The organism is Micromonospora sp. NBC_00389, from assembly GCF_036059255.1.
Classification (GTDB): Bacteria; Actinomycetota; Actinomycetes; order Mycobacteriales; family Micromonosporaceae; genus Micromonospora.
On the sequence record NZ_CP107947.1, the window covers coordinates 5,535,696 to 5,760,072 of the forward strand.

Consider the following 224,377-nt stretch of genomic DNA (forward strand, 5'->3'; position numbering starts at 1 on the left):
ATCAGGACCTGCGAGGGTGGGACGGGCGATGGCTGACGAGCACCGGGCGAAACCACGACGCGGCAGCGGACGTCGCCACCCGCCCACCGGGCCGGACCCCGCGCTGCGCGCCGCCCGCGACCCGGCCCGCGCGCACCCGGGCGGCCGGCAGGGTGTCGTGATGCCCGAACGGGTGGCCAGCCCGGTACGGCCGGCGCCGCCGGCGAGCCCGCTGCGCCGGTGGTTCTTTCAGCACCAGGTGCAGCCGCCCGGCCCGGAGGCGACCGAGGGGCAGAGCCGGGCGCACTCCTGGTGGCAGGTGATGTGCCTGACCGGCGTGGACTACTTCTCCACCCTGTCGTACCTGCCGGGCATCGCGGCGGTGGCGGCCGGCGCGCTCTCCCCGCTCGCGACCCTCCTGATCGTCGCCCTCACCCTGTTCGGAATGCTGCCGATGTACCGGCGGGTGGCCCAGGAGAGCCCGCACGGGCAGGGCTCGGTGGCGATGCTGGAGCGGCTGCTGCCGTTCTGGCGGGGCAAGATCTTCGTGCTCGTGCTGCTGGGCTTCGTGGCCACCTCCTGGATCATCACGATCACCCTCTCCTCGGCCGACGCGACCGTGCACCTGCTGGAGAACCCGTACCTGCCGGACACCCTGCACAACCCCGTCGTTCCGGTCGTGGTCACGGTGGCGCTGCTGCTCATCCTCGGCGGGGTGTTCCTGCTCGGCTTCCGCGAGGCCGTGGTGGTGGCCATCCCGCTGGTCGCGGTCTTCCTGCTGCTCAACGCGGTGATCGTGGTGGTCGCGGTGTCCCGAATCGTCGCCGACCCGGGCATCGTGTCGGACTGGACCGCCGCGCTGACCGCCGAGGGCGGCGGGTTGGGCAACGTGCTGCTCACCGCCGTCATGGCCTTCCCTCTGCTGGTGCTGGGGCTGTCCGGGTTCGAGACCGGGGTCAGCATGATGCCGCTCGTGGCAGCCGACGGGCCGGACCCGCAGGCCCGGCTGGCTGCCCGGATCCGCAACACCCGCCGGCTGCTCACCACCGCCGCGTTGATCATGTCGGTCTACCTGATCTCGACCACCTTCGTGACCACGGCGCTCATCCCGGCCGAGGAGTTCCGGCCGGGCGGCGCCGCGAACGGCCGGGCGCTGGCGTTCCTGGCGCACCGCTACCTGGGCGAGGTCTTCGGCACCGTCTACGACGTGAGCAGCGTGTTCATCCTCTGGTTCGCCGGCGCCTCGGCGATGGCCGGCCTGATCAACATCGTGCCCCGCTACCTGCCCTCCTACGGCATGGCCCCGGAGTGGGCGCGGGCGGTGCGCCCGGTGGTCATCGTCTACACCCTGGTCAGCGTCGCCATCACGATCGCGTTCCGGGCCGACGTCAACGCCCAGGCCGGGGCGTACGCCACCGGGATCCTGGCGATGATGGTCTCCGGCGCGGTGGCGGTGACCATCTCCGCGGCCCGCCGTCGCCAGCGCTCGGCCGCCGTCGGCTTCACCGTGCTGACCCTGGTGCTGCTGTACGCGCTGCTGGAGAACGTCGTCGAGCAGCCGGACGGAATCACTATCTCCGCGCTGTTCATTCTCGGCATCGTCGTGGTCTCGCTGATCTCCCGGGTCACCCGGACCACCGAGCTGCGCGCCGAGCGGATCGAGTTCGACGAGCCGGCCCGCCGGTTCCTCGCCGAGTCGCTGGCACACGACGGGCAGCTGCACCTGATCGCGAACAAGCGGCAGAGCGGGTCGGTGAAGGAGTACACGATCAAGGAGCGTGCGCAGCGCGGGATGAACCCAGTGCCCGGGGCCGCCGACGTGCTGTTCCTGGAGATCGACGTGGTCGACCCGTCGGAGTTCAGGCACGTGCTGCGGGTGCACGGGGTCGAGGTGGGCGGGTTCCGGGTGCTGCGGGCCAGCAGCCCTGCCGTGCCCAACGCGATCGCCGCGATCCTGCTGGCCCTGCGCGACGCCACCGGGGTCCGGCCGCACGGGCACTTCGAGTGGTCGGAGGGGAGCCCGATCGCGCACCTGCTGCGTTACCTCATCCTCGGCCGGGGAGACACTCCGCCCGTGGTGCGGGAGATCATTCGCCGCACCGAGCCGGACCCGCTGCGCCGGCCCGGTATCCACGTCGGCGGGTGACCGTGGTGACCGTTCCGTGCACCGTTTGACAACTTTAAAGGTGAATGGCAGCACTATTCACGTTCACACCTTCCTGTCCGTATTTCGGACTTATCGTGACCTTTGGTGGTCGGCGGCACGTCGAGCCCCCCGCGCCCGGATCGGCGCGCGGTCACGTTCACGCAGGCAGGAAGGTAGGCACCTTGATGTCCACTTACCGCGGAGGAGATCGCCCGGCCCGACCCAGGCGGCGGTCCCGATGGTTCTTAGCCGGCGGGCTCCTGGCCGGGAGCCTGGTGGTGGGAGCGGCCGGCGTCGCCGCCGCCGACCGCGACCTCTCCCTCTCGGGCCTGGGCAGGTTGACCGCCGCCGAGGCGCGGGGTGAAGACGACCGGGAGGCCGCCGACCCGACTGCCCCGGAGCGCGACGGGGGCCGCGGCGGCGAGCCGGGCCAGCCGAACACGCCGGGCACCGGCAAGCGCGGCGTCGTGTCGGTGCCCTGCGACGCGGCGAAGCTGGTGGCGGCGCTGGTGGCAGCCAACGCCGAGGGTGGCGCGGAGCTGCGGCTCGCGCCCAAGTGCCGGTACACCCTCACCGACGCGTTCCAGGAGAAGGACCAGTACGACGGTGGGATCCGCGACGCGCGGGAGGCGGCCGACGCCGCGGAGACCCCCGGTGACGCGGACGCGCCGCCGCACAACCCGGCCGACGACACCGCCGGCCTGCCGGTGATCTACCAGCCCATCACCATCGACGGCGCCGGCGCCACCATCGCCCGCGACGCCCAGGCCGCGGCGTTCCGCTTCTTCACCGTCCGCGACGGTGGCGAGCTGACCCTGCGCGACGTGGAGCTGCACAACGGCCGCTCGGCCATCGAGGGCGGCAGCGTGCACGTGGTGCACGGCGCCACGGCCGTGGTGGAGCGGGTCACCGTCACCCAGAGCACCTCGCTGTCCCCGGAGGGCGGCGGCGGTGGGATCTTCAACGACGGCAACATGGTGGTCACCGACTCCACCTTCATCGGCAACAGCGCCGCCGGCGCCGCGGGCAAGGGCGGGGGCCTGCTCAACGGCGGCGTACTGACGCTGAAGCGCTCCGAGTTCCACCGCAACAGCGCCAACGCCTACGGCGGAGGGCTTGGCAACTACCGGGGCGCGGCCGAGGTGGAGAGCACCACCTTCGCGGAGAACAGCGCCGGCCAGGGTGGCGGGCTGGCCAGCTTCTCGGCCCGGACCAAGGTCTACGAGAGCGAGCTGCTGAACAACACCGCCCAGGTCGGCGGCGGCGCCGCGAACTCCGACGCGGTGCTGGTGATGCGCAAGATGACCATCCGCGGCAACACCTCCACCGTCAACGGCGGTGGCATCTCCACCGTGCAGGGCCTGCTGCCGCTCGACGACAGCGTGGTCGACGGCAACACCACCCACGGCATCGGCGCCGGCATCTACGCCGCCAAGTCGAACCTGCTGGTTCGCGGCAGCGACGTCACCGGTAACGAGGCGGTCGGCGCGACGTCCAAGGGCGGCGGCATCTTTGCCACCGCGGGCTCGGTGGCGATCTACACCAGCAAGGTCACCGGGAACGCGGCCACGGTGAAGCCGAGCGGCATCTTCGCCGAGCACGCCGGGGCCAGGATCGACGACGAGAGCGTGGTCGTCGAGAACGAGCCGACCAACTGCGAGGGCAGCGCGGTACCGATCGCGCACTGCTTCCGCTGAGCGGCGACCCGCGCAGCCATCCGGAGCGCGGCCGGCCGCCCGGACGATCACGGCGATCGTCCGGGCGGCCGGTGTCGTCACGGCTCGCGGCGGCTGTCGTTCACGGCTGGCGGCGACTCAACCCAGCGCGCGCAGCCGACCGGACAGCTCTCCGGCGAAGAAGTCGAGGAAACCATCCGGGTCGGGCCCGGCGTTCTGCAGCACGATGTGGTCGAAGCCCGCCTCGACGTACGACCGGACCTTGGCCACGTGCGGCTCCGGGTCGGGTCCGACGGCGAAGAGCTCGCGGATGTGCTTCTCCTCGACGTACGAGCTGGCCGCGTCGAAGTTGACCGGGTTGGGCAGCTCGCTCATCACCTTCCAGCCGGTGACCATCCACCGGCTGGTCTGCAACACCGCCCGCACCGCCTGCTGCTCGTCGCTGGCCCAGGCCAACGGCGCCTCGGCGTAGCGCGGGCCCGCTCCGCCGGCGCGCCGGTAGTGCTCGACGATCGACGTCTCCGGTTCGGTGGCGAACAGTCCGTCACCAAGCTCGGCGGCGAGCCGGGCCGACGCTTCGCCGCTGGCCGCCACCGCGATCACCGGCGGTGTGTCCGGCAGGTCGAAGAGCCGAGCGTCCTCCAGGTGCAGATGCCGGCCCTCGTACGACTGGTAGCCGCCCTGCCAGAGCAGCCGGATGATCTCCAGCGCCTCGCGCAGCCGTTCGTGCCGGCCCTGCACGCTGGGGAAGCCCTGCCCGACCACATGCTCGTTGAGCCGCTCGCCGGCGCCCACGCCGAGGGTGAACCGCCCGTCGGAGATCAGCGCCATGGTCGCCGCGGCCTGCGCGATGATCGCCGGGTGGTAGCGCACGGTCGGGCAGGTGACACCGGTGGCCAGGCGCAAGTTGCTGGTCTTCGCCGCGATCGCGCCGAGCACGCTCCAGGTGAACGACGAGTGGCCCTGGACGTCCAGCCAGGGGTGGAAGTGGTCGCTCATCTCCACGAAGTCGAAACCGACCTGCTCCGCCCGGACGGCCTGCCGGATGATCTCCTGCGGCCCGTAGCCCTCCGAGGCCAGCTTGTAGCCGATCTGCATGCCATGCTCCCGATTCGGTCCGGTTCCGCCCGGCGACTGACGCCGGAGCGGTTCCCGGCCTCGGGACCGACAAACGCGGGACGGCCAGCTAGCCAGCCTCCTAGGACGCCTTAGGCGATGTGCGGTGCCTCCGACGGCCGCGTGGACCCCGGCGGGGGACGGACGGTCGGCGGAGCCTCCGACGCGCCCGCGTTCCGCTGGAGCCTGGGCCGGACAGCGAACGGCCCGCGCCCCGGACGGGCGCGGGCCGGCGTCTGCGTCCTACTTGGACGGCTCCGGCAGCTTACAGTCGACCTTGGGGTTGGCGCCGATGTAGTTCAGTGGCCCGGCCACGATGGTGACCAGGATGGTGCCGGCTTCGGCGCAGTTGGTGTCGTCACCGCTGTAGTAGCCCCGCTGGCCGCCGGCGATCGCGCCGATGATCAGCCAGATCACGACGATGACTCCGAGTATCGAGGTGCCGCGCATCGCTGCCTCCTGAAGGAATGTGGTGGGTCGAGGTGCAGGCGTTGTACCCAATCCGGTCTCGCGGCTAACGGCCCGCGACAACCACCGGGATCGTCCGTCCGGCCGATGGCGTCCGCCGTCGGTACGGCCCGGGCATCGGCCGCCCGCATCGGGTAGTGCGGGCCGGCTATCGGATCGACGACCAACCCGGCCGCCGTACGCGTCGCCGGACGTAGAACTGCCTCACGGCCCCGCCGAGGAGGACTCATGGACGCGCCGACACCGCCCCTGTACATCGACCGCCCCGAGGACGTCGCGGCTGCGGCCCGCGCGTTGGCCGGCGGCGCGGTCGTCGCGGCGGCGTTCGCCAACTTCTACGTCATCGTCACCCGCCCGGACGCGGCCACCGTGCGCCGGGTCAACCTGGCCAAGGGCCGCCCGATCCACCAGGTCGGCAGCATCACCACCGCGGTCGGCCGGATCCCGGCGATGTTCGACTGGTCCCGGATCTCGCCCCGGCTGCCGGTCGGCCGGGTGCGGGCGCTGATGGACGCCCTCTACGGCGCCGGCCCGTTCGGCCTCCGTGGCCCCGCGGCGGACCGGCTGCCCGAGCATCTCACCCAGGTCGACCGGGGGCTGCGCACCACCCAGGTGATCGCGCCCGGGCTGACGTGCCCGTCCAACACCTTCTTCGAGCGGGCGCTCGCCGAGACCGGGTCGGACCACCTCTACATCACCTCGGCGAACCGGTCCCGGCACCTCACCGGCGCGGCGGAGGAACCGGCGCACTGGAAGGCCGGAGGTCTCGCCGCCGACTTCGCCCACCTCGACGACCTGGTGGTGCTCGCCCATCGGGACGAGGCGGCGGCCCGCGCCGCCTACCCGGGCTACCTCACCACCTCGGTCACCCTGCTCTCCTTCCACGCGCCGGAAGGAGAGCTGGAGGAACCGCCGGTGCTCACCGTGGACCGGCACGGCTCCCTGCACCTGGACGACGTGCGCCGAGCCGCCGCGCCGCTCGGGCTCCAGGTGCGCCTCGGCGGCGCCGCCGGGCAGCGCCTGCAGGTCCGGGGGTACGCCGGGGCGCTGGTGTGAGCGGCTACCGGATCGGCCTGGTGGTGCCCAGCTCGAACACCACCATGGAGACTGAGATCCCGGCGATGCTGCGCCGACGCGAGACCGTCGACCCGACGGTCCACTTCACCACCCATGCCAGCCGGGTCCGGCTGCGGCAGGTGACGCCCGACGAGCTGGCCCGGATGAACCGTTCGGCACTCCGGTGCGCCGCCGAGCTGGCCGACGCCCGTTGCGACGTGCTCGCGTACGCCTGCCTGGTGGCGGTGATGTGCGAGGGCAGCGGCGCGCACGAGCGGGCCGAGCGGCGGTTGGGCCGCGCGGCCGGCCGGGCCGGTCACGAGATGCCGGTGGTGACCAGCGCGGGCGCGCTGGTCGCCGGGCTGCGTGCGTTGGGCACCCGCCGGGTGGCGCTGATCGCGCCGTACCTGCCGCCGCTGACCGCGACCGTCGCCGGCTACCTCGCCGCGCACGGTGTGCGGGTGATGGAGGCGGTGAGTCTCAGCGAGCCGGACAACGTCGCGGTGGGTCGGATCCCGGCGCAGCGCCTGGTGGAGCTGGCCGACCGGCTGGACGTGACCGACGTGGACGCGGTGGTCCTCTCCGCCTGCGTCCAGCTGCCGTCGCTGGCGGCGGTACCGCAGGTGGAGGCCCGCCTCGGCCGCCCGGTGCTCACCGCGGCCACCGCCACCGTGCACCAACTGCTCACCGGCCTGGGCGTCGAGCCGTACGTGCCGGACGCGGGTCGGCTGCTGGCCGGGGCGGCGGTGCGCTGACCGGACCGCCCGGCGACCGGGTGGTTCAGTGCGGTGGGGCGGGGGCCTCCGGCGGCTTGCCGCGGCTGCGCCGAAAGTCCGCATACGCCACGCCCGCCAGCACCAGCAGGGCACCGAGGGAGGCGAAGACCGGTGGCAGGAAGAGCGCCGCGGGCGCGATGGTCAGCAGCGCCAGCAGCCCGCCGGGGCGGGACAGCGACACCCGGCTGAACACCTCGTACTCGAACGCGGCCCGGCCAGCCAGGAACAGCGCCGGGCCGCCCAGGATCACCGCCAGCCAGGCCGGCGGCGTCCGCTGGGTCGGCTCGTGCAGCACCAGGTGGAATCCGGTGGCCGTGGTCGCCACCCCGGCGACCATCAGCAGGTGGGTGTACGGGGCGGTGAACAGGAACTTGCTCGGCTCCTTGGACGCCTTGATGGCCACCGGCAGCAGCTCGCCGGACTTGTGCACGTAGATCCGCCAGAGCACCAGGGTGGTCAGGAACGCCACCGCGAACGCCCCGATGTTCTCCACCTCGGAGTGTGCCAGGCTGAACATGGTGCCGATGGTCAGGATGGCGTCGCCGAGGGCGATGATGAAGAACTGCTGGTAGCGCTCGGAGAGATGCTCCGCGGTGACGCTGCGCTGCTTCTCCGGCACGACCCCGAGGCCGGGCACCGGGTACGCGAGCCGGAAACCGCCGTAGTCGATGGCGAGCGCGAGGGCCCAGCAGGCGATCCGGGCGTCGTCGCTGACGTACCCGCCGATGATCCAGGGGATCGCCGACACGGCGAACCAGACGAAGATCCGCGCCGCCCGGCGCTGGGTCTGCGGTTCCCTGCGCACGAGGGGCATCAGGAACAGCCCGCGGCCGAGGTGGATCGCCACGTAGGTGGCGGCGAAGACCAGCCCTCGGGCGCCGAACGCCTCCGGGATCGCGGTGGTCATCAGCAGCGCGCCGAACATCACCGCGGTGATCAGCAGCTTGATCTCGTTGCGTTGCGGGTCGTACATGTCGGTGACCAGGGTGGTGATGGCCCAGGTCCACCAGACGGCGGCCAGCAGGATCAGCGCTTCTGCGGCCCGGTGCCAGTCGAGGTCCTCGACCATGCCCCGGGAGATCAGTGCGAGCGCGACCACGTAGACCAGGTCGAAGAAGAGTTCCAGCAGCGTCACCCGGCGTGGGCCCTCCGGGTCGCGCAGCGGAGGGCCGGCCCCGGAGTCCGGCGCGAAGTGCACGGGCGGCTCCTGCGGTGCCGGTCGAATCGGCGGGGCATCCGCCTGCCTCGACCGACGCTAGCGAGCAGCCGACGACGCTACCTCCGGGTTGTCCGCTCTTCCCTCGACCGGGGGTGATCGACTTGGTCACCGGGAAGTCGGGGTGTCCCGGCCGGTTTCCTGAACACCGAGTCGGTCACCGGGCCTCGGCGGTCGACGCGCGGTCGTTCCGCCCGAACGGCCGGGCCCCCGGCCCGCCGCCCCGCAGGACGGCTCGCCGGGGGCCCGGTTCTCGTCGTCAGCCGCGAGCGTCGCCCGGCAGGACGGCGGCCATCTCGTCACCGGCACCGGCCAGTACACGGGCCTGCTGCGGCCAGCTGGCCAGCCCGGGGGCGGCACGCAGGCCGGCAGCCCGGATCAGGTCGCGCAGCGCCGGCTCGTCCAGCTCGCCGAGCTGGCCGTAGGTGCGTACGCCGGCGGCCTGCAACGCGGCCGCCATCTTCGGCCCGACTCCCTGGATCCGGCGGAAGTCGTCCGCCGGGCCCTCCGAGCCGGTGTCCGCACCGTTCGGCGCGGTGGCGGCGATCGGCCGGACCGGCGGCGTGGCCCGCACCGGCTCCGCGCCGACGTCCGCCGGCTCACTGGCCGCCGTCGTCTCCACCGGGGTCGTGTCGGCCGGCGTCGTGTCGGCCAGCGTGGCCTCGACCTCGGTCGTGGTGGCCTCGATCGGCGTGGCCTCGGCCTGCGGCGCGTCCGTGGGCGTGACGTCATCCGCCGGCTGGCGTGGGGCGATCACGGCCGCCGGGGCGGGCTGCTCCTCGACCGCGACCGGCGCGGGTTCCGGGTCCGCGGCGGGCTCGGGCCGGAGGTCCTCCGCATCGGACCGCTCGGTGGCGGAGAAGGCCGGCGGGGCGTCGGTCAACGCCATGTCGGCCGGGTCGACAGTGCTCGGGGCGCCTGCTGGGGCGGGATCGTCCGGCGTGGTCACCGCGGCCGGTGCGCTGACCGTGTCCACCGGGACCGGTTCGTCGGCGACCGCGGCCGGCGCCGGGTCGACGGTCGCTGCCGGCCGGGCCTCGTCGGTGGTGGCCGCCGGTGCCGGCGTGGCGACCATGGCCAGGCCAGCGACAGGATCTCCGTCCACGATCGACGGACCCTGCCCGCTGACCCGTACGCCCTGCCGACCGCGCAGCAACCATCCAGCGGCCAGGCCCAGCAGCAGTGCCAGTATCACTATCAGCGAGTGTCCGATAGACCACGCCACGGCGAATCTCCCTATCACGTCGTCAGAAAGTTCACGAGAAAAACTCGCCGCAGCTTTGCACACGCGCGTTTACGCCGACAGGGAGGATCGGTCGGGTGCGGTACGGGTGGGACGGTCGCCGCACCGGGTGCCGGATGGGTGACGCAGCGTTGCGCCGGGCACGACGGAATCCGGGCCCGGCGTGGGGACGCCGGACCCGGATCGGCAGGGGATCAGTCCTGGTCGCCCTCGTAGGTGTGGAAGTCGTCGACGAACCGGCGGCGCAGTCGGGGTACCCGGCTGGTCACCCCGAAGTAGCCACGTGCGCCGAGCAGCGCGAGCCGACCCACCACCGGCCGGTACATCCGGTCGTCGCCGCTGGTGCCACTGCGGTTCAGCGATTCGGTGACCCGCGCGAAGCCATACGGGACCATCGCGGCCTCGTAGTCGGCGACCGCCTGCAGCAGCGTCTTGTCGCCGGCGACGGCGCGGGCGAGCTGCTGACAGAGCAGGCGGGCGTCGCGCAGCGCGGTGTTCGCGCCCACCCCGCGACCGGGTGTCATGGTGTGGATGGCGTCGCCGAGCAGGGTGACCGTGCTGCTCTTCCAGGGCGGCACCGGCTCGGACGTGGTCACCTTGATCGGTAGGGCGCTGTCCGGCTCACCGCGGGTCAACAGCTCCCGCAAATGTGGGTGCCAGTTCGGGGTGAGGTCCAGGGCGACCCGTACGAGGTCCTCGCCGCGGCGCAGCATGACGTCGGCCGGGAACCGGCGGGCCGCGCTCCAGATGATCAGGTTGATGTTGTCGGTGGTGGTGTCGTGGGACAGGCCCGGCCATTGGCGCAGCAGGGCGGCGTCGGCGTCACCGACGCCGGGCTTGATCGCTCGCTCGGCGTCCCACTTGAACTCCATCATGTGCAGGACGCCCATCGTCCCGCCGGTGCCGAAGATCAGTGAGATGCCCTGGCGTACCCGCTCCGGGACGAGGTCGCGGGTGCGCGCGGTCAGCGGGATCCGGGTGGCGATGTTGATGGTGCCGGCGTCGCGGGTGACCGCGTGCGGCAGGTACTGACGGCGCACCGCCGAGTGCGTGCCGTCCGCGGCCACCAGCAGGTCGCCGGTGGCGCTGGTGCCGTCGGCGAAGTACGCGGTGACCGTGCCGTCGTCGCGTTGCTCGTACCGGACGAAGGTCCGGTCGAAGTGCACCACGTCGTCCAGGCCGGTGAGCAGCACCTGGCGCAGCACCATCCGGGCCACCGAGTGCTCGGTGTGCACCGGGTCGGCGTCCGGCCGCAGCTCAAACGAGGCGGTCTGGCGCAGCCCCTGGGTGACCACGTTGAAGTAGCGCGGCGGCCGGGCGCAGGTGGCCAGGAACGTGGCGAACAGCTCCGGCGGAAGGCATTCCCGCAGCGCCCGGCTACCGGTCGGGCCGATGCCCACCCGGTAGCCGAGCAACCCCTCGGCGCGGTGGCGGTGCCGCTCGTAGACGGCGACGCTGATCCCGGCGCGGCGCAGCCCGTGTGCCAGGCACAGCCCGCCGGTGCCGGCGCCGATGATCAGGACGTGCGGTGCCGGGGTGGACACGTCGCCCGTCCGCTCAGCCGGCCGGGTGCGCCGCGGGCGCCTCGGCCGCGTCCCACCGGTAGAAGCAGCCGGCGATCGCGTCCCGGGGGGAGCGCCAGGTCGGCAGGTACGGCGAGGTGTGCGCGGAGAGCCGCTCGTTGACCTGCTGGAAGAGCGGGTGGTTGCGGGCGGCGGCCAGCCCGTCCGGATCGACGTCCGAGGTCTCCATCAGGTGTACGTACACGTCGTGCAGGCAGTACAGGGACCGGTGTGTGACACCGGTCAGACCGGGCAGTTCGCTGGCGTCGGACTCGGCGAAGATCTGCGCCACCCGTCCCTCCGCGCCCGGGATGATTCGGCTGACGACCAGTAGACGACTCATGGGACCCCCTTTCCGCCGGTGGCCTCCCCGACCCTCGGGTCGACGGCCACGTGCTCCAAGGTGCCCACCGTGCCGCAGCGACTGTCACGTACGCCGGCCAACCGGTGACGGCCGGCCGGCGGCCTCCCGGCTGGCCTCGCGGATCGGGGCGAGCGTGTCGTCGAGCAGGGCGCTCATCGCGGGGCTGGGCTCCAGGCGCAGCTCCCGGCGCAGCAGGTCGCGGTAGACGTAGAAGGCGTGCACGGCCTCGAAGGCGTTGCCCTCGGCGAGGTGGATGCGGACCACCAGCCGGTGCGGCGTCTCGCGCAGCGGTTCGGCGGCCATCGCCTCCAGCGCGGCCTCCAGCGCGTCACCGTGCCGCCCCGCGACCAGGTGCTGCCCGGCCAGCTGCTCCAGCATGTGCAGGCGCAGTTGGCGCAGTCGCTCCCGGTCCAGTAGTACCCAGTCGTCGTACCAGCCGGGCAGCAGGTCGTGCCGGCCGGCGGCGAGAGCTCCGGCGGCGGTACGCGGCTCGTCGCCGTCCCGGACCCGGGCCGCCGTGCCGACCAGTTCGTCCACGTCGAGTCGGACCGCCGGGCCCAGCCGCACGGTGTCACCGGCCACGGTCAGCGGGCAGCAGGGGTCCTGCCGCAGCCGCCAGAGCGCCGTGCGCAGCGACGACAGCGCCCGTTCCTCCGACGCGTCGGGCCAGAGCAGCCCGGCCAGCTGGCTGCGGGTGGCGCCGGGGCGCAGCCCGATCAGCGCGATGACCCGTTGCAGCCCGCGCGGCACCACGATCGGCGCCGCGCCACGCAGCAGCCGGAAACCGCCGAGCAGATGCAGCGAGACGCCGGGCTCGGGACGGTGTCCGGCGGTCGGCACGGACGGATCAGCGGCCACGGCGGCACCCCCTGCGGAACGCTCGTCCCGACTGTCTCCTGTGTCCCGGATCGGCTGCCCGTGACGCCGCTGTCGACCCCAACGGTGGGGCACGACCACGGCTGTCGGGGCGCGGCCCCGCCCGCTTGAGCCGCCGGGCTGACCACGGTGAAGATTATCAATAGGGTCACGGTGAGTCAACGGAAGTGTGGCCCTCTGTCGGTGATCGGCCAACCGTGAGATCGGTTCTGAACTGCCAAAACATCCGCGCGAGTCGCTCGTCGCAGAGCTCCAGGGCGCATAGCTGATACACAGGTTGCGTCAACGCAGCGTCACCACCCAGCGTCGCAGAACGGCCCGCCACGGTGACGCCGCCGTGACGTGGACTGCCGCATCGTGTCGGGAGTCGTCCAGCGGTCCGGGGCCACCCGCCGCCGGCCCGGACGCCGTGGGGGGAGGCCCAGCCATGGACCGATCGCTGATCGTCGCGAAGGTGGTCCCGACCGCCGAGGAGTGGGTCGCCGAGATCTTCGCCGAGTCGGACGCGACGGAGCTGCCGCGTCTGGTCGGCGTCCGGCACCGATCGCTGTACCGCCTGCACGACCTCTACGTGCACCTGCTCGAGACCGAGCAGCCGGCGCAGGGCGCGGTGGAGGCCGCCCGTGGCCATCCGGAGTTCGTCCGGGTCAGCGACCGGCTGCGGCCGTACGTCTCGCCGTACCTGCCGACCTGGCGGTCGCCGCGCGACGCGATGGCGCACTGCTTCTACCGGTTCGACGCCGTGGACGCCGGGCGGCGGTCGTGACTGCCACCGCGCCCCGCGAGGAGCAGCTCTGGTCCCGCTGCGCGGGCTGCGCGAGCCTGCTGTACCGCAAACGCCTGCGGCGCAACCTGGACGTCTGCCCGGAGTGCGGCGCGCACGCCCGGCTCGGCGCCCCGGAACGCCTACGTCAGCTCGTGGACCCGGGCTCGCTGCGCCTGCTGCCCGACCGACTGCCGGAAGCGGATCCGATCGACTTCGTCGACGTGCTGCCGTACCCGCACCGGCTCACCGCCGCCCGGGCCAGTACCGGGCTGGCCGAGGCGGTCGTGTGCGCCACCGCCACCATCGGCGGGCACCCGGCCGTGCTGGCGGTGATGGACTTCCGATTTCTCGGCGGGAGCCTGGGATGCGCGGTGGGAGAACTGATAACCCGGGCCGCCGAACGGGCGCTGGACGACCGCAGCCCGCTCATCCTGGTCACCGCATCCGGCGGGGCGCGGATGCAGGAAGGCGCACTGTCGCTGATGCAGATGGCCACGGTCAGCCAGGCCATCGCCGCGCTGCGCGAGGCGGGTCTGCTCACCGTCAGCGTGCTCACCGACCCGACCTACGGCGGGGTGGCGGCGTCGTTCGCCACCAACACCGACCTGGTGCTCGCCGAGAGCGGTGCCCGGATGGGCTTCGCCGGGCCCCGGGTGATCCGCCAGGTCACCGGGCGGGCGTTGCCGGAGGGGTTCCAGACCGCCGACTTCCTGCTGCGGCACGGTCAGATCGACATGGTGGTGCAGCGCCGGTCGCTGCGCGGGCGGTTGACGGCGCTGCTCGCCGCGACCCGTACCGGCCGCCCGGCGCGTCCGCCCGTACCCCGGCAGGAGCCGGCGCCGGGCCATGAGCGCCTGGCCGACGACGGCTCGACGGTGGCGCCCGCGACGAACCCGCCAGTCAGCGAGGGTCGAGGCGCGTCCGCCGGCACACCTACGGCCAGCGCCGACCCGGCGCCAGCGGCACGCGACCCCTGGGACACCGTGCGAGTGGCCCGCAACCCCGGTCGACCCACCACTCTGGACTACCTCGACTCCGTCTTCGACGGGTTCGTGGAGTTGCACGGCGACCGGCTCGGCGGGGACTGCCCGGCGGTCGTCGGCGGCGTGGCCCGGCTGGATGGCCGGCACGTGATGGTGATCGGCCACCAGAAAGGGCACACGACGGCCGAGCTGGTGGCCCGCAACTTCGGCATGGCCAGCCCGGCCGGGCACCGCAAGGCGCTGCGGCTGATGCGCCTCGCCGCCCGGCTCGGCCTGCCGGTGGTGACCCTCGTCGACACCCCCGGCGCGGACCCGGGGGTGGGCGCCGAGGAACAGGGCCAGGCGGCGGCCATCGCGGAGAACATCCTCACCCTGACCGTGCTGCCCACCCCGGTGCTGGCCGTCATCACCGGCGAGGGCGGTAGTGGTGGCGCGCTGGCCCTCGCGGTCGCCGACCGGGTGCTGATGCTCCAGCACGCCGTCTACTCGGTGATCAGCCCGGAGGGCTGCGCCGCCATCCTCTGGCCCGACCGGTCCGCGGCGCCGCAGGCGGCCCGCGCGCTGCGGTTGACCGCGCCCGACCTGCACCGGCTCGGGGTGGTCGACGAGATCGTGCCGGAGCCGGCGGCGGCCGCGCACGACGACCCCGCGGAGACCGCGCGGCGGTTGCGCGCCGCGTTGCTGGCCAATCTGCTGCCACTGCTGGACGTACCGCCCGCGATGCTGGTCCGTCTCCGCCGGCAGCGGTTCCGGCGGTTCGGCGCGGCGCGTACCGGTGCCCGGGCGGGTGCCCGGTGACTGCCGGGCCCGCCGGGGACCGGGCGGTGTCGACTGTCCAGGCGCCCGGCGATGACGCGGTGTCCGCCGCCGGGACGCCCGGCGTCGACCGTCGGTCCGCCGGGCACGACGGCGCGTCCCTGCACCCCGAACCGGGCAACGGGCACGGCGGGGTCGGGCTCGACGCCGACCGTCCACCGGACGGCAGCCGGCTCGACGACGCCGGGGCGGGCGGCGAGGAGGTGCTGGCCGGGCTGCGCCGGCAGGCGCGCCAACTGGTCGCGGAGCTGAGCGGGCCGGTGCGCCGGATCCGGCTGCGCAGCGGGCCGGCGGTGCTGGAGGTCGAGTGGCACCCCGGCGATCCGGCGTGGCCGGACGTACCCCCGGCTCCGCCGCCGGTCGAGGCGGCGACCGCGCCGCCGACCGCGACGGTGCCCGGCCCGCCGGCGGCGCTGATCCGGCCGCCGGTGCCCGGGCGCGCCGCGGTCCGGGCGCCCATCGTCGGCACCTTCTACCGGGCGCCGGAGCCCGGCGCGGCGCCGTTCGTCGCCGTGGGCGACCTGGTCCGCCCGGGTCAGCCGATCGCCATCGTCGAGGCGATGAAGCTGATGAACGAGGTGGCCGCCGACCGTGCCGGTCGGGTGATCGCGATCCTCGTCGAGGACGGCCAGCCGGTGGAGTACGACCAGCCGCTGGTCGAGCTGGATTCGGCCTGATGGCGCGGGTGGGGTGAACGATGTTCGAGACCGTGCTGATCGCCAACCGCGGCGAGATCGCGCTGCGGGTGCTGCGGGCCTGCCGGGAGCTCGGCGTCCGGACGGCGGTGGTCTACTCCGCCGCGGACGCCGACTCGGCGGCGGTCCGCCTCGCCGACCAGGCCGTCCGGATCGGGCCCGCGTCGAGCCGCCGCAGCTATCTCAACGCCGCCGCCATCGTGGAGGCGGCGCGGCAGGTGGGCGCGCAGGCCGTGCACCCCGGCTACGGATTCCTCTCCGAGGACGCCGATTTCGCCGAGATCTGCGCCGACAACGGGCTGATCTTTATCGGCCCGCCGCCGCCGGTGATGGCCGCGCTGGCCGACAAGTCCTCGGCCCGGGCCCTGATGAGCCGGGCGGGCCTGCCGCTGCCGCCGGGCAGTGTCCAGCCGGTGCCGACCGCCGCCGCCGCGGCCGAGGTGGCCGACGCCATCGGCTACCCGGTGATCGTGAAGGCCGCCGCCGGTGGCGGCGGCCGGGGGATGACCGTGGTGCGCACGCCGGGCGAGCTGCCCCGGGCGTACGCCCGCACCCGGGCCGCCGCGCAGGCCGCCTTCGGCGACGACCGGGTGTACGTCGAGCGGTACCTCACCGAGGCGCGGCACGTGGAGGTGCAGGTGCTCTGCGACGGGCACGGCAACGGGGTGCACCTGGGCACCCGGGACTGCTCAGTGCAGCGCCGGCACCAAAAGCTGGTCGAGGAGGCGCCCGCGCCGGCACTACCCGCCGGCACCCTCGACACCATCGCGGAGACCGCGTTGCGCGGCGCGCTGGAGGTCGGCTTCGTCGGCGCCGGAACGCTGGAGTTCCTGGTCGATGCGGAGGAACGGTTCCACTTCCTGGAGATCAACTGCCGGATCCAGGTGGAGCACCCGGTCACCGAGATGGTCACCGGGATCGACCTGGTGCACGAGCAGCTGCACATCGCCGCCGGGGTGCCGCTGCGCTGGCGCCAGGAGGAGATCCGGCTGCACGGCGTCGCGGTGGAGTGCCGGGTCAACACCGAGGACCCCGAGCGCGGCTTCGCCCCGACCCCCGGCCGGCTGGAACGGTTCGTGCCGCCCGGCGGCCCGTTCACCCGGGTGGACACCCACGCCAGCGCCGGCTACGTGGTCGGCCCCTGGTACGACTCGCTGCTGGCCAAGGTGGTGGTGTGGGCGCCCGACCGAGAGTTGGCGCTCAACCGGCTGGAGCGCGCCCTGGAGGAGTTCGACATCGCCGGGCCGGGCGTGCGAACCACCATCCCGTTCGTCCGGCGGGTGCTCGACGACGCCGCATTCCGCAAGGGCCGGTACACCACCGGCCTGGTCGACCGCCTGCTCGCCGCCTCCGGCCCGGCGCCCGCGCAGCGGCCGGCGGCCACCCCCACACCGCGCACCGCGCCCGCCGCGGAGCCCGACGTATCCCACAGGAGGACCCGATGACCGTCACCCATGGTCGCCCGTTGACCGCCGAGATCACCGACATCCTGGTGGCGCACTGCGGGCTGGACGCCGACGCCGCGGCCCGGGCGCCCGCCGCGTCGCTGGAGGAGTTGGGCATGGACTCGCTCGCCCTGCTGGAACTCTCCGCCGTCGTCGCCGACCGATGGCAGGTGAGCATCCCCGAGCAGGCCGGCCAGCTGAGCATCCCGGCGGTGGCCGACCTGGTCGCCCGCCGCGCCGACCCGCCCGGGCACACCGAGAACGGCATGCTCATCGACGCGCCGCTGGCACTGGTCTGGGAGATCACCAACGACGTGTCGAACTGGACCGAGCTGTTCACCGAGTACGCCGTGGTGGAGATCCTGCACCGCGACGGGCACACCGTCCGGTTCCGGCTCACCATGTACCCCGACGAGAACGGGGTGGCCTGGAGCTGGGTCAGTGAACGCACGGCCGACCCGGTGAGCCGGCAGGTCCGGGCGCACCGGGTGGAGACCGGGCCGTTCGAGTACATGCGCATCCACTGGCGCTACACCGAGGAGGCCGGCGGCACGCGGATGACCTGGGTGCAGGACTTCGCCATGAAGCCGACCGCGCCGGTCGACAACGCCGCCATGACCGAGCGGATCAACACCAACAGCGTCATCCAACTCACGGTGATCAAGGACCGGGTGGAGCGGATCGCCCGGGAACGCGCCGACCAGGGCCGCCCGGCCGGCAACGAGCCGACGGAGGCCGACGATGAGTGACCTGAGCACCCGGCCGATCGCCGCCCGGGACGTACCCGCCGACCGGCGGCGCGGCGGTGAACTGCGGGTGCTGCTCGGCCCCCGCACCGTCGGCAGCACCTCCGGCTTCCTCGGGGTGGCCGCGCTCGCGCCGGGGGAGCAGATCGCCGAGCACTACCACCCGTACAGCGAGGAGTTCCTGTACGTGGCGCGGGGTGCGATCACCGTCGACCTGGACGACCAGCCGATGCTGCTGGCCGCCGGCGAGGCGCTGTTCGTGCCGATCAACGTGCGGCACCGGCTGCGCAACACCGGCGTCGAACCGGCCGAGGTGGTCTTCCACCTGGGTCCGCTGGCACCCCGGCCCGAGTTGGGGCACGTCGACACCGAGCTCGTCGAGCAGCGGGGCGGGTCGTGAGCGCGAGGAGTGAGCCGGGGTTGCGAGCCCCGCAGTCGCGAACTGAGGTGGCGTCGTGACCGGGCGCCGCACGGTGGTGACCGGAATCGGGGTGGTCGCCCCCGGCGGCGCCAGCCGGGACCGCTTCTGGAAGACCATCACCGAGGGGCGGACCGCCACCCGGCGAATCAGCTTCTTCGACCCGTCGGCGTTCCGTTCGCAGATCGCCGCCGAGTGCGACTTCGACCCGGTGGCCGCCGGGCTCACCGAGGCCGAGCGGCGCCGGGCCGACCGGTACGTGCAGTTCGCGCTGGCCTGCTCCGCCGAGGCGATCGCCGACGCCGGGCTGGTGCTCACCGACGCCGAGCGGGACCGGGCCGGGGTGGTGCTCGGCACCGCCGTGGGCGGCACGATGGCCCTGGAGCAGGCGTACGTGACGGTCAGCGAGCACGGCCGGCGCTGGCTGGTCGACGCGGCGCGGGGCGGCCCGTACCTCTACCAGGCCCTGGTGCCCAGCAGCCTGGCCGCCGACGTGGCGTGCCGGCACGGGCTGCACGGCCCGGCGCAGGTGGTCTCCACCGGCTGCACCTCCGGCATCGACGCCATCGGCTACGCCCATCAGATGATCGTGGACGGTGAGGGATACGTGGTGCTGGCCGGCGCGGCCGACTCGCCGATCTCGCCAGTCACCGTCGCCTCGTTCGACGCGATCAAGGCGACCAGCCCGGACAATGACGACCCGGCGCACGCCTCCCGCCCGTTCGACGCCGACCGGCACGGGTTCGTGCTGGCCGAGGGCGCGGCGGTGCTGGTGCTGGAGGAGGCCGGGCACGCCCGGCGGCGGGGCGCGCACGTCTACTGCGAGGTGGCCGGCTACGCCAGCCGCAGCAACGGCTACCACATGACCGGGCTGCGCCCGGACGGGCTGGAGATGGGGCTGGCCGTCACCGACGCGCTCAAGCAGGGACGGATCGCCCCCGACCAGGTCTCCTACATCAGCGCGCACGGCTCGGGCACCCGACAGAACGACCGGCACGAGACGGCCGCGTTCAAGCGGGCGCTGGGCCAGGCCGCGTACCGGGTGCCGATCAGCTCGATCAAGTCGATGGTCGGGCACTCGCTCGGCGCGATCGGGTCGATCGAGATGGCCGCGTGCGCGCTGGCCATCGAGTTCGGCGTGGTGCCGCCGACGGCCAACTGGACCACCCGGGACCCGGAGTGCGACCTGGACTACGTGCCGAACGAGGCGCGGGAGGTCCCGGTGGACGTGGCCCTGTCAGTGGGCAGCGGCTTCGGCGGCTTCCAGTCGGCGATGGTGTTCCGCCGACTGCCCGGGGCGGTGGCGGCCCGGTGACGGCCCGGGCGGTGGTGACCGGCATCGGCGTCGTCGCGCCCAGCGGCGTCGGCGTGGACGCGCACTGGCGGACCGTGCTCGCCGGCACCCGGCGGACCGGGCCGATCACCCTGTTCGACCCGGCCGGCTACCCGACCCGCTTCGGCGGGGAAGTACCCGATTTCACCGCCGACGGGTACGCCGACAGCCGGCAGTTGGTGCAGACCGACCGGTGGACGCATCTCGGCTTCGCCGCCACCCGGCTGGCGCTGGCCGACGCCGGGCTGCCCGAACGGGCCCCCGACCCGTACGGCTACGCGGTGACCCTGGCCAGTTCGTCCGGCGGAAACCTGTTCGGCCAACGGGAGCTGCAACGGCTCTGGGGCGGTTCGTCGCGCACCGTCGGGGCGTACCAGTCGATCGCCTGGTTCTACGCGGCCAGCGTCGGGCAGCTCTCCATCCACCACCAGTTCAAGGGCCCGAGCGGGGTGCTCGTCGCGGAGGCGGCCGGCGGGCTGGACAGTCTGGCGCACGCCGCCCGCGCGGTACGGCGGGGCACCCCGGTGGTGATCGCCGGGGCCACCGAGTGCCCGCTGAGCCCGTACGCGCTGGCCTGTCAACTGCGCTCCGGGCTGCTCAGCGACGTGGCAGACCCGGAGCGGGCGTACCGGCCGTTCGACGCCGCGGCCAGTGGCTACCTGCCGGCCGAGGGTGGTGCGGTGTTCGTGGTGGAGGAGTTGGGGCACGCGCTGTCGCGGGGTGCCCGGATCTACGGCGAGGTCAGCGGCTGGGGCGCCACCCACGACGCCGCGCACACCACGGCGGACAGCGCCGGCGACCCGGCCCAGTACGCCCGGGCGATGCGGCTGGCCCTGGACCGAGCCGGCGTCGCGGCGGCCGGGATCGACGTGGTGCTGCCTGACGCCCTCGGCGTGCCGCGCTACGACCGCAGCGAGGCCGAGGCGCTGCGCGCCGTCTTCGCCGACCGGCCGCCTCCGGTGACCACGCAGAAGTCGTTGACCGGGCGGGCGTACCAGGGCGGCTCGGCGTTGGACGTGGCCACCGCGTTGCTCGCCTTCGCGCACGACACGCTGCCCGCGTCCGCAGGCCCGGACGAGGTGGCCGATGGATGCGAGCTGGACTTCCTGCGCGAGCACCGCCGGCCGCGCAGCCGGCTCGCGCTGGTCTGCGCACGGGGCTTCGACGGGTTCAACAGCGCGCTGGTCCTGCGTGGCCGCGCTGGTGAGGGGAGAGACATCATGAGTGAGCAGAGGGCCCGGGTGGTCTTCCTGGTGCGGGTGCCCCAGGCGCGCACCGAGCGGTTCCTCGCCGCGTACGAGGCGGTCCGGCATCTGGTCGCCGGCGGGGTGCCGGGGCATCTCGTCGACCAGGTCTGCCGCTCGTCGACGGACCCGGAGCAGTGGCTGATCACCAGCGAGTGGGCGAGCCTGGCCGACTTCGAGAGTTGGGAGCGCAGCCCCGAGCACCGGGACCTGGTGCGCCCGATGCGGGAGTGCTTCACCGACGCCCGCTCGCTGCGCTTCCACATCCACGCCCAGACCCCCACCCCCGTCCTCGCCGAGGCGCCGCCGACCTGATCGCGCCCAATCCCGCACGCGGTGGCCTCGCCCTCGGGCGAGGCCACTGTCACGTGGACGAGCACGATGCGGGTCGCCATCGGCCGTTCGGCGCCGGCCGCGCATCGAATGCACGACGCGTCATCCGTCGGTGACGCTCCGCCGGCATACCCGCCCGATCCTGCCCGCCGAACGGGCTGGGGGCAATCCTGCCAGCCCCCTTCTTATCCAGCCATTTGCATCTAGCAATGCCCCGCCGGGGCGTCGTAAGGTTCCCGCAGCACCCCGACAGGCGTACGTGATGGGCATATTTGCCCTCTTTGATGCTGGGCGCCTGGACCACCTCATCGCCGCCTGACGATTGCACTCACCCCTTGACCCCAAGCCGCGGTCGGTGCCAATAACCTCATGATCACCCCCGTGTGGGGCGAGGAGGTGGGTGGATAGGCGGCGGAGGGTTTCCGCCGTCGCAATGGCGTCGCTGCGGGCGCTGCCGTGTCGGCCGTCGGTGCTGTAGAGGCTTGGGTCGGAGGTTAGCGAGTGGTCGGTCAGGTGTACGTGCAGGGTGCCCAGCCGCTCGGCCAGCCTCGCCGTGTGCGCGGACAGGAGGCGCATCCGTTCCCGGAGGCCGGCACGCAACGGCTCGGGTACCGCCGGGCTGTGCGACACGTCGAACATGCCCACCGTGATGACGTCCGCGCCGACGTCCCGCAGTGCGCTGATCATGGCGGTCAGCTCGGCGTCCACCGCGTCCGCGTCGTACGCCGGGTGGAAGGCGTCGTTGCCGCCGCAGACCACCAGCGCGAGGTCCGGGTCGAAGGCCAGCGCCGCGGCGAGCTGACCGGCCTGGACCTGGTGCGCCCGTAGCCCGCGCCGGCCCAGGTTCCGGTACGCCAGCCCGGGGCGGACGGCGGTCAGCTCGGCGGCGATCCGGTCGGCCCACTGCACGTCCGGGTAGCCCGGCGTCGGCTCGCACATCCCCTCCACGACGCTGTCGCCGAGCGCCACGAACCGCCGCCACGGATGCCCGCGCAGCCGCTCGGCGGCCTCGCCAGGACGAAGGCAGTACGGGTCCGTCGATTCGGTGAGCGTCGATGGCGTGCCGGCACGTTAACCGAAGCGGGGCGCCCCGGCCATGGCCCGCTCAGCCGGTCAATCTGATCTCCGCGAGATAGACGCTGGCCTGTCCCTCATGGGAGGAGTAGTAGCTGACCCAGAGCAGGTCGTCGTGCCAGACCAGGCCGGGGTAGCTGGTGTCGCCGCCGGAGGGCAGCGCGACCAGCTCGGTCAGCTCGCCCCGGTCGGGGTCGACGGCGCAGACCGCGGTGCGTACCTCGCCGTCGAGCAGGCGTACCCCGGCCAGCAGCCGCCCGTCGGGCAGTCGGAGCAGCGTCGGCCCGCCCACCTGGACGCCCAGGTCGGTCCAGCGCCAGTCCCGGTACGGCGGCTGGGCCTGGCCGAGCTGCGCGGTGGGGTTGGCCCCGTCACGGCGCAGCAGGCAGAGCGCCGTGCCGTCCGGGTCGACGACCAGCCCCGACTCGTTGGGGTACCCGTCCGCGAACAGCGTCGGCACCCACGGCTGGAGGTCGACGCCGTCCGTGCTGCGGTAGAGCCGGGCGAACCTCGGTTCACGGGTGGCGTAGCCGACGCCGTACATCGTGCCGTCGTGCCAGGCCGCCCGCCACACCCAGACGCCCGGTTCGCCGACCGGGATCGGGTCGCCCCAGGCGTGCCCGTCGACGGAGAGCCAGGTCACCGTCTGGAACGTCTTGGTGGCCCCTCCGGCGGCGGCCGCCGCCAGCAGTTGCAGCCGCCCGTCGGGTCGCGGGACGAAGCGCGGGTCGCGTAGGTCGGTGCCGGCCTGACGGACGACCGCCGCGGAGGTCCACGACCGCCCGTCGGTCGACGTCAGCACCCGGATCACGCCGTCGTCGGAGAGGTGGGTCCGCGCCTCGCGGAAGGCGCAGAACCAGCTCCCGGCGTACCGGACGAGGTCGGTGAACGCGCTGTGCGGCGCGCTGTCGCCGATCCGGTGGACGGCGGTGACCTCGGCAGTGGTGCGGCGGGTGGGTGACGACGTCATGCGCGGCGGCCTCCTGGCGCTGGGGAGCGGGACGTCCCGGGTGCCGGCCAGCGCCCGGTTCCGCTTGGTGGGTGCCGGCCCGTGCGCCCGACCTGTCGCGGGCCGCCCGGGCCCGGGCGCGGTGACGACGGCCGACGCTAGCCGCCCTTGCCGAAGCCCGCGCGGCCACGAGACGAACGCACGACGAACTCCCCGGACGGGCGTGGCCGGGCTGTCGGATTGGTGTCGTCCACGCGGCGGCGTCGGCGCGCTGGGGTGGGGTGGAGGCGTGCTCAGTTCGTTTCTCCAGTCCCTGGCGACCAAACTGGTCGAGGAGATCGTCAAGCGGCTCGTTGAGTGGCTCGCGCCGAAGACGCTGCGGGCCGTGCCGCATCCCGCCTCACCGAACTGCCCGCGCTGCCGCGGGTACGGCGTGGCCCGCTGGGCGCCCGGTGGGGTGCGGGTGGTCTTCCTGCTGTCCCTGCTGGTCTTCATGTGGGGCTTCGCGGGCCTGCTGCTCGGCGTGCCGGTGGTGGTGTTGACAGTGGTCGGTGTGGTGTTGTCGGACGGCTTCGGCGCGCTGCTGCCCGCCCTCCTCGCGCTGCTGGGCCTGCCGTTCTCCGCCACCGTGATGATCGCGGGCGCGTTCGGGCTGGCCTACTACCAGAGCTACCCGCCGAAGCGGTGCAACCGTTGCCATGGCAGCTGGCCGCAGCGCGAGCGCGACGAATACCTGCGGGCGACCTGGCCGGTGTTCACCTGCGGTTGAGGTCAGCGGCTACGGGTGCCCCGGGCCGCCGGGGCGCGGCTGCGCTGCCCACGCTGCGGCACCGAACACGCCACCCCGACCCCGGCCGGCCGCTGACGCGACCGCCGGTCGGTCAGGCGAAGAGCGCGCGGAGGTCGCGGGGGTGGGCCACGGTCAGGTCGGCGGGCGTGTGCGGGTCGTACTGGTGGCCCCAGCGCGCCGCCACCGCCAGCGCACCGGCGTCCCGGGCGGCCCGCAGGTCGAGGGGTGAGTCGCCGACGTAGGCACTCCGCTGCGGCGCGACTCCGAGGCGGCGGCAGGCCAGGACGACCCCGTCGGGGGCCGGCTTCGGCCGGGTCACCTCGTCGCCGCCGATGATGACCCGGAAGTGGCCGGCCAACCCCACCCGCTCCAGCAGGATGCGGGCGGCCCGGTGACTGGCACCGGTGAACAGCCCGAGTGGCGCCCGACCGGCCAGGCCCGCCAGCAGCTCGGGCACACCGTCGTAGCTGGCGACCTGCTCGGCGACAGCGGCCAGCTCCGCGTGGTACCGCTCGACGTCCGTCTCGGTGGCGGGCCGGCCGAGCAGTGCGGTGAGCAGGGCCGACGGCGCGCCGAGCGGGTAACCGGCGATGATCTCCTCGTCGGTGTGCTGCCGCCCGCCGCCAGCGAGGATGGCGGCCCGGTACGCGGCCGGCACCGCGGCGTGTGAGGCGATCAGCGTGCCGTCCATGTCGAAGACGATCGCGTCCACCTGCTCCACCCGCCGAGCCTAGCCGTCGGTTGGCTCCTGCTGGGCTCGGTGGGCGGCGGCGAGGCGTTTCGGGGCGCGGGCGTACCACCCCTCGATGATCACCTCGGTCAGCTCGGGCAGGCCGATCCGGTCGAGCCGGACCAGCACGGCCGGGTAGCCGTCGAAGTGCGGGGTGGTGAGGTAGACCGACGGGTCGTCGGCGAGCAGGGCCTCCTTGACGCCGAGGTCGGGCACCCGTACGCCGAGGACCGGACCGTCGGGCGCGGCCGTGCCGAGGGCGGCGAGGTCTGCCCCGCGCAGTGGTCGTTCCCAGACGAACTGCTTGTCCCGCACCCGCCAGGCGGGCAGCCCGTCGTACGAGGCCCGTTCGGTGGTCTCGGGCAGTGCGAGTGCGATCCGGCGGACGTCCTCCCAGCTGGCCATGTCCACACGGTACGGGGATTCAGGGGGCCACGGCGTGCTCGGCGAGCAGTTGACCGAGCACGTGGCGGGCCTCGGCGGCCTTGGCCGGCTCCGGGTTGTCCAGGGTGATCAGCGCCTTCCACAGCGCCCAACCGCGCCCGCGAGCCCAGGTGGCCTCGTCAACGCCGAGCGCGTCGCGGAAGGCGGCCCGGCTGGCGCCGTACAGCAGTGTCCAGGCGATCACGGTGTCGCAGGCGGGATCGCCGACGCCGCAGCAGCCGAAGTCGATGACGGCGGCGAGCCGGCCGTCGCGGACCAGCAGGTTGCCGGACGCGACGTCGCCGTGGAACCAGACCGGCGGCCCGGCCCAGGTGGCGTCGAGGGCGGCCTGCCAGATGCCGGTGACCGCGTCGACGGGCAACCGGTCGCGGTGCGCCTCGATCGCCGCCCGGGTCTCCGCGTCGTAGGTGGACAGCGGGCCACCCCGCCAGGCGCTGTGCCGGCCGGCCGCCGGCCCGCCGGTGGCGTCGATGCCCCTCAGCGCGCGCAGGAAGCCGGCGAGATCGGTGGCGAACCGGGTCAGGTCGCCGATCCGCTCGACCTGGGCGGTCCGCCCGTCGATCCACCGGTAGACCGACCACGGGTACGCGTAGCCGGCGCCGGCACGGCCGTGGGCCAGCGGGGCGGGCACCTCCAGCGGCAGCAGTGGGCCGAGCACCGGCAGCCAGCGCTGTTCCTTGGCGACCTGGAGGGCGTACCCCTCGCCGCTGGGCAGCCGCACGGTCATCGCGTCGCCCAGGTGGAAGGTGCGGTTGTCCCAGCCGCCGACCTCGACCGAATGGACCGGCAGTTCCGCCCAGTGCGGGAACTGCTCGGCCACCAGGCGGCGGACCAGTGCCACGTCGATCCGGGCCGCCACCGGGTGGTTGGTGTCCGGTACGTCGGGGAGGGGCTGTGTTCTCATCCGTCCGAGCCTGCGGGGGTGGGCCTGGGCCCGCAACCGATTTGCCCGGGGAGTCAGGGGATCATGGCGGGGTGGGGTGTGCCGGCGTGACCGGGCGGTCCGTGCAGGTCAGCAGCGGGTACGCGGTGACCAGCAGGCACGCCGCCGCCATGACCAGCAGCGCCGGGGTGAGCCCGAGCGCGTCCACCGACCAGCCGCCGAGCAGCGCGCCGACCGGCAGCCCGATGAAGGCCAGCGAACCGGAGATGCCGATCACCCGGGTCTGCAACTCCGGCGGCACCCGCTCGTAGAGCGCCACCCCGAGCAGCGGGTTGACCGCCGCGATGCCGATCCCGGACAGGAAGGTCACCACGAGCACCACCGGTAGCTCGTCGCTGATCGCCAGCGCGACCAGACGGGGTGTGCCGGCGACCAACGCCCCGATCAGGAAGGTCAACCGGCGGGGCAGCCGCGGCCCGAGCGCGGTGAACAGCACGTTGCCCAGCAGCGCCCCCGCCGAGAACGCCGCCAGCACCAGGCCGAGCCCGCTGGGGCCGTGCAGCTCCCGGGCGACCCAGACCGGGATGTAGACCGCCACGCTGGCGTTGGCCACCATGTTCAGCGCCGAGATGACCACGAGCATGCCCAGCAGCGGCCGGTCCCGGCCCAGGTAGCTGAACCCGCCGCGCAGCGCGCGCAGATAGCTCTCCGGCTGGGCGGGTTGCGCCGGGGCGGCCGGTGGACGGACCACGACGCCGATCAGCAGCGCGCAGATCCCGAAGCTGGCCGCGTCGATGAGGATCGCCCCGGTCACCCCGAACCCGGCGATCAGCAGGCCGCCCACGGCGGCGCCGAACAGGGTCACCACCCGGCTCAGCCCGTCATACGCGGAGGTCAGCTGGATCAGCGGCACCCCGGCGGCCTCGGCGGCCGGCCGGAACATCACGTGCTTGACCCGGTCCCCGATGCCGCGCATCGCGCCGGCCACCGCCACCAGCGCCACCAGCGGGGCGAAGCCCAGCCACGGGGTCAGTGCCACGATCAGCATGGCCGCCGCGCTGCCCACGTCGCACATGATCGAGGTGCGGCGCAGGCCGATCCGATCCGCCCACGGCGTGCCCAACGCGCCGGACAGCAGGTACGGCAGCGTCTCGGCGAACGCGACCAGGCCCATCTTGGTCGGGCTGCCGGTGGTGACCAGCACCAGCCACGGGATGGTCACCATCGAGATGCGGGTGCCCAGGTTCGAGATCAGGTCCGCGCCGACCAGGACGACCAGTTGCCGGCGGGGGGTCACGCCCCGACCGCCGCCGCCCGCCGCGCCGCCCCAGGCTGGCCGGGTCCCGGGCGTCGTAGACCAGGGCGTCGGAGCGGGCCAGCCGGATGAACTCGTCGACCTCCCGGCGCGCGGTGACCGGGGCGACCCGCATCGGGCCTGCACCGGCTCGGGCCGATCAGCGCGGTGCCGGCTCGCGCCGAGCACCGCACGGTGGCCGCCGTGGCGGTCGGGTACGACCTGGTCGACGGGCTGCTGCGCGATCCGGAGTGGACCAAGCAGCCGCCGCCGGGCTGGCAGGAGCAGGAGATCCTGCGTACCTTCCAGACCTCGATGATGTTCGTCAACCCGCCCGATCACACCCGGCTGCGGCACGTCTTCTCCCGCACCCTCACGCCGCGCCGGCTGGGCGCGCTGGAACCGGTGATCCTGCGGGTGGTCGACGAGCTGCTGGACCGGATGGCCGACGCCGGGGGTGGCGTCCTCGACTTCGTGGCCGACTTCGCGTACCCCATCCCGGCCCTGGTGATGGCCGAGTTCATCGGCATCCCAACGGCGGACCTGGCCCGGTACCGCGAGTGCGTGGAGCGGATCGACGATTTCCTGGACGTGGCCGGGAAGACCCCGCAGCGGCTGGCCGCGGCGAACACCGCGGCGGAGGAACTGCGGGTCTTCTACCGGGGGCTGCTGGCACACCTCCGTCGGGCGCCCGGGGAGGACCTGATCAGCGGCCTGGTCGAGGCGGTCGACTGCGGTGAGGTGGAGCTGACCGAGGACGAGCTGATCAGCAACCTGATCGTGCTGTTCAACGCCAGCTTCGTCACCACCGTCTACATGTTCAGCAACGGCCTGCCGCTGCTGCTGGCCCACCCGCAGACGGTCGCCGCCCTGCCCGGCGACGAGGAGCTGACCCGGGGCTGCGTCGACGAGGTGCTGCGGCTGGAGAGCCCGGTGCACTTCCTGGCCCGGGCCGCGCCCGCGGACACCGTGCTGGACGGCGTGCCGGTCGCCCGCGACGACAACGTGCTGATCATCATCGGGGCGTCCAACCGGGACCCGGCGCGGTTCCCGGACCCGCACGCCTTCGACCCGACCCGACCCGGGCCGCCGTCGCTGGCCTTCGGGGTGGGCCTGCACTTCTGCCTCGGCGCGGCGGTGTCCCGGCTGGAGGGGCGCCTCGCGCTGCCCCGGCTGTTCGCCCGGTTCCCCCGGCTGGCGGTCACCGAGACGCCCACGTACAGCGGTAGCCTCTTCCTGCGCGGCATCGACAAGCTGCTGGTCAGCACCGGCGGATAGGAGACCGGCATGGCCCTGCACCCGGAGGTGGCGGCGTACCGGGCCGCCCGCGCCGCGGCCGGCACCCCACCGTTGTACGCGCAGACCCTGCCCGAGGCGCGTGCCGCGGACCTGGCCGCGATCCGCGCCGGCGGCGGCGTGGTCGAGCCGGTGGCCGAGGTACGCGACGAGCGGATTCCCGGCCCCGCCGGTGAGCTGCCGGTCCGGGTGTACCGGCCGGCCGGGCGAGGACCGCTGCCCACCCTGCTGTACTTCTTTGGCGGCGGGTGGACGCTCGGCAGCATCGACACCGCCGACGGCATCTGCCGGCGGCTGGCCAACGCGGTGCCCTGCCAGGTGGTCACCGTCGGCTACCGGCTGGCCCCGGAGCACCCCTTCCCGGCCGCGGTGCACGACTGTCACGCCGCCACCCGGTGGATCGCCGGGCACGCAGACCGGCTCGGCGTGGACCCGGACCGGCTGGCCGTGGGCGGGGACAGCGCCGGCGGGAACCTGGCCGCCGCGGTCACCCTGCTCTGCCGTGCGGGTGGGCCTCGGCTCGCCGCGCAGCTGCTGGTCTACCCGAACACCGACCAGAGCGGCGATCCGGCCGGCCCGGTCGACGACGATCCGGCGCTGTTCAACCGCCGCTCGGTGGCCTGGTACCGGATGCACTACCTGGCCGACCCGGCGCACGCCCGGGACCCGCTGGCCTCGCCGCTGCTCGCCGACGACCTGTCCGGCCTGCCGCCGGCGCTGGTGGTCACCGCCGAGCTGGACCCGCTCCGCGCCGAGGGGCAGCGCTACGCCGAGCGGCTGAGCGCCGCCGGCGTGCCCGTCGAGCTGGAGCACTACCCGGGCATGATCCACGGTTTCTTCGCCATGCCCGGCGCGTTCGCCGACGGCCGGCGGGCGCAGGAGAGCGCGGCGGCGTTCCTGCGGGAGCGGTTCGGGCTGCCACCCGAGCAGGACGGGCCGGTCACCGCGCCGGCCGGTACGGGGGTGCATGGTGGCTGAGCAGGTGCTGACCGACCTGTCGACCGAGTCGCCGGCGGTGTCGCTCGCCGACTACGCCGAGCGGGCCCGCGCGGTGCTGTCGGCGGACGTCTGGGACTACATCGCCGGCGGCAGCGCGGCTGAGGTGACCCTGGCCGCCAACCGGTCCGCGCTGGACCGGGTCGCGGTGCTGCCCCGGATGCTGCGCGGGGTGGGCACGGTCGACCTCGGGGCCCGGCTGCTCGGCCGTCCGTACGCGATGCCGGTCGGGGTGGCGCCGATGGCGTACCAGCGGCTGGTGCACCCGGGCGGAGAGCTGGCCCTCGCCGCGGCGGCCGGGGCGGCGGGGGTGCCCTACCTGGCGAGCACGCTGGGCAGCACGCCGATCGAGCAGGTCGCCGGCGCGGGCGCGGAGGTCTGGTTCCAGCTCTACTGGCTGCGCGAGCGGGATCTGGTCCGCGACCTGCTGGACCGGGTCGTCGCGGCGGGCTGCCGGGCGCTGGTGGTCACCGTCGACGTGCCGGTGCTCGGCCGGCGTCCGCGGGACCTGCGCAACGCGTTCCGGCTACCGGATGACGTGGTCGCCGCGAACCTGCCCGACGGCCGGGACGCCCTGGCTCACGCCGGTGCCCCGGGGGTGTCCGCGATCGCCGCGCACACCGAGGCGTCGTTCGCGCCGGCGCTGAGCTGGGCGGACCTGGCCTGGCTACGCGAGCAGATCGACCTGCCGCTGGTGGTCAAGGGAGTCCTGGATCCCCGGGACGCGGTCGAGGCGGTGCGGATCGGCGCGGACGCGGTGGTCGTCTCCAACCACGGCGGCCGGCAGTTGGACGGGGCGCCGGCCAGCGTCATCATGCTGCCGGAGGTCGTCGATGCGGTCGGCGACCGGTGCCAGGTGCTGCTGGACAGCGGCATCCGCGGCGGCACCGACGTGCTGCGGGCGCTCGCGTTGGGCGCCGCCGGGGTGCTGGTCGGCCGACCGCTGCTCTGGGCACTGGCCGCCGGTGGCCAACCCGCCGCGCGGGACGCGCTGGCGCTGCTCGCCGCCGAGCTGCGCGATGCCCTCACCCTGGCCGGCTGCCCCGACCCGGCGGCGGCGGCCGAGCTCCGCACGCTCGCGGTGGGCTGAGCGGTGGCCGCGGGCGAGCCGGTCGACCTGAGCGTCGCCGACCTGCACCCCGCGCTGGGTGACCCGGCGCTGACCTCGATGAACTTCCTCAACGAGGTGTCCGAGCGCTGTCCGGCGGCGGTGTCGCTGGCCGCCGGCCGGCCGTACGAGGAGTTCTTCGACCTGGCGGCGGTGCACCGGCACCCTGGACACGTTCCACCGGCACCTCATCGACGAGCTGGGCCACCGGCCCGAGCAGGCCCGGCGGCTGCTGCTGCAGTACGGCCGGACCAAGGGCATCGTGCACCACCTGATCGCCCGCAACGTGGCGGTCGACGAGGGGATCATCATCGACCCGGAGTCGGTCGTGGTGACCGTCGGCTGCCAGGAGGCGATGTTCCTGGTGCTGCGGGCGCTGCGGGCCGGGCCGGCGGACGTGCTGCTCGCGGTCGCCCCGACCTACGTCGGGTTGACCGGTGCGGCCCGGCTGGTGGACCTGCCGGTGTGGCCGGTCGCCGCCGGGCCGTCCGGGGTGGACCTGGCCGACCTGCGGGCCCAGGTGCGCCGGGCGCGGGCGGCGGGGTACCGGCCGCGCGCCTGCTACCTGATGCCGGACTTCGCCAACCCGTCCGGAGTGAGCATCGACCCGGACGACCGGCGGCGGCTGCTGGCGCTGGCCGCCGAGGAGGACCTGCTGCTGCTGGAGGACAACCCGTACGGGCTGTTCCACCTCGACGACGGCCCGCGTCCACCGACCCTGAAGGCGTTGGACACCGACCGGCAGGTGGTCTACCTCGGCTCGTTCGCCAACGTGCTGCCCGGTGCGCGGGTCGGCTACGTGGTCGCCGACCAGCGGGTGGCCGGAGCGGACGGCCGGTCGGCCCGCTCGCCGACCAGCTCGCCATGATCAAGAGCATGGTCACGGTGAACACCGCACCGATCGCGCAGGCGGTGATCGGCGGCCGGCTGCTGGAGCACGGGTGCAGCCTGGTGCCCGCCAACACCCGGGAGCAGGCCGCGTACGCCCGCAATCTGCGGCACCTGGTGGCCGGGCTGGCCCGGCGGTTCCCGGGCCGGCCGGGCCGGCCGGGCCGGCCGGCGACGGTGCGGTGGACCGTACCCGCCGGGGGGCTCTTCGTGGTGGTGACCGTGCCGTTCGCGGTCGACGACGCGCTGCTGGACCGGTCGGCGCACGACTACGGGGTGCTCTGGACGCCGATGGCGCACTTCTACGACGACACCGCCCCGGTGTGCGCGCTGCGGCTGTCGGTCAGCGCGGTGACACCGGAGCAGATCGACCTGGGGCTGGACCGGCTGGCCGCCCTGATCACCGACGAGTTGGCCCGCCGGGCGCCCAGCTCGGTGTGTTGACTCACCGCGTTCACCGGATGGCAATGAGCGACGACCCGCCTGCCGCCGTCCTGGGTGGACGGTCATAATGGGCCGCATGGTTGCCTGGGAGTACGCCTTGCTCGTCCGCCGCTATCAGGGACAGGGCCGCAATTTTCACGTCTCGTTCATCTGGTACGGCCCGGACGGGTCACGCAAGGACATCACCGCCTACGGCGACACCGCCATCGCGCACCTCAACCGCGCCGGCCGGGAAGGCTGGGAGCTGGTCTCCGCCGCCGAGGACGTGAACAACGTCCAGGGCAGCACCGAGGTGCACCGCTACCACCTCAAGCGCCCCCTGGCCTGAGGCGCGTCCGCCCGCCGTGCCGGGCACCCTCAAGCGCGATACCTCTGAGTCATATCGATGACTCAGAGGTATCGCATTCGTCCGAGCGAGCGCCACCGACGGCGTTACCCACGGTGATCCCGGCGGCCCGTCGCGCCGGTGCCGGCCAGTCTGAGCGTCAGGCCAGGTCGATGGCGGGGTAGAGCGGGAACGGGGCCAGCAGGTCGGTGGCCTGGCGGGCGATCTTGTCGGCCAGGGCGGGGTCGAGGGCGTACTTGGCCTTCGAGGGGGTGCCGTCGGCGTTGGCGCCGGCCGTGGTCGCGGTGAGCACGGTGTGCATCAGCTCCGCGGTCTGGTCCATCTCGGCGGTGCCCAGCCCCCGGGTGGTCAGCGCCGGGGTGCCGATCCGGATGCCCGAGGTGTACCAGGCCCCGTTCGGGTCCTGCGGGACCGAGTTGCGGTTGGTGACGATGCCCGAATCCAGCAGAGCCTGCTCGGCCTGCCGGCCGGTGAGCCCGTAGCCGGACACGTCGATCAGCACCAGGTGGTTGTCGGTGCCGCCGGTGACGAGCTTCGCGCCCCGGCGCAGCAGCCCCTCCGCGAGGGCCCGCGAGTTGTCCACGATCCGCTGGGCGTAGTCGGCGAAGTCGGGGCGGCGGGCCTCGGCCAGCGCGACCGCCTTGGCGGCCATCACGTGCGGCAGCGGCCCACCGAGCACCATCGGGCAGCCCCGGTCCACCTGGTCGGCCAGCTCCGGCTGGCAGAGCACCATGCCGCCGCGCGGGCCGCGCAGCGACTTGTGGGTGGTGGTGGTGACGATGTGCGCGTGTGGCACCGGGTCGAAGTCGCCGGTGAAGACCTTGCCCGCCACCAGTCCGGCGAAGTGCGCCATGTCGACCATGAACGTGGCGCCGACCGAGTCGGCGATCTCCCGCAGGATCCGGAAGTTCACCTTCCGGGGGTACGCGGAGTAGCCGCCGACCAGGATCAGCGGCTTGAACTCGCGGGCCGCCTCGGCCACCCGGTCGTAGTCGATCAGACCGGTCGCCGGGTCGGTGCCGTAGCTGCGCTGGTCGAACATCTTGCCGGAGATGTTCGGCCGGAAGCCGTGGGTGAGGTGGCCGCCGGCGTCCAGCGACATGCCGAGCATCCGCTGGTTGCCCAACTCGCGGCGCAGCGCGAACCAGTCGGCCTCGGTGAGGTCGTTGACCTGCCGTACCTGCGCCTTCTTCAGCGCGGGGGACTCCACCCTGTCGGCCAGCACCGCCCAGAACGCCACCAGGTTGGCGTCGATGCCCGAGTGCGGCTGCACGTACGCGTGCGCGGCGCCGAACAGCTCACGGGCGTGCTCGGCGGCGAGCGCCTCGACGGTGTCGACGTTCTGGCAGCCGGCGTAGAAGCGACGCCCGACCGTGCCCTCGGCGTACTTGTCGCTGAACCAGTTGCCCATCGCCAGCAGGGTCGCCGGGGAGGCGTAGTTCTCGCTGGCGATGAGCTTGAGAGACTCCCGCTGATCGGTCAGCTCGGCGCCGATGGCGTCGGCCACCCGCGGCTCGACGGCCCGGATCACCTCAAGGGCACTCCGGAATGCGGTGGACTCGGCGTTGCGCGACATACGACCTCCTACAGGCGTGCGGAAGGCCCAGGCGCTCGGCAAAACGTCCTCGTGACGGGGCCGCTCCCCGATGGTTCTCCATCCCCACGCGCCAGTAACGGCCCGGGCAGATCCTACCGGGTCGGCCCGGAGCAACCCGGCCGACCTCCGCGGTCAGAATCACCTTCGCCTCAGACCGGCTCGGCATGGACCTCGTCCTCCCTGGTCGGCTCGGCGCCCTGCTGACGCAGGTGGCCGACCTCGTTGAACCCGCCCAGGATCAGCCGGCCCTGCCCGTCGTCGGACCAGTCGGTGATCGAGCAGTTGGTGATCACGCACTCCCGGGTCAGCGCCATCAGCTCCGGCTCGGTCAGCCCCTCCACCAGGTAGCGCAGCAGGAAGACCAGCGCGTCGTGGCCGAACAGCAGCACCCGCTTGCCCGCGTGGTCCCGGCGCAGGTCGCCGAGGAGCGTCCGCAGCCGCAGCGCCACATCGGTCCACGACTCTCCGCCGGGCGGCCGGTAGTAGAACTTGCCGAGCCGGACCCGCCGTTCGGCCTCGTCCGGAAACCGTCGCTGCATCCCGTGAGCGGTCAGGCCGTCGAGGATGCCCAGCTCACGGTCGCGCAGCCGTTCGTCGCGGCTCACCGGCACCTCCGTGCCGTGCAGCGCCAGCTCGGCGGTGGAGACCGCCCGCAGGTACGGCGAGACCACCGCCACGTCCGGGCGCCGGTCCGGGGGCAGCCCGGCGAGCCAGCGGCCGGTGGCCCGGGCCTGCTCCTCGCCGATGGGGGAGAGCGGCACGTCCGCGTCCCGATGGGTGAGCCCGATCAGTTCTTCGCCCGACGCCTCGGCCCGGGTCGCCGCCACGTTCGCGGTGCTCTCCCCGTGCCGGATGATCCAGAGCGTCGCCAGTTCCGCCATGTCGGCCCCCTACCCGAGCACCGCCGGGGTAACCGTGCCGGATCGTCACTGTGCCGGTCCGCCCGCCGGATCCGATCGGCGCTGACCGCTGCTCAGGTGTTGCGTCCGGTTCGGGACAGCGGCCCGACGGTTCGATGGGGAACAATGTCCGACCGGGGGCGGTCGGGCCGCCCCGGGACGAAGGGGTGGGGTCGGCGATGACGGTCGTCCGGGGTATGCGGGAAGCGCTGCTGCTGTTCGTCATCGCCGCGGTTCTGGTCGCGGTCGCGACGGCGGTCTGGGTCGCGGTCGACGGCGGCGACTTCACCGGCCGGCTGGGGATCGCGTTGATGGTGGTGGGCGCGCTGTTCGGGGTGACCGGCGACCTGACGCTGAGCCGCATCGGCATGCTGGGCCCCCGTGCCACGTTCGGGATCGCACCGGAGCGCGAGGAGGCCGGCGGCGGACGGGTGCTCACCGGCGTCGGCATCTTCCTCTTCGTCGGGCTGCCGCTGATCCTGGTCGGCGTCCTGCTGATCACGTGACCGCCGTCGTACCCTCAGGGACGTGGCCACGGTGGCGGAGGAGATCCAGGTGGGAGAGCGGCTGGTCCGCGTCTCCAGCCCCGACAAGCCGTACTTCCCGGAACGCGGGCTGACCAAGCTGGACGTGGTCCGCTACTTCCTGGCGGTGGGTGACGGCATCCTGCGCGCACTGCGGGACCGGCCCACCATGCTGGAACGCTGGCCGCGCGGCGTCTTCGAGGGCGCGACCATCGCCACCCGGCAGACCAACCGGGGCGACGCGTTCTACCAGAAGCGGCTGCCGGCGGGCGCACCCGAGTGGGTGCGGACCGCACACATCACCTTCCCCAGCGGCCGCACCGCCGACGAGGTCGCCCCGAGCGAGCTGGCCGTGGTGATCTGGGCGGCCAACCTGGGCACCCTGCGTTTCCACCCGTGGCCGGTCAGCGCCGGCGACGTGGAACGCCCCGACCAGCTGCGCATCGACCTCGACCCGATGCCCGGCGTCGGCTTCGAGCAGGTCGTGCCGGTCGCCCGGGAGGTGCGGGCGTTCCTCGCCGAGCTGGGCCTGACCGGCTACCCGAAGACCACCGGCGGGCGGGGCCTGCACGTCTACCTGTCGATCGAGCCGCGGTGGAGCTTCGGCGACTGCCGCCGGGCGGTGCTCGCGCTGGGCCGGGAGATGCAGCGCCGGCTGCCCGAGCTGGTCACCACCACCTGGTGGCGCGAGCAGCGGGACCGGCCGGTCTTCGTCGACTACAACCAGATGTCGCGGGACCACACGATGGCCTCGGCGTACTCGATCCGGCCGACACCCCGGGCGCTGGTGTCGGCGCCGCTCGACTGGGCGGAGCTGGAGGACGCCAGGCCGGAGGACTTCGACGTGCTGTCCGTGCCGGCCCGGTTCGCCGAGCGGGGCGACCCGCACGCCGGCCTGGACGGCGACCGGCACTCGCTGGAGCCGCTACTGGAGCTGGCCGACCGGGAAGGGCTGGAGGCCCCACCCGAGCGGTGACCACCCGCCCTCGGGCCTATCGAACGGCTCAGAGCTCGGCGATCGCGGGCTTGAGCGCGGTGCCCAGTCGGGGTGCGAGGGTGGCCGAGTACGTGGCGGTCAGGTGGTGCGCGTCGCGCCAGACGAGGACGCCTCCAATGACCGGCGCGCAGCGGTTCGCGGGGCAGATCCAGTCGTTCAGGTCGACCAGGCGAACGCCGGTGAGCCCTTTCGCTGCCACTTCCTGGGCGGGACCACCCCCGAGGCGGAGCGCATCGGCCCGGGGTGTGGCGCACCTCGCCAGGCGTTTCAGGTTCTCGGACACGCATTCGGCGATGTCCTTCAGGTGGAGCGGCGTGTCCCGCAGCACCACCACCGGAAGCTTTTCCGCGACCAGGCTGCTCCACGTCTTCCGCAACTCGCGGGCCATCGCGGACTGGCTCCTCGACTCCGGCTCGCCCCTGACCGGATACACGGAGTGAGTGGTGATCAGGATGTCGGGGCGGTCCGCGCCGAGCAGTTCCGCCCGTACCCTCCTGTTCCACTCGGTGCACGACGCGTAGGGCCGGTCGTCCAGGGAGATCTCGGCCGTCAGGAAGGGGCAGCCGGACTTGGTGTAGGTGGCGAGGCGCCAGCCGTTCGTCTCCGCCGCTCCCCGCAGGGCAGGAATCCAGTGGTCCGCATGGGAGTCGCCGACGAGCGCGACCCTGGTCGTCGAATCCGGTTTCCCGTGGACGCAGGCCTTCGGGCTCGAGGAAACCACGTCCACATGGCAGCTCGCGTTCTGGAGCGACGCGTCTTGTTTCGCCGCCAGCGGGGCTGGAGTGATCGAGGCGACCCGGTCGACGGGCACCCCGGCGCGGCTGGTGCGGGGGGAGGAGCCGAGAGCCATGGCGCCCGGCGCAGGCGGCGGTGCCGCCTGGGTGGTGGCTCCGGGCACCTGGCCCATGATGACGGAGGTGGAGGCCGGGCCCGCCGTTGACGGGATGGCCAGATGGAACAGCAGGCCGGCCAGCGCGGCGGCACAGGTGCAGACGGCACCGACGCGCAGGGCCGCGGGTGGCCGTGCGGCGAGAGTCGGCGACCGACGGACCGGATTCTCGATGAAGTGGTAGGTGAGCGCGGCGGGGATCGCCGAGACGGCCACCACCGCGAGCGCGGCAACGACGCCGAGCTCACCGAAGTGCGCCTGCGCGGCGATCAGCAGCGGCCAGTGCCACAGATACAGCGAGTACGAGATCCCACCGACATAGAGCAGCGGTTGCCGGCCCAGCAGGAGTGCGGGCCCGGCGCGGCCGGCCGCCGGGCCGAAGGCGATCACCGCGGCCGTGCCGAGGGTGGGGCCGAGCGCGGCGTACCCCGGGAAGCCGGCCTCCGTGCGAATCAGCACGGCCGACGCGCCGACGGCGATCAGTCCGGCCCAGGCCAGGGGAACGGCCACCAGGCGCGGAGACCGGCTCAGCCAGGTCGCCGTGACGGCGATGGCACCGCCGAGGGCCAACTCCCACATCCGGGTCGTGGTGACGTAGTACGCCGACGGACCGGTCGGCGAGACGCGCAGCGCCCAGGCGAACGAGGGGACCGCGATCAACGCCAGCCCGAACAGGTAGAGGCCGTGGCGCCCTCGTGCCCTCCGGCGGGCGGCAAAACCGAGGGCGATCAGCAGCAGCGGCCAGACCAGGTAGAACTGCTCCTCCACGGCGAGGGACCAGAAGTGCTGGGCGATGCTCGGGGCGTCGGTGGCGGCGACGTAGTCGAGGGACTGCCCGGCCATGCGCCAGTTCATCGCGTAGCACGCGCTGGCGATGACGTCCCAGGCGGTCGTGGACCAGCGGCCCCGGGGCAGGAAGTAGTAGGTCAGCACCAGAGTCGCGACGAGGACCGTCGCGGCGGCGGGAAGGAGGCGCTTGGCCCGGCGGGCGTAGAAGTCGACCAGTGAGAGCCGTCCACGTTGGTCGAGTTCGGTGAGCAGCAGGCCGGTGATGAGGAAGCCTGAGATCACGAAGAACACGTCCACACCGACGAAGCCACCGGGCAGGTGGTGTATCCCGGCGTGGCCGAGGAGCACCAGCAGCACGGCCACCGCCCGCATGCCCTCGATGTCACCGCGGAAGGACCCCGAGCCGCCCGAGGCCGGCTTCGGCGGTGTCGGCGCAGCGGCCCTGGCCTGTGTCCACATTTCTGCCGGTATAGCCACGCCGGGATAGTACGGGCGGTTAGCCGCAGAACGATGCATCTCGGCATGCCTGTCAATGTCTTCGTGTTATGGCCTACTGCCAGGGGCTCTGCGTCCCGTCGTACTCCTCGAAGACCAGCCAGGACCGCGTCGACAGCACCCCGGCGATGTGCTGCACCCGGTCCAGCACCACGTCCCGCAGGGTGGCGTTGTCCGGCGCGCGGACCAGGGCCAGCACGTCGTGCTCGCCGCTGAGCAGCGCGACGTGCTCGACGTAGCGGACCCGGGCCAGCTCCGCCGACACCTCCCGCCAGGTGTTCTGCTCGATCGTCAACGCGATGTACGCCGACGTGCCCAGCCCGGCCGCCTCGGGCGCCACCTGGGCCCGAAACCCGGTGATCACGCCGTCGCGCACCAGTCGCTCCACCCGGGCGTACGCGTTGGTGCGCGAGATGTGGATCCGCTCGGCCAGCGTGCGCACCGAGGTACGCCCGTCGCGGACCAACTCGTCGAGGATCCGCCGGTCCACCTCGTCCAGGTGCCGGGCCGATCGTCCCGATCCGGTGGTCCGGCCAGACCCGTCTCCGGCCTCCTGGCTCACCGATGCGCCATTCGCATGCCAACCGTCCCGCGTTCTACCTGGATCTTGAGTCAATCATCCGACAGGCGGAAGCATAGGCCCACCACACGTCCCAGGAGGTTCCGCCGTGACGACCACTCCCCAGGCGGTCCGCAGGGCATCCCCGCGCACCCGTCGAGCGGCCACCCCGCCCGACCCGGCGCGCTCGCTGCTGCCGGACGCCGAGCCGGTCCGCCTGCTCGACCCCAGCGGCACGCCGCTGCCCACCCGCACCGACTACCCGGAGCCGCCCGCCGAGGTGCTGCGCGAGCTGTACCGGCGGATGGTGCTCGGCCGCCGGTTCGACACCCAGGCGACCGCGCTGACCAAGCAGGGCCGGCTGGCCGTCTACCCGTCCTCCCGCGGCCAGGAGGCCTGCCAGGTCGCCGCCGTGCTCGCGGTCCGCGACACCGACTGGGTCTTCCCCACCTACCGCGAATCGATGGCGCTGGTCGCCCGGGGCATCGACCCGGTCGAGGTGCTCACCCTGCTGCGCGGCGACTGGCACTGCGGCTACAACCCGGCCGCCGTGCGGACCGCGCCGCAGTGCACCCCCCTCGCCACCCAGTGCGTGCACGCCGCCGGATTGGCGCACGGCGAGGCGTACCAGGGCCGCGACACCGTGGCGCTGGCCTTCATCGGCGACGGCGCGACCAGCGAGGGCGACTTCCACGAGGGGATCAACTTCGCCGCCGTGTTCAAGGCGCCGGTCGTCTACTTCGTGCAGAACAACCGGTACGCGATCAGCGTCCCGCTGTCCCGGCAGACCGCCGCGCCGTCACTGGCCTACAAGGGCGTCGGCTACGGCGTGCCCAGCGAGCAGGTCGACGGCAACGACCCGGTCGCGGTGCTCGCCGTGCTCACCCGCGCGGTGGAGCACGCCCGCGCCGGCAAGGGGCCGTTCCTGGTCGAGGCGCACACCTACCGGATGGAGCCGCACACCAACGCCGACGACGCCAGCCGCTACCGCGACGGCGCCGAGGTCGACGCCTGGCGCGACCGGGACCCGGTCACCCGCCTGGAGACCTACCTGCGGGCCCGCGGGGTGCTCGACGACGCGGCGGTCGCCGAGGTCGCCGAGCAGGCCGAGGCGTACGCGGCGGACCTGCGGACCCGGATGAACGAGCAGCCGACGGTCGACCCGCTGAGCCTCTTCGACCACGTGTACGCCGAGCCCACCCCCCAACTGGTTGAGCAGCGCGAACAGGTCCGCGCCGAGCTGGCCGCCGCCCGCGACGAGGAGGGTGACGCCTGATGGCCACCACCATGGCGAAGGCGCTCAACGCCGCGCTCGCCGACGCGCTCGCCGCCGACGACCGGGTGGTCGTCTTCGGCGAGGACGTCGGCCAGCTCGGTGGCGTCTTCCGGATCACCGACGGATTGCAGGCGCGGTTCGGGGAAAAGCGCTGCTTCGACACCCCCCTCGCCGAGGCCGGCATCGTCGGTTTCGCCGTCGGCCTGGCCATGTCCGGGCTGCGGCCGGTGGTCGAGATGCAGTTCGACGCGTTCGCGTACCCAGCATTCGAGCAGATCGCCTCGCACGTGGCGAAGCTGCGCAACCGGACCCGGGGCGCGCTGAGCGTGCCGATCGTCATCCGGGTGCCGTACGCCGGCGGGATCGGCGGGGTGGAGCACCACTGCGACTCGTCCGAGGCGTACTACGCGCACACACCCGGGCTGAAGGTGGTCACCCCGGCCACCGTGGACGACGCGTACTCGCTGCTGCGGGAGGCGATCGACGACCCCGACCCGGTGGTCTTCATGGAGCCCAAGAAGCTCTACTTCGCCAGCGCCGAGGCCGAGCTGCCAGCGCGTACCGAGCCGTTCGGTCGGGCCGTCGTCCGTCGTGCCGGGCGCGACGCCACCCTGGTGGCGTACGGGCCGGCCGTGCCGGTCGCGCTGGAGGCCGCCGCGGCCGCCCGGGAGGAGGGCTGGGACCTGGAGGTGGTGGACGTTCGCACGATCGTGCCGTTCGACGACGCCACCATCACCGCCTCGGTGCGGCGCACCGGCCGGTGCGTGGTCATCCAGGAGGCGCCCGGCTTCGCCGGCGTCGGGGCGGAGATCGCCGCCCGGGTGCAGGAGCGCTGCTTCCACGCGCTGCACGCGCCAGTGCTGCGGGTGGCCGGGCTGGACATCCCGTACCCAGCGCCGATGCTGGAGCACACCCACCTGCCCGGAGTGGATCGGGTGCTCGACGCGGTGGCCCGGTTGCAGTGGGACGACCAGCCGGACCCGCGCTGGTCGGTGCAGGGCAGCGCGGCATGACCACTGTCGAGCGGACGCAGGTCTTCCTCCTGCCCGACCTGGGCGAAGGGCTGAGCGAGGCCGAGATCGTCGAGTGGCGGGTCGCCGTGGGCGACGTCGTGACGGTCGACCAGAGCGTGGTCGAAGTGGAGACCGCCAAGGCGGTCGTCGACGTGCCCTGCCCGTACGCCGGCCGGGTGGTCACCCTGCACGGCGCGGCGGGTGAGGTCCGCCCGGTCGGCCAGCCGTTGATCACGATCGCGCCGCTGGACGGCGGCGACGAGCCGGCCGGGCACGCCACCTACCGCGAGGAGGAGCGAGCCGGCTCGGGCAACGTGCTGATCGGGTACGGCACCGGGCACGGCGGGGCGACCCGGCGCCGGCGTCGGCCCCGGCTGGCGCTGGCCCCCGAGCCCACCGAGGCGGCGGCCGGCGTGTCCGTCGCGAGCAGCCCGGCGGGCGGTACCGACCGGGCCGCCAGCGGTGCCCCGGCCGGCACCACCGCGCCGGCCGTCCTGGTCATCTCGCCGATCGTCCGGCGGCTGGCCCGGGAGCGCGGCGTCGACCTGAGCACGGTGCGCGGCACCGGGCCCGGTGGCGTCATCCGTCGCGCCGACGTGGAGGCGACGCAGGCCGTGCCCGCCGCCCGGCTCGCCGCCGTGCCGGACCCGCACGTCGCGCTGACCCCGGCCGGGGACGGCGACGTGATCGTGCCGCTCACCGGCGTGCGCAAGGTGATCGCCGACAAGCTCTCCCGCAGCCGGCGGGAGATCCCCGAGGTGACCATCTGGGTCGACGTGGACGCCACCGGGCTGCTGGAGACCAGGGCCGCGATCAACGCGGCGACGCCGGACGCGCCGGTGAGCATCCTGGCCCTGCTGGCCCGGATCTGCCTCAGCGGGCTGCGCAGGTTCCCGCAGCTCAACGCCCGGGTTGACACCGAGGCCCAGCGGATCGTCCAGTCCGCCGGGGTGCACCTGGGCATCGCCGCGCAGACCGACCGGGGCCTGCTGGTGCCGGTGCTGCGCGACGCCCAGCGGCTCACCACCGCCGAGCTCGCCGCCGAACTGGCGGCCACCACCACGGCGGCGCGGGCGGGCACCCTGGCGCCGGCCCGGCTGACCGGTGGCACCTTCACCCTGAACAACTACGGAGTGTTCGGCGTCGACGGCTCCACGCCGATCATCAACCACCCAGAGGCGGCGCTGCTCGGGGTGGGGCGGATCGTGGACAAGCCGTGGGTGGTCGACGGGCAGCTCGCCGTCCGCAAGGTGACCCAGCTCAGCCTGACCTTCGACCATCGGGTCTGCGACGGCGGGGTGGCCGGTGGCTTCCTGCGGCACGTCGCCGACTGCGTGGAGCGGCCGGCGCTGCTGATCGCCAACGTCTGACCACCGCATCCTCGACCCCGGCGCCGCACGCGGCGCCGGGGTCGACGCACCTCGGAGGTCCGGCGGACGTTTCCTGCCGTCGCCGCCGGGAAACCGGCGCACCGGAAGGCCACCCTCCCGCTGAGAGGAGCGCCCGGTGCAGCACGTTTCGCCCGTCGCCGTACGGGCCCGTCAGCCGGCCGTCGCCGGTGCGCCGTTCTACTGCGACGCCCGCGACTACGGACTCTGTGGCGACGGGGTGACGAACGACCAGCCGGCGCTCGCCGCCCTGGTGGACCGGCTCGGCGACGGCTATGCCGCCGACGGGCGGGCCCGAGTGATCTACTGCCCGCCGGGCATCTACTCGATCCGGGACGCCGGCACGGTGTGGCGCAGCGGCGTCTCGCTGATCGGTGCCGGCCCCGCCGCCACCCGGTTCCTGCTCAGCAACGTCGGGAACCGCACCGACCCGACCCCGCTGGCGTTCTGGACCACCGTGCAGCACGGCGCCGACCGGGACCGGCACATCGCCGACTGCACCTTCGCCGACTTCGAGATCGACGGGTCCGGGGTGGCGATGGCGGAGTACAACTACCTCGCCAAGGGCCTCGGCCTCCAGTACGTGGTGCGCGGCGTCTTCCGCAACCTCTACATCCACCACACGGCCGCCACCGGGCTCGGCTGCGACTTCCTCCAGGACAGCCTGATCGACGGCGTCGTGGTGGTCGGTTGCGGGCGGCTGGACAACGGCGAGCAGATGGGCGGCGCCGGGATCGGGGTGGGCATCGGCGGTTGGGGCGCGGTGGAACGGCTGACCATCGCCAACTGCACCACCATGGCAAACGGCACCAACGGGATCTTCCTGGAGTTGCAGAAGGACTACTGGTCGCCGCCGCGGGGCTACCGGATCATCGGCTGTCACAGCGAGGGCAACCGGTTCGGCATCTCCGACTGGGGTGCCGATGGGCTGATCGTCTCCGCCTGCACGATGACCGGCAACCTGGAGGCCGGCTTCGACATCTCCGCTGAGGGCACCGCCGGCGTCGCCGGGCGGGGCGGGGTGCTGACCGACTGTGTCATCGACGGCAACGGCTGCGACGGAATCAGCATGGGCAACACCCCCGGGCCGTACACCATCCGGGGTAACCGGATCAGCGGTAACGGTCGGCATGGCTACCACGGGCATGACCTGGGGCACGGCTACCAGGGCCCGGCGATGGACGTGGTGATCGAGAGCAACGAGTTCTGGGGCAACGGCCTCGACGCCATCCGGGTGGATCGCCCGATGACCGACGCGGTGCTGCTCAACAACCGGCTGCGCAACAACGGACGGCAGTGCGGCGAGGCCGCCACCGGTGGCGGGGAGAGCGTTCGCTACAGCGAGCGGTCGATGGTGGACCGGGCCGCCCACTGGCCACACGACGGTCACCGCGGCAAGGTGCTGCGGGTCGGTAAGCGGGTCGCGATGGTGGCGGCGAACAACGACACCGAGTTGACCCTCGCTCCGGTACGCCCCGGAGCGTTCAGCGGGTGGAGCGGTGACACGCCGAAGCCGGGCACCCCGTACGAGTTGGTTGCCGCGCCGGAGACCCGGGCCGGCATCGCCATCAACGCGCACTTCGACTCTGCCACGGTGCGTGGCAACCGGATCTGGGACAACCACGACGACCAGACCCAGACCCACGGGTTGTGGATCACCGGGAGGGGTAGCTGCGTGGCCTGCCGGGTGGAGGACAACGACCTGGCCGGCAACGGCGCCGGCGGGATGCGGCTCGACACCCCACCGGTCGGTGGGCGTTGGAGTGGTAACCACGACGAGCACGACTGGAGTTGAGCCCTGGCGCGTCGGCGGCGGCGACCCGACCGGGCCGCCGCCGCCGACGGGCGGTCAGCCGGCCAGGCCGGCCACCGGGTCAGGATCCAGCACGACGGTCGCCGTGCCGGTCTGCGGCGGCACACCGGGCTCGGTCGGCGCGTCGGTGTACTCCGCGACGAAGACCGCGGTGAGGTTGTCCGCCCCGCCGTGCCCACCGTCCACGAAGGTGGCGATGGTCCCGGCGCACCCGGTCGCCGAGGAGAGCGGGTGCCCGTGCTCGTCGTGGCCGAGCACGTAGGTGACCTTCACCCGGGAGCAGTCCACCGGCAGGTCGTCGGTGACCTTCACCTGGTACGCGACCGTCTGCCCGAACTCGAAGGGCTGCCCGGCCACCGGGGTGACGAACTCGACGATCGGCGCGCGCGGCCCGACCAGCAGCGGCAAAGTCGCCGCCGCGGAGCGTCCGGTGCGGTCGGTCACCTTCACCGTGGGGGTGTACGAACCGTTCTCCTGGAAGGTCCAGGTCGGGTTCGGGTCGGTGCTGTCCACCGAACCGTCCGCGTTGAAGTCCCACGCGTAGCGCAGCGGGTCACCGTCCGGGTCGGTGGTGCCGGCGCTGGAGAAGGTGACGGTCAGCGGCGCCTGCCCGGCGGTCGGGTCCGCGCTGATCTTCGGGATCGGCGTCCGGTTGCCCCGGACGAAGTCGATCCGGGACAGCTGGGCGTCCGGGTTCTCGGCGAAGTAGCCGTCGCCGTACTCCAGCACGTAGAGCGCGCCGTCCGGCCCGAACTCCATGTCCATCGGGTTGTCCACCACCAGGGATGGCACCACCGGACGGATGTCCTTCACGTCGCCGTCGGAGTCGAGCCGGAACTCCTTGATGTAGTCCCGGGTCCACTCGTAGAACAGCGGCACCCCGTCGTAGTAGGCCGGCCACCGGGTGCGGGAGGTGCTGGTCCCGTCGTAGTCGTACGCCGGGCCACCCATCGGCCCGATGCCGCCGGTGCCCAGCTGCGGGAACTCCCCGGAGGCGGCGGACGGGTACCAGACCTCCGGCTGCTCGACCGGCGGCAGTTGCCGCTTGCCGGTGTTGTGGGGTGAGTCGTTGACCGGGCGCTTGCAGTCGAACTTCGCCCCGGACTCGCCGGTGGCGAAGTCGTAGTCGCGGTAGGCGATCGTCGGCGTCACGCAGTACGGCCAGCCGTAGTTCGCCGGCTTGTCGATCTGCATCCACCGGCCGTGCCCGGCCGGCCCTCGCGCGGGGTTGGACGACGAGGCGTCCGGGGAGTAGTCGGCCAGGTAGACGTTGTCGGTACGCCGGTCGACGGCGAACCGGAACGCGTTGCGCAGCCCCATCGCGTAGATCTCCGGGCGCGTCTTCGCGGTCCCCGGCTTGAACAGGTTGCCGGCCGGCACCGTGTAGCCACCGCCGGGCTTCACCCGGATGCGCAGCAGTTTGCCGCGCAGGTCGTTGGTGTTGGCGGAGGTGCGCTGGGCGTCGAACGCCGGGTTGCGGTCGGCCCGCTCGTCGATCGGAATGAAGCCGTCGGAGAAGAACGGGTTCGTGTCGTCGCCGGTGGACAGGTACAGGTTGCCCTTGCCGTCGAAGTCGATCTGGCCGCCGACGTGGCAGCAGATGCCCCGATCGGTGGGCACGTCGATGATCTGCTGCTCGGTGCTGAGGTTCAGCCGCATCCCGTCCAGCTTGAACCGGGACAGCCGCAGCGCGCCCCGGAACCGCTGCCAGTCCGCCTCGGTGCCGACCAGCGGCGCGTCCCCCTCGTTGACGTCGGGGGTGGCCGGGTCGTCCACCGGGGTGTTCAGGGGCGGCGAGTAGTAGAGGTAGACCCACTTGTTCTTGGCGAAGTCCGGGTCGATGGCGACCCCCTGCAGCCCTTCCTCGTCGTGCTCGTACACCGGGATGTCGGCGGCCAGGGTGTTCAGCCCGGTGCGGGGGTCGTGGATGCGCACCTCGCCGGTGCGGGAGGTGTGCAGTACCCGCAGGTCGGGCAGGACGGCGAGACTCATCGGCTCGCCCGGGAAGTCGTTCAGTGTCACCTTCTGGAAGCTGCTGTCCGGCGGCGCGGCGGCCGGCGCGGGCGCGGCGGTCGCGGCTGTCGGTGGTGCGGCCAGGCCGGCCGTCACCAGCAGCAGGGCGGACACGAATGCGGTCCTGTTCATCAGGTCGTCCCCCGAGGAGTGGTGGTCAGTACCGGAGTGAGGCGAGATAGTCGAAGCCGACCCGGGCGGTGTCCAGGGCGTCAGCGGGGGCGCGCGGCGGGGTGCCCGCATCGTCGCGTTCCACGATGTACTCCTCGATGCCAGCCTCCCGCTCGTGGTCGAAGATCCGGCCGAAGTCGATGACGCCGTCCCCGAGATCGGCGAAGCCGCCCTCGACGTCGAGGTCCTTGACGTGCACCTGGCGGATCCGGCCGCGGTTGGCCCGGATCACGTCAACCGGGTCGTGTGCCCCGCGCCAGGTCCAGTAGAGGTCGAGTTCGAAGTGGACCAGCCGCGGGTCGGTCTGCCCGGTGAGGATGTCGAAGCCGGTGGAGCCGTCGGTCAGTGGCACGAACTCCAGTTGGTGGTTGTGGTAGCCGAAGTCCAGCCCGGCGCGCTCGGCGAGCCGGCCGGCCTGGTTCAGGTCCCGGGCCAGGGCGCGGTAGACGGCCGGGTCCCGGATCGGCTGCCCGTTGGCGTCTCGACCAAAGTACGGGTGGACGATCTTCTTGCTGCCCACCACGTTCGCGTCGGCGAGGGCGCGTTCCCAGGCGCCGGCGTCGAACGGTTGCGGGATGCCGGTGTGCCCGGAGGTGGACCGCAGCCCTGCCGCGTCCAGTGCGGCCCGGAACTGCGCGGCGGTACGCCCGACGAAGCCGGCGTGCTCCACCCGCCGGTAGCCGATCCGGCGCAACGCGGCCAGGGTGCCGGGCAGGTCGGCGGCGAGCTGGTCGCGCACCGTGTAGAGCTGGATGCTGATCCGGTCCACCGGCACCCGCCGTCGGCCGTGGGAGTGCCCGGCCGACGAGGCGGTGGCCGGGCCGGCGAGCAGGCCGGCGGTGCCGAGGGCTGCGGCGGAGACGGTCGCGGCGCGGAGCACACCGCGCCGGCTGACCGGCCCGGAGACCGGTAACGGCTCCGCCTGGGTTGTCTGTTGATCCATGGTGGTGGTCCCTTCCTGACGGCTGGCACGCCGTCGGCGGCGGTCGACCGGCTGCCGCCTCCGGGCGCGCCGAACCGGCCGGATCAGGGATCCGGCGGGGACGTGACGGACGGCGCGCGGGTGCGGCCCGGACCCATCAGGAGCGGAACGCGGCGACCCGGCAGAGGTCGGCGGCAGGCTGATCGACGAATGGGCAACCTTCTATCTGAATCGCGACCCTACCCTTGCCTCCGGACGAAGGCAAAGCTTCGTCCCGATCAGCAGAAGTTTCGCTCCAGACAACAAAAGCCTGCCCTCGTGCTGCGCCAACGCCCTGACCTCCCTCGCTCCCCATGGGGCAAGCCGCTCCGTGCCGGACCACTCTCCGAGCCGAGACCGCGCCGATTCCTGCCCGGTCATTACGGGGCGAAAGCTGCGCAACGGCGGCAGAAAGTGCAAACCCGCCGTGGTGAGGGCCGGACGGGACGTTGTGGGGCGGCTGGGCCGGGGTCGGTCGGACCGGTGCGCGGCGCGCAGGGGGGACCTGTCGTGTCTTTGTTTTAACAAGCGGCGCATTGCTGCGGAAAATGCGCCGATAAATGCGACGCCGATTATTTCCGAATGGCATGAGCACGCCAGTCGCGGCGGCGAGAATGTGGCAGAGGGAAGCCGAAAACGGGGGGACTGAACATGACGTTGAGGCGGCGATTGACGCTGTTGGCGGTAACCATCGCAGCCGTACCGCTGGCTGTCGGCGGGTGCACCGCCGACCGGGACCCGTCGGGCAAGGGGCACGCCGCCCCGCCGGAACTCACCGTGACGCCGGGGGACAAGGCCCGCGAGGTGCCGGTCAGCGCCGAGGTGGGCACTGCGGTCAAGGGCGGGCGGGTCACCGGCGTCAAGCTCACGGACGACAAGGGCAAGCAGGTCAAGGCGGAGCCGCGGGAGGATGGCTCGGGCTGGGTGCCGAGCACGCCGTTGCAACCGAAGCGGACCTACACCGCCGAGGTGACCGCGACCGGCGACTCGGGTGCCACGACGACCCGCACGTCGACATTCACCACCATGGCCAAATCCACCAAACCGCAGATCACCAGCACCCTCTATTTCGTCGGCAACCGGACGTACGGCACCGCGATGCCGGTAACCGTGGCGTTTGACCCGGGAATTCCGAAAGAGGCCAGGGCGGACGTCCAGCGTCGGTTGTTCGTAAAGACGAATCCGCCTCAGCCGGGTGCCTGGTCGTGGCTGGAAGACGGAAGTCAGGTCTATTACCGGGCACCCGATTTCTGGCGTCCGGGGACCACGATCAGCGTCCGGGCCGGCCTGCAGGGACTGCCGATCGGCAAGGACAAGATCGGCGACGCCGAGCGGACCGCGACCTCCAAGATCGGGAAACAGGTCGCGCTGGAGATCGACAACGACACCAAGCAGATGACCGTGCTGCGCGACGGGAAGCAGGTCCGCCGGATCCCGGTCAGCCTGGGCAAGCCGAGCACGCCGACCTCCAGCGGCAAGATGGTGATCATGGAGAAGCACGAGCGGACCACGTTCGACACCCGCGGTGAGCCGGACGGAGGCTACGTGGTCGACGTCGACGACGCCCAGCGACTCACCTGGGGTGGCGAGTTCATCCACTCGGCCCCCTGGTCGGAGGGCGACCAGGGCAGCACCAACGTCTCGCACGGGTGCACGAACGTCGCCGCCACCGCGGCGGACTGGTTGATGGGTGTGACCCAGGTCGGCGACCTGGTCACCGTGAAGGGCACCGAGGTGGAGTTGCAGGCCGGCAACGGCTGGACGGCGTGGAACGTGAGCTGGGACGAGTTCATCCGGGGCAGCGCCCTGCCGGTGCCGGCCGGGCTGCGGCCCGCACCGGTCGCCCCGGCGCACCCGGGCGCGGTGGCCGGCGGGTCACCCGCACCGGCGCCCTCGGTCAGCGGTCGCTGAGACACCACAGACGGCCTCCGGGGCCGGCCCGCCGACTCGGCGGGTCGGCCCCGGCCGGCTTTCGGCGGGCGCTCAGTCCAGCGGTACCCGGGCCACCCCAGGCCCGATCAGGCTGCCCAACCAGAGCTGGTCGCCGTGCTGGCGTACCCCGGTGATCATCCAGTAGTGCCCGGCCGGGCCGTGCAGCGTACGGAGGATCACGCCCGCGCCGTCGACCAGCGCGACCAGCCCGTAGCGCTTCGGTTGTGGCTGCATCGCGTCGGGCAGCAACGCGGCGATCTGGCGTAGGCGAGGGTGCGGCAGGAGCCGCTCGGCGATCGGGACCCGCGGGCTGGGTAGCGCGATCCAGTACGTCCCATCACCGACCGCGGAGAGATTGTCCGGATAGGCGGGCAGGTCGGCGAGCACTCGCACCCCGCCGCCCAGCTCGACGCGGAGCAGCCGGTGGGTGGTGGTCTCCACCAGCATCAGCGCCGACTCGCCCGGGGTCAGCGCGATCCCGTTGGGGAAGTACAGCCCGTCGGCCACCACCTCGGTGCGCCCGCTGCCCGGGTGGTGGGCCAGCACCCGGCCGTTGGGGCGGTGCTCCAGCAGGTCCCGCTTCCAGTGCGAGACAGGAAACCGATCGGAAGAGTCGGTGAAGTAGATGGTGCCGTCGCGGGCCACCGTCGCGTTGTTGGCCAGGTGCACCGGCGGTGCCGTCCCGGTCAGCTCGTGTACGGCGCCGTCCGGTGTGACCCGCAGCAACCCGCGGTACGCGTCGCAGACCACCAGCGCCTCACCGGACGGGTCCAACTCGATGCCGAGCGGTCGGCCGCCGGTCTCCGCCAGCAGCCGGGGTCGGGTGCCGGCCCGCGCGTCGGCCGGCCACCACCACAGCCGGCCATCCTCGTCGCCGCTGATCACCCGTCCGGTCGGGTCGACCAGTACGTCCTCCGGACCGACGGCGCCGTCGGGCAACGGCAGCAGGTCGACCTGGTCGAGCCGGCGGTCGATGGCGGCCCACGCTCCGGTGAGCGGGGGAGGGACGGTGGCCGGCTCGCGGACGGGCCGGATGAGCCGGGGCGGCCGGGGCCGGGGGATCAGCATCGTTCCATTCTCCACCGCCGATGCCCGGCCGGCCGGGAGCGCCGCCGCGGCGCGGCGCGCCGGCCGTCGCCGAGCACGCCTCGGACTCCCGTTGGCCGGCGCGCCCGCCGGGTGGCGTGGGGTGCCGGCGGCCGTGCGTCCCCCGCAGACCAGCGGGACCAAGGGGGCACCCTGGCCTCCGCCCTTAGGGGGATGCGGGTGCCCTCCGGGGATGACCCTGGGCGTACCCGGAATCACTCGGTGGAGGGGCGAAACTGTCGGTGGTGGGGGCTAGATTCGTCGGTATGGGAGAGCACAGCGACCGGTTGGACGTGCAGGTCAGCGTGGGTGACCAGGTGGTCCAGGTGCGGGTGGCCGGCGAGGTCGACATCGCCACGGTGGCCGCGTTCCGGTCCGCGCTGTGGTCCGCGCCGGCCCGTCCGGTGCTCCGGCTGGAGATGTCCGAGTTGCGGCTGCTCTCCGCCGCCGGGGTGCGCACCCTGCTCGCCGCGCACCTGCGCGTCCGGGCGCGTGGCGGCGAGCTGGTCCTGGTCGATCCGACCCCGGTGGTGGCCCGGGTGCTGCGCGCCACCGGTCTGCACCGGGTGATGCCGGTGTTGGAGCCGGCCCGGGTTGTCGAGGCCGAGCGACGCCGGATGCCCCCGTCCTCGACCCTGGTGCTGGCCGCCTGACCATCGCCGCCGGGCCAGGGCACCGCACGGCCGTCCGCCTCACCAGACCATGACCACCGCACCGGACCGTGGCACCGGGACCGCACCGGACCGTGGCCACCCGGCCTTCCTCAGGCCCTGGTGGACGGGCCGAGCGGGGCCACCGGCGTGGGCCGGCGACCCCCACGTTCCGTCAGCGCACGTCGAGCAGGTCGACGACGAAGATCAGCGTCTCGCCCGGCTTGATGACGCCGGCCGCGCCGCGGTCGCCGTACCCCAGGTGCGGCGGGATGGTGAGGCGGCGCCGGCCGCCGACGCGCATGCCGATCACGCCCTGGTCCCAGCCGGCGATGACCTGGCCGCCGCCGAGCGGGAACTCGAACGCCTCACCCCGGTTCCAGGACGAGTCGAACTCGCCGCCGGTGGAGTGCGACACGCCCACGTAGTGCACGCTGGCCAGTTGGCCCGGCTCGGCCTGCGGGCCCTCGCCCACGGTGATGTCCTCGATCACGAGGTCGGCCGGCGGCGCACCCTCGATCGGACCCACCTCGGGCTTGCCGGATCGGGCGCCTGCTGCCTGGTTCATGCGGGGATCTCCTGCCGTGCTGGGTGATGTGTCCGGTCACCGTCGATCCTGCCGGATCGCACCCCACCGATGTGCGGCGGACCCGCCACCTGGCCCGGGAGCATTTTGGCGGAACCCGCTGCCGGTGGGCGGCACCCCCGGCGGAACGGCGCGACCCGCCGGGCGCACCGGGCGGCGGCGGGTCGGGCACACGTGTGTCGGCGGGCGTCACCGGTGGTGACGCCCGCCGAGGGGTGAAGCGGTGTGGGTCACCGCAGCCAGGGCATCCGCTGGACGATCGGCAGCCGTGCCCAGACCCGGCCGAGGCCCCAGGTGTCGCCGGCGTTGACCAGCGCCAGCACCGCCAGCACCGCGGCGTAGATCAGGTGGTCGTCCATGAAGGGGTTGTTCTCCGGAGGCAGGACCGCGGTCCACATCATGACCAGGAGCAGTCCGCCGGCCACGGCGGCGACCCGCATGCCGATACCGAGCAGCAGGGCGACACCGATCCCGGCCAGGCCGATCATGAACAGCCAGTCCGCCCAGGCTGCCCCGGCGATGTTGGCGTAGATGTCCTTGAACGGTCCGGTCACGCCGAAGGTGAGGAACCCCTTGGTCGGGCTGCCCCCGTTGATCCAGGCGTTCTTCGACTCGGTGGCCATCCCGAAGCCGAACAGCTTGTCGATGAACGCCCAGAGGAAGATCCAGCCGAGCGCCATCCGGGTGCCGGCCAGGATGTACCGGACGGCCCTCTCCCGGGTGGTGCCCGCCGCCGGAGCGTTGGTCTCGGCGGTGATCCGCTCGGTCGTCGCGGTCATGGTCTCCACGTCCCTTCTCTGCCTCGCACCGCGCTTCTCGGTGGCATCTCAAGTGGACACCCGTCGCACTGTCGGGCAGCAGGGCCGACGGACCGCAAAGGCCCGGGACCTTGGACCCCCCACGGCGCGGTCCGGCGACCCTGACCGTGGCCGTCGATCGGTCGTAGCGTCCGAGGTGGAGTTACGAAAGGGAGGCCGTGATGAGGACCTGGCAGGTGGGCGACGTGATGACCCGGGAGGTCGTGACCGTGGTGGCGGACACCCCGTACCGGGAGATGGTCGACCTGTTGCTGCGCCGCGGCGTGAGCGCGGTGCCGGTGGTCGACGGGTTCCGCCGGGTGCTGGGCGTGGTGTCCGAGGCGGACCTGCTGCACCGCATCGAGCGTGCCGGCGAGCCGGCGCAGCGTCGGATCTTCGAGAGCCGCCGACAGCGCGACGCGCGGGGCAAGAGCGAGGCGTTGCTGGCCCGCGATCTGATGACCGCGCCAGCGGTCACCACGTGCCCGCAGGCGTCGTTGCCGGCCGCCGCCCGGCTGCTGGATCACGAACAGGTCAAGCGGCTGCCGGTGCTGGACGACCTGGGTCGGCTGGTCGGCATCGTCAGCCGCGCCGACCTGCTGCGGGTGCACCTGCGCTCGGACGCCGAGATCCGCGAGGACGTGGTGCAGGAAGTGCTGCGTCGGGTGCTCGCGGTGCGGGACGGTCTGGTCACCGTCGAGGTCCGCCATGGCGAGGTCACCCTGGCGGGCCGGCTGGACCGCCGCTCCGCCGTCGACCTCGCCGGCCGGCTCGCGGCCCAGGTCAGTGGCGTCGTGCAGGTGACCAACTCGATCGGTTACGACGCCGATGACACCGTTCCCGATCCGACGCAGGTGATGCCGGTCGCCTGATCATCGCCGCCGGCCCGGCGGCCGGCGCGCCGGCCGCCGGGGCATCGACTTCGCCGGAGCGACTTCGCCGGAGCGACTTCGCCGGATCGGCCGCTCGCCTAGGCTCGGGAGCGGCCGGCCGGCGGGGCAGCGCGGCGGTGCACAGTGGTCGACGCGGGGGGCGCCGGGTGGACGAGGCGACGGTCGCGGTGCCGCTGTGGGCCTGGGCGGCGGTCGGCGCGGTGATCGCCGTGATGCTCGCGATCGACGTGCTCATGCACCGGGACAGCCACGTCATCGAGCTGCGCGAGGCGGTGGTCTGGAGTGCTGTCTGGATCAGCGCCGGCCTGCTGTTCGGGCTGGTCGTCTGGTTCGGCCTGGGCGGCGAGCCGGCCAGCGCCTACTTCTCCGGCTATCTGCTGGAGAAGGCGCTCTCGGTGGACAACGTCTTCGTCTTCGCCCTGATCTTCGGCTATTTCCGGGTCCCGCCGGGCTACCAGCACAAGGTGCTGTTCTGGGGCGTGGTGGGCGCGCTCGTGTTCCGGCTGCTGTTCATCCTCGCCGGTGCCGAGCTGCTGGACCGGCTCAGCTGGGCCGCGTTCGTGCTGGGTGCCTTCCTGGTCTGGACCGGCTGGCGGCTGGCCGTGCGCGGGAAGCCGGACGTGGACCCGGAGCGCAACCTGGTGGTCCGGCTGTTCCGGCGGGTGGTACCCACCGACGCCCAGTACCACGGCGACCGGTTCACCACCCGGGTCGCCGGCCGGCGCCAGGCCACCCTGCTGCTGGTGACGCTGGTCGCCATCGAGGCCACCGACGTGGTGTTCGCCATCGACTCGGTGGCGGCGATCCTCGCCATCACCACCAACACCTTCCTGGTCTGGACGGCCACCGCGTTCGCCGTGCTGGGGCTGCGCAGCCTCTACTTCTGCCTCGCCGGCCTGCTGCGGCACTTCGGTTACCTGCGCTACGGGCTGGCCCTGCTGCTGGCCTTCGCGGGCGTCAAGCTGATCCTGGCTGAGACGCCGGTGGGCAAGCTGCCGGTCTGGTTGACCCTCGCGGTGGTGGTGCTGATCCTGGCCGTCTCCATCGCGGCCAGCATCCGGGCCATCCGGCGCGGCCGCGACGTCACCTGACCCGCCGCGGTCAGCCGGCCAGCACGGGCCGGGACAGCTGGTCGGCCAGCAGTGTGGGCGCCTCGGCCAGGGACGGGCCGTACCAGGTGAGGTGCCGTCCGGAGAGCAGGGCGCACGGTACGCCCGGAAACGCGTCCGGCCCGTCGTCGGCCGTGAACCGGTACGGCTCGTCGGGCAGCACCACCAGCTCCGGCTTGCGCTCACGCAGCTCGGCCAGGCTCGGGCGGGGATAGCGCTCGGGCTGCTGGTCGTACGCGTTGACCACGCCGAGCCGGCGGAGCACGTCGCTGGCGAACGTGTCGTCGGCGAGCACCACCCAGGGTCGACGCCAGACCGGCACCACCGCCCGGCGGGGCGGCGCGAGCCGGGGCGGATCCGCCCACGCCCGCCGGGCCGCCCGCAGCCAGGTCGGCTCCGCTGGCGCACCCAGCTCGGCCAGCAGTTCGGCCAGTTCGGTCAACGCCCCGGAGACGGTACGTGGATAGGTGACCCTCACCGGCACACCGGCCGCCCGCAGCGCCTCCGCGTCGACCCGGCGGTTCTCCTCCACGTTCAGCAGCACCAGGTCCGGCCGCAGTGCCCGGACCCGGTCCAGGTCCGGGTACTTGGTGCCGCCGACCCGGGCGACGTCGAGCCCGGCCGGGTGGCTGCACCAGTCGGTGGCCCCGACCAGCACCCCCGGCAGGGTCAGCGCCACCGCCTCGGTCAGCGACGGCACCAGCGACACCACCCGCATCCCGCACATCTCCGTCCGCCACCCGTCCCGGTAGCGATCATGCAGGCTGGCGCCGCGCAGCGCGGGTCAGGGGCGGCCGGGCTCGATCCGGGCGGTCACGTCGAGGTGTGCCGGTTGGCAGTCGGCGGTCGTCGCGAACCGGCGGACCGCGGCGTGGACGTGCTCGCGTACGCCGGCGGCCCCGGCGTCGGCGGTCATGTCCACCCGGATCCACACGTCGGGGTGCGGTGGTGCGCCGGTGAGCATCACCTGGGCGCGGCGTACACCGGGGTTGCCGGTCAGGTCGCGTTCCAGCGCGTGGGCGAGGACCTCGGCGGCCAGTCGGGTACGGCCGGGCCGGCGCCCGGGGTGGCTCAGTGTGCCCCGCAGTGCCCGGCCGGGCCGGCGCAGTTCCCGGTCCAGCAGGCGCTGCCCGGAGAGGGCGACCAGCACTCCGGCCACTGCCGCGGCCAGGGTGCTCCACGGCGCTGCCAGCCGCCACCGGTCCAGCAGCCCGGCGCCGAGCAGTACCGCACCGGGATCACCGCCGGGCAGCACGCCGAAGCTGACGGCAAGCGCCGCCGCTCCGCTCGCCACCAGCAGCAGCGCGATGATGGTCCACAGCAGTCGGTGTGCGGCGTCGGTCATGCGGGCCGCCCTCCGGGCAGCAACCGGACCTCGATCCGGCCGGTGCGCTGCGCGGCGAGTCGGTGTAGCTCCTGGTGCACCGCGAACTCGACCTCGGCGCGGGTCGCCGGGTCGCCGCTGGCGCGCACCCGGGGGCGCCACTGGTCGCCGCGTCGACGGACCCGCACGCGGGCCCGGTGGACGCCCGGCACGGCACGCGCCGCGTCGGCCAGCCGGCGCTCCACACAGCGGCGGTGCAGGTACCAGCCGTCCCGCTCGTCGATGCGCAGCCGGACCGGCGTCCAGCGGCGCAACTGGGCGATCAGGATGGACAGCCCGAGCAGCAACGCCGCGCCGGCCAGCGCCCGGACCGTCGGGTCGCGCCACTGGGTGTTGGTCAGCGCGTCGTACCCGCCGGTCCGGGGGAACAGCGGCGCCGGGCGATCCAGCGTGACCAGCAGCGCCTGTACGGCCAGCAGCGCGCCGCCGGCGAGCAGGGCGGCGGCCAGTAGCAGCGAGGTGATCCGGTTGGCGGTCCGCATGTCCGCCTCCGGCCGTCTTGCCGGTCGCCCTGTCCCGGCGCCGTCCGCGCCGGGGACGAGCAGGTCGTCCACCGTGACGGTCACCGCGGCCACGGCGAGCCCGGTGCCGGCGGATACCCGGTCGGCGACCGCCCTCCGGACCGCCTCGGCGACGGCGGGCACGCTGTGCCCGTACGAGGTGACCAGGTGCAGGTCGAGGCCCACGGACCGGTCGGCCAGGCGGACGGCGGCCGGGTGTACGCCGGATACGCCCGGCACCCGGCCGGCCGCGTCGACCGCGATCCGCGCGACGTCCGGAGCCCCGACGGCGCCCCGTTCTCGCCGGTTCGCGCCAACGCGCGGGCTGCTCCCGGTGCTTGGATTCCCGCTGGCGCTCCGGGCTGGGCCGGCGGTCGGGGCGGACGGGCGGGTGGCGATGGGTCGCTGGGGGAGTTTGTGGTGTCGCCCAGCTCGATCAGCGCGGGGTCGCCGGAGGATGGTCGGATCACCAGCCCGGCGAGGCCGGCGAGCAGGGCGAGGGCGGTCACTCTGGCGCGGGCGAGCGCCCAGACTGCCCTCGGCGAGGCCGCCGAACTGCTGTCGCGACATGCTGACCTCCCGGCCGGCCCGCTACCGGCGACCCCGCTGGATACACCGGGCGAGGACCTCTGGAACACGACGCTCCTGTGATGCCGGTCACAGTGGCGGTCCAGCGCTGGCACCGTCCGGCCGCCGTTGACGCTTCTACAACGTTGCAATGCCTCCTTCGTCCCCAGGAGGGCCTCAATGCGGGTCCCCTCGGTTCCCTTGACCGATCCGGCAGAAGCACACCATCGAGGGCCCGGTGATGGGCGCGCCGAGGAGCTGTCGGTGGGCGCGCGGGTCCGGCCGGTTGGGGCGGCGCCGGCCGCACCGCCGAGGCGAGCACCATGATCGACCGCCTAGACTCGGCCCGGCGCGACCGACCGGCGGATGGATCAGGCAGATGACGAGCACCGTCAGCGACGACCTCGGCTGGCTGCGGGCGCTGCCCGCCGACGGTGGGCGGGACACGCTGCTCACCCGCGCCGGCCACCGGGTCCACCCGGCGCGCCGGCTCAGCGAGCTGGTCCAGGGGCGTCCGCCCGGCGTCACCGGCAGCCAGTGGAGCTCGGCCAGCCGGGCCGGCTTCGACTTCGTAATCTGCGCTGCCGACACCGGGCGTCCGATCGTCGCCGTGGAGATCGGCCCGGTCGCTGCGGTCGGCTCGGCACAGCAGCGCGCCGAGCGGCTCAAGGACGCGGTGAGCGCGGCGGTCGGGCTGCCGGTGCTGCGCGTCGGGTCGCCCACGCTGCGGGCGGCCGAGCACGGCCGACGCCTGGTGGAGTACGTGATCGACGCGCGCGCCTACGCGGCGGGCGGCGCCGGGGACGAGGCGGCCCCGGTGGGCTTCCGGGACATCCTCGGGCGGCTGCCGGACGGCCGTACCGGCCCGGTCAACGACCTCGGCGCGTTGGCCCGCGCGGCGGCGGTCGAGGCGTACGTGGCCCGGCGGCTCGCCGACCCGATCGTGCGAGGGCTGCACGTGCGCTGGTCGGACGGCCCCGCGCAGGGGTGGAGTTGGGTGCACGTACGCCCCGATGCGTGCCTGGTGGAACGGGTCTCGGTAACCGAGCACCGCTTCTCCTGTGGCATCGACGCGGCCCGGCTTGCCGAGGACCTCGCCACGGTCGCCGTCGGGGAACGGCTACGCGCCGCCGAGATCGGTGGCCCCGATCTGCAACCGCGAGCCGAATTGACCGCGGACATCGTCGCGCTGAGCCAGCGCCGGCACGAACTGGTGGGCGGCTTCGCCTTCGACCACCTCTGCGCCGACTGACCAGCGCCTGCCGCACCTGCTGACCCTTCTCCACACCAGCTCCGCGTCGGGTCGCGGCAATTTCCTGTGCGCCGGTTGAACCTTCCCGGTCGCCGTCCCGTACTCCTGCGCGAATGAACAGGATCTCCCCATCCGCGTCGACCGGACGCGGGAGACGGTGCGGAAAGGGCATCGTCGGCCATCGACACGTTACCGGGTAGGTCACGGTGGTCGCCGCTGTGGCGTGCCCTCTCACATCCGTCGGTCCGCCGAGGGCAGGAATCCACTACCGGATCGAGAAGGAGAGCAATTCGATGCGCAGGTCCACACGGGCGCGCCGGTCATCCGGCAACGCGCGGAGCAAGCGTCTGCTGGCCGTTGTCGGCACGCTCGTGGTCTTCGGCGGAGTCGTCGCCGTGACCCAGATTTCGTCGGCCCAGGATCGGCGGACGAACAAGCCGCGACCGGCTGCGGGGCAGTGCGTGGAGCCGAGCCCGGGCGCGACCGCGCCGACTGGCGCCGGTTCGACCACCCGGACCTGGCAGAACGGTCGTTGGGTGCGTAACCACTGGGGTGACGGGCAGCAGTCGGTCCCCGAGTGCGAGGACGGCAAGGACGGTACGTCGGGCACCGGCTCGGCCATCGCCTGCCCGGACGTGACGGCGAAGCTGCCGCAGGTGCCGGACCGGGCCCGGGCCGAGGTGGACCGCAACCTCGCGCAGTTGCAGACCCAGATCGCGGAGGCCGACCGCCGGCTGGCCGCCGAGGGCAGCAAGGGTGAGGCGTTCATCCGCAGCTCGATCCTCCAGCCACTGGCCGCCAAGCGACGTGCGGTGCTGGATCGGATCACGACCGCCATCGACCGGGTCGGGCCCCGCCCGCAGGGGCTGGCGCAGCTCGCCGAGTGTCAGGTGCAGCCGACCGGAAACACGGGCGGCAACAATGGCGGGAACACCGGCGGAAACACCGGCGGCAACAATGGTGGGAACACCGGCGGCGGCAATAACGGCGGGAACAACGGTGGCGGCAACAACGGTGGCAACGCCCCCGGCGCCGGGCTCGGCGTGCTGGCCAACGACTGCGACGAGAGTCAGCTCCAGCCGCACGACGGCTTCCAGAACGGCAACCGCTGCGTGAGCACCGAGTTCGGTGAGGTCGGCGCTGCCGCCAACAACCCGTCGCTGCTGATCACCCAGTTCCCCGGTGAGGTCGGCCGCAACCAGGCCTTCACCCTGCGGGTCAGCACCCGCAACCTGATCCGGGACCGCTTCCTCGCGGCTGGTCAGGGCGGGTACTACGTGGAGAGCTCGCTGCTCAACGACCAGGGTCTGGTCCGCGGCCACTTCCACACCGCCTGCCGCATGCTGGACAGCCTGACCACCCCGCCGGAGCCGCAGGAGGTGCCCGCGTTCTTCGTGGCCACCGAGGACGGGCGCGGTAGTGCCCAGCCGGACGAGGTAACCATCCAGATCCCGGGTCTGCCGGAGTCGGGTACCGCGCAGTGTGCGGTCTGGGCCGGCGACGGCTCGCACCGGCTGCCGATGATGGAACGCGCCAACCAGACCCCGGCGTTCGACGCGGTGCGTATCGAGGTCAACTGAGTCTGAGTCGACCTGCGGCGGCCGGTCACCCGGGGCGGACAGCCCGGGGTGACCGGCCGCCGCGCCGTGTCTACCGAGGGGAGTGATGGGGAATGACCCATCGGCCCGAAAGGCGGCCGCGGACAATCTGACGGGGCCACGCCGTTTCCGGCGGGCCCCGTCTGTGTGTCGTCCGGTCAGCGGTTCTTGTACGCCTCAACCACCTCGACCGGGATCCGGCCCCGTTCGGAAATCTTGTAGCCGTTCTTGACGGCCCATTCCCGGATGGCCCGGTTCTGCTCCCGATCCATTCCGGCGCCGCTGGGTCGCCCCGGCCGCCGGACTGCTCGAGCGCCCTCAACCGGGCCCCGCCCGATGCGCCGACCCGCATTGATGTACGGGTCCAGCGACTTGCGCAGGACGCCGGCATTCTCGTCGGAGACGTCGATCGTGTAGGCCACGCCGTCGAGACTGAACTCGACCGTCCGGTCTGCCTTCCCACCGTCGAGGTCGTCGGTCAGCACCGTGATTACTTTTCTCGCCATTGCCGATTACTCCCTGTGTGTGGCGGGATGTGTCCAAAGTCTGACCCACCACCCGGGGAAACCGCAACAATATGCGCCCTTTTCATTTCGGCGCGTCGCGATTGGTTGGCGAGCAAATCCGCGAACGGACGCCGAATCGGGGCGCTGGCCGTCTTCATTCACCCGAGCAGACCGGCGTGTCCGGCGACGGCGGCGGCCTCCGCCCGGTTGGATACCCGCAGCTTCCGCAGCAGCGTGGCGGTCATCCGTTTCACCGTTCGCTACGAGACGTGCAGTTCCTCGGCGATGTCGACGGTGCTACGGCCGGCGGCGATCGCCCGCAGCAGCCTGCGCTCCTCGTCACCCAGGTCGACCGGTGCGGCGCGCGCAGGCTGCAGCACGGCGCGCAGCAGTTCCGCCGGCAGCACCGCCCAGCCATCGAGGATGGCGAGCAGCGGGGGCAGGAGATCCCCCGGTTCGCTGGTCTTCGGTAGGTACCCCTCGGCGCCGGCGCGCAGCGCGTCCAAGGCGGGCGCCGGGTCGGTCGAACCGGACATCGCCACCACCCGCACCCGTGGGGTGGTCCGCCGGATCGCGGCCACCGCCCGGCCGCGATCAGCCTCGCCATCCCGCTCGCCGTGGCGATCGCCGGTGGCGGACGGCTGACCCGTGAGCTGCTGCTGCCGGCCCGCCGACCGGAGCCGGACAGTGGCCTGGGTCACACCCCGGAACAAGGGGAACGCTTTGTTACTTGAGTGAGACACGCTCAAGTCAACGCGATAGCAGGTGTTCGATGGCAACTCTTCCGGTACTTCCTCTGACCGATGCCGTGCTGCTGCCCGGCATGGTCATCCCGGTGACCCTCGACCCGACCACTCAGGCCGCGGTCGACGCAGCCCGCGCGACCGGTGACCGCAAGCTGCTCGCCGTGCCCCGCATCGACGGCGAGTACGGCCCGGTGGGCGCGGTCGCCACCATCGAGAAGGTGGGACGGCTGCCCGACGGTGAGCCGGCCGCCGTCATCCGTGGCCTGTCCCGGGCCCGGATCGGCTCCGGCGTGCCCGGCCCCGGCGCCGCACTCTGGGTCGAGGCGACCGAACTCGACGAACCCGCCCCCGCTGGCCGGGCCCGGGAGCTCGCCCGCGAGTACCGCGCCCTGACGACCTCCGTGCTCCAGCAGCGTGGCGCCTGGCAGGTCATCGACGCGATGGAGCGGATGACCGACCTCTCCGAGCTGGCCGACTCGGCCGGCTATGCGCCCTGGTTGAGCCTGGAGCAGAAGACCGAACTGCTCGCCGCCCCGGACGTCACCGCCCGGCTGGAGCTGCTGGTCGGCTGGGTGAAGGAACACCTGGCCGAGCAGGAGGTCACCGAGCAGATCAACACCGACGTGCGGGAGGGGCTGGAGAAGTCCCAGCGGGAGTTCCTGCTCCGCCAGCAGCTCGCCGCGATCCGCAAGGAGCTGGGTGAGGACGAGCCGGACGGCTCGGCCGACTACCGGTCCCGGGTCGAGGGTGCCGACCTGCCGGAGAAGGTCCGCGAGGCCGCCATGCGGGAGGTCGGCAAGCTGGAGCGGGCCAGTGACGCCTCCCCGGAGGCGGGCTGGATCCGTACCTGGCTGGACACCGTCCTCGAGATGCCGTGGGGCACGCGTACCCAGGACAACACCGACCTCGGCGCGGCCCGGGCGGTGCTCGACGCCGACCACGCCGGCCTGGCCGACGTGAAGGACCGCATCCTGGAGTACCTCGCGGTGCGCAACCGCCGGGCCGAGCGCAACCTCGGCGTGGTCGGCGGTCGCGGCTCCGGCGCGGTGCTCGCCCTCGCCGGCCCGCCCGGGGTCGGCAAGACCAGCCTCGGTGAGTCCGTGGCACGGGCACTCGGGCGCAACTTCGTCCGGGTCTCCCTCGGCGGCGTGCGCGACGAGGCCGAGATCCGCGGCCACCGGCGTACCTACGTCGGCGCGCTGCCCGGTCGGATCGTCCGTGCGCTGCGCGAGGCCGGCTCGATGAACCCGGTCGTGCTCCTCGACGAGGTCGACAAGCTGGCCGCCGGCTACGCCGGTGACCCGGCCGCCGCCCTGCTGGAGGTGCTCGACCCGGCGCAGAACCACACCTTCCGGGACCACTACCTGGAGGTCGACCTCGACCTGTCCGACGTGCTCTTCCTGGCCACCGCCAACGTGGTGGAGTCCATCCCCGGTCCGCTGCTGGACCGGATGGAGCTGGTCACCCTGGACGGGTACACCGAGGACGAGAAGGTCGCCATCGCCCGGGACCACCTGCTGCCCCGGCAGCGGGAGCGGGCCGGGCTGACCGCCGACGAGGTGAGCATCGCCGACGAGGCTCTCGCGCTGATCGCGGGGGAGTACACCCGGGAGGCCGGCGTCCGGCAGCTCGAACGTGGCCTGGCCAAGATCCTGCGCAAGGTGGCGGTGACGCTGGCGACCGACCCGACCCCGGTTCGCGTCGACACCGACAACCTCGCCAGCTACCTGGGTCGACCGAAGTTCACCCCGGAATCGGCCGAGCGCACCGCGGTGCCCGGCGTGGCCACCGGCCTCGCCGTCACGGGCGCAGGCGGGGACGTGCTCTTCATCGAGGCGACCAGCATGGAGGGCGAGCCGGGGCTGACCCTGACCGGCCAGCTCGGTGACGTGATGAAGGAGTCGGCGCACATCGCCCTCTCCTACCTGCGCTCCAACGGGCGGCGGTTCGGCATCGACCCGAACGTCCTGGCCGGGCGCCGGATCCACGTCCACTTCCCGGCGGGCGCGGTGCCCAAGGACGGCCCGAGCGCCGGCATCACCATGGTGACCGCGCTGGCGTCGCTGGTCACCGGCCGCCCGGTCCGCCCGGAGTTCGGGATGACCGGCGAGGTGACGCTCTCCGGGCGGGTGCTACCGATCGGCGGGGTGAAGCAGAAGCTGCTCGCTGCGCACCGGGCCGGCCTCACCGAGGTGATCATCCCGGCGCGCAACGAGCCGGATCTGGACGACCTGCCGGCCGAGGTGCGCGAGGCGTTGACCGTGCACACCCTGGCCGACGTCGCCGACGTGCTCGCCCTGGCGCTGCGCCCGGCCGAGGTCGACGCGTTGGACGGCTCGGCGCTCGCCGTGGCCTGACGATCCGACCAAGGAGCCCCCGTCGTCTTCGGACGGCGGGGGCTCCCTGCTGTACGAGTCGATCAGCGAACCGTACTGTCCTGCTCGAACCCCTCAACTACCTCTCCGCCACGAGGCGGCCCCCGGGAGGAACCCCCGTGAACGTGGTCCTTTGGATCATCCAGATCCTGCTCGCCGTCGTGTTCGGCGGTGCCGGCCTGGCCAAGCTGACCCAGCCCAAGGAGAAGCTGCGCGACCGGATGGGCTGGGTTGACCCCGTTCCGCCGACCCAGGTCAAGGCACTCGGCGCCGTCGAGCTGCTGGCCGCCATCGGGCTCGTACTGCCCGCCCTCACCGGCATCGCCACCGTGCTCACCCCGCTGGCCGCCGTCGGGCTGGTCATCGTCATGGTCGGCGGCATTCTGGTGCACCTGCGCGGCCTGAAGAGGCAGGACACCGAGGACCGGCGCCGGATGGAGATGCAGGGCGCCGTGACCTGCGCCGTGCTGCTCGTCCTCGCCGCGGTGGTGGCGTGGGGCCGGTTCGGCCCGTACTCCTTCTGATCCTTGCGCCGGCGACCGTCGTACCCGACGGTCGCCGGCGGCGCGCTCAGCGGTGGTCGCCGCCGCGATCCCGGCGCACGGTGGCCTTGCGGCCCTTGATGGTGCTGGAACGCAACCCGGAGATCACCTCGTCGGCCACGCCCTGCGGCACCTCCACCAGCGAGAACCGGTCGGCGATCTCGATCGAGCCGATGTCCCGGCCGCTGATCCCGGTCTCCCCGGTGATCGCGCCGACCAGATCCTGCGGGCGCACCCCGGCGCGCCGGCCCAGGCCGACGAATACCTGGACGGTGTTACCGCCCACGCGCGGCCGGCCGCCACCGCGCCGGTCACCGCCCCGGCCCCCGGCCTCCGGCCGACCCTCGCGGGGGCCGCGCACCGGCACCTGCGGGATCTCCTCCTCGTCGTCCGAGCCCGGCGAGGTCACCTCGTGCGCCAGCTTCACGGCGGCGAGAGCGACCTCCATCAGGTCGAACTCGTCGGTCAGCGTCTCCACGATCACCCGGAACGGGTCCAGGTCGTCCTCCAGCAGGCTCTCCCGCAGCGCCGCCTGGGTCAGCTCCAGCCGGCGGGTGCGCATGTCCGCCACCGTGGGGATCTTGTCGATGGTGATCCGCTGGCCGGTCACCCGCTCGATAGTCTTCAGCATCCGGTGCTCACGCGGCTCGGCGAGGGTGATCGCCACGCCCTCCCGCCCCGCCCGGCCCACCCGACCGATCCGGTGCACGTACGACTCCGGCGCCGACGGCACGTCGTAGTTGACCACGTGGGTGAGCTGCTCGACGTCCAACCCGCGGGCGGCCACGTCGGTGGCCACCAGCAGGTCGGCGGTGCCCGCCCGCAGCCGCCCCATCACCCGGTCCCGCTGCTCCTGGCTCATCCCGCCGTGCAGCGCCTCGGACCGGTAGCCCCGGCCGTTCATCGTCTCGGTCAGCCGGTCGACCTCTTCCCGGCTGCGGCAGAACACGATCGCGGCGGTGGGTGACTCCACGTCCAGCACCCGGCCCAGCGCGGCCGGCTTGTGCGCCCGGGTCACGATGTACGCGCTCTGCCGCACCCGGGGCGCCTCACCGGCCACCGTCTGCTCCCGGCCGATCTCGATCCGGACCGGCTCGCGCAGGTGCTGTCGGGCCATCCCGTCGATCCGCGACGGCATGGTGGCCGAGAAGAGTACGGTCTGGCGCTGCGCGGGGGCGTGCTCCAGGATCGCCTCGATGTCCTCGGCGAAGCCCATGTCGAGCATCTCGTCGGCCTCGTCCAGCACCACCGTGGCCAGCCCGCCCAGCCGCAGGGTGCCCCGGGCGATGTGATCGAGCGCCCGCCCCGGGGTGGCCACCACCACGTCGACCCCGCTGTCCAGCGCCCGCAGCTGCCGCCCGATCGGCTGCCCACCGTAGATCGGCAGCACCCGCGCCCCCAGGTCCTTGCCGTAGCGGTGGAACGCCTCGGAGACCTGCACCGCCAGCTCCCGGGTCGGCACCAGCACCAGCGCCACCGGGTCCCCGCCCTGGCGGTGCGGCGGCATCCGGTTCAGCAGCGGCAGCGCGAACGCCGCCGTCTTGCCTGTGCCGGTGGCCGCCTGACCCAGCAGGTCCCGACCCTCCAGCAGCGGTGGGATCGCCTCCCGCTGGATGGGGGTCGGTTCCTCGTAACCGAGGGCGGCGAGCGCGCCCAGCAGTTCGGCGCGCAGCCCGAGCTCCGTGAAGGCGTTCGCCTCGTCGGTGCCGTCGGGGGTGGTGTCGGTAGGTGCGTCGTGCTGTGCAGGTGCGGAACTCATGCGCCAAGCCTTTCATCACGCCGCCGCCCCCGCTGCGCCGACCGGCCCAACAGCCACCCGACCGCCCATGCCGGCCCGCGGTTGGTCAGCCGCCGGTGGTCAGGATCGCCAGGATCATCACGCCGGCGAGCGTCGCGTCCAGCACCCCGCACCACTCGGCGTAGCCGCGCGGCACCACCCGGCCGGTGCGGTGGTGCACCAGGTCCCACCCGGCATGCGCCAGCCAGCCGAACGCCACCAGCCACGCGCCGGTCCGTCCGCCGGCCGTGACCGCGACCAGCGTCAGGGCGACCCAGCCGGCCAGGCCGGCCAGTTGGGTGGCGAGCACGCCCGGACCGCGCAGCGTGCGGCGGACCACACCGATCAGCAGGTAGCCGCCGGGCAGCGCCAGCATCGTCCAGGGGCTGAGCACCTGCGGGTCGAACACCATGTCCAGGCCCATGAGCAGCGCCAACCCGGTCGGCCAGCGGCGGGCGAGCGCCACCACGGCCGGGTGTCGGCGTACCGGCGCGGGCGCCTCGTGCCGATGCCGCACCGCCACCAGCACCATCGCCGGCACCATCAGCAGATGGCCACCGAGCAGCATCGCGTCGGCGTCCAGCAGGCCGGCCCACATCGGCGCGAACAGCAGCAGGAAGGGGACGTACATGGCGGCGGCCATCTCGCCGACCGCGCTCCATCGGTGCGCCCGGTAACGCATCCACACCGTCATACCCACGGTCATGTTGGTGGCCATCACCAGCGCGGCCACCTCCGGTCGATCCAGCGGTCCGGCCAGCCCCAGTGCGGCACCGGCCAGGTCCCACCACGGGGCGAGCAGCAGCATCCCGGCGACCATCGCGAGCGCCATCTCGGCGAGGTGCCACAGCAGCCGCCGCGAACGGCCGGCCGCCGTCGTGGCCGGCGTCGTGCCCGGTGCTGCCGGCGAGTCGGCCGGCAGCGACCCGTTCGGTGGTACGGCCAGGGTGTCGGAGTGCGTCCGTGTCGTTTCCATGCCGTAGACCCTGCCCGCGTCCCGGCGCGGTGGGCAGGCTCGTCCGTCACCGGAAAACCGTGCGTTTTGCACGGTCCAACCGTGACAACCGCAGGGGTGGATCGGGCGTCGGGCGGTCCTAGGATCGGTGCGTGGCGAGCGAGGCGGTGACTCCCCGGGCGGACCGCCGGCTGCACCGGGCCCGGCAGGCGACGCTGCTGTCGCTGGCCACCGGCGTCTGGGCGACCGCCCTGCTGCCGGCCGTCGGGCTGAGCCGCGAGCCGGACCCGGGCCGCGTCGCACTCGGCGCGGTCGGCATCCTCGCCTTCGTGGCCACCCAGACCGCCGTGCTGTACGCCGCCGTGACGCCGTGGCTCGACCAGCGCTGGCGGCGTCGCGCCCAGCTGGGCCTGGCCGGGGTGGCGGTGCTGACCGTCCCGCTGGTGGGGCCGGTGGCGGCCGGTGTCTGGCCGACCTGGGCGTGGCTGGGTGCCTCGCTGATCGGGATGGCGCCACTGCTGGTCCGCCTCCCGGCCGGGCTGGCGGTCGCGGCCGGGGTCCTGCTGGTGTCGCTGGGCGTAGGGTGGTGGACCGGCGGATCGGTCTGGCAACACCTGGCCGTGACCGGCGGGGTCGGGGTGGGCATCGCCGCGGTCAACGGGTTCCAGGTCTGGTTCTGGGACGTGCTCGTGGAGGCCCGGCAGGGCCAGGCCGCCCAGGCCCGGCTGGCCGCCGCCGAGGAGCGGCTGCGCTTCGCCCGAGACGTGCATGACGTGCTGGGGCACAGCCTCACGGTGATCGCGTTGAAGGCCGAACTCGCCGCGCGGCTCGCCCACGTCGACCCGGAGCGGGCCGGCCGGGAGGCCACCGAGGTGCAGCGCCTCGCCGCGTCCGCGCTGACCGAGGTGCGGGAGACCGTGCACGGCTACCGGGCCGTCGACCTCGGCGAGCAGTTGGCCGCCGTGGTGGGCGTACTACGTTCCTGCGGCGTGCGCTGCACGGTCGTGCCGCCGCCGGCCGACCTGCCGCAGCGCGCGGCCACCGAGCTGGCGGCGGTGCTGCGCGAGGCGGGGACGAACGTGCTGCGGCACAGCCGGGCCGACTGGTGCCGGATCCACATCCACCGGGAGGACGACGTGGTCAGGATGACGGTGGCCAACGACGGCGCCGACGGGCGGGGCCCGGACGGGCACAGCCACGGCCTGCGCGGGCTGGTCGACCGGCTCGCCGCCGCCGGCGGCGAGCTGCGGGTGCGCCGGGAGGACGCAGTGTTCACGCTCGAGGCCACCGTGCCGGTGGCGTCGTGATCCGCGTCCTGCTCGCCGACGACGAGGATCTGATCCGGGTCGCGGTCGGCGCGCTGCTCGCTCTGGAGCCGGACATCGAGGTGGTGGCCCACGCCGCCGACGGCCCGGCGGCGGTCACCGCGACACTGGCGCACCGCCCCGACGTGGCCGTGGTGGACCTGGAGATGCCTGGCCTGGACGGCATCGGAGTCGCCGCCGAGCTGACCCGCGCCCGCCCCGAATGCGGGGTGGTCGTGCTCACCGGGCACGGCCGTCCGGGGCACCTGCGCCAGGCGTTGACCGCCGGCGCCCGGGGGTTCCTACCCAAGGGCTCGCCTGGCAGCGCGCTCGCCGACGTGATCCGCCGCGTGCATGCCGGCGGCCGGTACGTCGACCCGTCGCTGGCCGCCGACGCGCTCACCCTGCCCGCGTGCCCCCTGACCCCCCGCGAGCTGGAGACACTGCGGCTGGCCGAGTTCGGCGCCCCGATCGCGGTGATCGCCCGCCGGGTGCACCTGTCCACCGGCACCGTGCGCAACCATCTCTCCGCCGCAGTGCAGAAGCTCGGCGCGTCCGACCGCGCCGAAGCGATACGCACCGCCCGCAACAACGGCTGGCTCTAACCCCCCCCAACTTCCCCCCCGGGTCCGCGCTGACGCGTCCGCTCCGGTGATCATGAAGTTAGCGACGTCGGTGCCGGCGTGTCGTGACGCTAACTTCATGATCGACGCGGGGGCGGGCCAGCGGGAGCGGGGTAGCGGGCGCCGTTGAAGGTGACTCGGAGCGCGTACACGGAGTTGCCGGCGGTGATGAACAGGTGGTTCCGTCTCGGGCCGCCGAAGGTGAGGTTGGCGACCGATTCGGGCAGCAGGAGTTTCCCGATGAGGGTGCCGTCGGGGTCGAAGCAGTGCACACCGTCCCAGGCTGCGGCCCACACCCGCCCGGCGTCGTCGACGCGGATGCCGTCGAAGCGGCCGAAATCGCATTCGGCGAAGACCTTCCCGCCGGTCAGAGCGCCGTCGGCGGTGACGTCGAAAACGCGGATGTGGCTGGGTTCCTGTCGGGTGTCGACGATGTAGAGCTGCTGCTCGTCGCCGGAGAAGGCCAGGCCGTTGGGGCGGCAGAAATCGTCGGCGACGATGCGCAGGTCGCCGGTGGCCGGGTCGAGGCGGAACACGTAGCAGCCACCGTCGAACTCGTTGTCGCCCCTGTTGCCCTCGTAATCGGAGTCAATGCCGTAGCTCGGATCGGTGAACCAGATCGTGCCGTCGGCGCGTACCACGACATCGTTGGGGCTGTTGAGCCGCCGACCCTGGTGGCGGTCGGCGAGGACGGTGATCGTGCCGTCGTGCTCGGTGCGGGTGACTCGCCGGTTGCCCTGCTCGCACGTGACGAGCCGGCCCTGGCGGTCCACTGTGTTGCCATTGGCGTAGCCCGAGGCGTGGCGGAAGACGCCGACCGCGCCGGTGCACTCGTCCCAGCGCAACAGCCGGTCGTTGGGGATGTCGCTCCACACCAGGTACCGGCCGGCTGGAAAGTAGGCCGGACCTTCGGTCTTGCGTGCGCCCGTGTACAGCCGTTCGGCGACGAAGTCGCCGTCGAGGTAACGGAACCGCTCGTCGAGCAGGTGGAACTGTGCGGGAACGGTCTCGGTCATCGCCGCGCCTCCTGGATCTCGTGCACCACGTTCGGCCAGATCCTAGTCGCGCCGAACCTGATAAGGTCAACAGGCGCACTGGGCAGATCACATCTCGGGGAGCGGCTTCGTGGTAGATGACATCGACCGAGCGTTGTTGGCGTGCCTGCAGCACGACGCCACCCAGTCCTACGCCGTGCTGGGGAAGGCGGTGGGTCTGTCCGCCGGCTCGGCGCACGAACGGGTGCGCAAGCTGCGCGAACGCGGGGTGATCCGCCGCACCACCATCGACGTCGACCCGGCCGCCGTGGAGCGCGGCGTGTCGGCCTTCGTGATGGTCGACGGCAACACGTGGATGGGTGACACACGGGAAGCGCTCTCGGCCATACCCGGCATCCAGGAGGCGCACATCATCGCCGGCGCGGCCTCGCTGCTGGTGAAGATCCGCACCGCGACCACCGAAGACCTGCAGGCGGCGCTCCGCAGCATCTTCGACATCGGCGGAGTGACCAGCACCCAGACCATCGTCGTGCTCGAGACATTCTTCGAACGTCCGGTGAGCGTCCTCGATGGGAGCACCGAACCGCAGCCGGGCTAGCGTGCGGGGGTGCGTACGGTCGAGTTGATCTGTTCGGTGGAGCTGGACGACGCGGTCCGGACCGCCTGGGACCGGTTGGCCGCGGCCGGACTGCCCAGCCTGGCGCGCAACATCCACCCGACCAACCGGCCGCACCTCACCCTCGCGGCGGTGGACGAGTTCCCGCCCGGCGCCGAGCATCGCCTGGCCGAGCTGTTCGACGCCGCGCTGCCGGTGCCGGTCACGCTCGACCGCGTCGTCGTTCTCGACGGCAGCGCGCCGTTGGTCTGGCTCGTCCGACCCACACGCGCGCTGTCCACGCTGCACGCTGCCGTGTGGGACGTGCTCACCGACGCTGCCGGACATCGTCCGTGGCACGCGCCGGGGGCGTGGGTGCCGCACCTGAGCCTGGCGCTGCGGTTCCGCAACGCGGACCTGCGGCTCGCCCGCGCCGTCGCCGGCGGTCAGCGGCCGACGGGCGCGTTCGTCGCGGGCCGCAGCTACGACGGCACGGTTCGGACCGTGACGCCGCTGACCCGCCAGCGACGCTGATCTCCCGCGACCGTCCGGTTCGGATACTGTCGTGGCGCCGTCATCGGAGGGGGGGTGGTCCGGGTGCGGGACGTCGGCTACTTCAGGGATCTGCCGCACGGCGATTCGGCGGAGATCAGCCTGCGGGACGCTCGCGGCAGTCTCGTCGAACACCTCGTCGCTCCGGTGGTCGGCTATCTCACCGGCGGCTGCACGCTCGCCGCGGCGGCAGGTTACGCGTTCGACGAACTGCACCCGGCGCGGCCCGAGATCGCGCCACTCGCCATCCTCACCGACCGCGAATGGTCGTGGCCGAACGATCTTCCGTATTACGTGGAGACGTATCGGGTGGGTCTACCGGAGGAATTCCTCCGCCACGCAGAGGCTCTCGGTTGGCGTCCTCCGCAGCTGACCGCTCAGCGACTCGCGGAGATCGCTGGGGAGCCGGACGACTGAGCTGTTCAGCGGTCATCGGCTGCCGGCCGCCGCAGGTCGGCCTCGGAGCGCGGCAGGCGGGTCCAGTGCGCAACGGTGGCGTCGTCCGGGACCGGCGCGTTCGGGCCTGTGGAGGCTTCGGCCTGGCGTACGCGGCCGATGATGTCGGCCGGCCCGTTGGTGCCGAGCAGTTGCAGTACGCCGCGCCAGTCCGTCAGGCCGTACGGGCTGACGATGCGGCTGGCGCCGTTGCTCAGCAGAGTGACGCTGTCCAGGTCGGAAATCGGCCGGCTGCCGGTTACCGCCTCGTGCGCCGCCTGAGGGTCGTCCTTCGCAAGCCAGTAGCCACCGGGCTGGTTCCGGCGAGCCCGCAGCGCCTCGGCGCAGGCGTCTCGGATGCGGTCGTACTCCGGCGTTCCCCGGGGAACGCCATTTAGGGGCGCCGAGCAGATGCGCCTGGCGGTTACCTCACGTTCGTCGGTGAGGGCCTGCGGCCCGTCGCTGGCCCGGTCGAGGATGAGGAAGGAGTCCGCCAGCAGGAGATAGTCCAGACGGTCGCGGTGGGCGCGGACCATCAGAACGGTCGCCTGCGGGCTGCTCGGGTTCGTGATGTCGCAGGTGTCCCGGTGGTCGGCGGCTATCTCGCCGATCGCGGCGGCCAGGATCGCCGCGAGGTCCCGCCCGTCGGTACGTGACAGCCCGCCGAGCAGCGCGCCGCCGAGACGGTGCGTGTACCAGGTGACACCGTGGGAGCAGAGCGACTCGGTTCCCGGGATGCCGGCGCCGTCCAGCAGCACCGCGGCATCGGGAACAGCGCCGAAGAAGTCCTCGTTCGGCCGGCCGGGCCTACCGGCGCTGGTCGCCATGCTGACGCGCACTCGTGGGCTCCTCGGTCAGGGACAGCAGAGATGACAATCGGGCATTGCCGCCGCACCTGACTTCTTCGGCCGCTGTCGCTCGGCCTGGTGAGCCGCGGGCCTCAGTTGCTGCCCCCACCACCATCGCCGCCCCCGCCATCGCCTCCGCCACTCAACTCGCCGCCACCACCGCCGCCTGCACCACCGGCGTAGCCGTGGCGGCCGTCGTTGAAGGGCAGATCGCCGCGGATGCCGCGTGGCCTGAGCCGCTTGCCCTGCCCTGCGAGGTGTTGCAGGCAGACCAGGTTGGAACCCGGGAAGCACTCGCCACGCCCTCCGCAATCGGCCAGGTAGCGGTTGCCATCTCGGAGGCAGAGCTCCTGGTCCACCCGGAACAGCAAGGGAAGGTCGGTTGGGCCACAACCCTCGTCCCGGCGGCCGTGGCTCAGCGTGGCCAGCAGCAGGGGCGTGCGATTGGTATTGACCGGGTCAGCGCTGATCTCAGACCTCGGCTGATGGTGCAGAAAGCCCCCGAACGCGGCGTCGCAGAAGGCGGCGTAATCCCGCGCATGCAGGGTCAGCTCCTGCCACAGATCGTTTACGACCACCGACGGCATCGAAAGCTTCGTGCTGGAATGGCGGACGATGAGCCGGAACCACTGTCGGGTCGCGGTTTCGACCAGGCGAATGTCGTCGTCGCTGAGGTGGGGATACTGATTCTGTAGACGCTGACGCCCGCTGGCAGGAAACTGCAGGTCGGCAACGGCGCGAAGTCGGTGAGCAGTGCGGTCGTTTCTGAGCCTCGTCCAGATCATGCGGCTACTTCTATCCGCCCGGGGTGCGAGCGCTAGGGCCCGACTCGCCAAAGTGGCGTCGCGGCCCCTTCAGAGTACGACAGTAGGCAAGAACGGCATTCGACGCAGAAATTGATCTCTTGGAACGGGCTGGGTCTGTCGTCCCCGCAGGACTTCCCGATTACCGGTATCGACACTCACACTCAGCCTCGGGAGGCTGCCGCGGGCCGAACAGAGCAGGCATCATGGTGGCCGTGAACGCTGCCAACCCCGATTGGGTGACCATCGCGACCTATGACAACACACCTGGCTGTCCGCAGCCGATGGCTGCCGTCCGCGCTTGACTGCGGGACCGGGGCATCGACTGGATGCCCTTCGGGTCGAACGACATCTACTGGGGCCTTGCCTGCGGCATCGGTGACGCTCGGACAGGGAGGAAGGGTCCCCTGTACAACAGTGGGCGTTGACAGGGGACCCTTCCGCACGCCTCAGCGGTAGAAGCGCAGGTAGTCGAACTCGGCGGTCACCGGGGGCGCGGCGCCGCCGTGCGCGACCAGCCCGATCCGGGGAGTGGTGTCGGCCGGGAAGGTCCACACCGCACCCCACGTCCAGGTACGCCCGTCCCGGCTGGACCCGGCCCGGAACTCGTGCTCCCCGGTGACCGGGTCGACGTGGTGCGCCAGCCGCAACCAGGTGGTGGTGGCCGGGGTGCCGACGATGCTGCCGCCGTACACCGGCTGGCCGGCGAAGGGCAGCTCATAGCCGTACTCGACCTGCCGGGTGTTCCAGATCGCCACCTGAGCCAGCCGGGCGAACCGGTCGTCGTCGACGTACGCGACCAGCCCGGACTGCTGGTAGTTGCGGACCGTCTCCTCGCCCAGATCCAGCGTCACCCGGGTCTCGGCGACGTAGTCGCCGCTGGGCGCGTCGCGCAGCAGCACACCGGCGGTGTTGCCGGTGCCGGTCAGGTCGGCGGCCTGCACGGGCCAGCGCAACGCGCCACCGGAGACGGTCGCCGCCGGGTCCTCGCGTACCCACCGCCAGTCGGCGTCCAGCCCGTCGCTGAACTCGTCGGAGTACGCCCGCAGCGGCGCTCCGACACGGGGCTCGGGCACCGCCCGCTTCGCCGGCTCGTACAGCCGGACGGCGCTGACATTGTCGAACTCGGCGGCGCCGCCGGTGGCGGTCAACCCGGGCCGGCCGGCAGCCGGGCGGTCCAGCCGCAGCGACACGACGGCGAGTTGGTCACCGAGCCGGGCCGGGCTCAGCTCGGCGACCAGGTTCCGGTCGCGTACCTCGACGGCCAGGTTGTGCTGGTCGGCCGAGGCGAAGCCGGCGGGCAGCGGCGCGGTGGCCCGCCGGTCGCCGTCGCGGGCCACCAGCAGGCCGCCGGCCGCGTCCACCCGTACCTCGACCCGGTCGCCGAGGGTGATCCCGGCGGCGGCCGCGCCGGTGAGCCGCAGGTCGGCCTCCGCCCGCACGTCCCCGCCCACGGTGGTACGGCTGGTCAGCGCGCCGCTGCCGGTGAGCCGACCGTCGGCGACCCGCCACTCGCCGGCGGACCGTCGCCAGCCGGCCAGCCCTGCGGTGTCGAACCGGTCGTCGACCGGGCCGGTGGTCACCGGTGCGGGCCGGGTGCCCTCGGACGGCCCGGCGCCGGCGTTCACCGTCGGCCAGCCGTCGATCCAGTCCAGCCGGTCCAGCAACATCGGGCGTTCGTTGATGCCGAACGGCTCGTCCAGGTACGGGTCGGCGCGGTCGATGGCGTGGTAGACGATCCAGTCCTGGCCGGACAGGTCGGTGAGGAACCCGTTGTGGCCGGTGCCGATCCACCGGTTGCCGTTCTGGGTGAGCACCGGTGTGCCGCCGGCCCGGGACGCGGTCAGCGCCACGCCGTCCCGGTCGGTGAAGGGGCCGCGCGGGGTGCGCGCCCGTCCGACCTGGACGGAGTAGCCGGTGGCCGGGCCGGCGCAGCAGTTCGCGGTGGAGGCGAACAGGTAGTACCAGCCGTCGTGGCGCAGCACGTAGCTGCCCTCGAACTTGTTGTCGACGGCCACCAGGGTCGGCGTGCCGACCGCGGTCAGCCCGTCCGGGCTCAGCTCGGTGACCGAGATGCCGCCGTAGTAGCTGCCGTAGTAGAGATAGCTGCGGCCGTCGACGTCGGTGAACTGGCTCGGGTCGATGGTCCACAGGTAGCCACCACCGCCGCCGGGGCGCGGGGCGACAACCGGCTGCGTGGCGAAGGTCCACGGCCCGGTCGGGCTGGGGGCGGTGGCCGCGCCGATCGCGTAGTCGCTGCCCTCGGTGGAGACGGTGGTGTCGGTGACCGTCACGTACATGACCCACCGGTCGCCGAGGCGGCGCACGTCCGGTGCCCAGTACGCCGCGCCGGGCGCTGCGTAGGGCGGGCGCTGGTCGGGGCCGAACGCATCCCCGACGTACGTCCAGTCGACCAGGTCGGCCGAGCGGGCCGTGGGCACCCGATGGAACTCGCGCTCACCCTCGCGCAGCGGGTCGGTCGTGCCGTAGGCGTACCAGAAGCCGTCGTCGCCGCGAACGATGACCGGGTCGGCGAAGGTGTCGCCCACGGCGGTGGAGATCGGATTTCGGTAGCGGGACGGGCCGTCGGAGCCGGCAGCGGGCGCAATCGGGGACGCGGCCAGGATCAGGCCGAGCGCGGCGGCGAGCGCGCCGCCGCGGCGGAGGTGTCGCATATGGACCTGCCTCGGGGGAGTGGGCGGTGTGTGCCCTCGTTCTTACAACGATGGATACAACGTTGTAAAGGGCTGGACATCCGCACCCCGGTTGCCCGTGCGGCACCGGGTCGGGGCGATGATGGGGCGATGAGCGCTGTCACCGAGGGCCGGGGGATGGCGGAGTTGGCCGCCCTGTTGGCCGACGGCACCCGGGCCGGCATCTGCCTCGCGCTGCTCGACGGCCGGGCCTGGACGGCTGGCGAACTGGCCCGGCGGGCCGGGGTCGCGCCGTCCACGGCCAGTGACCACCTCACCCGGCTGGTCCGGGGCGGGCTGCTGGTCGAGGAGCGGCAGGGCCGGCACCGCTACCTGCGGCTGGCCGGGCCGTCGGTGGCCCAGCTGATCGAGAACCTGGTCGGGCACGCCCCGGCCCCACCCGCGCCAACCGGGTCGCTGCGCGCCGCCAGCACCGGAGCTGCCCTGGCGTACGCCCGGACCTGCTACGACCACCTCGCCGGGCGGCTCGGCGTGCTGATGTACGACGCGCTGCTGGCCGACGGACGGCTGGACCGGGCCAGCGGACTGACGCTGACCCCCGACGGGTGGGCGTGGGCCGCCGGGCTGGGCGTACCGGTGGACGTGCTGCGCACCGCCCGACGCCCGGTGGTCCGCGACTGCCTGGACTGGACCGAGCGCCGGTCGCACCTGGCCGGGGCGCTCGGCACGGCGCTCTGCCGGCGCTTCGCCGAGCTGGGCTGGACCGCCCCGGGCGCAGGCCGCGCGGTCCGCCTCACCGCGACCGGCCGGCCCGCCCTCGCCGCGACCCTGGCCATCCCCGAAGAAGCCCTCACCCCCACCCAACCCCCGACGCCCACCAGCGGCCGCGCCTGACCCCCCGGCCGCCGGGTCAGACGGAGCGGTGGACGCAACATCCTGGATTTAGTGGCCTCGGCGCGCGCGGAGGCCACTAAATCCAGGATCGAGCACGATCTTGGCGGCGCGGCGCGGCGCGGGGTGGCGCGGGGTGTGGCGGCCGGTTCGGTCCTGCGCGGTGCGGGGTGGCGCGGGGCGGGCATTGTTCGGTGGGGGGCGAACGGTCGGGATTCTAACGTCGGGCGGTGACTGACACCTGGCCTGTTGTTCCGCCCGCTGCCGGGACGCCGGCTTGTGGGCCGCCCACCTTCGAACCTGACGGCAGTTGGTGGGTGACGCGGCACGCCGACGTCCGGACGGCGCTGACCGACCCGGCCTTCCGTGTGCCGGCCGTCGACACCGGTCCGCCCGGCACCCTCGCCTGGCTGCGCGCCACGGTCAGCCGGTTCAGCCCGCCGGAGCGGCACGCCGAGCGCCGGGCGATCGGGGTGACCGCGCTGGCCGCGCTGGATCCGGACGAGCTGCGGCAGGAGGCGGCCGGGCTGACCGCCGCAGCCCTGGACCGGGCCGGAGACCGCCTCGACGTGATGCGCGAACTGGCCAGGCCGGTGCCGCTGCGGGTGCTGGCCGGCCGGCTCGGCTTCGGCGATCCGGCCGCCGCCGGGACGGCGGTCGAGGCCGTCGCCGCCGCGTACCACCCCGGGGTCGACCCGGCGCTGCTCGGTCGGGCCGACCGGGCGGTGGCGGCGCTGCTCGTGCTCTCGGCGCCGGCCCCGCCGGAGGTACGGGCGAACCTGATCGGCCTGCTGGTCCAGGCGTGCGACGCCACCGCCGGCCTGATCGGCGCCGCCGCCCACCACCTGCTGTCCCCACCCGCCCGCCGGCCGGCCGGTGACCCGGCGGGCTCGGGGACCGCCGCACTGCTGGCCGAGGTACTGCGGCTCGACCCGCCGGTCCGGGCCACCCGTCGGGTCACCACCGCCGGGGTACGGCTGGGCGGGCAGGACCTGCCGCCGGGTAGCGCGGTGCTGCTCCGGTTCGACGCGGCCAACCGCGATCCGCGCGCGTTCGCCGATCCGGAGGCGTTCCGACCCGACCGGCCCGCCGCGGAGCTGCTGACCTTCGGCGCGGGGGAGCGCGGCTGCCCGGGTGACCGGCGCGCCCTGGCCCTCGCCACCGGGGTGCTCGGCGTGCTGCGCCAGCGCTGCCGGCGTATCGAAGCCGACCTGCGCCACGGGCCCCATCCGACCCTGCGCGTTCCGGCGATCCTGGAGGTGACCGCCCGATGACCGACCGCCGTGCGGCGTTCCGCGCCCTGCACCACGCCGGCCGACCCTTCTTGCTGCCGAACGCCTGGGACCACGCCTCGGCGGCGGCGCTCGCCGCGCGCGGCCATCCGGCGATCGGCACCACCAGCCTCGGGGTCGCAGCGGCAGCCGGGCGACCCGACGGCGTGGCGGCCACCGGCGCGGAGACCCTGGCCCTGGCCCGCCGGCTCGCCCGGCTGTCGGTGCTGCTCACCGTCGACGTGGAGGCCGGGTTCGCCGACGACCCGGCGGCGGTCGCCGGGTACGTGACGGAGCTGGCCGGGCTTGGCGCCGTCGGGATCAACCTGGAGGACGGGCGCGCCGACGGCACCCTGGCCGATTCCGAGTGCATCGCCGACAAGATCGCGGCGGTGAAGGCGGCGGTGCCGGACCTGTTCGTCAACGCCCGCACCGACACCTGGTGGCTCGGGGTGGCCGACCCGCTGCCGCAGACCCTGTCCCGGGCTCGGACCTACCGGGCCGCCGGCGCTGACGGGATCTTCGTGCCCGGCACCGTCGACCTGGCGACCCTGCGGGTGCTCACCGAGCGGATCGATGCGCCGCTGAACGCGCTGTACCAACCGGGCGGGCCGGGACTGGACGAGTTTGGCCGGGCCGGGGTGGCCCGGGTCAGCACCGGCTCCCTGCTGTTCCGGGCCGCGCTGGCCGCCGCGGTCGCGACCGCCGACGCGGCCCGTGCCGACGGGTTTGTCGCGTCGCCGGGTCTGCCGTCGTACGCCGAGGTGCAGGGCCTGGTGGCGGCGGACGGCGACTGACGGGCCCGGCCCCGCCCCCGGCGGTGGTTCGTCACCGCGCGCCGCGCCTGCCGGGCGTCAACCAGCCCGCTCCCTTCGGGGTGGATAGGAGGATTGTTCGGTCCATTCCGGTCCCGCTGATTACGGTGTGTTTAGGGCGATCCACCGAGAGTCGTGACCGGAGAAAGGGACCCCCGTCATGCGAGTGCCCAGCCGTAGCCCCGGACAGCAGCCCGGCCCGCCCGTATCGCCCACCGCCCCGGCCCGTCGCCGGCCGTCCGGCACCACCCCTCGCCGCCTTCCCGCCACCGACCCGGATCTGGTCGCCTACCGGGCGGCCGTCGCGGAACTGCTCGTCGAGGTGGGCGCCCTGGCCGACGCGACCAGCACCCGCGCCCGACAGGTGCTCATCGATGAGCGGCTGCGCGAACCGGCGCTCGCCGCGGTGCTCGACGCCACGCCGCAGGGTCTGATCGGAGCGCGCGAGACGCTGCTGCTGGAGATGGCCCGCTACCAGCCGAACGAGCGCACCTCGGCGCGGGACCTCACCGCGCTGGTCCGGATCTACCTGCTCTCCCGCATTGACGTGCTGTGGTGGCAGGACGCTCCCACCTTCGTCACCGACGACCAGGTCAACGGCAGCAGCGACCTCGTCGACCTGGAATGGCTGCGCCGCCGTGACCTGTTGCGCTTCCGCTATCAGGAGCAGCCCTCCACCGTGCTGGGCCGGGCAGCGCGCGGGCTACGTCGCCGGCTGCGGCCGGACGCCACCCCACGCACCGCCGGGCTGCTGTTCCGGCGCGCCCGGCGGGAGGTGGTGGCGCTGCTCAACGACATCGGACGGGAGTTCGCCGCAGCCACGCCGCCGGCCACCCCGCCACTCTGGGTGACCAGCCTGGTCCGCAGCACCGAGCACCAGTACCGGCTGCGTCGGCTGGGCTACGCCGCGATGCTGCCCAGTGGGCACTGCCTCGGCTACTCGATGGACGTCGAACTCGCCTGGTACGAGCGCTTCGGCGCGCGGGACACGCTGGCGGAGCTGCTGCTGGCGCGGCAGGAGGCCGGCGAGCTCAACGTGATCGACGAGGGACAGGCCTGGCACCTGTGTCTCGCGCCCACCGCCCGGCGCCGGCTGCGCCGGGCGTACGAGTCCGAGATGGGGGTCTGAGTCGATGTGCGGTATCGCGCTGAGCATCGGCCCCGAAGCCGACCCGACGACCTTCCGGCGGATGCTCGCCGTCCTCGCCTCCCGCGGTGAGGTCACCGAGACCCGGTCCGAGAACGGGCTGCTCGCCGGCACCCGCCGGCTGCGGGTGGTGGACCGGGACCGGGCGGTGCAGCCGTGGACGTCGAACCACGAGCGCTGGCTGCTCTGCTTCAACGGCGAGATCTTCAACCATCGGGAGCTGCGCGCGCAGCTGAGCCGGCTCGGGCAGGTGTTCCGCACCGAGGGTGACACCGAGGTGCTGCTCGCCGCGTTCCAGCAGTGGGGCGAGGCGGCGGTGACCCGGCTGCGCGGCGAGTACGCCTTCGCGGTCGTCGAGCGTGCCACCCGGCGCGCGTACGTGGCCCGCGATCCGCTCGGGGTGAAGCCGCTGTACTGGTCCCGCCGACCCGGCTGCCTGCACCTCGCCTCCGAGGTCAAGGCGTTGGTCGGGCACGGCGTCCCGGTCAACGAGGTGCCACCCGGGCACCACGGCTGGGCGGATTCGGACGGGCACGTACGGCTGCACCCGTTCGTCGACCTGCTCACCATCGGCGACGGGCTGCCGGTCATCGACGACCCGGACGAGGCCGCCCTGCTCGTCCGTGCCGCGCTGACCGATGCGATCCGGATGCGGGTGGACACCGACCTCACCGTCGGGGTGGTGCTCTCCGGCGGCCTGGACAGCTCGTTGACGCTGCGGCAGGTGCGGGACATACACCCGGACTGCGTCGCGGTGACCGTCGGCGTCCCGGACAGCCCCGACGTGACGTACGCCCGGCGGCTCGCCGCCGACCTCGTCGTGCCGCACGAGGTGATCGAGCTGCGCCCACGCGACATCCGGCTCGCCCACGTGCGCGAGGCGATCCGGATCTCCGAGCTGACCGAGTACGGCGACATCATCAACGCGGTGATCTCGGTGCCGATCTTCCGGCGACTGCGTGACCTGGGGGTCAAGGTGGTCCTCACCGGCGACGGCTCCGACGAGCTTTTCGGCGGGTACCCGATGTACCACCAGGTCGGGCCGACCGCGTCCCGTCGGCTCTTCCTGCACCGCATCCGCAACCTGTGCCGCACGGAGTTGCAGCGGGTCGACCGGGCCGCCATGGGGTACGGGGTGGAGGCCCGGGTGCCGTTCCTCGACCTCAGCGTGGTGGAGCTGGCGATGCGGCTGCCGCTGGAGCTGAAGCTGCGCGACGGGCAGGACAAGTGGATCGTCCGGCGGGCTTTCGCCGACGTGCTGCCGGACTACATCCGGCGTCGGCCGAAGAACCCGATGTCGTACTCCTCGGGTTTGCACGAGCGGGTCCGGCTGTACAAGCCGCTCTTCGCCCGGCTGCACCGCTCGTTCGGCTACGACCTGCTGGAGCCGGTCCGTCGCGACTTCGACACCGTGCTGACCCGGTGCGGCAACGACCTGGACCGGGCCATCGCCGACGGGCTGACCCGGCCGGACTACACGGTGCTGGAGCATGCCCGCGATCTGGTCGGGGCGGCGAAGTGGAACGCCGCGCCGGTGGTCCGCCGGCTGGTCGGCCCCCGTCCGGCCCGCCGCTGAGCGGTGCCCCGCCGCACCGCCGGCAGGTGCGGGCCGCTTGACTCTGACACGGTGTCAGGGACGAGCGTGGGGGGACCATGTTCACCATCGGAGACTTCGCCAGACTCGGCCGGGTGTCGGTCCGGATGCTGCGCCACTACGAAAGCATCGGGCTGCTCCGCCCGGCCAGCGTCGACCCGCACACCGGTTACCGGTTCTACCGCGCGGACCAGCTACGCCGGCTCAACCGGGTGATCGCCCTCAAGGATCTGGGTCTCACCCTCGATCAGGTGCGGGCGATCCTCGACGACGCCGTCGACGTCGCCGAGCTGCGCGGGATGCTGCGGCTGCGCCGCTCCGAGCTGGCGGCCCGCCTGTCCGCGGACACCGCCCGGTTGGCGGCCGTCGAGGCGAGGCTCCGGACGATCGAGTCGGAGGGAACGATGACAACCCAGGACGTCGTACTCAAGGAGACCACGGCGGTCCGCGTCGCGGAGCTGACCGCCGTCGCGCCCAGTTACCAGACCGAGGACATCGGCCCGGTGATCCAGCCGCTCTACCCGGAGCTGTTCCGCCGCCTGGACGCCGCCGGCATCCACCCGGCCGGGCCCGCCATCGCCTGGTACGAGCCGGCCACGGCGGCCGGCGGCGAGGCGGTCGTCGTGCACGCCGGGGTCACCGTCGCGGTCGAGGCGTCAACGGCCGGGGAGGTCGCCGTGGTCGACCTGCCCGCGGTGGCCACCGCCGCGACGATCATCCACCACGGTGCGATGGACGACGTCGAACAGAGCATGCAGACGCTCGCCCGGTGGATCGAGGAGAACGGCTACCGCACCGACGGCTTCGCCCGCGAGGTGTACCTGGACTACTGCCAGGACACCCCGGAGAAGGGCGTGACCGAACTCCAGCTCGCCGTGTACCGGGACTGAGCCCTGACCGCCCAGCGCCAGGTCCGATCGCCGCCAGCATCCGCGCCGTCGCCGGGCCAGGCTGGATGGATGACGAACAGCACGACGTTCCACGTCCACGCCCTGCCGGCCGCGGCGCTCGACACCGTCCGCCGCACCGGCCGCGACGCCGCCGACCAGCCCGTCGAGGCGCGCCTGGCCGGTGGCGGAGAACCGCTGCGCTGCTGCCTGCGCGATGCCGAGGAGGGGGAGGCGCTGCTGCTCTTCGGCTACCCGCCGCCGGGCACCGCCGGCCCGTACCGGGAAATCGGCCCGGTCTTCGCGCACGCCACCGCCTGTCCGGGCCCGGACTCCGCGGGCAGCCACCCGCCGGCCTGGCGGGGGCGACCCCAGGTCCTGCGGGCGTACGACCGGCAGGGCCGGATCCACGGCGGTCGGCTGCACGACGGCACGGACCCCGAGGCGGTGATCGCCGAGCTGTTCGCCGACCCGGCGGTGCACCAGCTGCACAGCCGCAACGTGGTGTACGGCTGCTTCATGTTCGCCGTGGAGCGGGCCGCCGGGTGACCTCGGCCGGAGGCAGCGCGATCGGTCGGGCGGCCGGCGCTCAGCTCATCAGCAGCAGCGCGCCGACCGCGGCGAGCGTGCCGGTGACCGCGAGCAGGATGCTGGTCAGCACGAACCGGGTCAGCGGCACCGCCACCCCGGCCGCCCGACACCGCCCGAACCACAGCAGGGTGGCCAGCGACGCCCAGGGGGCGGCCAGTGGGCCGACGTTGGCGCCGATCAGCAGGGCCAGCAGACGGGTCTCATCGCCGATCGGCAGCACCGACTCTCCGGCCAGGTAGGCCGGCAGGTTGTTCACCCCGTTGGCCAGCAGGGCGCCCGTCCCGCCGGCGCGCAGCGCCCCGGCGGCACCGCCGTCGGCGCCGAGCAGACCGGCGACCAGGTCGTCCAGCCCGTACCGGCCGAGGGTCTGCACCATCAGGAACAGACCGGTGACGAAGAGCAGCAGCCGCAGCGGCACCAGACCTGGGCGCAGCGTGGCGGGGGAGCGGACGACGAAGCCGAGCAGCACCAGTGCGACCGCGACGGTGGAGGCGACGCCGATCTCCACTCCGGCGACGATGCCGGCGACGAAGAGCAGACAACCGGCCAGCGCGGTGCGGTGCAGCACCGGATCGGCGGGCACGTGGCGGGCCGGCGGAACGAAGCGTCCGCCGGCCGGCCGGTCCCGCCGCCACCAGGCGTACCAGAGCAGCACCATGGTGACCGCCACGGCGGCGAGCTGTGGCAGCGCCATCCGGGCCGCGTACGCCAGGGGTGCCAGACCGACCCGGTCGGCGGCCAGCAGGTTGGTCAGGTTGGACACCGGCAGCAGCAGGCTGGCGGTGTTGGCCAGCCAGACCGTGGTGACCGCGAGCGGGCCGGCCGGGACGCGCAGGCTGCGGGCCAGCGCGAGCAGCACCGGGGTGAGCAGCACAGCGGTGGTGTCGAGGTTGAGTACGAGGGTGGTCAGCGTGGCGAGGCCGCCGCAGAGCAGGAACAGGGCCGCCCAACTGCCCCGGGAGGCGATGGCCAGCCGGCTGGCCAGCACGTCGAAGACCCCGGCCACGGCGGTCAGCTCGGCCAGCACGATCACGGTGCCGAGGAACAGCAGCAGCGGCAGGATCCGGTGCAGGGTGTCGCTGGTCTCGGCACGGGGCAGCAGCCCGCTCACTGCGCAGGCCGCCCCGGCCACCGCGAGGAAGACCGCCACCAGGTCGAGCGGGTGGGGACGCCAGCGCGCGGTCGGCTCGGGCGGGGCGGGTGGCGCGTCGGCGGCGGCGGCTAGCTTCACGTCGGACCACGTTCGCATGATGTCCGGCCCGCCGCCCGCGCTGGACCCGTCGTGGTGACCAGCCCCACCAGCGCGGGGTCGGCGCGCTTCCGGCCCGTCGGGGTGGCCCGGTGCGGGGAACCCGACAGACCGCACCGGTGCGGTGGACAACCGTCGATCGGTCCCATAGCGTCCAACGGATATGCGGAGGACCCTGCCGGCCGCCACGATGGCCCTACTGCTTGCCCTGACCTCCTGCACCACGGCTGGGCCCAGTGGTGCGCCCAACTCGGTGCCGGACGACATGCCGAACGCCTCGCGACAGGACGCGGCCCAGGCCGAGCGGACCATGGCCAGTCTGCGCCGGGTGGACGACCTACCGCTGTACGAGATGACCTACGTCGGGGCGTACGACCCGACGGCGGGCACCGACGCGACCCCGTCCAGCCCGTTCGGTTGCTCGTTGTTCGTCGCCGCGGGCGACCCGGCCCGACCGTTGTTCGCCCGCAACTTCGACTGGGATGCCAACCCGGCGCTCGTGTTGCGGACCGATCCGCCGGACGGCTACGCGGCCATCTCGCTGGTCGACATCTCCTACCTCGGGGTCGGCGCGGATCCGACCGGTGACCGTCGGCTGCTCGACGCGCCGCTGCTGCCGTTCGACGGGATGAACGAGCGGGGCCTCGCGGTGGGGCTGGCCGCGGACGACGCGGCAACGGTCCGCGCCGACCCGGGCAAGCCCACCGTCGGCTCGGTGCGGATCCTGCGGCTGGTGCTGGACCGGGCTGCCACGGTCGACGAGGCGGTGGCCGTGTTCAGCCGGCACAACCTCGACTTCGACGGCGGACCGGCGCTGCACTACCTGCTGGCCGACGCGACCGGTGCGTCGGCGGTGATCGAGTTCGTCGACGGTGAGTTGCGGGTGGAGCGGGGCACGGGCAGCTGGCAGGCGCTGACGAACGTGCCGGTCGCCGGGGTCTCCGAGCAGCGGCGCCGCGAGGACCACCGGTACGGGCAGATCGCCGCCGCGCTGAGCCGGGCCGGCGGGGTGCTGGACGCCACCGCCGCGCACCGGGTGCTCGCCTCCGTCCGGCAGGGGCACACCCGCTGGTCGGTGACGTACGGCCTGCGCAGCGGCGAGGTCCGGCTGGTCACCGCCACCGGCGGCGGCGAGCGGCACTACCAGCTGCCGATGAGCTGATTCGCCGTACCCGCTGGAACGTGGCCGGGCCTGGCCCCCGAAATCGGGGACCGGGCCCGGCGTCGTGCGCGGTGCCTACCAGATCAGTGCTCGGTGCCTACCAGCTCAGGTAGCTGGGCTGGGTCTGCACGTTGAGCTCCTTGTACTTGACCAGCTTCGCCGTCCAGGTGCGCCAGTCGTTCAGCTCCAGGACGTCGAGGCCCTTCACCATGTCGTTGGAGTAGATGTGTCCGTTGTAGTAGTACGCGGACCAGGTGCCACCGCCGACGAACGTGTCGGCCGAGAGCGGACCGCGCTCCCAGAAGGCGATCTCCTTCGGGTTGGCCGAGTCGGTGAAGTCCCAGACCGAGATGCCGCCCTGGTACCACGCCTGGACCATGATGTCCCGCCCGAGCACCGGGATCAGCGAGCCGTTGTGCGCCACGCAGTTCTCGGTGTCCGCGTTGTTGCGGGGGATCTTGTAGTAGCTGCGGAAGTTCATCTTCCGGGCGTCACCGCGACCGGTGATGTCGTAGATGGCGTCCGCGCCACGGTTCGGGCCGATGGCCTCGTTGCAGGTCGCCGCGCCACCGCCACCCAGCTCGTCGGTGAAGATCACCTTGGTGCCGGAGTTGTTGAACGTGGCCGAGTGCCAGAACGCGAAGTTGGTCGTGTCCCGTACTCGGTTGATCACCCGGGGCGCCTCGCGGTTGCGGATGTCCAGCAGGATGCCGTCACCCATGCAGGCGCCGGCGGCCAGGTCCTTCTCCGGGTAGGCGGTGATGTCGTGGCAACCGGTGGTCGCCGAGCCGGTCCCGCTGCCCGGGAAACCGCCATCCGGGAAGAGGTTCGGCGTCGAGACCACGGCCGCGTCGGTGGGCTTCTTCAGCGGCACCTTGATGATGGAGATGGAGTCGTGCGGCGGCTGGCAGTCGGGGAACTCGGCCCGCGGGCTGTACGACGAGACGTACAGGTAGATCGCCTTGCGGTCCTTGCCCGGCACCAGGGTGTGGGTGTGCGAGCCGCAGGCGGTCTCGACGGACTTGATGTAGCGCGGGTTGGCCTTGTCCTTGATGTCGAAGACCTTGATGCCCTCCCACGACTGCTTCTCCGTCGCCGGCAGCCCCGTGCTGTTGCACGAGTCGTCGCTGCGCGGCGAGTCGGTGGAGAGGAAGAGTAGGTCACCGTGGATGGAGATGTCGTTCTGCGACCCCGGGCAGAGCACCCGGGACTTGACCGTCGGCGCGTTGGGCCGCGAGATGTCGTAGATGACGAAGCCGTTGTAGTTGCCGGCGAAGGCGTACTTGCCCTGGAAGGCGATGTCGCTGTTGGTCGCGTCCAGCGGTGCGACCTTGGGGACGTTGGCGATCTGGCGGAGGTTGGGGCTGCTCACGATCTCGTCGACGCCGGGGATCGTGTTCGCAGCGGCGGCCACTGGGGCCGACTGCGTCACGACCTGCGCGCTGCTTGCCGGGGCGACGAGGACGCTGGCGACGAGGAGGCCGGTGGCGGCGAGGGCCACGATCCGGAGTTGTCGTAACCGTGGCATGTGGAGTCTGATCATCGGCGAGGCCCTTCGCAAGGGGGAGACGATGGTTGGCACTTTACCGTCCAACGAAGAGCATCGATGTGACCTGGGTCACATCCTATCGTCTTCCTCAATGGATAACATCGCGATGACCTCGACCCCAGGGAGTGGCCCATGACCAGTCGGCGCGCACGGACCCTGGCGATCGTCACACTGGCGCTCCTGTTGCCGCTGGTGGCGTTCGTCGTTGTCCGCACAGGGGACGACTCCGGGACGCGCGCCGCGCAGCCGGTCTCCGCGCCCACCACCGCCGCGCCGACGGCCAGCCCCGTTCCCACCGACCTGACCGTGATCGCGCCCGGCCGCCCGGGCGAGTCGGCGTCCACCCGCGCGGCCCATGAGGTCCGCGACGCCGGCCCCGCCCCGCACAACTCATTGGACGTTTGGTTCGTACGGATGATGATCCCGCACCACGCGCAGGCCCTGGAGATGGCGGAGCTGGCGCCCGACCGGGCCGCCAACCCGACCATCCGCGCCCTCGCCGACCGGATCCGGGCCAGCCAGGGCCCGGAGATGGGCATGATGCGCGGCTGGCTGCAGACCCGTGGCCTCCCGGCGGAAGCCCCGGGGCACGACCACGGCAGCATGCGCGGAATGCAGTCACCGGAGGCGATGCGGCAACTGGCCGTCGCCCACGGTGCCGACTTCGACCGGCTCTTCGTCCGGATGATGACCGACCACCACGAGGGTGCCATCGAGATGGCCACCAACCTGCTCAAGGTCGGCTCCGACCTGACGCTCAGCGAGTTCGCCAACTCGGTCGCCACCGAGCAGACCGTCGAGATCGACCGGATGCGCGAGGTCCTCGGCGGCTGAGCGAGGGCGATCGGGTATCCGGCACGTACGCTGGGTGACCGTGAGACGCACGATGTTCGGTCGCCCGCTGCGCGGCATCGCCTTCGACGTGGCCGTCGCCGGCGCGGTGGCGCTCCTCGGCCTGGCCGGGGCCGTGAACCAGCCGGGCGGCTGGGCGGCCACCCTGGTCGGCGTGGGGATGGCGGTGGCCCTGCTGTTCCGCCGCTCGTACCCGAGCGCGGTGACCGTGGTGATCGCGGCACTCGCCCTGGTCCAGGTAATCGCACAGTGGGGTCCGCTCGCCTACGACGTCGCCGTCCTGATCGCGCTCTACAGCGTGGTGAAGTACGGCCAGCGGCTGCGCGACGGGGTGCTCGCCGGCGCGGTCGCCGCCGTTGGCGTGCTGCTCGCCGCCGCGCAGACCCCCGGCGTCATCAAGTGGTGGGTGACCGCGCTGTGGTACGCGCTGGTCACCGGCGCGGTCTGGCTGGTCGCGCTGAACGTGCGAACCCGCCGCCTCTACGTGCTCAGCCTGGAGGAACGGGCCAGCACCCTCGAACGCGAACGGGAGGCCGAGTCGCGGGCGGCGGTCGCCGAGGAACGCACCCGGATCGCCCGCGAGCTGCACGACGTGGTGGCGCACAGCATGGCCGTGATGATCGTCCAGGCGGACGGGGCGCGCTTCATGCTCGACCGCGACCCCGAGCAGGCCCGGACGGCGGTGAAGGTGGTCGCGGACACCGGCCGGCAGGCCCTGGAGGAGATGCGCCGGCTGGTCGGCGTCCTGCGGGACGCTGGTCCCTCCGGCGCGGCCGGTTCGGTGGTGGCCGCCGACCCGGAGCACCGCCGGCTGGCCCTGACCGAGCTGCCCGACCTGCTGGCCCGGTTCCGTGACGCCGGGCTGCGCATCCGGCACACCGTCGACGGCGAGCCGCCGGCGCTGCCGCCGGGGCTGGAGCTGACCGTCTACCGGGTCGTGCAGGAGGCGCTGACCAACGCGCTCAAGCACGCCGGCGTCGGTGCCGGCGTCGAGGTGACCCTGACGTACGCCGCCGACGCCGTCGTGGTCCGGGTGGTCGACGACGGTCGCGGCCGGCCCGTGGTCAGCCCGGCGCCGTCCGGCGGTCACGGCCTGCTCGGCATGCGGGAGCGAGTGACGGTGTACGACGGCAGCCTCACCGCCGGCCCCCGGCTGGCCGGGGGCTGGCAGCTCGAGGCCCGGCTACCGCTACCGTCGGACAGCGCAACGGAGGTGATCGCGGCATGACGGTCCGGGTGGTGATCGTGGACGACCAGGCGTTGGTACGCGCCGGGTTCCGGATGGTGCTGGACTCCCAGCCCGACCTGGAGGTGGTCGGGGAGGCCATCGACGGGGCGGACGCGCTGCGCGTGCTCGCCCGCACCGAGGCCGACGTGGTGGTGATGGACATCCGGATGCCGACCATGGACGGGGTCGAGGCGACCCGGCGGCTCTGCGCCGACCGCCCGGCCGGTCCACCCCGAGTGTTGGTGCTGACCACCTTCGACACCGAGGCGGACGCGTTCGCCGCGCTGCAGGCCGGGGCGAGCGGCTTCCTGCTCAAGAACGTCCCACCGGAGGAGCTGCTGGCCGCGATCCGGGTGGTGGCCGAGGGCGACTCGGTGGTCGCGCCGTCGATCACGCGGCGGCTGCTGGACCGGTTCGCCGGCCAGCTCGGCGCCGGCCCGACCGCCGACCCCCGGCTGGCGCAGCTCACCGAGCGGGAACGCGAGGTGCTGCTGCTGGTCGCGCAGGGGCTGTCCAACGCGGAGATCGCGGCGCGGGTGCACGTGGCCGAGGCGACGGTGAAGACCCACGTCGGGCGGATCCTGGCGAAGCTCCACCTGCGCGACCGGGTTCAGGCGGTGGTGCTGGCGTACGAGAGCGGGCTGGTCACGCCCGGCGGGTGACCCCGCGTACGACCTGAGTCGTACCGGCCGGCGGGCACACCGCGGCCCGGGACGCACACAGGTCGAGCGCGCAGGTGGAGATCGACCGACCCTCGCCGGCCATAACGTCGGAGGGGTCCGATCCGCACCTCCACCGGGGAGCCCACGTGTCCCTCGCACCTTCCACCCACGCCGGCACCGGCGTCGCGGTCACCACCCGTGACCTGGAATGCGGGGCGGTGACGGGATGATCCGCCTGACTCTGCGCTCGCTGCGCGCCGAGGCGCTGCGCATGCTGCTCTCCGCGCTGGCCGTCGTGCTCGGTGTCGCGTTCATCGCCGGCACTCTGATCTTCGTCGACGGGATGCGCGCCGGCGCGTACGACCGGGCCGGCACCTTCGACCGACACACCGACCTCGGCGTCTATCCGACCGGTACGAAACCGCTGCCCACCGGCCTCGTCGACCGGGTCCGGGCTCTCGACGGGGTGGCCGCCGCGGCCGGTGAACTGACCAACACCGGCGGCATCGTCGGCGCCGACGGTCGGCCGGTGCTCGGCTTCACCGTGCTCGTCGCCATTCCCACCGAGGACGCCCTGCGCTCGTACGACGTGGTCGCCGGCCGACTGCCCGACCGCGCCGGCGAGGTGGTGCTCGACGCGCCGACGGTGGCCGAGGAGGGCTTCGCCCTGGGCGCCCCGGTCCAGATCGGCGGCACCGGCGGCGCCGCCCGCCCGTACACCCTGGTCGGGACCGTCGACGTGGCTGGCACCACACGTGACGTCGGCGGTCCGTTCATCGGCCTGGTCGGGCCGGACGCGCTCGCGGTCACCGGCGAGCGCGGATACGGCCGGATCATGATGGCGGCCCGGCCGGGCACCTCCGCCACCGCACTGGCCGACCGGGTACGCGCCACCGTCGGCGCCGACACCAGCGTGCGGAGCCGCCAGCAGATCCTCGACGACGCCGTCGACGAGGCGGTTCGTGACCTGGACCAGTTCACCATGGTGCTGATGATCTTCGCGGCGGTCGCTGTGGTGGTGGCCGGCTTCGTGATCGCCAACACCTTCGCGATCGTGCTGGCTCAGCGCACCCGGCGGACCGCGCTGCTGCGACTGGTCGGCGCGACCCGGGGGCAGGTCTTCCGGGCCACCCTGCTGGAGTCGGCGGTGATCGGGATGGTCGCCTCCGGGGTCGGGGTGCTGCTCGGGGTGGCGCTCGCCAGCGGAATTCGGCTGCTGACGTCCCGACTGGACGTGCCGGTCTCCGGCGGGCTGACCGTCACCGGATCGACCGTACTGACCGGCCTGCTGCTGGGCACCCTGCTCACCGTGGGCGCCGCCCTGCTACCGGCCTGGCGGGGGACTCGGGTCGCGCCGGTGGCCGCGCTCACCGACGCCGCGGTGCAGCCCAGCCGGGGCGCGGGTCGGCTCCGGCTGACCCTCGGTGCGGTGGTGCTGGCCGCCGGTGTCGCCGCGCTGGCTGGCGCCGCGAGCGCCGGTCAGGTGCTGCTGGTGGCTGTCGGAGGGGTGCTGGCCTTCTTCGGCATCGTGCTGTTCGGGCCGGTTCTCGTTCCCGCGCTGGTCCGGGCGTTCGGCTGGCCGGTCCGCCGTCTGGTCGGGGTGACCGCCGGGCTGGCCGTGGCCAACGCGGTCCGCAATCCCCGTCGGGTCGCCGCGACCGCCACCGCGCTGGTGATCGGGATCGGGCTGGTGTCGGCGTTCGTGGTCGGCGCACGCAGCACCAAGGACGGCATCGAACGCAGTGTGGACGCCGAGATCGGGACCGACTTCGTGGTCAGCGGAATCGGCTCGAACCTCCCCGCCGCGCTCGCTGGTGAGCTGGCGGCCCGTCCCGAGCTGGGTGTGGTGCACGAGCAGCGCAGCACGGTCGCCGCCGACATCGAGATCCGCGCCGCCCATCCGGCGTTGGTCGGCCGGACGCTGAGCGGCGTGCTGGCCGGCGAGGTCGGCCGGCTCGGGCCGGGTCAGGTGCTGGTGCACCGGGAGCTCGCGCAGGCGCGGGGTTGGCAGGTCGGCTCCCCGGTCACCGTCCGGGGGCGCCCGTTCCGGGTGGTCGCGGTGGTCGCCGACGACACGCCCGCCATGGCCGCCAGTGGTGCACCCGCCGGGCACGTCATCGAGATGGCCGACGCCGATTTCGCCGCGCTCTTTCCCGACCAGCGGGCCTTCCTGGCCGAGGCGGACCCAGCGGCCGGAGTGAGCGCCGAGCGGGCCCGGGACGCGATCGAGGCGGTGCTGGCCCGCTACCCGACGGTGAACCTGATGGACCAGGGCGCGTACAAGAAGATGCTCACCGACACCGTGGACATGTTGCTGGCCTTCGTCACCGCGCTGCTCGGCCTCGCCGTGGTGATCGCCCTGTTCGGCGTGGCGAACACGCTGAGCCTGTCGGTGGTGGAGCGCACCCGGGAGAACGCGGTGCTGCGGGCGGTCGGGCTGACCCGGGGCCGGATGCGGGCCATGCTCGCCGTGGAGGTGGTGCTGGTGGCGCTGGTCGGCGCGGTGCTCGGAGTCGGGCTGGGCACCGGGGTCAGCGCCGCCGCCATGGCCCTGCTGGCCCGCCTGGGCGGGGACTTCCACGTGGTGCTGCCGCTCGGCCAACTCGGGCTGATTCTCGGCGGCGCGGTTCTGGCCGCCCTGCTCGTGTCGGTGCTGCCGGCCCGCCGGGCGCTGTCCCGGCCGGTCGTCGAGGCGCTCGGCGACTAGCAACCGGGCGGCGACGCGGAGGGACAGCCGCCGGCCGGCCCCGCCGTCTTCCCCGGCGGCGGGACCGGCCAGCGGTGCCGGGCCTACAGAAGCTCGACCATCGGGCCGGAGCACCGGTTGCGGGTGTCGAAGACGTAGCGGGCGTGCCGGACCACCAGGTCGTAGTCGAAGCTGTCGTGGTCGGTGACCACCACCACCGCGTCGGCGGCCCGCACCTCCCGCTCGGTCAGCCCGACCACGGTCACCCCGGCGGGGATCTGGTGCGCCTCGGCGTACGGCTCGACCGCGTGGACCTGGGCACCGAGGGCAACCGGCGGGCCACGTCGACCGCGGGGGAGTCCCGCATGTCGCCGGTGTTCTTCTTGTACGCCAGCCCGAGCAGCAGCAGCCGGGCACCACTGACCGACCGGCCGGCCTTGTTCAGCCCTGCCATGATCCGCTGCGCGACGTGCTCGGGCATCTCGTGGTTGACGTCGTTGGCCAGCTCGATGAACCGGAACTGCCGGCCCAGGCGGCGCTTCACCTGCCAGGACAGGTAGCACGGGTCGATCGGCAGGCAGTGCCCGCCGACGCCGGGGCCGGGGCGGAACGGCAGAAAGCCGAACGGCTTGGTCTCGGCGGCATCGATCGCCTGCCAGACGTCGATGTCCAGGTGGTGCGAGAGCATGGTCAGCTCGTTGATCAGCGCGATGTTGACCTGGCGGAAGGTGTTCTCGATCAGCTTGGTCAGCTCGGCGACCTGGGTCGAGTCGACCGGCACGGTGCGCTCCACGAGGCGCCGGTAGAACCCGTCCACCCGGGCCAGCGACGCCTGATCCACGCCCGAGACCACCTTCGGGGTGTTCTCCAGCCGCCAGGTCGGGTTGCCGGGGTCGATCCGCTCCGGGCTGTAGCCGAGGTGGAAGTCGCCGGGGCTCTGCAGCCCGCTGGCCGATTCCAGCAGCGGACGCAGCAGCTCCTGCGTGGTGCCCGGGTAGGTGGTCGACTCCAGGATCACCGTGCTGCCCGGCCGCACGTACGGGCCGATGCCGACGCCGGCCTGCTCGACGAAGCTCAGGTCGGGGGTTCCGTCGCGCAGTGGGGTGGGCACGGTGATGACGCAGAATTCGAAGCCCTCGGCATCGGTGTACGCGGTGCTGGGGTGGTACCGCCCACTGCCCAGCGCCCGGCCCAGCCGGTCGGTCGGGATGTCCTCGACGAACGATTCGCCGGACGCGAGACGCTTCACCCGGTCGGCGTCGACGTCGAGGCCGACGACGTCCAGCCCCGCCTCCACGGCACGCATGGCCAGCGGCAGTCCGACGTACCCCTGGCCGATCACGACCAGCTTCTCAGCACTCACCCGGGCTCCTGCGGCAGATGGTGGAAATGACCTGCTGAGAGCCTAGAGGGGTCTTCGGTGCCGTAAGTCCGTTTTGGTGATACCGGTGCTGGTGGGGCTGATGAGCGGCAGTGGTCCGCTCAGCTGCCCGGCGGTGCCCCTGGTTCGGCCGGCGGGCTCGTGGTGGGGGTCGGCTCGACCGGCGTCGGGTCGGTCGTCGGGCCGCCCGTCGGGTCGGTCGTCGGGGGCGTGGTGGCGCTCGGCGACGGCGACGACGGGCTCGCCGTCTGGCTGGGCTGTGTGCTCGGCGTCGCGCTCACCGAGGCCGACGGGATGTTCTGGGGGGCGTGCGGCCGGTCCGGCCGGGTCGGATTCGTGATCTGCTCGTTCGCCGCCGGCAGGTCAACCTGGTCGGTCGGCGCCACGGTCGGCGAGGTGGTGGGCAGCTTGACCGCCGGGGCGTCCGCGTTCTTCGCCGCGCCCAGCGCCGTCACCAGGCCAGTCACGGCCACGAGCACGGTCGCCGCCGCGCCAACCAGCGCGCCCCGTCGACCGCGTCGACCGCCCGCCGGGGCGACCGCCGCGCCGACCGGCACGTCGGTACGGGTGCCCGGCCCGGCGTCGCGCAGCGGGACCGACGCCGCCATCGCAGTGGGCGGCTCCCCACCGGTCACCGCGGTCCGGGCCGCCTCGGCCATCGCCGCGCCACTGGTGAACCGCTCGAGCGGATCCTTGGCCAGTGCCCGGGACACCAGAGCGCGGACCGCCTCCGGAATCTCGTGCGGCAGCTCCGGCGGCTCGTCGTCCAGATGCCGGACGGCGACCTGGAGCGGGTTGTCGCCGGTGAACGGCGGACCGCCGGTGAGGCAGCAGTACGCGACCGCGCCGAGGGCGTAGATGTCGGTGGCACCGCTGACCGGCCGGCCGGCGGCCTGCTCGGGCGCCATGTAGAGGGCGGTGCCCGGCACCGCGTTGGTGCTGGTGATGCTGGTGACATTGGTGGAGCGGGCCACCCCGAAGTCCACCAGGACGACGGTGCCGTCCTCGTGAACCAGTAGGTTGCTGGGCTTGACGTCGCGGTGCACGATGCCACCGCGGTGCGCCGCGTTCAGCGCCCGGGCCGCCTGAGCCACGATCGACATCGTCTCGGTCACGTCGAGTCGGCCGGCCGACTCGATCCGCTTGGACAGCGGCTCGCCGTCGACGAACTCCATGACCAGGTAGTCCGCCCGGCTGCCGTCGGGCAGGTCGTCCTCGCCACAGTCGTAGACCTGCACGATGCCCGGGTGCCGCAGGGCCGCCATGATCCGCGCCTCGGCCCGGAACCGGGCGATGAAATCGGGGTCGGAGACCAGCGCCGGCAGCAGGACCTTGACCGCGACCTGCCGGCCGAGGACCAGGTCAGTGCCACGCCAGACGTCGCCCATGCCGCCGGTGGCGACACGTTCGTCCAGGCGGTATCTACCGCTGAGCACGACCTCCGATGACAACACAGCATTACCGTACCCAGAGTGGCGCTGAACGGCGCGCTGCGGTTGCTCGGCCGGGCGGTCCATACCACCGGTCCATCCGGTCTGACCTGTGTGGACGTGGTCGGTGTGTGACGAGACAGCGACGCCGTGTGACAAAAGCCGACACGCGGCGGCGTACGCTCGCTCACGACGCCGGAGAATCGTCCCGCGGCGCGCGTAGCGTCCGTAGGCCACCGCGCGTTACGGCAACGCGCCGCCCGAGCCGGTTGATAATTGTCACTCTTCCGTGACACGGTGCCAGCTTGTCGCCCCGTTGCTCCCCCTCCTAGCGTTAGCCCGGCTCAGGCCCGCTCGGGGCAGCGCGTCGACAACCGACCGTCATGGCGCTGGTCCAGACCACCAGCCCCGGCCACCGCGGACCCGGGCGCGATCAGAATCGGCGGAGGGCGGTGCGGTGCGGGAACTGATCCGGCCGACGGTCCGTGCCGTCCGGAACGCCCCGGCGCAACGGATCGGGCCGGGATGTCCCGGACGATCCGTGGTCCGCGGATGAGCGGCGAGCTGTCGGACGCGGTCACCGCGGCGCAGGCCGGAGACGAGGACGCTTTCCGCTTCCTCTACCGCAGCCTCCAGCCCGGCCTGCTGCGCTACCTGACCGCCCTGGTCGGCGCGGATGCCGAGGACGTCGCATCGGAGACCTGGCTGCAGATATCCCGCGACCTGCCCAACTTCACCGGCGGTGAGTTCCGCGCCTGGACCGTGACCATCGCCCGCAACCGGGCGATGGACCACCTGCGCCGGCTGCGTCGGCGACCATCGGTGGCGGTTCCGGTGCAGGCGCTCGCCGAGTTGGCCGACGACGCGGACACCGCCGAGCGGGCCGGCGAGACGGTCGGCACCGAGGCCGCCCTGGCACTGATCGCCACCCTTCCTCCCCGGGAGGCCGAGGCGGTTCTCCTACGGGCCGTGATCGGGCTGGACGCGGAGTCCGCTGGCCGGGTACTGGGCCGCCGGGCCGGTGCCGTCCGGACCGCCGCCCACCGGGGTCTGCGGCGGCTCGCCGCCCTACTCGAACGGCAGGGCCTGGTCGCGCCGTTGCCCGGTGACGAGGGCACGGCGCCGCCGGTGGACGCCGAGGGCACGGTGCGGCCGGTGGACGCCGAGGGCACGGTGCCGCCGGTGGACGCCGAGGGCACCGTGCCGCCGGTCGGTGTCGAGGCGATGCCGCCGCCTCGTCAACGCGGCGGTCGATCCCGGCGGACGTCGCGCGCCGAGCCGGCGGACGGCTGACGTGAGGGGATTCCGGATGAACCCGTACCGGCGGGCCGACCGTGCCGAGACCGAACGACTGCTCGACGCGACCCGCGCCGGCCAGGCCGCCGACCCGGACGCCGCGTCGGCCCAGGTCCGCGCGACCACCCCCGACCGCACGGCGGCCGACCCGGTGGCACGACTGCTCGCCGCGGCCGCCGGCCCGTCCCGGCCCGGGGAGCTGACCGGCGAGGAGGCCGCACTGGCCGCGTTCCGGGCCGCCCAGGTCAACCCGGCGCCGACCGTGGCCCGCCGGCCACACCGCCGCCGGGCGACCACCGGCGCGGTGGCCTGGATCGGAGCGGTGGCGGCCACCGCCACCGCGGGCGCCGCCTTCGCCGCGGTCCGTCTGGACCGGGCACCGGACCCGGTGCCACCGGCGCCGAGCAGCCCGTCGTCCAGCCCTTCCGACGTCGAGGCGACCGCGTCCGGTGATCGCACCGCCGCGCCCAGCCGGTCGGTGGCGCCGCCGCCCGGCATGCCATCCGCTTCCAGCACCCCGTCGGCCGCTGGCGAAGCGCCCGCCGGGCAGCTGCGGGGGTTGTGCCGCGCATGGCTGGCCAAGAAGCCCGACCAGCGGGAGAAGGCGCTGCGTACGCCGGCCTTCCAGAACCTGGTGACCGCCGCCGGCGGCGCTGGCGAGGTCGAGGCGTACTGCCAGCGGCTGGTGCCCGAGGCGGAGCCGACCACGTCGGCGAAGGTCAAGCCGTCACCGACCGGCGAGCCCGCCCAGGGGTGAGCGTCCGACCGGCGGGGCGGTTCGTTCCGCCCTGCACCGGGAAATTCGTCTGTTAGACAGAGGTTGGTGGCGCCGTCGACGCCCCCGACGGTGTCGGTGGGCGGGTTTACGGTGGCACAGTATCCCGGAGCCGGCACACGGAGAGGGGGCCACGACCGGTGGTGATGTCACCCGAGCTGGACCGCAGCGCCATCCTGCACGAGTCCGCCGCCGCAAACCGACACCTCGCCCGGATCTGCTTCAAGACCGGCCCACCCACCCGCACCGGCGTCGAACTGGAATGGACCGTGCACGACGCCGCCGATCCTGCCCGACCCGTCGACCCGACGCGGCTGCGGGCGGCGCTGGGGCGGCACAGCCCCGTCACGCTGGACGCCACCAGCCCGGCCGAGCCGCTGCGATACGGCGGCACGGTGACCTTGGAGCCGGGCGGCCAGTTGGAGATCTCCACCCCACCCCGCCCCTCGGTCGCCGCGCTGATCCAGGCCACCGAGGCCGACATCGCCCAGGTCACCGACCTGCTGGCCGCCGGAGGGCTGGTCCTCGGTCGCAGTGGCATCGACCCACACCGCCGGCCCCGCCCGGTGGTGGACACCCCCCGCTATCGCGCGATGCGCGGTGCCTTCGACCGGCGTGGCCCGGCCGGCCGCACCATGATGTACAGCACCGCCGGCCTGCAGGTCTGCCTCGACGCCGGCGAGCCGGACCAGGTCGCGGCGCGCTGGGCCGCGGCCCACGCGGTCGGCCCGCCCCTGCTCGCCGCGTTCGCCTCCGCCACCCGGCACGCCGGGCGGCGCACCGGTTGGGCGTCCGCCCGGATGGCCGCCTGGTTGGCCATCGACCCGGCCCGCACCCGACCCGTCTGGGCGGCCGGCCGCCCAGACGAGGACCCGACCGCCGCCTGGATCCGGTACGTGCTCGCCGCGCCACTGCTCTGCCTGCGTCGGCACGGTTCGGACTGGACCGCGCCGCCCGGCGTGACCTTCGCCGACTGGCTTGACGGCGCGCTGCCCCGCCCGCCCACGACCGACGACCTCGACTACCACGTCAGCACGCTCTTTCCGCCGGTGCGGCCGCGCGGCTACCTGGAGCTGCGCTACCTGGACGCTCAGCCCGGTCGGGACTGGCGACTCCCGCTGGCGGTGCTGACCGCCCTGTTCGCCGATCCGGGCACCGTGCGCGCGGCGTACGCGATCGGCGCGCCGGTGGCGCACCGCTGGTCCATGGCGGCCCGGCACGGCCTGGCCGACCCGGCGCTGGCCGTCGCCGCGGCGGCGCTGCTCGACCTGACCCTGACCACCCTGCCCCGGCTGGACCTGCCGGTCGGCATCCACGACGAGATCCAGCGAGGCGTACGGCGGCGGCTGACCGCCGCGGAAAGGGGAGACCGGTGAGTGCGAGGAGTGAGCCGGGGTTGCGAGCCCCGCAGTCGCGAACGAAAGGTGGCGCGGTGACCGCGAGCACGACGGCACACGTCGACGGGGAGCAACTGCGCGGCAGGATCGCGGCGGAGCTGGCGCGGGCCCGCTCCCGCACGGCGCTGCTGACTGAGGTGGTCGACGACGCCGACCTGATGCGCCAGCACTCGCCGCTGATGTCGCCGCTGGTCTGGGACCTGGCCCACGTCGGCAACCAGGAGGAGCTCTGGCTGGTCCGCGACGTCGGGGGCCGCGAGCCGGTCCGGTGCGACATCGACGAGCTGTACGACGCGTTCAAGCAGCCGCGCCGGGACCGTCCCACGCTGCCCCTGCTGCCACCGGCCGAGGCACGCGCCTACCTGGGCACCGTCCGGGACAAGGTGCACGACCTGCTCGACGCGGTGACCTTCAGCGAGCGGCCGTTGGTCGCCGACGGGTTCGCCTTCGGCATGATCGTCCAGCACGAGCAGCAGCACGACGAGACGATGCTCGCTACCCACCAACTGCGCTCGGGGCCGGCGGTGCTGCACGCCCCGCCGCCGCCGGAGCCGCCCGCCCGGGTCGGTGGGGAGGCCCTGGTGCCGGCCGGCCCCTTCACCATGGGCACCGACACCGACCCGTGGGCCCTGGACAACGAGCGCCCCGCGCATCGCGTCGACCTGCCCGCGTACGTCATCGACGCCGCCCCGGTGACCAACGGCGAGTACGAGGGGTTCATCGCCGACGGCGGCTACTCCGACCCGCGCTGGTGGAGCGCCGAAGGGTGGGCGCTCCGGCTCCAGGAGCAGCTCAGCGCGCCGATGCACTGGCGCCGCGATGGCGATGGCTGGGCGTACCGGCGCTTCGGCCGGTGGGACCGGGTCCGCGCCGACGAGCCGGTGGTGCACGTGTGCTGGTACGAGGCGCAGGCGTACGCGGCGTGGGCCGGCAAGCGGCTACCGACCGAGGCGGAGTGGGAGAAGGCGGCCCGCTGGGATCCGGCGACGGGGCGGTCCCGCCGCTACCCCTGGGGTGACGACGACCCGACCGACACGCACGCCAACCTCGACCAACGCCACCTGCGGCCGGCCCCGGTGGGCGCGTACCCGGCCGGTGCCTCACCGCTGGGCGTGCACCAGCTCATCGGCGACGTCTGGGAGTGGACCTCGACGACCTTCGGCGGGCATCCCGGCTTCGCCGCGTTCCCCTACCGGGAATACTCGGAGGTCTTCTTCGGCGACGACTACCGGGTGCTGCGCGGTGGCTCGTTCGGCACCGACCGGTCGGCCTGCCGGGGCACCTTCCGCAACTGGGACTATCCGATCCGCCGGCAGATTTTCAGCGGTTTCCGCTGCGCCCGCGACGCCAGCCCGGACGAGTCGCACCGGTGAGCCGCCGCGCGACCGGCAGGCCCGCTGGCGGGGTGCGCTGATGTGTCGCCACCTGGCCTACCTGGGGCCGCCGGTCACCCTGGCCGAGTTGCTGTTCGACCCCCCGTACTCACTGGTACGGCAGTCCTGGGCGCCCCGCGACATGCGCGGCGGCGGCACGATCAACGCCGACGGGTTCGGCGTCGGCTGGTACCCGAATGAGGGCGAGCCGGTGCGCTACCGGCGGGCCCAGCCGATCTGGAGCGACCCGACCATCGCCCAGCTCGCGGCGGTGACCCGCGCCGGCGCGGTCCTCGCCGCGGTCCGCTCGGCCACCGTCGGGATGGCGGTGCTCGACGGCGCCGCTGCGCCGTTCGCCGAGGGGCGATGGCTGTTCAGCCACAACGGGGTGGTGCGCGGCTGGCCGGACGCCGTGGTGCCGCTCGCCTCCGGTCTGCCGGTGCGCGACCTGCTCACCCTGGACGCCGCCACCGACTCGGCGCTGCTCTGGGCGCTGGTCCGGCAGCGCCTGCGCGCCGGTGTCGACCCGGTCGAGGCGGTCGCGCAGACGGTGGCCGAGGTCGCCGCTGCGGCCCCCGGGTCGCGGCTCAACCTGCTGCTCACCGACGGGCACCGGGTGGTGGCCAGCGTGGCCGGGCACGCGCTGTCGGTGCGCGCGGCGGCGGGCACCGTGCTGCTCGCCTCGGAGCCGCACGACGACGACCCCGGGTGGCGGCCGGTGCCGGAGGGGCACCTGGTCACCGCCACCGCGAGCGAGGTGCGGGCGAGCCCGCTGCCGACCCGGTGAGTCGCACCGGTCGTGCCCCAACGGTTGACCGAGCAGAGAGGAAACACCGATGACCGCGGAGCCGCTGGAGATCTACCTCGAGGAGCAGGACCTGGAGCGGGGCCTGCGCCAGGACGTTCGGGCCGGGCTGAGCGCGGAGGAGAAGTGGCTTCCACCGAAGTGGTTCTACGACGCCCGGGGCAGCGAGCTGTTCGAGGCGATCACCCGGCTGCCCGAGTACTACCCGACCCGGGCCGAGCGGGCCGTGCTGGCCGAGCACGCGCCCGACATCGCGGCGCTCACCGGAGCCAAGACCCTCATCGAGCTGGGCTCCGGCTCGTCGGAGAAGACCCGTCTGCTGCTGGACGCCTTCACCCGTCAGGGCGGGTTGGGCACGTTCGTTCCGCTCGACGTGTCGGTCAGTGCGCTGCTGGGGTCCACCGTGCAGATCGCCGCCGACTATCCAGGGCTACGGGTCCGGGGCATCGTCGGGGACTTCACCCGGCAGCTGGACCGGCTGCCCACCGGGGGCCGCCGGCTGGTGGTGTTCCTCGGCGGCACCATCGGCAATCTCCTGCCGGCCGAGCGGGCCGAGTTCCTGGCCGAGATGCGCGCCGCGCTGGAGGTGGGCGACTGGCTGCTGCTCGGCACCGACCTGGTGAAGGACCCGTCGGTGCTCGTGCCCGCGTACGACGACGCGGCCGGGGTGACGGCGGAGTTCAACCGGAACGTGCTGCATGTGATCAACCGGGAGTTGGGCGCCGATTTCGACCCGGAGGCGTTCGACCACGTCGCCCGCTGGGACCCGGACCATGAGTGGATCGAGATGCGGCTGCGGTCGACCCGGCCGTTGCGGGTCCGGGTGCTGGACCTGACCGTGGAGTTCGCCGCGGGGGAGGAGCTGCGCACGGAGGTGTCGGCGAAGTTCCGCCCGGCGGGGATCGCGGCCGAGTTGGCCGCGGCGGGCTTCACCGCGACGGAGTTCTGGAGCGACCCGGACGGGCTGTTCGGGGTCACGCTGGCCCAGGCGCGGTGAGGCTGTTCACCCACCCGGCCGGCCCCACCGATGATCGGTTAGGCTGGTCGCGCGAAGGGGAGTAGCCCCCAATGTCGTGGTCGACATACTGGTGCGTTCCGCACCCGGCCACGCGGCCCCGGTTTCCGGGGCGGGCGAGACCTTCGACTCAGGCTGTCGTGGCCGGGTCGAGGGCGCCTCTTTTCCTCCTCCCGGCGTGAACGGGAAGGACGTCATGGAGGGTTTCTTCGCCGCGCTGGTGATCAGCTTCGGTGTCATCTTCGTCGCCGAGCTGGGGGACAAGAGCCAGCTGATGGCGCTGACCTTCGCCACCCGGTTCCGGACGATGCCGGTGCTGATCGGCATCACCATCGCCACGGCGGTGGTGCACCTGGCGTCGGTCGCCATCGGCACGGGTCTCGGCGCTGTGCTGCCCACCGACTGGATCTCCCTGGTGGCCGGCCTGGCGTTCCTCGGCTTCGGCGCGTGGACGCTGCGCGGGGACAAGCTCACCGACGAGGAGAAGCGCAAGGCCGAGAAGACCAACAAGACCGCGATCGTCGCGGTGTCCGTGGCGTTCTTCCTGGCCGAGCTGGGTGACAAGACGATGCTCGCCACGATCACCCTGGCCACCCAGTACGGCTGGTTCGGCACCTGGCTCGGCTCCACCGTCGGCATGGTGGCCGCGGACGCGCTGGCCATCCTGGTCGGCCGGCTGCTCGGCCGCCGGCTGCCGGAGAAGGCGATCAAGTACGGCGCCGCGGTGCTCTTCGCCATCTCCGGCCTCTGGTTGATCCTGGAGGCGGTGAGCGAGCTGACCTGAACGCCGCCGACTACCCGCCTCGTTGGCGGGTAACGGCTCCGGGTGGAGCCGGCGGAACTGCTGCGCCACGGCGATGCGGTGCTGGTCGCCGTGGTGGAGGTCGCCGGTGCCGTAGTGATCTTCGTCGGTGCGGTCTGGGCGGCGGTGCGGTTCGTGGTCGAGGGGCTGCGACACCGCACCGCCGCTGTCTTCACCCCGATCCGGCTCACCCTGGGCCGATTCCTGACCCTCGGCCTGGAGTTCCAGCTGGCGGCCGACGTGCTGCGGACCGCGGTGTCCCCGTCGTTCGACCAGATCGGCCAGCTGGCCGCGATCGCCACGATCCGGACGGCGCTGAACTACTTCCTGGGCCGGGAGATCCGTCAGGAGCAGCGTCAGGTGGCCGAGGCTGAGCACCGGACATGATCGGCGCGCTGGTCACGGCGGTCACCGCGCTGGCCCTCGTCGCCGGTGTGGTCACCGTGCTGAGCACCGGGGCCGGCCGGACCGCCATCCGGGTGCTGTTGGACCTGCTGACCGCGGCTGGCGTGCTCCGGCTCGCGGGCGGGCCGGGCTGGACCGACCTGGCCGGCGCGGCGGCGATCATCGCGCTGCGCCAGCTGCTCTGGGCGGCGCTGGGCGCCGCGCCGCCGTGGTCGCGTCGACAATCCGGACCGCCCGGCGCCGGGGACGATCACCACCTACCGTTGGCGGTACGAGGCGAAACCGGTGCACGCGGGAGGACGACCACATGAGCAGGCACGACGAACCGAACGAGTACGGCTTCGCCGGCGGTGCCACCGCTCCCGAGCCGCAGCCTGGCGGGAAGCCCGACGAGCAGGATCAGGCCGAGGAGGTGGCGGTGCCCGGTGACGACCTCACCGAACCGGCGGCCGAGGCGCTGTCCGAGGAGACCGAGGAGCGCCGGCCCGTCGAACGCGGCCGCTGACCGCCGGCGGGGCCGGGTCCCGGGCTGAGGCCGACCGCGGGGCGGGTAGCCCGGTCGACCGCCGGGTGCGCGTCCCGGTCAGCCGTCGCCCTTCCGCTGGTAGACGTCGGGCACGCCGTCGCCGTCGGCGTCCAGCCGCTCGCGCTCCGCCACCCGGCGGTACGCGGCGTTGCGGCGGGCCAGCACCGTGGCGGCCAGTCCGGCGGAGATCACCGAACCGGCCAGGACGGCGGCCTTGACCCGGTCGTCGGCCGTGCTGCCGACGCCGAACGCCAGGTCGCCGATGAGTAGCGACACGGTGAACCCGACGCCGGCCAGCAGGGCGATCCCGAGCAGGTCGGACCAGGTGATGTCCTCGTCCAGTTCAGCTCGGGTGAACCGGGCCAGCAGGTAGGTCGACCCGAAGATGCCGATGCTCTTGCCGAGCACCAGGCCGGCGACGATGGCGATCACCACCGGGTCGGTCACCAGGGCGCCCAGGTCGGTGCCGTGTAGGGTGACCCCGGCGGCGAACAGGGCGAAGATCGGCACCGCGAAGCCGGCCGACACGGGTCGCCAGCGGTGCTCCAGGTGCGCGGCGAGCCCGCCGGTATCCCCGTTGGCGGGCGGCCGGTCGTCGGTCTGGGCGGCACCCGCCCGACGACGGGTGGTCAGCACCGGCACCGTGAAGCCGAGCAGGACGCCGGCCACCGTGGCGTGCACGCCGGAGGCGTGCACCAGGGCCCAGGCGGCGACCGCGAGTGGGATCAGCGCCCACCACCAGCTACGCCCGCGCTGTACCAGCAGGGCGAAAAGTCCGATCGGTGCCAGCGCGGCCACCAGCGGTACGGGATGGAAGTCGGCGGTGTAGAAGACCGCGATGATGGTGATCGCGAACAGGTCGTCGACCACGGCGAGGGTGAGAAGGAAGGCACGCAGGCCCTGGGGCAGGTGTGAGCTGACCACCGCGAGCACGGCCAGCGCGAAGGCGATGTCGGTGGCGGTCGGGATCGCCCAGCCGCGCAGCCCTTCCCCACCTGCCGTCAGGACGACCGCTACATAGATCAGCGCGGGCACCAGCATCCCGCCGAGGGCGGCCACCACAGGCAGCGCGGCACGCCGAGGGTCACGCAGTTCACCGGCGACGAACTCCCGCTTGAGCTCCAGACCCACCACGAAGAAGAAGATGGCCAGCAGTCCGTCCGCGGCCCAGGTGGCCAGGTCCAGGTCGAGATGCCAGCGCGCGCCGCCGGGCCAGGGCTGCCACTGACCGAGCCGAGTGTACGAGTCGGCCCAGGGGGAGTTCGCCCAGGTCAGCGCCAGCACGGCGCCGAGTAGCAACAGGGCGCCACCGACGGTCTCGGTGCGCAGCACGTCGGCCAGGTGCCGGGCCTCGGGCCACGACGATCGCGAGAAGAGCCGGGCCGCCGCCGGCCGCGACCGGTTGGGGGGCGGGGTGCGGTCGGTCATCTGTGGGGCTCACCTCGGGCTGTCGGGACGGCAGGAATCCACTCGCCGACCAGACTTCCCGGCACACCGTTGCCGACCCTATCCGTGCTCGCCGGTCACGGCGACCGCAGGGGCGATGGAACGCCGCCCGATCGGCCGCCGACTTTTCCCCGATGTCACCGCTGCCGATCGGACGTTTGTCGGGTTGGTCATTCGGGCGCACTTGTCGCCGCTGAAAACACATAACTCCGGACATAAGCCGTATGAGCCGGTTTAATGGTTTCACGAGTTTGCAGACGACCTTGGGGGTTTTCGTGAAGTTCTCTGGCGTAACCGGACCGGCACGGAGGCGCACCTGATGGACCTGCTCCGCCAATTGCGTCACGTGCGTCGGCACTGGTGGGTCGCGCTGCTCACGGTCATGGTGGCCCTGGGCGTGTCGGCGTTCCTGACCGTACGGGCCCAACCCCGGTACGTCGCCTCGGTGACCTTCTTCGTCACCATCCCCAACCAGGGCGTCACCGACGCCTACCAGGGTGAGCTCTTCCTTCAGCAGCGCGTCAAGTCGTACGCCGACCTGCTCAGCAGCGACCGGCTGGCGCAGAGCGTGGTGGCGGAAAACCCGGTCGGGCTCACCGCGGACGAGGTGCAGCGCCGGGTGAGCACCTCCACCGAGGCCGGCACCGTCCTGCTGCACGCGTCGATCACCGACACCGACCAGACCCGGGCGTTGCGGGTGACCGAGACCCTCGCCGCGAAGTTCGTCGAGCTCGTGCAGAAGGTCGAGACACCACCCGAGGGCAAGGCGCCGGTCAAGATCGAGGTGGTCAGCGGCCCACGGGTCAGCGCCAGCCCCGTCTCGCCGCAGCCGGTGCGGAACCTCACCCTCGGCGGCCTGCTCGGCCTGATGCTCGGCGTCGGCCTGGCGATCCTGCGTGGCGTGGCCGACGTCCGGCTGCGCGACGCTGCCGGTCTGCAGAGGGCCACCGGCAGCCCGCTGCTCGGTGAGATCCCATTCGAGAGCAACGCCCGCTCCGCGCCGCTGATCGTCGGCGACGCCGCAACCTCGGCGCGCGCCGAGGCGGTCCGCAAGCTGCGCACCAACCTGCGCTTCGTGGACGTGCACGAGCCGGCCCGGGTCATCGCCGTGACCAGCGCGCTGCAGGGCGAGGGGAAGACCACGCTCTCCTGCAACCTGGCCATCGCGCTGGCTGAAGCGGGCTGGCGGGTGCTGCTGGTCGACGCGGACCTGCGCCGCCCCAAGGTCGACGATTACCTGGGCCTGGACGCCGGGGTCGGCCTCACCGACGTGCTGGTCGGCGACGTCCAGGTCGGCGACGTGGTGCAGCGCTGGGGGGACAAGTCGCTGCTGGTGCTGCCCAGCGGCTCCGCCCCGCCGAACCCGAGCGAGCTGCTCGGCTCCAAGGCGATGGCGGACCTGCTGCTGGAGCTGCGCGAGTCGGCGGACATCGTGATCATCGACACCCCGCCGCTGCTCGCGGTGACCGACGGTGTGGTGGTGGCCGTCCAGGCCGACGGCGCGCTGCTGGTGACCCAGCAGGGCCGCACCTCGCGGACCCAGGTGGCCGCGGCGGCCCGCTCGCTGCACTCGGTCTCGGTCCGGCTGCTCGGCTGCGTGCTGAACAGGGCCAAGGTGGCCAAGGCCGAGGCGTACCAGTACGAGGCCTACCGGGTGGTCGCCTCCACGGCCACGCCGTCGGTGCCGGCCGACCGGGCCACGTCCGCCCGGCACAGCGTGAGCACCGGGGTCAACGGCGTCAGCGACCGCACCCAGGAACTCACCCGGTCGCCCCGATGAGCGTGGCGAGGGGTCGCAGCGACCGTTCGATCTCCTCGGCGCAGCGTCGGAAGTCGGCGGCGGTGCCGCCGATCGGGTCCCGTAGGTCGTCCGCGTCCGGGGCGGCGGGTTGCAGCCCCCCCCGGGCGTGGGCGGCGGCGGCGATCGCGGCCCGCAGCGGGTCGTCGGTCGGCTCGGCGGGCGGCTCGGCCGCCGCGGCCAGCCGGCCGAACTGGCGCAGGGTGAACGTCCGGTGCAGCGCGGCTGGCGCCAGCGCGGTGCAGACCGAGCGCTGGCGCCGGGTCGCGGTCAGCACCAGCGTCGCGTCGGCCAGGTATTCGGGGCGCAGCAAGCGGCTGCGGAACGCCGCCGGGTCCGCGCCGCTCTCGGCCGCGATCTCCATGGCGTACGGGTGCATGGACAACCCGTCCATCGCGTCGATGCCGGCGCTGGCCACGATGACCGGCCGATCGGCGAGCATCCGGCGGGCCAGGTACTCGGCCATGGGCGATCGGCACAGGTTGGCGTGGCAGACGAACAGCACGCGGTCGGCCATCGGTACCCCTCTCGTCGGTGCGGACGCGGGCGGCCGCACCGCGAGGGCGGTGCGTCGACGCCGGTGGCCGCGCGGGGAGGGGTTGTCGGCATCGTACGCGGGCCGGGTGCCCGCCGGTCGTGGTGCCGCGCCGACGGACGCCGATCCGCGGCGGACGGCGGTGGCCCGGTGAGGATCGGCATCCTGTCGTACCACTTTCCGCCCGAGCCGGCGTTCATCCCCGGCAGCCTCGCCGAGGAGTTGGCCGCACGCGGGCATGAGGTTCGGGTGCTCACCGGGTTTCCGGACTACCCCGGCGGCCACGTCTATCCCGGCTGGCGGCAGCGCTGGCACCACCAGACGCACAGTGAGCGGCTGACCGTCCGGCGGGTGCCGCGGTACTCCGGCCGCCCCGGGGCCGCCGGCGTCCGGATGGCCAGCTACCTGTCCTTCGCCGGCAGCGCGACGCTGGCCGCGCGCCGGTACCTGGGCGACGTGGACGCGCTCTACGTCTTCCAACTGCCGGCCACCACGTTCGCCGCCGCCGGCGTGCTCCGGCTGCTCAGGCGGGTGCCGGCGGTGCTGCACGTGCAGGATGTCTGGGCGCGCGACGGCGCTGACGAGGCCGGTGACGGACGCTGGGCAGCGCGGATGAGCACCGCGATGACCCGGATCTACCGGTCAGCCGCCCGGGTTGCCGTCGCCGCGCCGTCGATGCGGGACCTGGTGGTCGCCGCTGGCGCTGACCCGGCCCGCGTCCGGCTGGTGCTGAACTGGACCGACGAGCGGATCTTCCACCCGGCGACGCCGGGTGCGGCGGCCCGCCAGTTGGTCCGCCGCGACGGTCGGTGCGTGGTGATGCACGCCGGCACCATCGGCGCCCGGCAGGGGCTGGACACGGCGGTACGGGCCGCCGCGGCGCTGGACCGGACGATGGAACTGGTCCTGGTCGGCTCGGGCGCGGACGAGCGGCGGGTGCGGGGGCTCGCCGCCGAGTTGGGCGCGGAGAACGTCCGCTTCATGGAGCGGCGGTCCCCGGTCGACATGCCCGAGCTGTACGCCGCCGCCGACTACCAACTGGTCATGCTGCGCGACCTGCCGGAGCTGCGCGGCATGGTGCCCGGCAAGTTGCAGGCCGCGCTCTCCTGCGCCGCACCGGTGGTGGCCTCGGCCGGCGGGGACACCGCCGAGCTGGTCGAACGGGCCCGGGCCGGGTTGTCCTGCCCGCCGGAGGACTGGGCCGCGCTGGCCGACCGGTTCTGGTTGGCCGCCACCATCCCCCCGCCGGCGCGCGCCGAGATGGGGCGCCGGGGTCGGGAGGCGTACCTGCGGGAGATGTCGTTGCCGGCCGGGGTGGACCGGATCGAGCGGTTGCTGCACGAGGCAGCGGGTCGGGTCCCTGAGCCCGTCGCCGATCCGCGAGGCAACCTCGCGTAACGGACGATAAACGCCATAACGGTACGAGCTTCGCTGACGCGTGCTAAGAACGTCAGGGATATCGGACCTTCTGTCCGGTTCCGGGAAACGGGAGTGTGGTGTGACGGAGGAGAGCGAACGACCGCGCCGGCGGCGAAGCCGGTCACGGCGCCGCCGGCCAGCCCGACTGCGCCGCGCCCTCCTTGGCGCCCTGGTGGTCGGCTCGCTGCTGCTGGCGACCGGCGGGTGGATCGGCTTCCGCGGCTGGCAGGCGCGGGCCCACCTGCTCAACGCCGCCGGCCTGGCCCGGGAGCTGAGCGCCCAGGTGGTCGGCGGGGACACCGACCGTGCCCTGCGGACCCTCGCCGCCCTCCAGGAGCAGTCCGGCGCGGCCCGGGCCGCAACCGCTGACCCGGGCTGGCGACTCGCTCGGCGTACCCCGATCGCCGGCGATGACGTCGACGCCGTCCGGCGGATCGCCGTGGCCATCGACGAGCTGGCCCGACAGGCGTTCCCGACGCTGCTGCGGACGGACCTGACCAGCCTGGTGCCCACCGGGGGTCGGCTGGACCTGGCCCGGCTCACCGCGGTCTCCGGCGAGCTGTCCCGAGTGGACGACGCGGTGCAGCGCACCCGCAGCGACCTGGCCGCGGTGCCCGCCGACCGGCTGGTCAACCAGACCCGGCAGGCGCTGACCGACCTGCGTGGCGAGATCGACCGACTGGCCAGTCTCACCTCGGCCGCCGACCAGGGCGCCCGGCTGCTGCCGCCGCTGCTCGGCGCGAACGGCCCGCGGCGGTACCTGCTGGTCTCGCAGAACCCGGCCGAGCTCCGCGCCACCGGCGGCATGTTCGGGGCGTACGCGATGATCGAGGCCGACAAGGGCCAGGTCCGGATGGGCAAGCAGGGCAGCAGCGCTTCCCTGGGCCAGTTCAACCCGCCCCTGAAGCTGCCCGCCGAGACCCGGGCCCTCTGGACCGACCTGCCCGGCATCTATCCCGCCGACGTCAATCTGACCCCGCACTTCCCGACCGCCGCCACGCTGTACCGGGAGATGTTCCGCCGCAAGACCGGCACCACGGTCGACGGCGTGCTCGCCGTCGACCCGGTGGTCCTGTCCTACCTGCTCAAGGCGACCGGCCCGGTGCTGGTGCCCGGTAGCGTCCCGCTGGCCAGCGAGAAGGTCGTGCAGACCCTGCTCAACGAGACCTACCAGCGATTGGACGTCCGGCAGCAGGACGCGTTCTTCGCGGCATCCTCCGCAGCGGTGTTTGACGCCCTCTTTAAGAAGAATGCCAACCCGAAGGTGCTATTGTCCGCATTCGACCGTGCTATCGCGGAACGCCGGATATTGTTCTGGAGTGCCCGACCGGAGGAACAACGGACAATCGGCGACAGCCGGATGGCCGGGACGCTTCCGGAACAGGACACCGTGCCGACGGTCGGCGTGTTCCTCAACGACGGCAGCGGCGCGAAGCTCGGCTACTACCTGCGGCCGACGGCGAACCTGACGGTGGGCGAATGCCAGCCCGACGGACGCCGCGAGCTCCGGCTGCGGGTGACTCTGCGCTCGACGGCGCCGAAGTCCGGACTCAGTGAGTCGGTCCTCGGCCTCGGCATGGCGGGGGACCCGTACACCATGCGCACGCTGGTGTCGATCTTCAGCCCAGCGGGCGGGAGTGTGCTCGACGCTCGTCTCGACGGCACGGAGATCGCAATGGGCAGCGGTACCGAACGTCGCCGCCAGGTCGCCACGGCCAACGTCGAGGCGAGCCCCGGCGCCGAACGCACGTTGGAGGTCACCCTGTTGACCGCCAAGACCGGCGTCGGACAGGCCGAGCTGTGGCTGACCCCCACCGCCAGCCCTTGGACCACCCAAGTTCATTCCGCAGCAAGCTGTGACCCGTAGGAGGGAACCAATCATGCGGCTATCCCGCATCATCATGGCGCTCATGGTCGGCTTGGCCGTGGTGGCCGTGGTGGCCGTGCCGACCGCGGCGGGGGCGGCGCAGCCGCAGCCGCAGCCGACGACGACGGACACGCCTCAGCCGCCGCCGTACGTGCCCGCGCCCCCGTCGCTGACCGTCAACCGGCCGACGATCTTCCTGGGCGAGACGGTCGTGCTGACCGGCACCGGCTTCGGTCGGACCGAGACCGTCGACATCGTCGTGTCGGTCACGCCGCTGGCCGCCCCGGCAGCCGGCCAGGCGCCGGCCCGCCGCAGCGACGGCAGCACCGTGGCCATGGCCCCAGTGGCGTACCAGGCGAGCGCGCCGGTGAGCTTCACGGCATACACCAACGGCCAGGCTCGGTTCACCAAGAGCTACAAGCCGTCGGTGACGGGTCTGCTGACCTTCACCGCCACCGGCCGGGAGTCCGACCGGTCCGCCAGCACCGAGCTGCAGGTGCTGCACAAGAAGCAGCCGCTGCCCGTCACGGGTGACAGCATCGGCACGCCCATGAAGCTCGGCGGTGGCCTTATCGGCGCCGGCGCGGTCATGCTGCTGCTGACGCTGGCCTGGCGTCGCCGCCAGCGCTTCGGCGGGGCCGCGCACTGATCGGCACCGTGACCGGTCAGTGCCCGGATCGCACCTCAGGCTGGCGCCCGTCGGAGTGCTCCGACGGGTGCCAGCCCTTCTGTGCCCTGGTGTTCGTGCGCCCCGGCGCTCGTTCGACGGCCCCGTGGTGGTCGGTCCGGCCGTACGCGTCCTGGTCTCCGCGTTCGGTGGGGCAAGCCCACCCTGTCGGTGATCGTTGTCCGTTCCGATCCCCGCGCTCGGCATGCCGGCCCGCGCTGTGGACGGTCGCTGTCATGGGCGCGATACCTGTGAGGCATCAATATGCCTGTCAGGTATCACGCCGCTTGTCGACCCTGGCCCGGCCCGCTCCGTTGGGCTGATCGACTCGGTGTCGGCGACGTTGCGATGTCCTGGCGTCGGGATGCCCCAATGTCGGGGATACCGAGTCGATCACCGCCAACCGCCGGTCTGACGCCGTGACGCCCGGGTTGTATGTCCGGTATGGGGATCTGTGGCCTGTGACCGGCTGCACCCGTGCGGTGGAATGGGTGCCGGCCCGGGGTCGTTACATACCCTGACGGTCGCAGCACCACGGCCCGCCGCCCCGACCCAACGGGTTGGAATGCCAGGCCAAGCCCGGTCGTTACAGATCCCCGAACGACCGCACCAGCACCCCGCTCGACAGGGTGCCGACGGACGGGCCAACCCGGAATGACCCCGGCCCGGCGGTCGTTACACATGGACCCGGCGCCACGAGCCCCCCGCCTGTAGGCCGCCGAAAGACTTTGTTGATAGCGCCGGACGAGGTGCTCGCACCTGTATGCCGACCCCCATCGGCTGGGTGTCTACCCCCGTGAAGGAGCTACCCCCATGAACACGATCATGCGTAAGAGCGTGCTGTCTGTTGCTGGTCTGGCCTTCGCCGGTGGCATCTTCGCCGGCCCGATCGCCCACGTCGCCAACCCCGTCGACGGCAAGCCCGTCGCCGTTGCGGTGCAGGCCGACAAGCCTGATGCGAGCAAGCTGATCCCGCACGGTGTGCAGGGCGAGCAGTCGCGCATCGATTTGAACGACGAGCAGACCGCCAACGCCAAGGCGATCATCGCCGCGACGAAGAAGGCTGGTCTGCCGGAGCGGGCCGCGGTCATCTCGATCGCGACGAGCCTGCAGGAGTCGAAGCTGGAGAACCTCGGCCACCTCGGCGACATGAACGACCACGACTCGCTGGGCCTGTTCCAGCAGCGGCCGAGTTCGGGTTGGGGTACGCCGGAGCAGATCACCGATCCTGAGTACTCGACCACCGCGTTCCTCAAGGGCCTGAAGCAGGTTGACGGCTGGCAGGACATGCCGCTGACCGACGCCGCGCAGACCGTGCAGGTGTCGGCCTACCCGGACGCCTACGCCCAGTGGGAGCAGCAGGCCGCCGACTTCGTCGGCCAGCACTGGAACAGCTGACCCACCGCACAACCCCGTGACACCGACCTGGCCGGCACCCCGAATCTGGGGTGCCGGCCAGCGGCATGTTCACGCCCGACGCGTCGTCGCTGGCGGCGTACCCCTGGGGTTGTCAGTTCTTGGTGTGGTTGCGAGTGCGCAGGATGTCGATCAGCGCGGCGATCAGCGCGAGCCCGATGATCCCGGTGGCCAGCATGAGTGACTGTTCGAAGGCCATGGTCCAGTTGCCTCGGCTGTCGGCCAGCTCGGAGAAGAACATCGAGCCGACGGCGGCGATGCCGGCCGCGGCGCCGATCCGCTGACCGGTCTGGAGCATGCCGGCGCCGCTGCCCGCCTGGTGTACCGGCACCTGGGCGAGGGTGAGCGTCTGGTTGGGGGCGATCACCAGCCCGCTGCCGAGGCCGGCGACGAGCAGTGGACCGGCGGTGACCCACGGCGCTGGGGCGTCCGGCGCGAGGCGCAGCGCGACCACCGTTCCCGCCAACCCGATCACCACGGCGAGCAGCCCAATGGCGACCAGCGGCCGGCCGAAGCGGTTGACGATCCGTCCGCCCAGCACGGAGGCCGCGGCTGAGCCCAGGGCGAACGGCGTGATGGCCAGGCCGGCGACGAGCGCGCTGTAGCCGAGGCCGTTCTGCAGGAACAGGGTGAAGATGAAGAATATCGCGGTGAAGCCACCGAAGTAGACCAGCGCGATGAGCGACCCCAGGGTGTACGACTGGAAGGTGAACAGCCGCAGGTCGAACAGCGGTTCGCGGTGCCGCGCGTACCACCGCTCCCAGAGCCCGAAGGCGACCAGCACCGCGAGACCGGCCGGAATGAGTGCCCACTTCCACGGGGTCCGCCACTGCTGCTCCTGGACCAGTGGCAGCAGGATCAGCACCACGCCCACGCCGAGCAGCAGCACGCCGATTGGGTCGAGCCGGCGCCGGTTCGGTTGACCTTCGGGGCGGCCGGGCAGCAGTCGCCAGCCGAGGATCGCCGCGACGATGCCGACCGGCACGTTGACGAAGAAGACCCACCGCCACCCGTGTTCCTCGCCGCCGATGGCGATGAGCAGTCCGCCGATCAGCGGGCCGACGGCGGTGGAGATACCGATCGTGGCACCGAGCAGCCCGAACGGGCGGGCCCGTTCCGGCCCCCGGAACAGCTGCTGGATGAGCCCGATCACCTGGGGGTTCACCACGCCGGCGGCGGCGCCCTGGAGTAGTCGGGCGAGGACCAGCCACGTCGGGGAGGTGGCCAGGCCGGCGAGCGTGCTGGTGACGGTGAACAGCGCGATGCCGAAGACGAACGCGTTGCGCCGGCCACGGGCGTCACCGAAGCGGCCGGCCGGCACCAGCGCCAGCCCGAAGGTGAGCGCGTATCCCGACAGGACCCACTGCAGGTCGCTCGGGGAGGCGTGCAGCGCACGGTCGATGGACGGCACCGCGACGTTGACGATGCTCACGTCGAGCAGCGTCATGAATGCGGCGACCAGCCCGACGCCGACGGCCTGCCAGCGTCGCCGGTTCTCCGCCGCGTCGATGGGCTGCGGCGTCTGGGCCGCACTCATCGGGCCCCCCGTTGACCGTCGATCACGCATTGCTGACCGCTACCCGGGTCGGCCGGGGACGAATCGTCGCGGGTGGTTCCTCGGGTCACGCCATCTGGCGGGCGCAGAACCGTGGACCGAAGTCGAGGCCCGCCATCGGCGAATCCTCGCGGTGCAGCAGGCCCTTCTCGGTGAGCAGATGCAGCGGGGTCTGCAGCTGCTCATCGGTCAGCCCGGACTCCTCGGCGATCAGGTCCGGGTACGGTACCTGCCCGCGCGCCTCAAGGGCGGTGACCGCCTGGTACACCCGTTGCTCGATCTCCGACAGTTGCACCTGCGGCATGATCTCCTCCTTCGCTCGTCCGCCTCTGCGCAGACGGTTGCGCCGCGTCGGATACCCCCTGCGTGACCGAAGATGCCCACCCGATCGGGCGGTCGGCGCGGTCCGCGAACGGTGCCGTGGCGGGGCCAGCGGGCGGGGGTGCCATAGGCTGCATCCGTGATCGTCTGGGATCTCGTCGTCGTCGGCGCCGGCCCCGCCGGGCTCTCCGCGGCACACACCGCCGCCCGCGCCGGCGTCCGCACCCTGGTTGTCGAGCGGGCCGCGCACCCGCGGTACAAGACCTGCGGCGGTGGCCTGATCGGCACCTCGCTGGCAGCCATGCAGGACCGGATCGAGGTGCCCGCGCACGACCGAGTGGACCGGGTGACGTTCACCCGCGACGGCCGCCGGGAGTTCACCCGCCGCAACGACAGCCCGGTGGTGACGATGGTGCGCCGCGAGGAGTTCGACGACCGGCTCCGCGCGGCGGCGGTCGCCGCAGGCGCGCAGATGCGTGAGCGGGTCGCGGTCCGCGCCATCGAACAGAACCCCGAGGGGGTACGCCTGCGGCTGGCCGACGGTACGACGCTCGCTGCCCGCGCGGTGATCGGCGCGGACGGCTCCTCGGGCGTGACCTCCCGGCACGTGGGGGTCCAGTACCAGCAGGTGGACCTGGGGCTGGAACTGGAGGTCCCGGTGCCGCCGGCCGAGCAGGAGCGCTGGCGGGGGCGACTGCTGCTGGACTGGGGTGCGATGCCGGGCTCGTACGCGTGGGTCTTTCCCAAGGGCGACCGGTTGACCGTCGGCGTTATCGCTGCCCGGGGCGCGGGGGAGGGGACCCGGGACTACCTGCGGCGGTTCGTCGACCGGTTGGGCCTGACCGACCTGCCGGCGGAGCACGACTCCGGTCACCTGACCCGCTGCCGCAGCGAGGATTCGCCGTTGCGGCACGGCCGGGTGCTGGTCGTGGGGGACGCGGCCGGGCTGCTGGAGCCGTGGAGCCGAGAGGGCATCAGCTACGCGCTGCGCTCCGGCGAGCTGGCCGGCGCGGCGGTCGCCGACGGTGACCTGGCCGGGTACGAGCGGGCGGTGGCCGAGCGTCTGGTGCCGTCGATGCGGGCGGGGTACCGGCTGCTCGACCTGTTCACCCGCCGCCCGGAGATGTTCCACGCCCTGTTGGCGACCCCGCCAGGGTGGCGGATGTTCGTCCAGTTCTGTCAGGGCCGAGCGAGCTTCGACGAGATGCTCGGACGTCGGCCGATCCGGGCGGCGCTCGCGGTGCTGGATCGGCTGCCCGGCCCTCGCCGGCAGCGCGCTCCGGCCAGCCCGTGACCTGCCAGCGCTGACCTGCCGACCTGCGCTGACCTGCCGACCTGCCCGCCCTTGTCATTAATCCAGGATCCTAGGATGCCCTACGCGGTGTGACCGTCCGTACCCGAATGGCGCACAGATCGCGCCGACCGGACTGCTGGTGGAAAGCGCTCCGAACGCTGGACAATGACGGGGGAGCAGAGGGGGTGCTGATGGCCGAGCAGCCGTTCACCGATGACGAGTACGCGTTCCTGCGCCACGTACGGTTCGGGGAGCTCCCGCCGGCCGTCCGCCCCGACCAGCGGGTGGAGCTGACCGAGAGCGATTCGCGGAGTGACCAGCCCGATCCGTTCGACGACATGGTCCACTGGAACCTGCGCCACGCCGGCTGAGAACGCGAAACGGGCCGCGAGTGTCACCACCCGCGGCCCGCTGCCATCAGTACCGGTCCGCGGACCGGTACTGCTCGATCAGAAGACCGGCACGCCCTCGCGTACCAGCCGCCAGTTGGGCTGGAAGAAGTCGGCCGGGTTGATCGTCCCCCTGGCCTGCGCCCAGTCGATGAGCAGCTGGCGGATCTCCTGCTGCGCGTTGTAGACCTGGGTCTTCACGATGCCGGGGAAGTTGCCGCCGCCGCTGCGCCGGTAGTTGTTCACCGCCACCACGAACTGCGCGTTGTCCGCGACCGGGGTGTCGGTGCCGGGCAGCACCAGTCGGGTGATCCGCTGGCCCACCGGCCTGGAGATGTCGATGTCGTAGTCCAGGCCGGAGATCACGTCGTAGTTGTAGTCCGGCACCGTCGAGTCGCTGATCTGCTCGAGGTCGACCGGTGCACCCGGCGCGAGGGTGCGGAAGTACTTCGCCGAATACTCCAGGTACGCGCGCACCTCGGCGCCGCTGAGCACGACCGCCTCGAGGGTGTTGTCGAAGACGTACAACCCGGCGACGTCGCGGATTTTCACGTCACCGGCAGGGAAGACCGCCGTGCGGCTGAACGGCGAGGCCTGCGACAGCACCGGGAGGCTGGCGTACGGCGTGCCCGCCAGCGCGGTGGTGACCGTCTCGGCCTGAACGTGGTTGATGAAGTCCAGGATCGGGGTGTCCTTGTACCGCGACTCCACCGTGGACATCCCGACCGTGGCCTGTGCCACGACCTGGTTGACGTACGCCACCGTCTTCTGGTGCTGGCCCCGCACGGCGGCGAGCACCTTCGGGTCCTCCACCACCGTGTTGGTGTTCAGCATGGTGGCGGCCTTCTTGGTGATCGTCCACCGGCCGCGCTCACGCGCGAGGGTGAAGTCCATCCGCGTGAGCCGCTGGCCCCACTTTGACGGCTCGGAGAGCAGCACCTGCGCGCCGGTCCGCTCGTTGGTGACGAACTTCTCCACGACCTCGTTGTGGGCGTGACCGAAGAGGATCGCGTCGATCCCCGGCACCTGCTGGGCGATCAGCGCGGTGGGGTTCTCGTTGGGCAGCTCCGGGCCGTAGCTGGAGGTGCCGCTGTCGCCGCCATGCGCGGAGATCAGCACGATGTCCGCGCCCCGGGCCCGCATGATCGGTACGTACTTCGCCGCGGTGGCGATCATGTCGTCGAACCGCAGCCTGCCCTCGACGTTGCCCTTGTCCCAGATGGCGCTGCCAGGGTTGGTCAGCCCCAGGATGCCGACCCGGAGCGTCGGCGCGGCGAAACCGAGGGAGACCTTCTTGATGACGTACGGCAGGAAGGCCGGCTTGCCGGTCTTCGCGTTGACCGCGTTGGCGGCGAGCGCCGGGAAGCCGAGCTGGCGGATCCACAGGGCCAGCAGCGGCAGGCCGTAGTTGAACTCGTGGTTGCCCAGCGTCACCGCGTCGTAGTCGATGATGTTCATCGCCCGGGCCATCGGGTGCTTCTCCCCGGTGGTCGTGATCGGCTCCTGCTTGGCGTAGTACGTGGCCAGCGGCGTGCCCTGGATGGTGTCGCCGGCGTCCAGCACCAGCGTCGCCTTGCCGCGCCGCTCCCGACGGATCTGATTGATGAGGGTGGCCAGCTTCGCCACGCCGATGTCGTTCTGCCGGCTGTCGTCGTACTCGGCGTCGCGGTAGTAGTCCCAGTTGTAGACGTTGCCGTGGGTGTCCGACGTGCCCAGGAGGGTGAGGTCCCAGGTACGTGACCGGGCCGGGCCGGCCGCCTGCGCAGGCGCGGCGGCGATCAGCGGGGCGGTCGCCGCCGCGGCCGCGGCGACGAGCACCTGGCGACGCGACGGGCCGGAGGGAGAGGTCATGACATGCCTTTCCATGGGGGTGGACGCGCCTCGTGGGCGCCTCGCGCACCATAACCAGCAGCCGTCACTCCCGCCACGCCAGCCCCGCCGGTTTCCACCCGTCTCCGCAGCCATGGTGGGTAGGCGGGCCGAATCCCGGCCACGGTCGGCCCGGTGACCCGGTCAGCGTGGCCAGGTGGCGAGGCGCTGCCGGACCCGGGCGACGTCGGTGGGGCCCAGGCCGTAGCGCCCGAAACGCGCGTCGGGCAGCCGGTCCAGGTAACGTCCTGCGGCCCGCACGTCCGCCGGATCCAACGCGGGGTCGACCTGCCGGGCCAACTCCAGCAGCTCGGTGACGTCGTAGTGCTCCAGGGCCGCCGCCACGTCGATGAAGTCACGAACCTCCCGCCGGTTGACCAACGCCGCGATCTTGTTGGCCACCAGGTCGCGGACGTCCATCACCGGGCCGAGGTCCATCACCACCGGGCTCTGCTGCCGGTCGAGCCGGGCAAGGCTGAGCCGGATCTGCCGCCCGTCCCGGCTCACCACGAAGTCCTTCATGTCCCGGTCGTACCCGTCGAACAGTTCACCCAGATCACTGTCCGGGTCGGCGTCAATGACGATGAACCCGGCTCGCTCCAGCGCCACGCGTACCCCCGCAGAGGCCGCCGCCGCGGCGCCCTCCACGTCGGCGAAGAGGTCCACGTCCTCGGTGGGACGGGCGACCAGGCCGTGCGCGGCCCAGGCCACGCCGCCGCCCAGCACGAATCGGTACGGCCCGGCCGCGGCCAGCGCCACCCGGGCCACCTCCCGGTAGAACTCGTGCAGGTGCGGGGAGATCACGCCGCCCGCAGGCCGCGGTGCCGGCTCTCCCACGCCTGGCGTACGCCCCGGGGCAGGTTGAGTAGCCGCCACACCCGCCGCAGCGTCCGCCCATTGATCAGGACGCGTAGGTCTTCGGCGCGGGTGGTCTCCCGCAGCACGTTCTCGTACATCCAGAGAAGCTGGTCGGGGTCGCCGAGGTCGAAGGTGCGCTCGGCGTTCCACATCAGCCGTACCGGCAGCTCCACCACGCCCCGGGTGGGGCCGTGCAGCTCAGCGAGCGTCCGCGCCACCACGGCAGGGCGACCCGGGCGGGCCAGGAAGGCCACGCCGGTCGCGGTGGGGGAGACGGCCTGCATGGTGTCAGGGTAACGCCCGCTGATGCTGGTGTCGCTCACGCCGTTCCCGCCTTCGTCTTTGTTGACGCTGTTGAATGCGGTGTGGCGCGGTTCAGGCGGGCGTCCGGTCGTTGGCCCGCCGTGCCGGTTTCGTGGGTGGGGGGTCCCTTCCGTGTATGTCCCGGTCGCCGGCCGGCCGCGGTCCCAGCGCGAGCCGTCGTCTCCCGGTCGGTCGCTGTTGTTGGCGTGATACCTGTGAGGCATACATATGCCTGTGAGGTATCACCGGTGTTGTCGACCTGGGGCCGGGATCGCGTGGTTCGGGGCGATCGACCCGGTGTCGGCGATGTCGCGGGATCCCGCCGCGCGGTGATGCCCCGACGTCGGTGATCTGGAGTCGATCATCGCCAGGCACCCATCTCGGGTGGTGGTTCTCCGTGCGTCCTGATGGCCACGATCCCCCTGTGGCGCTCGGTGTCCGCTTACCCGGTATTCGGTCCTCGCCGTGCGGCACCTCTTGGGCATCTGGCGCGCCCTCGCACCACTGGTGCGGCGTGGGGGTGATCGACTCGGTGTCGGCGATGTCGCGGTATCCCGGCGCGGGGATGCTCCCATGTCGGCGATCTGGAGTTGACCATCGCCCGCCGGCCCGGTCTGGCGCCGGGACGGTGGTCGAGCGCGCGTCGAATGTCCGGCTGACGGCGGGAGCGGGTGGCCGATCGCGTCGAATGTCGGGCTGACGGCGGGAGCGGTTGTCGAGCGCGTCGATTGTCCGGTTGACGCCGGGAGCGGTGGGCGATCCGGGTGCCGAATGTCCGTTATCGGGGGTCTCTGGGGTGTGACTGGCTGCACCCGTCGGCCGGAATGGGGGCCGGCCCGGGGTCGTTACATACCCTGACGATCGCAGCACCACCGGCCTGCCGCCCCACCCCCGGGGTTGGAATGCCGGGCCAAGCTCGGTCGTTACAGATCCCCGAACGACCGCACCAGGGCACCGCTCCACAGGGTGCCGACGGATGGGCCAGGCCGGAATGACCTCGGCCCGCCGGTCGTTACAGACCCCCGAACGACCGCATCCGGCACCCGCTCCACTGGGTGCTGGCGGATGGGCCAGGCCGGAATGACCCCGGCCCGCCGGTCGTTACACATGGACCCGGCGCCACGAGGCCCCCGCCCGTAGGCCGCCGAAAAGACTTTCCCCTTGTTGTTGTTAGCGCCGGACGAGGTGCTCGCACCCGGTAACGCCGATCCCCCGGTCGGTTGGGTGTTTACCCCCGTGAAGGAGCTACCCCCATGAACACGATCATGCGTAAGAGCGTGCTGTCTGTTGCTGGTCTGGCCTTCGCCGGTGGTGTGTTCGCCGGTCCGATCGCCGCCCACGCCGCCACCCCCGTCGACACCAAGCCCGTCGCCGCCGCGGTGCAGTCGGTCTCGCCTCAGGGTGAGCAGTCCCGCATCGACTTGAACGGTGAGCAGACCGCCAACGTGAAGGCGATCATCGCCGCGACGAAGAAGGCCGGTCTGCCGGAGCGCGCGGCGGTCATCTCGATCGCGACGAGCCTGCAGGAGTCGAAGCTGGAGAACCTCGGCCACCTCGGCGACATGAACGACCACGACTCGCTGGGCCTGTTCCAGCAGCGGCCGAGCTCGGGTTGGGGTACGCCGGAGCAGATCACCGACCCTGAGTACTCGACCACCGCGTTCCTCAAGGGTTTGAAGCAGGTCGACGGGTGGCAGGACATGCCGCTGACCGACGCCGCGCAGACCGTGCAGGTGTCGGCCTACCCGGACGCCTACGCCCAGTGGGAGAAGCAGGCCACCGACCTGGTCGGCCAGCACTGGAACAACTGACCCACCGCACCACAGCACCACCGCACGAACCGACCGCTGGCCGGCACCCCCACCCCGGGGTGCCGGCCACCGGCATCTCCACGCCACGACGAATCTTGGACAGTTTCCGTTACCCGCTAACGGAAACTGTCCAAGATCTCGGCCCGGCGGTCGGGTGTCGCCCGGGGGAACAACGCCGGCCGCGGCCTGGTTGTGGTCAGTGTCGGTGTGACTCAGTGTCCCCGGGCCTCACCTATATTGCCTTCGCGGAACACCGTTCGGCTGGAGCCGCGTCGTGCCACTCGCCGAGAGGCGACCTGCACACCGACACCAACGCCGCCCCCGGCCCACCAGCCAGGGGCGGCGCTGTCTGTTCAGCCGTTGATCCCTCGGTTCGCGAACATGTCTCTGTTGACCTATGTTCATGAGGTCGCTCGCGTGGGAGGGGGTGTCGGGGATGGGTTTGCGGACCTTCATCGAGGGTTGGCCGGTCTACCGGCAGCTCACCGGCACCGACCCGTTGGGCCGGGGCGCTGCGGCGCAGTCCGCCCGCTCGGCGGAGTTGACTGCCCGCACCGAGGATGCCGACAGCGTGGCCCGCTCGGTCTGCCCGTACTGCGCGGTGGGCTGCGGTCAGCGGGTGTTCGTCAAGGACGGGCAGGTCAGTCAGATCGAGGGCGACCCGGACAGTCCGATCTCGCGGGGTCGGCTCTGTCCGAAGGGTTCGGCCAGCAAGAGCTTGGTGACCAGCCCGTTGCGGCAGACGACGATCCGCTACCGCCGGCCGTACTCGACGCAGTGGGAGGATCTGGAGCTCGACACCGCGCTCGACATGATTGCCGACCGGATCCTCGCCGCCCGCGAGCAGACCTGGGAGGACGTCGACGCGCAGGGTCGGCCGCTGAACCGGACGTTGGGTATTTCCAGTCTGGGTGGGGCGACGCTGGACAACGAGGAGAACTACCTCATCAAGAAGTTGTTCACCGCGATGGGGGCGCTCCAGATTGAGAACCAGGCCCGTATTTGACACTCCGCCACTGTCCCCGGTCTGGGGGCCAGCTTCGGTCGTGGCGGTGCGACGGATTTCCAGCAGGACATCGCCAACGCTGACGTGATAGTCATTCAGGGTTCGAACATGGCTGAGGCGCACCCGGTGGGCTTCCAGTGGGTGATGGAGGCCAAGCGCCGGGGTGCGAAGGTGTTCCATGTCGATCCTCGGTTCACCCGGACCAGCGCGGTCGCCGACAGCTACCTGCCGATCCGGGCGGGCACGGATATCGCCCTGCTGGGTGGGGTGGTGCGCTACATCCTGGACAACGAACTCGACTTCCGCGAGTACGTGCTCTCGTACACGAACGCGGCGACGATCGTCAGCGAGCAGTTCACCGACACCGAGGACGGCGACGGGTTCTTTTCCGGCTTCGACCCCGAGACCGGCACCTACGTGCAGGACAGTTGGCAGTACGAGGGGCACGAGGGCTCCTCCGGCAGCGGGCACACCGCCCAGGAGCGGGATAGCGCCTCGGGGCTGGCGCACGAGTCGCACGGCGCACCGGTTGGCGGCCAGACCCTGCGGGACGAGACGTTGCAGCATCCGCGTTGCGTGTACCAGATTCTGAAGCGGCACTTCGCCCGGTACACCCCGGAGATGGTGGAACGGGTCTGCGGCATTCCGCAGGAGAAGTTCCTGGAGTTGGCGCAGGCCTGGACGCAGAATTCCGGCCGGGAACGTACCGGGATGCTGATCTATTCGGTGGGGTGGACGCAGCACAGCGTGGGTGTGCAGTACATCCGCACCGGCGCGATCATCCAACTGCTGCTCGGCAACATGGGCCGCCCCGGTGGCGGGGTCATGGCCCTGCGGGGGCACGCCAGCATCCAGGGCTCCACCGACATCCCGACGCTGTTCAACCTGCTGCCCGGCTACCTACCGATGCCGCACCACGCCGACCACCCGACGTTCGACAAGTGGGTCGACAGCATCCGCCATCCCGGCCAGAAGGGCTTCTGGGGTAACGCCGGGTCGTTCGCCGCCAGCCTGCTCAAGGCGTACTGGGGCGATGCGGCGACGCCAGAGAATGACTACTGCTACGGCTATCTGCCCCGGTTGACCGGCGACCACGGGACGTACCAGCAGGTGCTGAACATGATCGACGGCAAGATCAAGGGGTACTTCCTGCTCGGGCAAAACCCGGCCGTCGGTTCCGCGCATGGCCGCGCCCAGCGCCTCGGCATGGCCAACCTCGACTGGCTCGTGGTTCGCGACCTGTTCATGATTGAAAGCGCCACGTTCTGGCAGAACGGCCCCGAGGTGGCCACCGGCGAGATCGTCCCTGAGGAGTGCCGTACGGAGGTGTTCTTCCTGCCCGCCGCCTCGCACGTGGAGAAGGAGGGCACGTTCACCCAGACCCAACGGCTGCTGCAATGGCGCGAGAAGGCCGTCGAACCCCCGGGCGACGCCCGCTCCGAGTTGTGGTTCTTCTACCACCTCGGCCGCAAGCTGCGGGAGAAGCTGGCCGGCTCGGACCTGCCCCGCGACCGGGCGCTGCTCGACCTCACCTGGGACTACCCCACGCACGGCCCGCACGCCGAGCCGCACGCCGAGGCCGTGCTGCGGGAAATCAACGGGTACGACGTGGCGACCGGCCGTCCGCTGTCCAGTTTCGGCGACGCTCGCGCGGACGGCTCCACCGCGATCGGCTGCTGGATCTACACCGGGGTGTACGCCGACGGCGTGAACCAGGCCGCCCGACGCAAGCCAGGCGCGGAGCAGGACTGGGTTGCTGCGGAGTGGGGTTGGGCCTGGCCGGCGAACCGGCGGATCCTCTACAACCGTGCCTCCGCCGACCCGGACGGCAAACCGTGGAGTGAGCGCAAGAAGTACGTCTGGTGGGACCCGGAGAAGGCCGAGTGGACCGGCTACGACGTGCCGGACTTCGAGAAGACCAAACCACCGTCCTACCGGCCACCGCCCGGCGCGTCCGGCACCGAGGGCATCGCCGGCGACGACCCGTTCATCATGCAGGGCGACGGTAAGGGCTGGCTGTACGCGCCCAGCGGAGTCCTGGACGGGCCGATGCCCACCCATTACGAGCCGGTCGAGTCACCGGTGCGTAACCCGCTCTACCTCCAGCAGGCCAACCCGACCCGCAAGATGTACGCGCATCCGATCAATTCGGTGAACCCGAGCCCGCCGGAGGCGCACAGCCAGGTGTTCCCGTACGTGTTCACGGTCAGCCGGCTCACCGAACACCACACCGCCGGCGCGATGAGCCGCACGGTCCGCCCGCTGGCCGAGCTGCAACCGGAGATGTTCGTCGAGGTCTCCCCGCAGTTGGCCGCCGAGGCCAATCTGGCGCATCTCGGCTGGGCACATCTGGTCAGCGCCCGCGCGGTGATCGAGGCGAAGGTGCTGGTGACCGATCGGCTCACCCCGCTACGGGTGGACGGCCGGATCATCCATCAGGTCTGGTTGCCGTACCACTTCGGCTTCGAGGGTCTGGTGACCGGCGACTCGGCCAACGACCTGTTCGGCATCAGCCTCGACCCGAACGTCCTGATCCAGGAGAGCAAGGTCGGGACCTGCGACGTCCGGCCCGGCCGCCGTCCCACCGGGCCAGCGCTCCTCGACCTGGTGGCCGACTATCAGCGGCGGGCCGGAATCGCCCCGGGTCGACATGCCCCGGCGGTCACCACCGACAGCGACGGGGAGGAGCACGGTGATTCCTGACCCGAACAGCCTGTACGGGCCGCTGGACCCGGCACCGGATGCCGGTTGGTCGTCGGCGCCGCCCCGGATGGGGTTCTTCACCGACACCAGCGTCTGCATCGGCTGCAAGGCGTGCGAGGTGGCCTGCAAGGAGTGGAACGGGGTGCCTGGCTCCGGCCTGGACCTGCTCGGCATGTCGTACGACAACACCGGGGCGCTGACCGCGAACTCGTGGCGGCACGTCGCGTTCATCGAACAGGCCCGCCCGGCCGGGCATCGCGCCCCGCCGTCCGCCCCGCCGTCCGCCCCGCCGTCCGCCTCGCCGTCCGCCGGGACGCCGGTCAGCGTCCCGGCCAGCGCGGCGTCGGCGGCCGTCGCGGGCGGCACCACCGATCTGGCCGGCACGGACCCGGGAGTGCCGCCCGAGTCACCGTCGGCCGCCGCCCGGATGGCCGCCGGCGGGCCGACCGACGTGCTCGGCGACCCGGTAGGCCCCGGGCCGGTCGTCGGTGGCGCTGGGCCGGTCGTCGGTGGCGCTGCCCCGGAGTTCCTCGGGATGCCGGGTGCGCAGCCGCCGGGTCGGGGCACGGGTGTGCAGGAGCGTACGGATTTTCGCTGGTTGATGATGTCGGACGTGTGTAAGCACTGCACGCACGCGGCGTGTCTGGATGTGTGTCCGACGGGTTCGTTGTTCCGGACGGAGTTCGGGACGGTGGTGGTGCAGGAGGACATCTGTAACGGCTGTGGTTACTGCATCTCGGCGTGCCCTTACGGTGTGATTGATCAGCGTAAGGATGATGGTCGGGCGTGGAAGTGCACGTTGTGCTATGACCGGCTGGGTGCGGGGATGACTCCGGCGTGTGCGCAGGCGTGTCCGACGGAGTCGATCCAGTACGGGGCGTTGGATGAGTTGCGGGAGCGGGCTGCCGCGCGGGTCGAGGCGTTGCACGAGCGGGGAGTGTCCGAGGCGCGGTTGTACGGGCATGATCCGAACGATGGTGTTGGTGGTGACGGGGCGTTCTTCCTGTTGCTGGATGAGCCCGAGGTGTATGGGCTGCCGCCGGATCCGGTGGTGACCACCCGGGACCTGCCGGCCATGTGGAAGCGCGCCGGCCTGGCGGCGCTTGCCATGGCGGCGGCAACCGTCGCCGCGTTCGTCGGAGGTTCCTCGTGAGTCCAGACCGTCCCCCGGTTGGTGACCTGTTCCGTCGCTTCCGCGACCGCCTCGCCGCCGAGGGCGCCGAAGGCCCCGACCGGCTCGGCCGCCCCACCCGGCCGGAGACGAACGGCCACGGCGCAACGCCGAGCGACAGGCCAGCGGCAACCGCGAGCGACAGCACAGCGGCAACCGTGAGCCGTGGAACGGCCGGCGCCGAGGCCCCGGCCGACCTGACCCCGCGGCCGCCGCGGACCGCCGAACCCGCCGGCCGGCGGACTGGCCGGCGGGGCGGTCGTCGCGGCGGCGAGGAACTGCGGGTGCCAGAGGCCGAGTTCACCTCGTACTACGGCCGGCCCGTCCTGAAGCCGCCGGTCTGGAAATGGGACATCGCGGCGTACCTGTTCACCGGCGGGCTGGCCGCCGGCTCGTCGCTGCTCGCCGCGGGCGGGCAGCTCACCGGCCGACCGGCACTGCGCCGGGCCGGTCGGGTCACCGCGCTGGCCGCCGTCAGCGCCAGCGCCGTCTTCCTGGTCAAGGACCTGGGCAGGCCGGCGCGGTTCCACCACATGCTCAGGGTGGCCAAGCTGACCTCACCGATGTCGGTGGGCACCTGGATCCTCACCGCCTTCGGGCCGGCCGCCGGGGTCGCCGCGATCGCCGAGGCCGCCGACTGGCTGCCCCGGCACGGGCTGCTCGGGCTGGCCCGTCGAGCGCTGCCGCCGGTCGGGCACGCTGCCGGGCTGCTCGCCGCCGGCACCGCGCCCGCGCTGGCCACGTACACCGGGGTGCTGCTCGCCGACACGGCGGTGCCGTCCTGGCACGAGGCGTACCCGGAGCTGCCGGTCATCTTCGCGGGCAGCGCGTTGGCCAGCGGCGCCGGCGTGGGTCTGCTCGCCGCGCCGCCGGCCCAGGCCGGGCCGGCCCGCCGGATGGCAGTGGCCGGCGCGGCCCTGGAACTGTTCGGCGCGCACCGGGTGGAGACCCGCCTCGGCCTGCTCAGCGAGCCCTACCGGTTGGGCCTGCCCGGTCGGCTGCTGCGCACCGGTCGGCTGTTGACCTCGGTCGGGGTGGCCGGCGCGCTGCTCGGCCGGCGCAGTCGGGTGGTTGGCGTGCTGTCCGGCACCGCGCTGCTGGCCGCGTCGGTCGCCACCCGGTTCGGCATCTTCCACGGCGGCGTCGCCTCCGCCCGCGATCCGCGGTATACCGTGGTGCCGCAACGCGAGCGGGTCAATGCTCGCCGGAATGGCATGGATCTTCCACCTGGCCCGGCGGCCCCGCCTGTGTTGTGATCGAATGTCCGGTGGAGGCGTTCAGGCGGCTGGTGCCCCTCCCGGTCTTCAAAACCGGAGTGGTCCGGGACCCGGGCCAGGCGGGTTCGATTCCCGTCCGTCTCCGCCAACGCGCGGCAGGAGTTGACGTGATGGGCGAGGGGCCGGTGGACCCGCGACGCCGGGTGCCCCGCACCGACACGCTCCTCGCCGACCCGCGGCTGACCGCGGCCATCGCGAGCCTCGGGCGGGACCGCGTCAAGTCGGTCGTCGCCCAGACGCAGGAGCGGGCCCGTCGCGGCGAGATCGGCCCCGACGAGGTCCGTGACGCCGCCGTCGCCGCGCTGCCCGCACCCGGCCCCCGCGCGGTGCTCAACGCCACCGGCGTCGTGCTGCACACCAACCTGGGTCGAGCGCCGCTGTCGCCCACCGCTGTCGCCGCGGTCGTGGCCGCCGCCGGGCACACCGATGTGGAGCTGGACCTGACCACCGGGCGGCGGGCCCGCCGCGGCCGCGACGCGATCGACGCGCTGGCCGCCGCCGTGCCCGACGCGGGCGCCGTGCACGTGGTCAACAACGGCGCCGCCGCGCTGGTGCTGGCCGCCACCGCGTTGGCCGCCGGCCGGGAGATCGTGGTCAGCCGGGGCGAGCTGGTCGAGATCGGCGACGGCTTCCGCCTGCCCGACCTGCTGGAGAGCACCGGCGCCCGGCTGCGGGAGGTGGGCACCACCAACCGCACGACGCTCGCCGACTACGCCGCCGCAGTCGGCCCGAACACCGGCTTCGTGCTCAAGGTGCACCCGTCGAACTTCCAGGTCACCGGCTTCACCTCGGCCACACCGGTCCGGCAGTTGGCCACCATCGGCGTGCCGGTGGTCGCCGACATCGGCTCCGGCCTGCTCACCCCGGATCCGCTGCTGCCCGACGAACCGGACGCGGCGAGCAGCCTGCGCGCCGGCGCCGCGCTGGTCACCGCCAGCGGCGACAAGCTCCTCGGCGGCCCGCAGGCGGGGCTGCTGCTCGGCGACGCCGAGCTGGTCGACCGGCTGCGCCGCCATCCGCTGGCCCGGGCGTTGCGCGTGGACAAACTCACCCTGGCTGCGCTGGCCGCCACCCTGCACCGCCCGGACACCCCGACCCGGACCGCGCTGCACGCCGACCCGGGCGTCCTGCGCCGGCGGGTGGAGCGGCTGCGCGACCTGCTCGGCGCGGACGGTCGCAAGGCGGAGGTCGTGCCGGCGGTCGCCGTGGTCGGCGGCGGCGGAGCCCCCGGCGTGGAGCTGGATTCCTGGGCGCTGAGCCTGCCCGAGCGGTACGCCATGCCACTGCGCACCGGCGCCCAGCCGGTGCTCGGCCGGGTGGTGCGGGGCCGGCTCCTGCTCGACCTGCGCTGCGTGCCCCCCGACGCCGACGAGGCGGTCCGGGCGGCCGTGCTGCGCGTACCCGGAGACGACTGACCGTGTTCGTCGTCGCCACCGCCGGGCACGTCGACCACGGCAAGTCGACCCTGGTCCGGGCGCTGACCGGGATGGAGCCCGACCGGTGGGCCGAGGAACGCCGCCGGGGGATGACCATCGACCTGGGCTTCGCCTGGACGACGCTGCCATCGGGCGGCACGGTCGCCTTCGTCGACGTACCCGGGCACGAACGTTTCGTGCCGAACATGCTCGCCGGGGTCGGGCCGGTGCCGGCGGCGCTGGTCGTGGTCGCCGCCGACGAGGGGTGGATGCCGCAGTCCGCCGAGCACGTGGCCGCGCTGGATGCGCTCGGCGTCGGGTACGGCCTGCTCGCGGTGACCCGCGCGGACCTGGCCGACCCGGGGACGGCCATGGACCGGGCCCGGGCCGAGATCGCGGCGACCAGCCTCGGCGTGGTGGAGACGGTGGCGGTCAGCGGACTGACCGGCGACGGCCTGCCGGAGCTGCGGGCGGCCCTGGACCGGCTCGCCGCCCGGCTGCCCGCCCCCACAGTGGACGATCCGATCCGGCTCTGGGTGGATCGCAGCTTCACCGTGCGGGGCAGCGGCACCGTGGTCACCGGCACCCTCGGTGCCGGCCGGTTGCGGGTCGGTGACGAGCTGGAGCTGGCCGGTACCGACGAACCGGTCCGGGTCCGTGGCCTGCACTCACTCGGCCAGGCCCGGCCGGAGGCGGCGGCGGTGGCCCGGGTGGCCGTCAACCTGCGCGGCACGCCTCGTGACCGGCTCGGCCGCGGCGACGCGCTGCTCACCCCGGGCCGGTTCCACCACACCGACCTCGTCGACGTCCGGCTCACCGGCGACCCGGCGGCTGACCTGCCGGCCACCCTCACCCTGCACGTCGGGTCGGCGGCGGTGCCGGTACGGGTCCGCCCACTCGGCCCGGACACCGTCCGGCTCCGGCTGGCCCGCCCGCTGCCGTTGCTGGTCGGCGATCGGGCGCTGCTGCGCGACCCGGGCCGGCACCACGTGTCCGGCGGGGTGCGGGTGCTGGACGTGGCGCCACCGCCGCTGGCCCGCCGGGGCGCTGCCGCCGCCCGCGCGCAGGTCCTCGCCGACCTGGACGGCCGGCCCGACCTGGCCGGGGAGCTGCGCCGCCGTCGGCTGATCCAGGCCGGCGCGCTGATCCGGATGGGGGTGCCGGTGCAGGCCGCGCCGGTGGCCGGCGACTGGCTGGCCGATCCCGGGCACTGGCAGCGACTCGGCGACCAGGTGACCGAGGAGGTCGCGCGCTACACACGGGAGCACCCGCTGGAGCCCGGCATGCCGGTGGACGCGCTACGCCAGCGCATCGCCCTGCCCGACCGGGTGCTGGTCGAGGCGCTGGTCCGGCCGCCGCTGCGGATCCATGCCGGCCGGGTCGGAACGGCGAGCGCCGGCGCGCTGCCCGACCCGGTGGCGCTTGCCGTGCAGCGGGTCCGGGCCGAGTACGCCGACCGCCCGTTCCGCGCCCCCGAAGCGGACCGCCTCGTCGACCTGGGGCTGGGCCCCCGGGAGATCGGGGCCGCCGTACGCGCCGGTGCGTTGCTGCGGCTGGCGGACACCGTGGTCCTGCTGCCCGACGCGCTCGACGACGCGGTCCGGGTGCTGGCCGCGCTGCCCCAGCCGTTCACGCTCTCCGCGGCCCGTCAGGCGTTGGACACCACCCGCCGGGTGGCGGTGCCGCTGCTGGAACTGCTGGACCGCCGGGGCGCGACCCGTCGACTGCCCGACGACGCCCGCATCGTCGTCACCTGACGGTCGTGCCCGGCTGACCCGGCCAACCGGCCACCGCATCACCGACGGTCACCTACGGTGACGCCATGGACCCTTCGGCGGTCTGGCGGGACCGGCAGCACCGGTGGCGGATCGAGGCCTACCGGGCCCCGGACCTGCGGTTCGCCATCTACGCCACCAACGGCCCCACCGAGTCCGCCCCGCTCTGGCTGTTCGGCATGTCGGCGCTGGCGCGGTGGCTGATGACCCACGCCATCTCGCTGGACGACCTGGAGACCGACTGAGCGCCGGCCGGCTGGAAACCGCACCCAGAGCCGGTCTCGCTGCGGTTGAGTGGCCTGAGGCGGCGGACGGGGGTGCGCGGTGGGCGGTCAGCTCGGGCAGTTGGCGCTGGTGGCCGTTCTGGTGCTGGTCAACGCCGCGCTCTCCGGCAGCGAAATGGCACTGGTGACGCTGCGCGAGGGGCAGCTGCGGCGGCTGAGCCGGCGGACCAGCGCCGGCGACCGGCTGGTCCGGCTCACCCGCGACCCGAACCGCTACCTGGCCACCATCCAGCTCGGCATCACCCTGGCCGGGTTCCTCGCCTCGGCGGCGGCCGCGGTGTCGCTGGCCGAGCCGCTGGTCGCCCCGCTGGGCTTCCTCGGCGCGGCGGCCCGACCCGCCGCGGTGGTGCTGGTGACGGTGGTGCTGACCTTCGTCACGCTGGTGTTCGGCGAGCTGGCCCCGAAGCGGTTGGCCATGCAGCGCGCGGAGCGCTGGGCGCTGCTCAGCGTCGGCCCGCTGGACCTGCTGGCCCGGCTCTCCCGTCCGGCGGTCTGGCTGCTCAGCCGGGCCACCGACGCGGTGGTCCGGCTGGCCGGCGGCGACCCGCGGGCCAGCCGGCAGGAGATGACCGAGGAGGAGCTGCGGGAGATGCTGGTCAGTCAGCGTGGTCTGTCGGCCCAGCAGCGGGAGATCCTGACCGGCGCGTTCGACATCGCCGGCCGGACGCTGCGGGAGATTCTGGTGGCCCGGCGCGAGGTGACCGCGCTGCCGGCGGGTCTTGCCGCCGACGAGGGGGTACGGAAGCTGGCCGCCGCCGGCCGGTCCCGCGCTCCGGTCACCGGCCCGGGTGGCCTGGACGAGGTGATGGGCGTGGTGCACATCCGCGACCTGGTGCAGGCCGGCGTCGGCACGGTGGGGGACAGGGTCCGGCCACCGCTGCTGCTGCCGGTCACCCTGCCGGTCGCCGAGGCGCTGCGTCAGCTCCGTCAGGAGCACCAGCAGCTGGCCCTGGTGGTCGACGAGCACGGCGGTATCGACGGCATCGTCACCCTGGAGGACCTGCTGGCCGAGGTGGTCGGCGAGTTGTACGACGAGACCGACCGGGACGTACGGGGAGTGATCCGGGAGTCGGACGGGTCGCTGTTGGTGGCGGGTGACTTTCCGCTGCACGACCTGCCCGACCTCGGGGTGCGGCTGAGTTTCCCGCTGTCGAGGGAGTACACCACGGTGGCCGGGCTGGTGCTCGCCCGACTGGGTCACCTGCCGAGCGAACCGGGGGAGACGGTGCGGCTGCCCGGGTTGACCCTGGAGGTGGTGGAGGTCGCCGACCGGGCGGTCCGCCGGGTGCGGCTACGCGGATTCGTCGCCGAACGCTGAGCCGGGCCCGCCCTCCACCACACGTACGGGGGACAATACCGCCGAATTCGCCCGCAGCGGATGGGCGCCACATATGGTGCGATACGTGAAGGACCGAGGGTTGCGTACGTTCGTCACGGTGCTGGCCGGCCTCGCGGTGATCTATTTCGGTAGTACCGGCCGCAGTCCCGAGGAGGGCCGTGGCCTCTCCGGCGGGTTGGTGGTGCTGGCGTTGCTCGCCGCGCTGCTGGTGTGGCACCTGACCCGGCCGGGCGACAAGACGGTGAAGTGAGCGCCTGCCTCAGCGGGCGGCGACGCGGGTGACCTCGCCGGCGGACTCCTCGCCGAGCGCCACCCGGACCAGCGCCGAGGCGAGCCGGCCGAAGTCCGGCTCGTCGACCAGCCCGGCCAGTCGGTCGGGTGAGCCCGGCAGGCCCAGCCGCTTCGCACCGGCGAGTGCCCGGCGGTCGGCGTACGGGCGCAGGTCGGACCAGACCGTCTGTGCCTCGCGCAGGTAGATGTCCGCGCCGGTGGGCCCGATGCCGGGAAACTCGGTGAGCCGCCGACGCAGCCCGGCCGGGTCGCCCTGGGCCTCCCGGTGCAGCCGCCGCAGGTCACCGTGCCAGCGGTCCAGGCACAGCCGGGCGCCGGTGCCGAGCATGGTCGCGGTCCGCTCGTCGTAGCGGCGGTAGTGGCCCCGGCCCAGCGCGTCCACCCGCTGCTGCCAGCTGGCCGCCTCCATCGCCTGCGGCGTGCGGTAGCCCGCGGCGAACAGCTCCCGCGCGGCGTCCACCGCCACGCACGCCCGGATCCGGGTGCTCAGCAGGGTGGCCAGCACCAGCAGCTGGTACAGCGGACCGGGGCGGTCCGAAAGCCGGATGCCCGCCTGCTCCGCGTACGTGTCGTGGTGTCGGTCCAGCAGGACCCGCGCCACCGTTCGGTCGTTGCCCACGTCCGGTGGGTACCCGCCCGGCAGGCGGCTAGCCCTCCCGGCGGCGAGCGGGGCCGGAATGGCACCGGGCCGGGCGGGTATGCCTGCGGTGGAGGCGGTCGATGCCGCCTGCCGTACCCGGAGGGAGACACCCGTGGTCAACCCGCAGCAGGAGGAGTTCCGGCGCAACGCCAAGGGAGCCACCAGTCAGGACAGCAAGGTGCCCACGCCGACCGGGCACCCGCTCAACCGCGGCTCGTCGCGCGGAGACGAGGGTCGGCCGGTGCCCAAGGGTCAGGTGTCGCCGTACGGCCCGGCGGGTGAGCCGGTCGCCGAGGACGACAGCTAACGGTTTCGCCCTGACGGCCGCCGCAACCTGTTCCAGGTGGCGGCGGCCGTCAGCCCGAACGCCAGGTGCGGAATGATGTCGGAGATCCAGTCGGAGCGCCGCCAGGTGCGCGGGTCGCTGATGCCCAGTGCGGTGATGGACCCGTCAGTCATGGTCATCACGCCCGCGCCGAGCACGCCGGTGGCCATCGGCAGCGGCTGCCGCCGACCACGTGCGTAGAGCGCGAACGCCACGCCCGCGCCGATGCCCAGCCCGTAGCCGATCAGAGGCCCGAGGCCCGAGCGGCGGTTCGCCGCCCGGGCCTCGGGCCCCAGGTCCACGTGCGCGATCCCGGCCAGCCGGTCCACGGTCTGCTCCGGGACGCTGCTCGCCGGCCGTGCCCGAAGCACCATGTCCAGATAGCTGACCACGTTCAGCGCGGCGCTGCCGACGGCGCCCGCGATGGCGCCGTCGGCCACGTCAACCGTCCTCATTTCGGGTCGCCCGGTTCGCGTTCTCCCTTGGGTCCGTATGTGCGCTCGCCGCGCACCACACCCCGTTGGCCGCGATCCTCCTGCAGGATCTTGTTGGCAACCTGGTTGGCCTTGCCGTCGGGCACCCGCCGTCCGGAGTCGTCGATCACGTTGCGCATTCGCGCGCGCTGCTTGTCGTACGCGTTACTGCCCGGCCGTGGTCCTGGCATCTGCTGCCTCCTTCGTCGCCGTTGGCGTACCGCGCTCGTCTACCCGTCTGACAGCGGGCCATTCCCGCGTCTCAGCGGGGGGCGCGGACCACGGCGACCGGGCAGTGCGCGTGGTGCAGCACCGACTGGCTCACCGACCCCAGCAGCAACCCACTCACCTGGCCGCGCCCCTGCCCGCCGACGACCACCAGTTGGGCGGAGCGGGACGCCTCGGCGAGCACGGCGCCGGCCCGCCCGCGCACCGCCCGCCGGGTCAGCCGCAGCTCGGGGTGGCGCTCGGCCAGCCCGGTCAGCGACTCGGCTAGGACCTGGTCCTCCTCGTGGTGCAGCTGCTCCGCGTCGTACACCAGGGGCTGCATGTCGCCGGGGCGGGTGCTGGGCGGGTGCCGGTAGGCGTGCACCGCCAACAGCGGTGCGTCGCGCGCCACGGCGGTCTCGGCGGCGAACTCGGCGGCGAGCCGGGACGCCGGCGAACCGTCCAATCCGACCAGCACCGGCTCGCCGGGATGTTCCACGCCGCGAGCCACGAGCACCGGGCAGTCGGCGTACGCGGCAACCTGCACCGCCACCGAGCCGACCACCAGCGAGGTGAAGCCGCCCAGCCCTCGGTCGCCGAGCACGATGAGAGCGGCGGTGGGGGATTCGCCCACCAGCACCGCGGCGGCCTCACCGTCGATGATCTCGCCGGAGATCGTCAGCCCCGGTACGGTCGCCTCGGCCTCGGCCACCGCCGCCGCGACCAGTTCCTCGGCCTGGTGGCGCAGCCCGCCGCCGGCCGGGGCGTCCGGGGCGGGGGAGACGGGCACGTGCAGCAGCGGCCAGATGAACCCGTGCACCACCCGCAGCGGCCGGTGTCGGCGCGCGGCCTCCGCGGCGGCGAGGCGCACCGCGCGCAGGGACGGCTCCGAGCCGTCCACGCCGACCACCACCGCTGCGCTGTTCGCCGAGTTCACCGGCCACCTCCCGCCGGGGCCAGTATCGCGGGCGGGAACGGCTCGGCGGAGCGATACCGCCCAGGACGTCGGGGTCGGTACGCTGGCGGCGACCGGTCGGGGAGGGGGCGTCGTCGATGGGTGAACCGGACCAGCCGAGCACCGCTCGCATGATCGACTTTTGGCTTGGCGGGGATCACCACTTCCCGGTCGACGTGGCCGCCGCGACCGCCTTCGAGCAGGCGTACGGGCCGTGCGCGCCGGTGTTCCGGGAGCTGCGGGCGTTCCTCGGTCGGACGGTACGGGCGATCGCCGGGCAGGGCGTGGACGGGTTCCTGGTCTTCGGCGCGGGGGTGCCCACGATGGGCAACGTGCACGAGGTCGCCGCCGAGGCCACTGTGCTCTACACCGACGTCGACCCGGTCACCATCCGGCTGGGGCAGCGCATCCTCGTCGGCAGCGACCGGGCCGGCTACGGCTACGGCGACGCCACCGACATCGGCACCATCGATCCGGCGCAGCTGCACCGCTTCGTGCCAGGCTGGGGCCGGCGGCCGGTCGGGGTGGTCTTCCTCGGGCTCGCCGCGTTCCTCGACGACGACACGCTGACCCGCACCCTCGACGAGCTGTACGCCGCCGCGGCGCCGGGCAGCCTGCTGGCCGTGGACTTCGACACCGAGGAGCTGGCCGGTCATCCGGAGGCGCTGGCGATGATGGGGCCGGCGTTCCGGATGCGGCCGCCGTCGTCGTTCGCGCCGTTGCTGGGTCGGTGGACGCCGACGGCGGACGGAATCGTGCCGGTCACGCGGTGGCGGCCGGACGGTCCGCCGGCTGAGGTGCCCGACGCGTTCCACGGTGTGCTCGCGACCCGCGGCGCCGACTGACCCCGCCTCGACCGCGCCGACGGGCTGTCCCGGGGCGTCCGTATGATGCTTGCCCTGTAGCAAGCTTCTGGAGAGGACGACCATGGAGGACGCGCCGGGTGTGGTGTCGCGTGCGCTGCGCGAGGCCCCACCCGACCAGCTGGCGGAGGCCGCCGACCGGGCGATCCGCTCGTCGTTGGGCGCGCTGCGCACCGACGTGTTCGTCGCCGACTATCGGATCAGCGGGCTCTGGCCGTTGCTGGACCCGGAGCTGCCGGCGGGCGGGTTCCTGGCCTGCCACACGGTGGCCCAACGCTGCTTCAGCAGTCAGCAGCCGGTGCGCGACTCCGCCGAGCACGGCCCGTGCCGGCTCTACCTGCCGCTGACGGCATGGGGAGAGCGGCTGGGCGTGCTGCTGATCGAGCTGCCCGCCGTGCCGGGCCCGGCCGTCACCGGCATCGCCACGGACATCGCCGGCGTCGTGGCGGTGGCGATGCGGGCCGCGGACCGGGAGACCGACCGGTACCGGCGGGCCCGACGCCGGGAGCGGCTCAGCATGGCCGCCGAGATGCAGTGGGACCTGCTGCCGGGGCGCAGCGTGGCACACCACGCGTTCCACCTGGCCGGTCAGCTCGAACCGGCGTACACCGTGGGTGGGGACCACTTCGACTGGTCGCTGGACGGCGACCGGCTCACCGTGACGGTGCTCAACGGCGAGGGCAGCGGCCTGGCCGCGTCGCTGCTGACCGCGGCCACAGTGAACGCGATGCGCAACGCGCGCCGTTCCGGTGGTGGTCTGGTGGAGCAGGCGGAGTTGGCCTCGGACACGGTCTTCTACCAGCACCGGGGCCGTCGGCACGTGGCCACCCTGCTGCTGGAGCTGGACACCCGCACCGGGCGGGTGCGAGCGGTCGACGCCGGCTCGCCGCACATGCTGCGGCTGCGCGGCGCGGTGGTCGAGCCGGTGAAGCTGGATCAGCAGCTGCCGCTGGGCATGTTCGCCGAGACCCGCTACGAGTTGCAGGAGTTCCAGCTCGCGCCGGGTGACCGCGTCTTCGTGGTCAGCGACGGGGTGTGGGCGGCCGAGCCGGCGGGCCTGGAGCCGTACGGGCAGCGGGTGATGACCCGTTCCCTGCGCGCCACACGGTTGCAGCCGGCGACCGAGGCGGTTGGTACGGTGATGCGCGAACTGCACGCCTACCATGTGGACTCCGATCTGCGCGACGACGCCGTCGTGGTCTGCCTGGACTGGCACGGTCCGGGTGATAGCGACGGCGGGTGAGAGTCGTCAGCGGTCCGTCGGGCGGGCACCAGCGCGACAATGGCAGGGGACATCGGGTGGAGCGACCTGCGGATCTCGCAGCGGCGATCGACGCGGCCGCCGAGACGCTGATCGCCGTGCTCGATTCGGCCGCGGCGCGACATCAGGTGCCGCCGACCCAACTGCGGGTGCTGGCGTTGATCAGCAGCCGGCCGGAGACCAATGTCAACCGGTTGGCGGAGCTGTTGGACGTGGTGCCCTCCTCGGCCAGCCGCCTCTGCGACCGACTGGAGGCGACCGGTCTGCTGCGCCGGGTGGCCGATCCGCGGGACCGGCGCGAGGTGCGGTTGGTGCTGACCGCCGCCGCGCAGACCCTGCTCGGGGAGTTGGCCGAGCGGCGGCAACGCGCGGTGCAGGTGGTGCTGGACCGGATGCCGCAGCGGGGCCAGCACGATCTGCTGCTGGCGTTGCTCGCGTTCGGCCGGGCGGCGACCCAGGTGGTGCCGGAACAGCAGACCGACTCGGCGGTGCAGACAGCCTGAGCGGACGCAGGACCCGTCCACTAGTATCCTAGGACGCTTTACGCGTGGTGATCCACGCCACAGCGCGGCACAGCCGCACCGACCACCGCGCGGCGGCGCCCCAGGGCTCCGACGGAAGCCCGATATAGTGGCACCGCACTCACCCGGCCCGTGATCATCGAGATCGCGGGCCGAATCAGGGAAGAGGTCCCGTTCCGGGGCCGCAGGGGGAGCCGGCGCTGGCCGGCCCGACAGCCGTACGACTTCCGCCGGGCGCCGGGTCGTGCGCGGAGGAGGTTCGGTGTCTCGTCGGCCGGCTCGGTCAGAGCATCCGCGGGACACCGGCGAACAGGTTCCCGGCGACCAGGTGCTCACCCTGCCCAACCTGATCAGCTTCGGGCGGCTGCTGGGCGTGCCGCTCTTCCTCTATCTCTTCCTGGTGGCTCGCGCCGACGTCGCGGCCCTCGTCGTGCTGGCCATCGGCGGCACCACGGACTGGGTCGACGGCTGGATCGCCCGCCGGCTGCGCCAGGTGAGCCGACTCGGGGAGCTGCTCGACCCGCTGGCCGACCGGCTCTACATCCTCGCCACGCTGATCGCCTTCACCGCCCGCGAGGTGGTGCCGTGGCAGTTCACCGCGGCGCTGCTGGCCCGGGAGTTGCTGCTGCTCGGTTCGCTGGGGGTGCTGCGCCGCTACGGGTACGGGCCGCCGCCGGTGCACTACGTGGGCAAGACCGCCACGTTCCTGCTGCTCGCGGCGTTCCCGGTGTTGCTGCTGGCCACCGAGTTGACCGACGTGGCGACGGCGGCGGCCGCGATCGGCTGGGGCCTGGCCTGGTGGGGGCTGGTGCTCTACTGGGTGGCCGGCGGGATGTACGTGGTGCAGGCGGCCCGGCTGGTGCGCGCGGCGCGCGACCCGGGAGCGGTTGCGTGAGCGCGCCGCGGCCCGGGGACGGCCGCCGGGATCGGGTGTACGCCCCGGACTTCCTCACCGAGCTGTTCCGCAACCCGCTGGACCCGGGGTACGCCGATGCGGCGGCTGCCCGTCGGCGGGCTGCGCCCGCGGAGCCCGCCCGGGGGTGGCGGGCCTGGTCGGCGCGTTCGGTCAGCCTGGTTGTGGTGGTGGTGCTGGGTTTCCTGTTCGCGGTCGCGTACCGGCAGACGTTGGAGGACGAGCCGGGCCGCAGCCAGGCCCGCTCCGGCCTGGTGGCGCAGATCAAGGAGCGGGAGAGCGAGACCGACCGGTTGTCCACGCGTGCGGACCAGTTGCGCGAGGAGGTCGGTCGGCAGCGCGACGCGGCGTTGAGCGGGTCGGCCGCCGCCCGGCTGCGGGACCAGGAGGCGAGCACCGGGCTGGGCCGGGTGCGCGGCGACGGTGTGGTGGTGCGGCTGGCGGACGCGCCGGGCAAGGAGGACGCGGTGACCGGCATGGGTGCGGGGCCGCCGCGGGTGCTCTACAGCGACCTGCAGGGGGTGGCGAACGCGTTGTGGAGTGTCGGCGCGGAGGCGATCGCCATCAACGGGCAGCGGTTGACCTCGACGTCGACGATCCGGTCGGCGGGTGAGGCGATTCTGGTGGACTTCCGGCCGGTGACCGGGCCGTATGAGGTGTCGGCGGTCGGTCCGGGCTCGATGCGGCGGAAGTTCGAGGACAGCCGCAGCGCGGCGCTGATGCGGGAGGTCGCGCAGAAGACCGGCCTGTCGTTCGGTGTGCGGGAGTCGGATGACCTCACCCTGCCGGCGGCTCCGGAGCCGCAGCTACGCTACGCCAAGCCGTCGGTCAGTCCGAGCCCGTCCACGTCGGGTGGCCGGTCCGGCAGTCCCGGGTCGTCCGGTTCTCCGGCGACCGTTAGCCCCTCCGGAGGTGGCCGATGATCGCGGTGCTGGCGTTGCTCGCCGGTGTGGTGCTTGGTGTGTGGCTCGATCCCACGGTCCCGGCGGCGTTGCAGCCGTACCTGCCGATCGCGGTGGTGGCGGCGTTGGACGCGGTGTTCGGTGGGGTGCGGGCGAGGCTGGACCGGATCTTCGATGACAAGCAGTTCGTGGTGTCGTTCATCTCGAATGTGCTGGTGGCGGGCCTGATCGTGTACCTGGGTGACCAGTTGGGAGTGGGCGGGCAGTTGTCCACCGGTGTGGTTGTCGTGCTCGGGGTGCGGATCTTCGGGAACGTGGCGGCGATCCGTCGGCACCTGTTCCGGGCGTAGGTTTGACAGCGATGAGCGACGAGCAGACCGAGACGGGGACGGGCTGGCCGCAGCCGGCGGGTCCGGCGCGGCCGGGTGGGCCGGCGGGTGAGCCGGATCCGCGGCCGGATGCGCCGGATCCGGACGAGTTGAGCCCGCTGGCGCCGCAGGGGCCGGCGGAGCGGGAGCCGGAGCCGCCGGATGACGAGCCCGCGGTGGCGTCGGGGGACGACGGCGCGACGGTGGATCTGAGCGGAGTGTCGGGGTCGGGTGAGCCGGCGGCGCGGTCGGAGGGGTCGGCGGTGCCGGCCGAGGAGCCGGTGGCGCCGGTGAAGTCGGCGGCGGGTCGGTTCCGGTTGAGCACGGCCAGCTTGATGATCGTGGTGTTGTTGGCGTTGTTGGGCTTCACCCTGGTGGTGCAGTTGAAGACGACGTCGACGGATCCGACGCTGGGGGCGACGCGTCAGGAGGACCTGGTCCGGATCCTGTCGGATCTGGATGCCCGGGAGAACCGCCTTCAGCAGGACATTCGGGCGTTGGAGGACAGTCAGCGGCAGTTGCGCTCGGGTGAGCAGGGCCGCCAGGCGGCGTTGGACGAGGCGACCCGGCGGGCGGATGAGTTGGGCATCCTGGCGGGCACGTTGCCGGCGGTGGGCCCGGGGTTGACCGTGGAGTTCGAGGGTGCTGGTAAGCCGATTTCGGCGAACCGGGTGCTGGACGCGGTGCAGGAGCTGCGGGGCGCGGGCGCGGAGGCGATGCAGATCTCCGGTGGCGATCGGGCGACGGTGCGGATCATCGCGTCGACGTACTTCCTGGATGGGGAGAACGGGTCGTTGGTGGTGGAGGGGCGTCGGCTGATGGGGCCTTTCACGATCACCGTGATCGGTGATCCGGCGACGATGCGTACGGCGTTGAACATTCCTGGTGGGGTGGTGGCGTCGGTCCGGGGTGACGGCGGTAACGTGACCTTTGGGGAGCGTGAGGTTGCCGAGGTTTCGGCGCTGCACGTGCCGATCAAGTTGGAACACGCCCGTCCGGTCTCCTGACCGGCGCGGCCGCGCCGGACCCGGGTGGTCCGGGGCACGATGGATGAAGGACGCGTCTGGTGATTCCCGAGGATCTGCGATACACCGCCGAGCACGAGTGGGTGTTGGGTAACGGCACCGGTTCGGTCCGGGTCGGCATCACGCACTTCGCGCAGGACGCGCTGGGTGACATCGTGTACGTGCAGTTGCCCGAGGCGGGTGCTGCGGTCGCGGCCGGTGACTCGTTGGGTGAGATCGAGTCGACCAAGAGCGTGTCGGAGATCTACGCGCCGTTGGCGGGTACGGTGGCGGCGCGCAACGAGGCGCTGGGTGACACCCCTGAGCTGATCAACACTGATCCGTATGGTGCGGGTTGGTTGGTGGAGATCACTCCGGCTGATCCGACGGCGGTGGACGGTCTGCTGACGGCGGGCGCGTACCGCGAGATCACCGAAGGCTGAGTGTGCTTGATCCGGTGCGTGGGATGTCTGCGCGCGTCCGGTTGCCCTGCATTTCGGCGCTGGCTAGGCTCGCCCAGTCGACCGAGAACCCAATAGTTGAGCGTTGCGGAATTGCCTTCCCGGGCACGGGGAGCCAGCCGCCGGGTGTTCAAGTGCCCGGCGGCCAGACCCGCCATTACCCGACGCCGACCGAACAGATCCGTGAGGTGGTCCCATGACGCGCCCAGACGACGAGTTCCCCCCGCTCGACGTCACTTCGACGCTCAATCTCGGCTCGCTCGACGAAGTGCTGGAGGGGCCGGAGACCGACGTGGTGCCGAGCCGGATGTCCGGTTCGTTGCCGCCGGGTATGGCGCTGCTGGTGGTTCGTCGCGGCCCGAATGCGGGTGCCCGGTTCTTGTTGGACCACGATGTGACGACCAGTGGCCGGCACCCCGACAGTGACATCTTCCTCGACGACGTGACGGTGTCGCGGCGGCACGCGGAGTTCCACCGTGACGGTGGCACGTTCACGGTGCGGGACGTGGGCAGCCTGAACGGCACGTACGTGAACCGTGAGCGGGTCGAGGCGGCCACGTTGAGCAATGGTGACGAGGTCCAGATCGGTAAGTTCCGGGTGGTGTTCATCGCCGGTCCGCGCCCGGAGGAGGAGGCCGGCCGGGGGTGAACGAGCCTGCGGCCTCCATACCACCCGGGGCGGCCCGGTCCCAGCCGCTGATGAGCATCGGTGAGGTGCTGGGGCAGTTGCGGGTGGATTTTCCGGACACCACGATTTCGAAGCTGCGGTTCCTCGAGGCCGAGGGGCTGGTTGAGCCGCAGCGGACGGCGGCGGGTTACCGGAAGTACAGCTGGGACGATGTGGCGCGGTTGCGGTTCGTGTTGACCGCGCAGCGGGACAAGTACCTGCCGTTGCGGGTGATCCGTGAGCAGTTGGCGGAGTGGGATTCGTCCGGCGAGCAGCCGGGTCGGTCGCGGCCGGCGTTGGTCGCGGTGGGGCCCGATGGTGCGGTTCCCGGTCGGGAGTCGGCGGAGCCGGCCGAGTCGTCGCAGGTGCGGCTCGGCCGGGCGGATCTGGTGGCGCGCAGCGGCGTCGAAGAGTCGACGTTGGCGGAGTTGGAGCGGCTCGGTGTGCTGGTGTCGGATCCGCCGGGGTGGTACGACGCCGATGCGTTGATCATCGCTTCTGCGGTGGCGGGGTTGGCGGCGTACGGGTTGGAGCCGCGGCACCTGCGGGGTTACCGGACGGCGGCGGACCGTGAGGTCGGGTTGTTCGCGCAGTTGGTGGCGCCGTTGGCGCGGCAGAGTGACCCAGCGGCGCGGGCGCGGGCGGCGGAGACGGCGCGGGAGTTGGTGGCGTTGTCGGAGCAGTTGCACGCGGCGTTGGTGCGGGTGGGATTGCGCTCGACGTTGGGTCGGTGAGGGTGCCCGGCGGGCGGCGGCTGAGCGGAAAGATCTCTTCCGGGAAGCGTGCCGTAGGCTTGCCGGGGTAACCCCTTTCTGGCGCGGGCGTGGTGCTGTAGCGCATGGGACGGCCGTGTCGCGGTCCGTGTACCGTGCAGGGAAAGGCGCGGTGCGGCGTAGGTGACAACGACACGGAGGCGGCGGTGCGCGAGCTGAGCGTGGTCGGAGTTCGGGTGGAGCTGCCCAGCAACCAGCCGATCGTCCTGCTCAGGGAGGTCGAGGGGGACCGCTATCTGCCGATCTGGATCGGCGCGGTCGAGGCCACGGCTATCGCTTATGAGCAGCAGGGGGTCAAGCCGGCCCGGCCGTTGACGCATGATCTTCTGCGGGACGTGTTGGCGGCTTTGCAGGCGCCGTTGCAGGCGGTGGAGATCACCGAGCTCAAGGAGAACGTCTTCTACGCGGATCTGTTGATCGGCGACGGGGTGCGGGTGTCGGCGCGGCCGAGCGATTCGATCGCTTTGGCGTTGCGTGTCGGTGCGCCGATTCGTTGTGCGGAGCAGGTCCTCAGCGAGGCGGGGATCGTCATCCCCGATGAGCAGGAGGACGAGGTGGAAAAGTTCCGCGAGTTCCTGGAGCAGGTGCGTCCGGAGGACTTCGCGGGCTGAGCCCGGCGGTCCGGTCCCGCATCGGGTGTCACTGTGGGTGACGTCGCGGTGCGGTTGGTGATCTTTCTCGGTGGCTGCGCGGCGTGTCGCGTCGGTTCCTCCGTGGTAACCCCTGAACGTGGCTATAGGGTTGCCGTGTCGAGGGGTGCGCGTCCCGGAAACGACGCGTCACCACACTGACGGGGAGGTTGTCCGGATGCACGAGCCGCAGAATCCCGATCCGGGTACGGAGTTGGCGTCGCCGGGTGTGGCGACTGAGGGTGACGGTTCGGTGGGCTACCGGGGTGTGACGGCGTGCACCGCGGTGGGCATCAGTTACCGGCAGTTGGATTACTGGGCCCGGACGCAGTTGGTGGTGCCGAGTGTGCGCGACGCGTCGGGTTCGGGGACCCAGCGGTTGTACTCGTTCCGCGACCTGGTGGTGTTGAAGGTCGTGAAGCGGTTGTTGGACGCGGGGGTTTCCCTGCAGAACATCCGCAAGGCGATCGAGGCGCTGCGGTCGCGTGGTGTGGAAGACCTGGCCGGGATCACGCTGATCTCCGATGGGACGACGGTGTACGAGTGCCGGTCCCCGGAGGAGGTGGTCGACCTGTTGCAGGGCGGCCAGGGCGTGTTCGGCATCGCGATCGGTGGGGCTTTCAAGGAGATCCAGGGGTCGTTGTCGCATCTGCCGGCCGAGCCGGCGAGCGGGCCGGCGGAGCCGGTGGTGGCGTCCGAGTCGGATCCGGTGGGCGACGAGTTGGCGGCGCGGCGGGCGCGGCGGCGGGCCGGCTGAGCGCAGGTGTGCCGCCCGGTGCGCGTCGACGCGCCCGGCTTTTCGCGGTTGGTTTTTCTCGGCCGGCTGGTGACTGAGGGTCAGGCCCGGTAGATCGGTGGTAGCCGTTCCCGGAGCGCGGCCGGTCCACAGTGGATGACGGTGGGTGCTGTTCTGGTGGCCGACTGTGGAAGACCGGGACAGCAAAGGTGACGCTGTGTGTCGGGTTGTTGTCGGGCATCCGATACCCGGGGCCTGACCGGAAACCGCCGACACGCTATGGTCCGTCACGGTCCCCGGTGCGGTCGCCGTGGCAAGACGCTGTCGCTCCGGTGGGCCGTTGCCCCTCCGCGCCGACCCCGCGCGGCCTCCACCCTGGAAGGAACGACCGTGACGGTTACCGAAGAAACCGCTCCTGTCTCGCACTACGACCGCATCGGCGGCGCTGCCTCCGTCAAGGCTGCCGTCGAGCTGTTCTACGACAAGGTGCTCGCCGATCCGGAGCTGGCCGGCTACTTCGCCGAGGTGGACATGCCGGGTCAGCGGCGGCACCTGACTTTGATGTTGACGGTGGTGTTGGGTGGTCCGAACGAGTACGCCGGTCGCGGCTTGGCCGAGGCGCACCAGCCGCTGAACATCCCGGTGGAGCACTACGTCATGGTGGGTGAGCACCTGATCGTGACGCTGACCGAACTGGGAGTGCCGGCGGACATCCTGGCCGACGTGCAGACGGTGCTGGGGCAGGTGCAGGACCAGGTGGTGGCCGCCGGGACCCGTCCGGGCGTCTGACGGTGGACGCGGCTCGACTCAAGCAGAGCTGGTCCCTGGTCGCCGGGCATGGTGACCAGGTTCCGCTCTATTTCTATTCGACGTTGTTCCTGGCCCATCCCGAGACGCGGCAGATGTTCCCGACGAACATGGCCGGGCAGCGGGACCGTCTGGTGACCGCACTGGGGCACATCGTGTCCAACGTGGACCAGGTCGATGGGCTGGTGGGTTTCCTGCAGGGCCTCGGCGCGGACCACCGCAAGTTCGCGGTACGCGCGGAGCACTACCCCGTGGTTGGTGAGGCGCTGCTGGCGACGTTGCGGCATTTCCTGGCCGAACAGTGGACCGAGGAGCTGGCTCAGGACTGGGCGGCCGCGTACGGGCTGGTCGCGCAGGTGATGCAGGAAGCCGCGCAGGCCGCGGAGGCGGTGAATCCGCCGTGGTGGGAAGCGGAGATCGTGACCCACGAGCGGCGGGCGTTCGACGTGGCGGTGCTGACGGTGCGTCCGCAGTACCTGTTGCCGTTCACCGCGGGTCAGTCGATCGGGGTGTCGCATCCGTCGGTGCGGTCGTGGCGGTACTACTCGCCGGCGAACGCGCCGCGCGCGGACGGCACGTTGGAGTTGCACGTGCGGGCCGCGCCGGGTGGCGCGGTGTCCTCGCGGCTGGTGTACGGCTCGGCGGTGGGTGACCGAATCCACCTGGCCGCGCCGGTGGGGGAGCGGTTGGCGTTGTGGTCGGCGGGCTCGAGTGATCTGTTGCTGCTGGCGGCGGGTACCGGCTGGGCGCCGGTGAAGGCGTTGGTGGAGCAGGTCGCCGCGGAGGGTGCCCGCCGGCGGGTGGACCTGTATGTGGGTGCCCGTTCGCGCAGCGAGTTCTATGACAGCGACGCGATCGACAAGTTGGCGTCGTCGTACCCGTGGTTGACGGTGACCTACGTCGTGGGCGCCGAACTGAACCGGCCGGGGGAGTTCGTGCAGGCGGTGGATCGGGCGTTGGCCGACGGCGACTGGCGTTCCCGACACGTGTACGTGTGCGGGTCGGACGAGATGGTTTCGCACACGGTGCAGACGTTGGTCCGAGCGGGTTACCACGCGGGTCAGGTCCACCATGAGGGCTTGGGTACGCAGTGGTACGGCCCGGCTTGGCGTACGGCGGTGGAGCAGTCGACCGCTGGTGACACTTCCGGAGGTGTTCAGTGAGCGCGAGGAGTGAGCTTGCGAGCCCCGCAGTCGCGAACGGAGGCGGGCACAGATGAGCGCGACCCCGATCAGCCGGTACGACGGGATGCAGGTTTCCGGCGGTGTGCAGGTCCGGATCACCGCCGACCGGGTCCGGCGGTGGGAGTTCGGCACGGCGCCGTTCGCCCGGCGCGGCTACGACAACGCCGACGTGGACCGGTTCCGGGTGCAGGTCGCCGATGAGCTGGACCTGTTGGCGACTCAGGTCGCGCACCTGCGGGCGGAGAACGAGCGGCTCAACGACCGGGTGGAGTTGCACCGGCACGGGGTGATCCCGAGCACGGGGGCGGCGGCGAAGGTGCCGGCGGCCAAGGAGGTGAATCTGCTGTCCGCGGCGCAGCGGGAGGCGGAGCAGATCATCGCGCAGGCGCACGACTATGCGCGGCGGGTCGCCGAGTACGCCCGGATGCAGTACGAGAGTTACATGCGGGCGGCGGCGGAGGAGGCGAAGCAGGAGGCCGAGCGGGCGGTGACGGAGTATCGCAGCACGGCCGGGTCGAGCTTCGACGAGACGGTGGCCACCCGGGAGGCGCTGCGGATCTTCGGCGAGATGATGGTGTCGCACATGCAGGCGGCGGCGCGGCATCTCGACGACGGCAGTGAGCAGTTGGCCCGCACGATGGACCGGATCGCGAAGGAGACGCCGGGGGCGCCGTTCGTCCTCGGCGCGGCGGGGCAGGATGCGTTGCCTCGTCACCAGCAGCGGTGAGCATCGGGTGGGGTCCGCCGAGCGGGCCCCACCCGGCTGGCGAGGCGGTCATGGACTTCGGGGCCCTGGTTCTGTCCCTGCGGAGGTCACCGCGAACAGGCCCCGTGGCTTTTACCGGTCGAGGCTGAGCTTGTGTACCTGGTCCGTTACGGCCGTCAGAAGGGCGGTCAGCGCGGGAGCCGGGGGGTTGTCCCGGGTGACGGCGACCAGGCGGCGTTGGAGAGTGGCTTCGGCGATGTCCCGAATCGCGAGAGCGGGGTCATCGGTGGGTAGGGTCAGGGCCGGCATCAGGGCGACGGCTGCCGCGGCGCGGACTAGTTCGAGTTGCACGTCGGCGTCGCTGCAGCGGTGCCGCAGGTCGGGCTCGTAGCCGCCGACGGATCGGCAGGTCCCGACGACCATGGTGTGGTGGCCGGTGCCCTCGGCGGAAGCGGTCCAGATGTCGGATCGCAGCTTGGCGACCGCGACGGGGCCTCCGGGCCGGGCGAGTGGATGCGCTGCCGGTAGCACGATCTTCAGTGGCTCTTCGAGTAGGAGCGTGAAGCGCAGCCCGGCCGGGCGGGGGCGGGGGTGGCCGTCGTACTCGTCGCCGATGACCAGGTCGACCGCGCCCAGCCGCAAACCTGGCAGGGACTGTTCGAGTTCCAGCTCGAAGATCTCCACGCGGACCTGTGGGTGGTCGACCGTCATGCGGGCCAGGGCCGGAACCAGCAGGCGACGGGTCGCCGATTGCAGGCCACCGGCGCGCACGGTGCCCCGGATTTCACCGCTCAACGCGGCCAGGTCGGCTTCTGCCGCCTCGGCCGCTGACAGCAGCACGCGCGCGTGCTGGGCGAGCAGGTGTCCGGCGTCGGTGAGCCGCACGCCGCGCCCGGCCTTGTCGAACAGCCGGGCGCCGACCTCCTTCTCCAGGATGGCCAGTTGCTGGGAGACCGTCGACGGGCTGTAGCCCAGGGCTGCGGCGACCGCGGCCAGGGTGCCCCGCTCCTCGAACTCGCGAAGGAAGCGCAGCCGCCGGAGATCCAGGGGTGCCGGTGAGAAACGTGTCATGAGCCCCAAACTCTGTTGATCTTGTTGTGATGTGCCTACGAGCGGGCTGAGTCGGGAGTGCGCTGCGGGGCGGCGAGGACCCAGGCGGCAAAGGCTTCGACGCCGTCCACGACTGCCTCGAAGCGCGGGGAGTGGAACAGGTCGAACGAGTGCTGCCCGCCGGGCAGTTCGGCGTAGACCACGGCGTTGGAGGAGGTGTGGCGCAGCTGGTCGGCGAAGTTTCGGGCGGCCTCGACGGTCGCCAGGGCGTCCTTGGTGCCGTGGGCGATGAGGAACGGCGGCGCACCGGGGTGGAGGTACGCCCATGGTTGATTCGGGGACGGCGCCTGGTCGGGGGTCTGGCCGAAATAGTGGCCGTAGTAGCCGTAGAGGCAGATCGCGGCGGTGACCGAGGTGTCGGCGGACTCGAACCCGGGCTGGAACGCCGGGTCGTTCGGCGTGAGCGCACACAGGGACGCCAGGTTGGAGCCGGCGGAGCTGCCCGCCACGAACAGCCGCGACGGATCGGCGCCGTAGGCGGGGGCGTGCTCGCGGGCCCAGGCGATGACCTTCTTGGCGTCGATCTGGTGGCCGGGGAAAGTGGTCTGGGGCCGCAGCCGGTAGTTGGCGCTGATGCACACCCATCCCCGGCTGGCGAGCTGGTACAGCAGGGGCCGTGCCTCGCGGTTCTTCGCGCCGCTGGTGAAGCCGCCGCCGTGGAAGTAGATCAGGACCGGCGCGTTGTGCGGCGCGTCGCGGCGGCGGTAGATGTCGAGGAGATTCCGGCGCCCGGCGTCCCCGTAGCTGAGGTTGGGGATCCGCTCCACGTCACGCCGCCGCATGAGGCCCGGTAGCAGCAGAATGCGGGTCCAGGGCCGGTGGCGGCGCAGCGGTATGTGCACACGATCCCGCCAGTTGGGTCCCAGCCCCTGGTCGAGGGCCTGCTCGACCACCCGATCGGTCCGTACGCCCCGCCAGGCGGAGACAGCCAGCCCGGCGGAGGCGACGGCGGCCACTGCGGCCGTCACCTTGGCGCCCGATGACTCCAGATCGTCCTGGGCGGCGGCCAGCGTTGTGGAGGCCAGCAGGGCCAGAACGCCCAGGAATGGCACCTCGTTGAGGGTCAGGCCGAACCAGAAGCTCATCGTCGCCAGCGGTTGGGGCCGGCGCGGCGCGACAACGGCGAAGAAGGTGCACCAGGCGACGAGCGCCACGGTGATCACATAGCCGACGGGCATGAAACCTCCCAAGATGAGTCACCGACGTGGGCAGTAGCGGGTCGTGAGTCGCCCGGGCTCTGATGGAGGCTGTGATCATCGCGCGGTTGCTGCCGGAGCTTTCGCCCGGGGCAACCATGTGGGAATCCTAACGAATCACCTCCATGAATCATCGCTGGACCTGGCGGGTCTGGTCGATGATCCTTGGCGCATGGGTCCAGCACTGTGCCTTTTGTCCGCGGCGTGCTTCGGCGCCATGGCGATCTTCGGCAAGCTCGCCTACGAGGCCGGTGTCTCGCCCGGTGCGCTGCTGCTGGTGCGCTTCACCCTGGCCGCCGCACTGCTGGGGATGGCCTTGCTCGTGCGGCCGGGCCTACGCCGAGCGGAACCGGGTCCGCACCGGGGCGAACCGGGCAGCCAGCCGGCGACGACGCGCGGCCGGGTGCTGGCCACCGCCGTCGCGTTGGGTGCCATCGGGTACGCCACACAGGCGAGTCTGTTCTTCTCGGCCCTGCAGCGGATGGACGCGTCGCTGCTGTCCCTGATCCTCTACACCTACCCCGTCCTGGTCACCGTGGCGGCGGTGCTGCTCGGCCGTGACCGGCTCACCCCTGGACGCGGCGCCGCGCTGGTGGCGGCGTCGGGCGGAACGCTGCTGGTCCTGCTCGGCGCCGGTGGCGTGAGCTTCCACCCGGTCGGGGCACTGCTCGCCTTTGCCGCCGCGCTCACCTACACCGTCTACATCCTCGTCGCCGACACCGTCGTGCACCGGCTGCCGCCCGTGGTGCTGTCCACACTGGTGATGGCCGGCGCGGCCGGCACCCTTGGCGCACGCGCCCTGCTCACCGGCGGGGTCGATTTCGACTTCGGGCCGCCGGGATGGTTCTGGCTGGCCTGTATCGCTGTGGTCTCCACGGTCGTGGCGATGCTGACCTTCTTCGCCGGCCTGAAACGGACCGGCCCGTCGACCGCCGCGATCCTGTCCACCTTCGAACCCGTGGTCACCACCGCACTGGCCGCGCTCATCCTCGGCGAATCCCTGACCCCGGTGCAGCTCGTCGGCGGCGCCCTGGTGCTGTCCTCCGTCGTCGTCCTCCAACTCCGACCGACCCGCACCCACCGCCAGGACCAGGGCCCACGTCCGGCACCCGATCCCGAGAGCCGTAGGGCGCGGGATCCGGCACGAGACGGCAACGCCGAACCGACGACGGTAGCGCCGTAGGGCCGCTCGGATGGGCCGTGCGTCGTCCAGCCGCGGTCAGCTGAGCCGTTGGTCGAGGTGGAAGCTGACCTCGGCGCCGGCCTCGCTCTTGCCGGTGAGCTTGCACAGGGCGGCCCGGATGGGCAGCCAGTGCGGGCCGGTGCCCGACGGCATGAGGGTGGCGCTGAACGGGTGACCGTCGATCGTGCCGGTGACCTTGACGGCGCGGCGGGTGCCGAGCAGGTCGGCCGAGTCGGGCACGGTCACGTAGGTGGCGAAGGCGCCGTCTTTCTCTATCGGCGCGGTGAAGCGGTGGTCGAGTGGTTGCGGGGTCATTGCTCTCCTCCGGTGGGTGCGGCGGCCGGTGGGTGTGCCGAGTGGCGTACGTGATCGCCCTCAGGTGGTCGTGGCGTCGATGGCGTCGGCGATGGGCGTCGGCCCGTTCACGAGTTCCAGGGTCGCGCCGGCGGTGCGTGGTTCGTCGAGCAGCGCGACGAGCACCTGGGCGACGTCGGCGCGGGTGACCGCGCCCCGTCCGGCGTGCCGGGTGAGGGTGATCCGTCCGGTGGGTTCGTCGTCGGTGAGCCGGCCGGGTCGCAGCACCGTCCAGTCCAGGTCCCGGCCGGGCAGGTCGTCCTCGGCGGCCCGCTTGGCCCGCAGGTACGCCGCCCACACCTCGTCGGTGCCGGCGGCCGGCGGGTTGTCCACGCCCATCGAGGAGACCAGCAGGTAGCGGCGGACGCCGGCGCGGGTGGCGGCGTCGGCGAGCAGCGCGGCCGCGGCCCGGTCGACGGTGTCCTTACGGGCGGCGCCGCTGCCGGGGCCGGCACCGGCGGCGAAGACCACCGCGTCCGCGCCGTCGAGGTGCGCGGCGACCTCGGCGACGCCGGCGTGTTCCAGGTCGCAGACCACCGGTTCGGCGCCGGCGGCGCGCAGCGCGCCGGCCTGTTCGGGGTTACGGATCAGGCCGACGGCGGTGTCGCCGCGCTCGGCGAGGTCGCGCTCAAGAAGTAGGGCGATCTTGCCGTGGCCTCCGGCGATGACGACGCGCATGCGCCCAACCTACCGGCGTACGACGGCGTGGGCCGGCCGCTGACGCCCGAGGCGGGCCGGGGTTCGGCGGCGGGGCATCGGCTGAGGCAGCATGGAGGGGTGACAGAGAGCCTCGACGCGTTGACCTCGCTGGTGGCCGGCGGCGGGGTGGTGGTGCTCAGCGGGGCGGGCCTGTCCACCGAGTCGGGCATCCCGGACTACCGGGGGCCCGGCGGGGTGGCCCGCCGGCACACCCCGATGACCTTCCAGGCGTTCACCCGGGATCCCCTCGCCCGGCGCCGCTACTGGGCGCGGAGCCATCTGGGGTGGCGGCTGATCGCCCGGGCCGCGCCGAACGCCGGGCACCGGGCGGTGGCCCGGCTGCAAGGCGCCGGCCTGGTCGACGCGGTTATCACCCAGAACGTCGACGGGCTGCACTCGCTGGCCGGCAGCGCGCCGGTGATCGAGTTGCACGGCCGCCTGGACGAGGTGACCTGCCTGGACTGCGGCAACCTGACCTCCCGGGAGGAGTTGGACCGCCGGCTGCGCGAGGCCAACCCGGACTTCGTGGCCCACGTCGCCGCCGTGAACCCGGACGGTGATGTGGATCTCCCCGACGAGCAGGTGGCCGCGTTCCGGCCGGTGGATTGCGGGATCTGCGGCACGGGGATGCTGAAACCGGACGTGGTGTTCTTCGGCGAGACGGTGCCGCCCGAGCGGGTGGCGCGCTGCTTCGCGCTGGTGGAGCAGGCCCGGGCGTTGCTGGTGCTCGGCTCGTCGTTGACGGTGATGTCGGGTCGCCGGTTCGTGATCCGGGCGGCGAAACGGGGCATTCCGGTGGCGATCGTCAACCAGGGGCCGACCCGTGGTGATGGCCACGCCACGGTGAGCGTCGACGCCGCGCTGGGCGCGCTGCTGCCGGCGCTGGCCGAGCGGGCCACCGGCGGCGTCGACGCCGATGCCGCCACGATGGTCGCCCCGGCCGGGGTGTGACAGCCCGGGGGTAGGACATGTGGCGGAAACACCGGCGCTGGTAGCGTTGACCATGCCGGTACCACCCACGTGGGAGAGACCGCCCGACAGCACCCGGGGCGGCGCCGAAGGGGCAAATCCTCCCCGGAACCTCTCAGGCAAAAGGACCTCGTGGGCAGGCACTGTGGAGCGCCCTGCGGGTGTGACAGAGGGGGAGGCCGATCCGTCGACCTCGCCCGGGAGCGCCCCCATGACCGCAGAGCAGTTCGCCACCCGTCACATCGGCCCCGGGCCGGACGATGAGCGCCGGATGTTGGAGGTCGTCGGGCACGGCTCGATCGACGAGCTGATGGACGCCGCGATCCCCGAGGTGATCCGCTGGCACGGCACCCTGGACCTGCCGGACCCGGCCACCGAGGCCGAGACGATCGCCGAGCTGCGGGCCCTGGCGGCCCGTAACACCGTCGCCGTGTCGATGATCGGGCTGGGCTACCACGGCACGCACACCCCGGCGGTGATCCGCCGCAACGTGCTGGAGGACCCGGCCTGGTACACGGCGTACACGCCGTACCAGCCGGAGATCAGCCAGGGCCGGCTGGAGGCGCTGCTGAACTTCCAGACCATGGTCACCGACCTGACCGGGTTGGCCACCGCGAACGCGTCGATGCTCGACGAGGGCACCGCCGCGGCGGAGGCGATGACCCTGGCCCGCCGCGCGTCGAAGAGCAAGAGCGCCGTGTACGTGGTCGACGCCGACGCGCTGCCGCAGACCATCGCGGTGATCACCAGCCGGGCGGAGCCGCTCGGCATCGAGGTGCGGGTGCTGGACCTGGACGTCGAGGAACTGCCGGCGGAGTTCTTCGGTCTGCACCTGCAGTACCCGGGGGCGTCCGGCGCGGTGCGCGACCACGCCCCGCTGGTGGCGGCGGCGCACGCCGGGGGCGCGCTGGTGACCGTGGCCGCGGACCTGCTGGCGTTGACGCTGCTGCGCGCGCCGGGGGAGATCGGCGCGGACATCGCCGCCGGCACCACCCAGCGCTTCGGCGTACCCATGGGCTTCGGTGGGCCGCACGCCGGTTACCTGGCGGTGCGGGCGGGCCTGGAGCGGATGCTGCCGGGCCGGCTGGTCGGGGTGTCCCGCGACGCGGACGGCAACCCCGCCTACCGGCTGGCGCTGCAGACCCGCGAGCAGCACATCCGGCGGGAGAAGGCGACCAGCAACATCTGCACCGCGCAGGTGCTGCTCGCGGTGATGGCCGGCATGTACGCGGTCTACCACGGCCCGGACGGGCTGCGGGACATCTCGGCGCGTACCCATGCCATGGCGGTGCGGCTCGCGGCCGGGTTGCGCGCCGGCGGCGTGCAGGTCGCGGACGTCGCGTTCTTCGACACCGTCACCGCGAGCGTGCCCGGCCGGGCCGGCGAGGTGGTGGCAGCCGCCGCGCAGCGCGGGGTGAACCTGCGGCTGGTCGACGCCGACCGGGTGGGTGTGTCCTGCGACGAGACGACCACCGTCGCGCACCTGGCGGCGGTGTGGGCGGCGTTCGGTGTGCCCACTTTCGACGGCGCCGTCGACCCGGCCCTGCCGACCGGTCTTCGCCGCACCAGTGACTTCCTCACCCACCCGGTGTTCCGCAGCCACCACTCGGAGACGGCGATGCTGCGCTACCTGCGCCGGCTGTCGGACTTCGACTACGCCCTGGACCGGGGCATGATCCCGCTGGGGTCGTGCACGATGAAGCTCAACGCGACCACCGAGATGGAGCCGATCAGCTGGGCGGAGTTCGCGCACATCCACCCGTTCGCGCCGGACACGCAGACCGCCGGGTACCGGGAGCTGATCGGTCAGCTGGAGTCGTGGCTGGCCGAGGTGACCGGTTACGACGCGGTCAGCGTGCAGCCCAACGCCGGTTCGCAGGGTGAGCTGGCCGGGCTGCTGTCCATCCGGGCGTGGCACCGCAGCCGTGGTGAGGCGCACCGCGACGTGTGCCTGATCCCGTCCTCGGCGCACGGCACCAACGCGGCGTCGGCGGTGATGGCCGGCATGCGGGTGGTCGTGGTGGCCTGCGACGACGACGGCAACGTCGACCTGGTCGACCTCGACACGAAGATCGACAAGCACCGGGACGCGCTGGCCGCGATCATGGTGACGTACCCGTCGACGCACGGGGTGTACGAGACGGGCATCGCGCAGTTGTGCGCGAAGGTGCACGACGCCGGCGGGCAGGTGTACGTCGACGGTGCGAACCTCAACGCGCTGGTCGGGTTCGCCAAGCCGGGCAAGTTCGGGGCGGACGTGTCACACCTGAACCTGCACAAGACGTTCTGCATCCCGCACGGCGGCGGCGGGCCGGGGGTCGGTCCGGTGGCGGTGCGCTCGCACCTGGCGCCGTTCCTGCCCGGCGACCCGCTGGGCGCGCACGTCGACGCCACACCGGCGATCTCGGCGGCGAAGTACGGGTCGGCGGGGATCCTGCCGATCCCGTGGGCGTACCTGCGGATGATGGGCGCGGCCGGGCTGACCCGGGCGACCGGGGTGGCGGTCCTGGCGGCGAACTACGTGGCGGCGCGGCTGCGCGGGCACTTCCCGGTGCTGTACGCCGGCAACAAGGGCCTGGTGGCGCACGAGTGCATCCTCGACCTGCGGCCGCTGACGAAGGCGACCGGGGTGAGCGTGGACGACGTGGCGAAGCGGCTGATCGACTACGGCTTCCACGCGCCGACGATGTCATTCCCGGTGGCGGGGACGCTGATGGTGGAGCCGACCGAGAGCGAGGACCTGGCCGAGTTGGACCGGTTCTGCGACGCGATGATCGCCATCCGGGCCGAGATCGAGCAGGTGGCCTCGGGGCAGTGGCCGTCCGGGGACAACCCTCTGGCCAACGCGCCGCACACCGCGGCGATGGTCAGCGGTGACGACTGGACGCACCCGTACCCGCGGTCGGTGGGCGCGTACCCGGCCGGGGTGGACCGGGCCGGGAAGTACTGGCCGCCGGTGCGGCGGATCGACGGCGCGTACGGCGACCGGAACCTGGTGTGCTCGTGCCCGTCGCCGGAGGCCTTCGAGGACTGACGACGGGCGGGCCGGGGCGGGCGGTGTGGCCGCCCCGGCAGCCGCGCCGACCTGGGCAGGAATGTCCCGGACCGGGGACTAGCCTGGGTCGACAGCGGCGGTTCGGTGACGCTGAGTGGTCAATCAGGCCACGAGGGCGTGGCGGGCGGGGCCGCGGTGCGGGGCGATGCTGCTGCCGTCGGGGAGCAGCTCACCTGTGTCCTCGAAGACGATGACACCGTTGCAGAGCAGGCTCCAGCCCTGCTCAGGGAAGCAAGCGAGGACCCGGGCGGCTTCCCGGTCGGTAGCTTCAGCAGAGGGGCAGGTCGGTTGGTGCTGGCACATCGGGTTCTCCGGACTGTGGGGGCACTGTGTCATGGTTCACATGACCAGTGACGCACAGTACCAAGCGAAAGTGTCCAGCATCGAGCAGGTAGCCGCCTGGTGCACGGGAAATCCACTGAACGGATGAGGAAGGTCGGACCGTACGGCGTGGAAACGCTCCCACATGTGCTGGTAAATGCACCAGCCGCACCGGCCGCCTGCCGAGGCGGCCTCGTCGAACGCGCCCGCCTGCAATGGCACCGCTCCGACGGCGGCGACCCCGCCGTGCTCGCCGAGCAGTTCCTCGCCGCACACGGCCTGCCACTGCACGACCTGACCCGCCCCGCCGACCACCGGCACCCCACCACCGACGCCTGCGGGGCCGCGCTCTACCTGTCCGCCGCCGCCGGAGCGCTGCTGGCCGGCGCCCCGACCACAGCGCCCGACCCCACGCCGACCCTGCCCGACCTCGCCGTCGTCGTCTACGGCCACGGCCCCACCCGGCCCGCACCGAGCGGCCCGCCACCGCCCTGGTGGCTCGGCCCGTGGACCGAGAGCTGGACCCCACGCCAGCACGCCGACGCCGTCGACGCGGTCCGCGCCGCCATCGGCCGCGGCGACGTCTACCAGACCAACCTCGTCGGACACGCCGCCGCCCGCTACACCGGCGACCCGCTGCCCGCCCTCAGCCGCCTCGGCGCGCTGCCCGGCGCCCGCTACGGCGGCGTACTCACCGGCGACGGCTGGGCGATCGGCTGCGCCTCCCCGGAGACCCTCGTCGAGGTCACCGACGGGCAGCTGACCACCCGACCCATCAAGGGCACCCGCCCGGCCACCGCCGCCGGCCGCGCCGAACTGCTCGCCAGCGCCAAGGAACGCGCCGAACACATCATGATCGTCGACCTGGAACGCAACGACCTGGCCCGCATCGCCCGCACCGGCACCGTCCGCGTCGACGAGCTGTTCGCCGTCCGCCGCTGGTGCGACCTGTGGCAGGCCGAGTCCACCGTCCGCGCCACCGCCGCCGACGGCCTCGGCCTGGCCGACCTGCTGCGCGCCACCTGCCCCGGCGGCTCGGTGACCGGCGCGCCGAAACACGCCGCCCTGACCCAGATCGGCGCCCTCGAACCCGTCGGCCGGGGCGCCAGCATGGGCGCCCTGGGCTGGGTCGCCCCCGGCCGGATCGACCTCGGCCTGACCATCCGCACCGCCGCCGCCGACGGCGAGAAGCTGCACACCTGGGCCGGCGGCGGCATCACCTGGGACAGCGACCCCGCCGCCGAGGTCGCCGAGGCCGCCGCGAAGACCGCCCCGATCCGCGCCACCCTGGCCGGGCGCTGAACCCACCACCACCGGCGATACGCTGACCCGCATGACCATGCGGCCCATCCGGATCATCGGCGACCCCGTACTGCGCACCCCGTGCGAGCCGGTCACCACCTTCGACGCCGAGCTGCGCGCCCTGGTCACCGACCTGATGGACACCCTGCTCGGCGCGCCCGGCCGGGCCGGTGTGGCCGCCCCGCAGATCGGGGTCAGCGCCCAGGTGTTCGTCTACGACGCCGACGGGCACCGCGGCCACCTGATCAACCCCACCCTGGAGCTGTCCGAGGAACGCCAGGACGACGACGAGGGCTGCCTGTCCATCCCCGGCCTGTACTTCCCGACCGCCCGGGCCATGCACGCCACCGCGAACGGCGTCGACCAGCACGGCGAGCCGTTGACCATCGCCGGCAGCGGCTTCCTCGCCCGCGCCCTGCAACACGAGACCGACCACCTGCGCGGCAAGCTGTACGTCGACACGCTGAGCGGGGACATCCGCCGCCGCGCCCTGCGCGAGATCCGCGCCGGCCGCTTCGACTCACCCAGCCGCCGCCGCTGACCCGCCTGCCGCTGACCCGCCGCCGCTACCGGGCGGTCAGCGTGTACTCGTCGTAGTCGGCGACCCGGGTGAAACCCACCCGCTCGTACAGCCGCACCGCAGCCGCGTTGTCCGCCTTCACGTTCAGCGTGACGTGCTCGACGGTCTCGCGCAGCCGTCCGCACAGCGCCGCCACCACCGCCGCCGCCAGGCCCCGCCCCCGCCAGCGCGGATGGGTCGTGACGTTGCCCAACGCCGCCACCCGGTACACCGGGGACCACACGTGCACCCCGGCCACCGCCGCCAGCTCACCGCCCTCGCGTACGCCCAGGTACTGCCCGGTGGCCACCATCCGGGGATCGAACCAGTTCTCCGGGTACGCCTGCGCGTACAGGCGGCGCAGCCGCGGCAGGTCCGCCGCGCCGAGCACCACACCCGCCGGGCGCACCGCCGCCAGCCGGGCCGGATCGGTCAACGCCATCCGGTGGTGCGCGCCGCCGGAATCCAGCCGGAACGACCCGGCCAGGGCGTCGCTCAGCCCGGGGGACAGGTGCGCGTACAGCCGGGCGGGCAGCACCGGCGCCAGGTCGGCCAGCAACGCCGCCAGCGCCGCGGTGTCCGCCGGCGCCGCGAACGCCAGCAGCGTCGGCGGGTCCACCCCGTGATAGAGCAACGCGACCTGCTCACCCCGGCGGAACCACGACGTGTAAGGCCAGAAGAAGTCGTCCAAGTCGCCCAACTGGTAGGCGTGCAGCACCGGATCACGCCCCAGCAGGTCGGCCAGGACGGCACGGTCGTGCTCCGCGCGTACCGGCATCAGCGTCGGCTCACCGGGCCAGCCACTGGTCGTATCCGAGCTTGGCGACCAACGCCACCACCACGACCAGCAGCACCACCCGCACGAACCCCGACCCGCGGCGCAACGCCATCCGCGCCCCCAGCACCGCGCCGGCGATGTTGCACACCGCCATGCCCGCCCCCAGCAGCCACCACACGTGCCCGGTCACCCCGAACACCACCAGCGCACCCAGGTTCGTGCCCGCGTTGACCACCTTCGCCATCGCCGAGCCGTGCACGAAGTCCGCGCCCACCAACGCGGTGAACGCCAGCACCAGGAACGTGCCAGTGCCCGGACCGATCAACCCGTCGTACAGCGCGATGCCGACCCCGGCCACGGCGACCACCGCCGCCACCCGCACCGTTGTCCGCCGCTGCGGCATCGCCACCACCCCCAGCCGGGGGCGCAGCAGCACGAACAGCGCCACCGACACCAGCACCACCAACACCACCGGCCGGTACGCCGACGCCGGCACCGAGCCGGCCAGCGCGGCGCCCACCCCCGCGCTGAGCACCGCCAGCCCCGCCGCCGGCCCCGTCACCCGCCAGTCGATCTTGGTCCGGCGGGCGTACGTCGCCGCCGCCGTGGCGGTGCCGAAGATCGCCGCCAGCTTGTTGGTGCCCAGCGCCGTGGCCACCGGCAGGCCGGGCGCGGCCACCAGCAACGCCGGCAGCAGCAGCAACCCGCCGCCACCGACCACGGCATCGACCCAACCGGCCATCGCGGCGGCAGCGAGCAGGGTGGTCAGCGAAACGGGGTCCACGGGCGGCCATTCTCCCCACCCCGGCCCACCCAGCCACCACCGAAGTGGCCAGCCTCACCCCAGCCCCGAGCGAGGTCAGCGACCCCGCGCCCTCCTCAGCCACACCCCCAACGCGCCAATCGCCACGAACACCAGGACCGAACACAGCAGCGCCTTGACCACCCGGCAACCCTGCCACGGGGACGTAAGGTGCAGGAGTGCGCCTGGCCACCTTCAACCTGCTGCACGGACGATCCCTCACCGACGGGCTCGTCGACCCCGACCGACTCACCGCCGCCGTCCGCGCCCTCGACGCCGACGTGCTGGCCCTGCAGGAGGTCGACCGCGACCAGAGCCGCAGCGGCAACCTCGACCTCACCGCCATCGCGGCCCGCGCCCTCGACGCACCCCACCACCGCTTCGCCGCCGCCGTCGTCGGCACCCCCGGCGAAAAATTCCGCCCCCTGCGCCACGACGACGACGGCCACGGCGAACCCTGCTACGGCATCGGCCTGATCAGCCGACACCCGGTGCGCAGCTGGCAGGTCACCCGACTCAAGCCCGCACCCGTCCGCTCCCCGGTCTACGTCCCCGGCCCCGGCGGCGGCCTCATCCTGCTGCACGACGAACCCCGCGTCGTCCTCGCCGCCGTCCTGGACACCCCGCACGGCCCGCTCACCGTGGCCGCGACCCACCTGTCCTTCGTCCCCGGCTGGAACGCCCGCCAGCTACGCCAGACCATCCGCGCCCTGCGCGCGCTGCCCGGCCCCCGCGTCCTGCTCGGCGACCTCAACCTGCCCGCCGGCCCGGCCCGACTCATCTCCGGCTGGCGCCCACTGGGCCGCCGCCCGACCTACCCGTCCGGGCAACCCCGCGTCCAACTGGACCACATCCTCGCCGACCGGCAGGCCCTCGACCAGCTCCCACCGGTACGGGCCGTCACCGCGCCGCTGTCCACCATCTCCGACCACCGCCCCCTGCTGGTCGACCTCGGCTGAAACGGGTCAACCCAGACCACCCGGCGTGGCTGAGTCGCAAGATTCCCTCAAGATCATTGCATCGACGATCTCCGACGATCATGCTGAGCGAGCCGTGCCACGATCAACCAGTCGGAGGCCACATGAGACGCCAGCGACCCACCGTCATTGCCATATCCACACTTCTCGCTGTCACCCTTGCCATCGCACCCACCCCCGCCAACGCGCAGAGTGCCGCGGAACCGAACCAGGTCGCCGCCCTCACCGTCCGCCAGGCTGACGGGTACGCCACCCTCGCCTGGCAACCGGTCGACGGCGCGACCGACTACCAGATCGAACGCACCGCCGTCGACGCCAACGGCACCCCCACCGGCGCACCGACCATCGTCGGTATCTGGCGCCCCAACCGCCAGATCAACCAACAGTCACCCACCTTCGCCGACTCCGGATTCAACCCCGGAGACACGTTCCAATGGCGGGTACGCGCCCGCGCCGGCACCACCGAACAGCCCTACTCCGACCCGGTCGTCGCCACCACCACCGCACCCTGGGGTAACCCCGGAACCGCGGGCGAGCAACTGCGCACCCAGTGGGAGACCGCCCACGCCGCGCAGTACACCAGCGACACCGACGAGTACGCCTACACCGCCGCCGTCGACGCCCTCAGCGACCGGGTCCGCGTCGTCGAGCTCGGCCGCACCGTCCAGAACCGACCCATCAACATGATGGTCATCGGCTACCCCACCCCGGCGGCCACCCCGGCGGCCGTCGCCGCCACCGCACCCGTGGCCATCAACTGCAACGTGCACGGCAACGAACCGGGCGACCGCGAAGCCTGCCTCATCATGGCCCGGCAACTCGCCTTCAGCACCGACCCCCGGATCACGGACCTGCTCAGCCGCACCAACGTCCTGATCGTCCCCACCATCAACGGTGACGGCCGGGCAGCCAACACCCGCGGCAACTCCACCGGCCAGGACCTCAACCGGGACTACTCGCTGATCCGCCAGCCGGAGACCGCCGCGTACATCAAGATGGTCCGCGACTACCGACCCGTCGCCGGCTACGACGGCCACGAGTTCGGCAACTCCCGCGCGGGTGACCTGCCGATGCTGCCGCCCCGCCACCAGAACGTCGCCCAGCCCATCTTCGACCAGTCCCAGGACATGATCGAAGGCCACATGTACGCCAAGGGCGCCGAAGCCGGCTGGTGGGCCTGCCCCTACGGCTGTGAAGGCGGCGGCAACGTCGGCCTCAGCGAGGAAACCATCCTGCGGAACACCCTCGGGCTCAAGAACGTCGCCAACTCCCTGCTGGAACTGCGTAGCTCCGGCGGACAGACCCGACCCGACGAGGGCAACACCGCCAACAACCGGCGCCGCAAGACCTACTCCGCCCTGTGGACCTTCCACCAGTTCCTCGACTACCACCGGGCCGACCGCGGCGAGATCCTCGACGCTCGCGCCGAGTCCATCGAGATCCAGGCCGCCAACACCGGCCGCCTCGTCTTCCGCGGCTCCCGGCCGATCCCCGCCCACCCCGCCCCGCACCCGGGCGACAGCCCGCCGCCGCTCGACGCACCCCGCGCCGACCTCATCCTCGACAACGCGCCGTGCGCCTACAAGCTCACCGACGAGCAGTACAACGGGGCACGCACCGACGGACCAGGCGGCGTGGGCACCACCGTCGCGCAACGCATCGCCGCACACGGCTGGAAGGTCATCAAGACCGGCGACGGCTACTACGTACCCCTCAACCAGCCCGAACGCGGCCTCATCCCGCTGCTGCTCGACACCAAGGGCGTGGAGAAGCTGACCGACGGCGAACGCATCTACCCGACCCTCACCGGCCGACGTAACGGACCGCTGGTCGTCTCCGGCTTCACCTGCGCCGCCGACGCCACCATCGACGGCCCGGTTACCGTCCGGGCGGGCGCGGCACTCGTCGCGACCGGAACCACCATCAGCGGCCCGATCAGCGCCACCCGCGCCGCCGGCGTCCTCCTCGCCGACAGCACCATCAACGGCCCGGTCCAGATCGCGGACACCACCGATGCGATCTCCATCATCGACGTCACGATCGCCGGCCCGGTCAGCCTGTCCGGTAACACCACCGGCACCGACGCACCCCTGCTGGCCGGCAGCACCATCCGCGGCCCGCTCAGCTGCACCGCAAACAGCCCCGCCCCGATCAACCTCGGCGTCGCCAACACCGTGCACGGTCCACGCACCACCCAGTGCGCGGCACTGTGACCGCCAGCTAGCCGAACCAGCGTGCCGGCGGCACGGGCACCACGCCCGTGCCGCCGGCACACCCCATCCACCCAACCCCGACCTGTGGAGACCGCCGTGTCGCACCCCGCCTCACCGAACGGCACCCCACCGCGGCACCCCCGGCTCCTCCGGCTTCTCGTGCCGGCCCTGCTGCTGGCCGTCACCGCATGCACGGGCGCCCCCGCCGCTCCCCGCGCGGACGCGGCACCCCAGGTCACCGGACCGCTGTGCGCCGCCCTGCCCACCGGCACCGAACCCGGAAACCCGACCTTCCTCGCCGGCCAACCCGTCGACCAGGCGCTGCGGTGGATCCCCACCCTCACCACCTTCGAAGCGGCCCTGCGCACCAGCGGCGTCCTCACCGACCTGCCCACCGGCACCGGCGTCACCATGCTGGCGCCCTCCGACGACGCCTTCGCCGCCAAGTTCTCCGAGGACAACTGGGACGACCTGATGGTCCGCCACACCGACCAGCTGCGCACCCTGCTCAAAGCACACCTGATCGCGGGAGCCCACCGAGTCGACGACCTGGTGAACGCCGGCACCGCAACCACCCTCGACGGCACCACCGTCACCATCACCCGCACCGGCCCCACCGTCCGGCTCGCCGACCGCGCCGACGCCGTATGCGCCGACTACCAGGCCACCAACAACACCCGGATCCACATCATCAACGCGGTACTCGGCACACTGCCCACCACCGCCAACGACAGCGACCAACGGGCCCACTGACCGCACTCACCGCGCCGCGGCCGCCTGGTCGGCCGGTACGAGCGCGGCCAGGGCGCGGTTGGTCCGGTTGGCCCGCACCGCGTCGCGCTGCTGCCCGGCCGTCACCTCGATGTACGTCTGCGACGACGCCAAAGACGCGTGCCCCAGCAACCGCATGATCTCCGCAGCACTCGCCCCGTCCTCGGCCAGCCGGGTGGCGAACGTGTGCCGAAGCGCGTGCAACCGCGCCCCACGCGGCACCCGGTCACCGATGCCCGCCCGCCGGTAACACGACTCCACCAGGTACTGGAGCCCGCCGCGGCGCAGCGGCTCGCCGTGCCGGTCCACCAGCAACGCCGAGTCGGGGCGTACCGACCGCGACCCGAAGCGCCGGGCCCGACTGTCCAGGTAGTCCACCAGCACCCGGTCCAGGTCGGCCTCGATCGGCACCACCCGTGGCCGCCCGCCCTTGCCGGCCACCTCGACCCGCCGTTCACCGGGCCGACCGGCCAGCGAGCTGACCCGCAGCGCGAGCAGCTCCGACAGGCGCAGCCCGGCACAGAGCGCCACCGCCAGCACCGCCACATCCCGCTGCGGCCACGGGTCGCGCTGCCGGCCGTCGTCGCGCGCGGCCGAGGCGAGCAGCAGCTCGGGGGTGTCGGCGCCGCGCAACGGCTTCGGCTGGGGGAGTAGTGCCCGGGGGCGGCCGACGGCCGGCATCGGATTGCCCGCCACCACCCCATCGGCCACCAGGAACGTGAAGAAGCTGTTCCAGGTGGACCAGGCCCGGTGCACCGACGCTGCGGCCCGGGGTGCGGCGAACCGGGCGAAGGCCGCCCGCATCACCCGGGGGGAGAGGTCGGTGATCAACAGTGTCTCGTGGGGGAGGGGAGCGGTGTCATCCTCGGCAACCAGGGCAGCCACCGCGTGCAGGTCCCGCCGGTACGCGGCGAGAGTGTGGGGGGAGGGCTTGCGAGTCGCCCGGGCGATCAGGAACTCCTCGATCAAAGCCATGAGCGATTCGTCCTGTTTGTGCTGCATAAGGGATATTATGCAGCATTTTCGGGTTTCCCGGCAAGGGGAGAAGAGGGGAGAGCGGGGCCAACGCGGCTCCAGCCGTCGTCTTGGTGGTCGCTGTCGCCCCGGGCCGCCCGGGGGCATGAGCGGGTCGCCCAGACGTAGTCCGCAGCGGAAACGGCTTGACCGTACGGCCGTCACCGGGGCGCACTGGGCCCATGAGCAGCGGCGATCTCGGCCAGCGGCTGGCCTGCGTCCAGCGATCGTGGACCCCTCAACAGCGCCTGCACGTTGGCAATGTCGCCTGGGCCGGTGCCCACGGGGACGGCAGCCCGGTCCCGGATGCCACCCTTGGCTGGGGCGATCCGCTGGTGGGGTTCGCCGACGTGTGGCATCCGGCAGTGTCAGGCGAGCCGGCACAGGCCTCCCTGCACATGGGACCGGCCTCGACCGCCGCGCAGCGGGCCGCCGCGGTAGACGAGCTGCTTGACCTGGCACCCCACGTCAGCGTCGAGGTGTCCCGGGCGGACGTGGGCCTCATTCGAGCCTTGGCCGAGCGTGGCTTTCGTAGCGCCGACGCGCCCTGGTTCGTGCAGCTGTGGCGTGACCTGACGCAGCTTGCCGACCTGCAGGCGCGCACCGACGTCAACGGGTACACCATCCGTGCTGTCCGCGACGATGAGCTAGCCGAGCGGGTCGACGTGCACCGCCGGTGCTGGGCGCCGGCGAGGATCAAGGAGATGCTGGGCCTGCCGGTGACCGGTACCGAGCCCGGGTCGAGCTTTTCGCTCGACAAGCATCGTGCCGTGACGGCCTCGCCGGTCTACCGCGCCGAGCTGGATGTGGTGGCGGTCGCCGCGGACGGTTCGTTCGCGGCCTTCGGGTTGGCCTGGCTGGACCTCGAAGCTGGATGTGTGCTCGTCGAACCGGTCGGGACCGACCCGGACCACGGCAAGCGCGGCCTGGCGGGTGCGCTCTGCACGAAGATCTTCCAGGTGGCCCGTGACCTCGGGGCTACCCAGGCGATCGTCGGCCCTCGTGGCGACGACGGCTACCCGGTCCCGCGCCGGCTCTACGCCGGGCTTGGGATGCACGAGGTGACGCAGTTCGTTCCCATGTCCACATCGCCATGAGGTCGCTGTTCGGCCCCGACCGAGGGGACGCCCAGATCGCTTTACTTTACATAATGTGCATTATCGAATCAGTCGTGCTGGGCTGGCGGGAGCCGCGTCGCGCGCCGGACGTCACCCTGTGGCACCGGGACGGTGACTACCGGTACGGACATCGATGTGCTTTGGTGAGCACACACCACAACACACCGCCTGGGAGCACAGATGATCAGGATTGCTCGGAGCAGCGTCCTGGCCGTCCTCACCGCCGCCGCCCTCACCGCGACGCTGGGGCTGCCCGACGTCGTCACGGCCGCGCCGAACCCCAGGAAAGTCCGGGTCTGCGCGCTGCGACCGCTGCCGCTGCCGGCCGATCTGAACGGTTACGCCCGGGTGGTCGACCCGACCGGTCGGTTCACCGCCGGCGTCGGCTACCGGGTCACCGACGACGACCGCCACCCGCTGCTGCTGCTCTGGGACGGCCTGGCGCGCCGGGACGGCCCCCCGCGCCGGCCGCTGGTCTGGGACGAGCCGCGCCTCACCATCGTCCCGACAGAGGCGGAGCTTCAACTCGCGAGCATCAACCGGCACGGCGTCATCATCGGCAGCGGTTTCGTCGACAACTCCCACCGGCCGTGGCGCTACCGCGACGGCCAGCTGGAGTGGCTACCCATCCCGCCGACGGTCTCCGGCGCCTCGGCGCAGGGCATCAACTCCCGCGGCGACATCGTCGGCAGCGGCGCCGTCGAGGAGACCGAGACGTCCCTGCCGCTGCTCTGGCCAGCGGACCGGCCGGGTGCCGTCGAGGTGATCGACGCCCCGCCCAACGCCGGCGCGACGGAGATCCTCGACGACGGCACCATCGTCGGCAGCACGGGAGCCTCGGGCGGTTCCCTGAGCTCCGGCTGGGTACGCCGCCCGGACGGAACGACCGTCCTGCTCACCGCGCCCGGTGCCCGGTGGTCCACTGTCTTCGCAGCCCAGGGAGACTGGGCGGTCGGCAGAATCGGCGCCGGCAGCCCGTACGAGGACAGCACCTCGGTGCGCTGGAACCTGCGGACCGGGCTGGCGGTCGCGGTCAACCCCGCGCTGGGGCCCGCATCCGACGTCAACGCCCGAGGCACGGTGCTCGGCGACCGAGCGGTCGACCACGACGGCCGCATCGTCCCGCTGCGCGGCGCCATCCCCGACGTCCTGATCATCTTCGGCTGGGCGATCGCCGACGACGGCACGGTCGTGGGCTCCACCAACGGCACCCGGCTCCGCCCGGCGCGCTGGATCGGCTGCTGACGATCCGGATCACCTGTCTCCCGCCCCGGGCCGAAACGACTCGCGGCGGATGCGAGGCTGCGGGCGACCACACTGGCGCAGATCGACACAGATAGACGTCCTTGCCAGGGCGGTCCCCCGGGTGGTCGGGGTTCCCCGGGTCTTGTACCAGGTCCGGATTGACGGCTGGCGCATCGACGACAGTGTTGAAGTTCGATGCGGGCTAGCCTCCAGCCATGGGCGACGCCGCCAACCTGGAAGCCGCCGGTGCTGCGGTACGGCACCTGAGCGGCCTGCTGGCGGACGTCTGGTTGGCGGTGGACGCTCCGGACCACGTCGGTGGGCGCTGGATGGAGATCTGCCGTGGGTCGCCGGTCGACCCGGTGTTCGTCTGCATCGACGCCATGAGCAACGTGCTGCACGTGCGGTACCTCGACCCGGAGAACCTCTCCATCGTCTACCTGCCCGGCTGGTACTACGAGGTGGCGACGGCCGCCTCGCTGGGCCGGCCGCTCGACCCGTCCGCCGTGACCGTGCTGGATTTCCCGGCCGCGCGTCCGCTCGCCTTCGACCTGACCGTCGAACACAGGATCGGGGGTGCGGCGGAGACCGTCACACTCCCCCAGGGCCGCGAGCCGGTCGAGTACGAGCCACTCCCCTTCGGGTACGCGTTCGCAGCCGCGCGCGGCTTCGGTATCACCGATGCGCCGGCGGGCACCGACCCGGCGACGGACCTGTCGGCGATCTTCCACTGGGGTGCGATGTCGCTGCGGGTCGCCGCGGCGCCGGGCGTCACGTTCGAGCAGCGGCCGTTGCTGGGCGAGGTCGCCCTGGGTGTCGTCCGGGCGGCCTACCGTCCGGGTGACGGCACCGTCACCTGCGATCAGGCGCTGCGCTTCGAGTTCGAGCGGCACCGTCATCCGATGACGGTGCCGCCGCTCGGCGCGCCGTTGCGTGCCGTACCGCTGGCGGAGCCGGACATCGTCGCGAACGCCGTCGCCATGGGCCGGGCACTCGGCGAGCCGCAACCCGTGGCGGTGCAGGAGACCTGCCCGGATGGCGTCGACCTGGTGCTGATGAAGCCGGACCCGCGCCGGTTGCCTCGGGGAACCCCGTGGAGTTGGCAGCCGAACTGGCTGGTCGAGACGGCGAAGGTCGTCGATGATGCCGTGTTCGCGATGTTGATGAGCCTGCTCGACACCTACGTCCAGTGGCTCGGCGGGTTGCCGGAGGCCGCACCCGTACCGATCCGCATCCGCGTCGATCCGGCGAGTGCGGAGGACCGCTTCGCCTATCGACTCGACTTTCTGGACGCGGACGGCGAGGTGTCGTCCGAACCGCCGGACACGACCGCGGCCTTCGCGCCGTGCTTCCGGTTGACCGTGGTCCGCACCGAGAACGTGCGGGTCGTCCTGGACCTGCCCCTCGGTGCGGCGGGTGATTCGGACATCGACGGTGTCGTCCAGTACCGCGAGAAGGTCGTCACGCATGTCGACGACGTGCCGCTGCTGATCGCCGACGGCGAGGTTGGCGCCAAGGCCGTTCTGGAGGCACGGCCGGCGACGATCGAGGAGTTGGTCCACATCGTTGTGGCGGTCGGCGAGTTCGTTCCGTTTCCGCCCCTGCAGGTCATGTACGACCTACGTGACCTGGGCAGCGTGGCGGCGTACGTGCTGACCGGGAAGAATCTCTACGGCGAGCCGATGGGTGGCCTGGAGGCGGCGATCACCCTCGGTGGTGTGCTCCTTCCCGAGGTCGCCGAACGGGCGGTTGGCTCGCTGCTCGCCTCGGGCCGGCGGGTCACGACCCTCGGCGACGATCCCGGCCGGCGTCTGCGGGAGGCGGCGGAGGCAGTGGTGCCCGGCGACGCGGCGTTGGCCCGTTCGCTGGTCGAACGCGTCGAGGACCAGCCATGACGCGGGTGCCGGCCAACGCCGGCCTGTCCGTACCGGAGCGGCTCGCACTGCTGGGCCAGTTGCAGCGCATGACTCCGCAGGCCCGGGCGCTCCTGCGGCCGGACGTCCCGTCGCCTGCGTTCCTGCGCGATCCCGAGCAGCTGATCGACCGGTCCGGGGTCTGTTTTCGGTCCGGTTTCCTGCAGCATGCCTTCGAGGCGGCGCGCCGGGACTTCCCGGGCATGTCGATGGAGGGGTTCCTGGCCGGCGCAGGTCAGGGGTCGCTGCTGTCCGGTGTGGTCGACGCGCTGCTCGGGGAGGCGTCCGCGACGCTGCTGCGTACGTCGGATCCGGCGCGCTACGTCGACGCGCTGCGGCGGGCGTACGCCGATTTCCGGACGGTGTCGACGCCGTTCGACGGCGGGGTGTCCTATGGGTCCTACCGGTACCACGAGGGTTTTCACGTCGAGTTGCCCGATGATCTGAACGTCATGCCGATGAATGCTCCGGTCAGCCCGGGCCTGCGCTACCCGGCGTACGGCGCGGTGGTCACCGGCCGGGGCAACCGCTCGATCGGCATGTTGCTGGCGTCGCGGGTGTGGGACCGGGAGATCCCGTTGACCGCGCGGGGTCCGGAGCTGTTCCGGGAGCTGCAGGTGCGGAGCTCGGACGAGTTGCACGCCTGGGATTACGACCCCGACCTGCTGATGTCCGAGGTGCAGATCGCCCACATGGTCTCCACCGGGGACGCCCCGATCTACCGTTTCTCGTTCGAGACAGGGCCGCCCAGCGCCCGGACGGTCACACAGGCGCGTTGGGAGCTCGCGGCGCGGTTGGAGGACGAGCGGATTCTGACCGGCGACGACGCCGAGCTGCAGCGGTTGTGGGATCACCATGGTCGTAGCGCGACCGCGCCGCGCGGTGATCCGCTGGACGTGCGCAGCCGCTACGGCCGTGATCCGTACTTCCGGCTTTCCCGCGATGAGTTGTTCGAGATGGCCATGCGGCTTCCGTCGGCGCGGAACGTGGCCATCCGTGTCTACGAGTGGGAACACGCGAGGCCTCAGCGGTTCATCAAGGAGATGCAGCGCTGGGTTCGGACGTTGCGGAAGAAGCTCGACGAGGATCTGTGGAGCAGCCGGCTGTCGATGCTGACCGGGGCGAGCGAGCCGGCCAATCTGCACCTGCTCTCCCCACGGGATCACGCGCTGACCGACCTCTATGCCGGACGCATGATGGGCGGCATGACCCGGCTGGACCGCTGGGGTAACCGCGTGGTCCCGACCGTCGCGGAAGAGGCCGACTACGACTATGCGGCGCGCGTGCAGGACTACACGTCCACGTACGGCGCGACGGCGGAGCCGTTTCCCCTGACCGACATCGCCCGGGTGACCGAGCCGGTCATCGCGTTCGACCAGCGGACCCTGGCCGAGCTGATGGCCGCGCTGCGGGACGACGAGTGGCAGCGGGCGCTGGCCTCGACACCCGAGGCGGCCGGGGCCTGGAACGAGCTCGTGCGACGACTCAACAGCCAGGTCGACCGCTACGGCATGCCGACCGCGCTGCGCCTGCCCCAACTCTGACTGGAGGATCGGCCATGCCGGCAACACCAGAGGCCACGCTCCGTTTCGTGCAGTTGCGCCGGGCGGGTGACCCCGCGGGTGCTGAGGACGGCGTCTGCTCCACTGGACCGAAGGTCATCGGACCGGTCCTCGATTTCCGCGACGACTGGTCACCGCCGGTCAGGAATGCGCTGGCCAGCCGCGACGTCGAGCAGGCCTGGGCACTGTACGACGCCCGGAGGAAGGAGCAGGACGACGCGATCGAGGACCTCGGTCGGTTGGCTCTGGCCCTGTTGCGGCGGGCCGCCGTCGACGCCAGCCTCACCGTCGGGAAGCTGCGTGAGGTCATCACCGGGTGGGCGGCCGAGCGGCAGGTGACCTCGGAACAGCTGCGCGGTCCGACAGCCGCCCTCACGCGCTGGACCGTGGACATGACCGCCCTCGGCCGGTTCCTGGGTCGGCCGCGTGGCGTGGCGTCGACCGTCCTCCTGCGGCTGCTGCGCGGCATCACCCTGATCCGTCTCGCTGGCAGCGACGCCGAGGACGTCTGCCTGGTCCGCTCGCTGATCGGTGGCCGCGACCTGGAGTTGCCGCCCGCACCGAAGCCGGCGCCGCAGCTCGACGCCGACGTCGGCTACGCCCAGCACTTCGGAGACCTGGCCGTTCACGCCGGGCGTCTGCTTGCCCGGGCACGCGTCACCGGTAATCCGGATCCGACACTCGCCGACGTCCAGGCGGCCGGCTTCGCCGACCTCGTCCCGGCCATCGAGGCGGCGTCCCGCGCCGCCACCGAACTGGGCGTGCCGGCCACTGCCGCGCTGCGCGCCCTGCGCAAGCTGTTCGACACCGAACGCGAGGCTGCCCGCCGTCGTGCGGACCGACGGGCTGAGGCGATGGATCCGGGGCGGCTGGTCGAGAGCGGGCCCGTCGTCGTCGGTGACGACATTGAGTACGTTCCGCCACGGGTTCCGGTGCTGAGCGCGCAGGCGCGGGTCGCCGGCCGCGGCGACCTCATGGTCATCCGGACCGTGCACCTGCGCTACGAGTTCGGCGAGATCTCGCACGTCGAGAACGTGCTGGCCAGCGAGGTACGCGGTCGCACCCACGTGGTCGACACCAGCACCCGGGAGTCGGTCACCACGTCGACGCAGTCGATCGCCGAGACCACCCAGGAGCTGGAGACCACGGAGCAGAACAGCCTCGACCGGGCGCTGACCACCGCTGCCACCCAGAGCACCTCGATGTCGTTGGGAGTCAGCGTCTCGGGCGGTTTCGGCCCGGTTCAGGCCGGCGTCGACATCAACGCCGACCGGTCCACGACCACCGCGAGCAGCATGAGTTCGGCCGTGTCGTACTCCAAGACCCTCACCGAGCGGGCTTCCGAGCTGCTGCGCAGCGAGGTTTCCGAGCGCCGCGCCATCACCAGCACGACCCGGGTGACCGAAACCAACGATCACCGGTTCGACAACGCCGACGGGTTGGCGAACATCACCGGCGTCTACCGCTGGCTCACGAAGGTCGACCAGGCTCAGGTCTACAACTACGGGGAACGGCTGCTGCTCCAGTTCATCGTGCCTGAGCCGGCCGCCGTGCTGGTCCACCTGGCGCAGCAGAGCAGCGACGAGGGTGCGGTCGCGAAGCCGGCCGGTTGGTTCCTCGACGTCGCCGACCTCAATGAGGAGAACTACGCCGAGAAGGCGGCGCGCTGGGATGTGGTCGGCGTCGAGCCTCCGCCCGAGCCGGAGGTGTCGGCCACCGTCACGTTCGCCGACCCGCCGGCGCGGCCGTTCGACTACGCCCAGAACTCCACTGACAAGTCGCAGCCGGAGTGGGGTTACAGCTCGTACGTCGGTGAGGTTATGGTGCCGGCCGGCTACGAGGCCACCGAGGCGTACGTGACCACCACCTGGGGGCTGGTGGACGGCGAGTACACCGCGGAGGAGGGCAGCCCGCCGCAGGCTGTGCAGATCGCGATCGGTGAGAAGCGGGTCAGCAGCAACGACGGCGGTGACGGCCAGATGCACGTCCCGCTCGACCAGGTGCTTCCCGGGCCGCTGCCCGTCGGGATCAGCGCCGATCAGCGTGGTGGTCTCACGGTGGTGGTGCGGGTGCGTTGCGAACGCACCACCGCCGCGTACGAGGCCTGGCGGCTGCGGGCGTACGAGGCGATCCGGGCCAGCTATCTGACCCAGTTGGCGGCCTACGACAACGACCAGCGTCTGCGGCTGGCCCGCGCGGTGTACCGGTCCGAGCAGCCGTCGGAGATGAACCGGCGGGTCGAACAGTTGGAGTTGAAGCGGGCCTGCCAGAGTGTGCTCTTCGGCCACGAGTTCGACCAGTTCGGCAGTCTGACCTTCCCGGCTGACGAAGCCCCGCGCATCAACCGTCTTGAGATCACCGCGGAGGCGGACCAGATCCAGTTCGGTGAGGACCTCTTCGACTGGGAGAACATGGTCTACCTGTTCTACCCGTACCAGTGGGCCGGCCGGGAGCGGTGGGCGACGCTGCGGACCCGGACCAGCTCGGACCTTGTGCATGAGGCGTTCCTGCAGGCCGGTGCCGCTCGGGTGACGGTGCCGGTGCGTGCCGGCTACGAGCATGCGGTCGGGAGGTACCTGGAGACGTCGCAGATTCCGGTGCTGACGCCGCGCCCGTGGCGGGACGGCAGGAACCCGTACCCGCCGATCGAGGACCTGATCGGCGACGCCCTCGACCGCCCGGGTGAGGAGGTCGCCGTCGACGAGCCTTGGGAGGTCTGCACCCCGACGGCGCTGATCTGTCTGCAGACGGGGGCCGAGCTGAATCCGGAGCCCGCGTGACCGACGGGCTGCCCTCAGGTGCGGGTTCGGTGCAGCCAGTCCTGGGTGACTGACCGCAGCAGCGTGGGTTGTTCGAACGGGAGGTAGTGCCCGGCCGCGTCGATCGCGGTGAAGGTGCCGCGGGGATAGTGGCGCATGGCGTGGAACTGGTCGGCGTAGCCGACGATGCCGTCCTGTCGGCCGGTGATGACGCTGACCGGACCGTCGAAGGCGATGTCGGCGTCCTCGTCGGGAAGGGCGTAGTCGGTGCCCGCGCGGAGTTCTTCCTGGAACTTCTCGTCGCCGGGGCCGCCGGACTCCAGTGCCGCGAGCACCGTCGCGACGACAGCCGGCGTGCGGTGACCCAGTGCCACGTCGAGGTGTGCCCACAGTCCGGTGGGGGCGGCGTCGAGCCAGCCCGGGGGCGCTTCGGGTGGATCGAGCTCGGGCAGGGTCCGGCTTGCTGGCGCGATGGTGACACCCGGGCAGACGAGGAGGAGACCGCGGACAAGCTCGGGCCGCTGGCGCGCTATCCCGGCGGCCAGGTAAGCGCCGTAGGACGCACCTGCCAGCAGGACCGGCGCGTCGACGTGGCGGTCGAGCCAGGCGCATACGGAGTCCAGCACGGCCTGGGAGGCCGGGCGGCAGGTCACCGGGGAGTCGCCGTGGCCCGGCAGATCCACGTACACCTCTCGCAGGCCGGCGCCCGCGAACGCCGGGCCGAAGGCGGCGGCCGTGGCGGCGCGCGTCGTGCTGAACATGGGAAGGCAGACGACTGCCGGTCCGGCTCCCGCTGACTCGTCAACCGCCAGGCTCATGTCGGGATCCTAGCGAGCGTGGTCGCCCATCGGCGCTGGCCCGGATGTGGGTGGGCGTGCGCGGGGGTCCGGGCCGGACCCCCGCACGCTCATCCGGTCAGAGCCAGGGCACCTGGGGGGACGGGTAGAAGTCGACCTCCTGCAGTCGCCAGCGGGGTGCCTGCTCCCCCAGTCGCGTCCGGAACGACTCCCAGTTGTGGCTGGCCGCCGTGGACCAGCCGAGTTCGGCGATCGCGGGCAGGCGTGGGAAGGCCATGTACTCGATGTCGTCCAGGGTGCGCAGCGTCTCGGACCACAGCGGCGCCTCGACGCCGAGGATCGCGTCCTCGCCGACGCCGGTGACCCGGGTGGCCGGATCCCAGCCGTACGCGTCGGACACCTCGATGTAGCCGGCCCAGCGCAGCCCGAGGCGGGTGTTGGCGTCGTACTTCATGTCCAGGTAGGACTTGCTCGCCGGCGACATGACCACCTTGTTGCCCCGGGCGGCGGCCTCGGCCAGGTCGGCGTTGGTGGTGCCGGTGCCCCAGAACTGCGCGACGACGTCGGTCGGAGGGTCGGCCTGCGCGACTTCGTTCCACCCGGAGGCGCGCTTGCCGTACTTGGCGACCAGTGGGAGGACCCGGTTCATGAAGGTGCGGTAGTCCTCGTCGGTGGTCGCGTGCGCCTCGTCGCCGCCGATGTGCAGGAACGGGCCGGGCGTGATCTCGGCGAGCTCGCGGATGACGTCTTCGACAAAGCGGTAGGTCAGGTCGTCGTTGATGCACAGCGAGCTGTAGCCGACCGCCGTGTCGGTACGCGGGGCCGGTGCGACGCCGTCGCAGTTGAGTTCGGGGTAGGTCGACTGGGCGGCGTTGGTGTGCCCGGGCATGTCGATCTCGGGAACGATCGTGATGTGGCGGGCGGCGGCGTACGCGACCACGGCCTTGTAGTCGGCCTTGGTGAGGAACCCGGGGCCGACGCCGTCGACTCCGGTGCCCGGCCCGCCGCCGACCGTGGTGAGCCGGGGCCAGGAGTCGATCTGGATCCGCCAGCCCTGGTCGTCGGTCAGGTGCAGGTGCAGGTAGTTGATTTTGTACTGGCTGAGCAGGTCCACGTACGCGGTGATCTCGTCGACGGTGTGGAAGTGCCGGGCCACGTCGAGCATCGCGCCGCGGTACGCGAAGCGGGGGTAGTCCACGATCCGTCCGCCGGGCACCGTCCAGGTGACCCGCTGCCGGTCGGGTGCTTCGATCTGGGCGGGTAGCAGTTGACGCAGCGTCTGCGTGCCGGCGAACAGCCCGGCCGCGGTGTTGGCCCGGATCGTCACTCCGCGGCGGGTCACGTCGAGTTGGTAGCCCTCCGGACCGATCCGTGCGTCCGCTCCCCCGACGACCAGGGCGATCTCGGGCAGCGGAGTCGAACGTACGGGCAGCACGGGCAGCGGGTAGCCGGTGGCGGGGCGCAGGGTTTCGGCGAGTTGCCGTCCTGCCTGCCAGGCGGCGAGCGAGCCGGGTGCGGTACGGATGACGGTCAGCGGGCTGATCCGGAAGGTGCCGCGGGTGTCGGGGCGGGTCTCCACGGGTGCGGGGACCACGTCGGTCAGCTGCCGGGGTGGGGTGGTCGGGGCGGCGACGGCCGGGGCTCCCGGAAGGATGAACGGCAGTCCGAGTGCGGCTATGACCAGCAGCCGCGTCATGGTGTGTCGGCGACGCACGGATACCTCCAGGCCTTCGTGGCGATCGGTGGTGATCGATCCGATTCGCACGCTACCCGGGGTACGCCGGAACTGTAAACCTTCCTTATTGTGCTCGCCTGGACGGCCGCGCCCACCGGGGCCCTGTCGCCGTCCTCACGCGGGTTGCTCGGGGGGAATTCGAGCGTGGGCCGGGAGGTTCTCCGGTTGGAAGATCAGGTTCACTCAATCGGATGGAAGAACCATGCACGTGCGCTCAGACGCGGTAGTGCTGTTCGGCGTCACGGGAGACCTCGTCTCGAAGAAGCTGTTTCCGGCGCTGTACGAATTGACCAGGCGCGACCGCCTCGACGTCCCCGTGATCGGCGTGGCCCGCTCCCCCTGGGATGACCAGCAGCTCGTCACCACCGCCCGTAAGTCGGTCGCCGAGGCCAACGACGAGGTCGACGACGAGACCTTCGACGCGCTGGCGCGCAACCTCTCGATGATCTCCGGCGACTACGCCGACCCCAGCACGTACCAGCGGCTGGCCGCGCGCCTGCAGGGCGCCGAACGTCCGATCTTCTACCTGGCGATCCCCCCGGCGGTGTTCGGCTCTGTCGTCGAGGGCCTCGCGGCGGTCGGTCTGGCCGACCGCGGCCGGGTCATCGTGGAGAAGCCGTTCGGGCGCGACCTGGAGTCCTCCCACGAGCTGGACCGCACGCTGCGCGCGGCCTTCGACCCGGAGCGCGTGTTCCGCATCGACCACTACCTCGGCAAGGAAGCCGTCGAGGGCCTCTACGCCTTCCGGTTCGCCAACCGGCTGTTCGAGCCGCTGTGGAACAGCGAGCACATCGACAACATTCAGGTCACCCTCGCCGAGGGCTTTGGCACCCAGGGCCGCGCGGGCTTCTACGACACCGTGGGCGCCACCCGCGACGTGCTGCAGAACCACATCCTGCAGGTCGTCGCGCTGATCGCGATGGAAGCGCCGGTCGCCGACGACACCGACGCGTTCCGCGAGGCGGAGGTCGCGGTGCTGCGGCAGATTGAGCCGCTGTCGCCGGAGTCCACCGTGCGGGGTCAGTACGCCGGCTACCGGGACGAGCCGGGCGTACGGCCGGACTCGAACACGGAGACGTTCGTCGCCACCCGGTTGACGGTCACCTCCCCCCGCTGGGCGGGAGTGCCCTTCTACCTGCGGGCCGGCAAGTCCCTGCCCGGGACGGCGACCGAGGTCGTGGTCGAGTTCAAGCAGCCGCAGCGGTCCCTCATCCCGGCCGAGGGTGGCGCCGTGGCACCCGCGAACCTACTGCGGTTCCGGCTCGGCCGCGGCGACGGCATCACCATGTCGATCCAGGCGAAGAGTCCGGGCGCCGAGGTGGCCAGCCGTCCGGTGGACCTGTCCGTGGACTTCGGCGCGGCACTCGGGCACCGGCAGGAGGCGTACGAGCGCCTGCTCGACGACGCGATGGACGGGCAGCACCTGCGGTTCGCCCGCGAGGAGACGATCCGGCAGGAGTGGCGCGTCGTCGGACCGATCCTGGATCTGCCGGCGGAGGTGCAGACGTACGACAAGGGCACGTGGGGTCCGGTGGACGCCGACGCGCTCGCCGGCGGCTGGCACGCCCCACACCTGCGGTGACCGTGCCGGGCATGGTGCGCGGACGCGGCCAGCTAACGCCTCGGCTCAGATCCCTGGCCTTTCAATTGCCCCCGTTCGGGGTGTCGGCGATCTGAGTGACGAGGAAATCGAGCCGTTCTTCCTGGCCGGCCGGGGGGATGCGGCCGCTGTCGGACAGGACAGCCATGCCGTGCAACGCGCTCCAGATGACTTCGGCGAATAGTTCGCGTCGCTCGTTGTCCGGGCGGAAGCAGCTGACGAACTCGTCGAAAGCGGCCCGTAGCGGGGGCAGTGTCTCGGCGCTCGCGAACTTCAAGTCGGTGGGCAGGACGAACATGGCCTGGTACAGGGCAGGTCGTTCGGTCGCGAACTCCAGGTAGGCGCGGCAGACGGCGCGCAGGGCCTGCCCCGGCTCGGGGGCCGCCTGCCGCGCGCGGCGCAGGTGGGCGGCGAGTTCGCTGAAGCCGTCGATGGCGACGGCGCTCACGATGGCGTCCTTGCCGTTGAAGTGGCTGTACAGCACCGGCTGGCTGTACTCGACGCGTTCAGCCAGCCGGCGCGTCGTCACCGCCTCCCAGCCTTCGGCTTCCGCGAGTTCGCGCGCGGCCGTGACGATCAGCTCATGGCGCTGGGCGCGTTCACGCTCACGGCGCTCGTTGATGGCGGACATGACAACATCCTAGCAGCACTAGACATGCTGTCGAGGCTAGGGTTATCGTCGCTACCACTACTAGTGCCGCTAGGAATCGCTGCGGCACTGCCGTCGGGAGGGGACCCAACCCATGCTCACCAACGTCGCCAGCGTGCTCGCCGGACTGATCGGCGCGGGCATCATCTTCATCGGCGCGCGCGCCTTCTGGGCACCGCAGGCCGCCGCCGGCTTTGGCATCCCCGGCACACCGACCGAGGACCGGAACTTCCAGGCCTGGCTGACCGTCAAGGCCGTGCGCGACATTGCCTCGGGGCTCTTCATCTTCATCCTGCTGGCTGGAGCGACACCCCACCTGTTGGGTTGGTTCATGCTGGCCGCCACCGTCATCCCCGTCGGCGACGCGCTGATCGTGCTGCGCAGCAACGGGCACAAGGCGGCCGTTTACGGCATCCACGGGGCCACCGCCGTGGTGATGCTGGCGATCAGCGTGCTCCTGCTCGTCGCGTAACCGCTTGTCACGCCGCTCGGGTCGGGACTCACTGGCCGAGTTGTGCGGCGAACCGGCGGCGTACCGGCGGAATCGCGTTGACCGTGCGCAGCACCGTCCGGAAGGCGGTCCGGCCGAGGCGGCTGGGTGACGCCGTCTGCTTGGCGTTGCGCAGCGACTGCCGGACGGCGGCGAAGCCGTAGTCGAGCATCTGCTGCTCGTAGTCCTGCAGCGCGGGGACGAGCGCGTCCTGGCCTGCGGCGACCGCGGTGAGCTTGCGGCGTAGCAGGTCGGCGTCGCGCAGGGCGGTGTTGGCGCCCACGCCGGCCAGCGGTGTCATGTTGTGGATCGCGTCGCCGAGCAGCGTCACGGCCCCGGTCGGCCACGGGTCGACCGGGGTGGCGCTGCGGAGGCGAATCGCGTTGATCGTCTGCGGGTCGGAGCCGCCGACGAGGTCACCCAGGGCGGGTGCCCAGCCGGCCACGCGGTTCAGCACCACCGTGCGGAGGTCGGCGCCGCTGAGCTTCTCGACGTCTACCGGGAAGGCGGCCGCCGCGTCGTTGAAACCCCACAGCACGAACGGGGTCGTGTTGTCGAGCAGGAACTCGGCGGGAATCTGATCCCGCTGCGCGAGCAGGTTCCGGTCCGGGCGCCACACGGCGGTGAACAGGGAACCGCGATCCTTCGGGATCACGAGGTTGGTCTCGTGCGTGAGGACGCGGGGCAGGGTGGCCCCGTCCAGGCGGTGTTTGCCGGCGATCGCGATGACGCCGGTGTCGACGCGCCGCGCGTGCGGGATCAGCTGGCCGCGTACGCGTGAATTGGCCCCGTCGGCGCCGATGAGCACGTCAGCGGTGGCTGTGCTGCCGTCAGCGAAGTGTGCGGTGACCCGACCGTCGCCGGTGATCTCGTAGTGGGTGAACTCGCTGCCCAGCCGCAGGACGTCGTCCATTCCGGACAGCAGTACCTCGCGCAGGCTGATCCGGCTGACGCCGTAGTGCTGGTCCTGCGGGCCGTCGCCCGATCCGATCTCGTCGGCGGGCAACCGCAGCAGATCGTCGAGGTGCTCGGTGGTGAACCCGAAGCCGCCGTCGCCGACCGAGACGGTGTCGAGGAAGGCCTGCCAGGTTGCGGGCGGCAGGGCGGCGTGCAGAGCGCGGCTGCCGTGCGGGTTGACGTGGATCCGGTAGCCCTGCAGCCAGTCGGTGCGGACGTGGGTGCGTTCGTGGACCGTGACGGCGACGCCGGCCTGGCGCAGGCCCTGGGCCAGGCACAGGCCGCCGATCCCGCCGCCGATGATCATGACATCGATGGTGTTCATGCCACGAGTGTCATCCACATGCATGTGCGTGTCAACTGAATGATTGATTGCATCAGGCATATGCCTAATTGTGTTATGATGATCGCCATGAGCGGACCCCGCCGGTCGCCCAGCGGCGACGAGCGCAAACGCGACGCCGAGCGCACCCGCGAGCGCATCCTCGAAGCGGCGCTGGTCGAGTTCGGCGAGCACGGCTTCGCGGGCGCCCGGACAAGTGCGATCGCCGCCCGCGCCGGGGTCAACCAGCAGCTGATCTCCTACTACTTCGACGGCAAGGAAGGCCTGTTCCAGGCGCTGCAGCGCCGATGGCAGACGACCAGCGGCGCCGCGCAGCCCGACGTGACGATGGCCGACGTGGTCACCGGCTTCGTCCGGCTCGGGGCCACCCAGCGATCCTGGGCACGGCTGCTCGCGTGGGAGGGGCTCGCCGACACCGGAGCCACACCCGACCCCGAGGGCGAGCAGGAAGCACAGGCCTACTTCACGGCGATGGTCGACGACGTACGCCGCCGCCAGGAAGCCGGCGAGCTCGCGGCCGGCCTGGACCCGGCCTACGTGCTGCTCATGCTGTTCGCGGCGACGCTCGCACCGACCGTGCTGCCCCAGGTCGTCCGCCGGGTGACCGGACTGCCCGCCGACTCGCAGGAATTCCTCGACACCTATGCCGACCAGCTCGGCAAGATCATGGCCCACCTCGCCGGTCCCACGCCGGCAGGCTGACGGCTGGTCAGCCGCTCTCGGCGCGCCGAGAGCGGTTGGCGGCGGCCTTGGGCGACCGCCACCCGCCGCCTGAGGCGCTAGGCCAGTGCTGCCGCGATGTCGGCCGAGCTCTGGAGTGCCCCCGTGGCCCGCTCGGTTTCCTCCGTGCTCAGCGCAACCCGGTCGACGCGGGCCAGCATTGTCGCCGCCGTCGCCGGCTCGTTCAGCACCATCGCCACTTCGGCGCGATAGGCGAGGGCCTCCACCAGCGCGACCGGGTCGTCGCTGGTCTCGACACGCGCCAACGCACTGTCGAGGATCCGGGCGGCCTGCTGGAAGTCACCCCTGGAATCCCCCTGCACGACAGCGTTCGCCAAGGCTTTGGCGAGCCGTCCAACCGGCACGGGCGACGGTGTGGGGCTGACAGCCGCGTTCTGAACGACGCGGATCCAGTTGCCTCCCGGGTCGATGACGCTGAACCCGCTCAACCCGTCGTGGTTCTTCCGTGCCCGGGGCCGGGTCATTCGCGGGGTTCCGGAGATCAGCACCTTGCCGTAGGCGGCCCGCATGCCCGCCGCGAACGCCTGGTACAGCTCACCCGTGTCCGACGTCAGCACCAGGCACGAACCGTAGGACTGCTCCGGATCGAACCCTGGCATCTCGAAAAAGTGCAGATGCAGGTCCTCACGCCGCAGGGCCACGTACGGGTTGGGCTTGCGTTGCCGATGCGTGGTTCGGAAACCGAGCACCTCGTAGAACGCGACGATGTCGTCGATGGACGCGCAGGGCAGCAGCGGAACGGTCACCTCGTTGGCCATCCGTTCTTCCTAGCCGCCGTCAACGGACCGTCGCACATGGATCTGGCCGATCGTCGTCCCGGGCCAGCCGAATGGCGGATGCAGCGCGGGGTAGCGCCGCGCGGGGCGGCTGGACCGCTCAGCTCACCGGACCGACCGTCCGGCGATCGTGAGGTTTGCCAGCTCCGCGATGTGTGGGCAAGTGGTGAGGACGTTTCTCGCCCGCTTCGGAGAGGAAGCAGCTCATGCTTTCCGCGCTCGATCGTCGGCACACCGTCGCGCCGCCCGGTTACAGCCGATGGCTCATCCCCCCTGCGGCGTTGGCCATCCACCTCTGCATCGGCCAGGTCTACGCGACCAGCGTGTACAAGAACTCGCTGATCGCCCACTTCGATGCCAGTCAGACCGCCATCGGGGTGATCTTCAGCATCGCGATCGTGATGCTGGGGTTGTCCGCCGCGATCGCCGGGACCTGGGTGGAGGCGAACGGGCCGCGTAAGGCGATGTTCGTCTCCGCCTGCTTCTGGGCGACGGGCTTCCTGGTGGGCTCGCTGGGCATCGCCACGAAGCAACTGTGGCTGCTGTACCTGGGGTACGGACTGCTCGGCGGCATCGGTCTGGGGATCGGGTACATCTCCCCCGTCTCCACGTTGATCAAGTGGTTCCCGGACCGGCCGGGCCTGGCCACCGGGCTGGCGATCATGGGGTTCGGCGGTGGGGCGATGGTGGCCTCTCCCCTGTCCCGGCAGTTGCTGTCGTTCTACGACCCGGGCTACGACCCGGCCAACGCAGGATCGACGGCGTCGGGCAGCGCACTGGTGTGGCTGTTCGTGACGCTCGGCCTGGGCTACTTCGTGATCATGATGTTCGGGGTGGCGAACGTGCGGGTGCCCGCGCCGGACTGGCGTCCCGCCGGGTTCGACCCGGCGACGGTGGCGGCGAAGCCGCTGGTCACCACGGCGAACGTGTCGGCGGCGAACGCGGTGAAGACCCGGTCGTTCTGGCTGCTGTGGGTGGTGCTGTTCTGCAACGTGACGGCGGGCATCGGGATCCTGGAACAGGCCAGCCCGATGATCCAGGACTTCTTCCGGGACAACGGCACCTCGGCGGTGACGGTGGCTGCGGCCGGCGGGTTCGTGGGGCTGCTGTCGCTGTTCAACATGGCCGGACGATTCGTGTGGTCGTCCACCTCGGACGTCATCGGGCGTAAGCCGATCTACCTGGTGTACCTGGGTGTGGGCATGGTGCTGTACGCGCTGCTGGCCCTGGTCGGGCAGACGGCCACGGCTCTGTTCGTCCTGCTGGCGTGCGTGATCCTGTCGTTCTACGGCGGCGGGTTCGCCACGGTGCCGGCGTACCTGCGGGACCTGTTCGGCACGTTCCAGGTGGGCGCGATCCACGGCCGGCTGCTGACCGCCTGGTCGGCGGCGGGGATAGCCGGCCCGCTGATCGTCAACGGGTTCCTCGACGCCGAGGGCGAGCCGGGCACGTTGACGGCGGCGGCGTACCGGCCGGCGCTTTTCACGATGGTGGGTGTGCTGGCGGTGGGCTTCGTGGCGAACCTGCTGATCCGGCCGGTGCCGCAGCGGTTCCACGAGCCGCCCACCGGTGGGGACGCGGACGAGGGTACGGCGTCGGTGGCGGCGGAGAGGAGTGGCACGCGATGAGCGACGACGGCCGGCACGGGCAGCAGGCCCGGTTGTGGATCTCCTGGTTGGTGGTGGCGGCGCTGCTCGGCTACGGAGTGGCGCAGACGGTGATCACGGCAGCGAAGCTGTTCACCCACTGACCCCCGGGTGGGTGCCGCGCTGACGCGGCACCCACCCCAGGTCGGTTCAGAGACCGCCGGAGACGCGCAGCACGGTGCCGGTGGCGTACGACGCGTCCGGGCCGAGCAGCCAGGCGATGGCGGCCGCGATCTCGTCGGGTTCCCCGGCGCGGCCGAGCGGGATGCGGCCAGCAGCGGTGTCGGCGCGGTCGGGTACGCCGGAGTCGGCGTGGATGTCGGTGCGCACGATGCCGGGCGCGACGGCGTTGACCCGGATGCCCCGCGGGGCGAGCTCCTTGGCCAGGCCGACGGTCAGGGTGTCGGTGGCGGCCTTGACCGCGGCGTAGTGCACGTACTCTCCGGGGCTCCCGAGGGTGGCGGCGGCCGAGGACACGTTGACGATGGCGCCGCCGTCGGTCATCCGGCGGGCGGCCTGCTGGGCGCAGAGGACGTAGCCGACGAGGTTGACGTCGACGACCCGGCGCAGGTCGTCGACGCGCAGCTCGGTGAAGGGCCCGATGGGGCTGGTGACGCCGGCGTTGTTGACCAGACCGGTGAGCGGGCCGAGCTGCGCGGCGGCGGCGAACAGGTCGTCGACCTGGGCGGGGTCGGTGGTGTCGGCGCACACCGCGATGGCCTGCCGGCCGGTGGCGTGCAGGTCGGCCAGGACGGCGCTGGCGGCGGCGTGGTCGCGCCGGTAGCACAGAGCGACGTGGTGCCCGGCCGCCGCGAGGCGGCGGGCGGTGGCCGCGCCGATGCCGCGGCCGCCGCCGGTGATGACGGTGACGGGTGTCATGGTGCCTCCCGCTGTTTCCTGGGGCCGCGTAGGGGTCGCGCCGACGCTACCGTGACCGGCGCGGCTCGGTCGTCGAGAGGAGAGTCACATGGAGCGGGCGTTGGTGCTCGGTGGTGGCGGGGTGACCGGCGTGGCCTGGGAGCTGGGCCTGCTGGCGGGGCTGGCCGACCGGGGCGTCGTGGTGTCCGAGGCGGATCTGGTGGTGGGCACGTCGGCGGGCTCGGTGGTCGGCGCGCAGGTGTGCTCGGGCATGCCGCTGGAGCAGCTGTACGAGGCGCAGTTGGCGCCACCGTCCGGCGAGCGGGCGGCACGGCTGGGGTTTGTGACGCTGGCGCGGATGGTGTGGGCCGGTGGTCGGACCCGCGACGCGGTGCGGTCACGGGCGCGGATCGGGGCGATGGCGGTGGCGGCCCGTACCCCCTCGGAGGCGTCGCGGCGAGCGGTCATCGAGGCTCGCCTGCCGGCCCGGGAGTGGCCGGCGCGGCGGCTGCTGGTGACCGCGGTGGACGCGTCCTCGGGTGAGTTCGTGGTGTTCGACGGCGACAGCGGGGTGTCCCTGGTGGACGCGGTGGGGGCCAGTTGCGCGGTGCCCGGGGTGTGGCCGCCGGTGACGATCGGCGCGCGCCGCTACGTCGACGGCGGGATGCGCTCCGCGGTGAACGCGGACCTGGCGGCGGGCGCCGGGCGGGTGCTGGTGATCGCGCCGACGTCGGGGGCGTTCGGGCCGATGCCACGGCTGTCGGCGCAGGTGGCCGGTCTGCGGGCGGCCGGCTCGCGGGTCGCGGTGGTGACGCCGGACGCGGGGGCGCGCAAGGCGATCGGCCGCAACGTGCTGGATCCGGCGCGGCGGGCCGGAGCGGCGCGGGCGGGGCGGGCGCAGGCCGCCGTGGTGGCGGACGAGGTGGCGACGCTCTGGGCGTGATCGCTTACGCTCACCGCCTGTCCGGTCTGACAACGGAGGTGCGCGGTGGCGGATGTGAGTGTCGGCGACGTGGTGGAGGACTTCGAGCTGCCGGACGAGACGGGCACGCCACGGCGGCTGTCGGAGTTCCTGGCGGCGGGGCCGGTGGTGCTGTTCTTCTATCCGGCGGCCTTGAGCCGGGGTTGCACGGCGGAGAGCTGCCACTTCCGGGATCTGGCGGCGGAGTTCGCGGCGGTGGGCGCGACCCGGGTGGGCATCAGCCGGGACACCGTGGAGAAGCAGGCGGAGTTCTCCGCGCGACACGGCTTCGACTATCCGCTGTTGTCGGATCCGGACGGGGCGGTCGCGCAGCAGCTCGGGGTGCGGCGGCGGCTGCCGTTGGGGGCATTGAGCACGAAGCGGATGACGTTCGTGATCGGCGCGGACCGGCGGGTGATCGAGGTGATCCACAGCGAGGTCAGCATGAACGACCACGCGGACCGGGCGCTGCGGGCGCTGGGCGGCTGAGCGGACGGAGCCCCGTGCGGCGGGTGTCGCAGCCGGCTGATATCAAGACAGCAATCAAACAGGTGTACGGAAGAGGGTTCTGATGGATGCCGGCCAGGGTTTGTCCACTGACGAGGTGCAGAGCCTGCGGGAGGCGTTGGCGGCCGGGCGTAAGCCGCGGGTGGTGTTCACCGCATCCGCGGGGCAGATCGCCGGTCAGGGGGGTCAGGTGGTGGAGCTGACCGATCCCGAGGTGTCCGACGAGTTCGTGGTGGTGCGCTTCGGTCGCGACGAGTTGCCGTTCTCCCCCGCGGATGTGGCGATGGCACCCAAGGGCGCCGGTCGTCGGGTGGTGGAGCCGAAGCCGGAGCCACCGGCGGAGGAGCCGCCCGCGGTGGCGGCGCCCGAGTTCGTGTTGGATACGCCGCGGGTGCCGACGCCACGGCGGGAGGAGCCAAAGGTGGAGCAGGTGGAACAGGTGGAGAAGGCGCCGGCACGGCGGGCGGTCAAGGCCGTGAAGCCGAAGGGCCCGGCGGGCCTGACGGTGACGCTGGCGTACGCCGACGGTGAGTGGACGGTCGCGGCGCAGCAGGGCAGCAAGGCCCTCGCCAAGCCGTACGTGGTGAAGCCGGCGGAGGCGTTGAAGATGGTGGCGCTGGTCGACGTGCCGGGCGTGCAGGAGGCGGTGGAGCAGATCCTCGGCACCGAGCGGGCGGAGGCGGAGCAGCAGGCGGAGAAGCTGCGCGCGGAGCTGGCCGAGATTGAGGCACGGCTGGCGGAGCTGCGCGAGGCCCGCTGAGCGCGTCGGTCCACTGACCGTTCCGGCCCCTGATGCGGGGTCAGTGGCGGGTGTGGTGGTCGAGCAGCCGGGTGAGCAGCCGGGTCAGTTGGTCGCGTTCGTCGGTGGACAGCGGGGCGAGCAGATCGCGCTGGACCCGTTCCACGGTCTCCCCCATCCGGTCGGCCTCGTCGCTGCCGGCGTCAGTGAGGCTGATGACGTTGCGGCGACGGTCGGCCGGGTCGGGGGCGCGCACCACGAGCCCCCGACCGGCCAGGTCGTTGATGGCCGCCACGACGTCGCTGCGGTCGATGCCGCAGCGCCGGCCGAGGTCCGCCTGGCTGGCCGGGCCGCCCTCGGCCAGTGCGGCGAGCAGTCGATAGTGATAGCCGCGTAGGCCGTGCGCGGCGAAGCCCTCGCCGATCAGGCGGGCGGCATGGCTGGCGGTCTGGTTGAGCAGCCAGCTGGGGGTGGTGCGTAGCCCGGCGGGTGACTGCGGGCCGGTGGACTCCATGCGGCGCAGCCTAGCAGAAATCGTTGGTGCTACCCACGATTCATGCTACGTTGGTCGCACCAACATTGGTTTCGCCAACGTTTGAAGGAGGCGGCATGTCCACCGCACCCATCCTCAACGGCCAGGTCATCGGCCAGGCCCACTACGCCACCCGAGCCCTGCTCGAACGAGCCATCACCCCGCTCGGGATCAGCTTCGGCCAGGCGCTCGCGCTCAACGTCCTCGCCGACGGCGCCGTCGACCGGGCACGGCTCGTGCACCGGATCACCAGCACCCTGAAGGTCGACGAGCCGGCGGTGCACGCGGTGATCGCCCAACTCGTCGACGCCGACCTCGCGCAGGTCGGCGACCGCGCTCCAGCGGGCGACGGTGAGCCGCAGGTGTCGCTCACCGAGAGCGGTCGCGTCACACAGGGCCGCATCGGTGCCGCCGTCGCGGACATCACCGCCCGGCTGTACGCGGACATCCCGACCGACGAGATGAGCACGGCGGCCCGGGTGCTCGCCCTGGTCACAGACCGCGCGAACACCGAACTGGCGGCGGTGCCGACCTGATCAGAAGTAGTCGAGCAGCTGCGCCGGCCCGCCAGCGCCCAGCAGGTCGAGGCCGGCCGGGTCGGTACCGGTGGAGTGCCGCAGCAGCCCGGCCTGGGCGACCGAGCGGGCGTGGGCGGCGCCGGTGTACAGCAGCGCGAAACCGCGGACGGTCAGCCGCAGGTCCGCCTCGCCACTGATCCGGGTGAGCTCGGCGGCGCCGTCAGCGACGGTCAACCGCCAGGTGCCGGTGTTCCAGTCGGCGAGGTCATCGTCGAGGGCGAAGTCGACGGTGCCCCGGACGTGGGTGGGCCAGCCGCGGGCGCTGACCGCCCGGGCCACGTCCACCGGCCGGTGCATCCACAGGTTCCGCTCGTGCTCGCGGGCCGACTCGAGCGGCAGGTGGGCGCTGACGGCGTCGCCGTCGAGCGGGCACAGCCGCAGGGTCGGGGCGACGCTGGCCCAACTGCCGAGCACACCGACGAGTTCCCGGGCGGCCTCGGCGGTGCTGGCCAGGGCCTCGTCGACGGTGAGCACGGAGTCGGCGCCGTAGCCACGGCCCCGTTCCCAACTGGCGTAGCCGACCAGGTCGCCAGCGTCCTCGACCAGGGTGAGCCCGTCGCCGGGCAGGCCGCCACCGGCGGCGAAGAAGTCGAACAGCTGACCCCGGCGGCTGAGCGGACCGTTGCGGTGCCGGGTGACCCGCTCGTACAGGGCGGCGACGGCGGGCAGGTCGGCGGGCGTGCCGGCGCGGATGGTGAACCGGGGGTCCGGCCGGTGCCGGGGCAGCGAGACAGTGGGCAGGTTGACGACGCGCAGCACGCCGGCGACCTCCCAGCCGCAGGCGCGATAGGGGGCGACGACGGTCGGGTACAGCGCGCTGATCGCCGCTCCCCGTTCGTGGGCACCGCGGAGCAGGGCGCTGAGCATGGCGCGGGCCACGCCCCGGCCGCGGGCCTCGGGGGCGACCGCCACGCCGCCGACGTCGGCGGCGGGCACCGCCCGTCCGGACCACCACTGGTCGTGGTGCAGGTCGACGGCCTTTCCGACGAGCCGGCCGGCGTCGTCGAACGCGCCGTAGCGGGTCAAGCCGGGCACCGCCTCGGTGGCGTGCGGAGGTCGTTGCGGGTCGGACCCGAAGGCGAACCTGCCCAGCTCCCAGGCATCGGCGAGGTCGTCGGCGGTGAGTTCGCGGACGTGCACGGCGGTGGGCATCGGCACACCCTAGCGGGATGGATCTTCGAGAGCCGCCGAATTACCGACGGGGTGCGGGGCCGATGCCGGTCCCGCACCCCCGCGGTCAGTGCTGGGGGATGTTGGCCACACCGATCCGCTTGCGGAACACCCAGTAGGTCCAGCCCTGGTAGGCCAGCACGACCGGGGTGAAGATCACCGCAACCCAGGTCATGATCTTCAGGGTGTAGGGGGTGGAGGCGGCGTTGGTGGCGGTCAGCGTGCCCGCCGCGTCCAGGGTGGACGGCAGCACGTTCGGGAACAGCGCGGCGAACAGGGTCGCCACCGCCAGGGCGATCGCCACGGCCGTACCGGTGAACGCCCAGCCCTCCCGGCGTACCCGGGCGGCGGCGAGGCCACCGAGCAGGGCGAGGGCCGCGCCGACGGCGAGCACGACGGCGGCCGGGCTGGAGCGGATGCTCAACGTCCAGCTCAGGAACGCCACCGCGAGCACGGCGGCGGCGACCCCGATGCGCACCGCGAGGGCGCCGGCGCGCTCGCGGATGTCACCGGTGGTCTTCAGGGCGAGGAACACCGCGCCGTGGGTGAGGAACAGCGCCATGGTGGTCGCGCCGCCGAGCAGGGCGTACGGGTTCAGCAGGTCGAGCAGGCCGCCGACGTACTCGTGCTCGGCGTCCAGCGGCACACCACGCAGGATGTTGGCGAAGGCGACGCCCCACAGGATCGCCGGCAGCAGCGAGCCGACCACGATCGCCGCGTCCCAGCGGCGCTTCCAGGTCGCCTCGGGGCGCTTGTGGCGGTACTCGAAGGCCACCCCTCGGGCGATCAGGGCCAGCAGGATCAGCAGCAGCGGCAGGTAGAAGCCGGAGAAGAGGGTCGCGTACCACTCGGGGAAGGCGGCGAACATGGCGCCGCCGGCGGTGATCAGCCACACCTCGTTGCCGTCCCAGACCGGGCCGATGGTGTTGATCAGGACGCGGCGTTCGCGGTCGTTGCGGCCGAGCACGGGCAGCAGCATGCCGACGCCGAAGTCGAAGCCCTCCAGGATGAAGTAGCCGGTGAACAGCACGGCGACGAGGAGAAACCAGATGGTGGTCAGTTCCACGATGGGCTCCGGGATCAGTAGGCGAAGGCGAGCGGACGCTCGGCGTCGTCGGTGTCGTCGGTGGGGGGCTGTTCGCTGACGTCGGGCACGCCGGCCTTGGCGTAGCGCAGCAGCAGCTTGAACTCGATCACGGCGAGGGTGGCGTAGATCAGCGTGAAGGCGGTGAACGAGGTGACCACCTCGGCCAGCGAGACGCTGCGGGACACGCCGTTGCGGGTGAGCATCTCGCCGAAGACGATCCACGGCTGGCGGCCCATCTCGGTGAAGATCCAGCCGAAGGAGTTGGCCAGCAGCGGCAGCACCGGCATGGCGAGCCCGGCGCGCAGCAGCCACTTGCTGCTCGGGGTGCGGCCCTTGCGCTGGCTCCAGAGCACCAGCAGGGCGATCGCACCGGCGGCCAACCCGAAGGCGATCATGAAGCGGAAGCTCCAGTAGGTGACCGGGATGATCGGGGTGTAGCTGCCGGCGCCGTACTGGCTGGCGTACTGGGCCTGCAGGTCGTTGATGCCCTGCACGGTGCCGTTCGGGTCGCCGGTGCCCAGGTACGACAGCAGGTGCGGGATCTTGATGGCGAAGACCTCGCGGCTGCCGTCGAGGCTGCCGACGGTGAGCACGGAGAACGAGGCAGGGCTCTCGGTGGTGTAGAGACCTTCGGCGGCGGCCATCTTCATCGGCTGCACGTCGGTCATGATCTTGCCCTGGATGTCGCCGGTGAACACCACGGCGGCGGAGGCGACCAGGACCACCCAGGAGCCGAACTTCGTGGCGAAGCGGTAGGCGCCGGTGTCGGCGGAGTCGCGGTTGCGGATCACGTGCCACAGGCCGACGGCCACGACCAGCGACCCGGCGACCAGGAAGGAGCCGGCCAGGGTGTGCGGGAAGGTGACCAGGGCGACCTTGTTGGTCAGTACGGCCAGGAAGTCGGTCAGCTCGGCGCGGCCGGTGTCCGGGTTGAGCCGGTAGCCGACCGGGTTCTGCATGAACGAGTTCGCCGCCAGGATGAAGTACGCGCTGAGGTTGGTGCCGATCGCGGCGGCCCAGATGCTCGCCAGGTGCGCCCGCTTGGGCAGCCGGTCCCACCCGAAGATCCACAGGCCGATGAAGGTGGATTCGAGGAAGAACGCGACCAGCGCCTCGATGGCGAGGGGCGCGCCGAAGATGTCGCCGACGAAGCGGGAGTAGTCACTCCAGTTCATGCCGAACTGGAACTCCTGCACGATGCCGGTGACCACGCCCATCGCGAAGTTGATCAGGAACAGCTTGCCGTAGAACTTGGTGAGCTTGAGGTAACGCTCGTTGCCCGTGCGGTGCCACAGGGTCTGCAGGATGGCCACCAGCACGGACAGGCCGATGGTCAGCGGCACGAAGAGAAAGTGGTAGACGGTGGTGACACCGAATTGCCACCGGGCGACGTCCAACGCGTCCACCTGAAACCCCCAGCTGTTCATACTACGAGACGTAGTAAATACTACTGCTCGTCGTAGAAGGATGGGCAGGGCCGGGCGACCCAAACCCACTCGGGACCAATGACCCTGATCACCCCGGCCGCCCGGCCCGGTGCCGGCCGTGGGCAACCAGGCGACCCGCCCTCGCGGCCCGGCCGCCGCGTGCGACGATGGCGCGCTGATGGACACCGCGCACTCCCCCTGGCGAACACCGCTGATCTGGCGCGCCGCCCAACTGCTGGCCCGGGCCCTGGTCGGCCTGCTGGCCCGCCTCGAGGTCACCGGCGACGTCGCCGCGCACCTGCGTCGCGGACCGCTGGTGCTGGCGGCCAACCACATCAGCCCGTTCGACCCGGTGGTGATGGCCGCCGCCTGCCAGACCCGCGGCATAGCCCCCCGGATCATGGCGACCGCCGGGCTGTTCCGCGCCCCGGTGATCGGCACCCTCATGCGCCGCGCCGGACACATCCGCGTCGACCGCGGCACCAACGCCGTGCACCGGGCACTCGACGCCGCCACCACCGCCGTGGCAGGAGGCTCGGTGATCCTCATCTACCCCGAGGGGCGCATCGGCCTGGACCCCGGCATGTGGCCCGAACGCGGCAAGACCGGCGCAGCCCGGCTCGCCCTGTCCTGCGCCGCCCCGGTCATCCCGGTCGCCCAGTGGGGCGCCCACGAGGTGCTGCCCTACCGGGCGCCCCGGGGAGCGCTGCGGGGCGTCGCCCGCTCGCTGTGGCGCCGCCCGGTGATCCGCGTGCACTTCGGCGAACCCGTCGACCTGGGCGAGGCGAGCGCCGCCAGCCCCGGCGCCGCCCGCCGGGCCACCGACCGGATCATCGACGCGCTCACCGACACCCTCGCCCCGCTGCGCCCCGACGAACCCGACGCGCCCCGGCACGTCGACCCGGGCCGCCCGAGCGACCCCAGCCGCGCCCATCGCCGCCGGCCGGGCTGACTCGGACGTTGTCGTCGCACCTCCAGACCGCCGACGGCTGACGGATTAGACGATTCTCGGAAAACTGTCTAAGCTGTCTACCGTGAGCAGCGCGGAGATGGAGCACGAGGACCCGAAGCGCGCCGCCGTCCTCGCGGGGGCGGTCGGGGTGTTCGGGCGCTACGGATTCCAGAAGACGTCGATGGAGGCGGTCGCGAAGGCGGCCGGCATCTCCCGACCGGGCCTGTACCTGATGTTCCCCAACAAGGAGCAGCTGTACCGCGCCACCATGCAGGGCGTCATGGAACGCGCCCAACGGGCCATGGAGGCGCGCCTCGCCGACCAGGCGCTGAGCTTCGACGAGCGAATCGTGGCGGGGCTGGATGCGCTGATGGGCCCGTACATCGACACCCAGGTGGCCCGCGACCTCAACGAACTGCTGGAGAACAGCGGGCCCCAACTGGGCTCGATGTTCCACGACTACCAGGAGCGGGCCCGCGCGACGCTGAGCGCCCACATCGACGCTCTCGCCCCACCCGCCCTGCTCGACCATGAGCTGACCGCGGACGACGTGATGGACCTGCTCTTCTCCGCCGCACTGACCTGGAAGTCGACCTCGGCCACCAGGGACGAGTTCCGCGACCGGATCCGCCGGAGCCTCCGGCTGATCCACCGCACCGCGGGCTGACCCGCCGCCCACCGACCGCACCCTCACGCTGATTCCCCGCGTCCAAGGAGTTCCGAAATGTCACGAATCATCACCCCTTACTCCGCCCGATCGACCGCCGCCGACGTGATCGCCGGTGTCGACCTCACCGGCCGACGGGCCGTGGTCACGGGCGGCGCGTCCGGGATCGGCCTGGAGACCGCCCGGGCACTGGCCGACGCCGGCGCCGAGGTGACGTTGGCCGTCCGTGACACCGCCGCCGGCGAACGCGCCGCAGCCGACATCACGGCGAGCGGGACGATCGGCAAGGTCTGGGTCGCCCACCTCGACCTCGCCGATCGCGCCTCCATCGACGCGTTCGTCACCGGCTGGACGGGCCCGCTGCACATCCTGGTCAACAACGCCGGGGTCATGGCCCTGCCGGAGCTGACCAGGACCGCCGAGGGCTGGGAGACGCAGTTCGCGATCAACCACCTCGGTCACGCCGAGCTGACCCTGGGCCTGCACGACGCGCTCGCCGCAGCCCGGGGCGCCCGGATCGTCGTCGTCAGCTCCTCGGCCCACCAGCAATCCCCGGTCGTCTTCGACGACATCCACTTCACCGCCCGGCCCTACGAGGCATGGTCGGCCTACGGCCAGTCGAAGACCGCGACCATCCTGTTCACCGTCGCCCTGGCCAGGAAGTGGGCCGCCGACGGCATCACCGTCAACGCCCTGCACCCCGGGGGCATCATGACCAACCTCCAACGACACCTCGACGACGCGCAGTTGCGCTGGGTCGGCGCGATGGACGACCACGGCAACCGCCTGGAGGTGCCGCCGGGCTGGAAGACCCCGCAGCAGGGTGCGGCCACCTCGGTCCTGCTGGCCGCCTCCCCCGTGGTCGACGGCGTGACCGGCCGCTACTTCGAGGACGGCAACGAGGCCCTAGTCATCGCCGAGCGGGCCGACGGCATGAGCGGCGTGCTCGCATACGCCCTCGACGACAAGGACGCCGACATCCTCTGGGACGAGACGGTCGGGCTCCTGCGGCGCTGACCGGGTCGGCGGTGTCGCCCGGGCAAACTGACCCGTGCGGGCGACTGGCACAGTGATCACGTGTCGCACCGCCGTCTCGTCCTCGTCGCGCTGGTACTGATCGTCGTGGGCGGGCTCGGCTACGCCGGGCTACGGACCGCGTACCACCACGCCAAGGACCAGCGGGACCTCGCCGACCTGACCAGGACGTCGCCGTGGCCCCGGGAGCAGCTGCTGATACCCGACGGCGTGACCCGGCCCGGCACCGTCGGCTGGCTCGAGCGCGGCGGCCTCGACATCGCCTACCCGCTGCACACCGCACACGGCCGGGCCGTGCCCGTGCTCTAGCGGCTCCGCGTGCCGCAACCCGCGACCGGGCTGCCCGACGGCGTCGACTGCGACACGCCCCGGCTGCGCACCTGCACCGACCTCGGCGGCCGGGGCACGCTGATCGTGACCCACCAGACCGACAACAGCGACCCTTCCACCGCCCTCTACCGCACCGACGGGGGCAGGGTACGGGCGATCGAGGTGCAGGGGCCGGACCCGGTCGAGGTCGACGACCTGATCGCCGCGCTCACCCGCGTGCACCCGCCCAGCGACGCCGAACTGCTGGACCTGCTGCGCCACGACGGCTACCAGACCGACTGGAGCTGAGCCGGGGACGGCCGCCGGATCGGCGCGCCGAGCTGAGCATCGCCGGCCCGGTCGACAGCAGAGGCGAGGGCGACCACCGGTCGACGAATGTCGCCGGCAGGTCACCCAAGGTCCACCGGCGGCGGGCATACTGCGTCGCGTGCTGACCCGATCCGGCTACCTCGACGCGCCCGCGCCGCTGGCGTTCGCCCACCGCGGCGGCGCCGCCGAGGGCGACGAGAACACCACCGAGGCGTTCGCCCGTGCCATCGGCCTGGGCTACCGGTACGTGGAGACCGACGTGCACGCCACCGCCGACGGGGTGGCGGTGATCTTCCACGACCCGACGCTGCGCCGGATCACCGGCGAACCGGGGCGCATCGCCGACCTGCGCTGGGACGACCTCGCCTCGGTGCGGGTCGGCGGTGCGGCCGTCGTACCCCGGCTCGACGAGGTGCTGGGCGCCTGGCCGCAGGTCCGCTTCAACATCGACGTGAAGGCCGACGGCGGCGTCGAGCCGACGGTGGCCACCGTGACCCGGGCCGGCGCCGCCGACCGGGTGCTGCTCGCCTCGTTCAGCGACGCCCGACTGACCCGGCTGCGGGCGCTCACCGAGGGGCGGGTCGCCACCAGCCTCGGCATGCGCGGGGTCGCCCGGCTGCGGGTCGCCTCCCTGCACGGCCGCCCCCTGCGGCTGCCCCCGTCGGTGGTCGCCGCGCAGGTGCCGCCCAGCTACGGGCGGGTGCCGGTGGTGGACCGCCGGTTCCTCGACTACTGCCACCGACTCGGCCTTCAGGTGCACGTCTGGACGATCGATGAACCCGCCCAAATGCACGACTTACTGGATCGTGGTGTGGATGGCATCATGACCGATCACGTCGGCGTGCTGCGCGACGTCTACCGCAGCCGCGGCCACTGGGCCGCCTGACCGGCGAAGGACCCCGATGGCCGAGACCGTGACCCCCACGGTGGACGAGACCCCGCCCCCGGCGAGCACCCGCCGCGAGCGGAGCGGCTGGTACATCTACGACTGGGCCAACTCCGCCTTCCAGACCACCGTCATCACGGTGTTCCTCGGCCCGTTCCTCACCACCGTCGCCGAGTTGGCCGCCGGCTGTCAGCTGGGCGCGGACGACTGCGACGGCTACGTGCACCCGCTGGGCATCCGGGTGGCCGCCGGCTCCTACTACCCGTACCTGATCTCGCTGTCGGTGCTCCTCACCGTTGTCGTGCTGCCAGTCATCGGGGCGATCGCCGACCGGTCGGCGCACAAGAAGCGACTGCTCGGCGGCGCCGCGTTCACCGGCGCCGGCGCGACCATGGCGATGGCCTTCGTCACCGGCGACCGCTACCTGCTCGGCGGGGCGCTGTTCCTGGTCGCCAACATCTCCTTCGGCGCGGCCATCGTGGTGTACAACTCGTTCCTGCCGCAGCTCGGCGGCCCCGACGAGCGCGACGGCATCTCCAGCCGCGGCTGGGCGCTGGGCTACCTCGGCGGCGGCCTGCTACTGGCGTTCAACCTGGTCGCGGTGACCCTGTTCAGCGAGGACGACAACCCGCAACGCACCCTGGATCTGGCCCGCTGGTCGATCGTGTCCGCCGGGGTGTGGTGGGCAGCGTTCACCCTGATACCGCTGCGCTGGCTGCGCGAACGCCCCACCGCGGCGGCACTGACCCGCGGCGGCAACGTGCTCACCGACGGTTTCCGGCAGCTGGCCCGCACCCTGCGCGAGATCAAGGCGTACCCGCTGACGCTGTTCTTCCTGCTCGCGTTCCTGGTCTACAACGACGGCATCCAGACCGTCATCACCCTCGCCAGCCAGTACGGCACCGAGGAGTTGCGGCTGGAGCAGAGCACCCTGATCGTCACGATCCTGCTGGTGCAGTTCCTCGCCTTCGGTGGCGCGCTGAGCCTCGGCGCGCTGGCCCGGCGCATCGGCGCCTGGAAGACCGTGCTGCTCAGCCTGGTGCTCTGGACCGGTGTGATCATCGGCGCGTTCCGGCTGCCCGCCGAGGCGCCGGTGCCGTTCATGGTCCTCGGCGCGGCCATCGGCCTGGTCCTCGGCGGCAGCCAGGCGCTGAGCCGGTCGCTGTTCAGCCAGCTCATCCCGGCCGGCAAGGAGGGCGAGTACTACGGCTTCTACGAGATCAGCGACAAGGGCACCAGCTGGCTCGGGCCGCTCGCGTTCGGCCTGGTGTTCCAGCTCACCGCCTCCTACCGGGTGGGTCTGGTCTCCCTGCTGATCTTCTTCGTCGTCGGTTTCCTGCTGCTCCTGGCCGTGCCGATCCGCCGGGCCATCGTCGCCGCCGGGAACACCCCGCCCCGGGTGCTCTGACCAGCGTCCCGCTTACGCCGATCCACGATTGCCGATGGGCTAGGCTGCCCGACCGTGACCGACGACGACGCCACCGCCCCGACCTGCCTGGCTCACCCGTTCCCCGGCCAGCCGCACGCTCCGGCCGGGTGCGCGGCTGCGCGCGGGCTCGACGGGCGCCCGGTGCACGCCGCGGCGTTGAAGTTCTTCTGGGGGCCGATGGACTGCGGCAAATCCACCATGGCATTGCAGATGAACTACAACCACGCCCGGCAGGGCCGCCGTGGGCTGGTCACCACCCGCATCGACCGGTCGCTGGGCCCGCAGGTCACCACCCGCATCGGTCTGGCGCACGAGGCGATCGAGGTCACCGACGACCTGGACCTGCGGGCCCTGGTCCGGGGCCGGTGGGCCGACGGGGTACGCGTCGACTACCTGATCTGCGACGAGGCGTGCTTCTACACCGTCGAACACGTCGAGCAGATGGCCGAGCTGGTCGACAGCTACGACGTGGACGTGTTCGCCTTCGGTCTGGCCACCGACTTCCGGTCCTGCCTGTTCCCCGCCGCGCAGCGGCTGTTCGAGCTGGCCGACGAGGTCGCCCGCATCCAGGTCGAGGTGCTGTGCTGGTGCGGCCGGGAGGGGCTGCTCAACGCCCGGGTGGTCAACGACCGGGTGGTCCGGGAGGGCGCACAGGTCGTCATCGGCGACACCGTGGACACCGCAGATGTGCGCTACCAGGTGCTCTGCCGGCGGCACTACCGCTCGGGCGACCTGGGCCCGCGCGACTGACCGCTGCGCTCACGCCGTGCGGGGTCGGCGAACCGGTCCGCGATGATCACCGCGCCGGTCACCATGGTGGCCAGCGCCGCGCACGCCGCCACGGGCAGCGCCAGCAGGACGCAAGCTGGCAACAACGCCAGCAGTACGACCACCGCCGCGATCCGGCTGGTCGGCCGGATCCGCCACAGCACCGCCTGGTAAGCGGCGTGCCCGGCGAGGAACAGCGCCGGACCGCCCAGGGTGAACAGCGCGGCGACCGTGCTGGCGTCCGCACCGGGCTCGCGCAGCAGCCGCTCGTCGCCCGCCGCCGTGACGATGATGCCGGCGACCATCACCGGGTGCAGGTAATTGAACGCCACTCGGCTCAACCCGCCGGTGCGTTCACCGGCGCGGGCGATGACCACCGTCGCGGCCGGCGCCGAGCGCGCGAAGTACACCCACCACAGCGCCACCGAGCCGGCGAACGCCAACAGGAACGCCGCCGATGTCACCGTGTCCAGGTGCCGCGTGAGGGTGCTCCCGGTGAGCAGGATCGACTCTCCCAGCGCGATCAGGATGAACGCCTGGCACCGCTCAGCCAGGTGCCCGCCCTCCACCATCCACCGCTCGGCGCGGCTACGCCCCAGACCGGGCACCGGAAACCCGATCGACAGGCCGATCACTTCGATGACGATCGCCCCCGCCCACAGCGCCTCCCGGACATCCCCGCCGGCCATGCCTCCGAGCACCACCAGCACCGACGTCCCGACGAACCACGGCAGCGTTTTCTGAAACCCGTCGGCCAACCACGATTGGCCCTGCACCGCCCACAGCGCGAACAGGGTGCGGCCCATCTGGACCGTCGCGTAGACCACGGCGAAGAGCAGACCGGTATCGGCGAACGCTTCGGGGATCGCCGCCGACATCAGCAGACTGCCCAACATCAGCCCGATCAGCAGCGCCCGCACCGGCGCCTCGTTCGGTTGCAGCCAGTTCGTCAGCCACGCGGTGTAGACCCAGACGAACCACACCATCGCCAGCAGCAACGCGGTCCGTCCGGCGCCAGGCCAGTCCGGGTGCTCGATGAGATAGTGCGACAGCTGGGTGACGGTGAAGATGTAGACCAGATCGAAGAAGAGTTCGGTCGAGGTGGTCGGCTCCATACCCCGCCGCTCGCGCAGCAACCAGGGCCGCACCGGCTTGACGACCGGCGACTCAGAACGGGTCACCGCAGACCCGCCAGTCCCCGTCCTCGCGGATCACCGGCAGACGACGCTCCTCACTGGCGCCGCCGGCGCGGGTCAACCGCACGGTCACCGTGCCGTGCGGGCGCCCGCCACGGGTGGCCACCGACACGTCGGTGATCTCGTAATCGGTGACCATCGGCGGGGTACGCACCCAACTGGTGAAGCCGATCGAGCTCCACCGGGTACGCGCGTCCGCGCAGAGCCGCTCGTACGCCCCGGCGGTGTCGCCGACGGCCACCTCGTTCAGGAACCCGTCGGCGGTCTCCCGGATCGGGCCGGCAGCCTGGCGTACGGTCTGCAGGTTCCAGGCGCCCAGCCCGGCCACCCCGACGCAGCACAGCGCCACGCCGAACCCGGCGAAGGCCAGCCCGGTGCGCATCGGGCGGTGCCGCCGGGCCGGTCGGCTCCACGGCTGGCCGGCACTCACGACTACCGACCGTAGAGAACGTCGTCGCGCAGAGCATGACAAGCCGGAAACTGGGTGCGCCCGATGGACGTCTGTGCCCTGTTCGGACCGGCCACGGATCGTCTACCGTCGGCGCACACCCCCAGTGCCAGGGAGCCGATGGATGAGCCGCTTCGTGCAGCCGGTACCACCCCCCGCCGACCCGTACGCCGGTGACGCCCTGCTGCGGTCCTGGCTGGAGCGTCACCTCGGCCCGGCCGGGCACGCCGCCGCGAAGGGCCGCCTCGCCGACCTGGCCGCCGACGTCGCCGGGCCGCTGCGCGCGGCGCACGCAGACGCCGAGGCGCACCCACCGAGGCTCGTCCGCTACGACCCGTGGGGCGCCCGGGTCGACCGGATCGACACGTCCGCCGGCTGGCAGGCACAGCGGGCCGCCGCCGCCCGGCACGCCGTGGTCGCACTGCCCTACCTGCCGGACGCGCGCGGCACCTGGGGTGCTGCGGCGCGGGTCGTGCAGCACGCCCTGCTGCACCTGTACGGCCCGGAGTCGGCGACGTTCTCCTGCCCGGTGGCGATGGCCGACGGGGCGGCGACGCTGCTCAGCCTGCCCGACGTCGACGCCGGGGTCCGCGACGCGTGGCTGCCCCGGCTGATCTCCACCGACCTGGCCACCGCTATCACCAGCGGGCAGTGGATGACCGAGTCGCAGGGCGGCTCCGACCTGGGCCGCTCCAGCACCGTCGGCCGGCCCGCCGCGGACGGTTCGTGGCGGCTGACCGGGGAGAAGTGGTTCTGCTCCGCCGCCGACGCGGCGATGGCGGTGGCACTGGCCCGACCGGAGGGCGCCGCGCGCGGCAGCCGGGTGCTCGCCCCGTTCCTGGTCCCCCGGTACGCCGCCGACTCGCCCCTGGCCGACGGGGCCGCAGCGGGCGCGCCCGCGCCGGGCGTCACCGTGCACCGGCTCAAGGACAAGCTCGGCACCCGGGCACTACCCACGGCCGAGATCGGCCTGCACGACGCGTACGCCGTGCCGCTGGGCGACCCGGCGGTGCCCGGCCTGGTCCGGGCCATGACCCTGGTCGTGGTGACCCGGGTGCACAACGCCGCCGCGGCGGCCGGCGGAATGCGGCGGGGCCTGGCCTACGCCCGGGCGTACGCCGACGCGCGCCACGTCGCCGGCGGCGCGCTGGCGTCCTCGCCGCTGCACCGGGCCACCCTGGGCACCCTCGCGGTCGACGCGGCGGGCGCGTTCGCCCTGGCCGGGCACGCGTTCGCGCTGCTCGGCCGGGTCGAGGTCGGCGCCGACCCCGCGGCCGAGGCGGAGCTGCGCATCGTGGCGCCGCTGGCGAAGCTGGCCACCGGCCGGCTCGCCGTCAGCTCCGCCAGCGAGTACGTGGAGAGCTTCGGCGGGGCCGGCTACGTGGAGGACACCGGCGTACCCCGGCTGCTGCGCGACGCGCAGGTGCTGCCGATCTGGGAGGGCACCACCAACGTTCTGGCCCTGGACGTGCTGCGCGCGCTGGCTCGGGAGGACGCCGGGGCGCCGCTGCTGAGCCGGCTCGCCGCTGCCGTCGACCTGGCCCGACCGCTGTCGCCGGCACTGGCCGACACCCTGGCCACGGCGGCCGCGCAGCTGCGCGACACGGTCACCGCGGTGACCGCCGACCCGGGCGCCGCAGCGGTGCTCGCCGGTGCCCGCGGCCTGGCGCTGCGCCTGGCGTACGCGCTGACCACCGCACTGCTCGTCGAGCACGCCGCGTGGGGTGACGAACAGGCGGAACTGGCCGCCCGGCTGTGGGCGCGGCGCTGGCTGCGGCACGAGGAGATCGCGGAGGACGCCCACAACCACCTGGACCTGCTCTGCTGACCGGTCGGCGCGAGCGGGCGGGTGGACACCATGTCGGTGCTGATCGAGCTGGGCGACGACCGGGGCGCGCCCCTGGACGACCTAGGACCGCCGTCTCCGGCGGCGTCCCGGCCAGGGCGGGTGGGGCTGCTGCTGGCCGCGTGCGCCCTGCTCGGCGGCGCCGCCGCGCCCGTACACCTGACGCCCCGAGTCGGGCCGGCGCTGCCCGCCCGCGCGACCGTGCTCAGCGCGGGTCCGCTACTGCTGGTCGTCGACGCCGGCACCGACCCGCCGGCGCTGAGCGCCTACGACGCCGCCGTGCCGCACCGCCCGGCGCGGTGGCGGGTCACCGTGCCGCCGGCCACCCGGTGGTCCGCCGAGGCGGCCGATGACCTGCTACTGCTCACCGAACGCGACCAGGTAGGCCGGGCGACGGCGACCACCGCGCGGTCGGTACGCACCGGCCAGCCGCTGTGGCGGCGGCCCGAGCGGGTGTACGCGGCCGGCGACGCGGCGGTGGCGGTGAGCGAGGTACGCAGCGCCGCCGAGCCGGGACGCCGGGTCGAGGGCACCGTGCACGGCGTCGACCCGGCCACCGGTGCGACCCGATGGTCGGTGCCGGTGCCCTCGACGGCCGTGCTGAGGGCGCTCCCCGGCACGCCCGGGCGGGTGCTGCTGGTGCAGGACGACGGGCTGGCGCGGCTGCTCGACGCCCGCGACGGCGCGGTCCGGGGGCAGGGGCGGCTTCCGCCGGCCGACTACGGCCCGGACAATCCGCAGGTCATCGGCGGGCACCTGGTGCTGCGCCACCCAACCGGCAGCGGGGCGGCGCTGACCGGGTACGACCTGCCGGGGCTGTCGCGGCGCTGGCAGGTGCCGGTCGAGCCGGGCGAGCTGACTCTGCGGCCCTGCCAGGGCCTGGTCTGCGGGCGCGACCGGCTCGGCCGGTGGGCCATGGACGCGGGCACCGGCATGCGGCGCTGGACGTGGCCGGCCGGAGCGCGCTGGCACACCCTGGCGGGCGCTCGGATCGGCGCCGAGCCGCTGCTGCTGCTCGGGACGGCGTCGGACGGCCGGCGCACCCTGGTGGCGACGGTGGGCCGGGACGGCCCCCGGGTGCGCGCGGTGCTCCCGGCGGGGCTGACCGACTGCCGTCAGGCCGGCGCCGGGCTGATCTGCCGTGACGGCGCCGCCCGGGTGACGGTGTGGCCGCTCGACGCGCCCTGATCGTCATCCTCTCTCGGTGCGAGAAACGCCGATGTACCTGACAGCGGTTGGCAGGTACGTGAGGGCAGACTGCCGATATGACGACAACCGCTGACCTCGCCATGGTCAACCTGGACAGCTCCGACCCGGCCGCGCACGCCGCGTTCTACCACCGCGCGTTGGGCTGGGAGATCACCCACAGCGCAGCCGAATACGCCATGCTCAGCGGCGGTGGCGTCTCGATCGGCTTCGGGCTGGTAGAGGGTTACCAGCCGCCGTCCTGGCCCGACCCGGCCGGCGGTAAGCGCTACCACCTCGACCTCTACGTCGACGACCTGGCCGTGGCAGAGAAGGAGTTCGTCCAGGCCGGCGCGTCGAAGCCGGAGTTCCAGCCGGGCGGCGAACGGTGGGTGGTGCTCATCGACCCGATCGGGCAGCCGTTCTGCATCTGCCCCCGCCCACAGGGCTGAGGCTTCCGCCGCCACTGCCGGCTGGGTGCTGGGCGGCGGGTCAGCGCAGCGGGCCGCGGGCGACGGCGACCCGCATCGTCGCCGGGTCGCCGACCGGGACGTACTCGAGCCACCAGGTGGCGCCGGCCGCGGCGAGCTCACCGAGATAGGCCCGCTCGGAGCGTTCGTCCGGTCGGCGCCGCCGGCCGCCGATCGCCACGTCGAACGGCTGGCCGTCGGCGCGGGTGGGTGGCAGGACGGCCACCAGCTCGCGTACCTCATCGGGGGTGAAGTCAGACCACCCGTCGGTGTCGGTGAGCTTGTACGGCACGATGCCGTCGGCACGGGCGGCCCGGCGTCGCACCGCCCCGGCCTGGGTGCTGCCGCCGACCCAGACCGGCACCCGGGGCGACTGCACCGGAGCCGGCCGCAGCGCCACCCCGTCGGCGCGGTAGTGGGTGCCCTGGTGGTTGACCGGCTCCCCGCTGAGCAACCCGGTCAGCAGGTCGAGGCCCTCGTCGAGCATGGCGGCCCGGACGGCCACCTCAGTCGGCTCGCCGAACGCGACCAGGCCTCGGTCGCCGGGGTCGCCGACACCGACCGCGACGGTGGCCCGGCCCGCGCTGAGGTGGTCGAGGGTGAGCACCTCGCGGGCCAGCTTCGCCGGGCGCCGCCGGGGCAGCGCGGTGACCGTGGTGCCCAGCCGCACCCGGCTGGTGCGCCCGGCGATCGCCGTGAGCACCAGCCACGGGTCGTAGGTGGACGGGTCGTCACCGGAGTGGTGGATCAGGTAGTCCTCCAGGAACACACCGTCCCACCCGGCGCGCTCGGCGAGCTCGCCCAGCTCGACCAGGGTGGACACCGTGACGGAGGCGCCACCGCAGGGAAGCTCCAGGCCGTGTCTCATCCATCGACCGTATGGCGGGGGTACGACGGCTCAGCCGCGGCGGCGGGACCGAGCCGCCCACACCACGTACGACGGGTCGCGGTCGAGGTTGTGCCGGTCCCGGTCGTAGCGGCGGGTGGTACGCGGATCGGCGTGCCCCATCGCGTCCTGCACGTCCTCCAGCGGGACACCCTCCGAGCGGGCGGTGGTGGCGAAGGCGTGCCGCAGCGAGTGCGGGGACAGCCTCGCCCAGGCGGGGATGCCGGCCGTCCGGGCCAGGCGGCGGACCAGCCGGAACACCGAGTGCCGGTCCATCCGGGCGCCACTGGCGGTGACCAGCAGTGGCCCGCTCAGCTGCGGCACCGGCACGCCGGTGGCGGCGGCCCGCTGGGCCAGGTAGGCGTCCACCGCGTAGCCGGTGCCCGGGGTGAGGGCGCGCCGGCGTGCTTTGCCGCCCTTGCCGATGAAGCGCACGCTGCGGTGCCCGCGTTCGGTGCCCAGGTCGGCCAGGTCCAGTGAGATCAGCTCGCCGACCCGCAGGCCCAGGTCGGCCAGGAGCGCGATCGCGGCCCGGTTGCGGGCGGCGGTCTGGCCGGTGTCCGCGTCGGCCGCGCTCAGCAGCGCGTCCACCTCCTCCGGGGTGAGGCCGACCGTGGCGGAGTGGTCCCGGTCGACGCGGGGCCGGTCCGCGCCGGAGACCGGGTTGGCGGGCATCGCGCCGAGCTTGACGAGGAAGTCGTACCAGCTCGACAGCGCGGAGAGCCGGCGCGCCACGGTCGCCGGGGTCAGCGGTCGGCCGCTGCGGGCGCCAAGGGTGGACTCCAGGGCCCGGGCGTACTCGTTGACGTGCAGGAAGGTGACGTGCAGCGGGTCCAGGTCGCGGCCGGCGCACCAGGTGAGCCAGCCGGTGATGTCGCGCCGGTACGCGTCGCGGGTGTGCTCGGACAGCCGGCGGTTGCGCAGCCAGGCCTCGGTGACGTCGACCGGCCCGCCGGGCAGGGCCGGTCGGGCGGTCGGACGGGCGAGCACCGGAGCGTCGGAGGACACCATGTGAAAAAGTTTCTCAGCTCTGGATGGGAAGACCCTGAAGGCGCGCCGAGGGATGCGCCCGGTGTCGGGGTGCGGCGCGCCGGCTACCGTCGGGCGGGTGCGCGCCAGTCGGTTGGTCTCCCTGCTGCTGCTTCTGCAGACCCGGGGGCGGATGACCGCGCCAGAGCTGGCCGAGGCCCTGGAGGTCTCGGTCCGGACGGTGTACCGGGACGTGGAGTCGCTGGGCGCCGCCGGGGTGCCGGTGTACGCCGAGCGCGGTCCCGCAGGCGGGTATCGACTGCTCGACGGCTACCGCACCCGGCTGACCGGGCTGACCGCGGGCGAGGCCGAGGCGCTGTTCCTGGCCGGTGTGCCGGGTCCGGCCGCCGAGCTGGGCCTGGGTTCGGTGCTGGCCGCCGCCGAGCTGAAGTTGCAGGCGGCACTGCCGGCGGACCTCACCGACCGGGGCGGGCGGATCCGGCAGCGGTTCCACCTGGACGCGCCGAGCTGGTTCCGCGAGCCCGAGCCCACCCCGCACCTGGCCACCCTGGCCGACGCGGTGTGGGAGGACCGCCGGATCCGGGTGCGCTACCGGCGGTGGCAGGCGCCCCGGGAGGTGACCCGCACCCTCGACCCGCTCGGCGTGGTGCTCAAGGCCGGCCGGTGGTATCTGGTCGCCGCCGCCGACGGGCAGGTACGCACCTACCGGGTGGGCGCCATCCTGGAGCTGACGGTGCTGGCCGAGCACGTCGACCGGCCGACCGGGTTCGACCTGGCGGCCTGCTGGCGGGAGCACGCCGAGCGCTACGAGAGCAGCGTCTACCGCGCCGAGGCCCGGGTACGGATGACCGCAGCGGCGCTGGCGCAGACCGTGCATCTCTTCCCGCCGGCGATGAGCCGGGCGGCGCACGCGGCCGCCGGCGCGCCGGACGCGGACGGCTGGCTGCTCACCACCGTGCCGATCGAGTCCATCCGGCACGGTCATGTCGAACTGCTCAAACTCGGCGCGCAGGTGCAGGTGCTCGCCCCCGCCGAGCTGCGAGAACGTCTCACCGACACCGCCCACGCGCTCGCCGCGCTCTATCCACATGCCGGCGCCGACCGCGCGGGAGAGCCGGAGGTGGACGCCGACCAGCCGGGCGGTGCTTCTGTGGAGACGATCGATGCTCGGGGCGGACGCTGAGCACGCTGCTGGCTCAACCCCTCAGCGGAGCCGCTTCTCGAACCAGTGCTCGGCGTACGGGCCCTGCGAGTACGCCGGGATCTCAACGTAGCCGTGCCGGGCGTACAGGGCGCGGGCCTCGACCAGGTCGGCGCGGGTGTCCAGCCGGATCCGGTCCGCCCCGGCCGCCCCGGCGTGCCGCTCCACGGCGGCGAGCAACGCGGCGCCCCCGCCAGCGCCGCGGTGAGCGGGGCGGATGAACACCCTGGTCAGCTCGGCCCAGTCCGGGTACCACCGCAGCCCGGCGCAGCCGGCCAGTTCCGCGCCGTGGTGGGCGAGCACCAGCAGGCCGCTCGGGTACGTCAGGTCGTCGCTGGGCAACTCGGCCAGCGCCTCGTCGACCTCGCCGGGCAGGGCCGGGCGACGGTGGTAGCGGACCACCATCTCCGTCATGTACTCGCGGAGCAGCCGTGCCGCATCGGGCTGATCGGGACGGACGGTGCTGGTCACCCAGTCGGGTCGGACGGTTGTGGTCACCTGTCGATCATCAGCGTCCGGTCAACGGCATTTTCCGCCGTCCCAGGGCCGCTGGTGGCAGGGCGAGCAGGGCGAACGTTCCCGGGCCGCCGGCTCCAGGCGGGTGCCGGCGGCCCGGCACGCTACCGGCGGCGGGACGGCAGCAGCGCGATCAGCGCGACCGCCACGGCCACATGCATGGCGCCGAGGGCGAACTTGGCGCCGGTGGTGGCCTCGATGCCGAACAGCGGGCCGAAGGAGAGCACGGTCACCAGGACGGCCAGCGAGATCCAGACGATGCGGGCGACCCGCGGCGCGAACCGCTCCAGCAGTGCCAGCGCCGCCCAGCCCAGCAGGGCCGCGCCGAGGGCGATCCCGATGATCTGGCCCGGCCCGATGACCAACGCGGGTTGACCCGGACTCTCGACGGTGTAGTCGACTCCGGCCACCTCGCCGATCCCCCAGATGACCAGGCAGGCCAGGACGGCGGCGGCGACGCCCACGGCGCCACGGCGCAGTGACGAGGTGGCGGTGGTGACGGTTGGTTCGGCGGTCGCACTCATGACGGCTCCTCGATCGGGGGGCACGAACAAGTGCGACCGTAGCAGATAGTCCCGTCCAAGACTATCTGCTACGGAACTAGCATCCGGAGCGGCTGCCGGGCGCGTACGGGGAGGTGTTGGCCAACGGGCCGCTCACCAAACCGGTGAGCGCGCGCAGGAATGCCTCCTGGTCCTGCACGGGCAGGGTGGCGAGGAGATCGGCCTGAATGCGGCGCACGACATCCTGCGCCCGTTCCAGGACCCGCTCCCCGGCGGCCGTCACCGTGATCAGCCGGGCGCGGCGATCCGTCGGCGCCGGTCGACGCTCGGCCAGCCCGGCCCGCTCCAACTGGTCCAGCGTGACGACCATGGTGGTCTTGTCCACGCCGCACCGTTCGCCGATCTCCCGCTGGGTCAGGCCCCCGATGCGGGCCTGCGCCAGGACGTAGTGCGCCCGCGGCGAGATGCCCAGCTCGGCCAGGCCCGCGGCGTGCTCGGCCTGGAGCGCGTGACTCGCCCAGGAGAGCAGGAACAACAGGTCGGGCGGGCCGTCGGTGGGCGTACAGGAGGTCATGCACGGAGGCTAGCAACATGCTCCGAGACGGGACGGTTCGCGCAGCGGACGATCAGGGCCGCTGATAGATCCCGTGCTCGCGGGTGAGCAACTGCTCGTCGATCAGGTAGCGGCGCAGCGTGGCGTGGTCGGACCCGCCGGCGGCGCACCACGGTTTGAGCGCCTCGTCCACCACCCGCTCGGGGTACCGCGTGCCCGACTCGAAGGACCGCTCGGCGATGTGTGCCAGCAGCACCCGCCGCCGGCCGCGCTGTGCCGGCAGGCCCACCAGCACGTCACCGCGCAGGAAGGTGCGCAGCACCGGGTCGTCGGCCGGACCAGCGTCGTCGGCCGGACGGCGTTCGCGCGCCGCCGCTCGCAGCGACACCTCGTCGGCCGCGAGGGCGCCGTCGGGGCCGGTCACCAGGCCCGCGTCGCTGAGCCGGCGAATCGCGGTGTGCACCGCCCGCGCCGGCAGATCGGTCCGCTCGGCGATCTGGGCAGTGCCGGCCGCGCCGAGCACGATCGCCGCGAAGACCCGCCGTCGTCCGTCGTCGGCCAGGGCGCCGGCCAGAGTATCCGCTGTCACGCCGGTCACCCTCCCACCAGCGGTACGCGGACCGCCAGGCGATTTTCGGGGCGTGGCGGCGGCCGGAGGTGGATCGGTGTGCGCTGGGCCGGCGCTCAGTCGGGGTCCGGTGTGCCCGCCGAGTCGGCCGGCTGCTCGGCGACGAGAAGTACCCGACGCAGCAGGTCGGAGAGCAGTCGGCGCTCCGACGGGGTGAGCGCGCCGAACAGCCGGTGCTCCTCGGCGCCCCGGACGTCCATCGCCCCGTGCCATGCGGCCCGGCCCGCGTCGGTGAGCTCCACATCCACCCGACGCCGGTCGACAGTGGACGGCGTCCGCCGCACGTAGCCGCGTTCGACCAGGTTGTCGACGCGCGCGGTGATCGAGGCCGGCGCCATCGCCAGATCCGCGGCGAGTTCCGAGGGTGCGGCACGCCCCTGCCGGCCGGCAAGCGCGTGCAGCGTGTCGTACTCGTGCGCCGGCAGGTCGAAGTCCGCAAGGACCCGCTCCTTCACCGTGCGCAGGTGCCGGGTCACGACGCCCATCCGGGTCACGGCGCCTTCGACGTCGGCGTCGAGGTCGGGCAGGACGGGCAGCCAGCGCTCGACATGCCGGTCGACGGAGTCGTGGGCGGTGGTCACCCGCAGAGCCTATCGCAACCGAAATATTCGTTGACGAAATATTCGGTGTCGAAGTACATTGCGGTGGTGACCAACCCTCTGCGCGTCAGCTCCTTCCGGCTGCTGTTCCTGGGCCGGACCGTCTCCTCGGTCGGTGACGCCGTGGTGCCCGCCGCACTTGCCCTGGCCGTGCTGCGGGCCACCGGTTCCACCAGTGCGCTCGCGGTCGTCCTCGCCGCGGCCATGGTTCCCCGGCTGCTCCTGCTGCCCCTCGGCGGCGTCGTCGCCGACCGGTTCGACGCCCGCCGGGTCGCCCTGGTGGCCGACCTGGTCCGCTGCGCGACCCAGCTCGCGGTCGGCGTGGAGCTGCTCGGCGGCGACCCGTCGCTGAGCACCATCGTGGTGGCCTCGGCGCTCGGTGGCACCGCCTCGGCGTTCGCCATGCCCACCGCCTCCCCGCTGGTCGCCGGCACCGTCGAACCGGCCGCCCGGCAGCGGGCCAACGCCCTGATGGGGATCACCGCCAACACCAGCCGGCTCGCCGGCCCGGCGCTGGCCGGCCTGCTGATCTGGGCCGCCGGACCCGGCTGGGCGTTCATCATCGACAGCGCGTCGTTCGCGCTCAGCGCCACGCTCCTCGCGTTCGTCCGGGTCCGGCATGTGCCGGTACCCCGCCGTTCCGTCCTCGCCGACCTGCGGCACGGCTTCGGCGAGGTTCGCGCCCGCGACTGGTTCTGGACCAGCCTGATCGGGCACGGCGTGTGGAACGGCGCCGCCGCCGTGCTGATGACCCTCGGGCCGGCCATCGCCATCGACCGCCTCGGCGGCGAGGCCACCTGGGTGCTGCTGTTGCAGGCCGGCGCGATCGGCATGCTCACCGGCTCGCTGCTGGCCGGGCGGGTCCGGCTCCACCGGCCGGTACTGCTGGCCAACCTCGGGCTGGCCAGCTACGCCGCACCACTGTTGCTGCTCGCCGTCGCCGCGCCCGCCCCGGCGGTGATCGTCGCCTACGGGGTGGCGCTGACCGCCCTCGGTTACCTCAACCCGGTCTGGGAGACCGTCGTGCAGCACCAGTTCCCGCCCGAGGTCCTGGCACGAGTCACCTCGTACGACTGGCTGGTGTCGCTGGGCGCGATGCCGCTGGGCTACGCCTTGGCGCCGCTGGCCGCCGACGCGTTCGGCGCGCCCGTACCGCTGGCGATCGCCGGCCTGCTGGTCCTGACCGCCTGCGCCGGCACCGCGCTCGTCCCCGGCGTACGCCGGCTCACCTGGCCCGCGGCCCCGCAACCGCAAGCGGCCGAACCCGCCGGCGTCCGCTGATCAGAGCGGCTTGTCGGTGCGCAGCTGTGCGGTAGCCATCAGCCTGCCCCGGGCGGCAGAGCCGGGCCCACGCAAAAGGCCCCCGACCAGTGCCGGGAGCCTCCGTGCGGTGTGGTCGGTCAGCCGGCGTCCCGCGCGAGACGATGGAGCACCATCTGCTGAAGCTGGAGTTGGCCACTGCGGTGGCACCTCGATCACCCCTGGGGAGATCGCTGAGCGCAGGTGCCGGCTCGGCAGTGCCTCAACCCCCGCTCGTGCACACGGCATTAATGACGCGCTCACCGACGCTTAGATGATTACGTTTCAGCCACAGGCTGGTCGGTGAACGGCACCGCGCGCAGCTCACCCCGTCCCGCGCATCGGTTGGACACCGCGCTGAGCGTGCCGGTTTGGCGACGGCATTACGGTGCCTCACCTCAGCTCTCATCGATAGAGGAGATTCGACATGTCAGGCGCAGCGGCCGCCACGGCAGGCGCTGAGTCGTTGCGTCCAACCCAGCTGCTTCGCCGCAACGGGCCCTTGCGAGCCCTCTTCTCGGCACGGGTTGTTTCTTACGCAGGCGATTCACTCAGCCTTGTCGCGCTCATGCTCCACGTCGCCGACACGACAGGCCAGGCGTTGGCAATCTCCCTCCTGTTGCTTGTCGGAGATTTCGCTCCATCCCTGTTGGGTCCCTTCACCGGCGCCCTCACCGATCGGCTTAATCTCCGGCGGCTGATGGTCGTCTGCGAACTCATCCAAGCTGTGGTCCTGCTGGTAATTGTGCTGACCCTGCCTCCGCTGCCGGTGCTGCTGGCCCTCGTCGCGATCCGCGCTACCGCCTCGCAGATCTTTCAACCGGCGTCTCGGGCGGCGGTGACTGCACTGGTTGGTGACCGTGACCTGGAGACCGCCAACTCCACCGTCGGGTTCGGCTCCAACGGAGCAGAGGCGGTCGGCCCGCTAATCGCTGCGGCCCTGTTCCCGTTGGTCGGAGTGCGTGGTCTGCTGCTCGTCGACGCCGTGTCGTTTCTGGTCTCGGCCGTGCTGCTCGCGACGCTTCCCTCACTCCCGGCGGCGACCGGCGATGGGCACCAGCCGTCCTTGCTGCGACAGGCCAAAGCGGGGATTGGTTATCTGTTACGTGTTCCGACGGTGCGGGTCATCTTTCTTGGCTTCACTGCGGTGGTCGCCTTCAACGGGGTCGATGACGTGGCGCTGGTGCTGCTGGCCCGGGACACCTTTCAGGTTGGCAATTCCGCGGTCGGGCTTCTGCTGGGCGCGGTCGGCCTCGGACTTATGGCCGGTTATGCCATGTTGTCCCGGTGGGGCACGCGGGCGTCGATGCCGCTGCTGCTGATATTGGGCTTCGCTGTCAGCAGTGTCGGTAACCTGCTGACCGGGCTCGCCTGGGCCGTCGCCGCCGCGATCGCCCTGCAGGCCGTCCGCGGGTTGGGGTTGGCTGCCATGGACGTCGCCTCCAGCACGCTGCTACAACGTACGGTTCCAGCGGGCATGCTCGGCAGGGTCTTCGGTAATCTGTACGGCGCAATCGGTGTCGCCGCCGCGACATCCTACATCGCCGGCGGCCTACTGCTGGACGCAACCTCCGCCCCAGTGACCCTGATAATCGCGGGCGTCGGGGGCCTGGTGGCTACCGGTATCGTCGCGCTGCGATTGCCACGGGCGATGCGACGCGCCGACGCGGATGGCGCGACGCCGACGGTATCCGCGCCGGTCATCGAGTAGGTCGGGACCGTACCCAAGCGCGGGGCCCATTAGCTGGCGTCCGCTGATCAGATCCGGCCGTCGGTGCGCAGCCGTGCGTGCAGGTGCATGTCGTGCCAGCCGTCGGTGTGGCGAACCGACCCCCGGAGCACGCCCTCCACTGCGAAGCCGGCCCGGGTCGCCACTCGGCACGACGCCGCGTTGGCGGTCGAGTGCTCCAGGGCCAACCGGTGCAGGCCGGCCCGCGTGAAACTCCACCGGGTCAGTGCCCGCAGCGCGTCGGTGGCGATTCCCCGACCACGCGCGGCGGGCAAGACCCAGTACGACACCTGCGCCGACGCCTCGGCCAGCAGCACGCCCCGCAACCCCACCTGACCGACCGGTCGGTCGTCGGCGTCGACGATCGCCCAACTGGCGGCCGTCTCGTCGCGCCAACGGCCGGCCCACTGCGCCGTCCACGCCCTCGCCTCGTCGTCGTCGAGTCGGCGGACGTGCCACCGCTGGATCGCCGGACAGTCGAAGGCGACCCGGACTGCCGAGGCGTCGTCGTCGCGCCACCCCCGCAGCGCCAGTCCGGGGCGTACCGGAAGGTGGGGTTGGGTCTGGGCGCCGAGGCTCCCGGCGGGCATGGCGGGCGCGACGAGCAGCGGCATTCGCCCATTATCGGGGCGGGCTCACTCACTCTCCGGTCGGGCCACCGGCGAGTTCGGTGACCACGTCGAGGTGGCCGAGGTGGCGGGCGTACTCCTGGACCAGATGGAACAGCACCCGCTCCAGCGACGCCGGGTCCGCGCCGTTCCAGCGCGGGCCCGGCGCGCCGATCTCCGCCAGGTCGTGCGCCGTCACCACCGCGCTGGTGTGCGCACCCTGCGCGCGTAGCGCCTCCACCAGATCCGAACGAGTCTCCTCGGGGGCGACGTACCAGCGCTCCCCGCGGCGGTCGCCCCACGGCTCGGCGACGTCCCGACCCTGGAAGCCCCACTCGATCCAGCGCAGCTCGACGTACCGCAGGTGCTTGAGCAGCTCCAGCGGAGTCCACCCCGACGGCAGCTGGCTGCACCGCAGCTCCGACTCGGGCAGCGCCGACACCTTGGCCGCCACGGATTCCCGGAAGTAGTCCAGGTAGCGCAGGAAGACCTCGGTGCGGCTGCCGGCGGGGGTGGTGGGCTCGGGAAACACGGTGGTCATCGGATCAGTGTGCGGGGCCGGCCGGCAGATCGCGGCCTCGCTGCTGCACACCGGCCCGGCCGTACGGGTAGTCCCCCACCAGTGGGGCACTCGCCTCGTCCAGCAGCCGGGTCTGCTCCGCGTCGAGGATCAGGTCAGCGGCGGTCAGGTTGTCGTCGAGCTGCGCCGTGGTCCGCGCACCGAGGATCACCGAGGTGACCGCCGGCCGGGCCGCCAACCAGGCGAGCGACACCGCCGACATGGACACGCCGCGTTCCTTCGCGACCTGCGTGACCGCGTCGATCACCCGCCACGTGCGCTCCTCGGCGTTGCGGCCCGCGTACGCCTCGACGCCGCGCTGCGGGTTCTCGCCGAGCCGGGTGGCACCGGTGGGGACGCTGTCCCGCTGGTACTTGCCGGTCAGCCAGCCACCGCCCAGCGGTGACCACGGCAGGATGCCGATGCCCTCGTTCTCGCAGACCGGCACCAGTTCGAACTCGATCTCCCGGGCCAGCAGGTTGTACTGCGGCTGCAGGGTCACGATCGGGGTGAGGTTGAGGTGCTGGGTGAGCAGGGCGGCCTTCTGCAACTGCCAACCGGTGAAGTTGCTGACCCCCGCATAGCGGATCTTGCCCGCGCGGACCGCGTCGTCGAAGAACCGCAGCGTCTCCGGAAGCGGGGTCAGCGGGTCCCAGGCATGCGCCTGGTAGAGGTCGATGGCCTCGACCCCGAGTCGCCGGAGACTGGCGTCCAGGGCGCGGGTGAGGTGTACCCGGGACAGGCCGGCGTCGTTCGCCCCCGGGCCCATCGGGAACCGTCCCTTGGTGGCGATCACCAGCCGGTCGCGCAGCTCGGGCCGCGCCCGCAGCCAGCGGCCGACGATCTCCTCAGAGACGCCCGCGGAGTAGACGTCAGCCGTGTCGATGAAGGTGCCGCCGGCCTCGACGAACCGGTCCAGCTGGGCGAAGCTGCCCGCCTCGTCGGTCTCCGCGCCGAAGGTCATGGTGCCCAGACACAGGGTCGACACCACCGTGCCGGTGGCGCCCAGAGTGCGATAGCGCATGTCTTCCTTCCGGTCGAGCGAACTGGCCGATCCTGCCACCGCCGTCCTGACCCCGACGGCGGGGGCGGCCGCTTGCGGGACCCGGACCCGAGGCGAGAGGGAGGCGGCACGTCCGCCCGCAAGGGACCCTTGGGCCTGCTTGTCCTGTTTGCCTATTTACGACATGCAGTGCGTGGTTCGGTAGCCTCCGCGCTCTTACTCCTGTTTCGCCACTAAGGGTGCGATCGTTCTGTTCGACCTTTGACAGCCCATATTTCGGGATATGCGAATGGCGAAGTATCCGTCGGAGCCCGTCTCTCGAATCAGGACAAACACTGACAAGCTCCCCATAACCTCGACCGGTGGCTGTTCACATGTCTTTCGATGGGTTGCCAGGTCGCCCTCAGCACGTTTTGCCCACTGTCCTGTCCCGACCCATCGAACCGGTGCGTCCGACGGTCGCCTCGCTTGCTGCCCTGGCCCCGGCCGCCGCGAACGACAGGGCGGGATCGGGCAGTGCAGCCGGCTTCGGGGGCCACCGTTGCTGATGAGCAGGACGTTCCAGAGGTGCGCCACGAACACGCCCGATCAGTACTGACGTGAGTGTTGTTCGGCGCGAAAGCACGCCGCGATGGCACGGCCGGGAATCGACAGGGTCCGGCTGAGCCGCCGCCGGCGGGAGACGGTGATGGGGGTGATCACCGTCGGCCGGCACGGGCCTCGCCTCCTACGGGCCCGTGCCGGCCACCCCAACAGAAGGCATGGTGCCGCGACCGCGACGGCGAGGTGCCGCTGAGGTCCGGGCCAGCAGGCTTCTGCGAGCCCAGCAACGGAGAGGAGATGGTGATGTGGCAGCTGCCTACACCGGCAGAGCAGGAGCTGTGGAATGCCGTGGTGGCCGGGGTACGAGCGGCCAACCGGACGGACCACGGGCAGTTCCAGACTTCCGTCGGGCGCCTCCTGCGGCTGCCCCACGCGTGGGCGCACCAGGTACTCAGGGACACCGCAGGGCTGCTCGTCGAGGAGCTCGACCCGGACGGGCGGGACCAGTGGCCACGTCTGGAGGCGCAGGTCGACCACTTTGAGGTCTGGCTACCAAAAGTGGACAGGCAGTTGCTGACCGCGCTGCTCCCTGGTGGTCACCGACCGCCGGCCACCGAGGTACCCGGCGAGCCGGAGCACACTCAGCATCGACTACTGCTCATCGCCCTGCTGGCGGACGCCGCGCAGGTCAGCGTCGGAGCATTCGCTGACGTCGCCCTGGCCAACAACAGGCGGGCTGATGGAACTCTCGCCGGATCGGTCCCGCACTGCCGGATCGGGCGCTGATACCCGAGCAGCCACGTGGCGGGCCAGTGCTACGGCGGCAAATCGGTGATGATGTGTGCGTGAGCGAAGCCGCTGCCGCCACCGACCGCCCCCACCATCCGGCCCCAACGTCCCCGCCGCCGGGGCCACCGTCGCCCGGCCCGCGCACGCTGGGGCCGTGGCTGGTGGCCGGCGCGGTCAGCCTGACGCTGCTGTTGCTCGCCGGCCGCTACGGCTACCACCGCGACGAGCTGTACTTCCTGCTCTGCGGCCGGCACCTCGACTGGGGCTACGTCGACCAGGGTCCACTGGTCCCGGCGCTGGCCCGGCTGCTCGACACCATCGCGCCGGGCAACCTGGTGGTGCTGCGTACGCCATCGGCACTGCTGGCCGGCGCAGCGGTCCTGCTGGTCGCCGCCATCGCCCGGGAGTTGGGCGCCGGCCGGGGCGGGCAGACCTTCGCGGCGGTGCTCGCCGCGTTCGCCGGCATCGTGCTCGCCGGCGGTCACCTGCTCAGCACCACCACCGTCGACCTGCTGGCCTGGCTGGCCGCGACGCTGTGCGCGGTGCGGCTGCTGCGCACCGGCGACAGCCGGTGGGCACTCGGCATCGGGCTGGCGCTCGGCCTGGGCATGCTCAACAAGGTGCTGCCCGCGCTGCTGGCCGTGGGCCTGATCGCCGGGTTGGCCATCGCCGGGCCACGCCGGCTGCTGCGCGACCGGTGGGTGCTGGCCGCCGCCGTGCTCGCGGCGCTACTGGCCGCGCCGAACCTCATCTGGCAGGCGGCGCACGGTTTCCCACAGCTCGGCGTGGCCGCCTCGATCTCCGACGGTGACAGCTCCTACAGTGGCCGCCTCGACGCGCTCATCCTCCAGTTCGTCATCATCAGCCCGTACGCCGTGCCGATCTGGATCGCCGGCCTCGTCGCGCTGCTACGCCGGCCCCAGTGGCGGGCGTACCGGGCGGTGGGCTGGGCCTGGCTGGTCGTCGTCGGCATCGTCCTGCTCGCCGGCGGCAAGGGCTACTACGACGCGCCGCTGCTGCTGGTGCTCACCGCCGCCGGCGCGGTGGTCACCGCCGCATGGGCGTCGCGTGGCGCACTGAGGCTGCGCCGGGGCCTGCTCGCGCTGGGCGCGGTGCCGTTCCTCCTGCCCACCGTCGTGCTGCTGCTGCCGGTGCTGCCGGCCGACCGGCTGCCCGGTTTCGTGCTCGACGTCAACTATGACGCTGGCGAGACCATCGGGTGGCCGGCGTTCGCGGACTCGGTCGCCACCGTCCATCGTGGCCTGCCACCCGAGGAGCGTTCGCGGGCGGTCATCCTGACCGGCAACTACGGCGAGGCCGGAGCGCTGGCCCGCTACGGCCCGGCCCGTGACCTGCCCCGCGCGTACTCCGGGCACAACAACATGGTCGACTTCGGCCGGCCACCCGCCGACGCCGACGTGGTGATCGTCGTCGGCTGGGAGCGCCCCGACCCGCTCACCGCCTGGTTCGACGCATGCGTGCTCGGCGGACGGGTGGATCAGCGGGTCGAGGTGGACAACGACGAGAACGGTGGCCCGATCTACGTGTGCCGAGGGCTGCGGCGTCCGTGGGCGCAGATCTGGGACACCGAGGTACGCCACACCGGCTGACCGTGGTCAGCCGTCCTGCTCGCAGGAGAGCCAGTCGCGGACGCCGGCCAGGGCCTCGGGGCCGGAGTCGGCATCGACGTCGCGGGCGAGATCGGCGATCGTGACCCCAGCGAGGGCCTGGCACCGAGCGCTGGGGTGCCAGCAACGCCGAGGCGGCGGAGCAGGTGTACGTGACAGTCAAGACGGTGGAGGCCCACCTCACCGCATCTTCCGCAAGACCGGGGGGTCGTCGCGGGCCGGGCTGGCGGCGCTGCTGGTCTCCGGGGCAGTCAACCATCAACGGTCTGGCGAGGATCGGGGGTCCACCCCCCGGAGAACCCGATTTGTTTGGTGATGCCCACAATCAAACGGAGATGAAGGATAGGCGTCCCGTGGCGAGTGTCGGATATCTCGCCTTCTGCCTGCCAAAATCTGATATTTTGTCTCCCACCACCGGCCAAACCCGACAGGGCTGGCCGGCGGGCCGGAAGCCGCACTGGCTCAACCGGAGATGCGCAGGAAAGGCATCGTCGTGAGTCAATACATCATCACCATCGTGTCCGTGCAGGACGACGGTGAGGAGATCACCGGCCCGGTGGCGCAGACCGTCGTCCGTCTGGAGGTCAGAAACGGCCACCCGGTCGTGCGGGAGCTCACCGTCCGGGCGCCACAGAGCGCCGGCCTGACCGGCGAGCTGCCCTACGTCGACTTCGACGCCCTGCTGCGCGCCTTCATCCCGCCGCAGGACCGGGAGAAGATCCGCCCGGTCGGCGGCGCCCTGCCAACGGCCTCCCGCCCGGCCGTGACGGTCGGGCCGGTCCACGAGATCACCGCCGCGACCAGCACCGCCGTGCCCCGCCCGGCCCGCCGGGCCGGCGAACCGGACCGGCTCAGTCGGCTCAAGGCCGGGCGCGCCTACCGCCGGGCACCCGACCCGGCGGACCTGGAGGCGGTCTACGAGCAGGTCGGCACGATCAGCCGGGTGGCCGAGCACTTCGACGTCCCGGTGCACACCGCGCAGGGCTGGATCAGCCGGATGCGCCGCAAGCACGACACCGAGGTCAACGCCGGCTGACGCCGGGCTCGGCCGCCGGGTCGGGCACGTCGGCCAGCGCGTCCGCCACGGCAGGCGCCGCCCGGTCCACCCACAGCTCGATGCCGACCTCCGCCGTGTCGAATTCCCGCTCGAGTACGCACAGACCTGGCGCGGGTACGCACGCACCCGCCTCGGCCAACAGGGCGCCCAGGTAGGTGTCGACGACGTGCCGGTGACCGGATCGGGCTGCGGTCATCAACGGCACGGCCACCACCCCGGTGAGCGCGCCCGGGGCAGCACGTCGACGAAGAGCATCAGCAGGCCGCTGTAAGCCGCCTTGAACGTGGGGCTGGCCACCAGTAGCAGCCCTGGTCGGCGTACCGCCTCCAACACTTCGTCGAGGGTCTCCGGCCGGCTGCTCTGACCGACCAGCTCGGCCGTCAGCTCGGACAGGTCGATCATCGTCGGCGCGCCGACCGGGGTCGGGCAGTGGGTCAGCCGGGCATGCAGGGCCGCCGCGGTGGCCAGAGCGACGGTCCGCGTCCGGGAGTGCGGCTTCGGATTGCCGATCAGCACGGTCATCGGCCGTTCCGTGACGGATGGCGTCATCGGCCCACCGCCAGCTTCGGGGGCCGCGCGGCCTCGGCGTCGAGGAGACCGTCGTGCCGCAGGAGCGGCAGCACCCCCTCGCCGAACCAGCACGCCTCCTCCAGGTGCGGCTGTCCGGACAGGATCAGATGCTCGACCCCGGCGGCGTGGTATTCGCCGATCCGCTCCTGCTTCACCATGCACCACCTGGTCACCGACGGCCGGTCATGCGGGGCGCTCTTCGAGGAGCTGCGCATCCTCTACGCCGGGTCGCCCGCCGAGCTGCCCCCGATGCGCTGGCAGTACCCGCAGTTCGTGGCCTGGCAGGAGGATCGCCTGGCCGGCACCGAACTGGACCGGCAACGCGAGTTCTGGCGCGACCAGCTGACCGGGCTGCGGCTGCCGCGCCTGCCGTACCGCGAGCCGCCACCGGGAGCAGCCCCGGGCGTGCTGGCCCGGGATCTCGACGCCGTCGTCGCCGACGGACTGCGCGCCCTGGCCCGGCGACACCGCACGACGCTGTTCACCGTGGCCCTGGCTGTCTACTACGCCGTCCTGCACCGCGTCACCGGGCAGGGCGACCTCGCCGTCGCCTCGCTGTTCGCCAACCGGAGCCGGCCGGAGAGCCAACGCACCGTCGGCTTCTGCGCCAACATGGTCGTGCTGCGCACCCGGCTGCCGCCGTTCGCCACCTTCGCGGCCCTGGTACGGGCGACCCATGCGACGACCGCCGCCGCCTTCGCCAACCAGGAGCAGCCCTACCAGGCCGTGTCCACCGGCAGCGCCAACCTGGGCGGCCGGGTCGACGACGTGGTGTCCCAGATGATGGCCGAGCTGACGTACCGCGTGCGGGCCGGCGACACCGAGTTCGAGTTGCTCGTCCCGGAGGCGATCGGCAGCCGCTTCGGCACGGAGCTGGCGCTCGCCCCGCGCGGGGACGGGCTGCGGGTGGTGCTGTTCCACACGCCACGGCTGGCGCCGCCGGACGCCGTCCGGCTGCTCGACGGCTACGTCACCGTCGCGCGGGCCGTCGTGGCCAACCCCGCTGCGGCACTGTCGACGCTGCTGCGCCGTTAGCGGGGCGTACCGGCGATCAGCTCGGCGCCGCGCTCGCCGATCATGATGCTGGTCAATGCGGCGGGCGCGCGCAGCGGCACCGGAACGATGGAGGCGTCCACCACCCGCAGGTTGGCCACGCCGCGCACCCGGCACCGGCCGTCGACGACCGCGCCCGGGTCGTCCGCCGCGCCCATCCGCGCGCCGCCGACCAGGTTCAACCGGCTGTACGTGGTGGCGCGCAACATGTGGTCCAGCTGCTCGTCGTCGCCCACGACCGCGTCGTCGACGAGCGCGAACCGGGCGACGGTCTTGGTGAAGGCGGCCTGGTTGGCGATCTCCCACGCGTGCCGGTACGCGTCGCGCATCCGGGCGAGGTCACCGTCGGCGGAGTAGAAGCCGAGGTCGACCACGGGCGGGGCCGTCCCGCCGGCGCCGCGCACCGAGATCCGCCCCCGCGACGCCATCGCCATGTCGCCGATCATCACGGTGTTGACCTGGTCGGCGCCGATGATCCGGTCCAGACCCGCGCCGGCGCCACGGGAGGTGCTCATCCCGATGAACAGGCTCAGGTAGAACGCCTGGTCTGCCTCATGGCCCAGAATGCCGGCGAGCCGCGCGATGAGCTGGGTACGCGGCCAGTCGCCGCCCACCGTCTCCGGCTCGGGCACCACCAGGATGATCGCGCCGGGCTGGTCGATCACGTCGGCGCCCACGCCCGGCAGGTCGATCAGCGGCGTGATCCCGGCGGCGCGCAGCTCGTCGGCGGGGCCGATCCCCGAACGCAGCAGCAGGGCCGGGCTGTACGGAGAGCCGGCGCAGAGGATGACCTCGCCTGCGCCGATGGTCTCCCCCGCGACCTGCACGCCCACCGCCTGCCCGTCGGCCAGCAGCACGCGGTCGACCTCGGCGTCGCCCCGGACGACCAGATTGGACCGGGACCGGGCCGGGTCGAGGTGGGTGAGGGCGGTGGACATCCGCAGCCGGTCGTGCCGGTTCTGCGGATACATCCCGATGCCGACGGCGTCGGGGGCGTTCATGTCCTCCTGGTAGTCGTGGCCCAGGCCGAGCGCGGCCTGCAGGAAGCCGTCCATCGCCGGTGTCAGCTCACTGCGCGACCAGCGGGTGATCGGGACGGGACCGTCGGCGCCGTGGTAGTCGCGGTCGCCGAACTGCTGGTCGGCCTCCAGCCGGCGAAACGCCGGCAGCACCGCCGGCCAGTCCCACTCCGGCAGGCCGAGGGCACCCCACCCGACGAAGTCGGCGGCCGGGGCCCGCATGGCGCCCCGGTCGTTGATCTGCGTGGAGCCACCGACCACCCGGCCGCGCCGCAGCGGCGCGTCCCGCCCGGCGACGACGGTCGCCCGCAGGTCCCAGTCGAAGCCGTCCTCTGCCTCCACCGAGCCGGTGCGCAACGCCTCGGGCACGGCTGCTCCGACGAGGTCGGGGCCGGCCTCCAGCAGCAGCACGGACCGGGCCGCGTCCTCGCTCAGGCGGGCCGCCAGCACCGCGCCCGCCGCACCCGCGCCGACGATGACGTAGTCGTAGCGACGCATGGGCTCAGCGTAGCCGAACACACGACATGCCAGGACGCATCACATTTGCTATCCGGGTTTCTTCATTAGACTCTCGTGTATGAGTAGAGGTCCGGAAGTCATCCCCACCCTGCGCTACCGCGACGCTCCGGCCGCCATCCGGTGGCTGGTCGACGTCGTCGGTTTCCGCGCGGAGCTGGTCGTCCCCGGCCCGGACAACTCCATCAGTCACGCGCAGCTGACCTGGGGCAGCGGCATGGTCATGCTCGGTTCGCAGACGGACGGCAGCGACGGCCGGCTCGTTCTGGACACCGGGCCCGGCGCGACCTATGTGGTGCTCGACGACGTGGCAGCGCACTACGAGCGGGTCGTCGCCGCCGGCGCCGAGGTCGTGCAGAAGCTCCGCGACGAGGACTACGGCGGCCAGGGCTACTCGATCCGCGACGCCGAGGGCAACCTGTGGAGCTTCGGCTCCTACCGACCCGGGTCGTCCTGACCACCCCCGGCTGATCCCGCGCGCGGCCGGCGGGGTCAACCGTCCAGCAGCAGTCCGGCCAGCTCGGCCCGGGCGTCGGCGATCGTGCCGTCGAAGGTGGCCAGCCACCACGCCCGGCGGTACCAGTGGTGCAGCGGCTGCTCCCAGGTGAAGCCACTGCCGCCGTAGGTCTGGATGGCCACCTCGCAGGCGGTCATCGCGGCCTCGCGGGCGGCCACGTTGGCCGTGAGCACCGCCCGGTACGACAGCGGCCGGGCGGCCTCGACCTGCCCGTAGCTCTCGGCCAACGGGTGGGTCGACCGCCTGGTTCGCACCGATCAGCTGGCCGAACTGGGTCCGGTTCGGTGCGGGACGCCGGCGCTGTCAGCCAGCCGCGTAGCGCGACGCGGGTCGGGGGCAGCGGGCAGAATCGTTGCCACGCCGACGTCTCGTCCGGTGTCATCCGGCACCTCACCCGAAATACGTGACAGCAGATACGAGATACATGCTAGCCGTCCCGGCCGGCCGGATCACCCCCAGCTCTCCCCGATCTCGGGTTCCGGCGGGTGACCGGCCGGCCCGCAGCAGCGGGCTACGCTCGGCGCATGGCTACGGCGGGACTGCTCCTCGCGGCCGGCGCCGGCCGCCGGTTCGGCACGCCGAAGGCCCTCCTGTCCTACCGGGGGCGGCTCCTGGTGGAGCACGCCGCGGCGATCCTCACGGCCGCCGACTGCCGGCCGATCGTGGTGGTGCTCGGCGCGCAGGCCGACCGGGTCCGCGCCAGCACGCGGCTGCCCAGCGTGGTGCTCAACGACGACTGGACGACGGGCATGGGCTCGTCCCTGCGGGCCGGGCTGTCCGCCCTGACGTCCGGCACCGCCGTGGCCGCCGTGGTCACCCTGGTCGACATGCCCGGCCTCACCCCCGAGGCGGTACGCCGGGTGGCCCGTGACGCCACCGCCGACTCCCTCACGGTGGCCACCTACCAGGACGGTCGCCGCGGACATCCGGTGCTGCTCGGCCGGCACCACTGGGCCGGCGTGGCCTCGGCGGCCACCGGCGACCGGGGCGCGCGGGACTATCTGCGGGCACAGGGTGACGCGGTGCGGCTGGTCCCCTGTGCGGACGTCGCCGACGACACCGACGTGGACCTGCCCGAACAGGCGGCCCGCTTCGGTCTCACCGAGGTACGGCGGACGCCCGGCACGCGGGCCCTGGACTAGAGTGACGGCGTGCTCAGCAGGGTCAACGGTCTGTCACGACACTTCACTGAGGACACTCTCCGCCACTATCTCCTGGAGCGTTCGGTCCGACAGGACGACGGCTGCCTGATCATCCGTGGATACGGCGCCGAGCGCGGCGTCTACCAGAAGGTGGCCGGCCGGGCCTGGGCACACATCGCGGCCTACGCCGCCTTCGTCGGAGGCTACGACCCGACCCTGGACGTCGACCACCTCTGCGACGCCCCAGACTGCGTCGAGCCCACTCACCTACGTCAGGTCAGTCATGCGGACAACTGCCGTACGCGCGCGCAGGCGCCGACCTGCCGCAACGGGCACGACCGCGAGGTCGACGAGTCGACGGGGCGGTACCGACGGACGTGTCGCGCCTGCAACCGGGACAGCCAGCGCCGGTGGCGGGAGCGCCAGGCCGCCGAGGTGGCCCAGGCCCGCGGGGCGTACGTCCGGACCTAGCCACTCCCGCTCCAGGCGGCTGCTGCTTATCGTCCCGTGGTGGGGCTACGTGGTGGTACGGGTGTGGCCACGACGAAGGAGCTGTGGGTCTGGCCGTGGAGCAGGAACTGGTCGAGTACGGCTTCGAGGTCTTCGATGGCGGGTACGTGAATCTTGAGCAGGAAGCAGTCCTCGCCGGAAATGCGGTGACACTCGCTGACCTGTGGGGTGCGGGCGGCGAGTTCGGCGATTTTGGGTAGTTGGCCGGGGCCGGGTCGAATGCGCACCCAGGCGGCGACGGGCAGGCCGATCGCGGCGGGGTCGATGTCGAGGCGGTAGCCGCGGATGACGCCGGCCTGCTCGAGCCGGGCGAGGCGCTCGCGGACGGCGGGTGCGGACATGCCGACCCGGCGGGCCAGCTCGGCGGCGGTCGCGCGGGGATCGGCGCTCAGCACGTCGAGCAGCCGCCGGTTCGTCGCGTCAAGCAGCGACTTTCCCTCAAGAAAGCCAGAAGGGCTCTTGCCTTCCCCTAAGGCCATATCTGCTGCCCTCCACTTTCGATCCGGCATGGTCCTGTGCCGTATCTCTTTCGAGAATAGAGGCATGGCGGAGAACGGCTCGGCTCGTGGCGGTCAGGCGCCGGTGGTACGGCTGGCAGGTCGGGTGCCGCCGCACGCGTACTTCGTGGTCAGCGCGGTGTTCCACTACCTCGGGCCGGCGCTGGCGGTGCTGCTGTTCGCGCGCATCGACGTGCTCGGGGTGGCGTGGCTGCGGATCGCGACCGCCGCTGCGGTGTTCGCGTTGTGGCGGCGGCCGTGGCGGCTGTGGCAGCGCCTGGACCGGCCTACCCGGTGGCTGCTGGTCGGGTGGGCGGCCGTGCTGGCGGTGATGAACAGCGTGTTCTACCTGGCCATCGACCGGCTCCCGCTGGGCACCGTCGCCGCGATCGAGTTCCTGCCGGTCATCGTGCTGGCCGCGTTCGCCGCCCGGACCCGCCGCAACATCGCCGCGCTGTGCGCCGCGGTGGGCGGGGTGTATCTGCTCACCGACGTGCGTCTGGTCGCCGAACCGCTGGGCATCGGCTTCGCCGTCGCCAACGCCGTGCTGTTCGCGCTGTACATCGTGCTCGGGCACCGCGTCGCCCGCAGCCCGCACGTCTCCGGCATCGACGGCCTCGCCCTGTCGATGCTGATCGCCGCGGTGATCGCTCTGCCGATCGGCATCGGGCAAGCCGCGTCAGCCTTCCTCGACCCCGTCGCGCTGGCTGCCGCCGCCGGCGTGGGCATCTGTTCGTCGGTCATCCCGTACGTCAGCGACCAACTCGCCATGGCCCGCCTGCCCCGCGCCACCTACGCCCTGATGGTGTCACTGCTGCCGGCCACGGCCACCGTCATCGGCGTCATCGTGCTCACGCAGATCCCCTCCGCCACCGAGATCATCGGCGTGGCGATGGTCGTCGCCGGCGTCGCCGTACACCAAGAACGCCCGTTGGGGCCGGAGCCGGAGCACTCCGAGCAGCCGAACCCCGTGCCCTCTCAACAGCCCGCCTGACGCGCCACGACCGCAAGCTCGACGACGCCGTTGGCGTGAGCGCGCCGCCCGCCGAGGTGGCCCGGGCGCGCGGGGCGTACGGGAAATAGGCCGTGTCCCGGGGAGCCGCCCCTAGCATGATCTTCATGGACATCACCATTCACACGAGCTTCCTTCCGCATGTCGACCCGGACGCCTCCCTGGCCTTCTACCGCGACGCCCTCGGCTTCGAGGTCCGCAGCGACGTCGGACAGGGCACGATGCGGTGGATCACGGTCGGCCCCGTCGACCAGCCCGGCACGTCCATCCTCCTGGCGCCACCGGCCGCCGACCCCGGCGTCACCGACGACGAGCGCCAGACCATCACCCAGATGATGGCCAAGGGCACCTACGGCTGGATCCTGCTGGCCACCCGGGACCTCGACGGTACGTTCGAGAAGGTGCAGGCCAGCGACGCCGAGGTCGTCCAGGAGCCGACCGAGCAGCCGTACGGCATCCGCGACTGCGCCTTCCGCGATCCCGCCGGCAACCTGGT

At 72.4% G+C, this 224,377-nt stretch carries 217 protein-coding genes, 1 tRNA gene, 5 pseudogenes and 2 riboswitches (1 of these 225 running past the window's edge); of the genes and pseudogenes, 138 read left to right on the forward strand and 85 right to left on the reverse strand.

The features are described from left to right. Positions 1-28: 28 nt before the first annotated feature. Together OG470_RS26120 and OG470_RS26125 are read left to right on the forward strand one after the other, a co-directional pair. Positions 29-2,125, forward strand: coding sequence for an amino acid transporter (locus OG470_RS26120; protein ID WP_442930982.1), 2,097 nt, complete (start codon positions 29-31; stop codon positions 2,123-2,125). 185 nt (positions 2,126-2,310) lie between these two features. Next, entirely contained in the window at positions 2,311-3,822 is a 1,512-nt protein-coding gene (locus OG470_RS26125; protein ID WP_328416352.1) for a hypothetical protein, read from the forward strand. Between the two features lie 117 nt (positions 3,823-3,939). Here OG470_RS26125 and OG470_RS26130 read toward each other — a convergent pair whose 3' ends face one another. Together OG470_RS26130 and OG470_RS26135 are read right to left on the reverse strand one after the other, a co-directional pair. Beyond that, positions 3,940-4,899, reverse strand: coding sequence for a TIGR03557 family F420-dependent LLM class oxidoreductase (locus tag OG470_RS26130; protein ID WP_328416354.1), 960 nt, complete (start codon positions 4,897-4,899; stop codon positions 3,940-3,942). 261 nt (positions 4,900-5,160) lie between these two features. Then, the gene (locus OG470_RS26135) at positions 5,161-5,367 is read right to left on the reverse strand and encodes a hypothetical protein (protein ID WP_252415601.1); all 207 of its coding nucleotides are present in this window, start codon (positions 5,365-5,367) and stop codon (positions 5,161-5,163) included. Between the two features lie 246 nt (positions 5,368-5,613). Between OG470_RS26135 and OG470_RS26140 the strand changes: the two genes are divergently transcribed. After that, entirely contained in the window at positions 5,614-6,441 is an 828-nt protein-coding gene (locus OG470_RS26140; RefSeq protein ID WP_328416359.1) for a hypothetical protein, read from the forward strand. Continuing rightward, positions 6,438-7,196, forward strand: a complete 759-nt coding sequence (locus OG470_RS26145; RefSeq protein WP_328416361.1) for a maleate cis-trans isomerase family protein — start codon at positions 6,438-6,440, stop codon at positions 7,194-7,196. Before OG470_RS26140 ends, OG470_RS26145 begins: the two co-directional genes overlap by 4 nt. A 25-nt stretch (positions 7,197-7,221) precedes the next feature. Here the strand turns inward: OG470_RS26145 and OG470_RS26150 are convergent, their stop codons facing one another. From OG470_RS26150 to OG470_RS26170, 5 genes are all read right to left on the reverse strand, one after another. Continuing rightward, a complete protein-coding gene (locus OG470_RS26150) occupies positions 7,222-8,415 on the reverse strand; it encodes a low temperature requirement protein A (RefSeq protein WP_328416363.1) in 1,194 nt (397 codons plus the stop codon). A 277-nt stretch (positions 8,416-8,692) separates the two neighbouring features. Continuing rightward, positions 8,693-9,628, reverse strand: coding sequence for a hypothetical protein (locus OG470_RS26155; RefSeq protein ID WP_328416364.1), 936 nt, complete (start codon positions 9,626-9,628; stop codon positions 8,693-8,695). A gap of 242 nt (positions 9,629-9,870) precedes the next feature. Further along, positions 9,871-11,220 (reverse strand): FAD-dependent oxidoreductase, encoded by a 1,350-nt coding sequence (locus OG470_RS26160; protein ID WP_328416366.1) that lies wholly within the window; start codon positions 11,218-11,220, stop codon positions 9,871-9,873. Between the two features lie 13 nt (positions 11,221-11,233). Next, positions 11,234-11,581: a TcmI family type II polyketide cyclase gene (locus OG470_RS26165; protein WP_328416368.1), complete on the reverse strand. Its 348-nt coding sequence runs from the start codon at positions 11,579-11,581 to the stop codon at positions 11,234-11,236. An 84-nt stretch (positions 11,582-11,665) separates the two neighbouring features. Further along, positions 11,666-12,460: an AfsR/SARP family transcriptional regulator gene (locus OG470_RS26170; RefSeq protein ID WP_328416370.1), complete on the reverse strand. Its 795-nt coding sequence runs from the start codon at positions 12,458-12,460 to the stop codon at positions 11,666-11,668. A 445-nt stretch (positions 12,461-12,905) separates the two neighbouring features. Here OG470_RS26170 and OG470_RS26175 point away from each other — a divergent pair, with 445 nt between their 5' ends. From OG470_RS26175 to OG470_RS26215, 9 genes and pseudogenes are all read left to right on the forward strand, one after another. Then, on the forward strand, positions 12,906-13,244 hold the full coding sequence (locus tag OG470_RS26175; RefSeq protein WP_328416372.1) for a TcmI family type II polyketide cyclase: 339 nt from the start codon (positions 12,906-12,908) through the stop codon (positions 13,242-13,244). Then, complete coding sequence (locus OG470_RS26180) at positions 13,241-15,025, forward strand: acetyl-CoA carboxylase carboxyltransferase subunit alpha (RefSeq protein WP_328416374.1); 1,785 nt, start codon at positions 13,241-13,243, stop codon at positions 15,023-15,025. The genes OG470_RS26175 and OG470_RS26180 overlap by 4 nt, the downstream gene beginning before the upstream one ends. Positions 15,026-15,144: 119 nt before the next feature. After that, entirely contained in the window at positions 15,145-15,720 is a 576-nt protein-coding gene (accB, locus tag OG470_RS26185) for an acetyl-CoA carboxylase biotin carboxyl carrier protein (protein WP_442931216.1), read from the forward strand. A gap of 20 nt (positions 15,721-15,740) precedes the next feature. Continuing rightward, positions 15,741-17,183 (forward strand): acetyl-CoA carboxylase biotin carboxylase subunit, encoded by a 1,443-nt coding sequence (locus tag OG470_RS26190; RefSeq protein ID WP_328416375.1) that lies wholly within the window; start codon positions 15,741-15,743, stop codon positions 17,181-17,183. Continuing rightward, positions 17,180-17,932, forward strand: a complete 753-nt coding sequence (locus tag OG470_RS26195) for an SRPBCC family protein (RefSeq protein ID WP_328416377.1) — start codon at positions 17,180-17,182, stop codon at positions 17,930-17,932. The genes OG470_RS26190 and OG470_RS26195 overlap by 4 nt, the downstream gene beginning before the upstream one ends. Next, a complete protein-coding gene (locus tag OG470_RS26200; RefSeq protein WP_328416379.1) occupies positions 17,925-18,329 on the forward strand; it encodes a cupin domain-containing protein in 405 nt (134 codons plus the stop codon). Before OG470_RS26195 ends, OG470_RS26200 begins: the two co-directional genes overlap by 8 nt. Positions 18,330-18,384: 55 nt before the next feature. Beyond that, a complete protein-coding gene (locus OG470_RS26205) occupies positions 18,385-19,662 on the forward strand; it encodes a beta-ketoacyl-[acyl-carrier-protein] synthase family protein (protein ID WP_328416381.1) in 1,278 nt (425 codons plus the stop codon). Next, a pseudogene (locus OG470_RS26210) lies at positions 19,659-20,882 on the forward strand (beta-ketoacyl synthase N-terminal-like domain-containing protein); the annotation flags it as partial. The gene OG470_RS26205 and the pseudogene OG470_RS26210, both read left to right, overlap by 4 nt. Positions 20,883-20,900: 18 nt before the next feature. Further along, positions 20,901-21,239 (forward strand): antibiotic biosynthesis monooxygenase family protein, encoded by a 339-nt coding sequence (locus OG470_RS26215; RefSeq protein WP_328426608.1) that lies wholly within the window; start codon positions 20,901-20,903, stop codon positions 21,237-21,239. Between the two features lie 411 nt (positions 21,240-21,650). Here OG470_RS26215 and OG470_RS26220 read toward each other — a convergent pair. Together OG470_RS26220 and OG470_RS26225 are read right to left on the reverse strand one after the other, a co-directional pair. Further along, a pseudogene (locus OG470_RS26220) lies at positions 21,651-22,253 on the reverse strand (SGNH/GDSL hydrolase family protein); the annotation flags it as partial. 109 nt (positions 22,254-22,362) lie between these two features. Beyond that, positions 22,363-23,301 (reverse strand): sialidase family protein, encoded by a 939-nt coding sequence (locus tag OG470_RS26225; protein ID WP_328416383.1) that lies wholly within the window; start codon positions 23,299-23,301, stop codon positions 22,363-22,365. Positions 23,302-23,569: 268 nt separating this feature from the next. On the opposite strand from OG470_RS26225, the gene OG470_RS26230 reads away from it, so the two are divergent. Continuing rightward, positions 23,570-24,049, forward strand: a complete 480-nt coding sequence (locus OG470_RS26230) for a hypothetical protein (protein WP_328416384.1) — start codon at positions 23,570-23,572, stop codon at positions 24,047-24,049. A 112-nt stretch (positions 24,050-24,161) separates the two neighbouring features. Here the strand turns inward: OG470_RS26230 and OG470_RS26235 are convergent, their stop codons facing one another. The 4 genes from OG470_RS26235 to OG470_RS26250 all read right to left on the reverse strand — a co-directional run bounded on the left by OG470_RS26235 (position 24,162) and on the right by OG470_RS26250 (position 27,424). After that, positions 24,162-24,791: an HAD family hydrolase gene (locus OG470_RS26235; RefSeq protein WP_328416385.1), complete on the reverse strand. Its 630-nt coding sequence runs from the start codon at positions 24,789-24,791 to the stop codon at positions 24,162-24,164. Positions 24,792-24,800: 9 nt separating this feature from the next. Further along, a complete protein-coding gene (locus OG470_RS26240) occupies positions 24,801-25,205 on the reverse strand; it encodes an MmcQ/YjbR family DNA-binding protein (protein WP_328416386.1) in 405 nt (134 codons plus the stop codon). A gap of 19 nt (positions 25,206-25,224) precedes the next feature. Continuing rightward, complete coding sequence (locus OG470_RS26245) at positions 25,225-26,148, reverse strand: aminoglycoside phosphotransferase family protein (RefSeq protein WP_328416387.1); 924 nt, start codon at positions 26,146-26,148, stop codon at positions 25,225-25,227. Positions 26,149-26,209: 61 nt separating this feature from the next. Continuing rightward, the gene (locus OG470_RS26250; RefSeq protein ID WP_328416388.1) at positions 26,210-27,424 is read right to left on the reverse strand and encodes an MFS transporter; all 1,215 of its coding nucleotides are present in this window, start codon (positions 27,422-27,424) and stop codon (positions 26,210-26,212) included. Positions 27,425-27,562: 138 nt separating this feature from the next. Between OG470_RS26250 and OG470_RS26255 the strand changes: the two are divergent. The 5 genes and pseudogenes from OG470_RS26255 to OG470_RS26275 all read left to right on the forward strand — a co-directional run. Next, positions 27,563-28,699 (forward strand): annotated as a pseudogene (locus tag OG470_RS26255) (cytochrome P450); the annotation flags it as partial. 9 nt (positions 28,700-28,708) lie between these two features. After that, on the forward strand, positions 28,709-29,695 hold the full coding sequence (locus OG470_RS26260) for an alpha/beta hydrolase (RefSeq protein ID WP_328416390.1): 987 nt from the start codon (positions 28,709-28,711) through the stop codon (positions 29,693-29,695). Then, positions 29,685-30,803, forward strand: coding sequence for an alpha-hydroxy acid oxidase (locus tag OG470_RS26265; protein WP_328416392.1), 1,119 nt, complete (start codon positions 29,685-29,687; stop codon positions 30,801-30,803). Before OG470_RS26260 ends, OG470_RS26265 begins: the two co-directional genes overlap by 11 nt. A 3-nt stretch (positions 30,804-30,806) precedes the next feature. Further along, positions 30,807-32,153, forward strand: a pseudogene (locus OG470_RS26270) (aminotransferase class I/II-fold pyridoxal phosphate-dependent enzyme). A 67-nt stretch (positions 32,154-32,220) separates the two neighbouring features. Continuing rightward, positions 32,221-32,481 (forward strand): hypothetical protein, encoded by a 261-nt coding sequence (locus OG470_RS26275; protein WP_328416394.1) that lies wholly within the window; start codon positions 32,221-32,223, stop codon positions 32,479-32,481. A 157-nt stretch (positions 32,482-32,638) separates the two neighbouring features. On the opposite strand, the gene OG470_RS26280 is transcribed toward OG470_RS26275, so the two are convergent. Together OG470_RS26280 and OG470_RS26285 are read right to left on the reverse strand one after the other, a co-directional pair. After that, on the reverse strand, positions 32,639-34,075 hold the full coding sequence (locus tag OG470_RS26280) for a glycine hydroxymethyltransferase (protein WP_328416396.1): 1,437 nt from the start codon (positions 34,073-34,075) through the stop codon (positions 32,639-32,641). 18 nt (positions 34,076-34,093) lie between these two features. Next, positions 34,094-34,184: riboswitch (ZMP/ZTP riboswitch) on the reverse strand. Between the two features lie 61 nt (positions 34,185-34,245). Next, positions 34,246-34,977 carry a histidine phosphatase family protein gene (locus tag OG470_RS26285; protein WP_328416398.1) on the reverse strand — a complete coding sequence of 244 codons (732 nt, stop codon included), beginning with the start codon at positions 34,975-34,977 and terminating at the stop codon, positions 34,246-34,248. Between the two features lie 197 nt (positions 34,978-35,174). On the opposite strand from OG470_RS26285, the gene OG470_RS26290 reads away from it, so the two are divergent. Next, positions 35,175-35,501 (forward strand): hypothetical protein, encoded by a 327-nt coding sequence (locus OG470_RS26290; RefSeq protein ID WP_328416400.1) that lies wholly within the window; start codon positions 35,175-35,177, stop codon positions 35,499-35,501. Positions 35,502-35,523: 22 nt separating this feature from the next. Continuing rightward, positions 35,524-36,495 carry a DNA polymerase domain-containing protein gene (locus OG470_RS26295; RefSeq protein WP_328416402.1) on the forward strand — a complete coding sequence of 324 codons (972 nt, stop codon included), beginning with the start codon at positions 35,524-35,526 and terminating at the stop codon, positions 36,493-36,495. Positions 36,496-36,523: 28 nt separating this feature from the next. On the opposite strand, the gene OG470_RS26300 is transcribed toward OG470_RS26295, so the two are convergent. Together OG470_RS26300 and OG470_RS26305 are read right to left on the reverse strand one after the other, a co-directional pair. Continuing rightward, positions 36,524-38,566 carry an acyltransferase family protein gene (locus tag OG470_RS26300; protein ID WP_328416404.1) on the reverse strand — a complete coding sequence of 681 codons (2,043 nt, stop codon included), beginning with the start codon at positions 38,564-38,566 and terminating at the stop codon, positions 36,524-36,526. 178 nt (positions 38,567-38,744) lie between these two features. Further along, positions 38,745-39,251 (reverse strand): Lrp/AsnC family transcriptional regulator, encoded by a 507-nt coding sequence (locus OG470_RS26305; RefSeq protein ID WP_386981975.1) that lies wholly within the window; start codon positions 39,249-39,251, stop codon positions 38,745-38,747. Positions 39,252-39,357: 106 nt separating this feature from the next. Here OG470_RS26305 and pdhA point away from each other — a divergent pair, with 106 nt between their 5' ends. The 4 genes from pdhA to OG470_RS26325 all read left to right on the forward strand — a co-directional run bounded on the left by pdhA (position 39,358) and on the right by OG470_RS26325 (position 44,720). Then, positions 39,358-40,524, forward strand: coding sequence for a pyruvate dehydrogenase (acetyl-transferring) E1 component subunit alpha (gene pdhA / locus OG470_RS26310; RefSeq protein ID WP_328416406.1), 1,167 nt, complete (start codon positions 39,358-39,360; stop codon positions 40,522-40,524). Beyond that, positions 40,521-41,537 (forward strand): alpha-ketoacid dehydrogenase subunit beta, encoded by a 1,017-nt coding sequence (locus OG470_RS26315; RefSeq protein ID WP_328426612.1) that lies wholly within the window; start codon positions 40,521-40,523, stop codon positions 41,535-41,537. The genes pdhA and OG470_RS26315 overlap by 4 nt, the downstream gene beginning before the upstream one ends. Beyond that, on the forward strand, positions 41,534-42,907 hold the full coding sequence (locus OG470_RS26320; RefSeq protein ID WP_328416408.1) for a dihydrolipoamide acetyltransferase family protein: 1,374 nt from the start codon (positions 41,534-41,536) through the stop codon (positions 42,905-42,907). Before OG470_RS26315 ends, OG470_RS26320 begins: the two co-directional genes overlap by 4 nt. A gap of 136 nt (positions 42,908-43,043) precedes the next feature. Beyond that, positions 43,044-44,720 carry a right-handed parallel beta-helix repeat-containing protein gene (locus OG470_RS26325; RefSeq protein ID WP_328416410.1) on the forward strand — a complete coding sequence of 559 codons (1,677 nt, stop codon included), beginning with the start codon at positions 43,044-43,046 and terminating at the stop codon, positions 44,718-44,720. Positions 44,721-44,774: 54 nt separating this feature from the next. Here OG470_RS26325 and OG470_RS26330 read toward each other — a convergent pair whose 3' ends face one another. After that, entirely contained in the window at positions 44,775-46,883 is a 2,109-nt protein-coding gene (locus OG470_RS26330) for a PQQ-dependent sugar dehydrogenase (protein ID WP_328416412.1), read from the reverse strand. 25 nt (positions 46,884-46,908) lie between these two features. Beyond that, positions 46,909-47,865 carry a sugar phosphate isomerase/epimerase family protein gene (locus OG470_RS26335; protein WP_328416414.1) on the reverse strand — a complete coding sequence of 319 codons (957 nt, stop codon included), beginning with the start codon at positions 47,863-47,865 and terminating at the stop codon, positions 46,909-46,911. 669 nt (positions 47,866-48,534) lie between these two features. Here OG470_RS26335 and OG470_RS26340 point away from each other — a divergent pair. After that, the gene (locus OG470_RS26340) at positions 48,535-49,794 is read left to right on the forward strand and encodes a L,D-transpeptidase (protein WP_328416416.1); all 1,260 of its coding nucleotides are present in this window, start codon (positions 48,535-48,537) and stop codon (positions 49,792-49,794) included. Positions 49,795-49,866: 72 nt separating this feature from the next. Here the strand turns inward: OG470_RS26340 and OG470_RS26345 are convergent, their stop codons facing one another. Beyond that, positions 49,867-50,883: an SMP-30/gluconolactonase/LRE family protein gene (locus tag OG470_RS26345; RefSeq protein WP_328416418.1), complete on the reverse strand. Its 1,017-nt coding sequence runs from the start codon at positions 50,881-50,883 to the stop codon at positions 49,867-49,869. Positions 50,884-51,167: 284 nt separating this feature from the next. Between OG470_RS26345 and OG470_RS26350 the strand changes: the two genes are divergently transcribed. Then, a complete protein-coding gene (locus tag OG470_RS26350) occupies positions 51,168-51,554 on the forward strand; it encodes an STAS domain-containing protein (RefSeq protein ID WP_328416420.1) in 387 nt (128 codons plus the stop codon). A 172-nt stretch (positions 51,555-51,726) separates the two neighbouring features. Here OG470_RS26350 and OG470_RS26355 read toward each other — a convergent pair whose 3' ends face one another. Continuing rightward, positions 51,727-52,119 carry an FKBP-type peptidyl-prolyl cis-trans isomerase gene (locus tag OG470_RS26355; RefSeq protein ID WP_328416422.1) on the reverse strand — a complete coding sequence of 131 codons (393 nt, stop codon included), beginning with the start codon at positions 52,117-52,119 and terminating at the stop codon, positions 51,727-51,729. Positions 52,120-52,367: 248 nt separating this feature from the next. Further along, positions 52,368-52,925 carry a hypothetical protein gene (locus OG470_RS26360; protein WP_328416424.1) on the reverse strand — a complete coding sequence of 186 codons (558 nt, stop codon included), beginning with the start codon at positions 52,923-52,925 and terminating at the stop codon, positions 52,368-52,370. Positions 52,926-53,116: 191 nt separating this feature from the next. Between OG470_RS26360 and OG470_RS26365 the strand changes: the two genes are divergently transcribed. Continuing rightward, the gene (locus OG470_RS26365) at positions 53,117-53,806 is read left to right on the forward strand and encodes a CBS domain-containing protein (RefSeq protein WP_328416426.1); all 690 of its coding nucleotides are present in this window, start codon (positions 53,117-53,119) and stop codon (positions 53,804-53,806) included. A gap of 167 nt (positions 53,807-53,973) precedes the next feature. Next, on the forward strand, positions 53,974-54,918 hold the full coding sequence (locus tag OG470_RS26370) for a TerC family protein (RefSeq protein WP_328416428.1): 945 nt from the start codon (positions 53,974-53,976) through the stop codon (positions 54,916-54,918). A 10-nt stretch (positions 54,919-54,928) separates the two neighbouring features. On the opposite strand, the gene OG470_RS26375 is transcribed toward OG470_RS26370, so the two are convergent. The 3 genes from OG470_RS26375 to OG470_RS26385 form a co-directional block, all read right to left on the reverse strand. Further along, positions 54,929-55,654 carry a helical backbone metal receptor gene (locus tag OG470_RS26375; RefSeq protein WP_328416430.1) on the reverse strand — a complete coding sequence of 242 codons (726 nt, stop codon included), beginning with the start codon at positions 55,652-55,654 and terminating at the stop codon, positions 54,929-54,931. A gap of 66 nt (positions 55,655-55,720) precedes the next feature. Beyond that, complete coding sequence (locus tag OG470_RS26380) at positions 55,721-56,281, reverse strand: hypothetical protein (protein ID WP_328416431.1); 561 nt, start codon at positions 56,279-56,281, stop codon at positions 55,721-55,723. Next, positions 56,278-57,060, reverse strand: a complete 783-nt coding sequence (locus OG470_RS26385; RefSeq protein WP_328416432.1) for an Asp23/Gls24 family envelope stress response protein — start codon at positions 57,058-57,060, stop codon at positions 56,278-56,280. Before OG470_RS26385 ends, OG470_RS26380 begins: the two co-directional genes overlap by 4 nt. A gap of 706 nt (positions 57,061-57,766) precedes the next feature. On the opposite strand from OG470_RS26385, the gene OG470_RS26390 reads away from it, so the two are divergent. Continuing rightward, positions 57,767-58,639, forward strand: a complete 873-nt coding sequence (locus tag OG470_RS26390) for a DUF2726 domain-containing protein (protein WP_328416434.1) — start codon at positions 57,767-57,769, stop codon at positions 58,637-58,639. 293 nt (positions 58,640-58,932) lie between these two features. Continuing rightward, positions 58,933-60,219: a hypothetical protein gene (locus OG470_RS26395; protein ID WP_328416435.1), complete on the forward strand. Its 1,287-nt coding sequence runs from the start codon at positions 58,933-58,935 to the stop codon at positions 60,217-60,219. Between the two features lie 176 nt (positions 60,220-60,395). Here the strand turns inward: OG470_RS26395 and OG470_RS26400 are convergent, their stop codons facing one another. Both OG470_RS26400 and OG470_RS26405 read right to left on the reverse strand, forming a co-directional pair. Beyond that, positions 60,396-60,743: a histone-like nucleoid-structuring protein Lsr2 gene (locus tag OG470_RS26400; RefSeq protein ID WP_328416437.1), complete on the reverse strand. Its 348-nt coding sequence runs from the start codon at positions 60,741-60,743 to the stop codon at positions 60,396-60,398. Positions 60,744-61,003: 260 nt separating this feature from the next. Next, the gene (locus OG470_RS26405; protein WP_328416439.1) at positions 61,004-61,444 is read right to left on the reverse strand and encodes a hypothetical protein; all 441 of its coding nucleotides are present in this window, start codon (positions 61,442-61,444) and stop codon (positions 61,004-61,006) included. A 71-nt stretch (positions 61,445-61,515) separates the two neighbouring features. Here OG470_RS26405 and lon point away from each other — a divergent pair, with 71 nt between their 5' ends. Beyond that, on the forward strand, positions 61,516-63,846 hold the full coding sequence (gene lon / locus OG470_RS26410) for an endopeptidase La (RefSeq protein WP_328416441.1): 2,331 nt from the start codon (positions 61,516-61,518) through the stop codon (positions 63,844-63,846). 137 nt (positions 63,847-63,983) lie between these two features. Then, the gene (locus OG470_RS26415) at positions 63,984-64,388 is read left to right on the forward strand and encodes a DoxX family protein (RefSeq protein WP_328416443.1); all 405 of its coding nucleotides are present in this window, start codon (positions 63,984-63,986) and stop codon (positions 64,386-64,388) included. 46 nt (positions 64,389-64,434) lie between these two features. On the opposite strand, the gene OG470_RS26420 is transcribed toward OG470_RS26415, so the two are convergent. Next, a complete protein-coding gene (locus OG470_RS26420; RefSeq protein WP_328416445.1) occupies positions 64,435-66,165 on the reverse strand; it encodes a DEAD/DEAH box helicase in 1,731 nt (576 codons plus the stop codon). 85 nt (positions 66,166-66,250) lie between these two features. Further along, entirely contained in the window at positions 66,251-67,159 is a 909-nt protein-coding gene (locus tag OG470_RS26425) for a hypothetical protein (protein ID WP_328416446.1), read from the reverse strand. 131 nt (positions 67,160-67,290) lie between these two features. Between OG470_RS26425 and OG470_RS26430 the strand changes: the two genes are divergently transcribed. Further along, positions 67,291-68,445, forward strand: coding sequence for a sensor histidine kinase (locus OG470_RS26430; protein WP_328416447.1), 1,155 nt, complete (start codon positions 67,291-67,293; stop codon positions 68,443-68,445). Then, positions 68,442-69,047: a response regulator transcription factor gene (locus OG470_RS26435; protein ID WP_328416449.1), complete on the forward strand. Its 606-nt coding sequence runs from the start codon at positions 68,442-68,444 to the stop codon at positions 69,045-69,047. The genes OG470_RS26430 and OG470_RS26435 overlap by 4 nt, the downstream gene beginning before the upstream one ends. Positions 69,048-69,142: 95 nt before the next feature. Here OG470_RS26435 and OG470_RS26440 read toward each other — a convergent pair whose 3' ends face one another. Next, positions 69,143-70,081, reverse strand: a complete 939-nt coding sequence (locus tag OG470_RS26440) for an SMP-30/gluconolactonase/LRE family protein (protein ID WP_328416451.1) — start codon at positions 70,079-70,081, stop codon at positions 69,143-69,145. A gap of 109 nt (positions 70,082-70,190) precedes the next feature. On the opposite strand from OG470_RS26440, the gene OG470_RS26445 reads away from it, so the two are divergent. From OG470_RS26445 to OG470_RS26455, 3 genes are all read left to right on the forward strand, one after another. Beyond that, entirely contained in the window at positions 70,191-70,658 is a 468-nt protein-coding gene (locus tag OG470_RS26445) for an Lrp/AsnC family transcriptional regulator (protein WP_328416453.1), read from the forward strand. Positions 70,659-70,667: 9 nt separating this feature from the next. Beyond that, on the forward strand, positions 70,668-71,189 hold the full coding sequence (locus tag OG470_RS26450) for a 2'-5' RNA ligase family protein (RefSeq protein ID WP_328416455.1): 522 nt from the start codon (positions 70,668-70,670) through the stop codon (positions 71,187-71,189). Positions 71,190-71,252: 63 nt separating this feature from the next. Then, positions 71,253-71,624, forward strand: coding sequence for a hypothetical protein (locus OG470_RS26455; RefSeq protein ID WP_328416457.1), 372 nt, complete (start codon positions 71,253-71,255; stop codon positions 71,622-71,624). Positions 71,625-71,629: 5 nt separating this feature from the next. On the opposite strand, the gene OG470_RS26460 is transcribed toward OG470_RS26455, so the two are convergent. The 3 genes from OG470_RS26460 to OG470_RS26470 form a co-directional block, all read right to left on the reverse strand. Further along, positions 71,630-72,481 (reverse strand): hypothetical protein, encoded by an 852-nt coding sequence (locus OG470_RS26460; RefSeq protein WP_328416459.1) that lies wholly within the window; start codon positions 72,479-72,481, stop codon positions 71,630-71,632. Positions 72,482-72,582: 101 nt separating this feature from the next. Further along, complete coding sequence (locus tag OG470_RS26465) at positions 72,583-73,275, reverse strand: hypothetical protein (RefSeq protein WP_328416461.1); 693 nt, start codon at positions 73,273-73,275, stop codon at positions 72,583-72,585. A gap of 467 nt (positions 73,276-73,742) precedes the next feature. After that, on the reverse strand, positions 73,743-75,968 hold the full coding sequence (locus OG470_RS26470) for a family 43 glycosylhydrolase (protein WP_328416462.1): 2,226 nt from the start codon (positions 75,966-75,968) through the stop codon (positions 73,743-73,745). A 129-nt stretch (positions 75,969-76,097) separates the two neighbouring features. Between OG470_RS26470 and OG470_RS26475 the strand changes: the two genes are divergently transcribed. The 7 genes from OG470_RS26475 (at position 76,098) to OG470_RS26505 (ending at position 83,101) form a co-directional block, all read left to right on the forward strand. Further along, positions 76,098-76,841 (forward strand): ArsR/SmtB family transcription factor, encoded by a 744-nt coding sequence (locus tag OG470_RS26475; RefSeq protein ID WP_328416464.1) that lies wholly within the window; start codon positions 76,098-76,100, stop codon positions 76,839-76,841. A 314-nt stretch (positions 76,842-77,155) separates the two neighbouring features. Then, complete coding sequence (locus tag OG470_RS26480) at positions 77,156-78,112, forward strand: cytochrome P450 (protein WP_328416466.1); 957 nt, start codon at positions 77,156-77,158, stop codon at positions 78,110-78,112. After that, positions 78,109-78,906, forward strand: a complete 798-nt coding sequence (locus tag OG470_RS26485) for an isocitrate lyase/PEP mutase family protein (RefSeq protein WP_328416468.1) — start codon at positions 78,109-78,111, stop codon at positions 78,904-78,906. Before OG470_RS26480 ends, OG470_RS26485 begins: the two co-directional genes overlap by 4 nt. 178 nt (positions 78,907-79,084) lie before the next feature. Then, positions 79,085-80,053: a DUF5715 family protein gene (locus OG470_RS26490; protein ID WP_328416469.1), complete on the forward strand. Its 969-nt coding sequence runs from the start codon at positions 79,085-79,087 to the stop codon at positions 80,051-80,053. 4 nt (positions 80,054-80,057) lie between these two features. Then, positions 80,058-81,647: an asparagine synthetase B family protein gene (locus OG470_RS26495; protein WP_328416471.1), complete on the forward strand. Its 1,590-nt coding sequence runs from the start codon at positions 80,058-80,060 to the stop codon at positions 81,645-81,647. Positions 81,648-81,724: 77 nt separating this feature from the next. Then, positions 81,725-82,555 (forward strand): MerR family transcriptional regulator, encoded by an 831-nt coding sequence (locus OG470_RS26500; protein WP_328416473.1) that lies wholly within the window; start codon positions 81,725-81,727, stop codon positions 82,553-82,555. 69 nt (positions 82,556-82,624) lie between these two features. Beyond that, a complete protein-coding gene (locus OG470_RS26505) occupies positions 82,625-83,101 on the forward strand; it encodes a DUF1203 domain-containing protein (RefSeq protein ID WP_328416475.1) in 477 nt (158 codons plus the stop codon). 40 nt (positions 83,102-83,141) lie between these two features. Here OG470_RS26505 and OG470_RS26510 read toward each other — a convergent pair whose 3' ends face one another. Beyond that, positions 83,142-84,374 carry an SLC13 family permease gene (locus tag OG470_RS26510; RefSeq protein ID WP_328416477.1) on the reverse strand — a complete coding sequence of 411 codons (1,233 nt, stop codon included), beginning with the start codon at positions 84,372-84,374 and terminating at the stop codon, positions 83,142-83,144. Between the two features lie 181 nt (positions 84,375-84,555). Here OG470_RS26510 and OG470_RS26515 point away from each other — a divergent pair, with 181 nt between their 5' ends. Further along, the gene (locus OG470_RS26515; RefSeq protein ID WP_328416479.1) at positions 84,556-85,554 is read left to right on the forward strand and encodes a carcinine hydrolase/isopenicillin-N N-acyltransferase family protein; all 999 of its coding nucleotides are present in this window, start codon (positions 84,556-84,558) and stop codon (positions 85,552-85,554) included. Between the two features lie 97 nt (positions 85,555-85,651). Here OG470_RS26515 and OG470_RS26520 read toward each other — a convergent pair whose 3' ends face one another. Next, positions 85,652-87,097, reverse strand: a complete 1,446-nt coding sequence (locus tag OG470_RS26520) for an LVIVD repeat-containing protein (protein ID WP_328416481.1) — start codon at positions 87,095-87,097, stop codon at positions 85,652-85,654. Between the two features lie 138 nt (positions 87,098-87,235). Between OG470_RS26520 and OG470_RS26525 the strand changes: the two genes are divergently transcribed. The 4 genes from OG470_RS26525 to OG470_RS26540 all read left to right on the forward strand — a co-directional run bounded on the left by OG470_RS26525 (position 87,236) and on the right by OG470_RS26540 (position 92,552). Then, positions 87,236-87,937: a DUF305 domain-containing protein gene (locus OG470_RS26525; RefSeq protein WP_328416483.1), complete on the forward strand. Its 702-nt coding sequence runs from the start codon at positions 87,236-87,238 to the stop codon at positions 87,935-87,937. Positions 87,938-87,971: 34 nt separating this feature from the next. Next, positions 87,972-89,183, forward strand: coding sequence for a sensor histidine kinase (locus OG470_RS26530; RefSeq protein WP_328416485.1), 1,212 nt, complete (start codon positions 87,972-87,974; stop codon positions 89,181-89,183). After that, on the forward strand, positions 89,180-89,845 hold the full coding sequence (locus OG470_RS26535) for a response regulator transcription factor (RefSeq protein ID WP_328416487.1): 666 nt from the start codon (positions 89,180-89,182) through the stop codon (positions 89,843-89,845). The genes OG470_RS26530 and OG470_RS26535 overlap by 4 nt, the downstream gene beginning before the upstream one ends. A 226-nt stretch (positions 89,846-90,071) precedes the next feature. Continuing rightward, positions 90,072-92,552, forward strand: a complete 2,481-nt coding sequence (locus OG470_RS26540; RefSeq protein WP_328416489.1) for an ABC transporter permease — start codon at positions 90,072-90,074, stop codon at positions 92,550-92,552. Between the two features lie 83 nt (positions 92,553-92,635). Here OG470_RS26540 and OG470_RS26545 read toward each other — a convergent pair whose 3' ends face one another. The 3 genes from OG470_RS26545 to OG470_RS26555 all read right to left on the reverse strand — a co-directional run bounded on the left by OG470_RS26545 (position 92,636) and on the right by OG470_RS26555 (position 95,366). After that, entirely contained in the window at positions 92,636-92,797 is a 162-nt protein-coding gene (locus OG470_RS26545) for a hypothetical protein (protein WP_328416491.1), read from the reverse strand. Next, positions 92,794-93,894, reverse strand: coding sequence for a nucleotide sugar dehydrogenase (locus tag OG470_RS26550; protein ID WP_328416493.1), 1,101 nt, complete (start codon positions 93,892-93,894; stop codon positions 92,794-92,796). Before OG470_RS26550 ends, OG470_RS26545 begins: the two co-directional genes overlap by 4 nt. Positions 93,895-94,013: 119 nt before the next feature. Further along, positions 94,014-95,366: a serine/threonine-protein kinase gene (locus OG470_RS26555; RefSeq protein ID WP_328416495.1), complete on the reverse strand. Its 1,353-nt coding sequence runs from the start codon at positions 95,364-95,366 to the stop codon at positions 94,014-94,016. A gap of 528 nt (positions 95,367-95,894) precedes the next feature. Here OG470_RS26555 and OG470_RS26560 point away from each other — a divergent pair. The 10 genes from OG470_RS26560 (at position 95,895) to OG470_RS26605 (ending at position 103,715) form a co-directional block, all read left to right on the forward strand. After that, positions 95,895-96,635 (forward strand): RNA polymerase sigma factor, encoded by a 741-nt coding sequence (locus OG470_RS26560; protein WP_328416497.1) that lies wholly within the window; start codon positions 95,895-95,897, stop codon positions 96,633-96,635. 16 nt (positions 96,636-96,651) lie between these two features. After that, positions 96,652-97,395 carry a hypothetical protein gene (locus tag OG470_RS26565; RefSeq protein ID WP_328416499.1) on the forward strand — a complete coding sequence of 248 codons (744 nt, stop codon included), beginning with the start codon at positions 96,652-96,654 and terminating at the stop codon, positions 97,393-97,395. A 158-nt stretch (positions 97,396-97,553) separates the two neighbouring features. Next, a complete protein-coding gene (gene egtA, locus OG470_RS26570) occupies positions 97,554-98,789 on the forward strand; it encodes an ergothioneine biosynthesis glutamate--cysteine ligase EgtA (RefSeq protein WP_328416500.1) in 1,236 nt (411 codons plus the stop codon). A 56-nt stretch (positions 98,790-98,845) separates the two neighbouring features. Next, entirely contained in the window at positions 98,846-100,183 is a 1,338-nt protein-coding gene (gene egtB / locus OG470_RS26575; RefSeq protein ID WP_328416502.1) for an ergothioneine biosynthesis protein EgtB, read from the forward strand. A 40-nt stretch (positions 100,184-100,223) separates the two neighbouring features. Beyond that, the gene (egtC, locus tag OG470_RS26580; protein ID WP_328416504.1) at positions 100,224-100,970 is read left to right on the forward strand and encodes an ergothioneine biosynthesis protein EgtC; all 747 of its coding nucleotides are present in this window, start codon (positions 100,224-100,226) and stop codon (positions 100,968-100,970) included. Between the two features lie 49 nt (positions 100,971-101,019). Beyond that, positions 101,020-101,985: an L-histidine N(alpha)-methyltransferase gene (egtD, locus tag OG470_RS26585; protein ID WP_328416506.1), complete on the forward strand. Its 966-nt coding sequence runs from the start codon at positions 101,020-101,022 to the stop codon at positions 101,983-101,985. Between the two features lie 214 nt (positions 101,986-102,199). Continuing rightward, the gene (locus tag OG470_RS26590) at positions 102,200-102,787 is read left to right on the forward strand and encodes a TMEM165/GDT1 family protein (protein WP_328426614.1); all 588 of its coding nucleotides are present in this window, start codon (positions 102,200-102,202) and stop codon (positions 102,785-102,787) included. A gap of 42 nt (positions 102,788-102,829) precedes the next feature. After that, on the forward strand, positions 102,830-103,192 hold the full coding sequence (locus tag OG470_RS26595; RefSeq protein WP_328416508.1) for a DUF1622 domain-containing protein: 363 nt from the start codon (positions 102,830-102,832) through the stop codon (positions 103,190-103,192). Then, on the forward strand, positions 103,189-103,521 hold the full coding sequence (locus OG470_RS26600) for a hypothetical protein (RefSeq protein ID WP_328416510.1): 333 nt from the start codon (positions 103,189-103,191) through the stop codon (positions 103,519-103,521). The genes OG470_RS26595 and OG470_RS26600 overlap by 4 nt, the downstream gene beginning before the upstream one ends. Beyond that, on the forward strand, positions 103,518-103,715 hold the full coding sequence (locus OG470_RS26605; protein ID WP_328416511.1) for a hypothetical protein: 198 nt from the start codon (positions 103,518-103,520) through the stop codon (positions 103,713-103,715). The genes OG470_RS26600 and OG470_RS26605 overlap by 4 nt, the downstream gene beginning before the upstream one ends. A 78-nt stretch (positions 103,716-103,793) precedes the next feature. On the opposite strand, the gene nhaA is transcribed toward OG470_RS26605, so the two are convergent. Continuing rightward, the gene (gene nhaA / locus OG470_RS26610) at positions 103,794-105,164 is read right to left on the reverse strand and encodes a Na+/H+ antiporter NhaA (protein WP_328416513.1); all 1,371 of its coding nucleotides are present in this window, start codon (positions 105,162-105,164) and stop codon (positions 103,794-103,796) included. Positions 105,165-105,501: 337 nt separating this feature from the next. On the opposite strand from nhaA, the gene OG470_RS26615 reads away from it, so the two are divergent. Beyond that, the gene (locus tag OG470_RS26615; RefSeq protein WP_328416514.1) at positions 105,502-106,962 is read left to right on the forward strand and encodes a polysaccharide biosynthesis tyrosine autokinase; all 1,461 of its coding nucleotides are present in this window, start codon (positions 105,502-105,504) and stop codon (positions 106,960-106,962) included. Here OG470_RS26615 and OG470_RS26620 read toward each other — a convergent pair. Then, positions 106,943-107,497, reverse strand: coding sequence for an arsenate reductase/protein-tyrosine-phosphatase family protein (locus OG470_RS26620; RefSeq protein WP_328416516.1), 555 nt, complete (start codon positions 107,495-107,497; stop codon positions 106,943-106,945). The genes OG470_RS26615 and OG470_RS26620 overlap by 20 nt on opposite strands. A gap of 168 nt (positions 107,498-107,665) precedes the next feature. Here OG470_RS26620 and OG470_RS26625 point away from each other — a divergent pair, with 168 nt between their 5' ends. The 4 genes from OG470_RS26625 (at position 107,666) to OG470_RS26640 (ending at position 112,866) form a co-directional block, all read left to right on the forward strand. Further along, entirely contained in the window at positions 107,666-108,913 is a 1,248-nt protein-coding gene (locus tag OG470_RS26625) for a glycosyltransferase family 4 protein (RefSeq protein WP_328416517.1), read from the forward strand. A gap of 100 nt (positions 108,914-109,013) precedes the next feature. Beyond that, on the forward strand, positions 109,014-110,801 hold the full coding sequence (locus OG470_RS26630; RefSeq protein WP_328416518.1) for a DUF4012 domain-containing protein: 1,788 nt from the start codon (positions 109,014-109,016) through the stop codon (positions 110,799-110,801). A 13-nt stretch (positions 110,802-110,814) separates the two neighbouring features. Beyond that, entirely contained in the window at positions 110,815-111,450 is a 636-nt protein-coding gene (locus OG470_RS26635; RefSeq protein ID WP_328416520.1) for a hypothetical protein, read from the forward strand. Positions 111,451-112,281: 831 nt separating this feature from the next. Beyond that, positions 112,282-112,866, forward strand: a complete 585-nt coding sequence (locus OG470_RS26640) for a hypothetical protein (protein WP_328416522.1) — start codon at positions 112,282-112,284, stop codon at positions 112,864-112,866. A gap of 112 nt (positions 112,867-112,978) precedes the next feature. On the opposite strand, the gene OG470_RS26645 is transcribed toward OG470_RS26640, so the two are convergent. Together OG470_RS26645 and OG470_RS26650 are read right to left on the reverse strand one after the other, a co-directional pair. Continuing rightward, entirely contained in the window at positions 112,979-114,421 is a 1,443-nt protein-coding gene (locus OG470_RS26645; RefSeq protein ID WP_328416524.1) for an MFS transporter, read from the reverse strand. 85 nt (positions 114,422-114,506) lie between these two features. Then, on the reverse strand, positions 114,507-114,743 hold the full coding sequence (locus OG470_RS26650) for a hypothetical protein (protein WP_328416526.1): 237 nt from the start codon (positions 114,741-114,743) through the stop codon (positions 114,507-114,509). 156 nt (positions 114,744-114,899) lie between these two features. Here OG470_RS26650 and OG470_RS26655 point away from each other — a divergent pair, with 156 nt between their 5' ends. Then, positions 114,900-116,054, forward strand: a complete 1,155-nt coding sequence (locus OG470_RS26655) for a geranylgeranyl reductase family protein (RefSeq protein WP_328416527.1) — start codon at positions 114,900-114,902, stop codon at positions 116,052-116,054. A 191-nt stretch (positions 116,055-116,245) separates the two neighbouring features. Further along, positions 116,246-116,425: a hypothetical protein gene (locus OG470_RS26660; RefSeq protein ID WP_328416529.1), complete on the forward strand. Its 180-nt coding sequence runs from the start codon at positions 116,246-116,248 to the stop codon at positions 116,423-116,425. Positions 116,426-116,503: 78 nt separating this feature from the next. Here the strand turns inward: OG470_RS26660 and OG470_RS26665 are convergent, their stop codons facing one another. The 3 genes from OG470_RS26665 to OG470_RS26675 form a co-directional block, all read right to left on the reverse strand. Continuing rightward, positions 116,504-118,294: a bifunctional metallophosphatase/5'-nucleotidase gene (locus tag OG470_RS26665; RefSeq protein ID WP_328416531.1), complete on the reverse strand. Its 1,791-nt coding sequence runs from the start codon at positions 118,292-118,294 to the stop codon at positions 116,504-116,506. A 162-nt stretch (positions 118,295-118,456) separates the two neighbouring features. Further along, a complete protein-coding gene (locus OG470_RS26670; protein WP_328416533.1) occupies positions 118,457-119,116 on the reverse strand; it encodes a nucleotidyl transferase AbiEii/AbiGii toxin family protein in 660 nt (219 codons plus the stop codon). Beyond that, a complete protein-coding gene (locus tag OG470_RS26675) occupies positions 119,113-119,454 on the reverse strand; it encodes a hypothetical protein (protein WP_328426616.1) in 342 nt (113 codons plus the stop codon). Before OG470_RS26675 ends, OG470_RS26670 begins: the two co-directional genes overlap by 4 nt. 1,272 nt (positions 119,455-120,726) lie before the next feature. Between OG470_RS26675 and OG470_RS26680 the strand changes: the two genes are divergently transcribed. The 10 genes from OG470_RS26680 to OG470_RS26725 all read left to right on the forward strand — a co-directional run bounded on the left by OG470_RS26680 (position 120,727) and on the right by OG470_RS26725 (position 132,504). Continuing rightward, on the forward strand, positions 120,727-121,284 hold the full coding sequence (locus tag OG470_RS26680; RefSeq protein ID WP_328416535.1) for a hypothetical protein: 558 nt from the start codon (positions 120,727-120,729) through the stop codon (positions 121,282-121,284). 436 nt (positions 121,285-121,720) lie between these two features. After that, positions 121,721-124,993: a formate dehydrogenase gene (gene fdh / locus OG470_RS26685; RefSeq protein WP_328416537.1), complete on the forward strand. Its 3,273-nt coding sequence runs from the start codon at positions 121,721-121,723 to the stop codon at positions 124,991-124,993. Further along, on the forward strand, positions 124,986-126,146 hold the full coding sequence (locus OG470_RS26690; protein ID WP_328426618.1) for a 4Fe-4S dicluster domain-containing protein: 1,161 nt from the start codon (positions 124,986-124,988) through the stop codon (positions 126,144-126,146). Before fdh ends, OG470_RS26690 begins: the two co-directional genes overlap by 8 nt. After that, positions 126,143-127,420, forward strand: coding sequence for an NrfD/PsrC family molybdoenzyme membrane anchor subunit (gene nrfD / locus OG470_RS26695; protein WP_328416539.1), 1,278 nt, complete (start codon positions 126,143-126,145; stop codon positions 127,418-127,420). Before OG470_RS26690 ends, nrfD begins: the two co-directional genes overlap by 4 nt. Before the next feature lie 13 nt (positions 127,421-127,433). Next, a tRNA-Sec gene (locus OG470_RS26700) sits at positions 127,434-127,529 on the forward strand. A 22-nt stretch (positions 127,530-127,551) separates the two neighbouring features. After that, complete coding sequence (selA, locus tag OG470_RS26705) at positions 127,552-128,856, forward strand: L-seryl-tRNA(Sec) selenium transferase (RefSeq protein ID WP_328416541.1); 1,305 nt, start codon at positions 127,552-127,554, stop codon at positions 128,854-128,856. 2 nt (positions 128,857-128,858) lie between these two features. Further along, a complete protein-coding gene (gene selB / locus OG470_RS26710; RefSeq protein ID WP_328416542.1) occupies positions 128,859-130,613 on the forward strand; it encodes a selenocysteine-specific translation elongation factor in 1,755 nt (584 codons plus the stop codon). Between the two features lie 65 nt (positions 130,614-130,678). Further along, entirely contained in the window at positions 130,679-130,876 is a 198-nt protein-coding gene (locus tag OG470_RS26715) for a hypothetical protein (RefSeq protein ID WP_089022155.1), read from the forward strand. Between the two features lie 79 nt (positions 130,877-130,955). Continuing rightward, a complete protein-coding gene (locus OG470_RS26720; RefSeq protein ID WP_328416545.1) occupies positions 130,956-132,233 on the forward strand; it encodes a hemolysin family protein in 1,278 nt (425 codons plus the stop codon). A 73-nt stretch (positions 132,234-132,306) separates the two neighbouring features. Then, positions 132,307-132,504, forward strand: a complete 198-nt coding sequence (locus OG470_RS26725) for a hypothetical protein (protein ID WP_406080080.1) — start codon at positions 132,307-132,309, stop codon at positions 132,502-132,504. A 9-nt stretch (positions 132,505-132,513) separates the two neighbouring features. On the opposite strand, the gene OG470_RS26730 is transcribed toward OG470_RS26725, so the two are convergent. Further along, positions 132,514-133,164, reverse strand: a complete 651-nt coding sequence (locus tag OG470_RS26730; RefSeq protein WP_328416546.1) for a hypothetical protein — start codon at positions 133,162-133,164, stop codon at positions 132,514-132,516. Between the two features lie 133 nt (positions 133,165-133,297). Here OG470_RS26730 and OG470_RS26735 point away from each other — a divergent pair, with 133 nt between their 5' ends. Beyond that, positions 133,298-133,492 carry a hypothetical protein gene (locus tag OG470_RS26735; RefSeq protein WP_328416548.1) on the forward strand — a complete coding sequence of 65 codons (195 nt, stop codon included), beginning with the start codon at positions 133,298-133,300 and terminating at the stop codon, positions 133,490-133,492. On the opposite strand, the gene OG470_RS26740 is transcribed toward OG470_RS26735, so the two are convergent. The 3 genes from OG470_RS26740 to OG470_RS26750 form a co-directional block, all read right to left on the reverse strand. Further along, entirely contained in the window at positions 133,489-133,965 is a 477-nt protein-coding gene (locus OG470_RS26740) for a hypothetical protein (RefSeq protein WP_328416549.1), read from the reverse strand. The genes OG470_RS26735 and OG470_RS26740 overlap by 4 nt on opposite strands. Then, on the reverse strand, positions 133,962-134,174 hold the full coding sequence (locus OG470_RS26745; RefSeq protein ID WP_328416551.1) for a phosphatidylethanolamine-binding protein: 213 nt from the start codon (positions 134,172-134,174) through the stop codon (positions 133,962-133,964). The genes OG470_RS26740 and OG470_RS26745 overlap by 4 nt, the downstream gene beginning before the upstream one ends. A gap of 71 nt (positions 134,175-134,245) precedes the next feature. Next, complete coding sequence (locus OG470_RS26750; protein ID WP_328416553.1) at positions 134,246-135,127, reverse strand: universal stress protein; 882 nt, start codon at positions 135,125-135,127, stop codon at positions 134,246-134,248. 116 nt (positions 135,128-135,243) lie between these two features. Here OG470_RS26750 and OG470_RS26755 point away from each other — a divergent pair, with 116 nt between their 5' ends. The 15 genes from OG470_RS26755 (at position 135,244) to OG470_RS26825 (ending at position 146,961) form a co-directional block, all read left to right on the forward strand. After that, on the forward strand, positions 135,244-135,990 hold the full coding sequence (locus tag OG470_RS26755; protein ID WP_328416555.1) for an SAM-dependent methyltransferase: 747 nt from the start codon (positions 135,244-135,246) through the stop codon (positions 135,988-135,990). An 82-nt stretch (positions 135,991-136,072) separates the two neighbouring features. Continuing rightward, positions 136,073-137,251, forward strand: a complete 1,179-nt coding sequence (locus tag OG470_RS26760) for a PP2C family protein-serine/threonine phosphatase (protein ID WP_328416557.1) — start codon at positions 136,073-136,075, stop codon at positions 137,249-137,251. A gap of 56 nt (positions 137,252-137,307) precedes the next feature. Beyond that, positions 137,308-137,772, forward strand: coding sequence for a MarR family winged helix-turn-helix transcriptional regulator (locus OG470_RS26765; protein WP_328416559.1), 465 nt, complete (start codon positions 137,308-137,310; stop codon positions 137,770-137,772). A 280-nt stretch (positions 137,773-138,052) separates the two neighbouring features. Next, the gene (locus tag OG470_RS26770) at positions 138,053-138,685 is read left to right on the forward strand and encodes a CDP-alcohol phosphatidyltransferase family protein (RefSeq protein ID WP_328416560.1); all 633 of its coding nucleotides are present in this window, start codon (positions 138,053-138,055) and stop codon (positions 138,683-138,685) included. Then, positions 138,682-139,626 carry a DUF881 domain-containing protein gene (locus OG470_RS26775; protein ID WP_328416561.1) on the forward strand — a complete coding sequence of 315 codons (945 nt, stop codon included), beginning with the start codon at positions 138,682-138,684 and terminating at the stop codon, positions 139,624-139,626. The genes OG470_RS26770 and OG470_RS26775 overlap by 4 nt, the downstream gene beginning before the upstream one ends. Continuing rightward, the gene (locus OG470_RS26780; protein ID WP_030327710.1) at positions 139,623-139,955 is read left to right on the forward strand and encodes a small basic family protein; all 333 of its coding nucleotides are present in this window, start codon (positions 139,623-139,625) and stop codon (positions 139,953-139,955) included. The genes OG470_RS26775 and OG470_RS26780 overlap by 4 nt, the downstream gene beginning before the upstream one ends. An 11-nt stretch (positions 139,956-139,966) precedes the next feature. Further along, positions 139,967-140,980 (forward strand): DUF881 domain-containing protein, encoded by a 1,014-nt coding sequence (locus tag OG470_RS26785; protein WP_328416563.1) that lies wholly within the window; start codon positions 139,967-139,969, stop codon positions 140,978-140,980. Positions 140,981-141,039: 59 nt separating this feature from the next. Beyond that, complete coding sequence (gene gcvH, locus OG470_RS26790) at positions 141,040-141,420, forward strand: glycine cleavage system protein GcvH (protein ID WP_328416565.1); 381 nt, start codon at positions 141,040-141,042, stop codon at positions 141,418-141,420. A gap of 214 nt (positions 141,421-141,634) precedes the next feature. Next, positions 141,635-142,087, forward strand: coding sequence for an oxoglutarate dehydrogenase inhibitor Odhl (gene odhI / locus OG470_RS26795; protein ID WP_328416567.1), 453 nt, complete (start codon positions 141,635-141,637; stop codon positions 142,085-142,087). Positions 142,088-142,137: 50 nt separating this feature from the next. Continuing rightward, positions 142,138-142,839, forward strand: a complete 702-nt coding sequence (ftsR, locus tag OG470_RS26800) for a transcriptional regulator FtsR (RefSeq protein WP_328426620.1) — start codon at positions 142,138-142,140, stop codon at positions 142,837-142,839. A 185-nt stretch (positions 142,840-143,024) separates the two neighbouring features. Next, positions 143,025-143,489, forward strand: a complete 465-nt coding sequence (locus OG470_RS26805) for a bifunctional nuclease family protein (protein ID WP_007460347.1) — start codon at positions 143,025-143,027, stop codon at positions 143,487-143,489. 196 nt (positions 143,490-143,685) lie between these two features. Beyond that, entirely contained in the window at positions 143,686-144,264 is a 579-nt protein-coding gene (locus tag OG470_RS26810; RefSeq protein WP_328416570.1) for a MerR family transcriptional regulator, read from the forward strand. Between the two features lie 369 nt (positions 144,265-144,633). Then, positions 144,634-145,032, forward strand: a complete 399-nt coding sequence (locus OG470_RS26815) for a group I truncated hemoglobin (protein ID WP_328416572.1) — start codon at positions 144,634-144,636, stop codon at positions 145,030-145,032. Between the two features lie 2 nt (positions 145,033-145,034). Further along, positions 145,035-146,213: a globin domain-containing protein gene (locus OG470_RS26820; RefSeq protein ID WP_328416573.1), complete on the forward strand. Its 1,179-nt coding sequence runs from the start codon at positions 145,035-145,037 to the stop codon at positions 146,211-146,213. 52 nt (positions 146,214-146,265) lie between these two features. Continuing rightward, positions 146,266-146,961 (forward strand): DivIVA domain-containing protein, encoded by a 696-nt coding sequence (locus OG470_RS26825; RefSeq protein ID WP_328416574.1) that lies wholly within the window; start codon positions 146,266-146,268, stop codon positions 146,959-146,961. Positions 146,962-147,072: 111 nt separating this feature from the next. Here OG470_RS26825 and OG470_RS26830 read toward each other — a convergent pair whose 3' ends face one another. Further along, positions 147,073-147,987, reverse strand: coding sequence for a LysR family transcriptional regulator (locus OG470_RS26830; protein WP_442931217.1), 915 nt, complete (start codon positions 147,985-147,987; stop codon positions 147,073-147,075). A gap of 59 nt (positions 147,988-148,046) precedes the next feature. Further along, entirely contained in the window at positions 148,047-149,228 is a 1,182-nt protein-coding gene (locus OG470_RS26835) for an alpha/beta hydrolase (protein WP_328416578.1), read from the reverse strand. A 190-nt stretch (positions 149,229-149,418) separates the two neighbouring features. On the opposite strand from OG470_RS26835, the gene OG470_RS26840 reads away from it, so the two are divergent. After that, positions 149,419-150,429 (forward strand): DMT family transporter, encoded by a 1,011-nt coding sequence (locus OG470_RS26840; RefSeq protein WP_328416580.1) that lies wholly within the window; start codon positions 149,419-149,421, stop codon positions 150,427-150,429. Between the two features lie 36 nt (positions 150,430-150,465). On the opposite strand, the gene OG470_RS26845 is transcribed toward OG470_RS26840, so the two are convergent. Together OG470_RS26845 and OG470_RS26850 are read right to left on the reverse strand one after the other, a co-directional pair. Further along, the gene (locus tag OG470_RS26845) at positions 150,466-150,744 is read right to left on the reverse strand and encodes a DUF1905 domain-containing protein (protein ID WP_328416582.1); all 279 of its coding nucleotides are present in this window, start codon (positions 150,742-150,744) and stop codon (positions 150,466-150,468) included. Positions 150,745-150,804: 60 nt separating this feature from the next. Continuing rightward, positions 150,805-151,461 (reverse strand): NAD(P)H-binding protein, encoded by a 657-nt coding sequence (locus OG470_RS26850; protein ID WP_328416583.1) that lies wholly within the window; start codon positions 151,459-151,461, stop codon positions 150,805-150,807. Between the two features lie 99 nt (positions 151,462-151,560). Here OG470_RS26850 and OG470_RS26855 point away from each other — a divergent pair, with 99 nt between their 5' ends. Further along, the gene (locus tag OG470_RS26855; RefSeq protein WP_328416585.1) at positions 151,561-152,433 is read left to right on the forward strand and encodes an NAD-dependent protein deacetylase; all 873 of its coding nucleotides are present in this window, start codon (positions 151,561-151,563) and stop codon (positions 152,431-152,433) included. Positions 152,434-152,493: 60 nt separating this feature from the next. After that, positions 152,494-152,592: riboswitch (glycine riboswitch) on the forward strand. Positions 152,593-152,662: 70 nt separating this feature from the next. Then, complete coding sequence (gene gcvP / locus OG470_RS26860; protein ID WP_328416587.1) at positions 152,663-155,485, forward strand: aminomethyl-transferring glycine dehydrogenase; 2,823 nt, start codon at positions 152,663-152,665, stop codon at positions 155,483-155,485. Positions 155,486-155,608: 123 nt separating this feature from the next. Here the strand turns inward: gcvP and OG470_RS26865 are convergent, their stop codons facing one another. Then, positions 155,609-155,809: a DUF5999 family protein gene (locus OG470_RS26865; protein ID WP_089000314.1), complete on the reverse strand. Its 201-nt coding sequence runs from the start codon at positions 155,807-155,809 to the stop codon at positions 155,609-155,611. 123 nt (positions 155,810-155,932) lie between these two features. Between OG470_RS26865 and OG470_RS26870 the strand changes: the two genes are divergently transcribed. Then, positions 155,933-157,129, forward strand: a complete 1,197-nt coding sequence (locus OG470_RS26870; RefSeq protein ID WP_442930989.1) for a chorismate-binding protein — start codon at positions 155,933-155,935, stop codon at positions 157,127-157,129. A gap of 31 nt (positions 157,130-157,160) precedes the next feature. Then, positions 157,161-157,670 (forward strand): peptide deformylase, encoded by a 510-nt coding sequence (gene def / locus OG470_RS26875; RefSeq protein ID WP_328416591.1) that lies wholly within the window; start codon positions 157,161-157,163, stop codon positions 157,668-157,670. A 25-nt stretch (positions 157,671-157,695) separates the two neighbouring features. Here the strand turns inward: def and OG470_RS26880 are convergent, their stop codons facing one another. Both OG470_RS26880 and OG470_RS26885 read right to left on the reverse strand, forming a co-directional pair. Continuing rightward, on the reverse strand, positions 157,696-158,466 hold the full coding sequence (locus OG470_RS26880) for a GNAT family N-acetyltransferase (protein WP_328416592.1): 771 nt from the start codon (positions 158,464-158,466) through the stop codon (positions 157,696-157,698). A 10-nt stretch (positions 158,467-158,476) separates the two neighbouring features. Then, a complete protein-coding gene (locus tag OG470_RS26885) occupies positions 158,477-159,250 on the reverse strand; it encodes a sulfite exporter TauE/SafE family protein (RefSeq protein WP_328416594.1) in 774 nt (257 codons plus the stop codon). Positions 159,251-159,447: 197 nt separating this feature from the next. Here OG470_RS26885 and OG470_RS26890 point away from each other — a divergent pair, with 197 nt between their 5' ends. The 3 genes from OG470_RS26890 (at position 159,448) to OG470_RS26900 (ending at position 163,211) form a co-directional block, all read left to right on the forward strand. Next, the gene (locus OG470_RS26890) at positions 159,448-160,227 is read left to right on the forward strand and encodes an endonuclease/exonuclease/phosphatase family protein (protein ID WP_328416596.1); all 780 of its coding nucleotides are present in this window, start codon (positions 159,448-159,450) and stop codon (positions 160,225-160,227) included. Positions 160,228-160,349: 122 nt separating this feature from the next. Then, complete coding sequence (locus OG470_RS26895) at positions 160,350-162,458, forward strand: M14 family zinc carboxypeptidase (RefSeq protein WP_328416598.1); 2,109 nt, start codon at positions 160,350-160,352, stop codon at positions 162,456-162,458. Between the two features lie 96 nt (positions 162,459-162,554). After that, complete coding sequence (locus OG470_RS26900; RefSeq protein WP_328416600.1) at positions 162,555-163,211, forward strand: fasciclin domain-containing protein; 657 nt, start codon at positions 162,555-162,557, stop codon at positions 163,209-163,211. Positions 163,212-163,217: 6 nt separating this feature from the next. On the opposite strand, the gene OG470_RS26905 is transcribed toward OG470_RS26900, so the two are convergent. Then, the gene (locus OG470_RS26905) at positions 163,218-164,204 is read right to left on the reverse strand and encodes a tyrosine-type recombinase/integrase (protein WP_442931218.1); all 987 of its coding nucleotides are present in this window, start codon (positions 164,202-164,204) and stop codon (positions 163,218-163,220) included. Between the two features lie 221 nt (positions 164,205-164,425). Between OG470_RS26905 and OG470_RS26910 the strand changes: the two genes are divergently transcribed. The 5 genes from OG470_RS26910 to OG470_RS26930 all read left to right on the forward strand — a co-directional run bounded on the left by OG470_RS26910 (position 164,426) and on the right by OG470_RS26930 (position 172,861). Beyond that, on the forward strand, positions 164,426-165,340 hold the full coding sequence (locus OG470_RS26910; RefSeq protein ID WP_328416604.1) for a GNAT family N-acetyltransferase: 915 nt from the start codon (positions 164,426-164,428) through the stop codon (positions 165,338-165,340). 201 nt (positions 165,341-165,541) lie between these two features. Next, entirely contained in the window at positions 165,542-166,606 is a 1,065-nt protein-coding gene (locus OG470_RS26915; RefSeq protein WP_328416606.1) for a hypothetical protein, read from the forward strand. Positions 166,607-166,821: 215 nt separating this feature from the next. Further along, a complete protein-coding gene (locus tag OG470_RS26920) occupies positions 166,822-168,501 on the forward strand; it encodes a hypothetical protein (protein WP_328416608.1) in 1,680 nt (559 codons plus the stop codon). Then, positions 168,498-170,063 carry a hypothetical protein gene (locus OG470_RS26925; RefSeq protein WP_328416610.1) on the forward strand — a complete coding sequence of 522 codons (1,566 nt, stop codon included), beginning with the start codon at positions 168,498-168,500 and terminating at the stop codon, positions 170,061-170,063. The genes OG470_RS26920 and OG470_RS26925 overlap by 4 nt, the downstream gene beginning before the upstream one ends. Before the next feature lie 14 nt (positions 170,064-170,077). Continuing rightward, on the forward strand, positions 170,078-172,861 hold the full coding sequence (locus OG470_RS26930; protein ID WP_328416612.1) for a hypothetical protein: 2,784 nt from the start codon (positions 170,078-170,080) through the stop codon (positions 172,859-172,861). A 14-nt stretch (positions 172,862-172,875) separates the two neighbouring features. Here OG470_RS26930 and OG470_RS26935 read toward each other — a convergent pair whose 3' ends face one another. After that, on the reverse strand, positions 172,876-173,658 hold the full coding sequence (locus OG470_RS26935) for an alpha/beta fold hydrolase (protein WP_328416614.1): 783 nt from the start codon (positions 173,656-173,658) through the stop codon (positions 172,876-172,878). Positions 173,659-173,755: 97 nt separating this feature from the next. Next, positions 173,756-175,351: a beta-N-acetylhexosaminidase gene (locus OG470_RS26940; protein WP_328416615.1), complete on the reverse strand. Its 1,596-nt coding sequence runs from the start codon at positions 175,349-175,351 to the stop codon at positions 173,756-173,758. A 223-nt stretch (positions 175,352-175,574) separates the two neighbouring features. Between OG470_RS26940 and zwf the strand changes: the two genes are divergently transcribed. Then, positions 175,575-176,954: a glucose-6-phosphate dehydrogenase gene (gene zwf, locus OG470_RS26945; RefSeq protein ID WP_328416617.1), complete on the forward strand. Its 1,380-nt coding sequence runs from the start codon at positions 175,575-175,577 to the stop codon at positions 176,952-176,954. 61 nt (positions 176,955-177,015) lie between these two features. On the opposite strand, the gene OG470_RS26950 is transcribed toward zwf, so the two are convergent. Next, a complete protein-coding gene (locus OG470_RS26950; RefSeq protein WP_328416619.1) occupies positions 177,016-177,603 on the reverse strand; it encodes a TetR/AcrR family transcriptional regulator in 588 nt (195 codons plus the stop codon). Positions 177,604-177,715: 112 nt separating this feature from the next. On the opposite strand from OG470_RS26950, the gene OG470_RS26955 reads away from it, so the two are divergent. After that, positions 177,716-178,093: a DUF4267 domain-containing protein gene (locus tag OG470_RS26955; RefSeq protein WP_328416621.1), complete on the forward strand. Its 378-nt coding sequence runs from the start codon at positions 177,716-177,718 to the stop codon at positions 178,091-178,093. Between the two features lie 28 nt (positions 178,094-178,121). Here OG470_RS26955 and OG470_RS26960 read toward each other — a convergent pair whose 3' ends face one another. Next, positions 178,122-179,393: an FAD-dependent oxidoreductase gene (locus tag OG470_RS26960; RefSeq protein ID WP_328416623.1), complete on the reverse strand. Its 1,272-nt coding sequence runs from the start codon at positions 179,391-179,393 to the stop codon at positions 178,122-178,124. A gap of 87 nt (positions 179,394-179,480) precedes the next feature. On the opposite strand from OG470_RS26960, the gene OG470_RS26965 reads away from it, so the two are divergent. After that, on the forward strand, positions 179,481-180,113 hold the full coding sequence (locus tag OG470_RS26965; RefSeq protein WP_328416625.1) for a TetR/AcrR family transcriptional regulator: 633 nt from the start codon (positions 179,481-179,483) through the stop codon (positions 180,111-180,113). 77 nt (positions 180,114-180,190) lie between these two features. Here the strand turns inward: OG470_RS26965 and OG470_RS26970 are convergent, their stop codons facing one another. Beyond that, positions 180,191-180,910 carry a VOC family protein gene (locus tag OG470_RS26970; RefSeq protein WP_328416627.1) on the reverse strand — a complete coding sequence of 240 codons (720 nt, stop codon included), beginning with the start codon at positions 180,908-180,910 and terminating at the stop codon, positions 180,191-180,193. 224 nt (positions 180,911-181,134) lie between these two features. Between OG470_RS26970 and OG470_RS26975 the strand changes: the two genes are divergently transcribed. Together OG470_RS26975 and OG470_RS26980 are read left to right on the forward strand one after the other, a co-directional pair. Continuing rightward, positions 181,135-182,556 (forward strand): OFA family MFS transporter, encoded by a 1,422-nt coding sequence (locus tag OG470_RS26975; RefSeq protein ID WP_328416629.1) that lies wholly within the window; start codon positions 181,135-181,137, stop codon positions 182,554-182,556. Next, positions 182,553-182,678, forward strand: a complete 126-nt coding sequence (locus tag OG470_RS26980) for an MFS transporter small subunit (RefSeq protein WP_328416631.1) — start codon at positions 182,553-182,555, stop codon at positions 182,676-182,678. The genes OG470_RS26975 and OG470_RS26980 overlap by 4 nt, the downstream gene beginning before the upstream one ends. Before the next feature lie 46 nt (positions 182,679-182,724). Here the strand turns inward: OG470_RS26980 and OG470_RS26985 are convergent, their stop codons facing one another. After that, positions 182,725-183,453 carry an SDR family oxidoreductase gene (locus tag OG470_RS26985; protein WP_328416633.1) on the reverse strand — a complete coding sequence of 243 codons (729 nt, stop codon included), beginning with the start codon at positions 183,451-183,453 and terminating at the stop codon, positions 182,725-182,727. Between the two features lie 88 nt (positions 183,454-183,541). On the opposite strand from OG470_RS26985, the gene OG470_RS26990 reads away from it, so the two are divergent. The 3 genes from OG470_RS26990 to OG470_RS27000 all read left to right on the forward strand — a co-directional run bounded on the left by OG470_RS26990 (position 183,542) and on the right by OG470_RS27000 (position 185,660). Beyond that, complete coding sequence (locus OG470_RS26990) at positions 183,542-184,375, forward strand: patatin-like phospholipase family protein (protein WP_328416634.1); 834 nt, start codon at positions 183,542-183,544, stop codon at positions 184,373-184,375. Between the two features lie 45 nt (positions 184,376-184,420). After that, positions 184,421-184,882: a peroxiredoxin gene (locus tag OG470_RS26995; protein ID WP_328416635.1), complete on the forward strand. Its 462-nt coding sequence runs from the start codon at positions 184,421-184,423 to the stop codon at positions 184,880-184,882. Positions 184,883-184,964: 82 nt separating this feature from the next. Next, complete coding sequence (locus OG470_RS27000; RefSeq protein WP_328416637.1) at positions 184,965-185,660, forward strand: hypothetical protein; 696 nt, start codon at positions 184,965-184,967, stop codon at positions 185,658-185,660. 40 nt (positions 185,661-185,700) lie between these two features. On the opposite strand, the gene OG470_RS27005 is transcribed toward OG470_RS27000, so the two are convergent. Continuing rightward, positions 185,701-186,153: a MarR family winged helix-turn-helix transcriptional regulator gene (locus OG470_RS27005; RefSeq protein ID WP_328416638.1), complete on the reverse strand. Its 453-nt coding sequence runs from the start codon at positions 186,151-186,153 to the stop codon at positions 185,701-185,703. A gap of 95 nt (positions 186,154-186,248) precedes the next feature. Here OG470_RS27005 and OG470_RS27010 point away from each other — a divergent pair, with 95 nt between their 5' ends. After that, complete coding sequence (locus tag OG470_RS27010; RefSeq protein ID WP_328416639.1) at positions 186,249-186,707, forward strand: MarR family winged helix-turn-helix transcriptional regulator; 459 nt, start codon at positions 186,249-186,251, stop codon at positions 186,705-186,707. Here OG470_RS27010 and OG470_RS27015 read toward each other — a convergent pair whose 3' ends face one another. From OG470_RS27015 to OG470_RS27025, 3 genes are all read right to left on the reverse strand, one after another. After that, entirely contained in the window at positions 186,708-187,901 is a 1,194-nt protein-coding gene (locus OG470_RS27015) for a GNAT family N-acetyltransferase (RefSeq protein WP_328416640.1), read from the reverse strand. A gap of 85 nt (positions 187,902-187,986) precedes the next feature. Further along, complete coding sequence (cydB, locus tag OG470_RS27020; RefSeq protein ID WP_328416642.1) at positions 187,987-188,985, reverse strand: cytochrome d ubiquinol oxidase subunit II; 999 nt, start codon at positions 188,983-188,985, stop codon at positions 187,987-187,989. Positions 188,986-188,999: 14 nt separating this feature from the next. Then, positions 189,000-190,412 (reverse strand): cytochrome ubiquinol oxidase subunit I, encoded by a 1,413-nt coding sequence (locus OG470_RS27025; RefSeq protein WP_328426623.1) that lies wholly within the window; start codon positions 190,410-190,412, stop codon positions 189,000-189,002. A gap of 199 nt (positions 190,413-190,611) precedes the next feature. Here OG470_RS27025 and OG470_RS27030 point away from each other — a divergent pair, with 199 nt between their 5' ends. From OG470_RS27030 to OG470_RS27065, 8 genes are all read left to right on the forward strand, one after another. Beyond that, positions 190,612-191,385: a lysophospholipid acyltransferase family protein gene (locus tag OG470_RS27030; protein ID WP_328426625.1), complete on the forward strand. Its 774-nt coding sequence runs from the start codon at positions 190,612-190,614 to the stop codon at positions 191,383-191,385. Positions 191,386-191,467: 82 nt separating this feature from the next. Beyond that, positions 191,468-192,052, forward strand: coding sequence for a TetR/AcrR family transcriptional regulator (locus OG470_RS27035; RefSeq protein ID WP_328416644.1), 585 nt, complete (start codon positions 191,468-191,470; stop codon positions 192,050-192,052). Positions 192,053-192,109: 57 nt separating this feature from the next. Further along, positions 192,110-193,069 carry an SDR family NAD(P)-dependent oxidoreductase gene (locus tag OG470_RS27040; protein WP_328416646.1) on the forward strand — a complete coding sequence of 320 codons (960 nt, stop codon included), beginning with the start codon at positions 192,110-192,112 and terminating at the stop codon, positions 193,067-193,069. Between the two features lie 60 nt (positions 193,070-193,129). Then, positions 193,130-193,396, forward strand: a complete 267-nt coding sequence (locus OG470_RS27045) for a hypothetical protein (RefSeq protein ID WP_328416648.1) — start codon at positions 193,130-193,132, stop codon at positions 193,394-193,396. A gap of 9 nt (positions 193,397-193,405) precedes the next feature. Further along, entirely contained in the window at positions 193,406-193,705 is a 300-nt protein-coding gene (locus tag OG470_RS27050; RefSeq protein ID WP_328416649.1) for a hypothetical protein, read from the forward strand. A gap of 139 nt (positions 193,706-193,844) precedes the next feature. Next, on the forward strand, positions 193,845-194,612 hold the full coding sequence (locus tag OG470_RS27055; protein WP_328416651.1) for a glycerophosphodiester phosphodiesterase: 768 nt from the start codon (positions 193,845-193,847) through the stop codon (positions 194,610-194,612). 16 nt (positions 194,613-194,628) lie between these two features. Then, a complete protein-coding gene (locus OG470_RS27060; protein ID WP_328416652.1) occupies positions 194,629-196,020 on the forward strand; it encodes an MFS transporter in 1,392 nt (463 codons plus the stop codon). A 54-nt stretch (positions 196,021-196,074) separates the two neighbouring features. Then, positions 196,075-196,791 carry a thymidine kinase gene (locus OG470_RS27065; RefSeq protein WP_386991399.1) on the forward strand — a complete coding sequence of 239 codons (717 nt, stop codon included), beginning with the start codon at positions 196,075-196,077 and terminating at the stop codon, positions 196,789-196,791. Here the strand turns inward: OG470_RS27065 and OG470_RS27070 are convergent. Together OG470_RS27070 and OG470_RS27075 are read right to left on the reverse strand one after the other, a co-directional pair. Then, positions 196,758-197,990 (reverse strand): low temperature requirement protein A, encoded by a 1,233-nt coding sequence (locus tag OG470_RS27070; RefSeq protein WP_328416654.1) that lies wholly within the window; start codon positions 197,988-197,990, stop codon positions 196,758-196,760. The two genes, OG470_RS27065 and OG470_RS27070, sit on opposite strands and share 34 nt — an antisense overlap. Beyond that, positions 197,977-198,435: an Rv0361 family membrane protein gene (locus tag OG470_RS27075; RefSeq protein WP_328416656.1), complete on the reverse strand. Its 459-nt coding sequence runs from the start codon at positions 198,433-198,435 to the stop codon at positions 197,977-197,979. The genes OG470_RS27070 and OG470_RS27075 overlap by 14 nt, the downstream gene beginning before the upstream one ends. Before the next feature lie 142 nt (positions 198,436-198,577). Here OG470_RS27075 and OG470_RS27080 point away from each other — a divergent pair, with 142 nt between their 5' ends. From OG470_RS27080 to OG470_RS27090, 3 genes are all read left to right on the forward strand, one after another. Beyond that, positions 198,578-200,281, forward strand: coding sequence for an acyl-CoA dehydrogenase family protein (locus OG470_RS27080; protein WP_328416658.1), 1,704 nt, complete (start codon positions 198,578-198,580; stop codon positions 200,279-200,281). A gap of 30 nt (positions 200,282-200,311) precedes the next feature. Continuing rightward, the gene (locus OG470_RS27085) at positions 200,312-201,487 is read left to right on the forward strand and encodes an outer membrane protein assembly factor BamB family protein (RefSeq protein ID WP_328416659.1); all 1,176 of its coding nucleotides are present in this window, start codon (positions 200,312-200,314) and stop codon (positions 201,485-201,487) included. 77 nt (positions 201,488-201,564) lie between these two features. Further along, the gene (locus OG470_RS27090; RefSeq protein ID WP_328416661.1) at positions 201,565-201,936 is read left to right on the forward strand and encodes a VOC family protein; all 372 of its coding nucleotides are present in this window, start codon (positions 201,565-201,567) and stop codon (positions 201,934-201,936) included. Between the two features lie 40 nt (positions 201,937-201,976). Here OG470_RS27090 and OG470_RS27095 read toward each other — a convergent pair whose 3' ends face one another. Both OG470_RS27095 and OG470_RS27100 read right to left on the reverse strand, forming a co-directional pair. Beyond that, the gene (locus OG470_RS27095) at positions 201,977-202,822 is read right to left on the reverse strand and encodes an LLM class flavin-dependent oxidoreductase (protein ID WP_328416663.1); all 846 of its coding nucleotides are present in this window, start codon (positions 202,820-202,822) and stop codon (positions 201,977-201,979) included. Positions 202,823-202,852: 30 nt separating this feature from the next. Then, on the reverse strand, positions 202,853-203,851 hold the full coding sequence (locus OG470_RS27100; RefSeq protein ID WP_328416665.1) for a tyrosine-type recombinase/integrase: 999 nt from the start codon (positions 203,849-203,851) through the stop codon (positions 202,853-202,855). Positions 203,852-203,948: 97 nt separating this feature from the next. On the opposite strand from OG470_RS27100, the gene OG470_RS27105 reads away from it, so the two are divergent. Then, positions 203,949-205,013 carry a helix-turn-helix transcriptional regulator gene (locus tag OG470_RS27105; protein WP_328416667.1) on the forward strand — a complete coding sequence of 355 codons (1,065 nt, stop codon included), beginning with the start codon at positions 203,949-203,951 and terminating at the stop codon, positions 205,011-205,013. A gap of 21 nt (positions 205,014-205,034) precedes the next feature. Here OG470_RS27105 and OG470_RS27110 read toward each other — a convergent pair whose 3' ends face one another. The 5 genes from OG470_RS27110 to OG470_RS27130 form a co-directional block, all read right to left on the reverse strand. Then, entirely contained in the window at positions 205,035-205,529 is a 495-nt protein-coding gene (locus OG470_RS27110; RefSeq protein ID WP_328416669.1) for a GNAT family N-acetyltransferase, read from the reverse strand. 122 nt (positions 205,530-205,651) lie between these two features. After that, positions 205,652-206,071 carry a DUF6069 family protein gene (locus OG470_RS27115; RefSeq protein WP_328416671.1) on the reverse strand — a complete coding sequence of 140 codons (420 nt, stop codon included), beginning with the start codon at positions 206,069-206,071 and terminating at the stop codon, positions 205,652-205,654. 76 nt (positions 206,072-206,147) lie between these two features. Then, entirely contained in the window at positions 206,148-206,624 is a 477-nt protein-coding gene (locus tag OG470_RS27120) for a MarR family winged helix-turn-helix transcriptional regulator (RefSeq protein ID WP_328416673.1), read from the reverse strand. A 52-nt stretch (positions 206,625-206,676) separates the two neighbouring features. Further along, positions 206,677-207,192: a DUF2087 domain-containing protein gene (locus tag OG470_RS27125; RefSeq protein WP_328416675.1), complete on the reverse strand. Its 516-nt coding sequence runs from the start codon at positions 207,190-207,192 to the stop codon at positions 206,677-206,679. A 95-nt stretch (positions 207,193-207,287) separates the two neighbouring features. Continuing rightward, entirely contained in the window at positions 207,288-207,812 is a 525-nt protein-coding gene (locus tag OG470_RS27130) for a MarR family winged helix-turn-helix transcriptional regulator (RefSeq protein WP_328416677.1), read from the reverse strand. A 66-nt stretch (positions 207,813-207,878) separates the two neighbouring features. On the opposite strand from OG470_RS27130, the gene OG470_RS27135 reads away from it, so the two are divergent. Both OG470_RS27135 and OG470_RS27140 read left to right on the forward strand, forming a co-directional pair. After that, on the forward strand, positions 207,879-209,111 hold the full coding sequence (locus OG470_RS27135) for an MFS transporter (protein ID WP_328416679.1): 1,233 nt from the start codon (positions 207,879-207,881) through the stop codon (positions 209,109-209,111). Positions 209,112-209,556: 445 nt separating this feature from the next. Next, the gene (locus OG470_RS27140) at positions 209,557-210,840 is read left to right on the forward strand and encodes an MFS transporter (RefSeq protein WP_328416681.1); all 1,284 of its coding nucleotides are present in this window, start codon (positions 209,557-209,559) and stop codon (positions 210,838-210,840) included. 47 nt (positions 210,841-210,887) lie between these two features. Here the strand turns inward: OG470_RS27140 and OG470_RS27145 are convergent, their stop codons facing one another. Genes OG470_RS27145 through OG470_RS27155 form a run of 3 tightly spaced genes read right to left on the reverse strand, consistent with a single transcriptional unit; the run spans position 210,888 to position 213,049 of the window. Next, positions 210,888-211,472, reverse strand: coding sequence for a GNAT family N-acetyltransferase (locus OG470_RS27145; RefSeq protein ID WP_328416683.1), 585 nt, complete (start codon positions 211,470-211,472; stop codon positions 210,888-210,890). 25 nt (positions 211,473-211,497) lie between these two features. Then, the gene (locus OG470_RS27150; protein WP_328416685.1) at positions 211,498-212,007 is read right to left on the reverse strand and encodes a mycothiol transferase; all 510 of its coding nucleotides are present in this window, start codon (positions 212,005-212,007) and stop codon (positions 211,498-211,500) included. 4 nt (positions 212,008-212,011) lie between these two features. Beyond that, positions 212,012-213,049: an aldo/keto reductase gene (locus OG470_RS27155; protein WP_328416686.1), complete on the reverse strand. Its 1,038-nt coding sequence runs from the start codon at positions 213,047-213,049 to the stop codon at positions 212,012-212,014. 825 nt (positions 213,050-213,874) lie between these two features. On the opposite strand from OG470_RS27155, the gene OG470_RS27160 reads away from it, so the two are divergent. From OG470_RS27160 to OG470_RS27170, 3 genes are all read left to right on the forward strand, one after another. Next, positions 213,875-214,357 carry a hypothetical protein gene (locus tag OG470_RS27160; RefSeq protein WP_328416687.1) on the forward strand — a complete coding sequence of 161 codons (483 nt, stop codon included), beginning with the start codon at positions 213,875-213,877 and terminating at the stop codon, positions 214,355-214,357. 59 nt (positions 214,358-214,416) lie between these two features. Further along, positions 214,417-215,970, forward strand: a complete 1,554-nt coding sequence (locus OG470_RS27165; RefSeq protein ID WP_328416689.1) for a glycosyltransferase family 39 protein — start codon at positions 214,417-214,419, stop codon at positions 215,968-215,970. A 511-nt stretch (positions 215,971-216,481) separates the two neighbouring features. Continuing rightward, the gene (locus OG470_RS27170) at positions 216,482-217,024 is read left to right on the forward strand and encodes a hypothetical protein (protein ID WP_328416690.1); all 543 of its coding nucleotides are present in this window, start codon (positions 216,482-216,484) and stop codon (positions 217,022-217,024) included. On the opposite strand, the gene OG470_RS27175 is transcribed toward OG470_RS27170, so the two are convergent. From OG470_RS27175 to OG470_RS27185, 3 genes and pseudogenes are all read right to left on the reverse strand, one after another. Next, positions 217,011-217,250, reverse strand: a complete 240-nt coding sequence (locus OG470_RS27175) for a hypothetical protein (RefSeq protein ID WP_328416691.1) — start codon at positions 217,248-217,250, stop codon at positions 217,011-217,013. The two genes, OG470_RS27170 and OG470_RS27175, sit on opposite strands and share 14 nt — an antisense overlap. Next, a complete protein-coding gene (locus tag OG470_RS27180; RefSeq protein ID WP_328416693.1) occupies positions 217,241-217,567 on the reverse strand; it encodes an NAD(P)H-dependent oxidoreductase in 327 nt (108 codons plus the stop codon). Before OG470_RS27180 ends, OG470_RS27175 begins: the two co-directional genes overlap by 10 nt. Positions 217,568-217,590: 23 nt before the next feature. Next, positions 217,591-217,761 (reverse strand): annotated as a pseudogene (locus OG470_RS27185) (alkanesulfonate monooxygenase); the annotation flags it as partial. Between the two features lie 10 nt (positions 217,762-217,771). Between OG470_RS27185 and OG470_RS27190 the strand changes: the two are divergent. Beyond that, positions 217,772-218,650 carry a condensation domain-containing protein gene (locus OG470_RS27190; RefSeq protein WP_328416695.1) on the forward strand — a complete coding sequence of 293 codons (879 nt, stop codon included), beginning with the start codon at positions 217,772-217,774 and terminating at the stop codon, positions 218,648-218,650. On the opposite strand, the gene OG470_RS27195 is transcribed toward OG470_RS27190, so the two are convergent. Continuing rightward, positions 218,647-220,185 carry a GMC family oxidoreductase gene (locus tag OG470_RS27195; protein ID WP_328416697.1) on the reverse strand — a complete coding sequence of 513 codons (1,539 nt, stop codon included), beginning with the start codon at positions 220,183-220,185 and terminating at the stop codon, positions 218,647-218,649. The two genes, OG470_RS27190 and OG470_RS27195, sit on opposite strands and share 4 nt — an antisense overlap. 79 nt (positions 220,186-220,264) lie before the next feature. Here OG470_RS27195 and OG470_RS27200 point away from each other — a divergent pair, with 79 nt between their 5' ends. After that, complete coding sequence (locus OG470_RS27200) at positions 220,265-220,660, forward strand: VOC family protein (protein ID WP_328416699.1); 396 nt, start codon at positions 220,265-220,267, stop codon at positions 220,658-220,660. Positions 220,661-220,695: 35 nt separating this feature from the next. Here the strand turns inward: OG470_RS27200 and OG470_RS27205 are convergent, their stop codons facing one another. After that, positions 220,696-220,974, reverse strand: a complete 279-nt coding sequence (locus tag OG470_RS27205; protein ID WP_328416701.1) for an acyl-CoA dehydrogenase family protein — start codon at positions 220,972-220,974, stop codon at positions 220,696-220,698. 270 nt (positions 220,975-221,244) lie between these two features. Here OG470_RS27205 and OG470_RS27210 point away from each other — a divergent pair, with 270 nt between their 5' ends. Together OG470_RS27210 and OG470_RS27215 are read left to right on the forward strand one after the other, a co-directional pair. Beyond that, a complete protein-coding gene (locus tag OG470_RS27210) occupies positions 221,245-221,862 on the forward strand; it encodes a nucleotidyltransferase family protein (protein ID WP_328416703.1) in 618 nt (205 codons plus the stop codon). Positions 221,863-221,871: 9 nt separating this feature from the next. Next, positions 221,872-222,333, forward strand: coding sequence for an HNH endonuclease (locus OG470_RS27215; RefSeq protein WP_328416705.1), 462 nt, complete (start codon positions 221,872-221,874; stop codon positions 222,331-222,333). A 26-nt stretch (positions 222,334-222,359) separates the two neighbouring features. Here the strand turns inward: OG470_RS27215 and OG470_RS27220 are convergent, their stop codons facing one another. Next, positions 222,360-222,851 (reverse strand): Lrp/AsnC family transcriptional regulator, encoded by a 492-nt coding sequence (locus tag OG470_RS27220; RefSeq protein WP_328416706.1) that lies wholly within the window; start codon positions 222,849-222,851, stop codon positions 222,360-222,362. 64 nt (positions 222,852-222,915) lie between these two features. On the opposite strand from OG470_RS27220, the gene OG470_RS27225 reads away from it, so the two are divergent. Beyond that, on the forward strand, positions 222,916-223,863 hold the full coding sequence (locus tag OG470_RS27225) for an EamA family transporter (protein ID WP_328416707.1): 948 nt from the start codon (positions 222,916-222,918) through the stop codon (positions 223,861-223,863). Positions 223,864-223,988: 125 nt separating this feature from the next. After that, positions 223,989-224,377: the 5' portion of a VOC family protein gene (locus tag OG470_RS27230; RefSeq protein ID WP_328416709.1), read on the forward strand. Its footprint extends 22 nt past the window's final position; only the first 389 of its 411 coding nucleotides appear in the window; its start codon is at positions 223,989-223,991; the stop codon falls past the right edge of the window.

Excerpts from the sequence above, each read along its gene's own strand:
- OG470_RS26120 (WP_442930982.1), top strand. The coding sequence starts at position 29 with ATGGCTGACGAGCACCGGGCGAAACCACGACGCGGCAGCGGACGTCGC.
- OG470_RS26125 (WP_328416352.1), top strand. The coding sequence starts at position 2,311 with ATGTCCACTTACCGCGGAGGAGATCGCCCGGCCCGACCCAGGCGGCGG.
- OG470_RS26130 (WP_328416354.1), bottom strand. The coding sequence starts at position 4,899 with ATGCAGATCGGCTACAAGCTGGCCTCGGAGGGCTACGGGCCGCAGGAG.
- OG470_RS26135 (WP_252415601.1), bottom strand. The coding sequence starts at position 5,367 with ATGCGCGGCACCTCGATACTCGGAGTCATCGTCGTGATCTGGCTGATC.
- OG470_RS26140 (WP_328416359.1), top strand. The coding sequence starts at position 5,614 with ATGGACGCGCCGACACCGCCCCTGTACATCGACCGCCCCGAGGACGTC.
- OG470_RS26165 (WP_328416368.1), bottom strand. The coding sequence starts at position 11,581 with ATGAGTCGTCTACTGGTCGTCAGCCGAATCATCCCGGGCGCGGAGGGA.
- OG470_RS26175 (WP_328416372.1), top strand. The coding sequence starts at position 12,906 with ATGGACCGATCGCTGATCGTCGCGAAGGTGGTCCCGACCGCCGAGGAG.
- OG470_RS26190 (WP_328416375.1), top strand. The coding sequence starts at position 15,741 with ATGTTCGAGACCGTGCTGATCGCCAACCGCGGCGAGATCGCGCTGCGG.
- OG470_RS26195 (WP_328416377.1), top strand. The coding sequence starts at position 17,180 with ATGACCGTCACCCATGGTCGCCCGTTGACCGCCGAGATCACCGACATC.
- OG470_RS26200 (WP_328416379.1), top strand. The coding sequence starts at position 17,925 with ATGAGTGACCTGAGCACCCGGCCGATCGCCGCCCGGGACGTACCCGCC.
- OG470_RS26215 (WP_328426608.1), top strand. The coding sequence starts at position 20,901 with ATGAGTGAGCAGAGGGCCCGGGTGGTCTTCCTGGTGCGGGTGCCCCAG.
- OG470_RS26225 (WP_328416383.1), bottom strand. The coding sequence starts at position 23,301 with ATGACGTCGTCACCCACCCGCCGCACCACTGCCGAGGTCACCGCCGTC.
- OG470_RS26240 (WP_328416386.1), bottom strand. The coding sequence starts at position 25,205 with ATGGCCAGCTGGGAGGACGTCCGCCGGATCGCACTCGCACTGCCCGAG.
- OG470_RS26245 (WP_328416387.1), bottom strand. The coding sequence starts at position 26,148 with ATGAGAACACAGCCCCTCCCCGACGTACCGGACACCAACCACCCGGTG.
- OG470_RS26260 (WP_328416390.1), top strand. The coding sequence starts at position 28,709 with ATGGCCCTGCACCCGGAGGTGGCGGCGTACCGGGCCGCCCGCGCCGCG.
- OG470_RS26265 (WP_328416392.1), top strand. The coding sequence starts at position 29,685 with ATGGTGGCTGAGCAGGTGCTGACCGACCTGTCGACCGAGTCGCCGGCG.
- OG470_RS26275 (WP_328416394.1), top strand. The coding sequence starts at position 32,221 with ATGGGCCGCATGGTTGCCTGGGAGTACGCCTTGCTCGTCCGCCGCTAT.
- OG470_RS26280 (WP_328416396.1), bottom strand. The coding sequence starts at position 34,075 with ATGTCGCGCAACGCCGAGTCCACCGCATTCCGGAGTGCCCTTGAGGTG.
- OG470_RS26285 (WP_328416398.1), bottom strand. The coding sequence starts at position 34,977 with ATGGCGGAACTGGCGACGCTCTGGATCATCCGGCACGGGGAGAGCACC.
- OG470_RS26290 (WP_328416400.1), top strand. The coding sequence starts at position 35,175 with ATGACGGTCGTCCGGGGTATGCGGGAAGCGCTGCTGCTGTTCGTCATC.
- OG470_RS26300 (WP_328416404.1), bottom strand. The coding sequence starts at position 38,566 with ATGCGGGCGGTGGCCGTGCTGCTGGTGCTCCTCGGCCACGCCGGGATA.
- OG470_RS26320 (WP_328416408.1), top strand. The coding sequence starts at position 41,534 with ATGACCACTGTCGAGCGGACGCAGGTCTTCCTCCTGCCCGACCTGGGC.
- OG470_RS26330 (WP_328416412.1), bottom strand. The coding sequence starts at position 46,883 with ATGAACAGGACCGCATTCGTGTCCGCCCTGCTGCTGGTGACGGCCGGC.
- OG470_RS26335 (WP_328416414.1), bottom strand. The coding sequence starts at position 47,865 with ATGGATCAACAGACAACCCAGGCGGAGCCGTTACCGGTCTCCGGGCCG.
- OG470_RS26340 (WP_328416416.1), top strand. The coding sequence starts at position 48,535 with ATGACGTTGAGGCGGCGATTGACGCTGTTGGCGGTAACCATCGCAGCC.
- OG470_RS26345 (WP_328416418.1), bottom strand. The coding sequence starts at position 50,883 with ATGCTGATCCCCCGGCCCCGGCCGCCCCGGCTCATCCGGCCCGTCCGC.
- OG470_RS26350 (WP_328416420.1), top strand. The coding sequence starts at position 51,168 with ATGGGAGAGCACAGCGACCGGTTGGACGTGCAGGTCAGCGTGGGTGAC.
- OG470_RS26355 (WP_328416422.1), bottom strand. The coding sequence starts at position 52,119 with ATGAACCAGGCAGCAGGCGCCCGATCCGGCAAGCCCGAGGTGGGTCCG.
- OG470_RS26365 (WP_328416426.1), top strand. The coding sequence starts at position 53,117 with ATGAGGACCTGGCAGGTGGGCGACGTGATGACCCGGGAGGTCGTGACC.
- OG470_RS26375 (WP_328416430.1), bottom strand. The coding sequence starts at position 55,654 with ATGCGGGTGGTGTCGCTGGTGCCGTCGCTGACCGAGGCGGTGGCGCTG.
- OG470_RS26380 (WP_328416431.1), bottom strand. The coding sequence starts at position 56,281 with ATGACCGACGCCGCACACCGACTGCTGTGGACCATCATCGCGCTGCTG.
- OG470_RS26390 (WP_328416434.1), top strand. The coding sequence starts at position 57,767 with ATGACGAGCACCGTCAGCGACGACCTCGGCTGGCTGCGGGCGCTGCCC.
- OG470_RS26395 (WP_328416435.1), top strand. The coding sequence starts at position 58,933 with ATGCGCAGGTCCACACGGGCGCGCCGGTCATCCGGCAACGCGCGGAGC.
- OG470_RS26400 (WP_328416437.1), bottom strand. The coding sequence starts at position 60,743 with ATGGCGAGAAAAGTAATCACGGTGCTGACCGACGACCTCGACGGTGGG.
- lon (WP_328416441.1), top strand. The coding sequence starts at position 61,516 with ATGGCAACTCTTCCGGTACTTCCTCTGACCGATGCCGTGCTGCTGCCC.
- OG470_RS26420 (WP_328416445.1), bottom strand. The coding sequence starts at position 66,165 with ATGAGTTCCGCACCTGCACAGCACGACGCACCTACCGACACCACCCCC.
- OG470_RS26425 (WP_328416446.1), bottom strand. The coding sequence starts at position 67,159 with ATGGAAACGACACGGACGCACTCCGACACCCTGGCCGTACCACCGAAC.
- OG470_RS26440 (WP_328416451.1), bottom strand. The coding sequence starts at position 70,081 with ATGACCGAGACCGTTCCCGCACAGTTCCACCTGCTCGACGAGCGGTTC.
- OG470_RS26465 (WP_328416461.1), bottom strand. The coding sequence starts at position 73,275 with ATGATCTGGACGAGGCTCAGAAACGACCGCACTGCTCACCGACTTCGC.
- OG470_RS26470 (WP_328416462.1), bottom strand. The coding sequence starts at position 75,968 with ATGCGACACCTCCGCCGCGGCGGCGCGCTCGCCGCCGCGCTCGGCCTG.
- OG470_RS26475 (WP_328416464.1), top strand. The coding sequence starts at position 76,098 with ATGAGCGCTGTCACCGAGGGCCGGGGGATGGCGGAGTTGGCCGCCCTG.
- OG470_RS26485 (WP_328416468.1), top strand. The coding sequence starts at position 78,109 with ATGACCGACCGCCGTGCGGCGTTCCGCGCCCTGCACCACGCCGGCCGA.
- OG470_RS26490 (WP_328416469.1), top strand. The coding sequence starts at position 79,085 with ATGCGAGTGCCCAGCCGTAGCCCCGGACAGCAGCCCGGCCCGCCCGTA.
- OG470_RS26495 (WP_328416471.1), top strand. The coding sequence starts at position 80,058 with ATGTGCGGTATCGCGCTGAGCATCGGCCCCGAAGCCGACCCGACGACC.
- OG470_RS26500 (WP_328416473.1), top strand. The coding sequence starts at position 81,725 with ATGTTCACCATCGGAGACTTCGCCAGACTCGGCCGGGTGTCGGTCCGG.
- OG470_RS26505 (WP_328416475.1), top strand. The coding sequence starts at position 82,625 with ATGACGAACAGCACGACGTTCCACGTCCACGCCCTGCCGGCCGCGGCG.
- OG470_RS26515 (WP_328416479.1), top strand. The coding sequence starts at position 84,556 with ATGCGGAGGACCCTGCCGGCCGCCACGATGGCCCTACTGCTTGCCCTG.
- OG470_RS26520 (WP_328416481.1), bottom strand. The coding sequence starts at position 87,097 with ATGATCAGACTCCACATGCCACGGTTACGACAACTCCGGATCGTGGCC.
- OG470_RS26525 (WP_328416483.1), top strand. The coding sequence starts at position 87,236 with ATGACCAGTCGGCGCGCACGGACCCTGGCGATCGTCACACTGGCGCTC.
- OG470_RS26535 (WP_328416487.1), top strand. The coding sequence starts at position 89,180 with ATGACGGTCCGGGTGGTGATCGTGGACGACCAGGCGTTGGTACGCGCC.
- OG470_RS26540 (WP_328416489.1), top strand. The coding sequence starts at position 90,072 with ATGATCCGCCTGACTCTGCGCTCGCTGCGCGCCGAGGCGCTGCGCATG.
- OG470_RS26560 (WP_328416497.1), top strand. The coding sequence starts at position 95,895 with ATGAGCGGCGAGCTGTCGGACGCGGTCACCGCGGCGCAGGCCGGAGAC.
- OG470_RS26565 (WP_328416499.1), top strand. The coding sequence starts at position 96,652 with ATGAACCCGTACCGGCGGGCCGACCGTGCCGAGACCGAACGACTGCTC.
- egtC (WP_328416504.1), top strand. The coding sequence starts at position 100,224 with ATGTGTCGCCACCTGGCCTACCTGGGGCCGCCGGTCACCCTGGCCGAG.
- egtD (WP_328416506.1), top strand. The coding sequence starts at position 101,020 with ATGACCGCGGAGCCGCTGGAGATCTACCTCGAGGAGCAGGACCTGGAG.
- OG470_RS26590 (WP_328426614.1), top strand. The coding sequence starts at position 102,200 with ATGGAGGGTTTCTTCGCCGCGCTGGTGATCAGCTTCGGTGTCATCTTC.
- OG470_RS26600 (WP_328416510.1), top strand. The coding sequence starts at position 103,189 with ATGATCGGCGCGCTGGTCACGGCGGTCACCGCGCTGGCCCTCGTCGCC.
- OG470_RS26605 (WP_328416511.1), top strand. The coding sequence starts at position 103,518 with ATGAGCAGGCACGACGAACCGAACGAGTACGGCTTCGCCGGCGGTGCC.
- nhaA (WP_328416513.1), bottom strand. The coding sequence starts at position 105,164 with ATGACCGACCGCACCCCGCCCCCCAACCGGTCGCGGCCGGCGGCGGCC.
- OG470_RS26615 (WP_328416514.1), top strand. The coding sequence starts at position 105,502 with ATGGACCTGCTCCGCCAATTGCGTCACGTGCGTCGGCACTGGTGGGTC.
- OG470_RS26620 (WP_328416516.1), bottom strand. The coding sequence starts at position 107,497 with ATGGCCGACCGCGTGCTGTTCGTCTGCCACGCCAACCTGTGCCGATCG.
- OG470_RS26635 (WP_328416520.1), top strand. The coding sequence starts at position 110,815 with ATGCGGCTATCCCGCATCATCATGGCGCTCATGGTCGGCTTGGCCGTG.
- OG470_RS26640 (WP_328416522.1), top strand. The coding sequence starts at position 112,282 with ATGAACACGATCATGCGTAAGAGCGTGCTGTCTGTTGCTGGTCTGGCC.
- OG470_RS26645 (WP_328416524.1), bottom strand. The coding sequence starts at position 114,421 with ATGAGTGCGGCCCAGACGCCGCAGCCCATCGACGCGGCGGAGAACCGG.
- OG470_RS26650 (WP_328416526.1), bottom strand. The coding sequence starts at position 114,743 with ATGCCGCAGGTGCAACTGTCGGAGATCGAGCAACGGGTGTACCAGGCG.
- OG470_RS26660 (WP_328416529.1), top strand. The coding sequence starts at position 116,246 with ATGGCCGAGCAGCCGTTCACCGATGACGAGTACGCGTTCCTGCGCCAC.
- OG470_RS26665 (WP_328416531.1), bottom strand. The coding sequence starts at position 118,294 with ATGACCTCTCCCTCCGGCCCGTCGCGTCGCCAGGTGCTCGTCGCCGCG.
- OG470_RS26675 (WP_328426616.1), bottom strand. The coding sequence starts at position 119,454 with ATGCAGGCCGTCTCCCCCACCGCGACCGGCGTGGCCTTCCTGGCCCGC.
- OG470_RS26680 (WP_328416535.1), top strand. The coding sequence starts at position 120,727 with ATGAACACGATCATGCGTAAGAGCGTGCTGTCTGTTGCTGGTCTGGCC.
- selA (WP_328416541.1), top strand. The coding sequence starts at position 127,552 with ATGGGCGAGGGGCCGGTGGACCCGCGACGCCGGGTGCCCCGCACCGAC.
- OG470_RS26715 (WP_089022155.1), top strand. The coding sequence starts at position 130,679 with ATGGACCCTTCGGCGGTCTGGCGGGACCGGCAGCACCGGTGGCGGATC.
- OG470_RS26725 (WP_406080080.1), top strand. The coding sequence starts at position 132,307 with ATGGTGCGATACGTGAAGGACCGAGGGTTGCGTACGTTCGTCACGGTG.
- OG470_RS26740 (WP_328416549.1), bottom strand. The coding sequence starts at position 133,965 with ATGAGGACGGTTGACGTGGCCGACGGCGCCATCGCGGGCGCCGTCGGC.
- OG470_RS26745 (WP_328416551.1), bottom strand. The coding sequence starts at position 134,174 with ATGCCAGGACCACGGCCGGGCAGTAACGCGTACGACAAGCAGCGCGCG.
- OG470_RS26755 (WP_328416555.1), top strand. The coding sequence starts at position 135,244 with ATGGGTGAACCGGACCAGCCGAGCACCGCTCGCATGATCGACTTTTGG.
- OG470_RS26760 (WP_328416557.1), top strand. The coding sequence starts at position 136,073 with ATGGAGGACGCGCCGGGTGTGGTGTCGCGTGCGCTGCGCGAGGCCCCA.
- OG470_RS26780 (WP_030327710.1), top strand. The coding sequence starts at position 139,623 with ATGATCGCGGTGCTGGCGTTGCTCGCCGGTGTGGTGCTTGGTGTGTGG.
- OG470_RS26785 (WP_328416563.1), top strand. The coding sequence starts at position 139,967 with ATGAGCGACGAGCAGACCGAGACGGGGACGGGCTGGCCGCAGCCGGCG.
- odhI (WP_328416567.1), top strand. The coding sequence starts at position 141,635 with ATGACGCGCCCAGACGACGAGTTCCCCCCGCTCGACGTCACTTCGACG.
- ftsR (WP_328426620.1), top strand. The coding sequence starts at position 142,138 with ATGAGCATCGGTGAGGTGCTGGGGCAGTTGCGGGTGGATTTTCCGGAC.
- OG470_RS26810 (WP_328416570.1), top strand. The coding sequence starts at position 143,686 with ATGCACGAGCCGCAGAATCCCGATCCGGGTACGGAGTTGGCGTCGCCG.
- OG470_RS26825 (WP_328416574.1), top strand. The coding sequence starts at position 146,266 with ATGAGCGCGACCCCGATCAGCCGGTACGACGGGATGCAGGTTTCCGGC.
- OG470_RS26835 (WP_328416578.1), bottom strand. The coding sequence starts at position 149,228 with ATGCCCGTCGGCTATGTGATCACCGTGGCGCTCGTCGCCTGGTGCACC.
- OG470_RS26840 (WP_328416580.1), top strand. The coding sequence starts at position 149,419 with ATGGGTCCAGCACTGTGCCTTTTGTCCGCGGCGTGCTTCGGCGCCATG.
- OG470_RS26845 (WP_328416582.1), bottom strand. The coding sequence starts at position 150,744 with ATGACCCCGCAACCACTCGACCACCGCTTCACCGCGCCGATAGAGAAA.
- OG470_RS26850 (WP_328416583.1), bottom strand. The coding sequence starts at position 151,461 with ATGCGCGTCGTCATCGCCGGAGGCCACGGCAAGATCGCCCTACTTCTT.
- gcvP (WP_328416587.1), top strand. The coding sequence starts at position 152,663 with ATGACCGCAGAGCAGTTCGCCACCCGTCACATCGGCCCCGGGCCGGAC.
- OG470_RS26865 (WP_089000314.1), bottom strand. The coding sequence starts at position 155,809 with ATGTGCCAGCACCAACCGACCTGCCCCTCTGCTGAAGCTACCGACCGG.
- OG470_RS26870 (WP_442930989.1), top strand. The coding sequence starts at position 155,933 with ATGAGGAAGGTCGGACCGTACGGCGTGGAAACGCTCCCACATGTGCTG.
- def (WP_328416591.1), top strand. The coding sequence starts at position 157,161 with ATGACCATGCGGCCCATCCGGATCATCGGCGACCCCGTACTGCGCACC.
- OG470_RS26880 (WP_328416592.1), bottom strand. The coding sequence starts at position 158,466 with ATGCCGGTACGCGCGGAGCACGACCGTGCCGTCCTGGCCGACCTGCTG.
- OG470_RS26895 (WP_328416598.1), top strand. The coding sequence starts at position 160,350 with ATGAGACGCCAGCGACCCACCGTCATTGCCATATCCACACTTCTCGCT.
- OG470_RS26905 (WP_442931218.1), bottom strand. The coding sequence starts at position 164,204 with ATGGCTTTGATCGAGGAGTTCCTGATCGCCCGGGCGACTCGCAAGCCC.
- OG470_RS26910 (WP_328416604.1), top strand. The coding sequence starts at position 164,426 with ATGAGCAGCGGCGATCTCGGCCAGCGGCTGGCCTGCGTCCAGCGATCG.
- OG470_RS26915 (WP_328416606.1), top strand. The coding sequence starts at position 165,542 with ATGATCAGGATTGCTCGGAGCAGCGTCCTGGCCGTCCTCACCGCCGCC.
- OG470_RS26920 (WP_328416608.1), top strand. The coding sequence starts at position 166,822 with ATGGGCGACGCCGCCAACCTGGAAGCCGCCGGTGCTGCGGTACGGCAC.
- OG470_RS26925 (WP_328416610.1), top strand. The coding sequence starts at position 168,498 with ATGACGCGGGTGCCGGCCAACGCCGGCCTGTCCGTACCGGAGCGGCTC.
- OG470_RS26930 (WP_328416612.1), top strand. The coding sequence starts at position 170,078 with ATGCCGGCAACACCAGAGGCCACGCTCCGTTTCGTGCAGTTGCGCCGG.
- OG470_RS26935 (WP_328416614.1), bottom strand. The coding sequence starts at position 173,658 with ATGAGCCTGGCGGTTGACGAGTCAGCGGGAGCCGGACCGGCAGTCGTC.
- zwf (WP_328416617.1), top strand. The coding sequence starts at position 175,575 with ATGCACGTGCGCTCAGACGCGGTAGTGCTGTTCGGCGTCACGGGAGAC.
- OG470_RS26950 (WP_328416619.1), bottom strand. The coding sequence starts at position 177,603 with ATGTCCGCCATCAACGAGCGCCGTGAGCGTGAACGCGCCCAGCGCCAT.
- OG470_RS26955 (WP_328416621.1), top strand. The coding sequence starts at position 177,716 with ATGCTCACCAACGTCGCCAGCGTGCTCGCCGGACTGATCGGCGCGGGC.
- OG470_RS26960 (WP_328416623.1), bottom strand. The coding sequence starts at position 179,393 with ATGAACACCATCGATGTCATGATCATCGGCGGCGGGATCGGCGGCCTG.
- OG470_RS26965 (WP_328416625.1), top strand. The coding sequence starts at position 179,481 with ATGAGCGGACCCCGCCGGTCGCCCAGCGGCGACGAGCGCAAACGCGAC.
- OG470_RS26970 (WP_328416627.1), bottom strand. The coding sequence starts at position 180,910 with ATGGCCAACGAGGTGACCGTTCCGCTGCTGCCCTGCGCGTCCATCGAC.
- OG470_RS26975 (WP_328416629.1), top strand. The coding sequence starts at position 181,135 with ATGCTTTCCGCGCTCGATCGTCGGCACACCGTCGCGCCGCCCGGTTAC.
- OG470_RS26980 (WP_328416631.1), top strand. The coding sequence starts at position 182,553 with ATGAGCGACGACGGCCGGCACGGGCAGCAGGCCCGGTTGTGGATCTCC.
- OG470_RS26985 (WP_328416633.1), bottom strand. The coding sequence starts at position 183,453 with ATGACACCCGTCACCGTCATCACCGGCGGCGGCCGCGGCATCGGCGCG.
- OG470_RS26990 (WP_328416634.1), top strand. The coding sequence starts at position 183,542 with ATGGAGCGGGCGTTGGTGCTCGGTGGTGGCGGGGTGACCGGCGTGGCC.
- OG470_RS27000 (WP_328416637.1), top strand. The coding sequence starts at position 184,965 with ATGGATGCCGGCCAGGGTTTGTCCACTGACGAGGTGCAGAGCCTGCGG.
- OG470_RS27005 (WP_328416638.1), bottom strand. The coding sequence starts at position 186,153 with ATGGAGTCCACCGGCCCGCAGTCACCCGCCGGGCTACGCACCACCCCC.
- OG470_RS27010 (WP_328416639.1), top strand. The coding sequence starts at position 186,249 with ATGTCCACCGCACCCATCCTCAACGGCCAGGTCATCGGCCAGGCCCAC.
- OG470_RS27015 (WP_328416640.1), bottom strand. The coding sequence starts at position 187,901 with ATGCCCACCGCCGTGCACGTCCGCGAACTCACCGCCGACGACCTCGCC.
- OG470_RS27030 (WP_328426625.1), top strand. The coding sequence starts at position 190,612 with ATGGACACCGCGCACTCCCCCTGGCGAACACCGCTGATCTGGCGCGCC.
- OG470_RS27040 (WP_328416646.1), top strand. The coding sequence starts at position 192,110 with ATGTCACGAATCATCACCCCTTACTCCGCCCGATCGACCGCCGCCGAC.
- OG470_RS27060 (WP_328416652.1), top strand. The coding sequence starts at position 194,629 with ATGGCCGAGACCGTGACCCCCACGGTGGACGAGACCCCGCCCCCGGCG.
- OG470_RS27080 (WP_328416658.1), top strand. The coding sequence starts at position 198,578 with ATGAGCCGCTTCGTGCAGCCGGTACCACCCCCCGCCGACCCGTACGCC.
- OG470_RS27085 (WP_328416659.1), top strand. The coding sequence starts at position 200,312 with ATGTCGGTGCTGATCGAGCTGGGCGACGACCGGGGCGCGCCCCTGGAC.
- OG470_RS27090 (WP_328416661.1), top strand. The coding sequence starts at position 201,565 with ATGACGACAACCGCTGACCTCGCCATGGTCAACCTGGACAGCTCCGAC.
- OG470_RS27095 (WP_328416663.1), bottom strand. The coding sequence starts at position 202,822 with ATGAGACACGGCCTGGAGCTTCCCTGCGGTGGCGCCTCCGTCACGGTG.
- OG470_RS27100 (WP_328416665.1), bottom strand. The coding sequence starts at position 203,851 with ATGGTGTCCTCCGACGCTCCGGTGCTCGCCCGTCCGACCGCCCGACCG.
- OG470_RS27115 (WP_328416671.1), bottom strand. The coding sequence starts at position 206,071 with ATGAGTGCGACCGCCGAACCAACCGTCACCACCGCCACCTCGTCACTG.
- OG470_RS27120 (WP_328416673.1), bottom strand. The coding sequence starts at position 206,624 with ATGACCTCCTGTACGCCCACCGACGGCCCGCCCGACCTGTTGTTCCTG.
- OG470_RS27140 (WP_328416681.1), top strand. The coding sequence starts at position 209,557 with ATGTCAGGCGCAGCGGCCGCCACGGCAGGCGCTGAGTCGTTGCGTCCA.
- OG470_RS27145 (WP_328416683.1), bottom strand. The coding sequence starts at position 211,472 with ATGCCGCTGCTCGTCGCGCCCGCCATGCCCGCCGGGAGCCTCGGCGCC.
- OG470_RS27150 (WP_328416685.1), bottom strand. The coding sequence starts at position 212,007 with ATGACCACCGTGTTTCCCGAGCCCACCACCCCCGCCGGCAGCCGCACC.
- OG470_RS27155 (WP_328416686.1), bottom strand. The coding sequence starts at position 213,049 with ATGCGCTATCGCACTCTGGGCGCCACCGGCACGGTGGTGTCGACCCTG.
- OG470_RS27160 (WP_328416687.1), top strand. The coding sequence starts at position 213,875 with ATGTGGCAGCTGCCTACACCGGCAGAGCAGGAGCTGTGGAATGCCGTG.
- OG470_RS27180 (WP_328416693.1), bottom strand. The coding sequence starts at position 217,567 with ATGACCGTGCTGATCGGCAATCCGAAGCCGCACTCCCGGACGCGGACC.
- OG470_RS27190 (WP_328416695.1), top strand. The coding sequence starts at position 217,772 with ATGCACCACCTGGTCACCGACGGCCGGTCATGCGGGGCGCTCTTCGAG.
- OG470_RS27195 (WP_328416697.1), bottom strand. The coding sequence starts at position 220,185 with ATGCGTCGCTACGACTACGTCATCGTCGGCGCGGGTGCGGCGGGCGCG.
- OG470_RS27200 (WP_328416699.1), top strand. The coding sequence starts at position 220,265 with ATGAGTAGAGGTCCGGAAGTCATCCCCACCCTGCGCTACCGCGACGCT.
- OG470_RS27210 (WP_328416703.1), top strand. The coding sequence starts at position 221,245 with ATGGCTACGGCGGGACTGCTCCTCGCGGCCGGCGCCGGCCGCCGGTTC.
- OG470_RS27220 (WP_328416706.1), bottom strand. The coding sequence starts at position 222,851 with ATGGCCTTAGGGGAAGGCAAGAGCCCTTCTGGCTTTCTTGAGGGAAAG.
- OG470_RS27225 (WP_328416707.1), top strand. The coding sequence starts at position 222,916 with ATGGCGGAGAACGGCTCGGCTCGTGGCGGTCAGGCGCCGGTGGTACGG.